Annotated in this window: 156 protein-coding genes, 1 other RNA gene and 2 pseudogenes (1 of these 159 cut by a window edge); 78 read left to right on the top strand and 81 right to left on the bottom strand. The window is 59.8% G+C overall.

Features of this window, described 5'->3' with window-relative positions:
• Positions 1–295 precede the first annotated feature (295 nt).
• Complete coding sequence (locus tag H1B37_RS03670) at positions 296–730, top strand: TIGR03067 domain-containing protein (protein ID WP_182865272.1); 435 nt, start codon at positions 296–298, stop codon at positions 728–730.
• 157 nt (positions 731–887) lie between these two features.
• Positions 888–1334 carry a PIN domain-containing protein gene (locus H1B37_RS03675; RefSeq protein ID WP_182865273.1) on the top strand — a complete coding sequence of 149 codons (447 nt, stop codon included), beginning with the start codon at positions 888–890 and terminating at the stop codon, positions 1332–1334.
• Here H1B37_RS03675 and H1B37_RS03680 read toward each other — a convergent pair.
• Both H1B37_RS03680 and H1B37_RS03685 read right to left on the bottom strand, forming a co-directional pair.
• The gene (locus tag H1B37_RS03680; protein ID WP_182865274.1) at positions 1308–2369 is read right to left on the bottom strand and encodes an LOG family protein; all 1062 of its coding nucleotides are present in this window, start codon (positions 2367–2369) and stop codon (positions 1308–1310) included. The two genes, H1B37_RS03675 and H1B37_RS03680, sit on opposite strands and share 27 nt — an antisense overlap.
• A 59-nt stretch (positions 2370–2428) precedes the next feature.
• Positions 2429–3829: a Na+/H+ antiporter NhaA gene (locus tag H1B37_RS03685; protein ID WP_182865275.1), complete on the bottom strand. Its 1401-nt coding sequence runs from the start codon at positions 3827–3829 to the stop codon at positions 2429–2431.
• Between the two features lie 229 nt (positions 3830–4058).
• On the opposite strand from H1B37_RS03685, the gene H1B37_RS03690 reads away from it, so the two are divergent.
• The 5 genes from H1B37_RS03690 to H1B37_RS03710 all read left to right on the top strand — a co-directional run bounded on the left by H1B37_RS03690 (position 4059) and on the right by H1B37_RS03710 (position 10612).
• Positions 4059–4562, top strand: a complete 504-nt coding sequence (locus H1B37_RS03690) for a PDZ domain-containing protein (protein WP_182865276.1) — start codon at positions 4059–4061, stop codon at positions 4560–4562.
• Positions 4563–4939: 377 nt separating this feature from the next.
• The gene (locus tag H1B37_RS03695; protein ID WP_182865277.1) at positions 4940–7297 is read left to right on the top strand and encodes a secretin GspD/PilQ domain-containing protein; all 2358 of its coding nucleotides are present in this window, start codon (positions 4940–4942) and stop codon (positions 7295–7297) included.
• Between the two features lie 120 nt (positions 7298–7417).
• Entirely contained in the window at positions 7418–8734 is a 1317-nt protein-coding gene (locus H1B37_RS03700; protein WP_147869887.1) for a citrate synthase, read from the top strand.
• Positions 8735–8737: 3 nt separating this feature from the next.
• A complete protein-coding gene (locus tag H1B37_RS03705) occupies positions 8738–9304 on the top strand; it encodes a thioredoxin family protein (RefSeq protein ID WP_182865278.1) in 567 nt (188 codons plus the stop codon).
• 393 nt (positions 9305–9697) lie between these two features.
• Positions 9698–10612, top strand: coding sequence for a hypothetical protein (locus H1B37_RS03710; RefSeq protein WP_182865279.1), 915 nt, complete (start codon positions 9698–9700; stop codon positions 10610–10612).
• Positions 10613–10747: 135 nt separating this feature from the next.
• Here the strand turns inward: H1B37_RS03710 and H1B37_RS03715 are convergent, their stop codons facing one another.
• From H1B37_RS03715 to H1B37_RS03730, 4 genes are all read right to left on the bottom strand, one after another.
• On the bottom strand, positions 10748–13396 hold the full coding sequence (locus H1B37_RS03715) for an ATP-dependent Clp protease ATP-binding subunit (protein WP_182865280.1): 2649 nt from the start codon (positions 13394–13396) through the stop codon (positions 10748–10750).
• A 514-nt stretch (positions 13397–13910) separates the two neighbouring features.
• Positions 13911–14537, bottom strand: coding sequence for a tetratricopeptide repeat protein (locus H1B37_RS03720; protein WP_182865281.1), 627 nt, complete (start codon positions 14535–14537; stop codon positions 13911–13913).
• Between the two features lie 157 nt (positions 14538–14694).
• An RNA gene (gene rnpB / locus H1B37_RS03725) (RNase P RNA component class A) lies at positions 14695–15119 on the bottom strand.
• 481 nt (positions 15120–15600) lie between these two features.
• A complete protein-coding gene (locus H1B37_RS03730) occupies positions 15601–16725 on the bottom strand; it encodes a leucine-rich repeat domain-containing protein (protein WP_220498022.1) in 1125 nt (374 codons plus the stop codon).
• A gap of 97 nt (positions 16726–16822) precedes the next feature.
• On the opposite strand from H1B37_RS03730, the gene H1B37_RS03735 reads away from it, so the two are divergent.
• Entirely contained in the window at positions 16823–17344 is a 522-nt protein-coding gene (locus H1B37_RS03735; RefSeq protein WP_182865283.1) for a hypothetical protein, read from the top strand.
• A gap of 128 nt (positions 17345–17472) precedes the next feature.
• On the opposite strand, the gene H1B37_RS03740 is transcribed toward H1B37_RS03735, so the two are convergent.
• Positions 17473–18540 carry a hypothetical protein gene (locus H1B37_RS03740; RefSeq protein WP_182865284.1) on the bottom strand — a complete coding sequence of 356 codons (1068 nt, stop codon included), beginning with the start codon at positions 18538–18540 and terminating at the stop codon, positions 17473–17475.
• 560 nt (positions 18541–19100) lie between these two features.
• On the opposite strand from H1B37_RS03740, the gene H1B37_RS03745 reads away from it, so the two are divergent.
• From H1B37_RS03745 to H1B37_RS03755, 3 genes are all read left to right on the top strand, one after another.
• On the top strand, positions 19101–19607 hold the full coding sequence (locus tag H1B37_RS03745; RefSeq protein ID WP_182865285.1) for a hypothetical protein: 507 nt from the start codon (positions 19101–19103) through the stop codon (positions 19605–19607).
• Between the two features lie 537 nt (positions 19608–20144).
• On the top strand, positions 20145–24632 hold the full coding sequence (locus H1B37_RS03750; RefSeq protein WP_286177384.1) for a DUF2135 domain-containing protein: 4488 nt from the start codon (positions 20145–20147) through the stop codon (positions 24630–24632).
• Positions 24633–24919: 287 nt separating this feature from the next.
• Entirely contained in the window at positions 24920–26617 is a 1698-nt protein-coding gene (locus H1B37_RS03755) for a hypothetical protein (protein ID WP_182865286.1), read from the top strand.
• Positions 26618–26854: 237 nt separating this feature from the next.
• Here the strand turns inward: H1B37_RS03755 and H1B37_RS03760 are convergent, their stop codons facing one another.
• A complete protein-coding gene (locus H1B37_RS03760; RefSeq protein ID WP_182865287.1) occupies positions 26855–28357 on the bottom strand; it encodes a hypothetical protein in 1503 nt (500 codons plus the stop codon).
• A 530-nt stretch (positions 28358–28887) separates the two neighbouring features.
• On the opposite strand from H1B37_RS03760, the gene H1B37_RS03765 reads away from it, so the two are divergent.
• From H1B37_RS03765 to H1B37_RS03815, 11 genes are all read left to right on the top strand, one after another.
• Positions 28888–29946 carry a hypothetical protein gene (locus H1B37_RS03765; RefSeq protein ID WP_286177385.1) on the top strand — a complete coding sequence of 353 codons (1059 nt, stop codon included), beginning with the start codon at positions 28888–28890 and terminating at the stop codon, positions 29944–29946.
• 753 nt (positions 29947–30699) lie between these two features.
• Positions 30700–31230 (top strand): rhodanese-like domain-containing protein, encoded by a 531-nt coding sequence (locus H1B37_RS03770; RefSeq protein WP_182865289.1) that lies wholly within the window; start codon positions 30700–30702, stop codon positions 31228–31230.
• The gene (locus H1B37_RS03775; protein ID WP_182865290.1) at positions 31227–32450 is read left to right on the top strand and encodes an FAD-dependent oxidoreductase; all 1224 of its coding nucleotides are present in this window, start codon (positions 31227–31229) and stop codon (positions 32448–32450) included. Before H1B37_RS03770 ends, H1B37_RS03775 begins: the two co-directional genes overlap by 4 nt.
• Positions 32435–33577, top strand: a complete 1143-nt coding sequence (locus tag H1B37_RS03780) for an efflux RND transporter periplasmic adaptor subunit (protein WP_182865291.1) — start codon at positions 32435–32437, stop codon at positions 33575–33577. Before H1B37_RS03775 ends, H1B37_RS03780 begins: the two co-directional genes overlap by 16 nt.
• Positions 33564–36926 carry an efflux RND transporter permease subunit gene (locus H1B37_RS03785; RefSeq protein ID WP_182865292.1) on the top strand — a complete coding sequence of 1121 codons (3363 nt, stop codon included), beginning with the start codon at positions 33564–33566 and terminating at the stop codon, positions 36924–36926. The genes H1B37_RS03780 and H1B37_RS03785 overlap by 14 nt, the downstream gene beginning before the upstream one ends.
• 1 nt (position 36927) lies before the next feature.
• The gene (locus H1B37_RS03790; RefSeq protein WP_182865293.1) at positions 36928–37410 is read left to right on the top strand and encodes a YeeE/YedE family protein; all 483 of its coding nucleotides are present in this window, start codon (positions 36928–36930) and stop codon (positions 37408–37410) included.
• Between the two features lie 33 nt (positions 37411–37443).
• Positions 37444–37932, top strand: a complete 489-nt coding sequence (locus H1B37_RS03795; RefSeq protein ID WP_182865294.1) for a DUF6691 family protein — start codon at positions 37444–37446, stop codon at positions 37930–37932.
• A 250-nt stretch (positions 37933–38182) separates the two neighbouring features.
• Entirely contained in the window at positions 38183–40447 is a 2265-nt protein-coding gene (locus H1B37_RS03800; RefSeq protein WP_182865295.1) for a leucine-rich repeat domain-containing protein, read from the top strand.
• A 307-nt stretch (positions 40448–40754) separates the two neighbouring features.
• Complete coding sequence (locus tag H1B37_RS03805) at positions 40755–42947, top strand: hypothetical protein (RefSeq protein ID WP_182865296.1); 2193 nt, start codon at positions 40755–40757, stop codon at positions 42945–42947.
• Positions 42948–43203: 256 nt separating this feature from the next.
• A complete protein-coding gene (locus tag H1B37_RS03810; RefSeq protein WP_182865297.1) occupies positions 43204–44820 on the top strand; it encodes a PQQ-dependent sugar dehydrogenase in 1617 nt (538 codons plus the stop codon).
• Between the two features lie 298 nt (positions 44821–45118).
• Positions 45119–47020 (top strand): adenylate/guanylate cyclase domain-containing protein, encoded by a 1902-nt coding sequence (locus tag H1B37_RS03815; RefSeq protein WP_182865298.1) that lies wholly within the window; start codon positions 45119–45121, stop codon positions 47018–47020.
• 171 nt (positions 47021–47191) lie between these two features.
• Here the strand turns inward: H1B37_RS03815 and H1B37_RS03820 are convergent, their stop codons facing one another.
• Positions 47192–49336: a transglutaminase family protein gene (locus H1B37_RS03820; RefSeq protein WP_182865299.1), complete on the bottom strand. Its 2145-nt coding sequence runs from the start codon at positions 49334–49336 to the stop codon at positions 47192–47194.
• A gap of 246 nt (positions 49337–49582) precedes the next feature.
• Between H1B37_RS03820 and H1B37_RS03825 the strand changes: the two genes are divergently transcribed.
• On the top strand, positions 49583–50866 hold the full coding sequence (locus tag H1B37_RS03825) for a beta propeller repeat protein (RefSeq protein WP_182865300.1): 1284 nt from the start codon (positions 49583–49585) through the stop codon (positions 50864–50866).
• Positions 50867–51228: 362 nt separating this feature from the next.
• Here H1B37_RS03825 and H1B37_RS03830 read toward each other — a convergent pair whose 3' ends face one another.
• Genes H1B37_RS03830 through H1B37_RS03840 form a run of 3 tightly spaced genes read right to left on the bottom strand, consistent with a single transcriptional unit; the run spans position 51229 to position 53541 of the window.
• Positions 51229–51747, bottom strand: a complete 519-nt coding sequence (locus tag H1B37_RS03830; protein WP_182865301.1) for a hypothetical protein — start codon at positions 51745–51747, stop codon at positions 51229–51231.
• A complete protein-coding gene (locus tag H1B37_RS03835; protein ID WP_220498023.1) occupies positions 51744–52301 on the bottom strand; it encodes a response regulator in 558 nt (185 codons plus the stop codon). Before H1B37_RS03835 ends, H1B37_RS03830 begins: the two co-directional genes overlap by 4 nt.
• A 16-nt stretch (positions 52302–52317) precedes the next feature.
• A complete protein-coding gene (locus tag H1B37_RS03840) occupies positions 52318–53541 on the bottom strand; it encodes a sensor histidine kinase (protein WP_182865302.1) in 1224 nt (407 codons plus the stop codon).
• 202 nt (positions 53542–53743) lie between these two features.
• Between H1B37_RS03840 and H1B37_RS03845 the strand changes: the two genes are divergently transcribed.
• On the top strand, positions 53744–54208 hold the full coding sequence (locus H1B37_RS03845) for a hypothetical protein (protein ID WP_353620771.1): 465 nt from the start codon (positions 53744–53746) through the stop codon (positions 54206–54208).
• A gap of 38 nt (positions 54209–54246) precedes the next feature.
• On the opposite strand, the gene H1B37_RS03850 is transcribed toward H1B37_RS03845, so the two are convergent.
• Both H1B37_RS03850 and H1B37_RS03855 read right to left on the bottom strand, forming a co-directional pair.
• Positions 54247–54399: a hypothetical protein gene (locus H1B37_RS03850; RefSeq protein ID WP_182865303.1), complete on the bottom strand. Its 153-nt coding sequence runs from the start codon at positions 54397–54399 to the stop codon at positions 54247–54249.
• Positions 54400–54518: 119 nt separating this feature from the next.
• Positions 54519–55766: a DUF1559 domain-containing protein gene (locus H1B37_RS03855; protein WP_182865304.1), complete on the bottom strand. Its 1248-nt coding sequence runs from the start codon at positions 55764–55766 to the stop codon at positions 54519–54521.
• Positions 55767–56199: 433 nt separating this feature from the next.
• Here H1B37_RS03855 and H1B37_RS03860 point away from each other — a divergent pair, with 433 nt between their 5' ends.
• Together H1B37_RS03860 and H1B37_RS03865 are read left to right on the top strand one after the other, a co-directional pair.
• On the top strand, positions 56200–56928 hold the full coding sequence (locus H1B37_RS03860; RefSeq protein WP_286177386.1) for a LamG-like jellyroll fold domain-containing protein: 729 nt from the start codon (positions 56200–56202) through the stop codon (positions 56926–56928).
• 190 nt (positions 56929–57118) lie between these two features.
• Positions 57119–59965, top strand: a complete 2847-nt coding sequence (locus tag H1B37_RS03865) for a mechanosensitive ion channel domain-containing protein (RefSeq protein ID WP_182865305.1) — start codon at positions 57119–57121, stop codon at positions 59963–59965.
• 199 nt (positions 59966–60164) lie between these two features.
• Here H1B37_RS03865 and H1B37_RS03870 read toward each other — a convergent pair whose 3' ends face one another.
• The 6 genes from H1B37_RS03870 to H1B37_RS03895 form a co-directional block, all read right to left on the bottom strand.
• Positions 60165–61415: a hypothetical protein gene (locus tag H1B37_RS03870; protein ID WP_220498024.1), complete on the bottom strand. Its 1251-nt coding sequence runs from the start codon at positions 61413–61415 to the stop codon at positions 60165–60167.
• Positions 61415–62002, bottom strand: coding sequence for a hypothetical protein (locus H1B37_RS03875; RefSeq protein WP_182865307.1), 588 nt, complete (start codon positions 62000–62002; stop codon positions 61415–61417). The genes H1B37_RS03870 and H1B37_RS03875 overlap by 1 nt, the downstream gene beginning before the upstream one ends.
• 12 nt (positions 62003–62014) lie before the next feature.
• Entirely contained in the window at positions 62015–62815 is an 801-nt protein-coding gene (locus H1B37_RS03880) for an FHA domain-containing protein (protein WP_182865308.1), read from the bottom strand.
• An 8-nt stretch (positions 62816–62823) separates the two neighbouring features.
• The gene (locus H1B37_RS03885; RefSeq protein WP_182865309.1) at positions 62824–63699 is read right to left on the bottom strand and encodes an FHA domain-containing protein; all 876 of its coding nucleotides are present in this window, start codon (positions 63697–63699) and stop codon (positions 62824–62826) included.
• Between the two features lie 23 nt (positions 63700–63722).
• A complete protein-coding gene (locus tag H1B37_RS03890) occupies positions 63723–67754 on the bottom strand; it encodes a 3-keto-alpha-glucoside-1,2-lyase-like domain-containing protein (protein WP_182865310.1) in 4032 nt (1343 codons plus the stop codon).
• Positions 67755–67847: 93 nt separating this feature from the next.
• Complete coding sequence (locus H1B37_RS03895; protein ID WP_182865311.1) at positions 67848–68618, bottom strand: RNA polymerase sigma factor; 771 nt, start codon at positions 68616–68618, stop codon at positions 67848–67850.
• Between the two features lie 262 nt (positions 68619–68880).
• Between H1B37_RS03895 and H1B37_RS03900 the strand changes: the two genes are divergently transcribed.
• The gene (locus H1B37_RS03900; RefSeq protein WP_182865312.1) at positions 68881–71091 is read left to right on the top strand and encodes a hypothetical protein; all 2211 of its coding nucleotides are present in this window, start codon (positions 68881–68883) and stop codon (positions 71089–71091) included.
• Between the two features lie 120 nt (positions 71092–71211).
• Here H1B37_RS03900 and H1B37_RS03905 read toward each other — a convergent pair whose 3' ends face one another.
• The gene (locus tag H1B37_RS03905) at positions 71212–72588 is read right to left on the bottom strand and encodes a sulfatase-like hydrolase/transferase (protein WP_286177401.1); all 1377 of its coding nucleotides are present in this window, start codon (positions 72586–72588) and stop codon (positions 71212–71214) included.
• Positions 72589–72709: 121 nt separating this feature from the next.
• Positions 72710–73789: a sulfatase-like hydrolase/transferase gene (locus tag H1B37_RS03910; protein WP_182865313.1), complete on the bottom strand. Its 1080-nt coding sequence runs from the start codon at positions 73787–73789 to the stop codon at positions 72710–72712.
• A 286-nt stretch (positions 73790–74075) separates the two neighbouring features.
• Between H1B37_RS03910 and H1B37_RS03915 the strand changes: the two genes are divergently transcribed.
• The gene (locus H1B37_RS03915) at positions 74076–74828 is read left to right on the top strand and encodes an HpcH/HpaI aldolase family protein (RefSeq protein ID WP_286177402.1); all 753 of its coding nucleotides are present in this window, start codon (positions 74076–74078) and stop codon (positions 74826–74828) included.
• A gap of 106 nt (positions 74829–74934) precedes the next feature.
• Here H1B37_RS03915 and treZ read toward each other — a convergent pair whose 3' ends face one another.
• Complete coding sequence (treZ, locus tag H1B37_RS03920) at positions 74935–76758, bottom strand: malto-oligosyltrehalose trehalohydrolase (protein ID WP_182865315.1); 1824 nt, start codon at positions 76756–76758, stop codon at positions 74935–74937.
• A 317-nt stretch (positions 76759–77075) separates the two neighbouring features.
• Here treZ and H1B37_RS03925 point away from each other — a divergent pair, with 317 nt between their 5' ends.
• The 3 genes from H1B37_RS03925 (at position 77076) to H1B37_RS03935 (ending at position 80916) form a co-directional block, all read left to right on the top strand.
• Entirely contained in the window at positions 77076–78212 is a 1137-nt protein-coding gene (locus tag H1B37_RS03925; RefSeq protein ID WP_286177388.1) for an endonuclease/exonuclease/phosphatase family protein, read from the top strand.
• 88 nt (positions 78213–78300) lie between these two features.
• Complete coding sequence (locus H1B37_RS03930; RefSeq protein ID WP_182865316.1) at positions 78301–79482, top strand: glycosyltransferase; 1182 nt, start codon at positions 78301–78303, stop codon at positions 79480–79482.
• 729 nt (positions 79483–80211) lie between these two features.
• Complete coding sequence (locus H1B37_RS03935; protein WP_182865317.1) at positions 80212–80916, top strand: putative signal transducing protein; 705 nt, start codon at positions 80212–80214, stop codon at positions 80914–80916.
• Positions 80917–81123: 207 nt separating this feature from the next.
• Here H1B37_RS03935 and H1B37_RS03940 read toward each other — a convergent pair whose 3' ends face one another.
• Together H1B37_RS03940 and H1B37_RS03945 are read right to left on the bottom strand one after the other, a co-directional pair.
• On the bottom strand, positions 81124–82515 hold the full coding sequence (locus H1B37_RS03940; protein WP_182865318.1) for a DUF1501 domain-containing protein: 1392 nt from the start codon (positions 82513–82515) through the stop codon (positions 81124–81126).
• A 104-nt stretch (positions 82516–82619) separates the two neighbouring features.
• Positions 82620–85490, bottom strand: a complete 2871-nt coding sequence (locus H1B37_RS03945) for a PSD1 and planctomycete cytochrome C domain-containing protein (protein ID WP_220498026.1) — start codon at positions 85488–85490, stop codon at positions 82620–82622.
• Between the two features lie 188 nt (positions 85491–85678).
• On the opposite strand from H1B37_RS03945, the gene H1B37_RS03950 reads away from it, so the two are divergent.
• Positions 85679–86800: an aminotransferase class V-fold PLP-dependent enzyme gene (locus H1B37_RS03950; protein WP_182865320.1), complete on the top strand. Its 1122-nt coding sequence runs from the start codon at positions 85679–85681 to the stop codon at positions 86798–86800.
• 101 nt (positions 86801–86901) lie between these two features.
• Here the strand turns inward: H1B37_RS03950 and H1B37_RS03955 are convergent, their stop codons facing one another.
• On the bottom strand, positions 86902–87936 hold the full coding sequence (locus H1B37_RS03955; RefSeq protein WP_220498027.1) for an amidohydrolase family protein: 1035 nt from the start codon (positions 87934–87936) through the stop codon (positions 86902–86904).
• 22 nt (positions 87937–87958) lie between these two features.
• On the opposite strand from H1B37_RS03955, the gene H1B37_RS03960 reads away from it, so the two are divergent.
• Together H1B37_RS03960 and H1B37_RS03965 are read left to right on the top strand one after the other, a co-directional pair.
• A complete protein-coding gene (locus H1B37_RS03960) occupies positions 87959–89179 on the top strand; it encodes a M20 family metallopeptidase (RefSeq protein ID WP_182865321.1) in 1221 nt (406 codons plus the stop codon).
• A 37-nt stretch (positions 89180–89216) separates the two neighbouring features.
• A complete protein-coding gene (locus H1B37_RS03965) occupies positions 89217–92138 on the top strand; it encodes a tetratricopeptide repeat protein (RefSeq protein WP_182865322.1) in 2922 nt (973 codons plus the stop codon).
• 74 nt (positions 92139–92212) lie between these two features.
• Here the strand turns inward: H1B37_RS03965 and H1B37_RS03970 are convergent, their stop codons facing one another.
• Positions 92213–94381: an acetylxylan esterase family protein gene (locus H1B37_RS03970; protein WP_182865323.1), complete on the bottom strand. Its 2169-nt coding sequence runs from the start codon at positions 94379–94381 to the stop codon at positions 92213–92215.
• A 500-nt stretch (positions 94382–94881) separates the two neighbouring features.
• Between H1B37_RS03970 and H1B37_RS03975 the strand changes: the two genes are divergently transcribed.
• Positions 94882–95259: a PH domain-containing protein gene (locus H1B37_RS03975; RefSeq protein WP_182865324.1), complete on the top strand. Its 378-nt coding sequence runs from the start codon at positions 94882–94884 to the stop codon at positions 95257–95259.
• Position 95260: 1 nt separating this feature from the next.
• Here H1B37_RS03975 and H1B37_RS03980 read toward each other — a convergent pair whose 3' ends face one another.
• The 3 genes from H1B37_RS03980 to H1B37_RS03990 all read right to left on the bottom strand — a co-directional run bounded on the left by H1B37_RS03980 (position 95261) and on the right by H1B37_RS03990 (position 99718).
• Positions 95261–96661 carry a sulfatase family protein gene (locus H1B37_RS03980; RefSeq protein ID WP_182865325.1) on the bottom strand — a complete coding sequence of 467 codons (1401 nt, stop codon included), beginning with the start codon at positions 96659–96661 and terminating at the stop codon, positions 95261–95263.
• Positions 96662–96800: 139 nt separating this feature from the next.
• Positions 96801–98312: a tripartite tricarboxylate transporter permease gene (locus H1B37_RS03985; RefSeq protein WP_220498028.1), complete on the bottom strand. Its 1512-nt coding sequence runs from the start codon at positions 98310–98312 to the stop codon at positions 96801–96803.
• A gap of 56 nt (positions 98313–98368) precedes the next feature.
• Complete coding sequence (locus tag H1B37_RS03990) at positions 98369–99718, bottom strand: tripartite tricarboxylate transporter substrate binding protein (RefSeq protein ID WP_182865326.1); 1350 nt, start codon at positions 99716–99718, stop codon at positions 98369–98371.
• Between the two features lie 166 nt (positions 99719–99884).
• Between H1B37_RS03990 and H1B37_RS03995 the strand changes: the two genes are divergently transcribed.
• The 5 genes from H1B37_RS03995 (at position 99885) to H1B37_RS04015 (ending at position 104812) form a co-directional block, all read left to right on the top strand.
• Positions 99885–100178, top strand: coding sequence for a hypothetical protein (locus H1B37_RS03995; protein WP_182865327.1), 294 nt, complete (start codon positions 99885–99887; stop codon positions 100176–100178).
• Between the two features lie 145 nt (positions 100179–100323).
• Positions 100324–101547, top strand: coding sequence for a DUF1559 domain-containing protein (locus H1B37_RS04000; RefSeq protein ID WP_182865328.1), 1224 nt, complete (start codon positions 100324–100326; stop codon positions 101545–101547).
• A gap of 445 nt (positions 101548–101992) precedes the next feature.
• Positions 101993–103474: a sulfatase gene (locus H1B37_RS04005; protein WP_182865329.1), complete on the top strand. Its 1482-nt coding sequence runs from the start codon at positions 101993–101995 to the stop codon at positions 103472–103474.
• Positions 103475–103665: 191 nt separating this feature from the next.
• Positions 103666–104319, top strand: a complete 654-nt coding sequence (locus tag H1B37_RS04010; protein WP_182865330.1) for a hypothetical protein — start codon at positions 103666–103668, stop codon at positions 104317–104319.
• 103 nt (positions 104320–104422) lie between these two features.
• Positions 104423–104812, top strand: coding sequence for a translation initiation factor (locus tag H1B37_RS04015; protein WP_182865331.1), 390 nt, complete (start codon positions 104423–104425; stop codon positions 104810–104812).
• A gap of 65 nt (positions 104813–104877) precedes the next feature.
• On the opposite strand, the gene H1B37_RS04020 is transcribed toward H1B37_RS04015, so the two are convergent.
• Entirely contained in the window at positions 104878–105285 is a 408-nt protein-coding gene (locus H1B37_RS04020) for an FHA domain-containing protein (RefSeq protein WP_182865332.1), read from the bottom strand.
• Positions 105286–105556: 271 nt separating this feature from the next.
• Between H1B37_RS04020 and H1B37_RS04025 the strand changes: the two genes are divergently transcribed.
• Complete coding sequence (locus tag H1B37_RS04025; RefSeq protein ID WP_182865333.1) at positions 105557–106636, top strand: nucleoside hydrolase; 1080 nt, start codon at positions 105557–105559, stop codon at positions 106634–106636.
• Positions 106637–106939: 303 nt separating this feature from the next.
• Here the strand turns inward: H1B37_RS04025 and H1B37_RS04030 are convergent, their stop codons facing one another.
• Positions 106940–107473 carry a Uma2 family endonuclease gene (locus tag H1B37_RS04030; RefSeq protein WP_182865334.1) on the bottom strand — a complete coding sequence of 178 codons (534 nt, stop codon included), beginning with the start codon at positions 107471–107473 and terminating at the stop codon, positions 106940–106942.
• Between the two features lie 235 nt (positions 107474–107708).
• On the opposite strand from H1B37_RS04030, the gene H1B37_RS04035 reads away from it, so the two are divergent.
• Positions 107709–109118, top strand: a complete 1410-nt coding sequence (locus H1B37_RS04035) for an ArsB/NhaD family transporter (protein WP_182865335.1) — start codon at positions 107709–107711, stop codon at positions 109116–109118.
• A 6-nt stretch (positions 109119–109124) separates the two neighbouring features.
• On the opposite strand, the gene H1B37_RS04040 is transcribed toward H1B37_RS04035, so the two are convergent.
• The 3 genes from H1B37_RS04040 to H1B37_RS04050 form a co-directional block, all read right to left on the bottom strand.
• Positions 109125–109475 (bottom strand): hypothetical protein, encoded by a 351-nt coding sequence (locus H1B37_RS04040; RefSeq protein WP_182865336.1) that lies wholly within the window; start codon positions 109473–109475, stop codon positions 109125–109127.
• 151 nt (positions 109476–109626) lie between these two features.
• Positions 109627–110478: a 50S ribosomal protein L11 methyltransferase gene (locus H1B37_RS04045; protein ID WP_182865337.1), complete on the bottom strand. Its 852-nt coding sequence runs from the start codon at positions 110476–110478 to the stop codon at positions 109627–109629.
• Entirely contained in the window at positions 110478–111107 is a 630-nt protein-coding gene (locus H1B37_RS04050) for a TerB family tellurite resistance protein (protein ID WP_182865338.1), read from the bottom strand. Before H1B37_RS04050 ends, H1B37_RS04045 begins: the two co-directional genes overlap by 1 nt.
• A 147-nt stretch (positions 111108–111254) precedes the next feature.
• Here H1B37_RS04050 and fliW point away from each other — a divergent pair.
• Both fliW and csrA read left to right on the top strand, forming a co-directional pair.
• A pseudogene (gene fliW / locus H1B37_RS04055) lies at positions 111255–111677 on the top strand (flagellar assembly protein FliW); the annotation flags it as partial.
• 428 nt (positions 111678–112105) lie between these two features.
• Entirely contained in the window at positions 112106–112330 is a 225-nt protein-coding gene (csrA, locus tag H1B37_RS04060; protein ID WP_095739475.1) for a carbon storage regulator CsrA, read from the top strand.
• Between the two features lie 23 nt (positions 112331–112353).
• Here csrA and H1B37_RS04065 read toward each other — a convergent pair whose 3' ends face one another.
• Both H1B37_RS04065 and H1B37_RS04070 read right to left on the bottom strand, forming a co-directional pair.
• Positions 112354–112863 (bottom strand): ACT domain-containing protein, encoded by a 510-nt coding sequence (locus H1B37_RS04065; RefSeq protein ID WP_286177390.1) that lies wholly within the window; start codon positions 112861–112863, stop codon positions 112354–112356.
• Positions 112864–113159: 296 nt separating this feature from the next.
• The gene (locus tag H1B37_RS04070) at positions 113160–114158 is read right to left on the bottom strand and encodes a 6-bladed beta-propeller (protein ID WP_182865340.1); all 999 of its coding nucleotides are present in this window, start codon (positions 114156–114158) and stop codon (positions 113160–113162) included.
• A 303-nt stretch (positions 114159–114461) separates the two neighbouring features.
• On the opposite strand from H1B37_RS04070, the gene H1B37_RS04075 reads away from it, so the two are divergent.
• The 5 genes from H1B37_RS04075 to H1B37_RS04095 all read left to right on the top strand — a co-directional run bounded on the left by H1B37_RS04075 (position 114462) and on the right by H1B37_RS04095 (position 120970).
• Positions 114462–114878, top strand: a complete 417-nt coding sequence (locus tag H1B37_RS04075) for an acyl-CoA thioesterase (protein WP_182865341.1) — start codon at positions 114462–114464, stop codon at positions 114876–114878.
• A gap of 302 nt (positions 114879–115180) precedes the next feature.
• Complete coding sequence (locus H1B37_RS04080; protein ID WP_182865342.1) at positions 115181–115678, top strand: hypothetical protein; 498 nt, start codon at positions 115181–115183, stop codon at positions 115676–115678.
• A gap of 35 nt (positions 115679–115713) precedes the next feature.
• Positions 115714–118101 carry a hypothetical protein gene (locus H1B37_RS04085; RefSeq protein ID WP_182865343.1) on the top strand — a complete coding sequence of 796 codons (2388 nt, stop codon included), beginning with the start codon at positions 115714–115716 and terminating at the stop codon, positions 118099–118101.
• Positions 118098–119225, top strand: coding sequence for an ABC transporter ATP-binding protein (locus H1B37_RS04090; protein ID WP_286177391.1), 1128 nt, complete (start codon positions 118098–118100; stop codon positions 119223–119225). Before H1B37_RS04085 ends, H1B37_RS04090 begins: the two co-directional genes overlap by 4 nt.
• 155 nt (positions 119226–119380) lie before the next feature.
• Positions 119381–120970, top strand: a complete 1590-nt coding sequence (locus H1B37_RS04095) for an ABC transporter permease (RefSeq protein ID WP_220498029.1) — start codon at positions 119381–119383, stop codon at positions 120968–120970.
• Between the two features lie 117 nt (positions 120971–121087).
• Here the strand turns inward: H1B37_RS04095 and H1B37_RS04100 are convergent, their stop codons facing one another.
• Positions 121088–123925 carry a hybrid sensor histidine kinase/response regulator gene (locus H1B37_RS04100; protein WP_182865344.1) on the bottom strand — a complete coding sequence of 946 codons (2838 nt, stop codon included), beginning with the start codon at positions 123923–123925 and terminating at the stop codon, positions 121088–121090.
• 14 nt (positions 123926–123939) lie between these two features.
• Entirely contained in the window at positions 123940–125394 is a 1455-nt protein-coding gene (locus H1B37_RS04105; protein WP_182865345.1) for a Gfo/Idh/MocA family protein, read from the bottom strand.
• A gap of 431 nt (positions 125395–125825) precedes the next feature.
• Here H1B37_RS04105 and H1B37_RS04110 point away from each other — a divergent pair, with 431 nt between their 5' ends.
• The 5 genes from H1B37_RS04110 (at position 125826) to H1B37_RS04130 (ending at position 134450) form a co-directional block, all read left to right on the top strand.
• Positions 125826–126776, top strand: a complete 951-nt coding sequence (locus H1B37_RS04110; RefSeq protein WP_182865346.1) for an EamA family transporter — start codon at positions 125826–125828, stop codon at positions 126774–126776.
• A gap of 152 nt (positions 126777–126928) precedes the next feature.
• Positions 126929–128563 (top strand): DUF2029 domain-containing protein, encoded by a 1635-nt coding sequence (locus H1B37_RS04115; RefSeq protein ID WP_182865347.1) that lies wholly within the window; start codon positions 126929–126931, stop codon positions 128561–128563.
• An 18-nt stretch (positions 128564–128581) separates the two neighbouring features.
• On the top strand, positions 128582–130546 hold the full coding sequence (locus H1B37_RS04120) for a MutS family DNA mismatch repair protein (RefSeq protein WP_286177392.1): 1965 nt from the start codon (positions 128582–128584) through the stop codon (positions 130544–130546).
• Between the two features lie 559 nt (positions 130547–131105).
• The gene (locus H1B37_RS04125) at positions 131106–133361 is read left to right on the top strand and encodes a glutamine synthetase III family protein (RefSeq protein WP_182865348.1); all 2256 of its coding nucleotides are present in this window, start codon (positions 131106–131108) and stop codon (positions 133359–133361) included.
• A 402-nt stretch (positions 133362–133763) separates the two neighbouring features.
• Positions 133764–134450: a hypothetical protein gene (locus H1B37_RS04130; protein ID WP_182865349.1), complete on the top strand. Its 687-nt coding sequence runs from the start codon at positions 133764–133766 to the stop codon at positions 134448–134450.
• A gap of 187 nt (positions 134451–134637) precedes the next feature.
• On the opposite strand, the gene H1B37_RS04135 is transcribed toward H1B37_RS04130, so the two are convergent.
• From H1B37_RS04135 to H1B37_RS04165, 7 genes are all read right to left on the bottom strand, one after another.
• The gene (locus H1B37_RS04135) at positions 134638–136062 is read right to left on the bottom strand and encodes a TonB-dependent receptor (protein WP_182865350.1); all 1425 of its coding nucleotides are present in this window, start codon (positions 136060–136062) and stop codon (positions 134638–134640) included.
• Between the two features lie 51 nt (positions 136063–136113).
• Positions 136114–136851 carry a 1-acyl-sn-glycerol-3-phosphate acyltransferase gene (locus tag H1B37_RS04140; RefSeq protein WP_182865351.1) on the bottom strand — a complete coding sequence of 246 codons (738 nt, stop codon included), beginning with the start codon at positions 136849–136851 and terminating at the stop codon, positions 136114–136116.
• 73 nt (positions 136852–136924) lie between these two features.
• Positions 136925–138223: a hemolysin family protein gene (locus H1B37_RS04145; protein ID WP_182865352.1), complete on the bottom strand. Its 1299-nt coding sequence runs from the start codon at positions 138221–138223 to the stop codon at positions 136925–136927.
• Positions 138220–139593, bottom strand: a complete 1374-nt coding sequence (locus tag H1B37_RS04150; protein WP_182865353.1) for a hemolysin family protein — start codon at positions 139591–139593, stop codon at positions 138220–138222. The genes H1B37_RS04145 and H1B37_RS04150 overlap by 4 nt, the downstream gene beginning before the upstream one ends.
• A gap of 60 nt (positions 139594–139653) precedes the next feature.
• Positions 139654–139821 (bottom strand): hypothetical protein, encoded by a 168-nt coding sequence (locus H1B37_RS04155; protein ID WP_182865354.1) that lies wholly within the window; start codon positions 139819–139821, stop codon positions 139654–139656.
• Positions 139822–139903: 82 nt separating this feature from the next.
• Positions 139904–140170: a hypothetical protein gene (locus tag H1B37_RS04160; protein ID WP_182865355.1), complete on the bottom strand. Its 267-nt coding sequence runs from the start codon at positions 140168–140170 to the stop codon at positions 139904–139906.
• A 148-nt stretch (positions 140171–140318) separates the two neighbouring features.
• Entirely contained in the window at positions 140319–143036 is a 2718-nt protein-coding gene (locus H1B37_RS04165; protein WP_182865356.1) for a cation-translocating P-type ATPase, read from the bottom strand.
• A gap of 487 nt (positions 143037–143523) precedes the next feature.
• Between H1B37_RS04165 and H1B37_RS04170 the strand changes: the two genes are divergently transcribed.
• The 7 genes from H1B37_RS04170 (at position 143524) to H1B37_RS04200 (ending at position 151620) form a co-directional block, all read left to right on the top strand.
• A complete protein-coding gene (locus tag H1B37_RS04170; protein ID WP_182865357.1) occupies positions 143524–144078 on the top strand; it encodes a rhodanese-like domain-containing protein in 555 nt (184 codons plus the stop codon).
• On the top strand, positions 144066–144890 hold the full coding sequence (locus H1B37_RS04175; protein WP_182865358.1) for a sulfite exporter TauE/SafE family protein: 825 nt from the start codon (positions 144066–144068) through the stop codon (positions 144888–144890). The genes H1B37_RS04170 and H1B37_RS04175 overlap by 13 nt, the downstream gene beginning before the upstream one ends.
• A 33-nt stretch (positions 144891–144923) precedes the next feature.
• A complete protein-coding gene (locus H1B37_RS04180; protein ID WP_182865359.1) occupies positions 144924–146348 on the top strand; it encodes an MBL fold metallo-hydrolase in 1425 nt (474 codons plus the stop codon).
• Positions 146349–146514: 166 nt separating this feature from the next.
• Positions 146515–147459 carry a cytochrome-c peroxidase gene (locus tag H1B37_RS04185; RefSeq protein WP_286177393.1) on the top strand — a complete coding sequence of 315 codons (945 nt, stop codon included), beginning with the start codon at positions 146515–146517 and terminating at the stop codon, positions 147457–147459.
• Between the two features lie 48 nt (positions 147460–147507).
• Complete coding sequence (locus H1B37_RS04190; protein WP_182865361.1) at positions 147508–147972, top strand: bacterioferritin; 465 nt, start codon at positions 147508–147510, stop codon at positions 147970–147972.
• Positions 147973–148211: 239 nt separating this feature from the next.
• Positions 148212–150026 carry a C45 family autoproteolytic acyltransferase/hydrolase gene (locus H1B37_RS04195; RefSeq protein WP_353620772.1) on the top strand — a complete coding sequence of 605 codons (1815 nt, stop codon included), beginning with the start codon at positions 148212–148214 and terminating at the stop codon, positions 150024–150026.
• 61 nt (positions 150027–150087) lie between these two features.
• On the top strand, positions 150088–151620 hold the full coding sequence (locus tag H1B37_RS04200) for a PAS domain-containing sensor histidine kinase (RefSeq protein WP_182865362.1): 1533 nt from the start codon (positions 150088–150090) through the stop codon (positions 151618–151620).
• Between the two features lie 88 nt (positions 151621–151708).
• Here H1B37_RS04200 and H1B37_RS04205 read toward each other — a convergent pair whose 3' ends face one another.
• The gene (locus tag H1B37_RS04205) at positions 151709–153775 is read right to left on the bottom strand and encodes a methyl-accepting chemotaxis protein (RefSeq protein ID WP_182865363.1); all 2067 of its coding nucleotides are present in this window, start codon (positions 153773–153775) and stop codon (positions 151709–151711) included.
• A complete protein-coding gene (locus tag H1B37_RS04210; RefSeq protein WP_182865364.1) occupies positions 153772–155532 on the bottom strand; it encodes an ABC transporter substrate-binding protein in 1761 nt (586 codons plus the stop codon). Before H1B37_RS04210 ends, H1B37_RS04205 begins: the two co-directional genes overlap by 4 nt.
• A 228-nt stretch (positions 155533–155760) precedes the next feature.
• Here H1B37_RS04210 and H1B37_RS04215 point away from each other — a divergent pair, with 228 nt between their 5' ends.
• Both H1B37_RS04215 and H1B37_RS04220 read left to right on the top strand, forming a co-directional pair.
• The gene (locus H1B37_RS04215; protein WP_182865365.1) at positions 155761–156210 is read left to right on the top strand and encodes an FKBP-type peptidyl-prolyl cis-trans isomerase; all 450 of its coding nucleotides are present in this window, start codon (positions 155761–155763) and stop codon (positions 156208–156210) included.
• Positions 156211–156391: 181 nt separating this feature from the next.
• Positions 156392–159706, top strand: coding sequence for a hypothetical protein (locus H1B37_RS04220; RefSeq protein ID WP_182865366.1), 3315 nt, complete (start codon positions 156392–156394; stop codon positions 159704–159706).
• 7 nt (positions 159707–159713) lie between these two features.
• On the opposite strand, the gene H1B37_RS04225 is transcribed toward H1B37_RS04220, so the two are convergent.
• The 14 genes from H1B37_RS04225 to H1B37_RS04290 form a co-directional block, all read right to left on the bottom strand.
• Positions 159714–160916, bottom strand: a complete 1203-nt coding sequence (locus H1B37_RS04225) for a sialate O-acetylesterase (RefSeq protein WP_182865367.1) — start codon at positions 160914–160916, stop codon at positions 159714–159716.
• Between the two features lie 68 nt (positions 160917–160984).
• On the bottom strand, positions 160985–162346 hold the full coding sequence (locus H1B37_RS04230) for a neutral/alkaline non-lysosomal ceramidase N-terminal domain-containing protein (RefSeq protein WP_182865368.1): 1362 nt from the start codon (positions 162344–162346) through the stop codon (positions 160985–160987).
• A 194-nt stretch (positions 162347–162540) separates the two neighbouring features.
• Positions 162541–163674 (bottom strand): ABC transporter permease, encoded by a 1134-nt coding sequence (locus tag H1B37_RS04235; RefSeq protein WP_182865369.1) that lies wholly within the window; start codon positions 163672–163674, stop codon positions 162541–162543.
• A gap of 250 nt (positions 163675–163924) precedes the next feature.
• Entirely contained in the window at positions 163925–164620 is a 696-nt protein-coding gene (locus H1B37_RS04240) for an ABC transporter ATP-binding protein (protein ID WP_182865370.1), read from the bottom strand.
• Complete coding sequence (locus tag H1B37_RS04245; protein ID WP_182865371.1) at positions 164617–166179, bottom strand: efflux RND transporter periplasmic adaptor subunit; 1563 nt, start codon at positions 166177–166179, stop codon at positions 164617–164619. The genes H1B37_RS04240 and H1B37_RS04245 overlap by 4 nt, the downstream gene beginning before the upstream one ends.
• Positions 166180–166181: 2 nt before the next feature.
• Complete coding sequence (locus tag H1B37_RS04250; protein WP_182865372.1) at positions 166182–166715, bottom strand: hypothetical protein; 534 nt, start codon at positions 166713–166715, stop codon at positions 166182–166184.
• 21 nt (positions 166716–166736) lie between these two features.
• Positions 166737–167891, bottom strand: a complete 1155-nt coding sequence (locus H1B37_RS04255; RefSeq protein ID WP_182865373.1) for an ABC transporter permease — start codon at positions 167889–167891, stop codon at positions 166737–166739.
• A gap of 33 nt (positions 167892–167924) precedes the next feature.
• Complete coding sequence (locus H1B37_RS04260) at positions 167925–168338, bottom strand: heavy-metal-associated domain-containing protein (RefSeq protein ID WP_353620773.1); 414 nt, start codon at positions 168336–168338, stop codon at positions 167925–167927.
• Between the two features lie 1229 nt (positions 168339–169567).
• Entirely contained in the window at positions 169568–169816 is a 249-nt protein-coding gene (locus tag H1B37_RS04265; RefSeq protein WP_182865374.1) for a hypothetical protein, read from the bottom strand.
• 765 nt (positions 169817–170581) lie between these two features.
• On the bottom strand, positions 170582–171397 hold the full coding sequence (locus H1B37_RS04270; RefSeq protein ID WP_220498031.1) for a PEP-CTERM sorting domain-containing protein: 816 nt from the start codon (positions 171395–171397) through the stop codon (positions 170582–170584).
• A 267-nt stretch (positions 171398–171664) separates the two neighbouring features.
• A complete protein-coding gene (locus H1B37_RS04275) occupies positions 171665–172126 on the bottom strand; it encodes an SHOCT domain-containing protein (RefSeq protein ID WP_182865376.1) in 462 nt (153 codons plus the stop codon).
• A 235-nt stretch (positions 172127–172361) separates the two neighbouring features.
• Positions 172362–177914, bottom strand: coding sequence for a hypothetical protein (locus H1B37_RS04280; protein ID WP_182865377.1), 5553 nt, complete (start codon positions 177912–177914; stop codon positions 172362–172364).
• A 66-nt stretch (positions 177915–177980) separates the two neighbouring features.
• Positions 177981–178718, bottom strand: a complete 738-nt coding sequence (locus H1B37_RS04285) for a hypothetical protein (RefSeq protein ID WP_182865378.1) — start codon at positions 178716–178718, stop codon at positions 177981–177983.
• A 155-nt stretch (positions 178719–178873) separates the two neighbouring features.
• Complete coding sequence (locus H1B37_RS04290; protein WP_182865379.1) at positions 178874–179536, bottom strand: hypothetical protein; 663 nt, start codon at positions 179534–179536, stop codon at positions 178874–178876.
• Between the two features lie 322 nt (positions 179537–179858).
• Between H1B37_RS04290 and H1B37_RS04295 the strand changes: the two genes are divergently transcribed.
• Positions 179859–181076: a polysaccharide pyruvyl transferase family protein gene (locus tag H1B37_RS04295; RefSeq protein ID WP_353620774.1), complete on the top strand. Its 1218-nt coding sequence runs from the start codon at positions 179859–179861 to the stop codon at positions 181074–181076.
• An 11-nt stretch (positions 181077–181087) separates the two neighbouring features.
• Here the strand turns inward: H1B37_RS04295 and H1B37_RS04300 are convergent, their stop codons facing one another.
• On the bottom strand, positions 181088–182482 hold the full coding sequence (locus H1B37_RS04300) for an arylsulfatase (RefSeq protein WP_182865380.1): 1395 nt from the start codon (positions 182480–182482) through the stop codon (positions 181088–181090).
• Positions 182483–182732: 250 nt separating this feature from the next.
• Here H1B37_RS04300 and H1B37_RS04305 point away from each other — a divergent pair, with 250 nt between their 5' ends.
• Together H1B37_RS04305 and H1B37_RS04310 are read left to right on the top strand one after the other, a co-directional pair.
• Positions 182733–186836: a ThuA domain-containing protein gene (locus H1B37_RS04305; RefSeq protein WP_182865381.1), complete on the top strand. Its 4104-nt coding sequence runs from the start codon at positions 182733–182735 to the stop codon at positions 186834–186836.
• A gap of 70 nt (positions 186837–186906) precedes the next feature.
• Positions 186907–188907 (top strand): sulfatase, encoded by a 2001-nt coding sequence (locus tag H1B37_RS04310; RefSeq protein ID WP_182865382.1) that lies wholly within the window; start codon positions 186907–186909, stop codon positions 188905–188907.
• 146 nt (positions 188908–189053) lie between these two features.
• Here the strand turns inward: H1B37_RS04310 and H1B37_RS04315 are convergent, their stop codons facing one another.
• Entirely contained in the window at positions 189054–190061 is a 1008-nt protein-coding gene (locus H1B37_RS04315; protein ID WP_182865383.1) for a PDZ domain-containing protein, read from the bottom strand.
• Between the two features lie 537 nt (positions 190062–190598).
• Between H1B37_RS04315 and H1B37_RS04320 the strand changes: the two genes are divergently transcribed.
• Both H1B37_RS04320 and cls read left to right on the top strand, forming a co-directional pair.
• Positions 190599–191369 carry a hypothetical protein gene (locus H1B37_RS04320; RefSeq protein ID WP_182865384.1) on the top strand — a complete coding sequence of 257 codons (771 nt, stop codon included), beginning with the start codon at positions 190599–190601 and terminating at the stop codon, positions 191367–191369.
• A 101-nt stretch (positions 191370–191470) separates the two neighbouring features.
• Positions 191471–192913 (top strand): cardiolipin synthase, encoded by a 1443-nt coding sequence (gene cls, locus H1B37_RS04325; protein WP_182865385.1) that lies wholly within the window; start codon positions 191471–191473, stop codon positions 192911–192913.
• Between the two features lie 23 nt (positions 192914–192936).
• On the opposite strand, the gene H1B37_RS04330 is transcribed toward cls, so the two are convergent.
• The 4 genes from H1B37_RS04330 to H1B37_RS04345 form a co-directional block, all read right to left on the bottom strand.
• Positions 192937–193584 carry a lysophospholipid acyltransferase family protein gene (locus H1B37_RS04330; RefSeq protein ID WP_182865386.1) on the bottom strand — a complete coding sequence of 216 codons (648 nt, stop codon included), beginning with the start codon at positions 193582–193584 and terminating at the stop codon, positions 192937–192939.
• A gap of 3 nt (positions 193585–193587) precedes the next feature.
• On the bottom strand, positions 193588–194562 hold the full coding sequence (locus H1B37_RS04335; RefSeq protein ID WP_182865387.1) for a phosphatidate cytidylyltransferase: 975 nt from the start codon (positions 194560–194562) through the stop codon (positions 193588–193590).
• A 2-nt stretch (positions 194563–194564) separates the two neighbouring features.
• Positions 194565–195290 carry a CDP-alcohol phosphatidyltransferase family protein gene (locus H1B37_RS04340; RefSeq protein WP_182865388.1) on the bottom strand — a complete coding sequence of 242 codons (726 nt, stop codon included), beginning with the start codon at positions 195288–195290 and terminating at the stop codon, positions 194565–194567.
• Positions 195291–195355: 65 nt separating this feature from the next.
• Entirely contained in the window at positions 195356–196108 is a 753-nt protein-coding gene (locus H1B37_RS04345; RefSeq protein ID WP_182865389.1) for an SDR family NAD(P)-dependent oxidoreductase, read from the bottom strand.
• Between the two features lie 578 nt (positions 196109–196686).
• Between H1B37_RS04345 and H1B37_RS34280 the strand changes: the two are divergent.
• Positions 196687–197226: pseudogene (locus tag H1B37_RS34280) on the top strand (chondroitinase-B domain-containing protein); the annotation flags it as partial.
• A 200-nt stretch (positions 197227–197426) separates the two neighbouring features.
• Here H1B37_RS34280 and H1B37_RS04355 read toward each other — a convergent pair.
• The 4 genes from H1B37_RS04355 to H1B37_RS04370 form a co-directional block, all read right to left on the bottom strand.
• On the bottom strand, positions 197427–197612 hold the full coding sequence (locus H1B37_RS04355; protein ID WP_182865475.1) for a hypothetical protein: 186 nt from the start codon (positions 197610–197612) through the stop codon (positions 197427–197429).
• Between the two features lie 8 nt (positions 197613–197620).
• Positions 197621–199906, bottom strand: coding sequence for a xanthine dehydrogenase family protein molybdopterin-binding subunit (locus H1B37_RS04360; RefSeq protein WP_182865390.1), 2286 nt, complete (start codon positions 199904–199906; stop codon positions 197621–197623).
• Positions 199903–200364, bottom strand: a complete 462-nt coding sequence (locus H1B37_RS04365) for a (2Fe-2S)-binding protein (protein ID WP_182865391.1) — start codon at positions 200362–200364, stop codon at positions 199903–199905. Before H1B37_RS04365 ends, H1B37_RS04360 begins: the two co-directional genes overlap by 4 nt.
• A gap of 151 nt (positions 200365–200515) precedes the next feature.
• A complete protein-coding gene (locus H1B37_RS04370) occupies positions 200516–201259 on the bottom strand; it encodes a nucleotidyltransferase family protein (protein WP_353620775.1) in 744 nt (247 codons plus the stop codon).
• Between H1B37_RS04370 and H1B37_RS04375 the strand changes: the two genes are divergently transcribed.
• Positions 201199–202014 carry an XdhC family protein gene (locus H1B37_RS04375; protein WP_182865393.1) on the top strand — a complete coding sequence of 272 codons (816 nt, stop codon included), beginning with the start codon at positions 201199–201201 and terminating at the stop codon, positions 202012–202014. The two genes, H1B37_RS04370 and H1B37_RS04375, sit on opposite strands and share 61 nt — an antisense overlap.
• 21 nt (positions 202015–202035) lie before the next feature.
• On the opposite strand, the gene H1B37_RS04380 is transcribed toward H1B37_RS04375, so the two are convergent.
• The 5 genes from H1B37_RS04380 to H1B37_RS04400 all read right to left on the bottom strand — a co-directional run bounded on the left by H1B37_RS04380 (position 202036) and on the right by H1B37_RS04400 (position 210129).
• Positions 202036–202824: an SDR family NAD(P)-dependent oxidoreductase gene (locus H1B37_RS04380; RefSeq protein ID WP_182865394.1), complete on the bottom strand. Its 789-nt coding sequence runs from the start codon at positions 202822–202824 to the stop codon at positions 202036–202038.
• Positions 202825–203243: 419 nt separating this feature from the next.
• On the bottom strand, positions 203244–204137 hold the full coding sequence (locus H1B37_RS04385; protein WP_182865395.1) for an MBL fold metallo-hydrolase: 894 nt from the start codon (positions 204135–204137) through the stop codon (positions 203244–203246).
• A gap of 372 nt (positions 204138–204509) precedes the next feature.
• Positions 204510–206882 (bottom strand): HEAT repeat domain-containing protein, encoded by a 2373-nt coding sequence (locus tag H1B37_RS04390; protein WP_182865396.1) that lies wholly within the window; start codon positions 206880–206882, stop codon positions 204510–204512.
• Positions 206879–208216: a DUF1552 domain-containing protein gene (locus tag H1B37_RS04395; protein ID WP_182865397.1), complete on the bottom strand. Its 1338-nt coding sequence runs from the start codon at positions 208214–208216 to the stop codon at positions 206879–206881. The genes H1B37_RS04390 and H1B37_RS04395 overlap by 4 nt, the downstream gene beginning before the upstream one ends.
• Positions 208213–210129, bottom strand: coding sequence for a DUF1592 domain-containing protein (locus H1B37_RS04400; RefSeq protein ID WP_182865398.1), 1917 nt, complete (start codon positions 210127–210129; stop codon positions 208213–208215). The genes H1B37_RS04395 and H1B37_RS04400 overlap by 4 nt, the downstream gene beginning before the upstream one ends.
• Before the next feature lie 512 nt (positions 210130–210641).
• On the opposite strand from H1B37_RS04400, the gene H1B37_RS04410 reads away from it, so the two are divergent.
• The 5 genes from H1B37_RS04410 to H1B37_RS04430 all read left to right on the top strand — a co-directional run bounded on the left by H1B37_RS04410 (position 210642) and on the right by H1B37_RS04430 (position 219674).
• Positions 210642–211034 (top strand): BlaI/MecI/CopY family transcriptional regulator, encoded by a 393-nt coding sequence (locus H1B37_RS04410; RefSeq protein ID WP_182865400.1) that lies wholly within the window; start codon positions 210642–210644, stop codon positions 211032–211034.
• Between the two features lie 6 nt (positions 211035–211040).
• Positions 211041–214910 carry a M56 family metallopeptidase gene (locus H1B37_RS04415; protein WP_182865401.1) on the top strand — a complete coding sequence of 1290 codons (3870 nt, stop codon included), beginning with the start codon at positions 211041–211043 and terminating at the stop codon, positions 214908–214910.
• A 1-nt stretch (position 214911) separates the two neighbouring features.
• Positions 214912–216390, top strand: coding sequence for a DEAD/DEAH box helicase (locus H1B37_RS04420; RefSeq protein WP_182865402.1), 1479 nt, complete (start codon positions 214912–214914; stop codon positions 216388–216390).
• Entirely contained in the window at positions 216387–217643 is a 1257-nt protein-coding gene (locus tag H1B37_RS04425) for a DUF790 family protein (protein WP_182865403.1), read from the top strand. Before H1B37_RS04420 ends, H1B37_RS04425 begins: the two co-directional genes overlap by 4 nt.
• A gap of 285 nt (positions 217644–217928) precedes the next feature.
• Positions 217929–219674 carry an amidohydrolase gene (locus tag H1B37_RS04430; protein WP_182865404.1) on the top strand — a complete coding sequence of 582 codons (1746 nt, stop codon included), beginning with the start codon at positions 217929–217931 and terminating at the stop codon, positions 219672–219674.
• Between the two features lie 237 nt (positions 219675–219911).
• Here H1B37_RS04430 and H1B37_RS04435 read toward each other — a convergent pair whose 3' ends face one another.
• On the bottom strand, positions 219912–220175 hold the full coding sequence (locus H1B37_RS04435; protein ID WP_182865405.1) for a hypothetical protein: 264 nt from the start codon (positions 220173–220175) through the stop codon (positions 219912–219914).
• Between the two features lie 196 nt (positions 220176–220371).
• On the opposite strand from H1B37_RS04435, the gene H1B37_RS04440 reads away from it, so the two are divergent.
• The 3 genes from H1B37_RS04440 (at position 220372) to H1B37_RS04450 (ending at position 225367) form a co-directional block, all read left to right on the top strand.
• On the top strand, positions 220372–222459 hold the full coding sequence (locus tag H1B37_RS04440; protein ID WP_353620776.1) for a DUF1592 domain-containing protein: 2088 nt from the start codon (positions 220372–220374) through the stop codon (positions 222457–222459).
• A 13-nt stretch (positions 222460–222472) separates the two neighbouring features.
• On the top strand, positions 222473–223831 hold the full coding sequence (locus H1B37_RS04445; RefSeq protein ID WP_220498033.1) for a DUF1552 domain-containing protein: 1359 nt from the start codon (positions 222473–222475) through the stop codon (positions 223829–223831).
• Positions 223832–224035: 204 nt separating this feature from the next.
• Positions 224036–225367, top strand: coding sequence for a sulfatase family protein (locus H1B37_RS04450; protein WP_182865406.1), 1332 nt, complete (start codon positions 224036–224038; stop codon positions 225365–225367).
• Between the two features lie 258 nt (positions 225368–225625).
• Here H1B37_RS04450 and H1B37_RS04455 read toward each other — a convergent pair whose 3' ends face one another.
• The 3 genes in view from H1B37_RS04455 to H1B37_RS04465 are tightly spaced (at most 44 nt apart) and all read right to left on the bottom strand, a layout consistent with a single transcriptional unit that may run on beyond the window.
• The gene (locus H1B37_RS04455) at positions 225626–228817 is read right to left on the bottom strand and encodes a response regulator (protein ID WP_182865407.1); all 3192 of its coding nucleotides are present in this window, start codon (positions 228815–228817) and stop codon (positions 225626–225628) included.
• 27 nt (positions 228818–228844) lie between these two features.
• On the bottom strand, positions 228845–230428 hold the full coding sequence (locus H1B37_RS04460) for a phytoene desaturase family protein (protein WP_182865408.1): 1584 nt from the start codon (positions 230426–230428) through the stop codon (positions 228845–228847).
• A 44-nt stretch (positions 230429–230472) separates the two neighbouring features.
• On the bottom strand, positions 230473–230686 hold the 3' end of the coding sequence (locus H1B37_RS04465; RefSeq protein ID WP_182865409.1) for a Gfo/Idh/MocA family protein. Its footprint extends 1103 nt past the window's final position; the window shows 214 of its 1317 coding nt (coding positions 1104–1317); its start codon lies off the right edge, out of view; the stop codon is at positions 230473–230475.

Raw genomic sequence — 230686 nt, forward strand, 5'->3', positions numbered from 1 at the left:
GGTTAGACTTGGACATCGTATGTTCCTTGTGGAAGGAGTGCGTGAAACGGTTCACCGTGAACCGCTCCTTCCATCAAGGTCCCATACCCACCAAATCTCCCGCCGCGCAGCGGCTTACTTGAACAATGCCGTGCACCGAAGGACGGCTTGCGCGGTTTTTGAAGGGAAGATCAATCGTCCGTCCTCGGTGACGGCCGCCGTTCGTATTTACTGACCCCCGTGGTCCCCTTCATTGAGGATGTGCGAAATGTACTGCGTTAGATTAAGGTTCGCCTTTGTTGCCGCAATCGCTTTGTTGTCCGTCGATGCTTCAGCGGACGACACAGCAGATAGACAACGTCTGAAAGGTGAATGGCGGGTAGTTGCGCTCCAGTCCAACGGAGAAGAGGACCTGGGTGCGAGCTTTAAGGGAATGATCTGGGATTTCGCCGACAAAGAATATACGTTGACACCCGGATCAACGACACCCGCCGGGCTTGCTGGGAAACGAGGTGTTAAAGTCGAGTACTCGCTTGACGGAAAACAAAACCCAAGACATTTCACCCAGAAATTGGGCAACCGTACGCTCCTGGGGATCTACCAGTTCGAGGATGACCAACTAAAGGTCTGTCTAGCAAGATTTGGGCATGACCGACCAACCAAATTTGACACGAAGGGCATGAATGACTGGCTTTGCTATAGACTGGAGCGATTCGAACGAAACGCCGAAACGTCAGGCTCCAAAGACTGACTCATCGCTGAATTCGACGAACCATGACATGCACCGAAGGACGCGAGCCGGGCGGTTTGCAATGGTTGAGTCTTTCGCGCGTCCTCGGTGATGTCTAACGCTCGTCGATTGATCGCCGCAGCTCGTGAGAGGGCGATGAATGTCCTACGATGCGACGATGGAAACCGTTTACCTCGAAACAACTGTCGTTGGCACGATTGCGTCACGCAATCATCCGGACCCCATCATGTTGGCTCGCCAACTGTCCACTCGTCGGTGGTGGTCAGATGCTTCTATGCGATTCGACCTCAAAATCTCCGATTTGGTGATCGCTCAATGTAGTGCTGGCGATCCGACGGCGGCATCCGAGCGATTGGCGGTTGTCGCCGGGATCGATGTGGTTACACCGCGAGAGGATGCCGAATCTCTTGCCGAGGCTCTCATGCTGGGCAAGGCCTTCCCCGGCCGGTCCCGATGGTGCCTCGCAGCAATTGACTCCAGCGGACAGCCCCGAAAGCTGGAATCGAATGAGCCCACCGATGGCAGTGCTTACCCGCGGATGTCAAGCATCAATGGATCCGTTCTAATTACACTCCGTTCAGTCGGCGTTGATTTCGTTGATTAGTTTTCGCAGCTTTCCCAGGCTGCGACGGTCGAAGTGGAACACCAGACGCGGCAATCCGGCCAGATCCGGCTCGCCGGCTTCCTCGGCCAGCGCCTTGCACTGTTTGAAACGTCCGTCGACCAGGATGTCGCTGTACTCGCTTTGGATCGTTTCCATCTTCTCATCCGACAGATTCTCTTTGAGCCGGAACACCAGTCGGTCGCGGACGTAACGCATGCTGTGATAGCGACGATAGAACCCGAGGATCTCTTCGATCGCCACGTCGACGTCGTTGGTGATCCGGTACAGCGAAACGTCGTCGGGGCTGATCATGCCGCCGCCGAGCAATTGTTTGTCAATGAACTTGCCCAGATCACTCCAATAGCTTCCTTGTGGGTTGTCCAGCAACACCAGCGGAAGCATCGTTTGCTTTCCGGTTTGCATCAGCGTTAATGTTTCGAGGGCTTCGTCCAGCGTGCCGAACCCACCGGCGCAACAGACCACGGAACTACATTCTTTGACGAACATCAGCTTTCGTGTGAAGAAGTACTTCATCGTCACGAGTTTCGGGTCGCCTTCGATCACGTGGTTGGCACCCTGCTCGAACGGCAGCATGATGTTCAACCCCATCGAGGCCTCTTTGCCGGCACCGACGTGACCGGCTTCCATGATCCCGCCGCCGGCACCGGTGATCACCATCCAGCCGTGCTCGGCCATCCGCCGTCCCAGCTCGGCGGCCGATTGATAGTCGGGATGATCCGGTTTGGTCCGCGCCGAACCGAAGATCGTGACCTTGCGACGACGTCGATAGGGGCGAAACACTTTGAACGCATAACGCAATTCGAGCAGCGTCCGCGAGAGGATCTTCAAATCGCCGCGGGACGTCCGGTCTTTTTCCAGCCGTGCGATCGTCGCACGCATCTCGTCAAATAGATCCGAGCTTTCGACCGCCGGCACCGTGGTGATCGGCTCGTCGGCCGGTTGTGGGCGTTCGAGTTCACATTCGCCGATCGCCTCGGGCGGCAAGTTTTCGGGATCTCGTTGATTGGCTGGCATGGGCTGTGATCCGCTGATCAGGTAGGGGGCAAAATTCCGGTGGGGTTTCGAGTCGAAGCCTACGCGGCGGTGTCACTTTGCGCCGGCGCGATTTCCGCTTCCTCTTCGTCATCGCCGGGACGCACCGAGAGCAGTTTGGCGATCAGGACGGCAAGCGGCGCGGCACCAAAGCTGAGCAACGCGCCCATCTTGACCGAGTCCTGGGTGGCGCCGGGAATTTTAAACGCGGCGACCGAGACGAACAGCGCGACGGTGAATCCGATTCCCGCGACCATTCCCAAGGTAACGACGTGGCGATAATCCATCCCGGCCGGTTTCTGCAACCGGAATCCTTTCTCGGCCAGCAAGGTCATCGCCGTGATCCCTACCGGTTTGCCGAGCAGCAGGCCGGCCAACACCAGCCAAGTCCCCGTCCCGACGCTGCTGAGCACGACGCCGGCGTTGGCAAGTCCGAACAAACCTAAAATGCACTCGACCGGGGTTTTCCAAAAGTGTTCGAACTCGTTCAACGTGTCGTCGCGATGCAATTCGTCGCGTGCGAAGATCCCCAGGTCCGACACCGCGCTGGGAAGCATCGGGATGATCGGCACCAGTCCCAAGGCCGGGTGGATGTGGGCCATGTAGAACGAAAACCAGGACAGGACGCCCGGGCCGAGCAAGTAGAACCAGTGGGAATGGATCTTTAACTTGCGCAGCAACCACGCAAACGCCATCGCCCCGGCGGTCAGCAGCAACCAAATCGGTTCGATCGGCGCCGAGGGGTAGAAGATCGCCAGGATCAGCAACCCGGCCGCGTCGTCGGCGATCGCCAAGAGCAGCAAGAACGCGATCGCCGGGTGGCCGGGGCCGAAAATCAGCCGGGCGACCAGATAGCTGAACGCGATGTCGGTCGCACACGGGACCGCCCAACCCTGTCCCAGTTCCGCCTGGGTTCCCGTTGCATAGGCACCGAGCAAATAGAACAGGGCCGGACCGACGATTCCGCCGAAGGTTGCCAGCAAGGGCGTCGCGGCCTTGCGCGGGTTCGAAAGCGCCCCGCCGGGCAGCAGCGATTCCCAAACCTCTTTGGCGGCGATGGCAAAGAACAATGCCATCAAAACATCGTTGATGATAAAGCTGAGCGAGTACCAATGGTGGCCTCCGTCGCCGTGGCCGTCCTCGCCATGTTCACCCTCACTGTGTTCGGGGTCACTGTGTTCGGCGTCACTGTGTTCGGCGTCGTTCTCAGCAGCGATGGCGACTGAGCCGTCGTCGACCGGAATCGGGGCACTTTCGTGATGTTCCCCGCCTCCCCACAGGTTTCGGACATCGTAGTGGATGAAATCGTGGTAGCTGGTACTGCCGCTGCGGTCGGCCAGATTAGCCCAAACGAGGGCCGCGACGGCCCCGATCACCAGCAGCAGGGAGTTGTCGATCAGGAATCGGGCGACGCCGCCCTTTGGAGTTTCGTGCCCGGACATGGACCGTGCGAGTCTCTGGTTTTGAGAGTGGGGGTGGTTTGCGACGGTTTTTCAGCCCGACGGCCTCCGACGCCAATCTGCGGAATGGTACCGGTTGAGTTTCTTTTTGGTGACCCCAGATGACCGGTAACATTTCGCCGCTCGCCCCGCTTCGTCTCCGGGAACGCGATTTTCGCGTCCAAAGTTTTGCAACAACGATTCGACCGAAATTCCCGCCGGAGCGACTGCCGTGAACGAAGATCAGCTTGAAAATCCTGTCCTGGGCTACGTTGTGATCGCCGTCGCCTTGGTGGTGGGCATGCTTTCGGCCACCGTTTTCGGCCAGGGGGCTGAGAGTCGGGAGCCTGAAAAACAACTCTCGATTCGCCCCGAGGCTTGCCGGCTGGAGCTGGCCGGCAATTCCCAGCGGGAATCCGCGTCGCAGAAACCCTTCTCTCCCGCGCGACGTTGGATTCTGGGGGTGCGTTGCAAGCCGACGACGGCCGGTTGCGTGGTCACCTCCGTCGTCCCTGGCAGTGCCGCCGAGCGGGCGGGACTGATCGCGGGAGACCGCATTTTGACCGTCGATGGCACCCAAGTCGGCTGGCACGGTGATCGTCTGACCCCGCTTCATCAAGCCGTCGACGCAGCTCCCTCGCGGCGAGTCCGGCTGTTGGTCCAGCGGGCCGAGTCGGGGCTGATCCGGCCGCTGCCTGCGACGTTGCATACGATGCTGGAGGCTCTGGGGCACTGACCCCATTCGGACTCGCACCGCTTCCCCGAACGTCATGCTGCGGCGAGTTTGTCGATTGGGGCAGCTTGTCGGGTACTGCCGTTCGTTTTGGTCCTGCGGGACGCATGCCTGGGCCACCCGCACTTTCGCGTCTTGCGGAGTGTGCCGATTAACCCCAACAGGCGGTTCGACCGATCCGAACGGTATAAGAGGCCGCTTCGGACCAACGTCGGCGGTCGCGCCAAGCCTGACGGTCCCGGTCAACGAGCCAGCCGATGCTGAAACTGAACCTACAACGCGCACGATTCGCCGATTCGTCCTCGTCGCCAGAGAGCGACGACGGCGGGCGGTCCGGACCGCCGGGAACCAGCGCTGGCAGATCCGTCAGTCGACCTGCGATGACAGCTCGATGGATCGCTGGGTTGCTGGTGGTTTGCCTGTGCGGCCATGCGTCGGCCGATCCGCCCCGCCGAACGGTCACAGGCTCGCTGAGCGCACAGCTCACCCGCTCGCAAATCGACACGGCGATCGCGCTGGGGAACCTGGACGCCTTGGGGCGAATCGACAAAGCAGCTCGTCTGGATTCGCTTTACACCGCCATGATCGAAACCGAGCGGGCCCGCATCGCCCTGCGTCGTTCGAATGCCCTGCAACCACCGGCAGCCCTGCAACCGAGGGGGGGGGCGGCCGTGACGATCAATCCGCCTGCGGCCGAAAACACCGCCACCGGTCACGAAATCCAGATCGCGGGTTACCAGGACGAAGGAGAAGATGCCCCGGAGGGTGCCGGACAAGTCGTCACGCTTTTGCGTCCCACGCGACACCGGCTGGCCCCGCCCAGTGAGCTGGCCCCGCCCAGTGAGCTGGCCCCGCCCAGTGAGATGGCCCCGCCCATTGAGATGGCCCCGCCCAGTGAGATGGCCAATGACGTCGCAGCGGCCCCCGCGATCAGCCCGGTGATGGCGACGCCGATCGTGCCGGTGGTGGTCGGCCAGCCGCTGATCCCCGGCCCGGCCGACGTCGGAGCCGACGCGAAGCTCTCGGACATGTTGCGGCAGGCGCCGCCGGCGGCTCCCCGTTCGCAGCCCGGTTCACGGGCCGCTTTGAAAGCGCCTCAGATGACGCCCTCTGTAACGGCGACGGCGGCGACCAGCGCGGTATCAACCGAACCCTCGCTGTCGGGCTCGGCTGCAGCGGAACCGGCAAAAGACCAGCACCAGCGGGCCGTCGACAAACCACAAAACACGGCGGTGTCATCAGCGGCTTCCGCCGTGCCCGACGCAGGGACAGACGCGCCCGAGCGTTCGGCAACGGCGCCCGAAGCATCGGACGCCATGGGGTGGCCGTTTGCGCTCGGTGGCGGCGAAACGTTGCCCACACCGCCGAGTGTCAGCGATGTAACCTTGAGCGTTGATGATGTGGATGTCCGCACGGTGTTGGAAATGCTGGCCAAGGGCTATGGGATGAACATTTTGGTGGCCCCGGATGTCGAGGGCACGGTCACGGCGAATGTCGCCGGACTGACGCCCGAGCAAACGCTGACCAGCGTCGCGCGAATGACCGGATTGGCGATCGAGCGTGAAGACAACGTGATCTTGATTTATCCCAAAGACAATCTTCCTCGCGAGTCTCGGCAGCTGCGAGTCTTTCCGTTGGACTTTGCCCGGTCGGAAGACGTGGAGCCGACGATCACGGGGCTGCTGTCGCCGATCGGCAGCGCGTACAGTTCGAAAGCCGACGAGCTGGACCATCGCAAGGGCCGCGAATCGATCGTCGTCGTCGACACCCCCAGCGTGCTCGCGCAAGTCGAGCAGTACCTCATGCAGGCCGACCAGGCCCCGCTGCAGGTGATGATCGAAGCGCGTGTGCTGGAAATCGAACTCAAGGACGACATGGAACACGGCGTCAATTTCGAAGCGATCTTCGGCGGCGACTTTCGCGTCGGCGGATTTCGGCTGACCGACAACATCGCCACATCGACCAATCCGTTTTACTTTGCCGAGATCAGCGGCACGGACTTGAAGGCCTTGTTGACGCTGTTGGAAACGACGACCGATGCCAAGACGCTTGCCACGCCACGGGTGATGGTGGTCAACGGGCAAAACGCGAAGATCCAAGTCGGCCAACAACTGGGTTTTGCCGTCGCCACGGTCACACAGACCTCGACGATCCAAGACGTGCGTTATTTGGACACCGGTGTCGTGCTGAACGTCACGCCGACGATCAGCCGCGACCATCGCGTTTTGCTTCAGGTCAAACCGAAGGTCAGCAGCGGGGAGATCAACCCGGACACGCTGTTGCCCGAAGAGACGACGCGTGAAGTCGAGACGTCGGTGATGCTGGACAACCACCAAGGGATGATCGTCGGTGGCTTGATTCAAGAGGAAGACCGGGTGGTGATCAAGAAACTGCCCTGGTTGGGCGATTTCAGGCACGTCGGAAAACTGTTCCAGCGTCGTGAAACCTCGCGGGCTCGGACCGAGATCATCGTCGCACTGATCCCCCACATCGTGGACCCCAATGTCGACGGGCAGTGCAGCATCGAGGATCCGATGCGAAATCAGATTGAGTGGCAACGGACGGAAAGTCGGCTGCTCGAAGGGCCGCTCAATCGCGAGTGCCGGCCGTGGGAAGCCCGGCTGCCCGACGTGACCGCCGAGGGCCCGATTCACCGCGATATCGATCGCCAGCGGAATCGCCACCCCTACTGCAAAGGCTGTGAGCCGATCAAAACAAGTCTTCAGCCGATCCATTGACAGTCTAATTGTCGATCCGGTCACGCCGGGGTAAACTCCTGCGGTGGACACACCCGGCCAATCGCATTGGCTAGCCCCCCCTATTGCCCTCGCCCCAATCGAGATTTCCCGGATCACGAGATGAGTTCAAGCGTTAATTTGGAAACCCAAGACGCCGGTAAGGTTCGCCTGATTTATGGTGACCAGGAAATTGAGCTCCCGGTCGTCGAAGGCAGCGAAGGGGAACGGGGAATCGACATCTCCGCACTTCGCGGTTCGACCGGGCTGGTGACGCTCGATGAAGGCTTTGTCAACACCGGCAGCACCCGCAGCGCGGTGACGTTTTTGGACGGTGAAAAGGGCGTCCTACGTTATCGCGGTTATCCGATCGAAGACCTGGCCGCCCACTGCGATTTTGTCGAAGTCGCTTACCTGCTGATCCACGGCGAATTGCCCAGCCCCGAAGAAGCGGCCAATTTCCGCAGCGGGATCCGCCACCACACCATGATCCACGAGGACATGCGGTCGTTCTACAACGGATTCCCGCGTGACGCCCACCCGATGGCGATCCTCAGCAGTGTCGTCGGGGCGCTGTCGACCTTCTATCAAGATTCCATGCAAGTCGACGATCCCGACCAGGTCGAGATCTCGATCTATCGACTGCTGGCGAAACTGCCGACGATCGCCGCCTATGCGTACAAGAAGTCGATCGGCCAGCCGTTCATGTATCCGAACAACGATTTGGATTACTGCGAAAACTTCTTGCACATGATGTTCGCAACGCCGGCTCACGACCACTTGGTCGACCCCGACTTTGCCGAAGCACTGAACCTGCTGTTGATCGTCCACGCCGATCACGAACAAAACTGCAGCACGTCGACGGTGCGAATGGTCGGCAGCAGCAACTCGAACCTGTTCGCGTCCATCTCTGCCGGAATCGGCGCCCTGTGGGGGCCGCTGCACGGCGGGGCAAACGAAGCCTGCGTCAACATGCTGGAGCAGATCGCGGCCGACGGCGGAAACGTCAAGAAGTACGTCGACATGGCCAAGGACAAAAACAGCAGCTTCCGCCTGATGGGATTCGGACACCGGGTCTACAAGAACTTTGACCCACGCGCCCAAATCATTCGCGCCTGCTGTGACAAACTGCTGGCCAAGCTGAATATCGACGACCCCCTGTTCCACGTCGCCCAGGAATTGCAGGACGTCGCTTTGGAAGACGAATACTTCGTCGAACGCAAGCTGTATCCGAACGTCGACTTCTATTCCGGCGTGATCTACCGGGCGATGGGCATTCCCGTCCAGATGTTTACCGTCCTGTTCTCGCTCGGTCGCCTGCCTGGCTGGATCGCCCACTGGAAAGAATTGCACGCCACGCCGGGCAAGCGGATTTATCGCCCCCGACAGATCTACACCGGGCAAAACCAACGGACCGTCGTGCCGATCGAGAACCGCTGATCGATGTCTTTGGATTACGCCGCCCTGTTCGAACAAGGGCTCGACTACAACGCGTTTTTGACCAAGTACGGCAACCCGGCCCAGCAGGACCGCTGGGCTGCGGTGCATCGTGAAGTCCGGCTCGATCCGGCTCAGCGTGAACTGCTGGCGGGATTCACCCGTGAAATGAAGGTCCTGGTCTCCGCCGGGGCCTGGTGCGGTGACTGCATCAACCAATGCCCCGTGTTCGATCATTTCGCCGGCGCCAACGAGAACATTCGCGTGCGGTTCTTTGATCGCGACGACCACAGCGAATTCGCCGCCGCCATCTCGACCTGTGGCGCTCATCGCGTCCCCTCGGTGCTGTTTCTCAGCGAAGACAACTTTGTTTGCGGACGTTACGGCGATCGGACGCTGGCGACGTACCGACACATGGCCGCCACCCAGCTGGGCCCCAGTTGCCCGACCGGCATCGGTGCGGTCAACGTCGACCTGCTGACCGCCGTGACCGCCGAATGGCTGGCAGAGTTTGAACGCATCCAGTTGATGCTGCGATTGTCAGGGCGGCTGCGAGAAAAGCACGGCGATTGAACGGTCAGGCAGCCCTATCTTCGGCAGAAAAGGTGCCCAGGCCAGAGGGTCTTGGGGGCGAAGAGTTTACCGGTCAAAAAATTTACTGGTCAAAAAAAATGGTGCACCGGACGTTCCGGCGACCACACCACGTCCACGCGCTTTCATTTTTTGACCAACCCATTTTTTGACCAACCTCGTTCGCGCCCCGCAATCTCTCTAACGCCCTCTGCGTTCCCGTCGCCACCACCCGGCTGTCAAACCTTTCCGGTTATTCGCCTGGAACCGTCTGTGGGCGTCTACTTGCCGCCGAAACCGGTCTCCGGCGGGTCTGAACGACTGAATATTGCCGGCTTAGAACTCCGATTTTCTTTTTCAGCCCCCTGTTTATCCACGTTTTACTGGAGCCTTCCAGTGCCGAAATTTCCGCGGCCGCCCCGTGTCTCGATTGTGATTCCACTGCAACGTGACGAGAAACTGTTCGAGGAAACGTTGCTCAGTGTCTTGGAAAACCAGACGGATGACTGTCAGATCGTTGCCGTACACAACGGGACCTATACCGATCCGTTTGAACTGAGTGATGAAGTCCACTTCGTCACCGCACGGTCGTCGAATCTGACCGACCTGGTGCGTGATGCGTTTGACGCCACCAGCGCCCCGATCATTCACGTGCTGGGCACGGGGATGAAAGCCCGCGCGGAATGGACCGATCGTGCGCTCGATCACTTCGACGCCCCGCACGTCGGTGCTGTCACGCCCGCGTTGGTCGATGACACCGGCCGGAGCGTCGATGGCGCTCACTGGTCCGATTCCGACGGACGGTTCTGCCAAAGCTTGCCTGCCGATGCGCCGCCAGAAGGCTTCGCGGGCTTTTTCATCAACGCGTTCTTCATTCGTCGCCACCTGCTCGGCAATCTGCTCGACGCGGTCGCGCCGGCGATGAGCGATCCGATCGCGGTCAGCTACGCGATGGGATGCCTGTTGAGACGGGCCGGATGGGAGACGGCATCGGCGGTGGATTGCTGCATCGAAGCAGACGGCGCATTGATGCCGACCGACGAATCCGATCTGGCTCGCGGTCAGGTCTTGGGCGCGATCCGCCATCGCGTCCTGCCCAACGAACCCGCCCCGGGAATGGTCGCGATGCTGCGACAGGCGTTGCTAGGCGGGGGCTCACTGGGCGAAATGATCGGGATGCTGCGGTACCGCAACAGCTTGTCAGCGGTACGTCGTGCGATCGATCTGGATTGCGTCGCATCGGTCGACCAGATCGCCGGCGTGATCAATCTGCCGACGGCCGCGCCACACCTGGGGCGCGAGGCGGCGTAGGGGAGCTCGCCAAGTGTTTCGCTAATCGGGACGTGGCCGAAAGCCTTGGCGGCTTCCGCGACGCGCAACGAAAAACCCCGCCGGTCGATGACCGGCGGGGTTTTGTAAGTTCAATTCAGGCGATTGCCTGTCGGATCAGTTGTCCGAATCGTCCTTGTTTTCTTCGCCCTGGCCGACCGCGGCGCTGACCGGTTGTTCCTTCTCTTCGGCGTGCCCTCGGGTTTCGCCGTGGAATTCCAGTCGGACGACTTTCACCTTCTTGCCGTCGGGGTCGATCATCTTGCCTTCGTCGGTGATCGTCATGTCGCTCGGATCGACCGAGTTGCCCTCGGAGTTTTCCAGGATCCCTTTGACGACGATCGTGTCCTTGCCTTCGAATGCACCGCGCAGCAATTCTTCGCTGAGCGGATCTTCGATACGTTGCTCGATCGCACGACGCAGCGGACGTGCCCCGTAATCCAGGTCGGTCCCGCGGCGGATCAGGAACTCTTTCGCTTCGTCTTGCAATTCCAGGGCCAGGCCACGGTCGAGCAACCGCTCGCGGACCTTGGACAGTTCGAAATCGATGACCAATTTCAAATCGTCGCGGGTCAGGTGACGGAAGATGATCGTGTCATCCAGCCGGTTCAGGAACTCGGGGCGGAAGACGCGTTCGATCTGCTCCATCACACGAGTCTTCATCGATTCGTAGCTGGCGTCGGTGTCGGATTTTTGGAACCCGAACGCGGACTCGTTCTTGATCGCTTCGGCACCGGCGTTGGTGGTCATGATCAGGATCGTGTTGCGGAAGTCCACGTTGCGGCCGAACGAATCGGTCAAGCGCCCTTCTTCCATCACCTGCAGCATCATGTTGAACACGTCGGGGTGAGCCTTTTCGATTTCGTCGAACAGCACCACGGCGTACGGTCGGCGGCGAATCTTCTCCGTCAACTGACCGCCTTCCTCGTAACCGACGAATCCGGGAGGCGCCCCGATCAGTCGGCTGACGTTGTGTTTCTCCATGTACTCGCTCATGTCGATGTGCACGAGCGCGTCGCTGTCGCCGAACATGTATTCGGCAAGCGCCTTGGCCAACAGCGTTTTACCGACACCGGTCGGACCGGCGAAGATGAACGACCCGGTGGGCCGTTTGGGATCCTTCAAACCGCTGCGGCTGCGTCGGACGGCTTTGGCGACGGCCGAAACCGCCAAGTCCTGGCTGACGACGCGTTTGTGCAGTTCTTCTTCCATCCGCATCAACCGCAGGCTGTCTTCGGTTGACAGACGCGTCAGCGGAATCCCGGTCATCTTGCTGACGACCTCCGCGATCACTTCTTCGTCGACGACGCCGTCGGTCTGCTGGCTCTTTTCGCGCCAGTCTTGGGTGATCTGGTCTTTCTTCTTGCGAAGCTTCTCGGCCTGGTCACGCAGGTTGGCGGCTTTTTCGAAGTCTTGGTTGGCGACCGCGTCTTCTTTTTCCTTGTTCAGCTGCTCGACTTCTTCGTCGATTTCTTTCAGATCCGGCGGACGGGTCATCGTTCGCAATCGTACGCGTGCACCGGCTTCGTCGATCACATCGATCGCCTTGTCGGGCAGACAGCGTGCGGTGATGTAGCGTTCGCTCATTTCGACGGCCGAAACCACTGCGTCGTCGGTGATCTGAACGCGGTGGTGTTCTTCGTAGCGTTCACGAAGCCCCTTGAGGATCTCGATCGTTTCTTCTTTGCCGGTCGGTTCGACGATGATCTCTTGGAAACGTCGTGCCAGTGCGTTGTCCTTTTCGATGTACTTGCGGTACTCGTCCAGCGTTGTTGCACCGATGCACTGGATCTCACCACGGGCCAAGGCCGGTTTGAGCACGTTGGCGGCATCGATCGCGCCTTCGGCACCACCGGCGCCGACCAGGGTGTGGAGTTCGTCGATGAACAGGATCGTGTTCTTCACACGGCGGACTTCGGTCATGACCGCTTTGATCCGTTCTTCGAATTGACCGCGGTACTTTGTTCCGGCGACCATCATCGCAAGGTCCAGGACGACGATTCGTTTTTCGGCCAAGATCTCGGGGACTTCGCCTTCGATCACTTTCTGGGCGAACCCTTCGACGATCGCCGTCTTGCCGACACCGGCTTCACCCAGCAGGACCGGGTTGTTCTTGGTGCGGCGGCAGAGGATTTGGATGGCACGTTCGATTTCGCGTTCGCGCCCGATGACCGGATCCAGTTCGCCTTTGCGAGCGAGTTCGGTCAGGTCGCGACCGAAGCTGTCCAGGGCCGGCGTCTTGCTCTTGCCGCTCTTGCCGGACGACCCGCTGGAACTGCCCTCTTCCGATCCACGTCCGCCACGCTCGCCGACTTCGGCGCCTTCGAGCCCATGGCCGAGCAGATTGAGCACTTCTTCGCGGACGTCTTCCAGTTTCAGCCCCAGGTTCATCAACACCTGAGCAGCGACGCCTTCTTGTTCCCGCAGCAGGCCCAGCAGAATGTGTTCGGTGCCGACGTAGCTGTGATTCAGATTTCGAGCTTCCTCCATCGAGTACTCGATCACCTTCTTGGCCCGCGGCGTTTGCGGCAGCTTGCCGACGGTCACCATCTCGGGACCGCTTTGGACCAGTTTCTCGACCTCCAACCGAATCTTGCGAAGATCGACGTCCAGGTTCTTCAAAACGTTCGCAGCCACACCACTGCCTTCTTTCACCAGCCCGAGCAAAATGTGCTCGGTGCCGATGTATTCGTGGTTAAAGCGCTGTGCTTCCTGGTTGGCCAGTTGCATCACTTTGCGAGCGCGGTCGGTAAATCGTTCGTACATAAGTTTGTCTCGTTACCCGGCGGGTTTTGCCAAGCGGGCACCCGCGGGGGGCACACACTCGGGTTGGTCCATTCAAATCAGACGCGGCCTCGGCCAAGGAAGCGAGTTCCCCGGCATCCAACCACGTCCGCCTTGCATTGTTCAAAACTCAGGTTGACAGTCGAACTGTCAACTTGGCGATTCGTTCGTCTCGATTCCTCGTCAGTCCCTTATCAGCAAACCGTACGCCATTGGAAGCGAAATCGAGTCACAACGACCGCTTGAGGACACAGCGGCGGTAGGGATCACCGGCAATCAACCGGCTGAATTCGATTCTATCGGTTTTGTAAATTTTGGGGGATAGGAGTCCCGGCGAAACAAGCCGACAGAAGCCTGATTTGAAGCAAAAATGCGGCTCAAATTTTTGCGATTCTCTTGTCCTAAAACGTCGTCACGTAGTCAGTTTCACGACGTGGCGAACAAAACGTTCGATTCCGCTGGGCAATCGGCTCGATGGTTCGCCCACACGCCCCGCTTAGGCCGCTGTCAAATCGGCAGCATTTCCATCTCCCCGCAACTCCGAGGCCGAATCGGTTTCTTGGCGATCCTCGCCCGCTTCGGTGTCGTCTTCGTCGCCGGATTCGCTTTGACGAGCGATCCGAGCCGCTTCGGCGTCGATTTCGATCTGCCAGCGGTCGGCGATCTCCAACCGCCGCATTTCGTCGAGCAACACCCGGGCGCTGCTGACCCGCCCTGTATGACGATAGACACTCGACAACATCAGCAATGCCGGGGGGTCTCGCGGTTCGATCGCCAGGATCCCCAACAATAACGGTTCGGTCGCCTCCCAGTCGCCGCGCAGGTAAGCCGCCTGGGCGTCGACAAATCGATCGGGTGTTTCGGTGACCGCTCGTGGATCGAGTAATGCTGGCAATTCACGAACACTTTTGACCGTCCAGCAGACCCAGACACAGACGCCGACCCACCAGGTACTTCGCACCAGCAACGGGTCCAGCCAGGTCGGATACAGGTATTTGAGAACCAACAGGGAATTCATGCCGATACCGAACCCGATCGCCAACGGCAACGCTGACAACCGACCACGCCACCAAAGCTCGCTGAGCCCCGGCCAGAGACAGGTCAGATAGTTGCGGAATTCCATTTCATTCTCAGAGAGTTCTCTGAACCGATCTAAGCGATCTGCCGCGGTCGACGCAAGTCGAGATTTTTCCGTTCAAACGTAGCTACCTTCGCCAGAAGGTGGACCTCTGTGATGTTCCACGCTCGCATCGAGCGTAGCTACGTCAAAGAAAACGCGAATGACCAGAGGGCTTGTAAGCCGGGTTCTGTACCGATCGGATCCGGCGGGCGGAACGGATTCCGGCCGCGGCGCCGATGGCAGCGATCATTTATCTGTGCACGACGATTGCTCGTCGCCTCCATTGCGACCTACCCGAGTGTCGATGGCGAAGCGGACCGCTTCTGCACCCTGTTTGGTCTAGCTCCGGATGGGGTTTACCGAGCCGATCGAGTCACCCCGATCGCTGGTGCGCTCTTACCGCACCGTTTCACCCTTACCACGCGTCCGTCGGGGCCGAGCCCCGGTGAACCGTTCGGCGGTCTGCTCTCTGTTGCACTTTCCCTGGCCTCGCGGCCGGTCGACGTTATCGACCATCCTGTCCTGCGGAGCCCGGACTTTCCTCCCGTCGGCAAACCACCGACGAGCGATCGCCCCGCCCTCTGGTCATTCGAATTGCCCAACATGATCGATCACGACTGACTTGCCAACCGATCCGCTGAATCGCGTGGCACGCCAAGCAGGGCTCAGCAAGCGTTGGTGTTCAGGCTTTAGCCGCCCTCGGTCGCTGCGAAGCAGCGATAGGGAATCGCCGAAAGGCTAACTGGACAGCGCCACTTTACGGCGACTTGCTCAAAAGATGCCGGAATCACCGTGGTAGATGGGATGAGTTTCACGCCAGTCGTACTCGTGCTCGTACTCAACAAAGTGGTACTCGTACTCCTACTCGATAGCTCGTGGGAAACTTGCGGATCGAGTAGGAGGCGGATCGAGTAGGAGTACGAGTACCGGCGAAACGTCTGAGTACGAGTACGATCAACTCTAACCCGCAAATCCTGGTGTTTCTGATTCAAACTGGCGCTGTCCAGCTAAACACCAGCGCTTCTGCCCGTGCCCGTTCGTTCCCGCCCCCTTTTCCGCTCGACGGTCACTTCCCAGGGACATACGCCAGCTGGATCTCGCACTCGGGCAGTTTGGGCTGCAATTGATCGACACCGGCTTGGGTCACCTCGGTTCGCGTCACGATCAATTTTTCCAGTTTTGCCAGTTCCGCCAGCGCCGGCAGTCCCGCGTCGGTGACCTTGGTGCTGCCCAGATGCAGGAACGTCAGCCCGGTCAATTGGCCCAGTTCCTGCAACGACGCATCGCCGACGTTGGTCTTGTCGACATTCAGCCACTTCAGCTGCTCCGCCCCGGAGAGCTGCCCCCAGGCTCCATCGCCGACCGAGGTGCTGTACAGGTTCAGCTTGGCAAGCTGCTTGAAACCGCCGAGGGTTGCCAACGCGTCGTTGTCGATTCCCTGGCACTCGCTGAGATCCAATTCGGTCACGTCGGAAAGCTCGGAAAGCTTGGCCAGCCCGTCGTTGCCGAATGCCGTCGACGCGATTCGCAGTTTTCGAAGCGCCGAGAATCCGGCGAGCGTGCTGGCTGCTTGATCGGTGACCCGGGTCCCGGCCAAGTAGAGTTCGACCAGTTCCGACAATCCGCCCAGCGCCGCGATCCCATCGTCGCTGATCGGCAGAAAGTCCGACGCGATCACTTTCAGCGTCTTGATCCCGCCGAGCGTCGTCATGGCCGCGTCGGTCACCGTGGTCGCGCCGTCTTTGCCGGAAAACTTGATCGCCTTGAGCCTTTTCAATCCGCCCAGATGCGCGATCCCGTCATCTCCGATCCCGCAGCCACGCAGGTCCAGGTTTTCCAGCGTCTGGATCTTGCCGACCTCGGCTAGATCCTGGTCGCTGATATCGGACCCGGCCAGCAACAGACTCCGCAACTTGGGCAGGACCGGTAGCTTGCCGATCACATCGCCGACCTCCGCATCGCGCAAGTCGACTTCGATCACCGCACCGTTTCCGTCGCGACGCGTTTTCGCCACCGCTTCGATGGCCTCCGCGACTTGATCTGCTTGAACTTGACCCGCTCGGTCGGCTTCGACCGTCGGTGCGGGATCGACCGACCGGTCCGGCGACGATTCGGCCGCCGGCTTGGAGGGGCAACCGAGATTCAAGCACAGCAATCCCGCGACGATTGTGGACACGTAGAGAGGTTTCACCGAAAGGATTCCCCAGGGGCGTATGGATTTTGGACCAGACGCAGTAGTCTAGCAGCAATCCGATCCGCCAGGCCCCCGTCAATCGCGTCCGCTCCGCATGCAACTTTGTTTCGTCTACACCAGCAACCCGTTAAACGACCGCAACCAGATCGATGCGGTCTTGGCGGCGTTTCCGATCGAGTGTCGGCGGCAACAGATCGCCGATGTCGGCCCGCAAATCGACGTGAATCACGCGGGGGAATTGACGGTCGAGATCGAAGTGGATTTGAATGCGACGAACGCGACTTCCGAATCGACTCGAATCGCAACCGCCGCGGTGGGTGTGGTTGCCGAATTGGCGACACAATTCAAACTGACATGGAACGTCGGTCACCAACATGAACCCTACCTGGGGACGGTCGAAGCCGCAGTGCCGCCCGACGACTTGCTCGACGAAGTGAAGACGGCGGTCAGCGTCGCGCGGTCGTTGGCCGAATTCAGCCTCGAAGACGAAGCCGATGAATTCGCCGAACCCGAGACGCTCGTGACGGATGCAGCGGACACCGATCAGGCAACCTGGGACGACCTGTTTCAACCACCCGACACCTTCATCCGGTTTCCCGAGTTCGAGGAGGAGTAACGGCGCTGGTGCCCCGGCTTTCGCCGCTCATCCTCGCTGCCTCAGGTACGATGGTCCTTCCGGGCCGTCGCGACTCGCTGTTTCGCAGCGAGCGGAAAATCGCCTCATGGCTGAACACCATCGTGCGCTCATTGCTTCTCAAACGCGAGCGTGGCCACCACATCCCCGTTGCTATTCTGCAACTGCCATCGAAACGCATCTGCCGAACTGCGTTGCAGCGTTCCGGCGAGTGTCCCTCCGGCCGATTCATTCAGCTCCAATCGCTCCGCGGTTGCGTTGTACTTCCCGCGTGACACCGAATTCTTTCCGTTCTTGGTATGAACCATCACAAAGCTGTCGTCGCCGGCGAATCGAACCGCCCACGCATCGCTGGCCGATGTTTTCGCCGACCAAGTACCGACCAACGTCGACAACGGTTGTGACGGTGGGGCGGTTTCCGTCGATGACTGGGCGACAGACCGTTTCACCATCACCGCAGAAACCATCGACGCCGTGTTCGCTGCGACCGACGTCAATCGCTTGGCGGCAACACGCAGTCGTTCGGGGGTGACGTCGTGATTGCCGAGCGACGACTGGAACGCCAACGTTTTTCCCGACGCGACCAATTGGACATGTGAATGGTTCTGCAATGCGGCCAACAACGCCATCAACGTTTCGCCATCAACGGTTGCACCGTCATCGCGTGCGCCGACAGTCAAACCCTCGATCGGCAACACCACGTCGATGCGTCCGGCCTCCGCGTCGATGCGGAATCTCAGATCGTTGCGTTTCACCGCATCCGATTCCGTCGGCAATAAACTCTCCAAGTCGACTCGAACCGCCTGTGACTCGACCTCGTTCGCAACGCCTGCTTCATCGAGCATCGCCGACAACGCTGCCGGCCCCAAAACGACAGCCGACACCTTGGCCGGCGAAGTGAGTTGCTGCGATGCGTCAATCACCGTATCGGACATCGAGATTTCGCTGAACAAATCACCATCCAGCGGAGCCTCCGCACGGACCGCCGGCGACTCAAACACGATGACCGCGAAGCACAGCAGCGCAGACGCCACGATTCGGCAACGAAACGAACGCGCGTAAAGATTCAATCGCCGCGCTGATGAGTCGGCGGTGTCGGAGGCATCGGTATTAGGCTCACTGATACTACGGCCGGCGGCACACCGGCGGTGGGCGGACTTCCTGCGAAGCTGGTTCATGGATCGGTCACTCGAACAGACAGGGGCTGGATCAGGGTCTATGCCACCAAGCGGAACGAAGGGCGAAATGTGAATGAAAAAACTGTCCCGCGCCGTTGAAACGGGACAATCGCCGTTTCGCGGAGAAAAAAACAGAACTTCGATGCCCGCCCCACGGGTGATCGATCGTGCCAGAAAATTCGGGCCGAACCGTGAAAAATGGAGTCACGTCGTCGGTGGGCACGCGCCGATCACCATGGTGTCGAGGACACAGTGCGCTTGCTGTTAGAAGCCGGCGCTCTACACTTACGCGGCGTGGTCTGAAAAAGACCCCGCCCGCTTCGATCCTCTTAATTCGGCAGAGGGATCATTTTTAGGGTTCGCCTAAGTCACACAATGGCTTGTGCAGTAGCACGCTTAGACTTACGCGTTTCTCCCAGCGGCTCCATTTTGCCGCCGACGGGTCGAAGCAACTGCCGGCTGACAGATCGCCAGATTTGTCAGCCGGCTTTTTTCATTCCTCGGCTCCACCACTGGCCCCTCCGAGCACTGGGCCCTCCGAATCGACGCGGCCCGTTCCTATGACCTCTTCTGCACCGTCCCCTGCAGATCCCAACCCCGCGGGCGACCATCCCCGCGTCGCTCCCACACGCCACCTTTCGTCGCGTGGCCTGTTCGTCGCGTTTTGCGTCATGATCGCGGTCGGGCTGGGGGTCTACGCCCTCTTCCCCGAAAGCATCGGCGGTCCGCCGCTGCCGGTCCGCGTTTCGCTCGATCGCGCCCCGCTGCCGACGACGGGGGGCAAGGTCGCCGTGCTGACCGACGTGGTCACCGTCACCAGCGAACTCGACCAGCCGATCGGGCATTTGACGATCATCCTCAACGGGCACTACGAAATCACTCAGGCCAGCCCCCTGCAGCCGGGGCAGAGTCTGACGCTGCCGCAAGCGATTTTTACCGACAAACGCAGCAATCGGCGATTCGAACCCGAAACGCAGCGGGTGACGGAAGTCCTGGTGCGAGGCCAACTGCCCAGTAAGTCGCGGGGGGTGTCCAAGTTCACCTTCGGCGGCGGCGAAGCGCAGTAGTGTGATGCGAGCGTGCTGGTGTCCAGGCTTTAGCCGCCCACAGTCTGAGCTTGGGGTGCGCTATCGCGACCCCAAGTTTTGTTGTGACACGCCGCTGGTGTGCAACCGCGACGCGGTTGTGTTGTCATTGCTTCACGCAGCGCAACGTGAAATTCACCCGCAATAGATTTCACGTCCCAAGCAGCGACGGGGGAATCGCCTGAAGGCTAAACACCAACGTGCGCAACCTTTTTTTCTCAATTGGCACAACAATCGCGTCTACCCTCACTCTTACCGGGGTTTGACTTGTCTTTCGTCCACTCCGGCTGATCGATTTTGCTACAGGTGTTGCAAAATGCAACACTTACAACCGGAAGGAGGATCAGATGGAGTGGGCGAAAGGCGGTTTTTTTCGTAGCGAGTTGAATTGAGCGGGAATAAACTCTGCCCATAGAGATTTCTCTCGATCAACTCATCCCTTTTCCCTAGACCACCCAGAATTCGTCATTTGCGTGTTTTTGAGTGGTTTGGCACCTAGCACACAGAACGGTCGTTCCGATGAAGACAGGCAGATCGCCGTTTTCAAGCACCGCGGAGAACATTCAGATGCGAGACGTCGCACGTCAATTTCAAACTTTGATCACGCCGGGGCGTTGGTTGCGTCCCCTTGCCGCCCTTGTGGCATTCACGATCCCGATGGCAGCGGTGTTGGCTGACGCGGCCGACAGTGTCGCGGCCAAGGACAGTGGTGCGCAGGTCCGCGTCGTCAGTTTCCCCGGCGACCAGGCGAGTGCTGACAGCGCGGCCTATTTCGCCGCTTCGATCCTGCCGTCGGCTGATGACGCGTTGCTGCAGGCCGTCGAGGCACCGGCAGCCGATGTGGTGGTCGTCGTCGACACCTCGGCCAGCCAATCGGGTGAGTTCCGTCGTGAATCACTCGCCGCGGCCGCCAAGACCGTCGCATCGCTTCGCCCCCAGGATCGCGTGCGAGTGTTCGCCGCCGATGTGGATGCGGTCGCACTGTCGGATGCCCTGACTCCCGCGGCCGATTCGAGTGTCACCGCGGCGCTCGAAGGACTGAAACGACGTTTGCCGCTGGGCAACACGAACATGGTGTCGGTCATCGATGCGGTCCGTGGCACGTTGTTGGCCGCCCCCCGCAGCCACACGCGTTCGATCGTTTACATCGGTGACGGAGCATCGATCGACGCGACGGGCAACCAAACGCGGTTTGCGGCCTTGATCGACGCACTGCGAGCCGACCATATCTCAGTTCACAGTGTCGCGATCGGCCCTTCCAAGAACGTTGAACTGATGGCGATTCTGGCCAATCACACCGGCGGCGTGTTGGGGATCGTCAGCGAAGCCGACGGCAACACTGCAACGGCGATGGCCGCCCGCGTGACCGAGTCGGCCGTGCGTTCACCGATCTGGATCGACGCTGCGGACTTGCCCCAAGCGGTGACGATCGCTCATGGCAAACGTCTTCCGCCGCTGCGTGTCGATCGCGATTCCATCCTGCTCGGTCAAATCGCCGGCGACATCGATTCGATGCAATTGGATCTGAAAGGAACGACGCCGACGGCCAACATTCGCGTCACCACCGCTGCGACGATCGAACACGGCAACCCCGATTTCGCCTTCCTGCCGGGGCTGGTCGACGGTGCCAAGAAAAACGCCGGTCTGACCCTGCCCACGGCCAGCAGCGTCATGCTTCGCGAAACCGCTCGCATCCTGGCGGCCAAGTCCGACGAACTGGTGCGGGCTGGCAAGTTGGCTTTGAAGCAAGGCAACAAGAAAGGCGCCAAAGCCGTCGCGGAAATGGCTCTGGAAGCTGACCCGAACAACGAAGACGCCAAGGCATTGGTGAAAGTCAGCGGCACCACGCTGATCATCCAAAACGAATCGCCGTTTGACGACCTGTTCGGCGACGAAGCCCAACCGGCCGACCCGGCACCTGCCGCGGACGATCTGTTCGGGACGGAAGAACCGGCAGCGCCGGCGGCCCCCGCCGCAGACGACTTGTTCGGCGACCCCGCACCGGCAGCAGCGGCCCAGCCAGCCCCCGCAGCACCTGCACCCGCCGCTCCCGCTCCGGCCGAAGCCGCCCCGGCGGCTGCCACACCGGCCCCGGCGGCTGCCACACCGGCCCCGGCGGCCCCCAGCGGCGGACGTCTGCCGATGGTCCCGCCCAGCCGCAGCATCGTCGGCGATGACGAGATTCTGGAACGCGGCGGCGACTTGCTCGATCGCATCGAAGCCGAACGCAGCGCCGCCAACGGACGTCTGCGTGCCGAAGTCAAAGCGGCCTTGCGTGCCGCCGAACGCGCCTTGAGGAAGGATCCGACCGGTGTCGCCGGCCAGCTGAAATCCGTGCTCGCCCGCGTGCAAACGCTGCCGGACATCGAACCCAAACTGCGTCAGGATCTGGAAAGCCAGTTGCAATCGGCGATCCAAGCGGCCAGCAGCGCCGAAGCACGTTTCGCGGCCCAACAAGCCAACATCGTCGCACAAGACGAAGCCTCGCGTGCGACCGCACGATTGTTGGAAGAAACCTTCCGCCGCGAAGCGACCCTGAAAACGCTTTCCCAACAAATGAACGCGTTGATCGACGAAGGCCGCTACACCGAAGCCGACGGCGCAGTGTCGTTGAAATTCGCCGAGATCTCCGGCGACTCGATCACCGAAGACTCGATCGCCGGTCGCCACTTCACCGATCAACCGTTGGCGCTGCAGACCTATGACCGCGACCGACGCTACAAGGAGATGCGTGAACGGAACTTCGTCGATGCGTTCTCGTTGGTGCTCAAGAGCAACATCCCGTTCGTCGATGAACCGCCGATTCTGTATCCCGATGCGGACGTCTGGCAAGCGCTCAGCCGTCGTCGTCTGGAACGTTACGGTTCGATCGAACTGGTCGGCGACAACGAAACCGAACGTAAGATCGAAGCATCGCTGTCGGACGAGACGACGCAAACGTTCATCGAAACCCCGCTCAGCGAGGCCATTCAAACGATCAGCGACACGCACGAAATTCCGATCGTGATCGACAACCGGGCACTCGAGGAAATCGGCCTGGATGCTGACGCTGGCGTCAACATCGACCTGAAGAACGTCACCTTGCGATCGTTCCTGCGACTGATGTTGCGTGACCTGGAACTGACCTATCTGATCAAAGACGAAGTGATGCAGATCACGACCGTCGAAGCAGCTGAAGACAACCTGGTGACCAAAGTCTACCCCGTCGGTGACCTCGTCGTGCCGATCGTTTCGCTCGGCGGCGGCGGCATGGGCGGCGGCATGGGCGGCGGCATGATGGGCGGCGGCATGATGGGCGGCGGCATGGGTGGCGGCATGGGCGGCGGCATGGGCGGCGGCATGGGCGGCGGCATGATGGGCGGCGGCATGGGCGGCGGCATGTTCGTCGTGCCCGATAACGTCAGCTTGGAATCCAAATCGGATTCCGCCCCGGCAGCCGACGACGCTAGCGCCACGCCGAGCGACACCGCCGCGGCAGTACTTTCCGAGGCTGACCAGCAGCTGATCCACCCGCTGAAAGTCACCCCCAAAGAAGGCCAAACACGCAGCGAAGCGTGGGAGCAGTTCTTTGCCGGACTGACCTTGGGCGACGTCCGCGAAATCACCATCCTGGACCAACAGATCCGTGCGACCGCGCGAAAGTACTCTGTCAGAGCCGCTGCGGCGGACGAACAGGGCGATCGCCAAGCGGCCGTCGAATGGTTCAGCCAATCGCGCGACATGATCAGCGAAGCGATTCGGGCCGGTCACGTTCAACCGTGGATGTACCAAGCCTATGCGATCGCCTTGACCGCCACCGCCGCGCCGAAATCCGAAGTCGAACGGGCACTGTTGTCCGCGGTCGATTTCGCCGAGACCCCGGCCGACATCTTGAATGTCGCCGCTCGGCTGGAGGATTTGGGCAGCGACGCCGCCTCGCTGCGACTGTGCAAGCGGGTCGCGGAATTGGATCCGAACCGGCGCGAAACCTACGTGATGGGGCTGCGACTGGCCGAACAACTCAACGACCCGGCCGCGATCGCTTGGGCCGCCAACGGTGTCCTGTCACAAGCGTGGCCGGCCGAATTCTCGCCCGTCGTCGACAAAGCGACCCTGTTGGCACGCAGCGCCTACGCCGAGCTGAAAGAGAAAGGACTGGACGAGGAAGCGGCCCAGTTTGCCAAAGCCCTCGACCAGGCCGCCGCACATGATGTGATCGTGCGGGTCTCGTGGACCGGCGATGCCGATATCGACTTGGCCGTGGAAGAACCCGGCGGGACCGTCTGTTCGCTGGAAAACCGCTCCAGCGCCAGCGGCGGCACGCTGCTCGGTGACTCCTATCCCGGTCAAGGCGAAGACAACACCGGAACCGTCTCGGAAACCTACATCTGCCCGCGAGGTTTCAGCGGCCAATACCGTCTGCTGGTCCGCAAGGTCTGGGGCGAGGTTTCCACCGGACAGGTCACCGTCGAAATCGTCACCGATGCCAAACGACCGTCCCAGCGATTCATTCGCAAAGAGGTTCCGCTGACGGAAAAAGACGCCTTGTTCGTTTTTGAAGTCAAAGAAGGCAAGCGTCAGGAGAAACTCGGCGAAGCCCAATTGGCACACCTGCGAGACGTCCAACGTGATCTCAATGGCCAATTGCTCGGCCAATTCGCAAACCCCGGAAGCGATTCGGCGCAGGTGCTGCGAGACCTGTACCGCGACGCCCAAATCTTGACCGGTGGCGTCGGCGCGAATCCCTTCTTCGGCCGCAATGGTGCCGTCGGGTTCCAGCCCCAGATCACACAGTTGCCCGAAGGGGCATCGCTGTCGACCCTGGCGATCATTTCGGCCGACCGACGTTATGTGCGGATTTCGCCCGCACCGTTCTTCTCCCAAGTCGGTGACGTCAGCACGTTCAACTTCGTCGATGGTCAAACCGGAGGTGCCGGCGGCGGCGGTGCTGGCGGCGGCTTGGGCGGTGGAGCCGGCGGCGGCCTCGGTGGCGGAGGCCTCGGCGGAGGCGGCGGTTTCGGTAACTGATCCGAATTCCTGACGCAAACGGCTTTTGCTTGCAATTCAAAGGCGGTCACCCGTTTTCCGGGTGGCCGCCTTTCTTTTTTTCCCGCCCGGTGAAACCTCACCCGCGCTCGGCGGGTAGATCTTTGTGCGGGGAACCCTTCACACGGGGGGCGGACCGGCATTGGATTTGGAAGAGTTCGATCCGTTGCGGCGTCCCAAAGTTGTCAGGTTCCCGCCGAATTGGTAGACACTACGCTCGAATCTAACACCCCCATCTGTCACAAGGACAACAAACGATTATGGGTTTCATGACACATTGTCTCCGCCCCCGGCATGCCGTCCGATCCGTCGCGGCCGCCGCGGTTCTGGCAACCACGCTCTTGGCCGCCCCGGCGATGGCTCAAGATCGCCTCGCGCCGGCGGCCGACTCGTCGCGTGCGACACTCACCGATGGCACGCAACCGGTCGTCGTCGTCACGCTCGGTTCAGTCAAGAAGTTGATGGATGACGTCAGCTACCTGGCCGAAATCACCAGCCAGCCGCAATTGGCGATGTTCCCGATGTTGGCCGCCACGTTCACCCAAGGCATGGACATGGACCAGCCGATCGGGATGCTCGTTCCGCTGGTCGGGGGAACGCCGCAACCGATCGTCGTGTTGCCGACCAAGGACATCCGACCCATCTTGAAACGTCTGGAAGCCCAGACCGGTCCGGTCGATGAATTGGATGACGGAACGTTGGTGCTGACCGTCAACCAAAACATGCTGTACATCAAACAGAACGCGAACAACGCTGTCGCGGCACAAAACCAAGCCGCGCTCGCGTTAGCCCCGGAAGACGCCGGCGATCTGTTTCAAGGCATGGGCAACAACTACAACGTGGCGATCCGCTTGCAAGTCCAACAGGTCCCCGTCGAAATCCGCAACATCTTGATCGACCAGTTGCGTCAGGGATTCGAGCAGACGATGGCGCAACAACCCGACGCCGCATCGGGCCGAGAGGTTGCCGAGAACTCGATCGCACAACTGGAACGTTTGGTTCAAGAAGCGGACGAGCTGAACGTCGGATTGAACATCGACAAAGCCAACAAGCAAGTCGCGTTGGATTTCTCGTTCACCGCCGTCGGTGGAACGCAATTGGCCGCGGTTTACGGCGGTCAACAATCGATCCCCTCGCGTTTCGCGTCGGTCATCCGCGACGACGCGGCTGCCTATATTCATAGCGCCACGTCGATCAGCCCCGAAGCGATCACGCAAGCCAAAGAAGGCATCGCGTCCTCGTTGTCGATGATCAAGGGGGCCTTGGAAAACGAGGGCAACCTGACCGAAGATCAGGTCAACGAGATCGATCAGTACATCGACCGTCTCAGCGACATCGTCACCGAATCGCTGTCCGAAGGCAAAGCGGACATGGGCGCCTTGGTGATGGCCGGCCGCGACGAGTTCAAAGCCGTGATCGGAACCTTCGTCGCCGATGGCAACAAGGTCGCGGAGTTGGCAAAAGACCTGGCGACGAAGGTCCCCGACAGCCCCGATGCCCCCAAGTTTAAATTCGACAACGGAAACTTCGGCGGCGTGACGCTGCACCTGATCGAAGCCGATGTGCCGGCCAGCGAAGACGAAGTCCGCAAGCTGTTCGGTGACAAGATCCAGGTCCATATCGGGACCGCCCCCAAAGCGGTCTACGTCGCGGCAGGACGTGGCAGCGAAGAACTGCTGAAGGAATTCATCACGTCCGGTAGCAGCGACAACGGGGGCGATCGTCCGTTGGGTCAATTCAAGATGAAACTGTTGCCGTTCATGGAATTGGCACAGTCGGTCGAAGCCAACGACAACGTGGCGGCAATGATCAACGCCCTGACCAATTCGGAAGACAAGGGCGAAGTCAACGTCACCACCAAGTCGATCCCCAACGGCTCGGCGATGAAGCTGACCATCGGCGAAGGCCTGATCCGATCGATCGGTGCCGCCGCCATGGCCGGCCGCCAAGCCCAACAGCCGTTCTGATCCTCGAGGCCTAGCAGAACCGTCAATTCCTAGCCCCCGTCCCCGAATCTGTGGACGTCTGCACAACTACACCATGGCTCCCTTCTTCCCCGGCTTTGCGGGGGAGAAGGGCTGGGGATGAGGGGGCGAGGATCTCTGACGTTGCGATGCTCGCCAGAGCGTGCGACGCGGCCGGGATCCACTTTCTGGCGAAGGTAGCGACGTTCGACCATGTAAACGCCGACCGCTTGCAGGCCGTCAAGCCGCTCGTTTCGTGACCGTCGCCACGGCGGCCTGCCCAAAGGGCGATGCGACGTTCGGCGCGTTGCTCCCCTTTTCCTCTTCGGGCACTGGCTCTGCCGGTGCCACCAACCCCGTCGCCAGCAAGATGCGGTCGCTCCAGCGAATGAACATCATCTCCGTGCGTGAATCTTTGCCGCCATAGATCGGCAAACGACGACCCAGCCGCGAGGCAAAGTCACGGATCAGGAAGTGCGCCAACACGGGACGCCGGACCAGAATTTGGATCGGAAACGCCAGCGATCCCACCGTCGGCAGGACGCCCCACAGCAACGCTTCGGTATGCCGGACGCGGCGACCGGACGAGAACCAGCTCAGTAGCGTCACCAGCGTGCGGGCCAAAGGTAAAATCAACCACGGCAATAAAAACCAAACCTTGCCGGTCGCAATCGCAGCGAATAGGCCACCGTATTTCGCCGGCACCACCCACGGCGAACATGCCTTGACCGCCAAGTGCAGCGCCATCCCCCGCGCGTACGTAGCCACTTCCTGCGCATCGACCTGACGATTCAGTTCGGCCGCTTCGTCCGATCCGATCCGCTGTTCCCTTTCCCACCGCCGGATCGCATGCCGAATGTAGCGCAACCCCACGTAAGTTTGAAATCGCGGCCGCGAGAGCAGATGCCACGCCGCACGCGCCGAGCGAGCGACACGACGTCGAAGCTTGCCGGCGATTCGTTCCCAAGTGGCCAGTCGCAGCGGCGCCGGTTCGGCCGCTTTCCAACGCGACGTGTGATGGATCAATGCCTCCACGTCTGCCGTGGCCTCAAGCGTCTGTGACCGTAACCGGTCGGCATCGACGTCATCAAAGGGAGGAAAGGTTCGCTCGCTGGCGGCCAGCATCCAATACTTGGGGACCAAAACGGCGGGGATGCCGGATTCCAAATCGATGATCGTGTAACAATCGCCGCGGCGCAACAGGTTGGCCGACGAGACCATCGCTCGGGGATCGATCTGCCAACCGCTGCCGGTCAGCCCGCCGGCGATCAAAGCTCCACTGGCTTGCCGCATCACATCGACCAGCTGATCGATTTCGCCACGAGGCTCGCCCGGGGCGGCCGGCCGAACGCCGCGACCGTCGATGTGCTCGGCCGCCAACACCCAACCGGGCGCCGCGGCGTCGAAGCGGACATACAGTGGCTTCGCGACTCGTGGCATGGTGACGTCAGCGTCCAACTGATGCCGACGCAAAACCTCTGCCGCCACGCGGCGGCGAAAGAAGCACGCCAGGATCGCATCGCGATTGAATTGATAGGCAAACGGGGCGAAGAAGCACAGTCGGTAGATCGTCCGCGTTAACCGCCCCGGACAGAACACCTTTTCGACCACCCGCTGCGTCAAACCGTCGGCAAAGGTCGCGTCGACCAGCCGGGCCGTCGCCGCGCGCCCCTTTCCAAGTTTGCGGACTATCCGAACTTCAACAGGCGCGGATTCAATCGGATCGGGAAGCTTTGATTTCACAAGATCAATATTGCGGCAGGGAATCTCGATCCGCCTGTATCAGATTCGGCAACACCGCGGCAAGGCGGCTCCGCCCCCGAGCTGGCGATTACAAAAACCACCGCGCAGCGGTTCCCCACCGTCGCTACAATGCTTGCATTGCCGCACCGCCCACTCTCGGGGTCTGTCCCCATCGGCGCCCCCACTCTCGGGGTCTGTCCCCATCGGCGCCGTAATGCTTGCATTCGCCCATTCTCGGGGTCTGTCCCCATCGGCGCCTAATGCTTGCATTTGCAAAGGGCTTTGCTAGCGCGGGGAATTGTCGGCTCGATGAGATTTCGATGTTTTTTGGCTTGACTACGACGCTCCATCTGGGTGGAATGAAGGCAGTCAAGTGGAGTCGCACGGCGACTCGTTTTTTCGCTGCGAATGGTGGAGGAAGATCCTCATGCCCGCAGCAGAGTCCAGAAACGAGTTGGGGAGACTCTGCGATGGCGAGATCTAATCGCTCTGAAATCTTAGACCCGTACGAAGTTCAAGCGTTTCACGTCATGAGCCGAACCGTGCGAGGTTGCTGGCTCCTCGGCGACGACGCGGTTTCAGGCAAGAATTTCGATTACCGAAAGGACTGGATTGAGAACCAGCTTAGGCATTTTGCGGCGTTCTTCGGAATCGACTTGCCGTCCTTTGCCATTCTTTCAAACCACTTCCACCTTGTGCTACGGTCGCGCCCCGATGTCGTCGACACATGGGACGACACCGAAGTGGCACGTCGTTGGCTGATGATTTGCCCGGAACGAACCGACGCCAAGGGGGATCCGATGGCGCCGTCGCAAGCGGAGTTGGATGGCATTCGGAACGTCCCCCACAGGGTTGCCGAGATTCGGCTGCGACTGAGCAACATCTCGTGGTGGATGCGCCTGTTAAATCAACGCATCGCTCAGCGCGCCAACAACGAAGATGAAGTCGAGGGGCACTTCTTCCAGGGGCGTTTCAAAGCCGTCCCGTTGGTCGACGAAGAAGCCATTTTGGCTTGCTCTGTTTACGTTGATCTGAATCTGATCCGCGCATGCGTCGCCGAAACATTAGAAATGAGTGACCATACGTCGGCGCAGCGACGAATCGAGTCGGTCCGTGCGTCGAAGCAAACGTCGGAGGAACAGTCTTGCAATTCACTTGATCAGGAATCGATCGATACCCCGACGCCAACGACTTCGCCACAAACCCGCCGTCCGGATGCCTTTCTCTCGCCGGTGAACCTAAACGAAGCCATCGCCACGGCAGGGCCGCATCCGAGCGAGTCAGGAGAGCGATGTAGCGACAAGGGATTCGTGGCGATCAGCGAAGAAGCCTACCTGCAACTGTTGGACTGGACCGCTCGGCAATTAGCCTCCGAGAAACCTGGGAAGACGCCTTCCGACCTGCCGCCGATCCTGAAACGCCTCGGATTGTCCCCCACACTTTGGTTCACACTCGTCGCGAATTTCAGCGAAGTCTTTTCAACCATCGCCGGTCGTCCCGAGCACATCGATCACGAGCGGACGAAGCAGACTGGACGACGATTCTATATTCCCCGGCACACGCGCATGCTGTTCGGGCAGGCAGCGTAACCGTCGGCGTGCAAAACGGCCCGCAACTTCGGCTCGACTCTCTAATCCATCCCGGCAAAGCAAGCTCCCGCGACTTCGTTCACCGCGACGAGCAACGAACAATGCGTTTCGACCCTAGGAATCTTCTGACGGTCTAGATAAGCCGCCCCGTTTCGCGACTCAACGGCCACCACGCCCTGCTCGGGTCTGTCCCCGATCCACACGGGTCTGTCCCCGATCCACACGGGTCTGTCCCCGATCCACACGGGTCTGTCCCCGATCCACACGGGTCTGTCCCCGATCCACACGGGTCTGTCCCCGATCCACACACGGGTCTGTCCCCGATCTACTTTTCCAAGGGGTGGAACGGACTGGGTTTTCATGACTTTCCCCGGCCGCCTGAATCATAGGGAGGTCTGTCCCCGCCGATGCCAGTCCCCGCCGATGCCATCGGTGGGCTTTTTCAATTTCCCGAGCACTCCCCCCCCCCGAAAGCAAAATTAAAAAAACAGTCCTGGCAGAGAGAGTGAAACGCGTCACTGCCGGCTATCTCAGAGGTCTCGAACCGCGCGACCGGTGTTAACATGTCAGCTGGACGCGTCCCGCGGGCGCAGCAAGGCGTCGTGCGGTATGTCGAGTTTTTCTGGCGGACGGCCACGAGAAAACTTAATTGACACCTCGTGAGCTATCGATATATTGATCATTGGTTCGTGAGTAACCCCGCCCGTCCGCCTCCCTCTGGCCCAGCAACCCACGAAACCGAGGACAAAAAAAATGAAACGCAACGGTTGGCTTGGACTTTTTTCACTGGCGGTCTTTGCATTGATTCCGCAACCCGCGACGGCCCAGTTTGGCGGGTTATTCGGCGGCCCGAAGATCGAAACGATCAGCACCGACCAGTTGCAGTCGTTGCTTGAAAAACAACAGCAAGTCGTCGCCGACGCGAAGGCAGCGGGCAAAGAAACACCGGCGCCGGATTTCGTGGTCGTCGATGTCCGCTCGGACGCGGAGGTCAACGTCTCGATCATTCCCGGCGCGATCACAAAAAAACAGTTCGAAACCGACCGCGGGCAGTACCAGGGTCGCACCGTGATCCCCTACTGCACCGTCGGCGGACGCAGCGGCGCCTACGCCAAACAACTCGCCGCCAAGGGCGTCAAAGTGAAGAACTACAAGGGCAGCATTTTGAAATGGGTCGATGCCGAGTTGCCGCTGGTGACCCTGGACGGCAAGCCGACCAATCGCGTCCACACCTATAGCGATCGCTACAAGATTCCCTCGAAGTACGAACAGGTCACCAAGTGAACCCGCCGCCGGCCAATGTCGAGCAGAAAACCATCGTTCTGCTGGGCATCGGCCACACCAATGCCCATCTGGTCAAACGGTGGGCCGAGGACCCGATCCCCGGTTGCCGGTTGATTTGCATCAGCACGTTCCCGGCGGCGACGTACTCGGGGATGCTGCCCGGCACGCTGGGGCATCAGTTCCACGATGATGAAATGCGAATCGATCTGGCGGCGCTTGCCGACCAGGCCGGCGCCGAGCTGATCCTGGCCGACACCGACGGCATCGACCTGACCGAGGGGGAATTGCACTTTTGTGACCGCGCCCCGGTCCACTTTGACGTGCTCTCGATCGGCGTCGGATCGATGCCGGTCGGGTGGCAACAACATTCGGATTCGAAGTTGCTGGTCCCGATCAAACCGATGCAGACCTTTCTACAGCGACTCGAGACGCGATTGCAGGACGCGGCGGCGGTGACGACCGGGCCGCTGCGGGTGGCGGTCGTCGGTGGCGGTGTCGCGAGCGTTGAGATTGCGTTGTGTTTGCAACAGCAGTGGCAAACCGGCGATCGCGGGCGGCCGATCGAAATTGAAATCTTCACCAGCAGCGGTCATGTGGCCGATGGGATGCCCGGGCGCAGCGTGCGGATGATCGAGCGTCTGTTGCGGCGCCGCGAGATCGCGATTCATCGCGGCCATCGTGTCGTCGAGGTAACCGACACCGCCCTGCAAACCGATGACGAACGATGGTTTGACTGTGATGCCGTGATCTGGGCGACCGGTGCGTCGGCCCCACCGGTGCTCGATCGCCTCGGTCTGCAAACAGACGACCGAGGATTCATCGCCACATCGAAAACGTTGCAGTCGCTTTCGGACGAGCGGATTTTTGCCGTCGGCGACTCGGGCACGGTGGTCGATGCGCCCTCACCCAAGGCGGGCGTGTATGCCGTCCGGCAGTGTCCGATCCTGTGGCACAACGTCAACGCGTTTCTGAGCGGGGAAACGCTACAGCGATTCGAGCCACAACGCGATTTTCTAAAGCTACTGAACACCGGAGACGGGAAAGCGATCCTGCAATACGGCCCGTTCGCCGTTCACGCCCGTTGGTGTTGGTGGTTGAAGACCTGGATCGACAAACGGTTTGTCCGCCAGTATCAGTTCGCCCCCCAGCACCCAGGCCACACGCTTGTTGCGACCGAGGATGACCAATCAAGGGAGCCATTGTCATGCAGAGAGATGTGATTCGAAGGTGGCTAGCAAGTTTTGGCCGGATCGGAATGGTCGCCGGCGGGTTGTTGTTGTTGGTCGTGACCATCGCCTGGTTGTCCGGCATGTTCGAAGACAAGGTCCAACCAGGTTGGACCGGTCGCGGGATTCCCAAGCACACCGACCAGCCGACCGACATCGTTCATGAAATCGAAAAGTCGACCATCGAAGAGGCGATCGGGACGCTGAAGGCATCCAGCCGGACCGTCGTCGCGGCAAAACTGCTGGCGACGATTGCCGAGATCCGTGTCACCGCCGGCGACCAGGTCCAGCGGGGCCAAGAGCTGATCCGACTGGACAGCAAGGAATACGAAGCCCGGCTGGACCAAGCCAAACGGGCACTCGAAGCCGCCACCGCCAACCGCGAGCAAGCCGAAAAAGCGTTCGCAAGAGCAGAAACATTGCAGCGGCAGAATGCACTGTCGCGATCCGAATTCGATTTGGCCAAACGTGACTTGCAGGTCGCCAGTGCAAACGAATTACAAGCCACCCAGGCGGTCCAAGAAGCCGAAGCGTTGCTATCTTACACGGTGATCAAAGCCGCCAAGGATGGCCGGATCGTCGATCGCTCGGCCGAACCTGGTGACATCGCCCGACCCGGCGAGCCGATTTTGACCCTGTATGACGCGACCTCCTTGCGGCTGGAAGCCCCCGTGATGGAACACCTGGCCGTCAAGCTAAACGTCGATGATCACTTGGGGGTCTACGTCGACGCGCTCGATCGAGAATTCGACGCCACGATTGATGAAATCGTCCCCCAAGCCGACGCGCCCAGCCGGTCGTTTTTGGTCAAAGCCAGCTTGCCCAAATCCGACGAGCTTTACGAGGGGATGTTCGGACGACTGCGGATCCCCGCCGGCCAGCGGCGGCACCTGTGTTTGAACACCGACGCGTTGATCGAGGTCGGGCAATTGGAGTTTGTCGACGTCGTACTTGCCGACGGAAACATCGAGCGGCGGTTGGTCAAGATCGGGCAACTCGGCATGCCGGGCCGCCAGGAAGTGCTCAGTGGTGTCGAAGCGGGCGAGCGAGTGGTGTTGCACGTCGATGGCCCAGTGAAGGAGAGCCCAGTGAAGGAGAGCCCAGCCGATGACACCCTCTGATGATGACAACCAGGCGGTTGACGACACCGCCGACACGCCGTTGATGACGCGGATCGTCGAACTCTTTTTGCGTGGCGATGTCGCGATCTTGCTGGTGTTGGTTTCCCTGTTGCTGGGCACCGCCGCACTGTTTTTAACCCCGCGCGAAGAAGAACCCCAAATCGTCGTGCCGATGGCCGACGTGTTCGCCTCGGCACCGGGCCTGTCGGCCGAAGAGGTGGAGCGTCAGGTCACCGATCGCTTGGAAAAACTGCTGTACCAGATCGATGGCGTCGAATTCGTCTATTCGGTCTCGCGGCCCGGCGAGTGTGTGGTCACCGTGCGGTTCTACGTCGGCGAAGACCGCGAGGACTCGCTGGTCAAGATTTACAACAAGATCAACTCGTCGACCGACAAGATTCCGCCGGGCGTACAGTCCTGGGTCGTCAAACCGATCGAAGTGGATGATGTGCCGATCGTGATCGCGACGCTCTGGTCGGACCAGACCGACCGTTACGGGGATCATGAGCTGCGCCGGATCGCCGAAGAGGTTCAACACCAATTGCAGGCGATCCCCGATGCGAACCGCGTCGAAGTCGTGGGCGGGCGTCCGCGTCGAGTCTATGTCAATCTGGACGCCCAGCGATTGGCCGCCCACCGCACGTCCCCGTTGCAAGTCGCACGGGCGCTGCAGGTCAGCAACGTGACGGCGCGGAATGGAAGTTTCGAACAACAGAACACTCAGTTCAACGTCGAAACCGGCACCTTCATCCGCGACGTCGATCAATTGCAGAATATCGTCGTCAACGTCGCCGGCGGGCGTCCGGTGTATTTAAAAAATGTCGCATCGGTCATCGACGGACCGGCCGAAGCGGACAGTTACAGCTGGATCGGATTCGGCGCGGCCGACGACAAATATGCAGACCGAACGGACCTGTACCCCGCTGTCCACCTCTCCGTGGCCAAACGCAAAGGGGCCAACGCGGTTCGGGTGGCCGATGCCGTCCAGGCAAGACTTGAGGAGCTTCAAACGACGCATCTGCCCAGCGGAGTGCACTTTCGCGTCACCCGTGATTACGGTGAAACGGCCAACGAGAAGGTCAACGAACTGATCGAAGGCTTGGTCGTCGCGGTGCTGACCGTCGTCGGATTGATCGGATTGACGATGGGATGGCGGCCGGCACTGGTGATCGCGTTGGCGATCCCGGTCTGTTACAGCTTGACCTTGTTCATCAATCTGATGGTCGGCTATTCGATCAATCGTGTCACCATGTTCGCGTTGATCTTGGCGCTGGGATTGTTGGTCGACGACCCGATCACCGACGTGGAAAACATCGCGCGGTATTTCACGATGAAGATTTTTCCGCCCCGCAAATCGGTGCTGCGCGCGGTGCAGGAAGTCCGTCCGGCATTGATCCTGTCGACACTGGCCATCATCGTCAGCTTTTTACCGTTGGCGTTCATCACCGGCATGATGGGACCGTACATGGCGCCGATGGCGCTGAACGTTCCGCTGACCGTTACTGTTTCTACCGTCGTCGCGTTCTTGATCACGCCCTGGCTGGCGATGGTATCGCTCAAGCAGATCGACGATTCGAAAAACCCGGACCAGGCCTATGACCTGACGACCCGCCCGCTGTATCGGTTGTCTCGGCTGGTGCTGGCGCCGATTCTTTCCCGTCCCCTGTACGCCTGGGGTGTCTTGTTGGGGATTGCGGCGCTGTTTGCCATGGCGATGATTCCGCCCGTGTTCCGCTGGGTGCCCGTCAAGATGTTGCCCTATGACAACAAGAACGAATTTCAAATCGTCATCGACATGCCCGAAGGCACCACACTGGAACGGACCGACGTGGTTTCGCGGCGGATCGGACGGTTTATCGGGGGAATGGCCGAGGTCAGCGATTACGAACTGTTCGTCGGGACGGCATCGCCAATGGATTTTAACGGTCTGGTGCGGCACTACTTTCTGCGCCAAGGGCCAAACGTCGCCGACATCCGCGTCAATCTGCTGGCCAAAGAACAACGAGTCCAGCAATCACACGAGATCCTGCTCCGCATCCGTGATCAAGTCACCGAGTTGGCCCGGTCGATGGGCGCGAACATCAAATTGGTCGAGGTCCCGCCCGGCCCACCGGTGTTGTCCACGATCACGGCCGAAGTGTACGGGCCGCCCGAGGGAACCTACACGCGACAAATCGACGTTGCAAGGAACGTGATGGCGCGACTGAAGCAGGAACCCGGCGTGGTCGACTTGGATGTCAGCGCCGAAGACGACCAAATCCGATTCATATTCGAAACCGACAAACCCAAGGCTTCCCTGTCGGGGATCTCCACGCAAACGATCGCCGAGACGGTCGCGACGGTGCTGAGCGGCAACCGGGCGACGGTCTTGCATCTGCCCGATGAAGTGGATCCGTTGTGGATCGAGTTGAAGCTTCCCCGCGAGAGTCGTTCGGCGCTGGATGATTTGGAAGAGATCTACGTCCAGGGAGAGCAAGGGCAGATTGTCCAGCTCGGTTCCCTGGGCCGGTTCCGTGAAACGCTGGAAGATAAATCGATCCATCACAAGAACCTGAGACGGGTCGTGTACGTCTATGCCGAGGTTGCCGGGCGTCCGCCGGCCGACGCGATCATGGACGTCCAGTGGGATCGCCAGCCCGCGGGGAGCGAAACGCCCGCCGCTGACAATGCCGCTGCGACGCCGCGGCCGCTGCGCCGCCGGTCCTGGCTGTCACTCGGCGGTGGCGTGCCCTGGACGGTGCCCGATGGATACCAGGTCCAGTGGGCCGGTGAAGGCGAATGGGACATCACGCTGGATGTGTTTCGTGATCTGGGGTTGGCGTTCGGCGCGGCGTTGGTCGGGATCTTTGTCGTGTTGATGTTCCAAACCGGTTCACGGACGTTGCCGTTGTTGATCATGTCGGCGATTCCGTTGTCGATGATCGGCATCATGCCAGGATTTTGGGGGTTGAATCTGATCATGAACCAACCCGTCGGCGGGCACCCCAATCCGGTCTTCGTCACGGCGACGGCGATGATCGGGATGATCGCCTTGGCCGGGATTGTGGTCCGAAACTCGGTCGTTCTGATCGACTTCATTCATCTGGCCCAGGCCGAAGGGTTTGACTTGCAAGAGTCGATCATCCGCAGCGTGGCCGTCCGCACCCGGCCGATCCTGTTGACCGCGGGCACGACCTTGCTGGCCAACTGGGTGATCACCCTGGACCCGGTGTTTTCCGGTTTGGCATGGGCCATCATCTTTGGCATCCTGACATCCACCGTGTTCACCTTGATCGTCATCCCGGCCGCGTACTGGTTGATTTACCGCGCCGCGGCCGAGTCCACCTCTCCACCTTCCGCAGAAACTTGACATGCAATGGTTAATGCAACCTTGGCCCTGGTGGCTTTCGGGAATCCTGATCGGATTGACGGTCCCGCTGCTGTACCTGCTGGCGGGCAAAGCGTTTGGTATTTCGACCAGTCTGCAAGAGATCGGTGCGTTGTGTTCCCCCAACAGCAAACTGGATTATCTCGGCAAATTTGATCGCAAAGCCAATTTGTGGCTGGTGGTGTTCGTCGTCGGGATCGCGATCGGATCCTTCATCGCCACGCGGTTTCTGTCCCGGGATCCCAAACCCTTTTTGCCGGCTTCGATGGAAAGCGTCGGCGGCGCGATCAAATTGCTGTGCGGCGGGTTTTTGATCGGATTCGGGACCCGGTACGCCGGTGGTTGCACGTCGGGTCACAGCATCACGGGAATTTCGAATCTGAACTGGCCCAGCTTGTTGGCAACGGTGTGCTTCTTTGCCGGTGGCCTGGCCGTGACTTGGGGATTGGGAGGCTTGCTGTTCTAAACCGTTCGGTGAGACACGGCATTGAGAAACACCATGAACACAACACTTGATCCGGCGTCCCAACCGCAGGGCGACCAGCCAGAGCAACAGCCCCAGAAAACGACCTCTCCGCTCGCCTATACGATGGTGCTGCTGATGGGGGTGTACCTGGGGATTTTGTTTGTCAAAAGCGAAGTCGCCCGCTGGGAACGCATTCACGACATGTTTCTATTTCGTGAGCCGCACATGTATCTGATCATCACAACCGCCATCGTGGTCGCGATGGCGGCGATGTGGATGATCAAACGTCTAAAGATCAAATCGATCGAAGGAAAGCCGATCGAGTACACGCCCAAGCGGTACCACACCGGCGTGGTGATCGGCGGGACGTTGTTCGGCGCCGGTTGGGCGATCACCGGTGCCTGCCCCGGCCCGATCTATGCGCAAATCGGAGGCGGCCAGTGGATGGCGTTGTTTACGTTGGCCGGCGCCTTGCTGGGCATGTTCGCGTACGCGGCGCTGAAACCGAAGCTGCCGCACTGATCTGGCGACACCCGCAAGCGGGCTGTCGATTTAATCACAACCGAATCAATCGTGAGCCGATCTGGCGCACCGAATGTGCGAGGGTGCACGATCGAGCATTTCGATTCGGAAGGTTGGTCTGTAATGGGGGCTGCTTCGACGCCCTTGCCCTCTTTCTGGTCCGCTCCGGCACGATTGTCTATATTGAACCAGTTCGTTTGATCGCCCGCGCGGCTTCGCAATGGCAGACATCTTTTCTGGGGTTGGTTCGATGACTCAATGGCTTCGCTCGATCGCCGTGCTGGTCGTGTGGTTGACCGGTGGATGGGTGGGCTCGGTTTCCTGGGCGCAGTCCCGAGCCCAGACACCAGCCGCCGAATCTGATGGGCCGACCGCTTCAACCGCGACGCCGATCAGCGACGCGAAGACGCTTGGCGCGGCGATCGCAGAGCTTTCCCACGCAAGGTTCGCAAAGCGGCAAGCGGCCTATCGTTTTCTGATCGAATGTGGCAACGACGCGATCGCACACCTGGAGCGCACTGCCGGTGGTGGCGACCGGAACGTTGCCGAACGATGCGTGCGAGCGCTCGTCGAAATCACCCGTGACAGCGAGTGCACCGAGGCGGCGCTGGCGGCTCTGGATCGGCTGGCCAAGGATGCTGCGAATCCGGTCGCGGACTTGGCCGCGTCCGAATCACGCCGTTTGAAGATGTCCAAGGAGGAACATGCCATCGAGGCGTTGATCGCTGCCGGCGTGCAAGTCCATCGGTCCACCCGCGGAACGGTTTACACCATCCAAATCGCCAGAGACCAAGACCTGTTCTGGCTCAAGTTTTTGCCGCAACTTCGCCGGGTCCGCTTGTCCGGCAACGGCATTACCGACGCCGGATTAAAGCACCTGTTCGATTGCAACCGACTTTCCGATTTGTCGTTCAGTCGCACCGCCGTCACCGACGCGGGGCTGGGACAGCTTCGACACCTCCCCTCGCTGTCGGGGCTGCATCTCGGCGACGACTCCTTCACCGCCGACGGCATCCGAAAACTCAAATCAATCCCCGGCCTGACCTCGCTCTCCTGGTTTGCCTCGATCGATCCGGAACGATTGCAAGCCATCGGTGAACTTCAAAACCTGAGGAATTTCAGTTTTTCGACGCAACAAGTCACCGAACAAATGGTCCAGACCGTCAATCGATTGTCTCAATTGACCCATCTGCAGTTGACGGCAACCGGTGTGACGGATCTGCAATGCAAGTACCTGGAACGGATTCACCCCGCCATCAACCTGTCTTTGATGCGATCGCCCGATCTGACCCTGGTCGGCTGGGAACGACTGTGTCAGTTGGATTTACAAACGTTGTCGACCTATCAAACCCCGATCACCGACGAAGTGCTCAAGCGACTCGGCAACGTCACGTCGCTGAGGTACTTGACGGTGACCGAGGCGCCGATCAGCGACGACGGTTTGTTGCACCTGAAGCAACTCACCGAGCTGCGATACGTCAATCTGCGCCGCACGAATGTGACACAGGAGGGCGCCGATAAACTGAAAAAGCTGCTCCCCAAACTGCGAACCCTGCGGATCGATTCCCAGGGCTTCGCCGCCGCCGAGCCCTACAGCATCACCACCGCGGTCGGCAAAAAGAATGTCCATTTGCGGGTCGCATTGACCGACGCCACGCTCAAAACACTGGCCAAAGAAAAAGATGTTCACACCGTCTACATGACCCGCATCGGCAGCAACGATCAACAGGTCCGGATGATCGCCACGTTACCGATCAAGGGCCTGGTCATTGATTCCGATGCCATCACCGACCAGGGGCTTGCCGCGTTGAAGGAACATCCCCACCTTGAGTTGCTGACCGTCACTTCCAGCGGACTCACCGACGGCTGCAAAAACGCACTGCTTGCGATCCCCAAGCTGTCCAAACTCTGGATCCAGAAAGCCAAGCTGACCGACGCCGGAGTGGGAGCGTTGGTCCGAGGGTTTTCCGACAAGCAACAACTGACGTCGCTGACCTTGGGGAATTGCCCTCAGATTTCCAATAACGCCTTCGACGGTATCAAGACCCTGACCTCACTCAACTACCTCGCCTTGCGCGACAACCCGCGGCTCGATTCTGCCGTCTTTCAGCACGTTCGCGGGATGGAGGAACTGGTCGAAATCCGTCTGGAAGGAAACACCGTCCAGGCCGAAGACGTGAAGCACCTCGGTACAGTGCCTCTGGAACGATTGCATTTGAGCAACGCGATGATCGCCGACGATGCGATGGAAGCACTGGCCGAATCGAGCCCACAGATCCGGCAGTTGGGGTTGGCCAAATCGAATGTGGACGATGCCGCCATGGCCTCGATCGGCAAACTCAAACAACTCGAATGGTTGTGGTTGTACGGAACCTCCGTCAGCGACGATGGCTTGTCCGAACTGGACGACCTGAAGAAGTTAAAACACGTCTATGTTGACGCCGATCACGTCACTGCCAAGGGGCAACAGCGGTTTGAGCAACAACACCCCGATGCGGTGCTGCGACGCTACTAATCGTCCGTCTCGCCTTAGCATTCGGGTAGACGGTAGTGGACGAGGCGAGGAGTCCTCGCAGCTGGCAATCCGAATGGACTCGCCGTCTCGTCCACGACCCGAAAATCAAGCTGCGGCGGAAGACTTGCCGAGACAGTCGCTTGAGCCGAAAGGGTGATTTTTTCAAAAATGACAGTCGGCCCGCCGGTAAAGTTTGCCTACAGCGCGGAGGTTTTCTTCGTCCCGGGGCGCGTCGTTTCTAGGTGAATATTGAGCGGATAGCTTCCGATAGCAGACACTAACCCTCTGCTATCGATGGAGCCTGCTTGTGCCGACCCGCCTGACGAGACCTCAGCTGAACCCCACCCCCACCCACGTCAAACGGCGGCAGCTGCGCGCCACCGTCGCCGGGCTGACTGCCGGTCTGGTCCTCGGTTTGACCAGCGTTGCGGGGGCCGATGAGGCGATTCAGTTGACCGCGCCGTTGAATGCCGGGCCCACCGCCGCGGCCCAGGTCCGTCCGGCAGACACCGCGTGGACCCAGCGACCGTCGACCGACACCACGTCTGGAAAATCGACGTCCGGCAAATCGACCGCGGCAACCACCGTTTCAAGCCCCTTGGACCGGTTTCGCGGCGCGGTGCCGAAACTGCCGACAAAGAAACCGGCGACGGCGTCGGTCCCGACGCCCGGCGAAGTGGAACTGGACGGCGGACTCGACCGCGACCACGTGCCCGCGTTGCCGGCGGGCAGCGTTTGGCAGGATCGGGCCGCGGCGCATCGTTCCGGCGACTCCACCGCAAGTTCCCCCAACCCCGTGGCCGACCCGACACCGGTTGCCGTAAGCCCCGCTGCCTCAAGTCCAGCCGTATCAAACGCTGCCGTGGCCGAAGGAGGCTGGGTGGCACGCGACGCGATCAATCAAATCTCACCGCTGCGTGACCCGATCGGCGGTCAGCACGAGGCGCGTTCGAGCAAAACCGAGGCGGTGAACACCCAGGAAATCGATGCATCGACCGATGCTGCTGCGGCCAACAATGCACCGGCAAGCGAGTCGGTCGCCAGCGAAGTGATCGCGGGCGATGCGTTGTCTCAACCGCAGCGGCCTGCTGCAGATCCGGTGACCAGGGCGCCCAAGCGTCAATCGATGTCCTTGGACGAGGCCCGATCGGCGGCGACGAACACGGGTGATGCCGACCTCGATGAAACGCCGTTGCTGCCGCCACCCTCGACTCGCCAAACCGATCCCGCGGACATGGAACCGCTGGACCAGAATCAGCCGCAGCGCAGCCGCGCGACGGTCGATTCGCTGCCCAAACGCAAGCCGAAGTCCGAGATCGTCGAAAGTGCTTCGTCGAGCAAAATGACGGACTCGAAGAATCAACGGGGCGTCGACAAAGCATCTCCCGATGCCTCTCGTCCGGACAACGCCGCCGCGTCCGTCTCGATCGGCGACCTGCCGGCGACGGAGCAGGCACCGGCGCTCGACTACACCGGTCGTCCTGCCGCGGAAATCACCCCGACGCGGACGGTTACCAACCTGCGTCGTGGGATCGAACGCATCCTGACGTATTTCTATCAGCGGCCCGAGATCGCCAGCGGACGCAGCAATTGGGGCATGATGCACTCGATGATGGTGTTCGGTGCCGACACGCGGCTGGCCGTCGGACGTCAACACTACAGCACGATCGCCTGGATCGCCGGCAACAATAATTGTCGCGGGCAACGCCTGTTGACTCATGATGCCAACGGGATTCAGGCCAAAAGCGGCGTCGGGTTGCAAGGCCACCAAGGCCAATTCCTCGCCGTGTTGGGCATGTGCAACGTCCCCACGGAGTACCCGCTGTATGCCGGCAAAGTCAAATACGACGTCGCGGCGTTGATCGAGTCGGAGAAACAGAACTGCAAGGCGGGCGAAGAATTGACGTTCACCCTGATCGGGCTGTCACACTATCTGGACACCGACAGCCGTTGGGTCGCCGCCGACGGTACCCGCTGGGATTTCGAGCGATTGATCGAAGAAGAACTGAAACAACCGATCGTCGGCAGCGCTTGCGGCGGGACCCACCGATTGATGGGGTACTCCCACGCCCTGCGCAAACGACGCGCCGAAGGCAAGCCGATCACGGGACAGTGGAAACGCGCGGAGATCTTTACCGAGGATTTCATCGATTACGCCTACTCGCTGCAGAACCGCGACGGATCGATGAGCACGAATTGGTTGGAAGGCCGCGCGGACAACGGAAACGTCGATCGAAAGATTCAAACGACCGGACACATCGTCGAATGGTTGTTGACCGTCACACCGGATGACCAGTTGCAGGACCGACGTCTGGTCGCGGCGGTCGCGTTCTTGGTCCGTTCGATGGGTTCGGACCTGGATCATGATTGGAGCATCGGCCCCAAAGGCCACGCGCTGCGTTCTTTGGCGATGTACCACCAACGCGTCTACCGTGCCGGCACGCCCTGGGTCCCCGCCTCGGTGGCCGCATCGACGACCCGAGCCCAGGGCCGCCGCTAGGACGACGACGCGGTCGGCAGTGGGATTGCGGGCAGTGAGATCGTCGGTCACCGTAGCGACCTTCGCCAGAAGGTGGTACTCGCAGCCGGCAATCCGAATGGAGCTCGTCGCCTCGTCCACTACATGAAAACCGAGCTGGCAGAGCACGAGAAGCCTCTCTCACCCGAGGACAGGCGTCGCGTCAATTGATTTCGTATATTCTGTGCAACAGTGTCGCGACACTGCCGCGCCGAATCGACCGTCCACGGAATCAACGATGCAACGTCTCACGCTCGCCGTCTTCTGCCTTGTCACCGCGATCGCGTCGACGGATTCCCCTGCCGACCCGCCAGCAAAGGCCGAGCTTGCCCGCTACGCGATGACGCACGCCGGTGATGTCGCCCGCGGCAAAGAACTGTTCGACGACCAACGGATCACCCGCTGCCGGGCCTGTCATCGCGTCGGCAGCTCGGGAGGCCGGGTCGGCCCGGATCTGTCGAAGATCGGCGGCAAATTTGATCGGATTCACTTGATCGAATCCTTGCTGGAACCTTCGCGTCAGATCGTCCAAGGCTATGAAACCAGCGTCGTGTTGACCGCTGCCGGCGACGTCCGTTCCGGAGTGATCACCGGTGAAGACGCGCAACACGTGACGCTGGATGATTCCACCGGCAAACAATGGACGATCGCCCGCCGCGACATCGAATCAATCCGGCCGAGTTCGACGTCGACGATGCCGGACGATCTGGCCAAACAGTTGTCCAAGCAGCAGTTCACCGACTTGATCGCCTACCTGGAAAAACTTCGCACCGGCGTTGGCAACAAATTCGGTTCGGCGACCCGCGGCCCGATCCAACTCCGCGACGGTTTCCAGATCCAGACACTCGTCACCGGCCTCTCCGGCGCGACCGCGATGGAAGTGCTCGACGACGGGCGCGTGCTCGTCTGTGAACAAGACGGTCGCCTGCGGGTAGTCATGGACGGCAAGCTGCTGAGACAGCCGATGCTCGCCTTGGACGTCGAACACCACTGGGAACGTGGCCTGATCGGCGTGACCGTCCACCCGGACTTTCCGGCATCGAATTGGTTGTACGTTTGCTATGTCGTCAAACAACCCTACTCGCACCACCGCGTCAGCCGCTTTCGCGTTCACGGCGATGTCGCCGACCCCGCCAGCGAACAGATCCTGATCGCCGGCGACGACCAGAGCAAGTTCGGGGGAAACGTTCCGGCCGGTCATCAAGGCGGCGCGCTACACTTCGGCCCCGACGGCAAACTGTACATCGCGATCGGCGAACAGACGGCCAAGCGGCCTGCCCAGGACATGCACGCGCTGCAAGGCAAAATCCTGCGTTTGATGGACGACGGATCGATCCCGCCGGACAACCCCTTCGTCAACACCACTCGGGGCAAGTACCGATCGATCTGGGCACTCGGTTGTCGCAACCCGTTCACCTTTGCCATCGATCGCCAGACCGGACGCATGTTGATCAACGACGTCGGCGGGAAATTTGAAGAGGTCAATCCGGGGGTCGCCGGCACCAATTACGGATGGCCCGACTTTGATCACGGCCCGATCGATAAACAAGGTTACACCGGACCGATCCATCGCTACCCCGAAGCATCGATTTCCGGAGGCGACTTTGCCCCCGATGCGATGGGCGAAACGTTCGCCGGACGCTATTTCTTTGCCGACTTTGTGCACGGCTGGATCCACACCATCGACGCCGATGCAGGTGGTCAGGCCCAAACGTTTGCCAGCGGATTGCGGCGCCCGGTCGACCTGCGGTTTTCTGCCGACGGATCGCTGTACGTCTTGCTGCGCAACGCCTGGGTCGTCGATGACAAATTCCAACGCGACAGCGGTTCGCTGGTGCAAATCCGCCGCAAGTAGGGTCAGCGAGCGGAAAAGGGTCAAAAAATGGGGTGGTCAAAAAATGGGGTGGTCAAAAAATGGGGTGGTCAAAAAATGGGGTGGTCAAAAAATGGGGTGGTCAAAAAATGGGGTGGTCAAAAAATGGCGGGCAATCAATGCAAAACAGATCTGACGGTAGCACGTCCGCTTGCTCGATCGTGTCCGACCAGTCTCCCACATCCCTGCTTCCCATTTTTTGACCAACTCCTTGTCTGACCAACTCCTTGTCTGACCAACTCCTTGTCTGACCGGTCATTTACCTGAATCACTTCCACCCATGTCCCAGCTTCGCCTCGCCACCTACCATGCCGGATTGCAGATCAACGAGGTGTTCGTTGACGAGCCGGTCGTGATCGGTCGGAGGGATCCGCGGAAGGGCGACCCGCCGCCGGTTGCGCTACACCGCACGGCAAAGGAAACGCGACTCGTCGTGGCGGATTCGCGGCAAAAGGAAATGTCGCGGCGGTGGATCGAGGTGTCGCCGATCGAATGGTTTTCGTTCCAGCTGACAAACCTGCACGCTCACTGCCCGGTCGTGATCGCCGACGCGGAAGACATCTTGCCGGGACAAACACGTCGTTTCGACGATGAAGCGGTGATCGAACTCGGCGGGCGATTGACGCTGCGGATCGAGGCGGTCGATGCGTCGGGGTTGGGATCGGCCAGCTATCGCAGTCTGGAAAGCGTGCCGTTGGTTCCCGGGGCGCAAAGCTACGTGGAACACACCGTCGCAATCGGGCAGTTCGCCCAAACCGAGGGGCAGGAAGTCAACAAACTGTTGCAGTTGGCGTTGCAGGTCGTCCAGGAATCGGTCGGCAGCAACGCGTTCTTTCAAAAGTGCGCCAGCGCCGCGGCCGAGATGGTGGACTTGGATCGCACCGTGGTCCTGTTACGCGGCGAGACGGCGGACCAGGACCAGCTGCCGGTCGAGTCGGAATTGGAAGGCGGTTGGCTCCAGGTCGCACAGCACACGCGGGGCGACAACTTGCTGGGAGGGCATCGCGGACCGATCAGCACGACGTTGTTGAAACGCGTCAGCGAGACCTGTTTGACGGTCATCCATCAACCCAAGGCGGGATTGGCCGAGCGGGCGAACCCTGCCGGCGACGACGATCGTTTGGCGCCTTCGCTGCAAAGCGTGCAGTGCGCCGTCGCATCGCCCATCCTGAATGCCGACCATCAAGTGATCGGCGTCATCTACGGCGATCGCACCATTTGTGCGGCCGGCTCGTTCTCCAGTGGCATCAGTGACATGGAAGCGACGCTGATCGAGATCCTGGCCGGGGCGCTGGCGGGCGGCTTGGCACGCAGAAACCAAGAGCGGATCCGCAATTCGCTGGCCGAATTCTTCTCGCCCAAAGTCGCCGACCAACTCGTTTCCGACCCGCAATTGATGGAAGCGAAGGAAATTGATGTGACCGCGTTGTTCTGTGACATTCGAAAATTCAGCAGCGTGACGGAGAAACTGGGGCCACGCAAAGCGATCGAGTGGATCAATGACGTGATGACCGAGCTCAGCCAGTGCGTGATCGATTCGGACGGCGTGTTGGTCAACTACATGGGCGATGAAGTGTTTGCGATGTGGGGCGCGCCCGGCGACCAGCAAGACCACGCCCGACGCGCGATCGAGTGCGCCAAGCGGATGTTAGGCGCGATCGAACAGCTGCGGGGGCGATGGGGCAGCGTGTTGCCACAAAAGTTTGGCGCCGGTATCGGGATCAACACGGGACCGGCGTTGGTCGGCAATGTCGGATCGCGACAAAAGTTTCAATACGGCCCGCTGGGAAACACCGTCAATCTGAGTTCGCGGTTGCAGTCGGCGACCAAGCAACTCGGCGTGGCCTGTCTGGCGGGCGAATCCACCGTGCGGGCGGCCGGATGCACCGAGCAGTGCCGCCGACTGGCCAAGTTGTCGGTCGTCGGCATCGAACACTGCATCGACGTTTACGAAATCACGCTCCAAGCCGACGATCAATGGCAACAACTCAAGAGAGAGTACGAGCAAGCACTCGATGATTTCGAACACCGCCGACTGGCCGACTCGGCCGCGCGAATCGAATCCTTGGTCGCGGACTACCCGCAAGACGCCCCCAGTCGCGACTTGCAGCGGCGGGTTCGGGATGAGGTGGACCAACCGTCACGAGACTTCAGCGGGGTGTTGGAGTTGACGCAAAAGTAGGCCGTCGGATCCACTTGCGTTTCGCGAAAAGCTTAGGACTCTGGCGGGATGGAGGCTGGCTGAGGGGATTCCGCCGCAGCTTGGTTTTCGGGTCGTGGGCGAGCCAACGAGTCCGTTCGGCTTGCCAACTGCCAGGACTCCTCGCGTCGGCCACTATCGTCTACCGGAATGTTAAGGCGAGACGGAAGACGAGCCGTTTGGCTGTTGCCAACGAAGATCGACGATCGGATCGTTGATCGCATCGCGCGGCGGTTTCGTCGTCGCACCAAGCGGTGCCGCTTCGATCGGTTGGATGACGCAGCGTTGTTCACGCCGCCGGCGGGCTTCATCGACCGTCGCGGGAAGGCCGGCATAGGGCTCGCTTTCGGGATGCCACTCGTGCAGCGAGACGCGCCAGTGGCCATGGCGAGGATGCGAAATCGTTAGCTGCAGCGGCGTCTGGGCCCCGAGCGTCGGGTGCAGGCCGCGGTGCGGGACGAAGGTTCGGTAGCGCAGGCCGAGCAATGCGACCGAGCCATCTTCATCGGCGGTCTGGTGCCATGGGATCGACCAATCGCCCGCGACGAGTTTCCAGCCATCAAGCGTTTCATTCGGATCATTTGACCGCAATCGAATCTCCACCCGCGACGTGCTGGAATCGATCAGCCGCGAACCGCCGCGTTCTTGCGTGGCCACATCCCCGACCAGCGGCCAGAACTCCAACGCCTGACGGATCTCCAGTTGTGCCGATCCGAGCGTCCGCTGGGCCAGGATCAGGTCGCGATCCCGCAACAGTCGCTGGACCAACGGGGGACCGAGCGTCAGATCGTTGGCACGCAGATTCGCCAGCACTTCCTTCATGTCCCGATGCAAAAAGTACGGCAGTGAAAACCGTGCGTGCAAATCCGGCCCCCACGATACCAGCGGCTCTTCGAACCGGTGTTTGGCCAGCATCGTGACGACTGCACGCAACAGAGCCGCCAGCGCCGCGGTTGTCTCCGCGGAGGGCGCCATCCGAAAGGCGCGAAATTCCACCAGCCCGTTGCAACCGCGTCCGCCCAGGAACGGATTCCAGAGTTTCTCGATGTTGATCTCCGCGCGATGACTGTTTCCGGACGGGTCCGCCAAAAATGGCGCCAGGCTGGACCAAAGGGTCTCGGGCGTCGGGCTGTCGACTCGATGGAGCAGTTCCAACGCCAAAGCGAACTCCGACAGGTCATGATTGAGACTTTCGTCCACGCGAGGTGCCTGGCTGGACGGTCCGACCGAATCGGTGGCGTGCAGGTAGGATAGCGAAGGATGCCGGTTGAAATAACGCACGATTCCCGGCAACAAATGACCGGTGGTCAGAAAAGGGCTGACCGATGGCCGAGCGCCGCCGAGCGTGATATGACCGCCGCCACCGGAATCGCTTTCCACGCCGTTGTACTGCAACCGCAACGGAGCCAGCCCTTCCTCCTTTGCGGCGTTTTCCAATTGACGCAAGTGCTGCAACAGGTCGACCGTGCCGCCAACGGGTGCCATGTTGGCCTCGATCACCGCGGGGTCCGGCGTGATCGTCGTCCAGCTGACGGTGGAATCGACCGGGGGCGGGTACCCGCAAAGGATGATCGCGGGCAATTCCAGTTCGATCGCGGCGTTGGAAAGGGCGTCCAGTAGTCGTTCGAACAGCTTCACATCGGGGATTTTGGGGAGCTCCAGGGTCGCGATGCCGTCTTGTTCGCGACAGACGATCAGGTAGTTGCCCGCGTCGGCCAGCTCATCTTCCGGCTCCGCTCCGACGACGCGTTCGCTGTGAAATGACGTTCGGGCCAACGCCGGTTCTTCGCTGTCACAAACCGGTGGAGACGTCCCGTCGGTTCGGAACACCACTCGGTCCTGCAGCGGCGCGTGCACGGTTGCCGCACTCAAGCCGATCGACCGCAGGACGCGGGACAACGTGGCACAAAGGGTTGCCGGGAGCTGTGCTGCGTTTGCATCGTCGGCGGTCGTCGTCGCAACGGCTGCGACGGCGGGATCGGGCGGTCCGGACCAGACGCGTGAACCGTCGCGTCGGGCATAGATCCCGACGCACCAACGCGGGTGAGATTCACCGCCATACTGTCGGCCGACGCTGCGCAGGATCGCGGCACCCTTGTGATGGCGTCCCAGCCGCGCGAGCATCTTGAGCGCGCGGTCATATTTGTCGTCACCCAACGCATCGAAAAGCCACTCAGGAGTCTCGGAGAATCGATCGGTGTAGGTCGGTTCCGCACCGACCCAGACCGAGAGCCCGGCGTGGGTGACGCGCCGGTCGTGGTCCGCCAAGGCCTGCAGCACGTCGTCGTCAGGATCCATCTCGATTGATTCTCATTGGGCCATGCTTGATCAACGACGATCGTCTCCGTCTGATTGTCTTTCTTCGTAGGATGAATCCGGTCCGCAGACGCTTGTCCAGCGGCCGGTCGATTCGAATCTTCGCCTGATTTTAGGATTCCACCTCCCAGTGCTCAATCGTAGCGGTTGCCGGCGGTGGGTGTTAAGGTGGCTCGCACACGATTGCATTCCTTCCCCACGAGAGTTCGACGCGCCATGACCGAGAACATGAGACGAGCAAGTCAGGCCAATCGACCGCGACGACGTCAGGTTCTGACCGCCGCCGCTGCATCGGCCGGATGCCTTCTGCTGCCCGCTACGAAACGACTCAACGCGGCGTCCCGCTCGGTCGCCTCGACGGATCACTTCTGGTATCGCCTGGCTCCCGATGGGCCGTACATTGATTCGCAGCGTGGTCACCGAGCATTCGGCTTCGACGACACGGCAATCTATCTGTCACTGGACAACGGTGAAACATGGTCGCACCGATTCGAGTTCCCCGATGCCAACCGGATCACCTTTAGTTGCATCTTGAACAACGGCAACATCCTGTTTGCAACGCGGACGAAACTTTACCTGAGCACCGACAACCTTCGCTCGTGCGAGCAGATCATTGTCAAGGATCGTCAGGGCAACGACTATCTGCCGCACACGCCGTTGGACCTTGCCAACCCGGGGTGGTATTTTCATCCGCTGGACGGGGTTCATACCTGGGACGTCGACGGCAACGAGATGTTGGTGTGGGGCAACTACTGCAACGTCCTGGGCGGTGCCGCGCCGGTCAACATTTACTATTCCACCGATTCGGGGCGGACCGTCAAAATCGCGTTTTCGTTCGGGCAAAGTTCGACGTTCCAGCAGAAAGGTGCCGGGGCGAACCATTTGCTGGGTGACGCCGACGTGCCCATCGTGTGTCGCCACATTCATTCGGTCGCATACAACCCCGCCGAGAATGCGTTCTATGCGTGCACGGGGGATCACGACCGGTCCGCCGGGGCTCGGGGCGACGAGCACGAATGCCATTGGCTGCGCGGTACCTATGACGCCACCAACGACGCCTGGCAATGGAAAGTGTTGGTCTCGGTCAATTCGAACTCACGCTTCAAATCGGGCGGCATCAATTTCGTCGACGGCCGGTTGTATTGGGCCTCGGATGCCAACGGACGAAACGGCGTGATGCCGCACGACCGCGGCATCTTTTGCTGTGACCCCGGGGACCTTGCCGATGTCAGCAAGCACACGCTACTGTTCAATCCCGAATATGAATCTGCCAACATGATCATCCAAGACGGTGTGATCCTGTCGGCGCATTATGCCCCCGCGTCGCCCTACGACACCGGCATCATTATTTCACCGGACATGGGAAAAACCTGGGCGCAATACGACCTCAAAGAATTCGGCAAGCGATCCGCCGTTCGTTTCCAACAAAAGAATGCCGACGGTTGGTTCCGCGTCGATTTGCGAAAGGGATGGATCGAACGCGGTGAAGTGTTGTTGATCAAGCCGAAATGACGCGGGGGGGGGCATCGCTGAGTCGGGTTGACCCTCCCTTCCGAGGTCGTGCGGTTTTTGGATATCACCCTCCTGGCAGGAGGGTCGAGCGCAGCGAGGGGAGGTCGAACGGTGAATCAACGGACAAACGTTCGTCGTCGGGGCCCATCGAAGCGCGGGTCAACCCTCCCCGCTCCGAGCGTAAACTCCTCCGCGAACCTCCCAGAGGGAGGGTGAAGTGGAGCGCGGTGCTAGGCTTTGTCCCTCAACCCGTAGCGGAAGCCGCCAAGGCTTTCGACTCGCAGCAGTCCACACGGAAAAAGCCGAAATTCTTGGCGAATTCCGCTACCACATACGACCCTTGCCGGGTTTAGGGACAATGCCTAGGTGGTCGGATTGCTGACGGCGAATTCCCACGCCTGGCGATTCTCGAGCGTCTTGATCAATTGCGGCAACGTTTGGATCAAGCGGTTTTGATCGGCCGGATCGAGGTCGCCGGCGATCCGATCGAGCGTCAGTTCGGCACCGTCGTCCCAGCCGCCGGTGCAGACGAAGAACGCCACCGGCGGACTGGTCATCCACTCCGCAAAGTGATCGGCGACGCGCTGGGTTAGATTCGGGTGGGACCGCTGCATGCCGTCGTCGGCGACGAAGACGATCTGGCGCGGCTTCATCTGCCGCCCCCAAAGCCGATCGCAGCCGCGTTGCAACACGCCGGACAGGCGATGGCGGAGGTAACTGGTCTGTTCATCAAGCGTTTCGCCGACGACGGGTTCGAAATCCCCCGGCTCGGTGCACATCAGCGGTACACCCTGGTCGTCCGGAGTGATTCCGGAGACAGACCAGCGACGAGTTGCGGTTTCGACCAGCACGGTCAGTAGAACGGGGACTTTGTCGGTCATCGTTGCGATTGCAGTCGGCTCAAAAGTTGTGTCGCGTTTTCGGTGAATCGATTCAGCCCTTCGGCGTCAACGTCGGGGCTGGGGGCGAGCATGCGTTCGGCATAGCGTTGGCCTTGTTCGACATGTTCGTGCAGATCGGTCAACAGCTGTCGTCGCTCGACCAGACGGTCATACTCCGCGGCGGCTTCGCGGATCACGTCGACCAGTTCGTCGGGGTCCCAGGGTTTGGTGATGTAGCGAAACAGCCCACCTTTGTTGATCGCGTCGATGACGGCTTTGATGTCGGCATATCCGGTGAAGACCATTCGGATCGCATCGGGGTATTCGTTCTTCACTTTCCCCATCAACTCCACCCCGGTCATCTTGGGCATCCTTTGGTCGGTCATCACGACATGGATGGGATGTTGGTTGAGGATTTCTAACGCTTCGGCTCCGCTCTCGGCGGTATAAAGCTTGAACTCGCGACGCAACAAGCCCTTGATCGAAAACAGGATTTCGGGTTCGTCGTCAACGAGCAGAATCGAATGTTTCGGCTGCGTCTTTGCGGTCATCATCTCTCCCACGCCAAAGTTATTCGGGTTGGGGCCGCGGTGGCAGCGTCACCCGGAAGGTGCTGCCGCGACCCTTTTCGCTTTTCACGTCGATCGTCCCACCATGGTCACGGACGATTCCGTAGCTGATCGCCAGGCCCATCCCGGTTCCCCCGCCCACCGGTTGGGTCGTGAAAAATGGATCGAAAATGCGTGGCAGGTGCTCGGCGTCGATGCCGCTGCCATGATCTTGCACTTCGACGGTGATCGTTCCATCGTCGCCGGCCGACGTCCGCGCCTCAACGCGTCCGCCGGATTCGCTGGCTTGGATGCCGTTGAGTAATAGATTGTACAGTACCTGATGGATCTTGGCCGGGTGACACACCAGAAGCGGCAAATCGTCTTGCAGTGACAATTTCACCGTGACCTGGCCGGCTTGCATTTTATGGGCCAGTACCTCTCGGGTGGAGCGAAGTGAGGCGTTGATGTCCACCTGGTCAAGCTCGGCTTCATCCAGACGGGCGAAATCGCGAAGGTTTTTCACAATGTCACGCACCCGTTTCAGGCCGTCGGTGGAGCTTTCAAACAAATGCGGCAGGTTTTCTTGAACCCATTCCCAATCGCCGTCTTCGTCCAACTGTTCCAGCTCGCCGACCAAATCCGGACGTGAGGCCGCCAACGCGTCGCCCAGCGAGCGGTATTTCTCCAGCAACTCCATCAGCCCGGCGACCTCGCGGCGAAGCACGGCCAAATTGTTGGAAACGATGGAGATCGGGTTGTTGATTTCGTGCGCCATGCCGGCGGCCAATTGGCCCAGACCGGCCAGTTTTTCGCTTTGCACCAGCGCCGCCTGCGTCTCGCGGAGCTGTCGGTTTTGCTCGGCCAGCGATTGTTCCAGACGGATGATCCGTTCGCCCTCGCGGACGCGAACACGCAATTCCTCCGAATCACACGGTTTGATCAAAAAATCATCCGCCCCGGCTTCCATCGCGTGGACCAGGTCTTCTTTTTCGGATTTCGCCGTCAGCAAAATGATGTACGTGTACTCGGCCGACTGGCTGGCCCGGATCCGCGTGACCAGTTCCAACCCGTCCATCTCGGGCATCATCCAGTCGCTCAACACGAGCGGAAAATGTTCCTGCTGAAACCGCTGCCAGGCTTCGGCGCCATTCTCCGTTGCGACGATTTCATAGTCCCACTGCTTCAGCGATTCGACCAGCACATGCCGCATCATCGCCGAGTCGTCGGCAACCAGGATTTTCATGACCGGCGTTTCCTTGGCGAGGCTTCGAACTCCAATGCGTCCCACTTTACGGTATAGTTGGCAGGCTTTCATCACGCCAGCCGATTCTCACCAACCGTTTCTCCGGGTTCAGCCATGGCAATGCGCCAACGCATTCAAACCGCGAACGTGTTTTTCTCGTTGACCTGGATCGTTTTCGCAAGCGCCCTACCGGGGCAGGACGTTGTCACGCTGCAGTCCGTTCCCGCACAGCGCGAACCGATCACAGAGGACGAACCGCTGGCGGATCGATGGCATTGCCAGTGATGAAGAACGGGCCAACACCCTGAAACAATTGCTGGACCTGCAGCGCGACGACGGCGGGTGGTCGACGGCTAGTTTTTTGAGCGATTGGAAAGGACTGCAGCGCGATGATGGCGAGCCGTTGGATGTTCAAACCAGCGACGCCTACGGTACCGGTTTGGCGATCGTGATCAGCCGAGAACTCGGCGTGCCGGCGGACGATCCCCGTTTGCAACACGGCGTCCGATGGTTACAGGCCAATCAACGCAAGAGCGGGAAATGGTTCACACGCTCTCCGGTCAACGACGCCGGTAACCTGATCTCCAACACGGGAACCGCCTATGCCGTGCTCGCGCTCCAGGCCTGCGGAAAACTGCCCGGCTGGCCACTTTCGTCAGGTCGCTGAAACGCGGCACGCTCGATCGGTATCAATCTTTCAGGTCCTTAATCTTTGAAGTCCTTGTCCCCCGCTTGCATCCGATCGCCTTCGGCAATCGCCGCTTCATACGCTTCCATAGCCGCCTGGTCGGAGGTGTCGACGACGTTCCCTGAACCTGACGGTTTGCAACCGGCGAGAACGACGCACAGTAAGATCATCCAGTATTTCATTGAGGGTCCGGTAATACTCGAAAAGGTAGGAAACACCACAAACGCTCGACGCCGGTCTGCATCGAGCGTTTGTCGCGTGTGAAAGAGGTCGTGATCGGTCGAGCGGTTTATTGGTTGAGTTGCTCTTGAATCACTTCGCCACCGTCACGCGAGCCGAGCGCCCCCCACAGTCCGTACGGGCTGGAGCTTCCCGGCGGCGGCGAACCGGCCCGGTGCGAGACTTGGGGGGCATTGGGATTGCCGGCTTCGATTGAATCTGTGACGAAGATGACAGCGCCATCGCCCATCAGCACATGCACGCCACCCTGGTGACGGCTGGAAGGTGGAGACACAACATCGCGGTGGTCCCGGCCATCGGAACAGAGCAGTTTGTTCGGCGAAAGCACCGTCGTCATCTGCGAGTACGGTGGCATCATGTCATGCCAACGATAGCCTCGACCCCAAGTAATATTGCTGGTCAATCCGGTCGGCAACCAGTACTGTGGGCGATCCGGATCGAGGTACGGCACCGCGTAGGACGGATCCAAGCGGCACTGGTTCTTTTCCTGGGGGGCCGCGTGCGCACCGGTGTTGGTCGGAAGCGTGGTGCGGCTGTCATTGTCACCCAAATCCGTCGCGATCTCACCGCACATGATCGTGTTGGAAAGTCCATCCAGGACATCACGGAACTTCATTCCGCGATTGTTGACGAACATCCCCCGCTGTGAACCGTTGGACTGGTTGGCATGTCCGATGTCGGCCGTGTAAGGAAAGGTGACGGTCGGGTCTTCTGACTTTTCGTCGATGTTCAGGAACGGGTCGCGTGAGTGAACTGCCGAGTCGCCCGCGCAGGCGGCATAGTTGGTTCGCCCGAGTGCCGGAAGTCCGACGCCGGGGTCGCTGGGGCATCGGAACGTCGGGGTTTCGAATGCCCACGGCGGATACAGAACTCGGTCAGGGTGCGGTCCCATCGCTTGCCACGGCGGACTCTTGACCGTGCCGTCCAAGTTATAACCGTGAGGGTTCGCGATCATGTCCCACAATCCCTGCTGTTCCACAAAGGGCAAAGTCCCCACCATGTAGGACAGGCGATGATTTGATGAGATCTCCCGTCCGGGGTTCGTGTCCCAGATGTCTCGTCCGCCGGGGATGTAGGTTCCGGTTCCATGAATCGGAAGCTGTTTGTACGCCGAGTGGTAGTTGTGGATCGCAAGGCCGATCTGCTTGAAATTGTTGCTGCAACTCATGCGTCGCGCCGCTTCGCGTGCCGCTTGAACTGCCGGAAGCAGCAGACCGACGAGAATGCCAATGATGGCGATGACGACAAGCAGTTCCACCAGTGTGAATGCTCGTCGCCGGAGGGGGGAGTGGTTCATAGACGTCTTCATTGAATAAGGAAATCCCGACTCCGAACGCAAACAATCACGCTCGGATCACGCGGCTTGGCCAAACTCGTCAAGGCGTCGCGAACGCCGATGCGCGAGCAGTCCTTTTGCCTACGCTCAATAAACTCGCCCCGCAGAATCCGGTTCCGTGAATTGACCAAAAACGGTTGAAGATTTCCCGCGGCGAATAATGGGGTGAGCGGGGGCTGTGTCGCGCCCCGCATTGGGGCCTTGAGCTTAATGGTTCGGTCTGTCCCCTTAGGTTCAACTCCTACGAAGGAAGGGGCAAAGAAGAGGACGCTCGCGCTGGCGCGAAGCGGTTGATTTCAAATCATTCTCAGCCGTTTGACGCAAGCCGACGGGCCGTCGCATTACCATAGCGAATGTTCATAATCTCCCTCCCCACGAAAACGACAAATACACCATGATCAAGTCACCGAAACACGTTGCTTTTCTGCTCTGCTTTTCCGTTTGCTCGGTCGCAGCCAGCCTCCCTGCCGCCGACCGGGGCACCCTCCTGTTTTCCGATGACTTTCAACGCAACGAGTCCCAGGAGTTGAAAGATGAAGTCGGCAACGGCTGGGGGACCAACAGCGAGCGACGCGCCGGCGGCAATAAACAAGTCGACTTGCGGAACGGTGCGATGTACATCTACCTGCACAAGGAGGCCGACCACGGTGTCTCCGTCACCCATCCGGCCGAATTCCGAAACGGATCGGTCGAATTGAAGTTCATGCTGGAACACCCCAAAGACACGCTGGGGCTGAACTTTGCCGACCTCCAGTGCAAAGACGTCTGGGCGGGGCACTTGTTCAAAGTGGTCATCGGCGTCAAGCAAACCGAGCTGGCCGATCTGAAAACCGGGGTGATGGACCTGAAGACGCGCGAGGCTCGGAAGGCCGACACGCTCACGGCGGCCCAGAAAGCTGAGCTAAAGACGAAGTCAAAGAAGTTCAGCCACAAGCTGGAAACGGGAACTTGGTACACCGCCGTTGCCGACGTCGACGGCGACACCCTGAGCGTGTCGATCGACGGCAAGCACGTCGGTTCGTTCGCCTCGCCGGGCATCGCCCACCCCACCAAACGGATGCTCCGATTGGCCGTCCACCGCAACGTGGTCGTCGACGACCTGAAAATCTACTCACGCGATTGACGTGAAACATGAATCTTGACTCGCGACCGACAGGGCCCGTATCTACAGACTTGGCAAACTTCGCAATCCCCTTGGATTCACAATGTCTGGTCTGCGCCCCGCTCCTCGCTCTTTTTTTCGCGCCGCGTGTCTGATCGCGTGGACGTTCTGGACGACGTGCGCAGTCGGGCAAACACTGGGGCAACGTGCAGTGCCCCCGTTCACTGCGCCGCAAATCGCAGCGGCCCCACACGACGTCCGGTGGCCGCCGACGCTGGAGGTACCAACGCTGGGGCCGCCCGCCGGCGGCACGTCAGCTCAGCGACCGCTGTTGCAGATCCCCGAGAATGCTGGCAAAACGATTTCGACCGCCGATTCGCAGCGGAACCACTTCGTCGAAGGCCGCGGCGACGAGACGATTTCCCCCGAAATCGCCTCTCAAATCGCCCGCTGGAACCGTGAACTGGCCGCACGTTCCACTCCGCTGCTGGCCGGCATCGCCAACACCAACGCCGGACTCGCCGAGCAGCTCGCACAGCTTGGTCGGTCGGCCGTCGGGTTGAAGCAGCGGCTTGCGGCGGCCGAGCAGAAGTTGATTGAAATTCAATCGGATTATCAATCCGTCAGCGGGAAATTGTCGGAGTATGGATTGACGCCGACGATCGGGTTGCTGCTGCGACACCGCAAGGAACAGCTGGATTCCTGGCAGACCCAGGACAACGAAAACCATTTTGCCCGGGCCGAGCTTCAGCGCACCCAACAAGAAGCCTTGGAGTTGGATTTGATGCCGGTCGGCGAAGGCCAACTGCAGCAGCAGGCCGACCAGATGCTCGCTCAATCGACCGCGGCCGGTGGCCCCAAAGAGACGCCGTTGTTGCGTCAGCAAGTCATCGACCTGTTGTCACAGCAGACGCAATTGGTGACGGAGCTGAAATCGGGATATCGGATCTACCACCACGATTTGGACCGCCTCGATTCGACCGCGTCGGCGACGAGTGCGACGACGGCGGAATTCCGTAAGCTGATCAATCGTCATGCGACCTGGATCCGCAGCGGCGATCCGATCCGGATTCGAGATTTCGCCGACGCCAAGAGCGGGATGGCGGCGTTGTTGGAGTTTCGGCACACACGCCAATTGGGACGCGACCTTCAAGAAAAACTGTCCGACGACCAGATCTCGGGCATCCTGTTGTTGGTATTCATCGGCGTCCTGTTCGCGGTGCGGTGGCGGCTGAAGAGCTGGTTGGTGGCGATCGGCAGCCGGGCAAAGATGCGAACGGCCGGAAAGACGCGTGTCGTGGCGGCCGGCGTGTTGACGTTGGGTGTCGCCGCGGTGGTGCCACTTCAATTTTATGCGGTCGCGTGGTGGCTGAATCAAGGCATCGTGTCCGAGCTGATCTTGCAGGTCGCTGGTGGCTTCTTCGCGGCCAGCCTGATCGCGCTGTTGGTCGAATTGCCACGCCAGTTGTTGCGGCCGTTCGGATTGGTCGACAAACATTTGACGCAGAAGTTTACGACCCGCGCCGAGGCGTTTAAGGATTGGTCGATCGCCGGATTGATGTTGGTGCCCGGTGCCTTTGCCATCACGATGCTCGGTCAGATCGACCACGGCATCTGGCGAGATTCGTTGGGGCGGTTCGGTTTTCTGATGATGATGTTGGTGGTGGCCGGTTTGGCGCACTTCGCCCTGCGTCCGGGAAAAGGTTTTCTGTGTCCGGCGATTGAAGCGTTCGGCGGGCGATTGGCGACCGGGTTCGGGCACCTGTGGTACGCGATCGCATTGGGATTTCCGATCTTGATGGGCATCCTGTCCGCACTCGGTTATGGTTACACCGCCGGCGAACTGATCAAGCGAGCGACATGGTCGGCGATCATGGTGATGACCGCGGGCGTGGTGTGGAAGATCGGACAGTTGGGGTTTCAGCAGGTTTGGCGCAACCTGACCCAGCCCAAAGTCGAACCTCGCTATGACGAATACGGTTTGATCGAGGAACCCGAATCCGACGAAGAAGTCAACGAAACCCACGTCGTGCTGAAACACCAGATCGGGTTCTTGGGGCAGTGTGTCGCCGGCGTCGCGTTGATCTCCTGCCTCGTCGCGTTGTGGGTCGATGTGGTTCCCAACGTGAATCTGGCCAATCCGGTTTTGTGGACGGTCCAGGATACGGTGACCAGTTATGCCGAGAACACGCAGGGGCAATCGGTCGCCCAGTCGGTCGTTCAAGCGTCGCCGATCACACTGTTGAACGTGGTCTGGGCGGCCGCCATTTTGTTTGCCGCGATTCATGTTTCGCGTCTGTTGCCGAATCTGTTTGATGCCTTGGTGCTTCAGCGCGTCGATTATGATGAAGGCATGGAGCATCTGATCTTGGTGCTCGGTCGCGGCGTGTTGTTCGCGACCGGTTGCTTCGTGGCCTGTCGACTGATCGGTGTGCGCTGGGCGACGATCCAATGGTTGATGGTCGGGATCACGATCGGCATCGGATTCGGGCTTCAGGACATCGTGCGCAACGTGTTGGGCGGCTTGGTGGTCTTGTTCGCGCGACCGGTCAACGTCGGTGATCGGGTGACGGTCGGACGACTGACCGGGCGGATCGCCAGCCAGACGCTGCGGACGACGATTCTGGCCGATGATGAAGGCCGAGAGTTGCAGATCCCGAACCGAAAATTCCTCAGCGATGAAGTCACCAATTGGCGTGGCGCCGGAAAACTGACCACCGTCGCGATCGAGATTTCGGTCCGACGCGAAGAACGGCCGATCGACATCGGGCGGATGCTCGGCGAGTGGGCAGCGGCGGAGCGATATGTGTTGCAATCCCCGGGGCCTCAAGTCACCTTGGTCTGCATCGCCAAAAAGACACAGCGGTACGAATTGCACGTCTGGACCGAAGACCGTCACGACGCCCGACAGTTACAACTGGCGCTTTTGGAAACCATCCGCAGCAACCTTCGTGAGCGAAACCTGTTGGCGAAAACCCAGCCGACCCAACCAGCGATCCGCTACGCGGACGTCGAGCCCATCGCCGATACATCCCGCCCCAAACGACGCTCGGCGTGACCTTCAAGTCGTCGACCGCCGCTTCCCGTTTCGATCGCGCAAGACCGTCGCCGTGTTCTCCGAACTCGGCAAGAAACAGTCGCCGTGTTCTCCGAACGCGGCACAAAACAAAGCTTCGCTTTCGGTCCGCCGAGTTCGGAGAACACGGCGACGGTCCGAACACATCGCGAAGTACTTTCATGGGGTTGCGGTTGACGCCCTACGGCGTTGCCAGCTCGCCCAGGTTTTCCGGCCGCAACGCTTCGTCCTCCTCGGCCACCGTCAGATACAGTCCTCGCATCAGAACGAAAAGGTTGTGGTAGGCGAATTCACCGCCGGGGCTGGCCGGTGCGAACTCCACCCCGTTGCGATTCATGAAACAAAGCAAGCTGACCAGATCGCTGCCATCGGTGTCGGGAGAATAGCCGCTTTGGCCACGCAACGGGCGAATGTCGCCGGTCTTTTCCAGTTGAACGATTTCTCGATCGAGTTCCTGGAGGAACCGGTCGGCCGCATGAAACTGGGTGTATCGGCGGTGTTGCTTGACCCAATCGGCCACGTTCTTGGAACTGTGGAAGACGTTGGTCAGGGCGACCAAGCTTTGGTGCAACCCTTGGATTCCGGCGACCGATGCCTGGCCACGCTCGGTCGATTCGTTTACGACGCGGCCTCTCAGGCGTTCGAACGCTTGGCGGGCGTCGTCGAATTCATCCCAACGCAAGATGTAAGGCCACAGATGGATCGTCTCGTCGACGTTGTGGCCGGCGGAGAATTTGAACGGGCCTTGTTTCAGCGTGACGTTTGCCAGCAGACTCTTGTCCAGGCTTAACTGATCGATCGCACCATCGGAGAATCGACTGTTGGCGGGATCATAACGGTAGGGCAACGAGGTTGCGGCCAATCTGGCGAGCATGAAGTTCAACGCCGATCCGTTCTTGATTCGGCTGCTGCTCAATTCTGGATGATTCTTTAGGCGATCCCAAAACCGATTGTTCTGCCATTTCTGGTCGTTCAAGTATCTCATCCGTTTGATTTGACGCACGTGTTCCAATTCCAACTTCTTCTGCTCCGCCAGGGTCTTTCGGTCCCAATAAACTCGCAGTTCTTTGATCCAGTTGTCGAGTTCTTTGCTGTAGGCGTCGGCATGCAGATTACGGGCGTACCCGAAGCTGACCGCCGCGTCGCCCTGAGCCCGAATCAGGTCCGCTTGCGCGTAGATTCGTGACGTCACTGCAAAGTACGGGTCATATGCAGCCCAACGGATCCGGTAAGGGATTCGTGCGGGATAACCAGGTTGGACGATGACGTCTTGTGCGTTTGCTCGTGAATTCAACACGCCTGCACCGGTGATGCCCGCACTGAACACCAACATCGAAATCAGAAAACGCTGCATGGATCGGCTCCCAGCCGGACGTTGGTAGGACAGTTGCTTTGTCTTGGCCGGTGACCACGGATTACCGAATTGCGTCATCAAAATTCGCCTTCGTCAATGCGTTGAATCAATGCGGCGTCGAACAGCGACGTTGCCGATTCCCGGTCGCCGTTGTCCGACGGGGTGGGCCGAGAATACACGGCGATCACATCTCCTTGAGCGTTCATGACGGGGCTTCCCAGAAACGCATTCTCCAACGGCGTGCCCGTTGCCCTGCCCAGCAGTCGGTCGGCCGATCCGCCGGAGCCCGTCAACCGACGTTCAACTCGGCACGACAATTCAGAGACGACCAGCGGAAATACCGGATCGAAAAACGGGTCTTGGCCGTCAAAGGCATACCCGCTGACGGTCAGTTTTTGTTTGGGGCGTAAGGATGCGGAGGGTGCCGCCATGGAAAGCCATTGGTCGGTCGCCCGTTCGATCGTGATCACGCCGACGTCAAAGGCCGTCTTGCGGTCGATCGCCTTGATCGCTTTCATCCGGGCCTCGAGCAGACGTTCCTTTGCGGAATCAAACGCCTCCGGTTTCGGCGGGGTCGATTCAAATTGATCAAACAACTCGTCATGGGATTGCCGGGCAGTTCGCGCCTGTTCGTTCCATCGGGCGTACTGCGGGTGCAGCTTCATTGACACGATTCCTCACGTTTCTCCGGTGGCGGGTGAATACAATGACGAATTCGGGAATCCGGTGGCACTCAACTCCGCAATCGCGTCAATCACCGACGCACTGGTGGCGATGCGATTGGGACCGATTGCAAATCCGTTCCCGACCCGAAACGGGGTTTCGTTTTTCGGGTCCGAGCAAACGATCAGGAACAACGATCGGTCGACCGAATCACCTGGCGGTGTTGTTTCGACGCTGTCTGTATCAGCGGCGACATCGCGTGCTTCCGGAGTGCGCGTTTCCGTGCCTGGATCGGGCTGAATGGCGTTCCGATGGTCGTCTTCAGTTAGAGTGACCGGCTGGTCGGCCGCCGTCGGGCTCGTGTCCTTCGTTTCGTCGGTGGCGACACTCCTCCAGGCCAAAAAGAGCAGCGCCAGACATGACGCCAAAGCGACCGAGACCGCGGCGAATGTCAGACGACGGAACGCATCGCCAGCCTTGCCGCCAGGGTCGGACGATTTCGAGGCTGTCGACACCTGCGACGGCGGAGATGCAACGACAGGCTGGTTTGCCAATTTGATCAATCGATCGACTTGATACGGCGTCGAACCAAAAAAGACCGTGTCACTTGCTTCGACCTTGGCTCGACTGATCTTGTTTTCAACCTTTCCGACCGAGGTCCCGTTGGTGGAACCCAGGTCTTCGAGCACGATCTCGCCACCGTTGATGATCAGTCGAGCATGGTGACCGGAGATGTTCGCCTGATCCAACACAACCGTGTTGTCGGCGACTCGACCGATCGTGATTCGTTGCTCACTGGAAGATGATTGCGTCATGTTGCTTATCAATTCTCGGTTCGATCTTGATTCACGCCGGGTTGGAAGCGGAATCGTTGCTGTCCGAGTTGGAACTCCGTGGTTTTGTCCATCGCAAACTTCTTGACGCGGATCCAAACACCGTTGAGAGACTTTTGGTCTTCGATCATCCAGCGACCGGTTTCGTCCTTGTAGATCCGGGCGTGCTTCGGACTGATGAAAGGGTCATCATCGATGGCCGCCTGGCAACGCTCATCGGACCCGATCCAGGTTTCTTTCGCGGCGACTGAAAACACACGTTCTTGTTCACTCGACACCCCCACTTCGATCAGACGCGGGACAAATTGCTGCAACATTGTGCGAGAGGGCGCCTGGTAGGCTTGCGTCTGGAGGGCTTCGGTTTCGGTCGCTTCGGCCCCGGGTTCGGGTACCTGAAACAAGTAGCGTCGGCCGCCGAGGATCAGCTCGGACTCCCGAGACAGTGACGCACGAAACGCCCGCACAAAGGTTCCATTGGTACTTTTGCGATCGAGTAAAAACCAACGAAACCGGCCCTTTTGGCGTTGGCAGCGAAGTTCGGCGTGGCGCGTGGAAATGTCGCCGTCAAAGGGAATGGCGGTGTCACCCTTGTCGCGGCCGATGGTCCAGCGAGAATCGCGAATCCGGATCGCTTCACCTTGTTCGCGACAGCCATCGTCCAGAATGTGGAGCATTGCGAGCGGTTGCCGATGGGTCGGCCGAAATGCACGCACCTTTGCCGCCGCGGAACTTATTCCCTGTTCGGCGGGCTTTTTTGCGGCCGGTCCCCGGGACAACGCGGCTTTTTGCAAGTACTGCTGCATTGGTTCAGCGACGGTCTGGATGATCGGTTCATCACTGGTCTCGCCGGCGGATGCCTTATTCATGTCGTTTGATGGTAGCCGTAAGCTTATTGATGAAGTTCGCGGACGCGAATGTTGCGGAATCGGACCCGATCGCCGTACCACTGTAGTCCGATCGGGCCGCCACGGGTGTATTGGAATTTGCCGTTGATCTGCTGTTTCCAGGCATCCAGATCCGCATCGACGACCTTGACGCCGTTGACGTGCACGGTGATCTCGGATCCGACGGCACGGATTGAGATTTGATTCCACTGATTGATCGGCGTGCTGGCTCGGGGACGCGGTTCGACCACCCCGTAGATCGCACCGGTGAGTTGGGTGCCGTGGAGTTTTCCACGCAATTTTGGACTGTGATCGTCCAGCAACTGGATTTCCAATTGATCCGAACCCGTGGGTTTGTTTGCCGGCCCGGTCCGCAAAAACACACCGCTGTTTCCATCACGTTCAAGGTAGTATTCGAGTTCCAGTACGAAATCTTTGAACTGCCGTTCTGATTCCAGCCAGCCGCCCACCTTTTCACCGCGTCGCGACGCACGAGCGAAGATGTAACCTGAGTTCACCGACCAGGCACCAGTTCTTAGCCGTTGTTTCCATCCTGTCAGGTCGCTTCCGTTGAACAGAGAGATCCAGTCGGAAGTCTCATCAACGTCGGATGCTGAATCAAGTGACGATGACGTCTTGGCAAACTCCTTGATTCTGGCGTTTCGAAACCGCACGGTCATGTCACGGTTGTGGTGGAGTTGAAAGCCGATCAGGCCGCTCTTGGGCAGACCGAGAAAGTCCTCGTTGATCACTTCCACACCATTGATGGAGATGGCGACGTGGTCCCCGCGAACCGTTAGCCGATAAGCATTCCAATCGTCGCGACGAACGATGCGGGCGATCAGGTCTGCGTCGGCTGTCCCCATTTGGCCGGATGTTTTCTCGCCGTAGACGCCACCCCAATACCCGTCTCCGATGTCCGCTTGTGGCCCCGCGACGACATAATCATTGGCGTCGATCAATTGGCTGCGGAATTGGATGCCGCTGTTGGCCGGCCGATCGCCATGGCCCTCAACCCTAACGTCCACTCGCAAATCAAAATTCTGGTATTCACGATCACTGCACAGAGCCGTGTTGTAACGCAACGCAGAGTTGCCGCTGGTTTCTGACGCGATGAGTTCGCCGTCGCGGATCGTCCAGCGGCCGGGAATCCCACTCCATCCGCTTAGATCGTCGCCGGGGAACAGACTGACGAAGCCATCGTCGATTGGTTCGTTGGCAGAGAGATGTTTGATCGTGATCCGGCCGTCCAGGGACGTGCCCCCGAGAACAACGTGACCGTGGCGGCTGACAGCGACGCCGGGCGGAAAGTGGTTGCCCGATTTTTCAAACTGATCGAGCTTGCGGACGAGTTCGCCGCTGCGGGCATCCCAAATTGCAGCTCGACCGCTGTGGTCGGCCATCACGATTCGCCTTCCGTTGGGGGTGAAGGCCAGGCTGCATCCGTACTGATGGCCTTCGTTGTGCTGCCGTGCCGCGGCCGGATCAAGTCTTGTGACGACACGTCCGGTGAAGACGTCCAGGATCACGGCCATGCAATTGCCGTTCTTCAAGCTGCACGCGGCCAGTTTTCCGTCTGGTGAAAAAACCAGTCGCCCGCGGATTCGGCTGGTGTTTTCAAATTGCGTCGGTGTGGTCAATGAAATCTGTTTGCCATCGATAGCAAGTGTTCGACGGACATGATTGTGTTCCGATCCGAATGTTACGAATCGTTCATCCGGCGAGATTGCCGGGAAATTGTGATTTTGGTCCGGCGCCAATTCGTCATAAAATATCTCGCCGGACTTCCAGTCCCAGATCCTCAACCGCTGCGGGACTCCGGAGCGTTCTTTGCGGTGAACCGAATCGATCCGGTACAACGCCAGCGCCCAGGTTCGCTTGGGAAACACGACCAGTTTGGCCGGCGCGGGGAATTCATAGTTTGCTTCCGCCGCTCCATCGGTCGCAGAGATCACGTGGACTTGGTTTCCGGTGCAGTACAGCAGTGACTTCCCATCGGGTGAATACGAAAGCTGACTGGTATCGAGCCCCGGTCGTTCGGGGTCATCAAACTGCGTGATCTGGCGACCGGTTTGTGTTTCATGAATCGTGAAACGTCCTGGTGAGTCAACTCCGGTGACCGCGAACCTCTGGCCGTCGGGCGATATCGCGAGCTGACGGGCATCCCCACCGGTGCGGATGGTGATTCCGTCGGCTGCGACTGTTACCGAGCCACCGATTGGCGGTGATTGAATCGCCGCAGAGGCGTTTGCAGGGCTGTGGGGCCTTTGCCGTTTGCCGGCATCGGTCGGCGTTGCCGCATTCGGCGCAGTCGTGACGCGTTTGAGAGTCCCGTCGGGATTCGTTTCGATGACCGCGGCGGTACCGTCTTCGATCTTGAGCTTGCTGCCGTCGGCGAAGTAGATGATGACGCCGGCAAGAAACAGGACGCCGCCGAGTCCGGTCGCAATCCACTTTCCGCGTCTGCCACCGCGACCACGTCGTGAAGCCGCACGCGGTTGAGGGCGGACGACCAATTCGGGCGTTTGCGTCGGCAAGGATTCGACGACGGTGTTCGTCGGGTCTTGGGTCGCTTGAGCGGCAAAGAACGCGTTCAGTGCCCCCGTTTCCGTGATTCCGCTGGCCACCTCCGCCCCAGACGCTGTTGCCGACTCTTTGGGGTTTGTGTTTCGCGGTGGTTTGGGTTTGCTGTTGCCTTTCAGGTAATTCTTCACGTCCGACGCGACGGCGTCCATCGATCGATAGCGGTCACTCGTGTGTTTCGCCATCATCTTGGTGCAAATCGATTCGAGTTGCGGATCGATTTCCGGCCGTATCGAAGACGGGGTCGCTGGGGTTTCATGGACAACGCCGTAGACGACCTTGGCGATCGGTCCGCGAAACGGAAGTTGCCCGGTGAGTAGTTCATACAAAATCACACCGAGGGCGTAGATGTCGGCGGCCGCGCCCACTTCGTCCAGTTCTCCTCGGATCTGTTCGGGTGACATGTAGGCCGGCGTGCCGACCGCCATCCCGCTTTGCGTCACGCGACTTTCCACATCGGTCTGTCGCGCGAGTCCGAAATCCATCACGACCGGTTCCTTCTTGTGGTCGATCATGATGTTGGCGGGTTTCAAATCGCGGTGGATCACGTTGTGCCGGTGTGCCTCGGCCAGGGCGATTGCCAGGCGGTGAATCAGAATGGCGGATGTCCGTTGCGGCGGCAGCTTGTCGGGCCGGATCAGCTGTCTCATCGAGCGGCCTTTGACGAACGCCATCGAGATGAAATGACGTCCGTCGATCTCGCCGACGTCATAGACCGGGCAGAGGTTGCGGTGATGCAGTTTCGCCGCCGCCCGGGCCTCGCGGTAGAAACGCGTGACCAGCGATTCGTCGTCGTCGCAAGCGAAGCCGGGTGTCTTCAAGGCGACTTGGCGATCGAGTTGGTTGTCGTGAGCCAGGTAGACCTTGCCCATCGCGCCGGCCCCCAATTCGCGGATGATCCGATAGCGGCCGAATTCTGACGGCAGGTCGCCGACGTTTTGACGATTTGCCGTTCCCACCGCGGTGTCCCGGACTTGCTCGATGCGGCTGGTGTCGATCGAGGCCTGGGCGGGTTGTGCTGACGGACCATGGTCGGCGTGCGGCGTCAGCCGGGAATCGACAAGCTCGCTCACCAGACGCCGAACTCGGGCGAATTGATTCGGAAAACGTGACTCATAACTTGCCAAATCCACGTTCGATCCCGCCGACCGTCGTGCCTCGTATTCCGCCACGATCAGCTCGGCCGAAACCGTCTCGGTCGTTCCCAGGGTCGAGATTTGACGCACGTAATCCTCTAGCAGTGGTGTTCGCCCGACAGACCAACTGCGGTGCAGGTCGATTTTGACCAGTTCAGAAATCGCGATCTCTCGGTACGGGCTCGTCGATTCGGATCTCAACCGATCGCAGTAGGCGACGAGTGCGTCGGCTGACCACTCCAGATCGAAGGCCATCAACAGCGATTCGAGCGTGTTCCGCTGGTCGACTGCCAGCAGCGCGAGTCGTTGATCGGGCATTCTGATCGTTCGGGTTGGAAGGAGGTTCGTGGGGTGAGCGGATTTCGAAGATCGCTCGCCCAACAGGCAACATCGCGATTGGCCCGGGGACTGTCACATCGAATCGGAATTTTTTTCAGATCCTGCCGCGGTTTCGCCCGAAAACAAAGAGAATCGCCGCTCCAGACGCTCTTGAACCAGATGCAGGATGCGGTGGATGGTCTGTCGCGAAACCCCCAATTGTCCCGCGATCTCGCTTTTGCTTCGTCCTTCGAGACGCATCGCGATGATTTCGCCAGTTTTGGGCGGCAGCCCTTCGATCACCAAATCGATCTCCTCCCAAAGTGCCAGGGCGTCTTCGGCCGACGGCTGGTGGGAGAGCATATTCATGTCGTCGCTGATCGCTCGTTCCGCCTGGGCATCGCGCTGATCGGCGGTGTGCTTGCGGGCGTGCGAACGTGTTTTGCGAAGTGTCAGCGTGGCCAGCAGTTGCCACAATTGTTGCGAGTGCTGGATCTGGAAACCACCAGCTTCGTGACGGCGAAAAAACGTGCGAAAGACCGACTGGACAATATCTTCGCCGTCGAATCGCTTGAGCAACGCGGGGTGGATGTTTTTGCCCGCCAGGTAGATCAGCCGACGCGAATAGTCGTCAAACAGCTTCCGCACCGCATCGGCCTCGCCGCGCTGCAATCGACTCTGGAATGCGGCGAATTCAAGGGAACCCTGTGTCGGGATCGGGGATAATCCCTCCCGATGTTCTGACGCTCCCTTTTCGGACATGTTGATCTCTTTCAAGCGTGATGGAACTGCCCCGTCGATCGTAACGCGAGCTTTCACGACCACCCGCATGCGGCGATGCCCCAGTTTAATCACTTCCACCATCCCAGAGTGTTCACGGGGCTTTTGCCCCGAGCTAACGATGGCAGCCCCTTCGGGGCGGTTGCGCAAGATTGACGAAAAGCGGCACACACCCAACGCGATCTGTGCTATCCACTAAATCAGTGCCCGAGATGAGCGGATTGCACGTAGCGACACCCCCGCCCCTTAGAATGAATGGAGTCTGATTGATCTTCTCAACCACCCCAAAAGGTTCACGATGCGTTGGCAGCATCTTCGTCCTAGCACCTGGCTCATTGCACCTACCGTGTCTCTGCTGATTGCCGTTGCCGGCGGCTGCCGACGTGAGTTGCCGGCGCCCGGGACGCAGGCCGACGCGATCGAGCGTCCAACCCATCCGACGGCTTCTGCGAAACCGGCTGCGCAAGGATTCCTGACCAAGCACGCGGACGGATTTTTCGAAGCCACGTTCCTTTCCTCCCAAAACCTGGACGCGTTTGTTGCGGAAGTCAATGATCGCGATCTCCGCAAGCTGACACTGAAGCCCCATCCGCAGTTGCGTCGTCCCGGTCGATTGTCGGTCGCGGACCAGCTGACTTTGTTACCGAAAATCATCCGCGCCTGCCCAAACATCGAATCACTCCGGCTTCATCAATGGACTCTCAAAATCAGTGACCTCGCCGTCGCGGTCCAATCAGAGAACCTGCAAGAACTGGCGGTACTCTCCTGCATCGTCGTCAACGAACCCGTCGACGTCGAGATTTCGACCTCGTCCAACTTGCGAAAGCTGACGCTGACCAGCTGTCTCGGCGGCCGCCGGACCGAAACCAGCAACGGCGAGCTCGACGTGGCGTGGACGAAGACGATCGACCAATCATGGGCACAACTCCTTGCCTGGACACCGAAGCTGGAAGAGCTGCGTGTGAGGGCACACTTTCGCGATCAAGGCAGCATCATCGGAACCGACTGGCCGTTTGCCGACCTGCCAAATCTGCGGACCGTGCATTTGGGAGACTACACCCAGGACGCATTGGTCGAGAGCCTGTTAAATGAATTGCCGAGTTTGCAATCGCTGAGCCTATCGGGTGACCAATTGACCGGCGACGGATGGATGCCGAACAAGCTCTCGGCGGTTCGTGAGTTGGAACTGTATGGCTGTGAAGGCATCTCGCCGGAAAAACTTGAGGCCATCTTCCCCTCCACTCCACTGCTCGAATCATTCAGCTTGAGAATCTGGCGCGACTCGTTGACGGCCCATTTCGATTTTTCGGAATCCTATAGGCTTCAGGAACTCTCGATCGTGGTGCCCAACAGGAATTCACAACTGAGCTTCCAAGGACTCTCATCGGCGGCGAACCTGCATTCATTGACACTTCGAGGCGTTTCACCTGAAGCATTATCGTCCGTGAACTTATCGCAATTCAAGAAGTTGCGGGCGCTCGACGTTGCCAGTTACGGCGCGACCCAGACCGTGCTTGCTGGTCTACCCGGATCACTCGAATCGATCCGCTTGGCAAGTTTTTCGAAAACCAAGCCAGACACCGCAAACACGGACGTGAGCTTTGCACACCTCACTCAACTAACGTCGTTCACATTCGATGGCGGTTCGTTGGAAGCGGAACTGATCGAATCGTTGCCGAACCAACTCACATCTCTGGCATTGCATCATTGCGATATGCCTAACAGCACCGTCGCGGCGTTATTATCGCGACTCGACCGTCTGGAGACGCTCTGCCTGACTTGGCTGCACGGAGGACGAGGGTATGGCGACGATTCAGAAGCGATGACGGGAGAGGGTTGGGACTTTGCCTGTCGCGACCGATTGCGGACGCTCGACTTGAGCAAGTGTTTTTACCTGAACGATGAATTGATTCACCAGATCTCGGAGCAGCTGAAAGGTTTAGAATCATTAAAACTGGCTGAGCAACGTGATTTGACGGGTCGCCATTGGCAGCTGGACCGTCTACCGAAGCTCAACGACTTGGACCTGCGAGAGTTGCCCAAGCTGGGCAACAACCTGCTCCAACACCTGCCGGCGTCGCTCGAATCGTTACGGCTGGAGGACTGCGAACAGTTAACCGGCGAATCATGGCAGCTCGACACGCTTGGCAAGCTGGCCGAAGTGCGAATCGCGAAATGTGAGTCGCTGCGATCATTGGGCGGTCGACTGCCGGATTCACTGAAAAGGTTGGACGTCCGCTTTTGTCCGCAATTGCTGTGCTCTGACCTCGATTATTCCTCGTTCGCACAGTTGCAACATCTTTCACTGACAGACTGCTACCAATTCGATGTCAAACGCTTGTTCCAGGAGTTGCCACTACATGCGGATTCTCTTCGCACCCTAACATTAACGGGCTGTGAATCACTGCAGGACGCGGACTGGGACATGTCTGCATTGAACGACACGCTGCAGATCGTGATCTACAACGAAGCCGAGCCGGCCTACCGAGGTGGGCTCAAGCAAGAGCTCGGCGAGCAGTTGCAAAAACAACTACCGGACTGCGTGATCGTGTTGTAACACGCATCGGCGGTCCGTGACGCAAGGCTGAAACGCTCCCCGCAACCTTGCTGAGGAACACGCCACTTCTTGACGCCACCATTGATTCTTCCGGTCGTCGCGCGCCCCTGCCGTCTCACGTCACTTTTTCTTGCGTTTCGGTTTCGTCCGGTACGTGGCTCCCTTGTCGGCCGGGAGGGATTGATGCCAATGGATCAATGCGCGTGTTAACTCGGCCACCGTTTCGGGGTGTTGGGACGCGACGTTGTTTTTCTCTGCACGATCGGTTTCAAGGTTGTACAGCTGTGGATCCGATCCGTCGTACTCACAGAGCAGTTTCCACTTGCCCGACCGAACGGCCAGGTCTGGAAGATCGTCTTCGCCGTAGAACGCATCGCGATCCGGCGGCCGACGAAAGAAAATCGGCGCTTCGCGTGAGCCACCTTCACCGAGCAGCGTGTCGACGAGTGCCTCGCCGTCAAACGTGACGCCTTCCGGCTGTGGCGTGCCGGTCAAGGCCAACACGGTCGGGACAAGATCGATCGCCGCAAACACCGAGGTCGTGTCCACATGGTTTTGCTTGTGGAGAATCTTTGGCCCCCAGGCAACCAACGGCGATCGCACTCCGCCTTCGTACAAATGGGTCTTGTAACCTCGAAACGGCCCCGCTTCCCCCGCGCCCGGCTGAGGTCCGTTGTCCGAACAAATTAAAATCAATGTGTTGTCACGCAACGCCGGGTCATTTCGAATTCGGTCGAACAACGCTGCGAATTGTTTGTCCATGGCTTCGAGCACCGATAGGTAGAGCCGACGCATGGATCCGTCACCCCAAGTCTCGACCGGCGGCCAGAACGGCGCGTGCACGTCATCGGGCCAAACGTTGATGTAGAACGGTTTGTCGGCTGCGGTGGCCTGGTCGATAAAGGAAACCGCCGCATCGACGAAGCCCGACGTGATCTCCGAACGGAGCATCCATCGATACCCTTCGCCGAGGTTTTCGGCACGATCCCAAATCCGCCCCGGTTCTTTGTCGCCGGGCTTTAGCGTCAACGGCAGCAGCTTCGGCCCCATGCCTTCAAAATTGGTCAGCGACGCGTCAAATCCATAGTCGGTGATCGGGGGCGCATCGTTGACATCACGCTGGCCGCCCATGTGCCATTTTCCGAAATGCCCGGTCGCATAGCCGGCCTGATGCAACGACCGTGCCAACATCGGTGCTTGGGGATCTAACCACTGGGCCATGCCGCGTTCTTCGTTGCTGTTGCGGTTGTTCAAGTACGACGTGATCCGCCAGCGCTGGGGATATTGCCCGGTTGAAATCGCCACCCGCGAGGGAGAGCAAATCGGCGAGTTGACGTAGAACTGCTCGAATCGAATCCCTTCGGCAGCCAGTCGGTCGATGTTCGGCGTCACCGCATCCTGATTGCCAAAGCACGAGAAATCGCCCCAGCCCATGTCGTCGATGAAGACCAAGACGATGTTCGGCGGTGTCTCCGCGGCCTGGCATGACTTTTCCATGCCGACGGCACACGCAGCGACCGCCAGTAGCAAAATGCACTGTGCGAGCCAACGACAAACGGGAAATACAGTTCGCATCATGATTGATCCTATTTGTGGGAATTCTGATGTTGTTGTTGTCTCACGCGCACCGGCCCCGAACGATGGATGGACGTGGCCTGATTGACCGCGCCAGGCAGCTCGCCGCGTTCGGTTGCGACGTCGCGGCCTTCGTGGAGCGGTTGGCGATCGGGTGTCGGATCACGGGGAACACTGTCGCCGGTTTCCGCTTTCCATCGCTCAAGTAAAGCACGCATCCGAAATAGATGAAGTAGGTGTTTTCGGCGATCCCCTGACGCTTCAGTTCCTCGAACAATTCACCGACATAGTGATCCGTCCGAGAGACTTCGTGGTAATAATTTGCCAACTCCTGACGCGTCAACGGACCATCGGCCATCATCGGCGGCACGCGGATCGCTGCCGGATCGTACGTGGGGGCTTTGTCGTTGGGGGTGAACGGGTGATGGGCATCGTGCGAGGCGAACCAGGCGAAAAAAGGGCGATCCTGCGGCCGGTCGCGGAGATGGTCCACCCACTGTTCAGCCCCGGCCGGTTTGCTGTCGGAGCGGACCTCGAACCCGAGCCGATGCGTATTCGGCCCCATGTGATTCTTGCCCGACAGAATCGTGTGATAGCCCGCCTTGCGCAGCGAGTTCACAAACGTCGGTTGATCCGGCGGAAGCGGATTGTGCAATTCGGGCGCGCCGGTGTTGTGGGGATACCGGCCGGTGATAATCGAACACCGACTCGGCGAACACGAACTGGTCGTCAGGAACGCGTTGTCAAACACCAACGCGCGTTTTGCCAACGCGTCCAAGTTGGGTGTGTGGACGAAGTCGTTGCCGTAGATTCCCAGATCCCGTGGGCTGATGTCGTCGGTGATGAAGAAAACAAAGTTAGGCTTCCCTTTCAACCTCCCCTTTTCACTGGCACTCAGACGCTTCGGCTCGGGCGTGTTGAGTTTCGTGGCAAGAATGCCAACACACTTGTCCTTCATCGGCTCGATCGCCCCGAGCGGCAGTTCCGCATAGGGTTTTTTCACCAGTGGAGCACGGTTGAAGATCGGCGCGACCGCATCGGATTCCGCCTGCGCGAGTTCGCACGGAAAAAATGCCAGGGCGATCGGGATCAGCAGCAGTCCGGCGAGGTGCGAATGCTTCATGAAATTCGGGTACGGCCGTTGCGTCGGTGGCGGGGGGGCGAGAAACTGGCGAGGCAAGAGGTGGATCAATGTTTTCAGCTGCGGACAATTCCGCTGCCAAAGGCGGAATCCCGGTTTCGCAGGAGCATATTCTAGCCCGGTTCGCAGCAGGGCTGAATGAGATCATCCGTCGTGGCAATGAGGAATGTTGCCAAACGCAAGGATCGCGATTGCAGTATGATGCAACCGAGCAGCAGCGCAATTTATTTCGCCGAGCAACCATTTCGCCAAGGAAAATCGCGTGACGATGCAGTGGATCGACAAGCAACGATTGCGACACGAAGTCGTCGCGGGCACCTTTTTGAATTTGGGGTCGGCGACGGCTGTCGAAATCGCCGCCGGCGTGGGCTTTGATTGGCTGTTGATTGACCTGGAGCACGGCTCGGGTTCCTTGGCCGATCTGCGGTCGATGCTGTTGGCCTGTCGCGGCGGCAATGCCGCTGCCATCGTGCGTCTCCGTTCGGTCGACCCGGACACGGTCAAGTTTGTGATGGACAGTGGCGCCGCAGGGGTGATGTTTCCTTACGTCAGTTCGGTCGATGAGGCTCGCAACGCGGTTCGTTGCATGAAGTACCCACCGCAGGGCAGTCGTGGCGTGGCCGGTGTGATCCGAGCAACCGACTATGGGCGGAACTGGAAGCCGTACTTCGAAGAGGCGAACGAGAACAGTCTGGTCATCGTTCAAATCGAAACACCGGAGGCCGTCGCGGCGGCCGAGGAGATCGCTGCGGTCGACGGCGTGGACGTGTTGTTCGTCGGCCCGCTGGACCTGTCGGTCAACCTGGGACATCCCGGTGAATTCAGCCATCCGGAAGTCGAACAAGCGTTCCAACACGTCGTCGAGTGCTGCGAACGTCAGGGCAAATCGGCGGGAATCCTGACCAAAGACGGCCTGGTCAATCGGCACAAAGAACAAGGATTCCGTCTGCTCGCCTACGGATCCGACTCGGGCGCCATCATCAGCGGAATGCATGGCTATCTGGCCGCGCTACGCGAGTAATGACACACCGCCGTAGAACTGCCCACCGTAGCACGGCCGTTCCGGGCGGTCCCCCAAGGCCTCCGGCCGTGGCGTCCCATCGCGGCCGACTTCTGCCCTTCGCGGCTTACCGAAGCGATCGCCGATAGACGCGGGCATGATTGGATCGCAACCCGTCGGCACTCTGCTCACTGGCACGTTGACCTTCGACGCCGTGCGAGTCCATGGCCAAATCACCTTCGACGTCGATTTCAACCACATCGTCCGGTTCGGTTTGTGGCGAAAGGCGAACAGCAACCGTCAGCTGTTCGTTTTCGTCGGCGTATCGCAACACGTACAAATTGTTCTCTAGGTCCGACCGGACGGCCAAGTTGGCGTCGACCAGCAAGCCGCTTGCACGCGTCTGTTTACGCAGCCGGATCAGTTCACGGTACCACCGCAATGTCACTGCGTCGCCGTCAGCTTGGGTCCCGATCTTTGCCGATGTGAACGCCGCCGGGTCGGTCGGCAGAATGCCACCATCCCAATCGTGTTGCGGGTACTCTCGACGACGGCCTTGGACGACCGCGTCGCGCAGATGCTGGTCGGAAAAATCGACGAAGAACCGGAACGGATGTTCGCACGCGAACTCTTCGCCCATAAACAGCATCGGGATCGCCGGGACCAATATCATCAGCGCCGCGGCAGCCCGATGGGCGTCGGGCGATGTCAATTGATGCAAGCGGACGCCCAGCGGATGGTTGCCGATAAAGTCGTGGTTCTGGATCGAATACACCAAACCGCTGGAATCGACACGCCGATCCGGTGTGCTTCGGCGGCGTTCCTGTCGCAGCGTCCCTTCATAGACGTATCCGTGACGCAAGGTGTGGTCCAAGTCTGTCTTGGGATGGTACGTGCGATGGGAGAGTTGTTCGCCGGGCCGCAGGACGGAAAACGTGCTGTGCAAAAAATCATCGCACCACATCGCATCAAACCCGATCCCTCCACTTGTCCGCGGCAATGTCATTTCGGGGTCGTAAACATTGGATTCGGCGATCAGCATCACTTGGCGTTGGTTCTCACGCGCCCAGGCCGCGACTTCATCGCTGATCTCGGCGACCACGTGGGGCTCGCGGTCATCGGCCATGCAGTGAATCGCGTCGACACGCAGGCCATCGAGATGAAACTCATCCAACCAGTAAATCGCGTTGGCGGCAAAGAAACGCCGAACCGCATCACCGTGAAGGGGACAATCGAAATTCGGTGCATCTCCCCAAACGGTCCGGTGCTTGGACGACAGGTAGGGGCCGAATTCGGGCAGGTAGTTCCCCTCGGGGCCCAAGTGGTTGTAGACGACGTCCAAGAACACGGCCAAACCGGCGGCGTGGGCGGCATCGACAAATCGGCGGAAGTCGTCGGGGGGGCCGTAGGCGTCGGCCGGTGCGAACAGGGCGACGCCGTCATAGCCCCAGTTCCATCGGCCGGCCGATGCGGCAACCGGCATCAACTCGATCGCGGTGATTCCCAGTTCAACGAGTTCGCCGATCCGATCGATCGCTGCGGCAAACGTGCCCTCGGCGGTAAACGCTCCCAGATGCAACTCGTAAACGATCAACTCGTCTCGGCCGGGCGGGCGATAACGCTGGTCGGTCCATTCGAATTGCCGATCCACCACTTCGCTTGGTCCGTGCACCCCTTGCGGCTGATACCTCGATGCCGGATCGGGGCGTGGCGGCCCGCCATCGACACGATAATAGTACCGAGCCCCTGCCCCAACACCCGCGATCGTCGCACGATGATACCCGGCATCGTCCTTTTCCATTTTGATCGCTTGCGGTCCGTCGACCACGTCAACGAGGACTTGGTCGGCGAGTGGTGCCCAAACACAAAAGGTCGTCGAGCCATCGGGCGTCGGTCGGGCGCCCAGGTATTGATGCACCTCAATCGTGGGGCAATTATGAATCTCAATCATCGGTTCTGGTTAAACGTGACGGAAAACAAGTCAGCTGACTTAGCGTAAGGGAAAGTCCAGGGTAGGCTACCGGGCCAGCATCGACGAACAGCAGATTCCCCGAATCCGCGCTGCCCCTGCATGCCAAACCAAGAGTTGGCGGTTGCTTGGTTTTCGGGTAGCGGAACTCGCCAAGGATTTCGCACTGGCGCGGCGACGCCGCGCCGGGAGACCGAAAGCCTTGGCGGCTTTCGCTACCTCACGAACCCGAACTCTGGGCTGCGGCGGACTGCGATTGACGTTGCTTGGCGGCAGACAAACTTCGACACGGAAACCCAATGTATAAAAAGACGTCGTTGATTCGAATGACCCTCGCGCTGCTGATCGTATTCCTCCTGGTCACCAATGCGACTGCCCAGAAAACCATGCGGAACACCCTTCGGATCGCGACGTTCAATGTCTCGCTGTACGGAAAACAGCAAGGTCAAATCCGCGATCGCCTCTCCGGCCGCGAGGATCTGCAGGCCAAACGGATCGCGAGCATCGTGCAAACGGTTCGCCCGGACATCCTGCTGGTCAACGAACTCGATTACCAGCCCGATTCGGCACCGGCCAAGTTGCTGGCCGAAAACTACTTCGCCGTCCCGCAGGACTCGGTGACAGGCGATGAAAAACTTTGGCCGATCGAATATCCACATTGGTTTAGTGCGCCCAGCAATACCGGAATCGACTCAGCCTTGGATTTGAACAACGACGGAAAACTGGGGTCCGGTAGCGACGCCTGGGGCTATGGAATCTATCCCGGCCAGTACGCCATGACCGTCTACAGCCGCTATCCGATCGACACGAAATCGATACGCACGTTTCAAAACCTGCTCTGGATGAATCTGCCGGGCGCGATCAGGCCGCGGATCCCAGCGACCGGCCAGCCCTATTACGAAGATGCGACTTGGGCCAAGCTGCGTCTGAGCAGCAAGAATCATATCGACGTGCCGATTCAGGTCGGCGATCGAGTCATCCACGTCCTCGCCAGCCACCCGACTCCACCGGTGTTCGACGGCCCCGAAGACCGCAATGGCGCCCGAAACCACGACGAAATCCAGTTTTGGAATCACTATCTGGACGCCGACGACACGGCCCGCACATGGCTCGTCGACGATGACGGCCGCGCCGGTCCCCTTGATGCCGACGCCAGTTTCGTCGTGATCGGCGATTTGAACGCCGACCCGATCGACGGCAGCGGTCGCCGTGAAGCGATCATCCGATTGTTGAACCATCCCCGCACCCGAGACGTCCATCAAAGCAAGACCGCCGATTTCGGACGCAACGGACGGATGCGGGTCGACTACGTTCTTCCAAGTCGCGACCTCGACGTCGTTGACAGCGGCGTGTTCTGGCCCGACGACAGTGATCCACAGAGCACGTGGATCAAGGCCTCCGACCATCGCCTGGTCTGGATCGAAGTGAAACGATAAACGTGAAACAAGCATCTTGCTTGTCATTGCCGGGGGCATTCGTTCAACTGTCTGCCACGCCCGATCTTCTCTTTTGGATTGTCACCGCATGCCAGATCCGCGCAAACGAGTCTTGTTGATGGTCAGCTCGATGCGCGGCGGCGGCAGCGAACGGCAGGTGTTGTTGCTTTCGCAAACTTTGGACCGATCACGATTCGAACCACATCTTTATTTGACCGAAAGGGCCGGCGAATTCCTGGATCAGGTCCCTTCGGACGTTCCGATCCATTCGTTCGACACCTGCCAGGATTCCGGCGGCGTCTACATTCCCGGCCGACAACTTCGCCGGCAGACCGAGTTTCTGCGCAGTGTGATTCGCGACAACCGAATTGACGTTGTTTACGACCGCACCTTTCACATGACGTTGATAGCCGGTAAAGCGGCGGCGGGAATCCGCAGGATTTCCACGATCGTCAGCCCGCCGCACTTGGCGCTGCCGCTGGTCGAAAAACGTTTCGTCACGCTCAAACGTCGCCGGCTGGCGGCGGCGTACCGCAACTCCGACGTCGTCGTCGCCGTCAGCCGACAAGCCGCCGAGTCGGCCGAATCGTACTACGGTCTGCCCAAGGGCAGTGTTGTCGTCATCAAAAACCCGGTCGACGCGATGAGCCTGCGCAAGGCTGCCGGCACACCACCGCTTCGATCATCCGATCAAGCCGTGTTGGTTTGTGTCGGCCGGATGACCGAAGAGAAAGGGCATGCGGATTTGATCGATGCGCTGGCGATGCTGCAACCAAAGTGGCCCGAGACGCGTTCGGATTGGACGCTGCGGATGATCGGCGACGGGCCGTTGCGCGGCGGCCTACAGACGCGCGCCGAGTCACTCGGCTTGGCCGGCCGGATTCAATTTGTCGGCAGCCTGGCCAGTGCGGCCGCGGAGATCAACGCGGCCGACGCGTTGGTGTTGCCGTCCCGTTTCGAAGGCATGCCGAACGTGGTCTTGGAAGCGATGGCGCTCCTCACGCCGGTGATCGCCACGCGTGCCGGCGGAACGATCGAACTTGAGGGCGACGCGCCCACCGCCTTCTGGGCCGAACCCGGCAATCCCTCGTCGCTCGCCCAAGCGATCTTGCGGTTCGCAGCCAACCCCGATCAAGCCGCTGCGCAATGCCTTGCAGCACAGCAACGGATCGATTCGGACCACCATCCCGCCGCGGTCACCCGGCAGATCGAAGACCTGCTCTCCCCGGCCGCAAAAAGGGGACGGCCGCGAAAAAGGGGACGGGGGTAGTTTAGCTGTACTACGGCCCTTCCGGGCGGTCGCCACTCGCTGCCACGCAGCGACCGGGAATCGCCTCAAGGCTAAACACCGGCGGTTGCTAAGTTCGCAACGCCCTTTGACTTCCCATTGCCACTGGCAGAATTTTGCGACGAAATCTGCTAGGCTCAGGAGAGCTGAACCAGTGCCCCGCAACGTTGCGACGACGCGGGTCGGGCAAGCCAGATTCCGATGAAAAACAGACAACCCGTTGGTGTTTAAACGGTTCTATTTTGGCGAGAAAAAAGACGTCTACGAGCGTGCCGGCGTCGGCGTCGGCGAGTACTTGATCTATGAGAAGATCGAGGGGCATGTCCAATGGTAGCATCACGACGGTTCCACATTCATCGCAATCCGACACGAGACTGGTATTTTCAGAAGCCGGCTGATTCCCGGGCTTTGGCCTGACGTCGATGCGCTGCAAAAGGCAGATGCGAACCAGTTGTTCAAAACTTTGAAGTAAGGATGGAAAGAACCTTGAACGCCGCAACATCCAGCCTGGAAAGCAAGACGGACGCCGAACTGTTGGAAGATCTGAAAGGGACCCCCGTCCCGAATGGCACGGGTTTCAGCCAATACGCTGAGCCGTAGACGCTAGCCTCGGGCCTTACAAGTCTCGAAGGGCAATCCAAGGCCCGCGGCTAGCGCCGTCGGCTCACTAAGCCCATGCCATTCACCCCCGTCCCCTTAAGGAGATCGTCCTTGCGAACGTTGCAGATCTTCAGCAATGCCGTTGAAGCGGAGATTCTCCGCACGCGGTTGGACGCCGCCGGGATTCTGGCGGTCGTCAATGGAGGCGAAGTCGCAACGATGCTCAGCCACATCGGTTCTGCGGTCGTGCGGGTACGCCTGGAGGTGGCGCCGGAGGACTTCCAGCGGGCGAAAGAGATTTTGGAAGAGGACCAGATCGAACGCTACGAGCGAACGGCATGGCAGTGCAGCCGCTGTGACGAACGCAATGAACCGTTGTTCGATCTTTGCTGGAGCTGCGGAAAGCCGCGGGACGAGTCGGATCCTTCACGCCCCTTACTGGAGTTGGAATCGCCGGTCATCCGAGAGTCCGGCCCGATCGTCATTGCCGATCAGCCGCCGCGAAAACCGCCCAGTTCCAATCCCTACGCGCCGGTCGTGCCTGTCAACGACCATGGCGGCCGGCGAGCGGAACTGGAGGGAGCGGAGCAAGATTCGCGCGACGTCGAGCTGGTGGCACGCATTTTTCGTGGTGCGGTCAGCGGAATCTTAGTTCTGCCGCCGTTGCTGACCTTTTACGTGCTGTTCTTGTTAATCTTCGAAGTCCCCAAGGGGGCCTATCAAGACTCCCGATTTTTTTGGCGTTTACTGGCGTCGTGGTTCTGCTGCCTGATCGCAATCGTCTTCGCGGCGGTGGTCTGGTCGGGGTTGTTCTGAGCGGCGTTGGATACCAAGTGGAATCAGCAACCGTTGGTGTCTAGCCTTCAGGCGATTCCCCCTCGCTGCAAAGCAGGGACCCCGGGCGGCTAAAGCCCGCTACCCGCTAGGTTAGGCGTCGTATCCTCTGGGCGTTTCTCTACCGCACGCTCCACCGGATTTCGTGTGCTTCGTGTTTTTCGTGGTCAAAAATCCGCGTTTCTCCGGTTAAGCGAAAATCTCTTTCGCCACGACGCCTTCGACGTCGGTCAATCGAAAGTCACGCCCTGCGTAGCGGTAGGTCAAACGCTCGTGGTCCAGCCCCATCAGGTGCAGGATGGTCGCGTGCAGGTCGTGAACGTGCATCTTGTTTTCCACGGCGTAGTAACCGTAGTCGTCGGTCGCACCATAGGCGAAACCTCCCTTCACTCCGCCGCCGGCCATCCACATCGTGAACCCGTGCGGGTTGTGATCGCGACCGTTGCTGCCCTGGGCCGTCGGCGTGCGTCCGAATTCACCGCCCCATAAAACCAGCGTGTCGTCGAGCAGCCCCCGTGCCTTTAAATCCTGCAGGAAACCCGCGATCGGACGATCGACTTCGGCCGCGTTCTTGGTGTGGCCCTGGTACAGCCCCGAGTGCTGGTCCCACTGGACGACGCTGTCGCTGTGCGTGACCTGGACGAACCGGACGCCTTGTTCCAGAAACCGCCGCGCCATCAAACACTGTCGACCGAAATCTTCCGTGACCGGATCATCGATCCCATACAGACGCTGCGTCGCGGCAGACTCCGACGCAAGGTCCTGGATCTCGGGCATCGCGGTCTGCATGCGATACGCCAGTTCGAACGAATTCAATCGCCCCTCAAGCGCCTGGTCGCGACCGGCCAGCTCCAGGTGCGTGCGGTTCATCGACGCGATCAGATCCAGTTGCCGACGTTGTGACTCGGGATCGATCCGATCGTTGCGAATGTGTTTGACCTTGGCCGCGGTCGCCGGCAGACTGGCGTTGCCGATCGGCGTTCCCTGGCAGTGTGCCGGCAAAAACGCGGCTCCCCAGTTGTTGACTCCGCCGTGGGCCAGCGTCGGGCAGATCGTCACAAACGCCGGCAGGTTCTCATTTTCGGTTCCCAGTCCGTAAACCAACCAAGACCCCATGCTGGGCCGGACAAATTGATCGCTTCCGGTGTGAATCTTTAACAGTGCGCCGCCGTGCGCGGGATTGGTTCCATGCACCGATCGCAGCACGCACAGGTCATCGACATGGCGGGCGACGTTGGGGAACAACTCGCTGACCGGCAATCCGCTCTGGCCGTACTGCTTGAACTTCCACGGCGACTTCAGCAAGTTGCCTTGCTTGGCAAACGTCACGTCGGGCAAATCGAACGGCGGCGCCTTGCCGTGGTCTCGATCCAATTGCGGCTTGGGGTCGAACGTGTCGACGTGTGACGGGCCGCCTTTCATGAACAGGAACACGATCCGTTTGGCCCGTGCCGGAAAATGGGGGCCTTTGGGCGCCAGCGGATTGTCCGTCGCCATGGCTTCCTGGCCCAGCATGGCGGAAAACGCCAAGTGGCCGAATCCGATCGCCGAGGTTCGCAGAAGTTGTCGTCGGGACTGCATGGAGGATGCCTTTGAAATCGGGCGGAGAACCCGTGTGGGATTCTGAAGTGGGATAGGCTTCCAGCCTGTCAACGCGGCAACGACAGGCTGGAAGCCTATCCCACTTATCGAACATAAATAAATTCGTTGCTGGCCATCAGACTTTGGCAGAACAGCGACCAAGCCTGCTGCTGCCGATCGTCTACCGCGTCGCCACCGTCGGTCAACTGTGAAACAAACCGAATCGCACGTTCAATTTCATGCGGCGACGGTTCGCGTCCCACCGCGCGTCGATAGGCCTCGGCGACGCGATCGATATCATCTTTGGATTGCGCCAGCACCGACCCGGCCAACGCATCGGCCGATTCCATCACCAGGCTATCGTTCATCAACAGCAAGTTTTGGGGTGCGATCACGGTCGCGTTGCGCGAACCGGTGGGCATCGTCGGGTCGGGGTAATCGAATTGCGTGAAGAACGCGTACAAGTTGTTTCGAATCACCGGCAGGTACAACGCGCGTCGCACGCTGTCGTATTTCGTGTGGTCTTCGGAGGTGTGATTGAAGACGAATTGTCGGTTCCGCAGCGGCAGGGTCTTGCCGCCGATCTCGCGGTTCAAACGCCCCGAGACCGCCAGGATGGAATCGCGGATCTGTTCGGCTTCCAAACGCCGCAAGTTCGCTTTCCAAAGCAAGCGGTTTTCCGGGTCGATCGTCGCATAGCGTTGTTCGTCGGGATGCAATGACGCGAGACGGTAGGTGTTTGACCGCAGGATCATTCGGTGCAGGTCCTTGATCGACCATCCGCCGGCCATGAATCGTCTGGCCAGCCAGTCCAGCAGGTCCGGATGCGACGGCCGATCACCCAGCCGTCCAAAGTTTTCGGTCGTCCGCACCAACGCCTCACCGAAGTGCCATCCCCAAATCCGATTGACGATCACACGGGCGGTCAGCGGGTGCCGGGTGTCGGCCATCCAACGCGCCAATTGCAACCGACCGCTCTGCCCGCTGGGAAAGACGGGGCGCACGGTGGAGTGTCGCATCACTTTGGGGAACTCACGCGCGACCGGTTCCCCCAGGTTCTTGTAGCTGCCTCGAATATGAATCGGCAATCGCTCGACCACGTCGCCTTCGCTGACCCCCATCGCGGCGGTTTCGTCGGCCGCGACGCTTTCAAAGGCCCGTGCCTCGTCCATCAACCGGTAGTACTCCGCCAGCGTTTCGGGATCGAAGGCAAAGGATTCCTTGGCGGGAACGGCCAAAAAGCCGGCGTTGTCCAGCAAGGCCGCCCGGGCCGCTTGGAGCGTCGGATCATCCAGCGTGGTCGCTTTCGGGTTTTGCTTCTTTGCCGCGGCGAACGCCTGCTCGGCGCGCGCAAACAAATCGCCGTAGTGTCGCCGGATCGCATCGACGTCTCCTGCGTCGGCGAGTTGGTGCCAGGTGACCCACAGCGGATCATCGCGGTGAAAATCCAAGTGCATCCGGCAGTGGTGCAGGATTCGGGGGTGCAGCGAAAGTGGCTTGGCGATTTCGGCGACGGTCGTCAGCGGCATGGCGACGTCGAAGCGGGCTGCGGCGGCCAGGTAGTCGGCTGCGTTTTCGCGTGCCGCTTGGCGGATCTTTGCGATCGCCGCGTTTTTGAAACTCGCCGCCGCTTTCTTTTTGGCTGCGATCTGCGCATCGATCTCCTTCAGCCGCGCCGCTTCCTCCTCCGAGGAAAACGAATGTTCGTACCAGTGTTTGATCGCACCGGTATTGGAATCGCCCAGCGTCTTGGTGCTTTTGAAGATCGCGGCCAAGGCGTAGTAATCGGATTGCATGATCGGATCGAACTTGTGATCGTGGCACCGCACGCATCCGAAAGTCATTCCCAGAAAGGCTTTGCCGAGCGTGTCGAGCTGTTCATCGATGATGTCCATTTCCAGCTTTTGTCGATCGGGTTCGGCCAACACCTTGGCCCCCAGTGCCAGGAACCCGGTGGCGGTTTTGGTTTCACGGTTTGCTTCGGGCAGCAAGTCGCCGGCAATTTGTTCGATCAGAAATCGGTCGTACGGTTTGTCGTTGTTGAAGGCATCGACGACATAATCACGGTAGCGCCAGGCTTGGCCGTAACCCAAGTTTTCGTCCAGCCCGTTGGAATCGGCGTAGCGTGCCACGTCCAACCAATGCCTTCCCCAGCGGACTCCATAGTGCGGTGAATTCAGCAGGCGTTCGATCAATTTGTCATAAGCCGACGGCGACTGGTCGGCGACGAAGGCTTCGATCTGGTCGGGTGTCGGCGGTAATCCGATCAGGTCCTGTGTGATCCGGCGAATCAGCGTGACCTTGTCCGCCGGTGGTGCCGGTGACAGGCCGTTTTCCTGGAGCCGCGCCAGGACAAACGCGTCGATCGGGTTTTCCGTCCACTGCGAATCGTCGACCTGCGGAATCGCGGGATCTCTCACCGGACGGAATGCCCAAAACTGTCGCCCCTGGTCGATGCTCATGCCCGATGGACTGTGGTCGGCGGGAAGCTCTGGCGAATCGGGATCCGAGCTGGCGGGCACTCGCGGATCGGCCGCGCCCTCGGTGACCCATTTCTCCAACACCTTGATGGCGCGCTCGGGCAGCGGATTCCGGGGCGGCATCTGCAGGTCACGGTTCTGATACCGAATCGCCTGGATCATCAAACTCGCGTCGGCATCCCCGGCCACGATCGCCGGTCCGGAGTCGCCGCCTTCGGCCAGTCCCGCGCGAGTGTCCAGCCGCAGGCCTCCCCGGACGCTGCCTTCGGCCGAATGACAGTCGTAACAATGTTCGACCAACACCGGACGGACTTCCTTTTCAAAAAACGCGATCGCTTGTGGCGACGCTTCCTGGGCGAGTCCGGCCGACGCTGCGATCGTAAACGCAAACGCCGTCAGGCAACCAAGTAGACGCTGGGGGGTGTCCAGAAACAGACTGGGAACATGCATGGGGCGAATCAGCATGACAGGGGGGAAGGCGGGCGGGACGTTCATTGTAGCCGTTCGTTACACTGTCGTCAGCAAAATCAATCCCGGCGAATAGGACAGCCATGATTCCGCCCGTACGATGGCCCCTCCGGGCCGTCGATCGAGGGGATTCGACGACCTGAACGGCCGTTGTCCAACCGAAACGCCGTCGAACAACCGGCGACAAAAGCCTCTCTAACCAGCGATACTTCCCCATGCTGAACGAATCCTCGCGACAGCGCGATTTCCCAGCTCTCTCGGGCAAGGACTACTTCAACACGGCCGCCGAAGGGATTACCCCGACCGCCGTGCTCGATGCACTTCATCGATATGGTCAAGACAAACTGTTGGGCATGGACGGACGCGAGTTGCACGCCAAAGTTTGGGACAGTGCCAAACAACACATCGCCCGGTCGTACGGATTGACTGCCGACGAAGTCAGTTTGTGTTCGTGTTCGTCCGAGGCGTACAACTTGGCCGCGTTGGCACTGGGGCTGCGTGAAGGCGACGAGGTCGTGATCAACGACCTGGACTTTCCGGCCGGTGCGACGCCGTGGTTGCATGAGCAATGTCCGGCGACGGTCAAGGTCTGGCGGGCCCGCGAGTGGTCGCTCCGCATCGAAGACTTGATTCCATTGTTGGGCCCTCGGACGCGCCTGGTCACGACTTCATTGGTCAGTTTTTTTAACGGGCACAAAGTCAATCTGCCAGAAATGGTCGGCACGGTCCGGCGGCACTGCCCCGCGTTAATCTCGGTCGACGTCACCCAAGCACTCGGCCGCATCCCGCTCGATTTGCGCGACGTTGATCTGATCGTCAGTTCGACCCACAAATGGATCCTGGCTTCACACGGCGGCGGGTTGGTGGGCGTGCCGTCATCGAGTGCCGCGCGATTGACGGCACCGGCGGGCGGTTGGTTCCATTTGGAAAACGCATTCGATGCTGATCGATTCGAGCATGCCGTTGCCAAACAGGGCGCCGCCAGTTTTTCAGTCGGCATGCCCAACTATCCGGCCGTCTATGCCGTCGAGGCCGGTTTGCGGTACATCCAGTCGGTCGGCGTCGAAACCATCGACGCCCATTGCCGCCCCTTGGTTCGGATGTGCCTGGATGAACTGAAACGATTGCCCGTGGAATTGATCACGCCCGATCACCCGGATCATTTGGCGGGAATCGTGGCGTTCATGCACCCCGACGCACAGCGGATTTATGACGCGTTGCATCAACAGAACATTCACGTGATGTGCCACGCCGGACGTTTGCGAATTGCGATCCATGGATACAACGATCAAGCGTCCGTGGAGCGATTGATCGACGTGCTACGAAAGACGCTGTAGTGGACGAGGCTGCTCGGTGTTCGGGGTAGCGGAACTCGCCAAGAGTTTCGCACTGGTGTGGCAACACCGCACCAGGGGACCGAAAGCCTTGGCGGCTTCCGCTACCGGCCGATCGCCCCGAAGAACACCTTCTCGGCGGTCTTTCGCAGCATCCAACTGCGATCACGGTCGGTCAAAAAGTCCAACTTGTACCGAATCAAATCGATCGAGTCGTGATAGGTGTGCCCGCCTTGAACCTGGTAGGGGCAATCGGTCGCCCACATCAACCGATCGCTTCCGAACGCATGAGCCAATCGGTGAATCATCGGGCCCAGGTCGGTGTACGGCGCCGCTTTTTTTCCGAGTGCATAAAACGCGGACGTTTTGACATACGTTTGTTTGTGTTCGGCTAGACGGCACAGCGCGTCCAGATCTCGCTGGGAAATCGTGCCATCGATCCCGATCCTGGCGAAGTGATCGATCACGACAGGCGTCTGGGGAAACTGCCGGCACATCTTGTTGACCGACGGAAGGTATTCCGGGTTGATCAGCGGGCAGATTGCCAGGGATTCGTCGGCCGCACAGGCCCACATTTTTTTCATCCCGTCCCCGGACAACCAACGGTCCGGATCGCGTTTGCCCGACACGATGCGGAATCCCCGTACGCCTTTGGCTTTCAATGCTTTCATGGTCTCCGCCGGGCGGTCGTTCGGATCGATCACGGCCACACCGGAAAACCGCCCCGGGGCTTTTTCGATCACGTCCAGCATGTACGAATTGTCAAATCCGTAAAAACTCATTTGAATCAACACGATTCGGCTGACACCCGATGGCTCGGCCAGTCGCCACAATTGTTCGGGGGTAAAACTGGGCGGCTGCATTGCCGAGACGTCGTAGCGATCATCCAGCGGGTACGATTTCGTATCCGGCGTCCACACATGCACGTGCGCATCGATGTACCCTTTACCGGCAACGGACTGTGCGGCGTTGGACTGTGCGGCGTTGGACTGTGCGGCGTTGGACTGTGCGGCGTTGGACTGTGCGGTGACAGGTTTGTGTGTCATGCACGTCGCAGCGGCGGCCGCGGTGGCTGTCATCCATGCACGGCGCGTCAAACGGTTGCCTTGCCGAGCGTGAACTTGATCGATTTGACTCATTTGCCTGCGAGGCTCCCTTTTGATGGACGACGATTCACCGCTGGCGATCTTGAAGCAATTGATTCGGATTCCCAGCCAAAACCCGATGGGACATGACCATCGGGGGCCGGAGTGGTGCGAACAGGGCATGAGCGATTGGCTGTGCCGATTTTTCGCAAGGCACAACATACATCATCGGTACGACCAGATCGAACCGGGCCGTGGAAATGTGATCGCGAGACTGGATGGCGATCCCGACCGCCCCACGCTGTTGTTGGACGCCCATCAAGACACGGTCCCGGTGGCCGGCATGCCGATCGATCCGTACCAGCCCCTGGAGCGAGGCGGGCGGGTGCACGGGCGGGGAGCCTGTGACGTGAAAGGCCCGATGGCAGCGATGTTGTCCGCCGTCGCACGTCTTCGTCGCGAGGACCCACATTCACGCAACAATCTGATCGTCTCGTTGACCTGTGACGAAGAACTGGGGCAGATCGGCGCCAGCGATTTGGCTCGGCGGATCAACACCGGTGACGCGTTGCTTTCGCCGAAACCCGATCTGGCGATCGTCGCCGAACCGACGGATTTGAACGTCGTGGTCGCGCACAAGGGTGTCTTGCGATGGCGGATCCGCACCTCCGGCATCGCCGTGCACAGCAGCCGTCCGACGCTCGGTCGCAACGCGATCTATGGCATGGCGCGAGTGATCGGCGGTTTGGAACAACTGGCCGCCCAGTTGCAATCCGATTCACCCGAGCATCCACCCTCTGCCACGCATCCGCTATGCGGTCGCCCGTCGCTCAGCGTCGGGACGATTCGCGGGGGTGAAAGCGTGAACATTGTGCCGGAGTGGTGTGTCATTGAAATCGACCGCCGAGTGGTGCCGGGCGAATCCTTCGACACAATCCTGCGGCAAACGCAGCAGGCGTTAGCGGATGGTTGTGGCGTTGAATTCGAGATGCTGCCGCCGGACACCAGCTGTGAACCGCTGGTCGATGGTGACAACGGTGCCCTGGCCGATTCTTTGGTCGCGCTGACCAAACGCATCGCCGGCGCGTCGCAAGCGATCGGGGTCGGTTTCGCCACCCAGGCACCGAAGTTCGCCGCCGTCGGCATCCCCACCGTGGTTTTCGGCCCCGGATCGATCGACCAGGCCCATACCAAAGACGAATGGATCGAGGTCGACGCGTTGAACCAGGGGGCGGAAATTCTGTATCAGTTTGCCAAACAGCGGCGGTGGTCCAATGCACGGTGCGGTTTAGAATGAAGGCGATCGTCTTGTCGAATTTGCGGAGCCCTGCACCATGTTTACCGTCTCGTGCCAGTGTGGTCAGCAGGTCCAGGTTCGGCCATCCAAGGCAGGGACGACGATGCAGTGTCAATGTTGTGGCGGACGGTTCAACGTTCCCTCGCTGGGCGAGATGAAGCGCCGCCAACAACGCAACGAAACCATTGTCGGCCAACAGGTCGGTCCGGCGAAATCGGCCAGGGATGCCCAACTGTCCGAGATCCCGAGTTCTTTTTATGTGCATTTGTGTGGCGAAGTGGGATCGACGGCGCGCATCTCCACAACTGCCATCGAAAACTATTCCGGCGTCGTCGCCCACGCGGTCGACACGCTGATTGCCCAAGCCGACACGGACGACGGGTTTGAGCTGATGGTGTCGTTGGCGTTGTTGCCCGGCGCGACGCGGTTGATGCAGATCGAAACCGCCCCAAATGTCCCCGGCGACGGCCCCACCTGCGGGCGAGAGGGTTTGGTGGACCAGATCACTCGACGCATCGAATCGCTCGCGCTGCCCGATGTCGAGCACGGTCCGGTCGCGTTCTTGATGTATCGCCGGGTCAACCTCGATCCGGTCACCAAGCTCGGAATCAAACCGTTCAGCCGGTATCGCAGCGAGATCGAAACGTGCGGCATCGACGACGCATTGATGCGAGCCGCCGGCCTGATCGAACCAGCATCGGATCGAACCAACCCGCTGATGAAATGGTGGAACCAAGGCGTCAGTCGGTTGCGAGCGTTTGTTTCGAAACCGGCGGCTAAGGAAGATCCGACACCGACGCCGCAGCAGGTGTTCCAAGAAACCAGTGCGTGGATCGAATCGACCGAAGAACGGTACGCGGGCACGTCCGATGCGGAACTGCAACGTCTGCTGCGCCAAAGCCCCTCTGAACTAACGCTGCACGTCGCCTCGGCGGCGCGATTTGCCAACCGCGAAGAGTTTGAAAACGCGATTCAGGCGTATTCCGATGCGATCCAACTGGCCCCCCAGTGTGCGCCGCTGCTGGGCCGCCGCGGCTGGTACCATTACGTCGCCGGCAATCATCAGGCGGCGCTGATCGATCTGAATCGAGCGATCCAATTGGTCCCCTCGGCCGCCTGGTTCTACCTCCATCGCTCACAGATTTACTCGGGGCTGGAGGCTTGGGAGCAGGCGGAATCGGATTTGGGCACGGCGATCGGATTGGCCCCCCGCGAACCGGCGTTCCGGTTCCGCCGCGCGGAACTGCACCTCGGCCGAGATCAGCTGGCACCCGCGCTCGACGACCTGCTGCCGATCCTGCGGCTTGATCCCCACAACGGCGCCACCCATGCCATGTTGGGTTGGTTGTACCAGCAAGACGAACTGCACGATGAATCTTTGGCGATGGAGCATTTGACCCGTGCGATCGAATTGGTGCCCGATGCGATCGCGCCACGGCTGCATCGCAGCATGTTGTACCTGTCGCAGAACAAGTTCGAACTGGCGCGAGTCGATTGCGACAACGCGCTCGGCTTGCAACAGGACGAAGGCCAGGCTCACGCGCTTCGCGGTCGAATCCTGCAGATGCAAGGCGAGTTCGACGAGGCGATCCGATCGTGCGATCGCGCGATCGAATTGGGCGTCGAAACACCCGCCGTTTTCTTGACCCGCGGATTTTGTTACGCCGCGACCGAGCAACGCGATCTGGCCTTGGCGGATTGCCACGCCGTGTTGGATCTGGATCCGAAAAACCCGATCGCATTGCATTTGCTCGGGTCACTCAGTTTGCAACAAGGCGAATTGGACGCCGCGATGGAAGCCCTGACCGAAGCGAGTCGGTTGGCGCCCCAGTGGACCGAACCTCGCGAGCAAATCGCGTTGTTGCACCGCATGAACGAAAATCCCCAAGCGGCCATCGACGAACAGTCCGCGTTGATCGAACAACAACCCGCACAGCCCGCGCACTACGTCAATCGAGCGTTCGCGCACACGCAGGCCGGCAACCACGACGACGCCTTGAACGATTACCAGCGGGCGTGCGAGTTGGACCCGGAAAACGAACACATCTTTTTCCTCCGGGGATGCTTCTTGATGGACCGCCAGGAAGACGAACTGGCACTGGAAGACTTTAATCGGGCGCTGGAATTGTCGGGCGTGTACGACGGCGCGCGGTTACGACGGGCCGCCGTGCTGATGCGACTCAAACGCCACGATCAAGCTCTGGAGGACTACGAGAAACTGATTGAAAAGTATCCCGACGATCCGTACGCGTACTCCGGTCGCGCCTATGCCCATCAAATGCAAGGTGATGAATCGGCAGCCGAAGCCGACATCGATCGACTCGCCGAAATCGCGCCCGAGGACGCCCAGGAAGCGGCGCTCCAATCGTTGCAAGCCAAAGTCATTCGGCTCGAAGGCCTGGAACGCTATGACGACGCGATCGCGGTCGCCGAAGAAATCATCGAGATGGACCCCGACGCGGCGGTCGGGTATCGCTTGCGAGGATGGATCCGCTGGTACTCTGAACAGCATGTCGAAGCCGTTGACGATTACACGCGTCTGTTGGAACTGTCATCCGAGGATCCCGATCCAGAACTGTTAAGCTCGCGCGGCCAGATCTACGCGGAAATGGGTGAATGGGACAACGCGTTGGCGGACCTGGATGCCGCCGTCCGGCTCAGTCGAACCGCGGGATTGCACCAGTTGCTCGCGTTCGCACTCAACGGACGCGCCTTCGCCTTGGCGGGGCTGGAGCGAACGAGTGAATCCGAGCGTGATTTCGAAGAATCCATCCGACTGTGCCCCGGCAATGCCTGGGCACGCTACAACCGTGGCATCGTGTTCTACAAGCATGGCCAACACGATCAAGCCAAAACGATGCTCCTACAGGCGCTGCAATTGGACGGTCCCCCGCTGACCAAACGCAAACGCCAACGCGCCGAAGCGGTGCTCGAGCGTTTAGCAACCAGCCAGTCGTGAAGTCCAACGCCGGCCCCTCCGGGGCGAATGCGATGGTTTTCGCCACCGGTCTCGGGGCGGAAGCCCCGAGAACCCTAGCGTACAAGAGCTGCACGGATCGCGGAGAGCAGGTCGTCGGTGCTGCGATGCCATTGGACCGTTTCCGTTTTTCCATTGGCCCGCTCGATACGACGCACAACGGGCAATGCCTCGGCGACGATGTCGATCTGGCCAGGAACACACAGCGACAACAAACCGTCGACGCCCAGGTACTTGATCGCACCGGGCACAAACATCGGATCGTCCTGCCGATCGAGTGTGGAAAAGCGAAACCCGTCGGGATCAATAAAGGTCCGCGCAATCGCGTTGCCGGATTGGCTGCGTGCCGCTGCGGCGATCACGCCGGCCTGACGTCCGATCCCGACCAAATGAATCTCCCCGTCGGAATTTGATACGGCGTGTTTGATCACGGACAACACGTCATGGACTCGCTTCACGAACATCGAGTGGTTGTAGCCATAGGTGTATCCGGCAAAACGATGCCAGGCCAAATCGCCGTCGCGTTGGTACCACATCCGCTGTGCATCCAAGGGTTGGTCACCGGCAAGAAACTCGCCTTGGCCGAACAGGTCGGCGGAAATGACGGTGTATCCCGCGCGTGCGATTTCAGCAACGATCGGGTGGATCGAATCACCGTCCAACAGCCCCTGTTTGCCCTGATCGGTGATCCACACCACGGTTCCTTTTTTGCCGGAGCGATTGATCGTCATGACCGGTAATTGTTCGTCCGCGTGATCGACCAGCCCGAGCGTCACCGAATGGCCGTTCAGCTGCACTTCGTCGGTTTTGACGAACGACGTCGATTGAACCTGGTCCAACTGTCGCGCGAGAATCGTTTCCCAGGCGCCGCCGACGACGCGTCGATATTCGGCGAGTTGATCGTCCGTTGTCGGCATCAACGCTTCCATTTGCCGCTGGGAATCCTGAGTCGCGAGCTTCAGGATGCGGACTTCATGCGTATCACCGACGGCGTCCCCAGCAGGTGCCGGATGGTCGCCGGTCCACACGGTGGCTTCCGCACGAGACAGCGGGGCGTAATTGCGTTCCAAAATCGGTTCGCGGAATCCGAGTTGGAAGTGTCGATTGAAGAACCCGTACATGACCGCGCGATTGACGTGGTTGTAATTGTGTTTGAAGTGCACATTGAACACGGCCGTCAATCGATCGTGGTGCCCAAGATCGGCATACAACTTGCGCAAGTCCGGATAACCTTTGGTTTCCAATTCGACCGTCCAGTCATCGGCGGCGGTCAACCCCAGCGGTCGCGGCGCGATGGCTGCGGCAATGTCAATGTTTCCCTGGTCGATCCGCAGATAAGGCGCGTTCTCGCAGGTGCATCCGCCCTGCATTGAAGTGGACACCATCACGCACGGCATCGCCGCGGTGATCCGGTCATCGATCGCGCCTAGGATCATCGATTGCGTCCCTCCGCCGCTGGCCCCGGTCACACCGAGACGGCTCGGATCGGTGTCGTCCAAATCCAACAAGAAATCGACCGCGCGGATCGAGTTCCACGTTTGCAGCCCCATCATGTTCTGCAGTCGCAATTCTGCTTGGGCGCTAAAGAACCCCCAATCCGTCTTGCGATCCAGATGTGCGGCCTGATCCGGGCGATGGCCGATCTGGATCGAATCGGCGTTGCCGGTCATGTCATAGACGAACACCAAACACCCCATCCGCGCCAGTTGCACCGCACGGGCTTGGATCGGGTACCGTCCGCCGACTTCAAAACGTTCGGCGCCGCTGGCCAGGTCGGCGTGAATCTGGGCGTCACCGGCGTCGTAGAACCGGCCGTCTTTCCAATGGCCGTGCGGGGACAAGATGGCCGGAAACGGCCCCGATTTGCCTTTCGGACGATACAGGCTGCCGGTCACATAGTGTCCCGGTATCGATTCAAAGTACACGCGGTCCACCACGTAATCGTCTCGTTCGACGCGGCCGTGAACGACGGCGTTCAGCTCGCTCTTGGTCGGCATCGGCCACAACCCCTGGGACAGCAGGATCCGACGCCGGATTTCGGCCCGACGCATCGACCAGTCTTGCCCCTCTACGGTTTTCTTGAAGGGGAAATCGCTGTTCAAGGTACGCAGCTCTGCCCGTCGTCCGTCGGCCGGTTGCTGTCCCACGGGCAACGCCCGAAAATCAGCAGCGGATGCAGAGATAGCGCAGGCCAACCACAACAAACACAACAGGGCAGATCGCATGGTTCAGATTCACAAGCGGCGGGGAAAAGGGGCGGGGGAAACTGCACCCGCATCGTAGCGGATCGTCCGACGAAGATGGAAACACTTCAATCGTGATGGAAAGATTGAGTACAAAGTCCGCCCGTTGTTGGTCGAGCACTGCTGCGAGTCCCGTTCGGCCCAGCCCAAGACGCTGCACCTGGAGCATATTGCCGACGACTGCGGGAACAATTGTGGGAGTCCAAGAACCTGTATGACCAGCACCCGGACATCGTCCACCGGCTGACCCAAGAATTGAACCAAGCCCTGATGCGGTCGACCCGACTCGGCTCGCAGGCGGTGACGAGCCGATAGCGGAGAACCGAATTGCTGATGCCCTCGGCACGCCGACAGCTGGAGGTTTTCAACCGAACGCGAGAACGTGTAAACTGAACTGCAACAACCGATTCTGCTCGCCGCGTTCATTTGGGGCACCCTCTGCGGCGAGTCCGACGACACGATTTTGCAAAGGCTCAATTTCAATGGGACTCTTATCAGGCATGCTAGGGTCGGCTTCCGAGGCGAACCTGGATAAGGTGGAAAAGCAGATCGCGTCGATCGTCATTGATGACGAATCCGTGGAGAAAGCCTACCAATTGGTTCGCGACATGATCGTGTTGACCAACAAACGCATCATCGTGATCGACAAGCAAGGTATGACCGGACGAAAGACCGAATACCTTTCGATCCCCTATCGCAGCATCGTCCGCTACTCCATCGAAAGTGCCGGGCACTTCGATTTGGATTCGGACTTAAAACTTTGGCTTTCCAGCACGGCGGAGCCGTTGACGTTTGATTTCCGAAAGGCCGAAAACGTCGCCGACATCATTCAAGTGATCACGCGGCATACCTGTCGGTAGCTCACATCGGGGCGATTCGTCGCGATCCCATGTCGGTCGTCAGCACGACGTGGGCGTCGAACGCGTCATGGATCAGACTGTGTTTGATCGACTGGTGAACGGGATCATCCCACAGGTCATTGAACTCCCACGGATCGGTCTGCAGGTCATACAGTTCGCCGAGTCCTTTGTCGTGGTACAGGCACAGCTTGTACCGCGGGGTCCGGTACATCGTGCCGAACGTCCCGACGCCGCCGGTGAAGTGTGGATCGAGGGCGTCGAAATACTCGCTGCGGACGAAGTCGTGGTGTTGCGATGGATCAGATTGCCCACGCAGGATCGGCAGCAAACTCTTGCCCTGCATGTAGTCGGGGCACTCCAACCCACATAGTTCCATCAGGGTCGATGTCAGGTCGAGCAGTTCCACCAATCCGTCACAGACCAACCCGGATTGGAACTGCCCGGGCCAGGAAAAGATCAACGGGACCCGCACCAGGCCTTCGTAGAACCGGCATCCTTTGAACATCAGCCCGTGGTCACCGAGCGCTTCGCCGTGGTCACTGGTGAAAATGATCACCGTGTTGTCCCGCGCACCGGTGCGGTCGAGCGTCTGGAGGATCCGCGCGAACTGGTCGTCGATCTGGGCAATCATGGCGTAGTAGTCGGCTTGGACGCGTTTGGCGTTGTGTTGCTCGGGGGGGCGGATTTCGTCCTGAAAGTCCAGCGAGGCGAGTTTCTTTTGTTGCTCCAGATCCGAGTCTTGGAAGTGCGGCCCCGGCATGTCGGCCGCGTCGAACCGATCCGCGTAGGATTTGGGCGGGATGAATGGCGGGTGCGGGTCGTAGATGTTCAGATTCAACAGCCACGGTTGGGCCGACTGAGCGTGTTGGTTGATGAATTCGATCGCGCACTCGCTGGCCCAAGTCGTCTGGTGGAATTCCGTCGGGACATGCTCATCCGATTGCCTCATCGCGTCCAGATCGCCGCCTCGATCAGAGACCCACTGTGCGTAATCGTGGCCTTCGGACCAATCGTCTCGCGGCGCGTGGCTGAACTTCCAATAGGAGAAACCGTCGTCGATCCGCGGCTCGGTGCGATGACCCGCACTTTGCAAATGGAATTTGCCGACCAGCCCGCAATCGTAGCCCGAATCGGCGATTAATTTGGTGATCACCGGGGGAGACGCCGGAAACGATTCGTTGCCGTTGCGGGTGTTGTGCACGCGGGACGGATACATGCCCGTCATGAAACTGGACCGGCTGGGCGTACAGATCGGGCTTTGGCAATACGCATGGGTCATCGCGACGCCGTCGGCGACCAGTTGGTCAATTGTCGGTGTGACCACATGCGGGTTTCCCAACGCTCCGATGGTGTCGAAACGCTGTTGGTCGGTGCAATACCACAGGATGTTGGGACGCGCCATGGTCGTCGGTCAATGGTGTGAGGGAGCGAGTGACTCAAGTGTATGCATTTGGGGTAGCGGAATTCGCCAAGAATTTCGTTTTCTTCGGCGAATCGCCGATCGTCCTGCCATCATCTGCAACAGCTTCTATCCGGATGAATTACTCGGACGAATCGTCAGGCAAACGGATCGCTTTGCCGTCAGCGACCCGCCGCCATAGTGTCCACACCACCATCGCCAATGCAAGCAGACACAAGCCCAACGAGATCGGTTGGGTGAACATCGGCATCAAACTGCCGCCGCTTTTCATCAGCCCCGCCGTCAGGTGTTCTTCACCGATCGGCGCCAACACCAATCCGATCACCAGTGGCGCGATCGGGATGCTTTGCCGTTCCATCAGGTAGCCGACGACACCGAACGCTAGCATCACCCAGACGTCGAACATCCGATTGGCAAGCGCGTAGGAACCGATCACGCAAAAGATCATCACGATGGGGACCAGGACATAGCTGGGGACGCGTGCCGCCCGCACCATCACGCGCACCGAGGCCAACAAGAACAACAGCGTCAGCACGTTGGCGATCAACAGGGTTCCGACGATCGTTTGGACCGCCAGGGGATCGCTTTGAACCAGCATCGGTCCGGGTTGTAACCCGTGAATCACCAAGGCCCCCAATAAGATGGCGTCGATCACGCTGCCGGGGATGCCCATCGCGACCAGTGGGATCAGCGCGCCGCCGACGGTCGCGTTGTTGGCGGTTTCGGACGCGACGATGCCTTCTTCGCTGCCGCTGCCGAACTGTTCGGGGGTGCCCGACGCTCGGCGGGCGGCGGAGTAGGCGATGACCGACCCGACGTTGGCACCGATGCCGGGCAAGATTCCGATCCAGGTTCCGATCAGAGCCGAGCGGACGAGATTAACGCCGTGGGTCGCGAGGTCACGGGCGCGGAAATCCAGTTTGTCGCCATCGGACGCTTCGACGGTTTCGCCCGCGTCGCCGCCGTCCAGGACTTGGCGGATCACCTGGTTGACGGCGAACAGGCCGATCAGGACGGGCAACAGTTTGAACCCGTCGTCCAGTTCGTGGATGCCAAAGGTCCATCGCGTCGCTCCGGTCGCCGGCGACGAACCCGGCATGGCGATCATCACACCGAGCGCGCCCGAGAACAGGCCCAGGCTGAGCGATTTGCCGCCGACCGATGCGATCAAGACCATCGCCACGGCGACCAAGGCGAAGAATTCAAAGGGGCCGAACGTCAACGACCAGACCGCCATCGGTTGGGCCAAGCAGACCAGGAATCCCCAGGAGATCATCCCGCCCAGAAAGGACCCGCCGATCCCCAACGCCAAGGCGCGTCCGGATTGACCACGCCGGGCCATCGGGTAACCGTCCAGCGTGGTCATCATCGAGGCGGGTGTCCCAGGGATCCGCAACAAGGTCGCCGTCACCAGCCCACCGCTGACCGATCCGACATACATCGCCACAAGCAAGACGAGGGCGAGTTCACTGGGCATCGAGAAGGTCAGCGGCAACGTCAACGCGATCAACATCGCGCCGGTCAATCCCGGAATCGCTCCGACAAAGATGCCCAACAGCGACCCGATCGCCGCCATCAACAAGGCGGTCGGGGACAGCAAAAATTCGATCGCAACGCCGGGCTGGGTAAACAAAGCGAGAACTCTCCTGGAATGAACGCACGCCGTGGCGGAAGCCGCCAAGGCTTTTGCTACGGTAAATCCACGACCAACACTTCGGTAAACAGGTGATGCATCACGACGCTCATCATCACACTGACGATCAACAGCGTCAGCGTCGCCTTGATCGGGTTGGCCTGTCGTGACACAAGCAAGGGCCACAACAAGAGGCCTCCGCTAAGCAAGGCGTAGGCGGCTGTGGCCGACACGAAACCGGCCACGCCCAACTGCAGGCTGGTCACATAACCGATCGTCAGGCATCCGATCCCCGCCAATTGGATGCGGTTGGCCGGACGCACCTTTGGCGTGCCGTCGACCGCCTCATGTTGCGGGGGATCGCGGCGCATGGCGGTACGGCGGCGAAACGTTTGAAGCGATGCAGCGGCGGCGGTCAGGATCAAGCCGGCCAGCGCGTAATTGGCAAACGGCGGCAGTTGCACGTCGGACGTCGGGGCGGCGGCGGCGATCAAGCGGTCACGCTGGTCGAGTTCTGCCGCGAGCGACTCGTCTCGCATCATCGTCGGCGTGATCTTCATTTCGGCCAGTGTTTGGCGAACCTGGTCGGTTTGCATCGCCGCCTGCAACGCATCGGCAATCGTCTCGATTCGCTCAGCCGGCGTGCCGAGCGGCGCCCACCAGAACTGCATGTTCTCGTTGATGACGTCAATGCCCTGTTCGGTGGCGGTCGCCAGTTCCGGCAGATCGGGATGTCGCTGGGGACCGAGCAGCGCCAAGGCCCGGATCCCGCTGGGTTCAAATTGAATGTATTCCGCGATCGAGAATGAAGACACATCGACGTGGCCACCTTGCATCGCAGCGAAACGCTTCGCGCCGCCACCGGTTTGCGTGAAACGAAACTTGGCCCCGGGGTGTTTCGATTGCAACATCAACCCGGCGAAGTGGCTGGGCGCGCCCATGTTGGCTGCAAAGACAATCGAATCGGGGTGCTGTGTTGCGTCGCGCATCAACGCTGGCAAATCCGCATACGGTGAAGTGTCGTTGACGGCGATCACCTGGGACGCGTTTCCCGTGCCCGCGATCGGGGTGAACGCATCGGCGCCGTAGCTTGCACTGCCCGAATGGCGCGCGGTCAAAATGCCGTCGTGCAGCAGCAACAGCGTGTATCCGTCGGGACGCGCGTTCTTGACCCGTCGGCTGCCGATCGTCCCACCGGCTCCCGGCACGTTGATGATCACCATCCGCTGCGGCAGCAAACGATGGGTTTCGATGGCGTTTTGCAGCACACGCGCAAACGTGTCGCTGCCGCCGCCGGCCCCGAACGGGACGACCAACTTGATCGGCCGCCGCGGGTATGCGCCCGATTCCTGCGAGGAATGGTCGCAACCGCTCAACAACACGGGCAGAAAACAGCAGCCGATCAAACACCTCAGGCGATGCAGCGGTCGAATCTGGAGCCGATGCCGGGGGCGGTTTTGGCGGGAAAGGACCGGTAGATACAAAACGATACGGAGCGTCGGGGGGCGGGGAGTGCGCGGTAAGCTGCGGGAGAACGCCTTCAATATATGGAAAATTTGTTCGCCAGATTGCGTGCAATTGCTTGAAAAAAACTTTAGGGTGGATGCACAAGGCATTGCCTTTGGTGATTCTCATTTCCTTGCCGCTCGTTCAATTCTGGTGATCACGATGAAGCAAGCATGGACCAAATCTGCCGTTGCCCCCTTGATGATCGCGGCAATGGTGTTGACCGGCTGCGGTCCATCCAAGGAACCGACCGGTCCCGAGGAAGGGTCGATTCAGGCCTACCTGGATGCAAATCCTGAGGCGGCGGCCCGAATCGATGAAGATGACGAATCGGAAGAGGCTGACGGAACGGGCGAGTGAACAAATTGGTGATTCTTAAGTGGCAGATGACGCAGAAGCGTCTTTTTTTATACGGGGTGCGGCGGTAGACGCATCGACCGGTTTGTCGACGCGTGGACTTTTTCGCACCTTGGTTCTCATTCGTTTTCATTACGGGAGAGGTCAGATGCGAAAAGATTCGAGGCGGGCATTCACGCTCGTCGAACTGTTGGTGGTCATCGCGATCATCGGCATCTTGGTCGGGTTGCTGTTGCCGGCCGTTCAGGCGGCTCGGGAAGCGGCTCGCCGGATGAGTTGCAGTAACAATTTCAAACAGATCGGATTGGCGTTTCACAACTACCATTCGACGTACAAGAACCTGCCGAGAAACCGTGGGGGCACCTATCGTTTCGGCAACAACCTTCAAGCCAGGACGCCGGTTCCACCGGGATCCGCCTACGGTGGCAACAACTTTTTTAACCTGAGCGCCCTCGTCGGCATCTTGCCGTTCGTCGAGCAACAGGCGTTGTGGAATCAAATCAGCAATCCGTTTGCCGTCAAGGAACCCGCCTCCGCCCAGGGGCTTTTCTTCAGCGCGATGGGGCCGCAGGTGGCGATGAATTTGGCCCAGCATGGTCAATTCCAATACGACCCTTGGCTGACGAATATCCCGTCCTATCGCTGCCCCAGTGATCCCGGGATCGGCCTGCCCGCCCAAGGGCGGACGAATTATGGTGTCGCATTGGGGGATTCGATTCAGTTTCAAAACAACGGCGGCCGCAACCAAACCGGCGTGGTCGCGCGGACGCGAATGACTCGGATGCGGTCGACCACGCGAGGGATGTTTGTGCCTCGCGAAGAGACTCGATTTCGAGACGTCCTGGACGGGCTGTCCAACACGATCATGGGGGGAGAACTCAATACGGATCTGGGTGACAACAACATCACCACCCGCGTCGCCGAACGCTCCGGGATCTTGAACAACCCCAGTCTGTGTGCCGATCAAATCGATCCGGATCGTCCGAAGTTTTGGGCCCCCGGCACGGACTTTGCCAGCAACAATGTCGAGGTGCAGCGGGGCTTCAAATGGATGAACGGGATGGCGGTCAACGTCGGCATCACGTCGATCCTGCCACCGAACCGAGAGATCTGCAGCAACGGGAACAACACCTTCACGATCGGCATCTACGGACCGAGCAGCCGCCACCAGGGCGGTGCCCACATCCTGATGGGCGATGGAGCCGTGATCTTTATCACCGATTCGATTGAATCGGGAGACACGACGGCGGGGAACGTGAAGTGGAACGGCACCGGAGTTCAGGCACCGGGCATGTCCAGCCCCTACGGGTTGTGGGGGGCACTGGGAACCCGGGCCGGCGGCGAAACGATCGAAGAGCAGCTGAATCAATAGCTGCGAAACCTGCCACTTGTTCCCAGCCTCTGTCTGGGAACGAGGGGGGGCACGTTGCCGATCGCCTCCATCGGTACCAAGTTAAAACTTAAAGGCATCGAAGCAATGGAAGTCACCCTCCCGACCGAAGTTTTGCGGTTTTAACCTCTGAAATACCATGCGTTTATGCGTTTCACTCCCCCAGGCAGGACGACTAGAGAAAGTGACGAAAACCTGTGATGGTCAACGACTTAAAAACCGCACGGCCTCTGCCGCGGAGGGTGAATTCTTCATTTGGTGCGGATAACCCCTCGCTGCGCTGATCTGGCGTTTCTAGCAGACGTTGTTCCATCAAGGCAACGAAATCGGTGCGGTCGCCGGGCGAATAACAAGGCGCCCGTTGTTGGTTACACTAACACGGCAATCCAATCCGACATCACCAACACGCCACGGATTCCATTCGCCGATGCCCTCGACCCCTAAACTGCTTACCGCCCTGATCGGTTGCCTTGTCGCCACAGTGTTCCTGCCGAGCGGAACGGCGGATGCCAAATCCCCCAACGTCGTTTTCTTTTTGGTCGATGATTTGGGGTTCATGGATGTCGGCGTCAACAACCCCGACACGTTCTACGAAACCCCCAACATCGACCGGCTGGCCGAGCGGAGCACGAATTTCACCAACGGCTACGCGGCCAACCCGGTGTGTTCCCCGACGCGCTACAGCATCCTGACCGGGCGCTACCCCACACGTGTCGCCGCCACCAACTTCTTTTCCGGAAAACGCCCCGGCCGTTTTTTGCCCGCCGAGCTCATTGATCACATGCCGCTGAGCGAGGTGACGATGGCCGAAGCGTTTAAGCAGCACGGCTACCGCACCATGTTTGCGGGGAAATGGCATCTGGGGCCGAGCGAAGAGTTTTGGCCGACCAAGCAAGGGTTTGATTTGAATTTCGGCGGATTCAGCCGGGGCGGACCGTATGGCGGCAAACGCTATTTTTCTCCCTACGGTAATCCGCGACTGACCGACGGCCCCGATGGCGAGCACTTGCCGATCCGCTTGGCAAATGAAACCGCCGACTTCATCGCCGACAACTCGGCCGATCCGTTTTTCGCCTACCTCGCTTTCTATAGCGTCCACACCCCTTTGCTGGCCCCCAAACCGCTGATCGAAAAGTACGAACAGAAGGCAAGGGAGTTGGGGCTGGATACCCGAGACGCCTTTGCCGATGAAGAGCAGGTTTGGCCCAACGCGAAACAACCGCGTCGGGTTCGGACGCTGCAGGCACACGCGACGTACGCCGCGATGGTCGAATCGATGGACCGGGCCGTCGGGATCGTCATCGATCGGCTGGAAGCCCTGGACCTGATGGACGAAACCATCATTTGCTTCACCAGCGATAACGGTGGATTGTCCACTTCCGAAGGTTCGCCGACGAGCAACTTGCCGCTTAGAGGCGGCAAGGGGTGGGTGTACGAAGGCGGCATTCGCGAAGCGTTCATGATCCATGCGCCGATGATCCAGGACGTCCCTGATTCGTGTGACGTTCCCGTCGTCAGCACCGATTTCTATCCGACCTTGCTGGAACTTGCCGGTCTGCCTTTGCTGCCCGAGCAACACCTTGACGGTGTTTCTTTGGTGCCGTTGCTGAAGGGGAAAACCGAATCGGAGCGCGATGCGATTTACTGGCACTACCCGCACTACAGCAATCAAGGCGGGTTTCCGGGTGGGGCGATCCGAGTCGGTGACTGGAAATTGGTGGAGCGGTACGAGGACGGCGCCGTTCATTTGTACAATCTGGCCGATGACATCGGGGAGCGAGATGATCTGGCCGACCAGCATGCCGAACGAGTTGCGAAGATGCGTTCGATGCTCCATTCCTGGTATCAAGACGTGGACGCAAAATTCCTGCGTCCCAAGGAGAATGGCCCGATGCCCTGGCAGCCTTAACGTGCAGTCAATGTCGGCTGCATCGGGTAGCGGAACTCGCCAAGAGTTTCGGCGCCCTCGCCGCGCAAGCCGAAAGCCTCCGCGGGTTCCGCTACCGCCCCCGTTCAATCCTTCCCGTAGAGGAACTCGCCAAGAGTTTCGGTCCGTCCCCGTGTATCCTGCCGCCTTCCCCATTCCAACGGTAAACCGTCATGCCAACACGAACCCCGCTTGCCGCTTTCTTGATCGCGACTCTCGTTTCGATTCAATCCGGACATGCCGTCGAATCTCAGTTCGACATCCCGCCGCAAAACAGTCAACTGGTTGTCGACGAGACGTTTGACAAACCGTTGGACACGAAGTGGCATGTCAACACCGGAACTTGGAAGGTTGCCGATGGGGTGCTGCAGGCAAGCGAGGTGGCGGCGGACAATCACGCCGCGGCGGCACGTCGCACGGTGCAGACCGACAACGCGGTGTACCAGTTGCGTTTCAAAATCTCCGACGCCACCAAGGCCTTTCACTTCGGGTTCGATCCGGCCAAAGGCGAGCTGGACAAAAAGGGACACCTGTTTTCGGTCATCGTCACGCCGAAGGGTTGGCGGATCATGAAACATGTCGACAAGAACCGCCGCCAGGAGGACCCCAACGAAGTCCTGGCGTCCTCGGATACGGTTGTCGAGACAGGCCGTTGGCACGAGCTGCGGGTGACCACGTGGCAGAACTACGTCACCGCGACGATCGATCAAACCGAGCTCAAAGCCTCGCATCCGACCTTTGGCGTGAAGAAACCGACGCTCGTCTTTCGCTGCGCTGGTGAAGGCGTCGAAATCGATGACGTCAAGGTTTGGAGCCAACGTCGCTAACGCCGCGCGGGGATCCGAAAGCCTTGGCGGCTTCCGCTACGGGTGGAACGCGCTGCTATAGTGCGGCTTTGGCCCTTCTCTTTATCACGATGCTTGGATCCCGATGACTCGACTTTTTGCCGGTACCCCGTTTGATATTCCGCCGCAGTGCGAGGACTGCGGAAAGCTGGAATCCGAATGCATTTGCACCACGGAAGAAAAAGCACAAGCCGAAGCGAAACGTCAACGCGAAGCCGATCGATTGCCGCCGGAGAAACAGACCGCGCGGATCAGCGTTCAAAAACGCAAGGGTGGCCGCAAGGCGACGGTCGTGGAGGGGCTGACGGCCAAGGCGAATGATCTGCCGGAACTGCTCACCAAACTGCAAGCCGCTTGCGGCAGCGGCGGAACGGTCAAACCGAAACAGGATCTGGTCGAGATCCAGGGCGACCACGCCGACACCGTCCGCGGCACGCTCGCGGGGCTGGGATTCAAAGTGAAACCGGTGCGGTAGCGAAGAAGGTCTGCTCGACGGCCCGGAAGGGCCATCCGACTGGAGCATCGTACAGGTGAGATCGCTCAACCGGCTCCTTCGGCCGGCGGAATGATTTTCACCGGTTGGGTTTCGCCGACGTCGTAGACTTCCAAGTCAAAAGCGGAATCGGGTTCGTCGATCTGGTCGACCGCTTCGTCGGTCATTTCGACGCGTAGCGTGACCACGCCGATTTTGACTTCGCTGCCCGGCAGCATCACCGCCTTGTCGACCCGCCGTTCGTCGACATACACGCCGTTTTTGGATCCCAGATCGCGGACCACAAGTGAGCCGTAGGGATCCAGTAGGAACTGACAGTGCTTGCGGCTGATCGAACCGTCGCTAAGGGTAATTTCCGCCGTCGGGCAGCGGCCGACGGTCACCGGAGGAATGAGGACCCATTGTTGTCGGTCAATCCCGCTGGAGGTGTCGACCCAAACAAACTTGTAATTCATCGTCAGCGTCCCAAGAAAGAGAAGATAAGAAGGACCCGCCTGAATGTTGTAGTAGCAAATTTACACCATGGCAGGCCCGGCGTCGAATCAAGCGGCCCGAAAACACTCTGCCGGAAGAATACCCTGTTCTCTGGCAAGCGAATCCGCCGCTCGTTCCGAACCGGGTTGCCCCTGGATCGCCACCGGTTTCGAAGTAGATTGGTCGTTCTTCCCCGCTCGCCGTCGATGGTCGTCATCACGCACCACCCTCCCTTCCGCGATTCCCTCTGCGATGAACTTTAAAACGCTCTACCAACGATCTGCGACACGTACCTCTTTCTCGATCCCTGTTTGGTGTGCGTTTTCGTTGGTGCTGCTGGCGAGCACCCCGCTGCCGGCAGATCGGCCGGTCACCGTGATCTTTGATACGGACATCAGCGGAGACGTGGACGATGTGCTGGCGCTTGCGATGTTGCACACGCTGGCTGATCGAGGCGAATGCGCGATCGCCGCTGTGACGGTTTCGAAGATCAACCCGCTGACTGCGCCCTTCGTCGATGCGGTCAACACGTTTTATGGGCGCGGCGACTTGCCCGTCGGTGTGACGCGTGACGCCCAGCGCCGCGACAGCAAGTATTTGAAACTGGTCGAAGAAAAAGACGGCGGGCAGTACCGCTATCCCCATGATTTGATCACCGCTGACGATGCCCCTGATGCAGTCACGGTGCTGCGCCAAACGCTGTCACAATCGGCCGACCACTCCGTCGTGTTGGTGCAGGTGGGATTGGCTGCGAATCTTGCCGATTTGATCGAGTCGCCGGCCGATGCGATTAGCCCCCTGTCGGGCGTCGAACTGGTGCGTCGCAAGGTGCGATTGGTGTCGGTGATGGCCGGCGCCTTTCGACCGGTCAGGGGCAACACGCATTTCCTGGAAGCGAACGTCCGCAACGGAATCGGTTCAATGCAGCGGTTTGCCGACCAGTGGCCTGTGGACGTGCCGGTCATCTGGAGTGACTTTTTGATCGGTATCGCTGCACCGTACCCGCGCGAAAGTATCGCACGCGACTTTCGCTATCGAGATCACCACATCGTTCCCGAGGCATATCTGTTGCACAGTGGTCCCGATCATGATCGGCCGACCTGGGACCTGACCAGCGTTTTGTATGCGGTGCGTCCCGAAGACGGCTACTTCGGCTTGTCGAAGCGCGGCATCGTCGCGGTCGATGACGACGGGTTCACCCGATTCACGCCCGATCCTGAAGGCCGTGATCGCTACTTGACCATGAACGCCATCCAAACGGCGCGCGTGGTCGAAGTTCAGCGGGCGCTGGTGAGTCAACCGCCACGAGGCGATTCGAGCGGCGACAAGTAGGAAGCCGGAAGGTCAACGATCTCGCGGTTCCTTCTGCGACGTCCGGTCCAGGTCGTCGCGGCGAGTCGATGACGCCGACGCCCCGAAAGGGACGCTGTTCCCGGAGTGGTGGTGGCCCGAGGTGGAAGCTTCTCTTTTAATCGGCCCACGGATGGCAGCGCGAACCCACGGATGGAATGCAGTCAGGGATGTCATGCAGTCAGGGATCCGTGGGTTCGCGCTGCTATCCGTGGGCCTTCGACGTTCCTGGGTACGGAATTCCGCTGAATCGGATTGATGGATGGACTGGCAGGCAGGACGATGTCAATCGAACAGACGTTGGGGATCAATCGTGAGTTGGCAGTCGGCCGTTGCCAGCGACAGGTCTAAGGCGCGGTCGAGGCGTGGGCGATCACTGCCGGCGTCGGTGACATGCTCGATGGTCTTGTCCGTCGGGTCGATGATCAGATAGTGCGGGACGTTGTTTTCACGGCACAGGGTGCGTTTTGCTGTCAAGTCGCGACCGCGAGTCGAATCCGAGAGCACTTCGACGACCAGATCGGGGGACCGCTGCAGATGTTTCTCCGGCTGGTCGCCACAAACCACCATCAGATCGGGGCGAATGACCGTGTCATCGGCGATGATCCAGTCGAGATTGGTGTACACCTCACACGGGCACCGGTGCTGTTGGATCTGAGTTTGGATTTGAAATGACAGCCGGGAGATGACGCGCTCGTGGGGGCCAAAGGGCGATGGCCCCATCGCGATCGCGACGCCGTCGATCAATTCCCAGTCGCCTTCCCATTGGGCGTAGTCTTCCAACGTGTAGTGGGGGATGTAGCGTGGCGCGGTACTCATCGAGGCTCGCTGTGCGGGCGGTTGTCGAGCGACGGGGGACTCGACTTCAGTGTAGCAGACGCTCGCGGGCCGAGAAATCGAAACCGAGATGACAGGTTGGAAGCCTCTCCCACGGGCGTCAGGCGGGAAGCCTGTCCCACAGGTGACGAGCCCCGCGGGTTCCCAGGTAGCGTGTTTTGGCGGTTCGGTGGTACGGTATGCAGATGGAATCCGTTTCTGCGATGCAGGTCTTCGAATGAATCTGACTGACACTTTGCGTTTCGCCCCCGGGCTGCTTGCCAGTTCTGTCGACGAGGCACCGATCGAGCCGGCGTCGGCCGGGGTGATGTTGCTGTTTGCGGCGGTCATGTGCGCGACTTACGTGGGGGTTGCGATCGAGCGGTTTCACAAAACGGTCGCGGCCCTGTGCGGTGCGGCGGTGCTGGTGACGCTGGGGTTGGCGCTGCACTTGTTCGAGTACCCCAAGCTGTACGAGTTTCTGAAGGAAGACCTGAATATATTCGGTGTGATCATCGGCACCGGCATCCTGGTCGACGTCGTCGGAAAGAGCGGTCTGTTTCATTTCCTGTCGATGTGGATCGTCCGCTTCACCGGTGGGTCGGCGTCCAAGTTATTTATGACGCTGTGCATCGTCACATTTTTGTTCGTCGCGGTGCTGACGATCGTTCCGGCGATGTTGATCCTGTCGTCGCTGGTATTGGTGATTTGCCGGTCGCTGAATTACAAACCGATGCCGTTGTTGTTGAGTGTCGCGATCTGTGCCAACAGCGGTGCGATCGCCACGTTTGCCAGTGGGTTGCCGAACATCATGATCGGGACGGCGGCGCAGATCCCGTACGTCCAGTTCCTGCAGGTCAGTCTGCCCTACGCGATCGTTTCGCTGGTGATCGCGATCGCGGCGCTGCGATTCTTTTTTCGCAACGACTTGCCATGGAAGCAGACGGCCGAGCAACGCGAGGCGTTGCGGGCACAGATCGAAACGTTTGATCCCTGGGCGATGGTCGAGGACAAGCGTGTGCTGCTTCGCAGCGGAACGATCCTGTTGCTGACCGTGATCGGGTTTGTGTTTGCCCAACAGTTGGGCGTGGGGATGGACTTCATCGCGATGGTGGGGGCCACGGCGGCTCTGTTGTTTGCCGGCAAGGGCGTTGAGGATGCGATCGGAAAAGTGAACTGGACGGTGATCCTGTTTTTCATGGGCTTGTTTGTGATCATCGGGTGTGTCAAACAAACCGGCGCGCTGGCCTGGGTGGCCGAGCAAGTGATCGAATTGTCGGGCAACGAATTGACGCTGTTGGTTCCGCTGTTGGGTGTGTTTTCTGCGGTGGCCAGCAGCATCGTCGACAACATTCCGGTCGCCGCGACGTTGATCCCGATCGTGAAAGACATCGCGGCCGATGGGACGGTTCCGATCGAACCGCTTTGGTGGACGCTGATCATCTGTTGCAACCTGGGCGGCAACGGGACGCCGATCGGATCGATCTCGTGCGTGATCGCGATCTATGCGCTCAAGAAAGAAGCCGGCGTCCACGTCGGCTGGGGGACATTCTTGAAGATCGGCGGTTTGATCATGCTACTGCAAGTCGCCGGTGCGATTGTTTACGTCTTGATTCACCACGGCAGTGGATGGACGCCGTCGTTGTGATGGTTTTCAGTTGTTACTGAATCCGTAGCCGACGGTGGTTTCTCGACCGAGCGGGTTGCTCGTGAAAGCTTCGAAGCAGTGTTCGCAAAGGTCGTATTGATCGGGACCATCGTCGATGTCTCGTCCACACACGACGTCATCGATTTCGTCCAGGTCGTCCTGCAACGACACACCCAGTTCCGCATTGAGCTCGCGCTGCAATTGGTCATGCAGTTCGGCGAGTTGGTCCAGATCTTCGGAGTGGTCACTTCTCGCCTCGGCGGCGCCGGCCATACGAACATCGATCTCGACGACAAACCTTGGTTCCGTTTCCGGATCGATCGTGCGTTTGCAGCGATCACAGGTGTAGTGGATCATGGGCGATTCTGACTCACGTAATGTTCGAAGGAAGCGGTCACTCTTTTACAAGCGTATTCCACGAATCAAAAGTGCCACGACTTTTGTTCTGCCGCTGCCCTCTATGGTAATGGCAGCGAATGGTCGGTCGCAAGCTTTTTGCGGCAACCCGCTAGCGGAGATCCGTTGCTGGTGGATCACCACTGCTAGCGTTTACTTTGGGGATTTGATTTCGCCCCAAACGAACTTCGATCAACATGCCGGGCAGGAAATCCCGCGGCAATTTTTCGACATCACGGTCGTCCAGGACCTTGGTTTGGTATCCACGGGCTTTCGCTTCGGATAACAGACGCGTGATCGCGGGGGCATGTCCGTATGCCAAAAGACAGCGACCACCGGGGGTGAGATGTTTCGGCAGGCCATCGAGCAGCGAATCCATCAGCGCGAAATCCGGATCGTAAAAGGCGTGATCGGCGGGTGCAGCGACCTTACCGTCCTCCCACGGCGGATTGGACAGGATTAAATCAAACCGTTCCTCGGGTTTGATCACCGCAAATGCCCCGGGTTCCGATGGGGCGACCTGTCGCACCTGAAACTGTGCGTCGCTTTGATGCATCGCGACGTTGTACCGCGCGTTGGCGACCGCGGCCGGATTGATGTCGGTGGCAACCACCGTTTGCGCTCCGTTGGACAGACACAACAGCGAAAGCAGCCCCGTTCCGGTACCGATTTCCAACACGTTGCGGCCGGCGGCGATTTGGTCTTCGACAATCAGTTTCCGCAGCGAAGTCGTGTCGTCGGGTTCCCAGAAAACGCTTTCGAATTGGACCAACGGTTGGCCGTCGATCTCATCGAGCTCCGGAAGCACAACGAATTGTTCGACATCATAGGAGTAATCCAGGTCGTCGCGATCGGGCGACGGGCATCCGGCACCGCCGACCAGCACCCACAGCATCACGGCGCACGCGGCAACCGATCGGCCGGCGGCGCCCCGACGTGCCGGCGAAAAGACGACATTGTTCATCAAACCAGTTCCCTCTCCAGTGCGGCTTCGATCGCCGTTTGGTATTCCTGTTCGGTCAATTCCAAAATATCACGCATCTCGGCCATGACCTTCAGTTGTGCCTGGTCCATTTTACCTTCCGCGGTCGCGGCCAAGAACATCGCCTGCAACGCTTCGGCCTTCTGTGCCTCGCTCCAGCGTCGGGAAACGGTCAAGACATAGTTGGCCGCGCGGATCTTGTTTTGCTGTGCGATCGAGCACAGTTCGCCCAGTTCCTCTCGATCGATCATCCGTCCGAGCAGTTGAGAGGCGATCTGTTGCAGCACATTGATTTCGGTGCCGCTGATCTGGTTGTCGGCCAGGACGACCAGGACGGCGCTGCGGAGTGCTTCGGATTGGAATTGTTCGGTTTGAATCTGCTCGTGTTCCTGTTGGTCCATCTGCAACACGGTGGGGTCCCATTTTTCGCGGCACCCGCGGCAATCGACGAACCATTCGGCTGCCCCGATCGGGACGACCGGGATGAAGTACAACGTCAGAAAGGGGCGTCGCGATCGCAGCCGGTACTCTTGAGCGCAGCGACACGTGGGGCAATAGAACTGCCCTGTTTCACGGGTCCGGGTCAGATTCATCGTGCCGATGAGGATCATGAAACGCTCTTGGGGAAAACCTTGGTTGGGAAACCGGTTTGGCGCCGATTTCGAGTTCTTGTCCGATTTTGTCGATTTCGCAAGGGGCTCCGCCGATAACGATAGTGTAGGAACATCCAATCTCTCCAGCGCCACCGAGCCATTCCGATGCGGATCGAAACTCAGCGTTTTGGCAACATTACGGTCGATCAAGACCAGCTCATTCTTTTTCCCGCAGGACTGATCGGGATGGAGACACTGCGTGATTGGGCGCTGTTGCCCGATTCGGAGAATCCTGCCGTCGCGTGGTTGCAATCGGCGTCGCGGGGTGACCGTGCACTACCGCTGATCAGCCCGCGGGCGTTCTTTCCGGATTATCGCGTGCAAGTTTCGCGTCGGGAACTGGCCGGCTTGCACATGCGTCCCGGGACTCAGCTATATGTTTTGACGACGGTGTCGGGACACAGTGGGAAACTGACCACGAATCTGCGCTCACCGATTCTGTTGAACCTGAGTCGTCGCTTGGGATGTCAGGTGATCACCGACAACGATCACCCGCTGCAACAAAGCGTCACGTCGTTGAAATCGGATCAGGTGATGATGCCGCTGGCCGGCCCGTCGGACTCGGCCGCCGATCCGGTCGCCGCGGCGACGTCGTCCAGCTTGGTTGGACAGATCAACCGCGCCGCGTGATTCTCGTCGGGACGGGCTCGCGCCCATCGGATTGGGAATTTCGTTCCAAACCGGCAGGCGCGATGAATCGGCATGACCGGTATCTGCCGACTTCCTGAGAAGGAGATCAAATGCCGGCGCTGCTGCGCCGATGAACAGGTTGTCAGGAGGCATGCCCACCGCGAGGCGAGGCTGGCCTACTGATCTTGAATCACCCTTCTCAGTCCATGGAACATCTGTCACTCGCCGCGATTCCAACGCAGCGAAGGGCGGTGCCGACTCGGGTGATTCAGCCGTGATCTAACCTCCTTCTGTTTCCTTTAGAATTCAATGATGTCGAGGCCAATATGCTGGTCCTATCCCGACACCGCGACGAAAGCATCATGATTGGCGACGATGTCGTTGTCACGATTGTCGATATCCGCGGCGATAAAGTCCGCTTGGGTATCGAAGCCCCACAGTCGATCCCGGTTCACCGACAAGAAGTCTACGACGCGATCCAACGTGAGAATCGACGCTCGTCACAGACAAGTGCCGCCGCGACCAAAGACGTCAAGCCGCCTCGCGATTAACGCCGCCGCGTTGATCCGGTAGGCTACTGATCGATGGTCGGATTGTCGTCCAAGTCACCTTCGGTGATGATCGTGAACCCTTTCTCGACCAACGTTTCCATCGCCATTTCGATGTTTTCCACCATGATCGCCACGGCCGGCTTGCCGAGCGGGCGAACGATCAACGGATACGTTTGAATGATGTTCAGCTCGGCCTGCAGCAACGCGGTGCAGACGCGGAGCAGCGGTTGAGGTCCTTCGGGCAGCTGCACGCCGATCAAATCGGTTTCGATCAATGCCAATCCGCTCCGTTCCAGGATCTCGCGTCCGCGATCGGCATCGTTGACCAAGAAACGGACGAACGCGCATTCGGCGGCGTCGTTGATCGACAGGGCGCAAATCCGAATCCCCGTCCCTTCGAATCGGCGGACGACTTCGAGCAGTTGACCGACACGATTCTCTAAGAAGATCGTGAATTGGCGGAGCGCTGGGTAATTGCGGCCCCGCATCGTGTCGAACTTGGTTGCCGCACCACTTCCGTCGTCAGATTCCATCACAGCCTCGTCGTGAATGCCGCCCTATCGTTCGCGTTGCAATCGACGTAGTGTACGCTTTTCGCCTCTGAAAGGTCAATTCGGCGATCCGCCCGGTATGGGGGGCTCCGGTGGGAAAGGCAATGCACCGTTCCCGCCGCCGAATCGAAACGCGTGATCCGCTTGTTGACGCGTTGGGAGTGTCGCCGTGTTCTCCGAACTCGGCCCCGGCGAAAAAGCGAAGCTTTGCGCCGCGCCGACCTCGGAGAGGACGGCGACTGTCCCGCCCAATCGAAAAAGAAGGCCACGTTAGAGCACTACCGCCGGACACGGACCAGCTTCATCAGCCGTCCCGAGATGTTCCAGTCCTGGACGTACAGGTTCCCATCTCGGTCCCAGTACGATCCGTGGGTGCCGCTGAAGACGCCTTCGACCCATTCGGATTGGGGGACCTTGAAACTGCGGCCCTTGGCCGGGTCGGGATTGTTGCCCAACACGGCGATGATGGTGTTGGTTTTGTTCAGGATCACCAACCGCCCGTGCAAGTCCGGCACCGAAACATAGTCGCCGTGGATCGCGACCGATGTCGGCATCCCCAGCCCCGTGATCACTTCTTCGATAAAGTTGCCCTCCAGGTCATAGTGCAGCAAGCGGCCCTTGGGTTGGTGATTGCGATCGCAGATCAGCAGGCGGTGGGGCTGGTAGCGGGTGTCCAACGTCATCCCGTGGGCGGTGTTGAATTCCTTCATTCCGTTGCCCTTGGTGCCGAAGTGACGCAAGTACTTTCCGGTCTTGTCGAACACGAAGATGTTGTTGCTGGCGTATCCGTCGGACAAATAAATGTCGCCGCCGGGGGCCACGGTGATCGCGGTCGGGCTGAACTTCTTCAGATCCAGTCCAGACTCTTCCGGGAACGGCAGTTTCAAAACGATGTCACCGCCGCGAACCCGAAATTTGATTCCTTCGGCATCCTTGTTTCGGGCCCCGTAAATGTACTCCTCGCCGTCTTCCTCGCGGATCTCCATGTCGTGGATGTTGGCGTACTCCGGGCCCAGGTAGGTGTGGATCACGGCACCTTCGGGCGAGAACACGAACACGCCCGCTTGGGCGCTGGTGTAGATGTTGCCCTGTTTGTCGATAACCACGCCACCATGTGTCGGCCCGAGCGGAGAATTCCCGTCGGCTCGAAGCCCCCAGCCGGGGACGGTGTCAAAGGTCATGTCGCCGCAGCCCATCCGAACGGGGTCGACGGACCAGGCGGAGGTTGCGGCGACAAACGCGACCGAAAATGTCGCCAGGAAGAAAATGCGGTTCATCAGTGTTCGGTGTCCCTGCCGTTGGGGCGGCGAAGAGGAGGGGGGGGAACTGAAAGAGGGGGGATGAGCTTCCGATTGTAACTCGGCGGCGGCACACAGTGGCCGGCTGGTACAGAGGGGGCTGATACAGAGGGGGCTGATACAGAGGGGGCTGATACAGAGGGGGCTGGTACAGAGGGGGCTGGTACAGAGGGGGCTGATACAGAGGGGGCTGATACAGAGGCTGCCTGATCGGGTATATGATGCACGGCTCGCCGACCCGCGATCCGATGACGATGGACCTTTCGCCCCCAGGCCGCCAGGATGCCCCACGACTCTCTGCTACGATACTCTCATGAATTCCGTGTCGCCTACCATCAAACCGATGGCCAGCGACGCGTGCACCACTCCAATTACCTGAACTTTTTCGAAGAAGCGCGGGTCGAAATGCTCCGCGCCGGTGGGGTGCGTTACAAGGACCTGGAAGATTCCGGGCGGTTGCTGGTGGTCACCGAGATGAATGTCCAATACCACGCGGCGGCCGAGTTCGACGATTACCTGCGTTTGGACGTCGCGGTGACCGAGATCCGCAAGGTGCGTTTGCGGCATCGCTATCAGGTTTTTCGCGACCAAACGCTGATTACCTCGGCCGATTCGACGATCGCCTGCGTTGATGCCGAGGGCCGCCCCAAAAAACTGCCTGCCAAGTTTTTGGAGCTGGCCACGCAGTTGGGGCAGTGAACGAGTGTGGCGGGTTTCCACGCTTCCGCAACCAGCCCGACGCACACGCGGTCTGTCGATTTAATCGCGACCGAAACAATCGTGAGCCGGTGACGCTAGCCACGGGCCTTGGATTGCCCTTCGAGACTTAGAAGGCCCTTAACAATTCTTAACGTGGTGCCGTTGGGGGCCAGCGTTGGTCGGGGCCAGGGTCTGTTGCGTCCTTTCGCCACCACCCACCATCAACAGCGGCTGGCAAGTTGCTAGAATGCGGCTTTAAGGGCCGCCTGAGTCGCCCTTGTCCTCTTCTCTAGTCGTTTGCGATGGACCAGCAATTACCCCGTGGACGCGAGTCGGCGACCGAGCCGGTGCTTCGCAGCCGCCTACTGCCGCGGATTTCGTTCCAATCACTGCTGGTGCTGACCGCGGTTTCGGCGGTCGTGATCGCGGTGGTGTACGCCGCCGACCAGGGCGGGGCGTATGCGACCGCGGCGGCAGTGGGGCTGTTCTTCACGCTCTGCATGTTCGTCTGCTCCGCACTGCTGTTCCTGCTGTCCTGGGCGGTCGCGTTTTTGCCCCGACCGGCCGGGGCGGTGGCCGTGGCCCTCGGCATCGTCTTTGGCGCAAGCCGCTTGCTGCAGGTCCCGCTGGGGGGATTGGCGTTCCTGCAGGAAACGATTTGGCTGATCAATTTTCAAGTGATCGGATGGTTCTTGCTGCTTTTCCCGATCGGTGTCGCCCCCGACAGCGACGCCGCCAGCCCCTTTGCCGACGACCAATTGCCGCCGCAGATTTTTGCACCGCGGGAGCCGTCGAATTGATCGCCGCATTCTTCCGATCCCGACGAAAGGCCGCGATGATGCCGGCCCGCAATTGCGTGCGGATCGACAGCCCGGTCCCCACGGTCGTCCTGGCCCTGATGATCGCCATCTCGATGGCGGCGGAGACCTCGGCTCAGTCCACCGTCCCCGACGTCCTCGCGACACACCGGGTCGAACTGCCGAGTGCCGCCCCGACAGGTTCGACCGGGGGGGGAAGCGGATTCAAGGCCGCGATCGAAGTGACCAATTTGATGGGCGTCGGCTACCTCGGAATCGACGCCACGCTGACGTCGACGCGAGGCCCGATGACGGCCGAACGTAACCTGTCGATCCGGCTGACCCCGATCGATCGCCACCTGCCGGCCGAGCGGGCGATCGCGACGACATTCCCGTTGACGTTTCCGCAGGGCCAAAGCCAGGTCGTGTTGTCGCGTTCCGGTCCCAAGTGGACGATCGGCAATTCCTATCGGATCGAGATCTTCGAGGACGGCGCGCCGCTATCACAGTACAGCGCCGAAGTCGGCAGCCGGTTCCCCGGCTACGCGATCCAATCGCCCGCGACCGTGCTGGCCAACGAATTGGCCTGTAACTTCATGTTCGTCGAAACGAAGCCGGTGCCGGTTGAGACGCTCGGCGAACTGATCCGGATCAATCTGCCCGCCCGCGTCACCAATCCGGCCAACCGACCGGTCGTGCAAACAACATCGCTCAGTCGCCTGCCGACCGATTGGCGCCGCTTACGCGACCTGGATTGCATCATTATCGAAAGCGACATTCTCGATGCGTTCGCGTCGGATCCCACCCCGACCACCCCGGATCGGCAACACCGAGCGATCCAAACGATCCGCGATTGGGTGTTGATGGGCGGAACCCTGGTCGTGCTCGAAGCCCCTGACGCGGCCCGGCTAGGGCAAACGCTGCGGTTGAAGCTTCTGCCGCAACCACAAGAGGACCAAACGTTTCGCGCATGGGTGGCCAACGTCGCTTCGGCCAAGACCGATGAATTGGAACGCTTTCGGTCTCTCTTTTCCAGTTGGGTGGAGCAGTCGGCCGATTCGCCAGCTCCCCCCAACCAGTTGCCTCCCAGCCAACCAGCCCCGCAGGCCGGCGGTGAAATCCTTGCCAGTTCCGGGAATGGAACTTCGACGGTCCAGCGGCCTACGCTGGCCCAACGCACCGCCCGGTTGCGCTGGATCGAGGACCGTGAAGCGCGAATCAAATCGTTTGCTTCCCAGTGGCCCCAAGGCTATCGACGGGACGCCGGTGGTGGTCAAGTGGTGGGGCTGCCCCTGGAAACCTTCGATCCACTGTTGGGCTTTGACCTGCTTGAACAACTGATCGGCTTTCGACGTTCGGCGATGCTGACCCGCGGTGTGGATCCGATGATGGGCGACTTTCGCAGTCGGCGATGGCTGATTCCGGGAGTCGCCGAGCCGCCGGTCTACACCTTCATGGGAATCTTGACGCTGTTCGTTCTGCTGGTCGGCCCGGTCGCGTATCGCTGGACGACGCGCGGGCACCGCTCGCACCTGATGTTCCTGATCGCACCGGCCCTGGCGCTGGTGACGACCGCCGCGATGTTTACCTACAGCATCGTGTCCGACGGTTTCGGGACGACGGTTCGCGTGCGACAACTGACGTGGATCGATGGGGCCAGCGGTGATGCGGTCGAACGAACTCGGTCGACGCTGTTTGCCGGCATCAGCCCACGCACGGGATTGCGATTCCCTGCCGATGCCGAAGTGATGGGCTATCCCAGCGGCGGCCAGCAGATGTGGCAGGACCTCCGTAGCGACCTGAACGAGGTGCGATTGCGTGTTGAGGTCGACCAGAGTGACCAACGGCTGGACCCTGCGTTTTTGCCTTCGCGCAGCCAAACCCAATTTGTCACCCATCGGGTCCGCCGCGACGTGGGAACGATTTCTTTCAGCGGGGTCACGCCATTCGATTCGGGCGGCTCGGTTCCCAATGCCACCGCGATCGAACTTTCCAGCTCGCTGCCGTTTCAGCTTCGTGACTTGGTCGTTTGCACCCCCGACGGCCGCTATTGGTCGACCGACACGATCGACGCCGGCTCGACCGCATCGGCCAAGTGGATCCCGCAGACCCAAGACGCTTCCAAGTTGCTGGGTAACCTTTACATCCGTTTCCGTCCGGTCGGGGCGGTGTCCCAATCGGGGCGGTCGACTCGCAGCCGGCGGATCCGCGACTTGCCACTGTTTATCAATCGAGAACTCAGCCGGGGCGGTGTCGTGGTGACCGACGGTGCCTTCGAACGCTGGCTCAATGACACGCTGTTCGTGCGAGGGGAATTGCCGCCGGGCACGTTCGTCGGCCTCAGTTCCCCCAGCAGCGATTCGGTCCCGATGGATGACGCCGAGCAAGTCGCCAGTGTCCGCTATGTGATGGGGACGCTGCAATGAACGACATCCAGCAAGATTCCGGCGGGCAAGATTCTGGAACCGAGGGCACCGCCGCGATGCAACCCGACGCACCGATCGCCTCCACAGCGACCGCCGGCGACACCGCGTCAGATCAAACCGCGCCACCCGGCGATGCATCGGAAAGCCGTCGCGAACCGACGGTCGGTGTTCACAGCGACCCGTCGGACTGTATCGAACTACGACGGCTGCACCGATTCTTTGGCGACACGCGGGCGGTCAACGACGTCACGTTCAGCGTCGGACGCGGCCAAGTGTTCGGGTACATCGGCCCCAACGGCGCCGGAAAAACCACGTCGATGCGGATCCTGGCGACGTTGGACCTGCCCAGCTACGGCGATGCCTTTGTCGACGGGTTTTCCGTGGTCAATGATCCCGAACTGGTCCGTAAACGCCTGGGGTTCATGCCCGACTCCTTCGGCACCTACCGCGACGTCAACTGCCGCGAATACCTGGACTTCTTCGCCCGCGCGTACGGTCTCGTGGGGCGCCAGCGGACGCGTCGTCTGCAGTGGGTGCTGGATTTCACCGGCACCAGCGGAATGGCCACCAAGCCGATTCGGGGTTTAAGCAAAGGGATGAAACAACGACTGTGCTTGGGACGGGCACTGGTCCATGACCCCGCCGTGATGATCCTGGACGAACCCGCCGCCGGGCTGGACCCACGGGCGCGGATCGAACTGCGCCGCATGATCCGCGAACTGGCCGATCGCGGCAAAACGATTCTGATCAGCAGCCACATCCTGACCGAACTGGCCGAAATGTGCGACGCAGTGGGGATCATCGAGCAAGGCCAGTTGCTGGCGACCGGCAGCGTGGACCAGATCCAATCGGACACACAAAACCGATCCGAGCTGACCCTGCGGATCCTCAATCGCCACGACGAAATCCTCACCTGCCTGTCCGGACTGGACGAAAACCTAACCATCGACAACCCGATCCTGGACGGCCAATTCGTCCGCTTCGGTTTCAGCGGCAACATGACCGACCAAGCCGCCATCGTCACCCACTTCGTCACCCAAGGGTTCCATGTCGCCGAAGTCAACGCCCACAAAAAGAGCCTGGAAGACCTCTTCCTACAAGTGACCGAAGGCCTCGTTCAGTAGTTTCAGGTTTCAGGTTTCAGGTTCTCAAGAGACTAACCAATTTTTCTCCCAACTCCCAACTCCCAACTCCCAACTCCCAACTCCCAACTCCCAACTCCCAACTCCCAACTCCCAACTCCCAACTCCCAACTCCCAACTCCCAACTCCCAACTCCCATGACAACCGTCGCCCCCACGATCGAGACCGAACCGGCGAGCGCCGACTCGAACTGGCTTGCCTGGCTGGACCGTTGGTGCGAGCGGGTGGGCGATGCGATCAATCCGATTTTGGTCAAGGAGACGCGGCAATCGCTCAAGAGCCGTCAGTTCGTCGTGACGTTTTCGATGATCTTGTTTGCCGCGTTGGCGTGGACGATCGCCGGCAGTCTGTCGTTGATGCCCCAAATCTACACGACGCCCTCGGCGCCGCGGATGATGATCGGCTACTACGCGGTGCTGGCGTTGCCGATGATGATGGTCGTCCCGCTGGCGGCCTATCGATCGCTGGAAAGTGAAATCGATGACGGGACGTTGGAGTTGTTGTCGATCACGACGCTGTCACCGTGGCAGATCGTGATGGGCAAACTGGCCAGCGCTTCGCTGCAAATGCTGCTCTACTTTGTCACCCTGTTTCCGTGTTTGGCCTATGCGTATTCGCTGCGCGGCGTGGACTTGCCGACGACACTGTTGGTTGTCGCGTCGCTGGCGGTGACCGGTTTGTTATTGACGGTGATCGGCCTGTTCTTTGCGCCGCTGGCGCGGGGGCGTTCCGGGCGCGTGGCGACGATGCTGGTGCTGATCTTTTTACTCGTGCTGGCCGAATACGGCATCAGCTCGATGGTCGTCGGAATGATCCTTTACGGCAACCCACTCTCCCCGCCGGAGTTGCTGTTCACCGTCCTGGCGACGCTCGCCCTGGCCGCCGCCCTGGGGCATCTGTTGCTGACCGCCACCGCGGCTCAATTGACTCCGGAAACCGAAAACCGCTCCACGTCGCTGCGTCTGTCGCTGTTGGTGCTGACGACGATCTGCGTCGCGACGATGGTGGCCGGGCTACTGGTGCTCGGCAATCGGGCGATCCCGGTCTACATCGGCGGCCTGGTGGTGATCGCCGGCTTGTGGACGTTTTGCGGCGCGTTGATGGTCGGCGAGCGTTCGACGATCACACCGCGGATTCGCCGCGAGCTGCCCAGCAGTTTCCTGGCTCGACTGTTTTTAACCTGGTTGACGCCCGGCCCGACGACCGGACTGGTGTTCGCCATCACGGGGATCACGATCCTGGCATCGATGCAATACGCGTCGATGGATTGGGTGATGCGCGCGGCCGATGTCAGTGGGGCCATGCGGCGACAGTTTCAACGCGTGGTGGGGCTGCCGGCCGTCCTGTTCTCGGCGTACCTGATTTGCTTTTTGGTCGCGGTGCGGGCGGTGATGTTCGTCGTTCGATTGCGAAACAACCCACGCGTCGAAGTCGGGGTGGCGGCGTTGGTCGTGGTCGCGGTGATGGCGGCGTTGGTCCCGTATTCGATGCAACTGCACTACAACGACTATCAACCGCTGACCTACGACCCGATCTGGCAGGTGACCAATTGGGTGTTCACGATGGGGACGGCGGTCGATCGCGGGCTGCCCGCGGGCGTGACCGAACGGATCGTCGGGGCCGCCGTCTGTCTGTCGCTGCTGTCCTGTTTCGCCGCCTGGCAGACGACGCGGCCCCGCCGCATCGCCACGCCCCGGCGGGTGCAGGAAGAACTTCGCCGTCGCTAGGCTTTGTCCCTAACCCGGCAAGGGGCGTATGTGGTAGCGGAATTCGCCAAGAATTTCGGCTCTCCCCGTGTGAACTGCTGCAAGACGAAAGCCTTGGCGGCTTCCGCTACGGGCTGGCTACGCCGTGTGCTGCCGCTGGGAGTTGACGCGCTGTGTTGGACAGATCTCGCGCAGCCGGTCCTGGAGGTCAGCCAATTGAAACGGCTTGGACAAGCACGCATCGGGCTTTCTGCCGGAAACCTGCTTCAGGTTTTCGATCTCGATCAGCAGCCCGCTACAAACAATGATCGGCAGATCCGGCTGGTGCGACTTTAGCCGGTCAAACGTTTCCGCTCCGGAAATACCCGGCATCATCAGGTCCAAAATGACCGCGTCGAACGATTCACCTTGTTCGACCCGTGCGATCGCCTCGTGGCCACCGGCGACGTCCGTCACCTGGTGCCCGATCGCTTCCAGGCTCAGCTTGGCAACCCGCCGCACCTCGTCGTCATCGTCGACCAGCAAGATCTTTAGCGGGGCATCCTCGGCGGGCGGCTTCACCGGAGCCTTGATCGAAGCCTTGATCGAGGACTGGCCGCGGTCGACGCGCAGACGATTGCCCGTGACCACCTCCTCGTGATCGTTGTCGGTGCCGGCGGTAACGGCGGCGCCGGCTTCGGTTCGTCGCGTCGTTTGGATGTCGATTTCGGTTTGGCCGGCGATCGATTCATCCGGTCCGATCGACACGCCGGGCAACAGGATGGTGAAGACACTTCCGACGCCGAGTTCGCTGTGACAGTCGATCGTTCCTCCGTGCTGGTTGATCACGCCATAGGAGAGTGCCAATCCCAACCCGGTTCCCTCGCCAACCTTCTTGGTGGTAAAGAACGGTTCAAAGACTCGGGCGCTGGTTTCATGATTCATTCCGTGTCCATCGTCACGGACCCGGATACGTGCCATCGAATTCCCATCGTCATCGACGATCGAATCGGTCTCCACCATGATCGTTCCCGCCTGCCGCCCCAACGCATCACGGGCGTTGAACATCAGGTTCAGAAAGACCTGTTCCAGTTGCGTTTGGTCGACGCGACACGGCGGCAGGTCGGGACTCAGCCGTAACTTGACGACGACGTCGGGCGGCAGGGAGGTTTTGGCCAACAACACTGCATCGTTGACCACGTCATTCAGATCGCCGACTTGCAAGTCGAGTTTGGTCTGGCGCGAGAAACCGAGCAAGGAACGCACCAGTTTGGTCGCCTGTGCGGTGCAGCGGCGCGCCGCGGCCAGGCATTGGTGGTGCTGCTGCTCGCCGGCCTGGGAATCGCCCCGATCGATCAGTTCCAAATTGGACGCGATCGCAGCGAGCAAATTGTTGAAGTCATGGGCGACACCACCGGCGAGCCGACCGAGCGCGTCCATTTTTCGGCTCTCAAGCAAATCCGACTCCAGCCGTCGGTTGGTCCGCACGGTCCGCTGTAGCCGCAACCACAGCGTGGCAAAGCAAAGCATGCCGGTCAAACAAACGACGGTGATCACCGCCAACACCGACAGCGCCAGCGAGGGTGAGAGTTGCCACCATCGCGAAACGACGCGCAGGTCATCGATGCTCGCCAATTCGACCATGAAGACGGGGGTAAATCCCTGTTCCGGTTCCGCCATCTCCGGTGCCGCCGCCAGCAGCATTCCTGTCACCGCGACACGTCGAGCGTTGTCCAGCGACGCCTCCTTCCAGTCATCATCGTCTGCCTCCAGGATCGCCGCGAACGACGTGTCGCCGTCGCGCAGCATGACGACTCGTCGTTCGCCCTGGCTGAGCGTCGCAATCAACTCCGCTTCCATTGTCGCGCGATAGGGAAACAACGAGACCTGCACCGATTCGGCCCTGTCCATCGGCGGCGGCGGGACGCTGCGAAAGGCTTTGGACCAAAGTGTGACGGCGCGAAACCGATCACTCGGGTCACGACGCACGGTCACTTCGACCACATGCCCCAGCGACGTCTCCTCCGCCAGTTCGGTGTGGACAAAGATCCCCGGGCCATCGGATTCGATCAAGTAACCTTCGTGTTGGCTGACCGATGTGATCTGCCCGCTTGTCCGATACAGTGTCCCCGGCACCGTGTTCGCCGTACGAAGCTGCTCGATCGTCCGGGACGGGGCATTCTGGGGCAGCGCTTCGTCGGCGTCGTCTTCTGCGTCGCCCGATCGCGGCGCTGCCCTCAGCGGGGGATCGAATTCATTCCTCTGCACGGCGTACCGAAACGGCTGGCCGTTGAAGTCAACGTTACAGATCAACGTCCCCTCGATCTCCACCGAACGCCCGATCCATTGTTGCCAATCAACCGAATCGTCCTCGTCGAATTGGTGGATCACAAACCTGGTGTCGCCCGAGGAGCACGACGCGACCCAAAGGTCACTGAACCGGGCGACTTCACGCAGCGTCCCCGACGTCCTCACTCGCTGGGCCCAACGATCCCCCAATGACAAGTCTTCGATCTGGGTCGTCTTGGGCGCGACGGGTTCGTCGACACCAGCGATTTCGATCGTTTCTGCCTGGACGAAGTAGCGTTCCAAGATCAGGTTGCCGATCACACGCACGTCGGTCCCCGGCCGAAGCCGTGGGTGGCGTTCGAAGTACTCAAACGGGATCGACAGATAGATCGCGCCGTGTTCGTCTTGGACAAACACCGCTTGGTCACGCGAATCCCAGTAGTTGACTCGAGCATGAAAATCGACCGGCAATGTCTCCACATCGGTCCGCCCGTAGTGCCGCGCGAGATCCGCAAGGCTGCCGATCGGTTCGTTGGCCGATGCGGCTTGGCGGTTGCCGTCGCCCGACTCAACCTCCAGTTCTGCAACCCGCTCGGCCACCGGTTCAACCGCCGTCAGCCGATCGTGACCGAACCCCAGCGGCAACAGCGCACCGGCCAGTGCCAGTGCGTAAGTAAAGGTGCGTCGATCCGTCAGGGCAAAGGACATGACCGGAGACTACTTCAGACAATCTCGGGCACTTCGTAACCCTTGCGGTACTGGCGACGCAGCAACCCATTGGCGACGTCCGAGCCGCTGCCGACAAACTGCTCGGTTTCGGAATCCAGGGACAGCATCGGACTGAGCTTGATGCCGGGGCCGTCGAGTTTCAAATCGTGTGCGGCCAGATGCTGGTCCATGTCGGCCAGCAACCCGTCCCACTCATCCAGCTTGACTTCGCTGGCGGCATCACGGCTGAAGTCGCTGCCGGCTTGAAAAGCGACGTTGGCCAGATTGCACCAGCCGGTGCTGTCGTTGCCCACGGCGACGTCGGCGTTGAGCAGGCCGGAGTCTTGGGCGCGAACCGCATCAATGAAGTTCTGTTGGTGGACGACATCGCCCCGATTGCCCTTGAACTCCTTGATCTTTTTGCCCTCGTTGTCGTACGCGGCGGCACGGCCCCGCTGGCCCTCGAATCGCCCTCCTTCGCAGTACGCCATGTAACCACTGGCCGGGCCCGGATGCGCGGGGCTCTTCTTTCCGCCCGGTTGGTCCGGCAGATTGCTCAATCCGATCACGACCGGGATCGATCCGGTATCAAAGTACGCGAAGTGCACGTTGGGGGTGTCGCCGGCGTCGTTCAGTACGACGCGGCCGCCCCCGCCCAGGACGCGTTGGGGCAACGCGACGCTGTCTTGGAAGATGTTGTTGCGGCAATCATCCAACACGTGCACACCCCAGTTGCCCATTTCGCCGCTGCCGGTGTTCCAATCCCAGTGCCAGTCGTAGTGCAGTTTTTCGCGGTAGATCGGTTCATCGGCGGCCGGACCGAGCCACAGGTCATAGGCGACATTCTTTTCGATTTCCAGCGGCGTGTCGCGTTTGCCGATCGACGGGCGGACGCCATAACGATTGACGCGGGCGGATTTGATTTCCCCGAGCGCCTTTTCCTCGTGCAGGAATTTCTTGATCTCGGCCTGCATCGGATCGCTCCGCTGCTGCGTACCGATCTGGCAAACCTTGTTGTACTTCCGCGCCGCGGCCACCGTCTGACGCCCTTCCCATTGGCTATGCGAGAGCGGTTTTTCGACGTACACGTCCTTGCCCGCTTCCATCGCCCAGATCGCGGCCAGGCAGTGCCAGTGGTTGCAGGTCGCGATCACGACGGCGTCGATCCCCGGCGCCTCGATCAATTCGCGCAGATCCGTCCAGGTTTGGGCTTTGGGGAATCGCTGCTTGGCCGCGCCGAGTCGGTTTTCGTCCACGTCGCACAACCCGGCGATGTTGATGCCGGCGACCTTTTCAAACTGGCCCATCAATTGGCCGGCCCGGCCACCACAGCTGATGAACCCCAAATTGATTTCGCTGTTGGCATCGGCGGCTCGCAAGGTGCGGCCGGGAAGCGAAGACGTCACCGCAAATGCGGCGGTAGCGGACGCGGTCGAACCGACAAACTGGCGGCGGGAAAGTCTGGTCATCGGAATATCACTCTGCAAATTCAAGAGGAGGAATCACGGTCGCGGGCACGGTGGCCGCGACCGTGATCAGGGGCGGATCGTCGTCACGACATGATAACCGCCGCGGCCGGGTCGCTGGCAGCTCCAGCCGACAAAACCCCGGTACGCCGCTCAAAATCGCCACCGCCACCGTGCGTCCTCGGTGGATTCCGCCGTTACCCGGGTAAGTCCTCGGTTCAAGAAGCCCGGTCACCCTCGCTCGCCGCCTCGATCGCTCTTGGGGGGCTTCGGACGAGATCCGCTCTTGTTCAGGAGATGGGGGGCGTGGCCGGGGAGGGTGTGTGATGCACAGCATCACCTACGGGGGCGGGCAAGGTGTCTGGGGAGGACCTTGCGATCCTGGCGGATGCTGGACGGTTTGCAAGGCAGCGAGGGGGCTTCATGCTGGTGGCATGAGCTGGATCCTATTGAGCATCGTCTCGGCAACCTTGCTGGGGGCGTACGACGCGGCGAAGAAGTGGTCGGTCCAGGGCAATGCCGTGCCGGTCGTGCTGCTCACCACGGTCTCGATCGGCGCGCTGCTGTATTCACCGTTGGTGATCTGGTCGACATTCTGGGCCGAAACGATCCCGTCGGATCGGCTGGTGGTCCGCTCGCTGAGCTGGCGGGAACACGGATTGATTGCTGCGAAAAGCGTGCTGGTCGGGGCGTCGTGGACGTTCGCGTTTTCGGCGCTGAAGCACTTGCCGCTTTCGATCGGGGCGCCGATTCGAGCAACCAGCCCATTTTGGACGATCCTGATCGCCATTGCGTTCTTCGGTGAACGCCCGACTCTGATGCAATGGCTGGGGATCGCCGTCGTGCTGATCGGATTCTGGCGATTCACTTTGGTGGGCCGGCGCGAGGGGATTCGGTTCACCCGAAACCGCTGGGTCGCCCTGATGGTAGCGGCGACATTGCTGGGGGCGTGCAGTTCGATCTACGACAAGTGGCTGTTGCAGCGTGCGGGATTCGATCCGGTCACGATGCAGGCTTGGTTCACAATTGATTTGGTGCCCGTGATGGTCCCGCTGGCGCTGTGGTGGTACCGCTTCGACGCGCCGCGGGGCTCGCTGTCTGCGGGTTCCGTGGGCGAAGCCGGTGGGCGTCCGGCACAGCCATTTCGGTGGCGTTGGAGCATCGCGATGGTCAGTCCGCTGCTGATTTTGGCCGACTGGTTCTATTTCGTGGCGCTCTCGGATCCGACAGCCCTGGTCTCAGTCGTCTCGGTCGTCCGCCGCAGCAGCGTGGTGATCGCGCTCGGATTCGGAGCCAAGGCGCTCAGCGAGGCCAATTTTCGGGCCAAATCTCTGTGTGTGGGCGTCATTTTGTTTGGCGTGGTCTTGCTGACCTGGCACAGCTGACCTGGTACAGGGAACGCGGTGACAGCGGCGCGGTGGTTTTCAGGCGTCGCCGGTGCACGTATGCTAGTGCAATTGTATTGGAACGACTTTTGCTGCGATTCTTCCAACGGGTTTGACCGAGGCGGGCGGTAGGACACCGTCGCAAACGTCCCATGAGCGAGTTTCTGCTTTATTACAAGCGGCCGGACCCGACGACCTGGGTCTACCTGTCATCGTTCCTGACGATCGGGCTGTACTTTGTCTTTCACCGGTTTTGGAGCATCCGCAACCTGGACATTGTGCTGCTGATCTTGCTGGCGCCGGGATTGTTGATGGTTCACGAGGGGCGTCGGCGTCACTTGCGGGAGATGGAATCGGGGGAGATCGCGACGCGGGGTCAAACCGATCCAGGTCTTGAGTCGGCCCGTCCCCGCCACATCGTCCCCTCGCCGCTGCGGGAACAGGAACCCTCCGATGCGGCAGACCGGTCGATCGGCGCGGATTCGGCATCGGTCTTGGTCACCGTCAACGTCATGCAGGAGGCCGACTCGGAATCCACAGGCCCGAGCAACAGTGGACCGCCGACGATTCAGGAAGAAACGAACCTGCCGTTGGTGACGGAACGTCATGCGCTCGACGAGCGGTTGGAGGCCACGTCGCTGGACCCCGATCAAACCGAATCCGATGCCGAGCAATCGGCCAAGTTACTTCAGCGACGCGGCTTCATCATGTTGTTTGCGGTCGAGATGCTGATCCTGATTCGATTGATGATCGATCCGTTGATGGTGCGGCGTCCACTGTTGGACCCCAACCTGACCGTCGGCGGTTTGTATTTCATCAGCATTTGTCTGTTCATTTTTATGATGGTGAACGTGGCCACCAGCACGCCGCGGATGAGCGTCTGGCAGGGACCGGAGCTGGGACCGGGTTACGCATTGATGCACCGTTTGCCGACGATCACGACCCGCCCGGTCAGCCAGGCACTCGGCGGGGAGGAGGAGCCGACGGCGGACGAGTTGGACCAGAGCAAGCGGAGCTGGACGATTCTGGCGAAGGTGCTGGCCATTTCGGCGCACTTGGCGATCATTGTCGGCGTGGTGTTGATCGGGAATCGACATTTCGGCAACCTGCGGAGCGGTGTCGGTTGTGCGCTGTTGTATTTGATTCTGCCGTACACGGCCCAGATGACCGGCCGCGTGGACCATGCGTTGCCGGCGGCGTTGTTGTTGTGGGCGGTGCTCAGTTACCGTCGTCCGGTGATCGCCGGCGTGTTCTTGGGGCTGGCGGCCGGATTGGTTTATTACCCGTTGTTTCTGCTGCCGCTGTGGTGCAGCTTTTACTGGCAGCGCGGGGTACGACGATTCGCCATCGGCGTGATCGTGACGCTGGCGATTCTGGGCGTGTTGCTGACGTTCGGGGGAACCGATTCGCTGGTGGATCACCTGCGTCGCATGTTCGGCCTGTTTTTGCCGACGAAGGAGCCGCGGGGCATTTGGGGGCTGGGCTGGGACCCGCGTTGGCGTCTGCCGGTGATCGTGGCCTTCGGAATCCTGTGCACGCTGTTTGCGGCCTGGCCCTCACCGAAAAACCTGGGCACCTTGATCGGGTGTTCGGCTGCGGTGATGGTCGCGGTACAGTTCTGGCACGGATACGGCGGGGGGCTGTACATCGCGTGGTTCCTGCCACTACTGTTGCTGACCATCTTCCGTCCCAATTTGCAGGATCGGGTGGCGTTGAAGGTCGTCCAGCGGGGGCGATCTGAATTGGCGCGACAAACGAACACGGGCGGCGGAATCCAGACGGTTTAGGAACAGCAAGCAGCGAACATGGTTGATTCTCCCTCAAGCCCGGCGGCGGCAGAGCCCGCCGCGGATCGCTACCAACAACTGCTCGACGCGGCGACGCAACGGATGGAGCAGCTGCATAGCCGGGACGCGGCCTTTGCGACGATCCGATTGGTGTTGTTCGGGGCCGCGGTGGCGGTGCTGGCGTTCACGTTTTTTGCCAAGCTGGGGACGGCGGGCGGGATCGTCGGTTTTTCATTGCTGGGCGGGTTCCTGGTCGCGGCGATCCTGAACGAACCGATTCGCGACGCGATGGCCGAGCAACAGCGGGCGCGGAAGGTCACCGAACGCCTGATGGCGCGGATTCGTCGAGACTGGGATGCGTTGGACTGGAAGACCTCGCGAGGGAAACTGAAAACCGTCCAGTTGGAAGAACACCAAAAGGATGTCGCCGACGACCTGGATCTGCTGGGCAAGAGTTCGCTGTTTCAGTTCGTTTCGATGGCGGGCACAACGATCGGCGTGCGCACGCTGGCCAACTGGTTGACCGGGGTGGCCGACGCCGATGTCGCACGCGGACGCAGCGATGCGGTGCGTCGGTTGGCACCGCGCCGCCAGGAACGCTTTCGATTTTATTCCCTGGCCGCGCACGTCGGCGACGGCAGCGGCGATCCCGACCAGTTCATTCGCTGGTCCCAGGGAGATTCCTGGCTGGAAAAAAACGGCTGGCTGTCGCTGTGGGCGAACGCGTCGGCCGTCCTCGCGACCCTATCGCTGGTCGTGCTGATTGCTTCACGGGTCGGCGTCGTGCCGACCAACGTTGCCCAGATCGCCTTGGGGCTGGCGGCTGCATTGGTGGTGATCAACGTCCTGATCACGACGGTGATGCTGGGGCCGGTGCATCAGATCTTTTCGGTCGCGATGGCCAGTCGCCAATCGGTCGACGAGTATCGCGAATTGTTTGCCGCCGCGGCGTGGCTGGAAAACGACGAACCGCGTCAAAGCGAGGACGCAGCGGCGGGCAACCGCCTGGACCATCTTCATCGCGTGCTGTTGGACGACCCGCAACAATCGGCACAGATCGGCATGAACGCCTTGGCGCGGGTCGCGTCGCTGGGGGCCCTGCGGTCTTCGGCCGCCACGTTTCTGTTGTACCTGCCGCTACAAGCGTTTGCGTTGTGGGACATTCGTGTCCTGAAAAAGTTGGAAGCCTGGCAGGATAATTATGCCGAATCTGTGCCGGGCTGGTTCGATGCCTTCGGCGAATTGGAAGCATTGATGTCGTTGGCGGCGGTCTGCGACGAGAACCCGTCTTGGGTCTTTCCGGATTGGATCGACACCGATGCCGATCCGAGTCATCCGGCAAGGTTCACGTCGGTCGCGTTGGGGCATCCGCTGCTGGGCGACGGTGACCGCGTCTGCAACGATGTGACGATCGGACCGGCCGGAACGGTGTTGCTGGTCACGGGCAGCAACATGTCGGGCAAGAGTACGATGCTGCGAAGTGTCGGGTTGAACGTGGCGTTGGCGGGGGCCGGGGCACCGGTTTGCGCGACCCGGCTGAGTTTGCCCTCGACGGAGTTGGCCACCAGCATTCGTGTCCGCGACAACTTGGCCGAAGGCGTCTCGTTCTACATGGCCGAGTTGCATCGGTTGAAAGGGGTGGTCGATCGGGCCCGCGCGATGGCGTCCAATCCGCGTTGTGTTTCGCTGTTTTTGCTGGATGAGATCTTGCAGGGCACCAATTCGCGTGAGCGGTTGATCGCGGTCACGCAAGTCTTGCGGCACTTGATCGAGTGTGGCGCGATCGGTGCGATCAGCACACACGACTTGGAGCTGGCCGATGAACCGGAGCTGCAGGCGGTGTCACAGATCGTCCACTTCCGCGAGACGATCACGCCCGACGCTTCGGGCAACGAGCAGATGACGTTCGACTACCAGATGCATGCCGGCGTCAGCCCGACGACCAACGCGCTGCGGTTGTTGGAGATTGTCGGGCTGGGTTGATCGCGCGGTTGGGTTGATCGCGCGGTTGGGGTGATCGCGCGGTTGGCGGCGCGGCACTGAATGGAAGCGTCGCGACCAATAGGACGAATGTGACAAATAGGACCTGTGTGCCCTGTTGATCCTCTCTGTCCTATCGGTCCCCTGAGGCGATTGCGGCTGACGAATCTGGCGTGGCTATCGGCGGGGCAAGCTTGGCCGATGCGAGGGCGCGGAAATCGGGCACCGACCGCCTATTCTCTCCGCAACTGTTTCGGACCGGGGTGAGCACGCCGCGCCCCGTCTCTTTCTAAGGGCATGCCAGGTTCCCGTGTCGGGCGTTCACGGCGTCGTCGGCTCCCCCGCTGGGCCGTGAGCTGAAAGGACAGGAATCCCGGTACGCGACGTGCGTGGTTGTTTCGGCGATGCGAAATGAGTCGTGTCCCGGTATTGATCGAATCGCGTTGAATCGCTCGTCGGCCACCCAGGCGAACCGTCTGTACAGCGTGCGTTGTTCGAAACTCATGGATGGCTGTTGGTTGATTTCCCCCATTTTTGCCGCGCCTGATGATCAAGGTTTTTCATGAGCACCGCATTCGCAACTCCCACCGACACCACACCCTCCAAAGGCGCGTCCGCGGGCAGCCCTGGTAACGGCGGCAGCACGACTCCACGGCGGACCGCCGTGGCATCGGTCATCAATCGGATTTCCAGTCCGCAAACGATCGATTTCGTCGATGTTCCGGCCCAGGATTACTACAGCACGAACGTGTTCACCAAGTCGGTGATGAAGGACCGATTGCCGAAGACGGTGTTCAAATCGCTGATCCGAACGATCGACGCGGGAGAGAAATTGGATCCGGAAATCGCCGACATCGTGGCATCGGCGATCAAGGATTGGGCGATGGAAAAAGGCGCGACGCACTACGCCCATGTCTTTTATCCGCTGACCGGTGCGACGGCCGAAAAGCACGACAGTTTTCTGTCGCCGACCTCCGACGGCGGCACGCTTTCTGAATTCAGCGGCAAGCAACTTTGCCAGGGTGAACCCGACGGATCGAGTTTCCCCAGCGGCGGGATTCGGGTCACGTCTCAGGCCCGCGGGTACACGATCTGGGACGTCACCAGCCCGGCGTACATTCTGGAGAACCCCAACGGGACGACGTTGTGTATTCCGACGGCGTTCGTGTCGTGGACCGGCGAAGCACTGGACAAGAAAACGCCGGTGTTGCGTTCGATGCAGGCGCTCAATAAACAGGCACAGCGAATCTTGAACATCTTCGGTCATGAGGACGGCGCGTTTGTGGCGTCGACCGCCGGACCGGAGCAGGAGTACTTCCTGGTCGACCGGAATTTCTACTACGCCCGTCCCGATTTGCTGACCGCCGGGCGAACGCTGTTCGGTGCCAAGCCGCCCAAGGGGCAAGAGTTTGACGACCACTACTTCGGTGCGATTCCCGAACGCGTGTTGGCGTTCATGTGCGAAGCCGAGCGAGAGTTGTTCAAGTTGGGGATTCCCGTCAAGACGCGTCACAACGAAGTCGCGCCGGGGCAGTTCGAAGTCGCGCCGGTGTTTGAATCGGCCAACGTCGCGGCCGACCACCAACAATTGATGATGTTGACGCTGCGGAAGACGGCCGAGAAATACGGCATGGCGTGCTTGATGCATGAAAAGCCGTTCGCGGGTGTGAACGGTTCAGGCAAACACGTCAATTGGTCGTTGGGCAGTTCCTCGCAAGGGAACCTGTTGGATCCCGGTGACACGCCGCACGAAAACGCCCAGTTCCTGGTGTTCTGTGCCGCCGTCATCCGCGCCGTCTACAAGCACCAGGGGCTGCTGCGAGCGGTTGTCGCCAGTGCCGGGAACGACCATCGCCTGGGTGCCAACGAAGCTCCACCGGCGATCATCTCGATCTTCCTGGGCGATCAGTTGACCGACGTGTTTGAACAGATCAAAGCCGGTGGTGCCAGCAGTTCACTGCCGTCGGGAACGTTGGAGGTGGGCGTGGACGTGTTGCCGCCGTTGCCAAAGGACGCCGGGGACCGCAACCGCACCAGCCCGTTCGCCTTTACCGGCAACCGGTTCGAGTTCCGGGCCGTCGGATCGAACCAATCGATTTCCGGCCCCCTGGTCGCGATGAACACGATCATCGCCGAATCGATCGACTACTGTGCGACAAAGATCGAAGAATCGATCGCGTCCAATCCGGACGGGCTGAACGCCGCCATCCAGTCGTTGCTTTCGGAGATCATCACCGAGTGTTCCGCGGTCATCTTTAACGGCGACGGATATTCCGAGGAGTGGCACAAGGAAGCCGAAAAGCGAGGGTTGTTGAATCTGAAGACGACCGCCGACGCACTGCCGCAACTGGCGACGCCGGAAACCATCGAGATGTTTTCCAACTATGGCGTGCTGTCCGAACGGGAGCTGGAAAGCCGATTGGAAACCTATCAAGAACAGTATTGCATGACGGTCGGCGTCGAAGCCAGCGTGGCCCTCTCGCTCGCCCGGACCATGATCTTCCCCGCGGCGATTCGGTATCAAAACGAATTGGCGTCGACCTGTGCCAACCTGAAAGCCGTCGGCTATGAGTTTGACACCGACACGTTGGATTCGATGACCGCCCTGGTCAAATCGCTGCAGGACGGAATCGCGACGCTGGAGCATGCGATCAACGACGTGTCGGCCACCACGCCGGACGAGGAGTGCCGGCATTGCTGTGACGCGATCCTGCCGTCGATGTTGGCCCTCCGCGAGACCGTCGACAAGCTGGAGGAGGTGGTCGCCGATGACATCTGGCCGCTGCCGACGTACCAGGAAATGCTGTTCATCAAGTGATGCACTTGGCAAGGTCGCCGGATAGCGGATCATCCGTAGTGTGGTACGGGGACATTCGCTATCCGGTCGGCCTGTCTTGACATTGGGGATAGGCTTCCACCCTGTCGGATTCGGGAACGACCGGGGCGGGAGCCTATCCTATTTTTATTCTCTCGGCGCTTCTTTGGCGCACCGTCTTTACATCTGGGAATCGTGACTAGGATAGGAGGTTGCCCGGGACCGGACGCCCAATGGCACCTACTTTATCAGCCGACGGCGCTAGCCGCGGGCCTTGGATTGCCCTTCGAGACTTGTAAGGCCCGAGACTAGCGCCTACGGCTCTGTTTGTGATCGAAAGTAGGTGGCATTGACCGGAGGTTGCCGAGCCCCACCCACATCACCCCCCGATGAAGCGAAAGACCGATGAGAACTACCGTTACCGCAACCCTCGCTCTAGCGACCCTGCTACTGATCCCAGACCCGTCGACCCGTTGTTTCGCAGGCAACTGCGGCGGCCCGCTCGCCCGCCTGTTGCACCGCCCGACCAAATCCGCTTGCGGCCCCGTTTCGCGATGCGGTACGGCGACGGATCAGCCCAGCCAGCTGAACATCATGCTAACCACCGAGCTGGTCGCACTGCGGGAGCAACTGGAAGAGATGGAAGCGGCAGCGGCTGAGAAAGACCAGGCACTCGAGGCGGCGGAGCAACAGGTCAAAGAGTTGCAAGCCACGTTGGCCGAACAAGAGACCAAGCTGGCCGAACAAGCAGAGCAGCTGACCAAGCAAACCAAGCGTGCCGACAAGGTCACCAAGGATCTGGCGAAGGTCCGCGACGAGGCGGCGAAAGCCAAGAAAGCCGCCGGCCAGGCCGCCGCGGAAGCGAAGCAGCAGATCGCACAGGCAGAAAAACAAAATGCGAATCTGAAAAAACGCGTGCAAACGGCCAACCGCCAGCTGAAGGCGGCCCAGGACGCGCTGGCACAAGAAAAGAAGGAGCGTGAAGAAGAGCGACGTCAGAACCAAGACAACGCGCCGGAGCCACAACCGGCAGCGGTCAAAGAGGAAACCACCGACGCGGCAACCCCCGAAGGCGATTCGACCGAGGAGTGAGTCGGCCGGTGAAGCCGTGCTAGGACGGGCATGAGTGTTTGGTGTCCAGGCTTTAGCCGCCCTCGGTCGCCGCAAGGCGGCGAGTGGATTTCCCAAGCACGACGGCCCTTCCGGGCGGTCGCCCCTCGCTGCGGTCGCAGCGAGGAAAATCGCCTAAAGGCTAAACACCAACGGTTGCTGAGGTCAGCTACGTCGGCAGCCCGAAGTAGGCCTTGGACTTGATCACAGCGGCGACCGACGTGGGCACCTTGTCTTCCCACGACGGGTCGCCTTTCTTGATCTGTGCCAGCACGTCGCGTGAAAAAATCTTTAAACACGCCGGATCGAAGTTGTCCAGATTGATGATGTCGCCGCGATTGCGGATGTACTCGTACAACTGCTGCAGTTCGGGTTTGGTTTTAAAATTCTCCGACGTCACCAGTTCGCCGGATTCGCGATCCTCGATCGGGTAACAGAAGATCTTCAGGTCGTTCTTGAACAGTCTGCCGAACGATTCAAGCACCCCGCCTTGCAGCTGGGTGTAATACTGGTCGTCGAACAGGTCCTTCATGCTGGACGCCCCCATCGTGATCGCGATCGGTTCTTTGGTGAATCCGCACAAGTAGGCCGCCAGGCGGTAGTATTGGAAGTAGTCGGAGATCAGCACGGGCATGCCACAGGCGGCGATGACATCGGCCCGGGCGAGGAAATCGCGGAGGTCGATTTCGCCGGAGGACTTCAGGTTGTTCATGGTGATTTCCATCACTTGGGCAATCTCCTTGCCCTCCACACTCGGCAGCGCCGAGAACTTTTCGTGGGCACAGCGCAGCATGTCCAGGTTGACGTTGCACACCGGCCGGAAGCTTCCCCGTTCGACCAGGATCGCTTTGCGATAGAAAAATTCGGACGGCTGCAGCACTTCGCCGTCGGCGGCAAACATCGCGGCACCGCTGAGCCCCAGTTCGACCAGTTTCAGACTCATCAAGCGATTGTCGACGTGTCGAAAGGCGATCCCGGAAAACTCGATCATGTCGATCTCGATCCGCGAGGTCGACAGTCCGTCCAGCAAGGAATCGACCAACAGTTCCGGTTCGTGGTTGAGCGCGGCGGCACCGTAGACCAGGTTGACGCCGACGATCCCGAGCGCTTCCTGCTGCAAGGCGGCTTCGTTGTCCAACATTCGAACGTGGATGATGATTTGGCTGTCTTCGTCACGCGGATGGGCCTGGAACTTGATCCCCATCCAGCCGTGGCATTGATTGGTGCCGTGGAAATTGCGGGCCGAAACCGTGTCGGCGAACGCGAAAAAGGCCGTCGTGTCGCCTCGTGTTTCACGCAATCGATCCAAGTTGAGCGCGTGTTCATAGTCCAACATCGCTTGCAATCGTTCGCGACAAACGTAGCGTGACGCCCGTCCATAGATCGCGTCGCTGACCTTCATGTCATAGGCCGACATGCTTTTGGCGATCGTCCCCGCGGCCGCCCCGACGCGAAAGAACCAACGGACGACTTCCTGGCCGGCACCGATCTCGGCAAACGTTCCGTAACGACGCGAATCCAGGTTCACGTCGAGCGCCTTCTGACGTGTGCTCAGGGTTTCCACCGAGGTCCGAGCGGGGTACGAGCGTGGCATGAATTCTTCTGGGCATCTGGAGGAGCGAACTTCGTGCATGTCGCCCGCAGTCTACTCAATTCGTCTTGCACGATTGGTCCGATCGCTGACGTTGGCCAATCGTGGACCGTTAGACGTGATTAAGGGAGGTGTTCGATCGAGTTGCGGGGTCTCGTGAGTGAAATCTCGGTCACGCGAAACCGGCAACGTGCAGCCATCGATGTTGCCCAGCAACAGATAGTCGAACAGACGCAGGTAGCTGTCGGTCTGGGCGATCGCCTGTTTCGTGGATTCATCATCCGGGCGGATCCGCGTGCCGGAGGGGAACAGGGCGCAGACCCAACCTTCGTGGCGCAATTGTGAAAGGGCGCGTTCGGCGGCGATGTTGATCTGCCGGGCCTGGTGAAGTTGGGCCTCGGTGCGATCACGTTGGAACCAACGGTAGGGTGTCACGATCAAGCGATTGAAACACTGCACCAACATTCGCGTGACCCCGGTGTCTTCTTCTAGTGTTCGACCGGCGACCCAGATCATCGAATCAAACAACTCGCCCTGGCCGTGATCGCTCAGCAGTGCGTCGAAGGTGGGGACATCCAGGTTGGATCGATGCTTGAGACAGAGCAGGCAGGCGTGTCCGTCTTTGGCGAGTTGGACCAATTGGCGGAAGTTTGAAAGCCCCGTGATCTTGCTGCCGGGCAACAGCAACCGTCGGCACAGGCCGGCGACCAAGGACCGATTATTGATTCCCCACCGCACCACGTTGTCAGGGGTCAGCGCCAGGTGGTCTTGTGCATTTACTTGATGTTGCAAGGCGGCCAGTTAGGCGGCAAAGACTTCGGCCGCGTCCCCTTCGGGTAGCGGTTCTTGATTGGATTCATACATGTCATTTCCTCCGATCAACTTCCCCAAACGATTCCCGTGTGACTTTGACGGTTCGAACCGAAGTTTCCGATGCTTCTTCGACTGTGAATCGGTAGCCGCCTTCGACGACGGAATCACCCGGTTTGGCCAGATGACGCAACCGAGCGACCACCATGCCACCGACGGTGTGGAATTCGGTGGCGGGCAGATCAAGCCCTAAGACATCGTTCACTTCGTGAATGGTGAGCCGGCCATCCATCAGGTAGGAGTCTTCGGACAGTTGCTGACATCTGCGGGCTTTTCGTGATGATGGTTCCGCGTAGTCGTTTCCGACTTCGATCTCTCCGACGACGGTCTCCACGACGTCTTCCAGGGTGATCATGCCGATCGTCGAACCGTACTCGTCGACCACGATCGCCATTTTGTCATCGCGATCGCGGAGCGTGGTCAGCATTTCCTCAAGCGGGTCGTGCGGGGAGACGTACTGGGCAGGTTTGATGTGGTCTGAAAGCGGTTTTGCCAGTGTGTCCGGATCGAGCAGGTCCCAGGCGGAAAGAGTCACGATTCCGACGACGTTGTTGGTGTCGCCCTGATAGGCCGGCAGCCGATGGAAGCCGCGGCGGCGGACCAGTTGGATGGCATCGGCAGTCGATTTTTCGTTGTCGATCGCCACCATGTCGGCCACGGGGATCATTTGCTGACCGACAGTTGTTTCGGAAAAGCGAATCGCGCGCTCGATTCGAAAACGGTCAAAGACGGTGGTGTCCGAGGCCCGGTCGGCCATTTCGATGACGCTGCGCAGTTGATCGCGTGTGATAAACAGATGGTGCGAGGTCGCGCCGCCGCCGGCAAGCCAAGCGGCAGCGCGTGCGATTTTCGAAAACACATAGACGATCGGCGCAAAGATCCAGGCAAACGCGTTGAGGGGAAAGACGACGACCGGCGCGATCCGGTCGGATTCCTGTTGATAAATACTCTTGGGGACGATCTCACCGAGGATCAGCAGCAGCGGCGTGAAGAACACGAACGCATACAGGTCCCCCCACCGATTGCCGAAAAAGTGGATGAACATCAACGTCCCCAGCGTGGTCAGCACGACCGTTGAGATGTTGGTCCCGATCAGCGTCGTCGTCAGTAGTTTTTCAGGCCGTTTGAACAATTGCACCACGCGGTGCGCGCCGCGGTTGCCCTGCTTGGCCCGGTGGGACAATTTGATCTTGTCGGCGTTGACCAGGGCGATTTCCGATCCAGAGAAAAACCCTTTCAGCAACAGCATCACGATCATCACCGGGATGATCCAGGCCAGGTCCAACGTGCTCATTCGGTTGCTCCTGTCGCCGGTACCTCGGGGGCCGCTTCGGAGCGGCAGACACGGACGCGGGCGATTCGGTGCGAGTCCATCTCCAGCACGTTGATGGCGACGCCATCAACGACCACCTGGTCGCCGACGCAGGGCAGTCGATCGATGTGTCGAAACGCGACACCGCCGATCGTGGTCATGCGGGGATCGTGCAGATCAAAGTTGGTCACGCGGTCAAGTTCACCTAGTTTTGTGTCACCGGGGCAATCGAAAGTCCCCGGGCCGATTGGGATGATTCGCTGCGGGGCGTGTGTCCGGTGCGTCAGTGAACCGAAAATGGAACGCAGCACGTCGTTGACAGTGATGAATCCGGCCACGCCACCGAACTCGTTCAACACCGCGGCGGCACTGGCTTTGCTTTTGACGAAGAAGTCGAACATTTCATCGACCGTCTTCGTCAAGGGCACGACGATCGGCGGTCGGACGATGTCCTCCAGCTTCAACGTCGAAAAATCGGCCCCGTCCAGATGCAGCCGAACCACATCCTCGTCGTGCAGGAACCCGATCAGATTGTCGCGGTGTTGGCGATACACCGGGACGCGGGAATGACGTTCCTGGCGAAATTGTTTGATCACCTCCGCCACCCCCAGATCGGCATTCAAGAAAAACGTGCTGGTGCGAGGCGTCATGATTTTGACGATCTCGGTGGCGCCGGCGGACAACAGGTTATTGACCAGTGTCCGCGCGGTGACGTTCAGCTTGCCCGTCTCGGCCACGTCTTCGATCACGCTGCGGAATTCATCGATCTGCAGGATGTTGGATGCTTCGCGTTGCGGTCCGACGATCCACGTCGTGATACGGTCGGAGATGATGCGCACCACCCAGCGGACCGGCCCGATCACCCGTACCCAGCGCCACAGCGGGCCGGCGATCAGCCCGGCACTGATCCGCCGCGGATTGGTCACGGCAATGGTTTTGGGCGTCACTTCGCCGACCAACAGCAACAACGGGAACATCACCAGCACGGAAATCCAGCCGGCTTTGGCTTGGCCGTAAAGGGCGACCAGAATCCCGGTCATGTTGGCCACGGCGGCGATGTTGACCAGTTCATTGCCGCACAGGATCGAAACGATCAAGCGTCGCGGTTCGTCCAGCAATGCTTGCAGTTTTTCGGCGTGCCGATGGCGTGTTTGACGCAGTTGCTGGAAATCCACGTGCGAGAGCGAAAACAACGCGGTCTCGGAACCGGAAAAGAAGGCGGAACCGCACAGCAATAGCAACTGAATCAGGTAGCGGAGCAGCATGTCCGTCTGGAAGACTTGCGCGGTGTCCACGGCGAAGTAGTCGACGATCGCGTGCCAAGCCGTGATGGCGGAGTTCAGTGCGAGCATGGTTTGGCGCCCTCGTCGGTCGCCGGAGTGCTACGAGGCGAGTTGTTCGCTGGACAGGAATTAAGACACCGCCGTGACTTTGCCCAGGGCGATCAACACGTCATCGGGCCGGAACACGGTCATGTACGACGAATCCAACAACGACCAACCCTGCACCAACCGGAACCATCCGACACCGACCAGCGTCAGAATCACGAGCACGGTGATGATCCGAGCCAGTCGATGCATCGATTCGGGATGGTGACGAGCACTTACTTCCAGACGGTGTGTCGGCGTTTCCTTCAGCATACGCTTTGACGCCGACGTTCGCTCAGAGGGCCTTGCGTATCCGTTTGAATCCTTCACGGATTTCGCCGCCGACCATCTTGAACGAATCCCAGACCTCTTCGGCGGTTTCTTCGACCGCATCCTTCAGCGGATCATAGCGATGGCTCAATTCATCGAGTTGATCAGCCAGTAGCTGCCATTCCTGTTGCAATTCCATCTTACCCAGATGGACCTTCAGCTTGAGTTCGTCCCGATCTTGTTTGAGCCCCTGGATCAACTGGGCAATGGCTTGGCTTTTCGGCGTGGACATTGTTTCTCTCGGGTTGAAAAGAAAGGGGGGAAGCGGCCATCGGACCGGCGCCCCTTCCAGCGTGCACGATTCATGCCAATGGTGATTCGTCGGCGGGCGCGAGCGCTGACTCGATCAATGCGTCGACTCCATCAACAAGTCGACTCCATCAACAGGCCGCTTGGTCGCCGGGAAAGCGTTTCCTCCAACTCCATTTGTGCAGTTCCATCACGGGAAGGATCGTCAGCGACAACAGGATCAGGATTCCCCACTGGTTTGCGTCGATCGGCTGGGCGCCCAAGACGTACCGGCCCAGCGGCGTGTGCATCGCAGCGAGGTGGATGCAGAAAGCCGTGATCGCGCCGGCCAACAAGATGGGGCTTCGCAGCGGTGACATCACCAGGGCCGATTTCGTTTCCGAACGGCAGTTGCCGATATGGACGTTTTCGAACAACACCATCAACAACAGCAACGTGTTTCGGGCCGCTGCGACGTCCGCCTCGGTCGCCGCGTCGGGCAGGAACCAGCGAAACGTACCGAATCCGATCACGCCCATCGTGACCGCCGCGATCGCCGTCCGTTCGATCATCAGCCGGTTAAAGATTCGCTCCTTGGGTGAACGGGGGTGTCGCGACAGCACGCCCCCTTCATTGGGCTCGAATGCCAAGGCGACGTCCTGAATGCCGTTGGTGACCAGATTCAACCACAGGATTTGGACCGGCATCAGCGGCAAGTACGGCGTGCCGGTGCCCACGGCCAAGGCCATCAGGACCAATTCGGCCGCACCGGTAGAGATCAGCAGATAGATCACCTTGCGGATGTTGTCGTAGGCGACGCGGCCCTCTTCGATGCCGGCAATGATGGTGGCGAAGTTGTCGTCGCTGATGACCAGTTCGCCGGCTTCACGGGCGACATCGGTGCCGCTTTTGCCCATCGCGACGCCGACGTTTGCCGCCTGGAGCGCGGGGGCGTCGTTGACACCGTCGCCGGTGACGGCGACGAAATGTCCCGCCCGGCGGGCGGCGTTGACGATCTCCAACTTTTGTCGCGGCGCGACTCGGGCAAAGACACGGATGTGACGAATGATCTCGGGCAGTTCGGCCGCCGTTTTTTCCTGCAATGCCCCTCCCGTGATCACTTGGTTTTCGTCGTCAGCCAACCCCAGGTCGCGGGCGATCGCCAACGCCGTCACGCGATGGTCGCCGGTGATCATCGCAACCGAAACACCGGCTCGGGCGCACGACCGCACCGCGTCTTTCACTCCCGACCGGAGCGGGTCGATCATGCCGACAAAGCCCAGGAAACGCAATTCAGATGGCGGCGAGGGGACCTGGTCGGAACCGATGGGCTGGTCCAATCGCTGATCCGCCAGGGCCAGCACGCGATAGCCCCTCGCCGCCATGCCGATCGCCGTTTGATCCCACCGATCGGGTGCGAATTCGCCGCAACTCGCTTCGCTGCACATCGCCAAGACACGTTCCGGAGCGCCCTTGATGAACACCCCGACGCCGCCATCGACACGGTTGAAGGACGCGGCAAATTGATACTCGGGTTCGAACGGAATCTGGTTGACTTGGGGATGGGAATCGAGCGTTGATTCGTGGTTCCAGCCGAGTTTGTGAGCAAAGGACAAGAACGCGACGTCGACCGCATCGCCATGCCACGTCCAAGATCCGTTGCGTTGATGCAGGTCTGCTTCGTTGCACAGGATTCCCGCTCGCGCCAACCATCCCAGCTGCTCGTGGCATCCCGGCTGAAGCGGTTTGCCGTCTTTCAGGATTTCGCCAACAGGCCGAAACCCTTCGCCGGTGACTTCAAAGGTTTCGCCATCGGGCAAGCAGACCTGGCGAACGGTCAACTCATTGCAGGTCAGCGTTCCGGTTTTGTCGGTGGCGATCAGCGTGCAGCTTCCCAGGCCCTCGACAGCGGTCAGCCGTCTGACGATCAACCCGCGACCGGCCATCCGCGTCGTCGCAATCGCGAGCGCGACGGTCATCGCCACCGGCAGCCCCTCGGGGATCGCCGAAACCGCCAGGGCGACGGCGAACATGAACATCGTCGTCGCCGAATAGCCGCCCAGGACGACCCCCAAGGCACCGATCACTGTCGCCGCGACCAGCACGGCGACGGCGATCACCCGCGTGAAGCGTTCCATCCGTTCCAACAACGGCGGACGCCCACCGCTTTCGCCCATCACGTCCATCGCCAGTTGGCCGACGCCGGTCGCCATCCCCGTCGCAACCACCAACCCCTTGGCACGCCCACGGGTGATCACCGAACCGGCGAAAACCATGTTCATCCGATCGGCCACCGGCGTCGCTTCGCCGCCGATCCAATCAGGGTCTTTCGCTACCGGCAACGACTCCCCGGTCAACAGCGACTCGTCCGATTCCAACCCGTGGGCCGAAACGAGTCGAATGTCCGCCGGAACTCGGTTGCCCGATTCCATCCAGACAATGTCACCCGGAACCACCTCCTCAGCGGGCACTTCGCGGACGTCGCCGTCGCGATGCACCGAGGCGCGAATCTGCAGCAACTTCTTCAGCGCCTGGCTACTCTGTTCGGCCTTCCATTCTTGAAACGAACCGATCACGGCATTGAGCACCAGCACGCCGGCAATGAACGCCGCGTCCTTGACGTCGCCCAGAGCCACCGAGACCAACGCTGCCAAGGCCAGGATGTAGATCAACGGGCTGCGGAACTGCCGTAAAATGATCGCCCACAACGGTGTCGGCGGACGCCGCGGAAGATCGTTCCGGCCGTACTCGACCAACCGCGCCGCCGCCTCGGTTTCACTCAGCCCGTGCACGCCGACGTCCAACTTCCGGGCGACCGAGTCCAAGTCCAGTGCGTGCCAATCCGCAGATGCCTGTGGGCGATGATCCATGGTTGCCGGCCAGCCGAACTCCTGAAGCGAGCGTCCCGTTTAGCGATCGAACGTCATTGTCGATCCGGCACCAGTCTACGCGAAACGCGGCATGCGGTTTGCCACAAATTGAAACCGGAGACGCCGGTGACACTGCGCCCAATCGCACATCTGAGCGGCGGCCGGCGGTGTGGCAGTCCGCCGCTGGGCGGATACGCACGCGGCACGTTCCATCACGGGAAACCTTCTAACACCGGCAGCGCTCTACGATCGCTCCACCGAGCGACAACGGCGGTACAGAAAACGAAGCTTCCGGCAAAACAGACTCATTGACACCTCGCGAGGTGACGATATATTGAAGTATCAGCTCGGCAGCGGAATGTTAGGCCGACGCCGCGTCGGGCGGCACAGGAACGCCCATGGCCGCAATGCCTGGTAAGCAATTGACTCGCCATCTCGCGAGCCGACGAAGTATTTATAACGAACGTCAAACCGACGGGAGAATCGAATGCAGAGCATCAACGTCAAGCGATTGGCCGAGTTGCGGCGTGGGGCGGAAATCGAGCTGATCGACGTCCGCATGCCGACCGAGTATCGTGAGGTCCACGCGGAGTGCGCCCGCAATGTTCCTCTGGAATCACTCGATCCGCAGCGTGTGATGGCGGAGCGCAACGGACAGGGCACCCAGCCGCTGTACGTCATCTGCCGCGGGGGGACACGTTCGTCACAGGCATGCCAGCGGTTCATTGACGCGGGGCATGAGAACGTGGTCAACGTCGAGGGCGGCACGCTGGCCTGGGACAAAGCGGGGTTGCCCGTCGTCCGCGGCAAGAAGTCGCTGTCGCTGCAACAACAGATGCAAATCACTGCGGGGACGTTGACGGTGCTGGGAGTCGTCTTGGCGCAGCTGGTTCACCCTTCCTTCATCGCGCTCTCGGGGTTCATCGGTGCGGGACTGATCTTTGCCGGTATCAGCGGATACTGCCCGATGTCATCGATGATCGCCCGGATGCCATGGAATCAGTGCGGCGACGGAGGTTGTGAAGGGTCATGTTCGGCCTAGCGGTCCTGTTTGGCTGTGTCGTCGGCTTTGCGTTGGGAATGACCGGTGGCGGCGGCGGCGTGTTCGCGGTGCCGCTGTTGGTCTACGGATTGGCGGTCCCGCCGCGTGAGGCGGTCGGGATTTCGCTGGCCGCGGTCGGCGGCACGGCGTTGTTTGGCGCGCTGCCGCGATTGATTCGCGGCGAGGTTGAATTGCGGACGGGGTTGTTATTTGCCATCGCCGGCATGCTGGGAGCCCCCGCGGGCGCCGCTCTGTCAAAGCGTGTCCCCGAGCAGGTGTTGTTGGTGATGTTTGCACTGCTGATGTTTGTCGTCGCGTTTCGGATGTGGACCAAAGCCAGGAACCCAAACGTTGCCAGCGGTGTTTGTGTGACGGAAAGCGAACCGGGGGCAGATCGAAGTGCGTGTCAGCGCGACGTCGACGGAAAACTGCGTTTGACGTCCCGGTGTGCGCGGTTGTTGGTGTTTGTGGGCATGGTCACGGGAGTGCTGTCGGGCATGTTCGGCGTCGGCGGCGGCTTTGTGATTGTCCCGGCGCTGGTGTTGTTTAGCTCAATGGCGATTCATCAAGCGGTGGGGACATCATTGTTCGTGATCGTCTTGGTCAGCATCAGCGGAGTGGCATCGCACTTGGCCGGCGGAAACGCTCTGTCGCCAAGCACGACGCTCCAGTTTTTTGCCGGAGGTGCCGTCGGCATGTGGTTGGGCGGCGTGGTCGCCGGACATCTGAAAGGCCCGACGCTTCAAAAACTATTTTCGATCGCGGTCGTGTTGGTCGCGGTCTTTGTGATCATTCAATCGGTGGTGTTGTAGTCCAATCCCGTCACGTTAGGGGAGAAAACGAACATGTTGCTCAAGTATTTTTACGACCAGAAACTTGCCCACGCGTCCTACTTGGTCGGCTGCCAGCGCGGCGGCGTCGCGGTGGTGATCGATCCGGGCCGCGACATCGACCAGTACCTGGCGGCGGCAGAACGAGACGGCGTCAAAGTGGCCGCGGTTGCCGAGACTCATATTCATGCCGACTACGTTTCCGGTGCCCGTGAGCTTGCCGATCGAGTGGGCGCCAAGCTCTACGTTTCCGATGAAGGTCCCGACGATTGGAAGTATCAGTACGTCGATGGATACGACAATCAGCGTTTGCATGACGGAGACCATTTCATGATCGGCAATGTCCGCTTCGACGTCATTCACACGCCCGGCCACACGCCCGAGAGCATCTCGTTCGTCTTGACCGACCAAGGGGGTGGCGCCGATCAACCGATGGGAATTTTCACCGGTGACTTTGTGTTCGTCGGTTCGATCGGTCGGCCCGACCTGCTCGAAGAAGCGGCAGGGATGATGGGGACGGCCCAAGCCGGTGCCCGCGATTTGTTCCATTCGGTCCAGCGGTTCAAGACACTGCCCGACTACTTACAAGTCTGGCCCGCTCACGGTGCCGGCAGTGCGTGCGGCAAGGGACTCGGCGCAATCCCATCGTCGACGGTGGGCTACGAAAAACGATTTAATCCCGCGCTTCAACACAACGACCCGGAACTGTTCGTCAAGTACATCTTGGCCGATCAGCCAGAGGCGCCCAAATACTTTGCCGTCATGAAACGGGTGAACAAAGAGGGGCCACGGATCCTGGGGGCGGGACATCGACACGCGATGCTCGACGTGGCGGGCCTGTCCGATGCGATCGGCTCGGGGACGGTCGTCGATCTGACGCCATCGCCGGAGTATGCCCAGGGACATGTGCCGGGGACGATCAACATCCCTCTTGAGATGCTGGCGACGTGGGCTGGCTGGCTGGTCGATTATGACCGCCCGACCTACCTGATTTGCCAGCCGGATCAATTAGAAGAAGCGGCACGCGTGTTGCAAAAGATCGGCGTCGACGACATCGCCGGCGGGTTTGACGCCGAATCGGTCAAAGCATCCGGCTCGGCGATCGAAACCTACGCCAACGGGTCGTCGGCCGATCTGGTCCACAGCATCGAAACGGGTGACGTGCAAGTGATCGACGTTCGATCCCAGGAGGAATGGAACGGCGGACACATCGAACACGCCAGACATCATTTCCTGGGACGTCTTCCAGAGACGGCAGAGCAACTGCCGCGCGACCAGACGCTGGTCATCCAGTGTCTCGCTGGTGCCCGATCGGCGATCGCGGCAAGTGTCCTGCAAGCGGCGGGTTGGAAAAATGTCATCAACCTTTCCGGCGGGTACAAGGCGTGGAAAGCGGACGGCTATCCAAGCGTGAAAGACGAACCGGCGACGGTCGGATAACAAAACATCCCCTTAAACGATGGAAAAACCACTGATGAATGTCACATCAAGGATTCAACGAATCGCGATTGCATGCGGGATCATGTTGGTAGGATCAGTGCGAGCGAATTCGCAAGACCTTCAACCGCTTCCGCCATCCGCCTCCGAGCATAGCGATTCGCCTGAAATGATCGAACTCGGGAAAAAGCTCTATTTTGATCCCCGGCTGTCGGCAACCGGGACGGTTTCGTGCAACACCTGTCACAATCTGATGGAAGGCGGCGACGACGGACGCCCGACGTCGATGGGAGTGGACGGTCTGACCGGGCCGCGTAATGCACCGACCGTTTGGAACTCGGTCTTCCAAGCGTCGCAGTTTTGGGACGGCCGTGCGGCAACGTTGGCAGACCAAGCCAAGGGGCCGATGGTCGCCGATGTCGAGATGGGGATGTCCGGTCATGATCAAGTGATCGATCGAATCAACACGATCCCCGGATACGTCCGCGAATTCGAGATCGTGTTCGGCTCAAACGAGGCGGTCACGATTGAACACGCGGTCAAGGCCATTGCGGCGTTTGAACGCACGCTGATCACACCGAATTCCGCGCTCGACCTGTACCTTTTGGGAAACAAAAATGCGATGAGCGATGTTCAAGTCCGCGGCATGGAACTGTTTGAGTCGATCGGATGCACCGAGTGTCATTCCGGCCCGGCGCTCAACGGGTGGCAGCCCGGCGGCGATGCGGATTTCGCCGAGTTTCCTCGCGTGACCGATTCGCCCTATGTGAAAAAACATGACTTGAGTTCTGATATCGGGCGATCCAACGCGACGGGGGATCGCAGACATGACCATTATTTCAAAACGCCGACTTTGCGGAACATCACACTGACGGCCCCCTATTTGCACAACGGACGTGTCGACTCCCTGTCGGAGGCGATTCGTGTGATGGCCGGTACCCAATTGGACATGGAATTGAGTGACGACGAAGTGAGCGAACTGGTAGCATTCATGACCGCATTGGAGGGCCAGTTTCCAGAGATCACTCTCCCACGCTTGCCCTCTCAATCTGGCGAATCGGTGCTGCGAAACCCGGAAGCCGGCACGGCCGAGGGCAGCGCGGCGGGGCACTGAACGCAAACGCCATTTTTTTATCAACTACCTTGAATTGGAGACAAAAGGATGACAACGACACAGACGATCGAAAACTTGCAAAAAGCTCTGTCGATGGAACTCACCGCAGTGCACCAATACCAGCTTCATGCCTGCGTCCTGGACGACTGGGGGATGGGGCTGTTGGCGACGAAGATGCGAGAAGAGATGCAGGAGGAGCTCGGGCATTCACAGGAGTATCTGGAGCGGATCCTGTTTCTCAGCGGCGAGCCACGGCTGGAGCTTGAAAAACTGCCCGTTCGAGCAGGCTCATTGAAGGAGATGTTTGAAATGGATCTCGCCGACGAAAAGGAAGCGATCGAGTTCTACACGTCGGCATCGTTTCGCGCGATGGACGACCGCGACATCGGGACTCGCCAGCTGTTCGAAAAGATCGCTCTGGATGAAGAGGGGCACATGAGCTGGTTGGAGCTGCAATTGGACTTGCTCGATCGGATGGGCGAACCGGCGTTTATCGCCAAGTACATGGGCTGACAGGCGCTTGATTCGAGAATGATCGTGGATCGCTGTGCGAATGTAGCAACCTTCGCCAGAAGGTGGTTCCCCGGCATTTTCGACGCCGGCATCGAACGTTGCGACGTCAAAGTCCCCGACGAGGCGTCAGAGTGTACAATCGCGTTTTCCGATAGAGATGGATCCGATCATTCAGGAGCGCGATCGTGTTGCAGAGACTCGGTGATGTTTGTCGAACCGCGCGAGCTTGGTTGTGCCGCGTGCCTTCGGCGATTTTGTTTGCGTTTGTGTTGGTGCTGGTATCGAGCCCCACGTTCGGCGCTGATGTCGCGACGACGACCGACCCACTGACGGAGCGGTTACGGCCCTACTTGCAGGTGCTTTCAGGGCAGCAGCAGGAGTTCGAGATCCGCTGTCGGGCAGAGGTTCCGATCGATGGCAACGCCGAAACGATTCAAATTCGTTTGGCGCGTCATGACCGGGATTTATTTGACCTGGATCTGACGCACCGCGACTACGAAGCGCGGATTCGTCACCGCACGGAGGGGACGGCGTTGGCTCTTCCCAAGCACAATGTGGTCTTCGTCGGCCGCGGGCAGGCTGCGGCGGCGGATTCGCTTTCCCCGGCCGGTTTGACACAGCGATTGGTGTCAACGCGAACAACCGTCTCGACGTACCTGCCCCTGCTGGCCTACCCCGATGCATCTGCCGTCACGGCGGCACTGAAATCACTCGCCGGCATCACGTATGACGCGCAAGCGAGTCGGGGGCGTCTGGACGATTCGGCGACGTTCGCCTTTGAAGCCGATGGTTCGTTGGTCGTCCGAACCGACGAGGCGGTCGTCACGCTCGCGATTTCCACCGCAAACGCGACGCCGGCTGGGCTGGACGACTGGCCCGGCATGAAGCATTCGCACGTCCCGCGAGAAGAGTTGGAACGCACGTTGGTTCGTGGGGTCCGGCGGGCCCTGGAAATCTTGTCGCCGTCTAAGGTGTTAACCAGTCCCAGTCAACGTGAGCGGCAAACCGATCATGGGCGATTGCAATGGATCGACGGACATCGTGTCGTGTTGCTCTCCGGTTCGCCTGAGGAAATCGGACGCGCCCACGGCGAATTGCTGGCCGACGAGGCTCAGGCCTGTATCGATTCGGTGCTGCACACCTTCGGCACGGTCCAAACGATTCGCACCGGCCGATGGTTTCGTCATGATTTAGACGCGGCGTTTGCACGTTTGTCGCCACACATCCCGCAGCGCCATCGGATCGAGACGCGTGCGATGGCTCGTGCACTGGGGCTGGATGAAGACCTGATCGATTCGTTAAACGTCTTTCCCGAACTGTTCCACTGCAGCGGCTTTGCGGTCTTTGGCGATGCGACCCGCGATGGAAAGCTGTACCACGGCCGGGTGTTGGATTACATGACCACGATCGGACTGCAAGACGCGGCGACCACCTTCATCGTTGCCGCCGACGGCCAGATCTCCTTTGCCAACGTCGGTTACGCCGGGTTCATCGGCAGCGTCAGCGGCATGAATGCCGAAGCGATCTCGCTGGGTGAGATGGGCGGTGGCGGTGAAGGCCGATGGGACGGGGTGCCGATGGCGACGTTGATGCGACGGGCACTCGAAGAGTGCCGCACGCTGGATGAAGTGATGACGTTGTGGCGCGAGAGCTCACGAACATGTGAGTATTACTATGTGTTTGCCGACGGCAAAACGAATCGTGCGGTGGGCGTGGCCGCCGATCCCGATTCGATCGAGTTCATTCAGCCCGGTCAGGCTGATCCGCGATTGGGCGACGGCATCGGTGATGCTGTCGTGCTGTCGGCCGGGGAGCGTTTGAAAACCTTGCGCGAGCGAGTTCATCAGCAACACGGCCAGATCGATGCCGAGGTGGGCAAATGGCTGATGAGCCGGCCGGTCGCGATGCAGTCCAATCTGCACAACGTGTTGTTTGTTCCCGCCGATCAAGTGATGTACGTCGCCAACGCCGACCACCACCATCCCGCCGCGGATCGACCCTACGTGCGATTGGACCTGCGGGCATTGCTGCATTCGATCGGAGGCCACAATTGAATCCCAACAACCGACAGCGAGTGTGCTTTCAAGCGTGGCGACCCAGAGTCGAATCATGCCGATGAATGAACGAGTCGAGGGAATTGAACTGCCGCGGCCGCGGTCGGCGGAGACGCAAGCCGCCAAGTGGCAACGGGCGCGATCGCGTACCGACGCACACTATCAATCGCAATTGCTGGACAGCGTTCAGGAATCATTGATCGGCACCAACTTGGAGGGCGAGGTGACGTACTGGGGCCGGGGGGCCGAACAGTTGTACGGATATTCGGCCGAGGAGGTGATTGGCAAATCTGTCACCTTCATCGTTCAACCGGACGAGGAGCACGTCGAACGCGAACGCATGCGGCAGGTGTTCGAAACGGGGTCGTGGAAAGGCGTCTACCAGCAACGACGAAAAGACGGCACGATATTCTGGGCATCGACCATCATTTCGTTGGTCACCGATGAATCCGGCAAACCGACGGGGTTTATCGGAATCGATATCGACATCACCGATCAGAAACGGGCCCGCGAGGAACTGGATCAACTGAATCTGGCGATCGAAAATGCGATGCAAGGCATCTCGCGACTCGATCGCGAAGGGCGATTCGTCATGGTCAAACCGCAGTACGCCCAGATGCTGGGGTATCGGCCCGAAGAGCTGCTCGGCCAGTCGTGGACCGTGACGGTCCCGGCGGACAGCGAACCGCTCGCGCGCGAGGGTTACGAAGCAATGTTGCGTGACGGCCGTACGACACTCGAATGCGGTGCACTGCGGAAGGACGGATCGGTTTTCTTCAAACAGTTGCTGTTGGTCAAATCGTACGATGAACTCGGGCGGCACGACGGCCATTACTGTTTCATGAGCGATGTCACCAAACGCAAACAGGCGGAGATTCAGCTGAGAGAAAAAGAATCGCAACTCGCTCACATCTCTCGGCTCTCGACGATGGGTGAATTGGTCGCCGGGATCGCGCACGAGATCAATCAACCGCTATATTCGATCGCCAACTTTGCGGCGGTGGCCGAGAAGAAACTCGAGGCGTTTGACGACCAGTTGGGAGAAAGTTTACGCGAGCTGAATCAATTGATTGCCCAACAGGCGGTTCATGCCGGTGAGATTATCAAGCGACTCCGAGCGTTCGTCGGCAAGACGGACGGCGTGCGGTCACCGCTGGACATGAACGCGGTTGTCCGTGATGCCGTGGCGATTCTGGCTCCACTGGTGCACAGCACGAACGCCTCGATCGGGCTTGAATTGTCTTCGTCGCCCGTGGTGGTTCATGCCGATCGGGTGCAGCTGGAACAGGTGGTCGTCAATCTGGTGCGCAACGCTTTGGAAGCGGTCGCTGATCGTGAGCTTCGCTCGATCACGGTCCGAACCTCGCTGGCGGGATCGACGGTCCAGGTGGCGGTGGAAGACACGGGGACCGGGGTGTCGAAGGATGAGAAAGAAAAGCTGTTCGATGCGTTTTTCACGTCCAAATCAACCGGGCTGGGGATGGGACTGTCGGTCAGCCGAACGATCATCGAAGCTCACGGGGGCCGCATCTGGGCGACCGACCGTCCCGGCGGAGGTTTGATCTTGCAGTTCACGATGATGTCGAGCCTTTAGGCGATTTCCCTTTCGCTGCGAAGCAGCGACCCAAGCGGCTCAAGCCTGGACACCAGCGCCGAGACGCGCACGATGGTTTCCGGTGCAACTAGACCGGCGTCAGCCGCGCCGCCGGGGCGTCTCCGGCCAGCAGTTCAGCCAAGCGTTGCCCGAGCTGGTTCAGGTCACCGGCGGAATGGGCGGTTTGGTGCGTGGCGGCCATGGCTTGCCGGGTCGTTCGGTCGATCTGGTCCATCGAATCGGCGATCTGGTCCATGCTGGTGGCTTGTTGGCTGGAAGCGGTGACGATCCGCGCGGCGACGCGTGATGCTTGGCCGACCATGGTCACTAATTCTTCGATCGTTTGTTCCGCTTTGACGACGACATCGCTGGCATCGCCGACCGATTGGGTCCCCTGTTCGGTGGCCAACACGGCGTGATTGGTGGCATGCTGAATCTCGCTTAGGATTTCGCGGATCTGTCCGGTCGACTGTCGCGCTTGCTGGGCCAGCGATTTGACTTCCGCGGCGACGACCGAGAACCCTTTTCCGGCGTCGCCGGCGCGGGAGGCTTCGATGGCGGCGTTGAGGGCCAGCAGGTTGGTCTGATCGGCGATCTCGTTGACCGTCGTGATGATTTCGCCGATCGCTTGGGCACGTTCGGCCAGCATCAGGATACTGTCGGCGGTGGATTCGACGCGTTCGCGGACGTTGTTCATCGAAACTCGCGTGTCCTCGATCGCCTTCCGTCCCGAGCGTCCGACCTCGTCGGCACGTCGCGACGCCTCGGCGACTTCGTTGGCCAAATGCATGGATTCCTGGGCCGTGCGGGCAGCCTCCTCGACCGCCGCGGAGGTCTGTGTGACGGCGCTGGCCTGTTCTTCGATCCCGGTGGATTGTTGTTTCATTGTCGCGGAGATTTCAGAACTGGCGATCGAGAGGTGATTGACGGTTTCGCGGATCGCTGCGAACAAGCGCGCGCGTTCCTGTTCGTCCTGCTTGCGCCGCGCGATGTCTTGCAAGGTCGCGATGAAGATCGTTTCGCCGGAAAATTCCATCTGCGTCACCCGCAGCGCGATCGGGACGTGGCGGCCCTGTTTGTCCATCCCGTAGGCTTCGCTTTCAGTTCCCGAATGATCCGATCGTGTCTCCCCGGCAGCGCCGGATTCCGGGCCGCGGCCGCGCAGTTGAAAGTTCGGAATGATCGATTTGACGGGTTGTCCACGCAATTCCGATGCCCGGTATTTCAGCAACGATTCACACGCGGCGTTTAGGGATTGGATCCTGCCATCGGCATCGATCGTCAAGATCCCATCGGCGGTCGAGTTGAGGATCGCTTGGGTGCGTTTTTCGGCGACGTCCAGTTTGTCCATCGCCGCGTGCATGTTCCCGATCATGGTGTTAAACGCGAGGGCCAATGCGCCCAATTCGTCTTTGGAATGGACTTCGATGCGTTCATCAAGTGCCTGGCCGATGCTCGCGCTGGAGGCGTGGGCGGCGATTTTGGAGGCCGTGTTTTTAAGTGATTCGATCGGGCCGACGATCATGCGGGTGGTGATGAATCCGAATCCGCCGATCAGCACCGTCGCAATCACGATGGTCAGCGTGAACACCAGGAACGCGTTGTCGGCCAACTGCCCGGCGGCCTGATTGACGGCGTCGGCATCGGCGATGATTGCTTGTTGCCACTGTTGCACCTGGTCGTTGACCACTTGGAACTGATCGCTTTCGGCTCGGATCGCGTTGATAAACGCTTCCTCCCGATACCCGCCCATGACCTTGCCCACCGTGGCGTCTTTGAGGGTGCGGTAGTCTTCCCAGCCGGCACGCAAGTTTTGAAACGCCTCCCGTTCGCGCCTGCTGTTGGTCGAAAGATTCCATCGGGCAAACGTTTGGTCCAACTGTTCGGTCAGCAACCGCTGCTCTTGGTTGAGTTGCTCTTGCAGTTCACGATTGGGCGCCATCACCATCGTCAGCGTCAATTGCCTCAGTTCGCTGAGGGGGTCGGTGATGTTGAGTGCCCCCGTTTGAAATTGCTCGGCCGTCAATCGGACGCGATCGACCGCACCATGGATTTGCTTGTTGGTCAGGATTCCGAAGATGCCCACGGCACAGAAGGCGATCACGGAGATCCCCACCAGCAGCAGGAGTTTGCCCAGTACGCCTCGATTTTTCATGGACTCTCTCCGGCATCGAATTGAATGCGGGTCACCTTCATGGGTGCTTTTCTGGATTGCGGATAGGGGCCGCGTCGTACCGACCAATGTTGGTCCGTCACCTGGATTTTCCAAAGCGGATAACAGGCCATCCGGTACGGTTTGAATCCGACCTCCTTGTTGACGGCAAAGACGTTGTTGGGCGTCGGCACAAACAACATGTAGGCCTGGTCATAGACGTGTTTGACGATTCGGAATGTGATTTCGTCAAACTGGGGATCTTCGACACTGGCCTGAAACATCTGTTCGATGTAACCGTCCAGCACGGGATCGGGGAAAATGGTGCTCCAAACATTGTGCGTCCGATAGACCAGGAACGCGGTGAACGGATGATTGAAGAACCAGTCGTCATTGCCCCAGATCAACAGATCCCACTGGACTTCATTTTGATCCTGGTTGGTGGTCAACAACGGATCAAAGATCTCCTTTTCGCTTTTGACCTCCTCGATGTCTAATTGGACGCCGACGTAACCGAGTTGTGTTTCGATGCCGCGCCACAGGTCCATGTAACGGTTTTGCGTCAGGACTTTCAGACGGAGCCCGTCCAGGAGGCTCTTTAACTGGGCCCGCTTGGCCGGCTGGTAGGGATCCTGCAATTCGGAGTAGGGTTTGATCAGCTGCGTGACCTTGTTCATGCCGGGGAAGTAGGGGGAGGCCTGGGTCGGTGACAGCGTGGCTTCGCGATCGAAGACAAAGTGCCAGAGGTTGCGTTGGTGCAAGGCTTCATTGAGCGCCCGACGCACCTGGACGTCCAACAGTTTCGGGTTCCCGTTGATCAGATTCATGTGAATCGCGATGTTGTTGGTCGTCGGGGAGGTGACGAGTTTGGCGTAGGGCGACAAGATCGTGTCGACTTTGTATTCCGGCGGGATGAAGGCGATGTCCAGATCGCCCTCGGTCTCCAGCACCCGGTCCTTGGCTTGTCGGCTGTCCAGTTCCGTAAAGACGGTGATCGTTTCGACCTTGGGATAACGCGTGTCCCAATAGTACGGGTTGGCTTTCAGCACGGCCTTGGGAGTTTGCCGATCGCCTTCGACGTAGCCTTCGGTCAAGACGTAGGGCCCCAGACCGTACGGTCCGGGCGCGGACAGGTTGGGGCAGGTCGCTTTTCCGTTCCAGCCTTTGATCTTCAAATAGTCATCGCTGTAGAACTGCATCCAAATCAGATCGTTCATGAAACAGCCATACTTTTCGGTCAGGAAAAAGCGGACCGTAAACGGATCGACTTTTTCGCAGCGGTCGAACACCTTGTCGATCTTGCTGTACAGCGTGGGGGCCTTTTTGAACGCATCCATGTTCCTCACCACGGCGTCGGCATCAAACGGCGTTCCGTCCTGGAATTTCACGCCTCGGCGGAGTTTGAATTCGTAGGTGGTGTCGTCGATCTGCGTGTGCGACGTCGCCATGTCGTACTCCCATCCCCGGGCGTTGTCGCTGGGTTTGATCATCGCGCCGTTGATGGCGTGCGAGATGTAGATGTAGGGCAGACTGGGGATAAAGACCTTGACGTGCGAGCCGGGGACCAGCCGGTCGACGAATCGCCGCTCGGCGTCGTCCTCTCGGAGCTGGACCGGGCGAAGGCGTGCAGGGTCGCCGGAATGACGAACGTCTTGGCGGTTCGCCTGGCCGTTGGCGGGAACAATCGGCCCGGCGGTCGCGATCGCCGCGATCAGAATGCACAGTCCTCCCAGACGATTCTCCAACGTTGGGGACCTCATTGGAACACCTTCGGCTCGTGGGACACGCGGCGGCACTCTCTTCATGATAGCTACTGCCCGGGTGGGAGGAGCAAAATCCATCCGGCGGGGGCGTGGATTCAGTGGGGCCCGCGCCGCGGTGGGCTTGTGAAAGGGATTCTTGGGGATCTATGCTTTGACCGCAGCCAAATTTGTGCTCCCTCGATCTCTTTTTCCTCGTTGACGCCCCCCACGTCAGGACCGCACGCCATGCATCTCGTTCGGACAACCTTGCTCGGCTTTCTCTCCTTGACGCTCTGCTTGGCGACCGGATGCTCCGGATTGATGCCCGGCCCTGGGGCTGCTGACGCAGATGCACCGACGGAGTTCACCGAGACGAAATCGGGGCTGAAATACCGCGTGCTGCGAAAGTCCGACGGCAAGAAAGCCAACGCCCACGGTCACGTTCGGCTGCACTATATCGGAAAATTGGATGACGGAACTGTGTTTGACAGCTCTTACGCCCGAGGCGAGCCGGCCATTTTCTCGCTCGATCAAGTCGTTCCCGGATTCACCGAAGGATTGCAGTTGGTCGGTGAGGGGGGCATGATTGAACTGCAAATCCCGCCTGAATTGGGGTATGGCGACGACGGACGTGCCCCCATGATTCCACCCAACGCCACGCTGAATTTCGTCGTGGAAGTGATTCGGGTTTTCTGAGTTCACCTTTGGGGGCGGCCAAGATTTTGCGCATCGAACCGTTCGCCACGGGCTCTCCGCTACCGTAGGCTGAACTGTCGCGAAGTTTTGTTTTCTTGGTGTCATCGGTCGGGAACGGGGATCTGGGCGTTGATCGCCCGCTCGCGATCCGATCGGCATCGCATCCCAAGGATCGCCCGTCATGTGCCTTTCAAAACTCAAGTCCCGGCCGATCGGAAGTCGATGGCTGGCCTGTCTGATCTCGCTGGCGTGTCTGATTTCGCTGCCCTGTCTGGTCGTTTCTGTCCGGGCGGACACCGTTGTCAGCCAGACGTCACACTGCCGCATCGCCGACGGGCCACTGCACGCGTCTGTCGGAACGGTTGCGTTGCCTGCCGATGGGTTGTGGCGAATCCGTGCACCCCAGTCGCCGGATTCCGTCGGCGAACTGTATCTGATGCCGACCGAGCCGTCGCGTTTGCGGCAGTTGGGCAAACGGATGTACGCGGCACTGGAGGAACGCCAAATCCAAAACGGTCGTTGGCAGGTGCAAATGGGATTTGAGGCGTGTCGTCAATTTGCACAAGACGGACAGGGCGTCGGTCCGAAAGCGATCTCGGACTTGGACCAAGACAAACGCTGGGAGTATGTCGCCCAGCATTGGGACAGCGCGAGTTGGCGGCTTAACCGTTGGCGCGACTTCGTCGACACCAAACCGATCGAGGGCCCGTTCCTTCATCTGATTCCCGAAGCGCGATTTCGGTTCGCCCCGCCCAATCAGACCACGCGTCGCGAAGCTGGAACGGCGGTCCAGGCCGGTACAGCAACGAACGCGAAAACTCGCTGGACGGTTCCCAAGAAAAACCGTGAGGTTCTGGCATTTGAACTCCGCCCCTTCATCGACGACGGACAGCACTGGGTGCTGTACACCGACGGCGATTGCCAACGCGTTGACATCGATCGTCAATTGATTCAATCGCAAGCGGTGAAGATCCGTCCGATCGTCACGCAAAAGAACGCCCAGGGCGACGACGAAGAGCCCAACCTGGAGTATCGGTTGGTCATGGTGCGCGAACAATCTTTCACCGGTTCGCTCGAATTGCGGGCCGAAAACCATGTGCTCGATCAGGAGCGGACGATTCGGTGGAACGCGGCCAGCGGATCGGACGTGCCGTATCAAGAGCTTCGCGACACAATCACCGAAGCGAGACGATTCGCCTGGGGGCCCTACTCGCTGGCGGCCGACGGCGGCGTGTTGAAGGTCTGGGATCTGGCCGGGGAAACACCCCGGCCCGACGTCAACCCACGGCGCAGCCTGACGATGTTCTCGGTTCTGGGAGGCCGCGCGGCGGTCGAAGAAACGCTGCAATTGCAAGATCTACGAGCCATCGATTCCGATCTGCACGCGGCGACGATCGACGTCGATTCATTGTCCGGGGTGGAGGTCAAATCGCACCCGTTTGAGGAAATGCTGGGCGACCAGGACGGCGGCCGCCTGGACATCGCCCACTGTGTTCCGCCAGATCGTTTCTTTGTCTATATCGGCAAACCGGAATCGATCCCGGCCTTGCTGGATACCGGCGCCCCGTTCATCGCCGGCATGGGGACGGCGCTGACGGGCAATTGTCTTCATTACAACCTCCAATCACGCTACCTGGCCCGGTTGGGCATGACACGCGATTGGGTGGATGCGGTGTTGACCAGTGGGCTGACCAGCGAGCTGGCCTTTTTCACCCCCGACCTGTTCTTCATCGACGGGACGGATGTGACGGTCGTGGCGAGGTTGAGACAGCCGCAACTGCTGCGTCAATTGCTCGGGATGCTCGGTGCGTCAGACCTGGGAACCGAGTCCGTCTTGGAGTTGCCGACTTCGTCCGGTGGCCCCGCGTACATGGCGCTGCGTGGTGATCTGTTGTTCGCCAGCACGCATCGCGGGGAACTGCAGCAAGCCGTGGATCTGCACGGCCGGCAAGGAAGCGACAGCCTGGGCGAAAGTGCAGAGTTTCGTTATATGCTGACACAGTTACCGGTCAACGAAGACACGCGATTGTACGCGTATCTGTCGGATCCGTTTGTGCGAAAGTTGGTCGGGCCGCGGACGAAGATCGGACAGCGACGCCGGATACTGGCCAAAGCCAAGATGGAAGCGATCACGGCCCAGGCGATGCTCGCTCGGTTGGACGGGGCTGTCAGTTTCGATTCGACGGCGGATTTAATTCGCAGCGGGCATCTTCCCCAAGGCTGGCAAAGCGAAGGGATCTCGATCGATGCCAGCGGCTTGGTCCGAAGTCACCACTACGACACGTTGCCCCGCATGCGGACCTTGCCCGAAGTCCCCTTGGATAAAGTGACGCCGGCCGAAGCGGAAGCCTACCGCCGCTACGTCGAAAACTACTCCAGGTATTGGCGTCGTTTTTTTGACCCGATCGCGATTCGATTGGATGACGTCGGCGGCGACCAATTGGAGTTGTCCACGTTCATTCTGCCATTGGTGGACAATTCGATCTACAACACGTTGAAGATGTTTCTGGCGCATCAAGATGACCAGACGACGCTCTCGGTCCCGATCGTCGAACCGACTCCCGTCGTGCAGTTTTCGGCGAATTTGAAAGACATGGCGTGGCAGGCGGTGGCGGGGAATTTTTCAGAGTTCTTCACACGCTACTCCGGGGCCAGTCCGGCGATGCTGGACGATCTCGGCCCCAGCGTTCACGTCGCCGTCTTTGATGCCGACCCGATCATCGCCATCGGAAGCGGTGACGTCTTCGGCGCCTTCGGCGGCAACGTGTTGCGTGGGGGCGGCAACGAGATGCTGATGATTCCGGTCGCACTTTCGATGCTGACGCGTCCTTGCAGTATCATGGTCGAGACGAAATCGCCCGAACGGACGTCACAATACCTGCGTCAAGCCGCCTTGGCGGGGATGTCGCATCAACGCCGGGACCGCGATTTCAACGTCTCGTTCTACCAGGTGGGAGATCGTGACGAATGGGTCTGGACGATGGATGTGTTTGGCGTCGTCAAATTGCGTTACGGTGTCGAGGTGGTCGACAAGTACTTGGTGATTCGCAACATCCCTTGGTCGAGCGATGATCGCGTGGTCAGCGTCGCACCGGCAGATCTGAATGCCGCCCTGTTGCAAGCGTCTCCCTCGGCGTGCAAAGAACAGCTTCCTGGGCTGTTCGCCGCCGCATCGGACGCCAATCGGCGAGCGGTCATGTCGGGACTGGGACGGCTCTACCCCTTCATGCTCAGCGGGGCAAAGAGTGTGGACCAGGCGGCGGCCGAACACCAGCGGTTGTACGGGTTTTATCCCCGGCAACTGGACGGCGATCGGTGGCGTTGGACGGATTTTCGAATGATCAGCGATCGCTACGGCGAACCGACTCGCCAGCGCCAACCGGCATTTGATCCCGACCAACCGTTTGGGATGATGAACCGAATCGATTCGATCCAGTTGAACATGCAATTCGAATCCGACGGGTTGCGTAGTAGCGTGCGTTGGCGATTGCGATAGCGCGGCGTCAGTTGGAGGGGCGGCTCAAATCGGCCATCGCCTCGGCGAACCCTTTGCCGATCTGCGCCATGATCTTTGCCGACCCGTTGTAGTGGTACGCCGCATTGGAGCTGCCTTTGAGGACCTCCAGCTCGTGTGGCGTGTACAGTTCGGCGCGGAACTTGGCCAGAGCCTCCTCACGCTGCTGGCGACTGAGGCTGGCGTCCTTATTGAGTTCCTGGGACTTGGTTTTGATCTCGGCACCACGTTCCTTTAACTCGTCCAATTCGGCATCCCAATAGTTTTCGGTCAGCACGGCCGCGACGGTCCCTTGGAATTCGGGCATCGACGCCGGCGCGGCCATCGCCTTTCGAAAACCGTCGTGGGTGCTCTTGTAACGTTGTTGTGACGGACCGTATTGATCGACCGGGCCTCCGACGCCCATGACGCCGATCACAAACGGCAAGTTCGGTGTGGACAGATCGTCGCGAACGTCGCGGATGAATTGGGCTAGCAGCCGGGAATAAAGGTCGTACCCGCCGGGCTTGTCACGGTTGGGGTACACGTCTCGGGCGACCATGTCGTTCCAACCTTGGAACCAGACAAAGCCGGCGATCTCGTAACCCGCTTCGGGGTCGTAATCCGGATAGACGCGCTTCAGGTCGCCGACGACTTTGTTGACATGATCGATCATCAGCCGGTAGTAATGCCCGGTCGCCTGCACGCGGTCTGCCTTGATCTGTTCGACGTCTTTGCCCTGTTTTTCGAGATTGGCCAGTTGTTGTTCGCTGAATTCGTAGGGGCCGGCGCCGGGAGGACGAAAATCCGTGTGCAATGATTTGCCGCCCCAGGCCGTTTTGATGATCAGAATCGGTTCCTCGAGTTGCTTGTGCATGTAGATCCCGAACGTGAACTCGGGGCCGATCTTTGTCCCACGACCATGTGCCCCGTAGCCGGCGGTCAATCGACCGTGATGCTCTTGCTCGCTGCCGTCGTTGCCGATCGAGGAGATCCAGACCTGGTCACAGACGCGGGGCGATCCGTCCGCGCCGCGCATCTCGGCCAAAATCGGCGCCGTCGCCGGATCCATGCCGACGTGATCAAACGTGGTGATTTGGGCGTGCCCCTGCATGTTCGACTGGCCGGCGAGCACGAAGATTTTTAAAGGGCCTTTGGCGGCGAGCTGCCCCGCCAGCAACAGGCAAAGCGTGACGAAGACGATCGATCGCATTCTCATCGGTAAAACCTTTTTCCTTCGGAAGACATTTCGCGCGTGCGTGGTGACGATTGTACTTTGAATCAGTCCACTTGTCGGTGCACTTCGTCGACGATGTGGCGTTCGATTTCGGGGGACCAGTGAGCAGGCAGGCCGTAGTAGACCATCGATGTGCCGCCTTCGTAGCCGCCCTCACGCAACACCCGCCGGGAGGGGATGTAGGCCATCACGTCATTGGCATAGCCGGCGATCCAAGACTGTGTGCCCCGCAATTCGCTCTTCAACCGCAGCGCATAGTCGACGACGACTTCGCCACCGAGAAAGACCATGTCGACCTGGTCGCCCATTTTCCAGCTTCCGACGGCGTACGGATAGGTCTGCGGAAGCGCTTGGCCGCGATCGAGTTGGTCCAGCAACATCGTGGCCCGGGCGACCTCCCATTGGTTGGTCGACCGTGAATTCGCTTCGATCTCGTCGCGCAACGGAAGCGTTGCCAGCGGCAAGTCGATCTCGCGAAACCGTGTCGTCAACGTGGGAGTGACAGCTTGCATCTGGACCGTCATCAGTACGGCATCGACGGCGGATGCCAAGCGTTGTCCATAATGTTTGGCAAGTTCAACGGTTCGCCGCGGAAGCGGGTTTTGATCGGCACCACAGCCCGCCCAGAACATGGCGATCGCGTCGGGGTGTGATGCTTCCAACGCCGCACAGGCGAAACCGGGGTAATCGCCCGACCAGGAATAAATCCCCAGCACGGTCGCGTGACACGCGTACCCAAAGACGACACCGACCAGCTGGTCCTTCGAGTCACGCACCGCCAGAACGGGGACGTCGTGATCGACCGGGCCTTTCAGCTTGTCTTCGCGGCGCCACTGGGGGACATTGCCTTCGGGCCGATTCTCGCGACGGTTTGTGGCGAAGGTCGCCTTGCCGCTGCCCCAGGAAAGTTTGGCCGGCTGCTGATCAGCAAACGCGCTGTCGACCGCATCAATCACACTGGCCTGTAGTTGCTGCTGGTACGTTTCGATCTTCCGCTGTTGTTCCGGGGCGACGATCAGATAGTGCAGCGGAGCGAGATTGTTTTTTAGGGCCGGTCCGGTATGCGTGTGCGAACAACAAATGGCAATCTGCGATCGATCCAGCTGGTGTTTGGCTTGGATCTGATCGCTGATCGCGGTGGCAAGCTCACGATCGATTCCGACCAGGTCCAACGTGATCAGGACGGCGTGCTTGCCCGCGGCATCACGCAACACCAGTGCTTTGGCCCACAGGTCGGTCAACTTTCCCTGCGAGGGATGGTCGCGACTGCCGTAACCGGCCATCCACATCGATTCGCTGGGCGTGATGTTCCGCTTCGCAATCCCCGCTTGCCATCCCTCGTCGGCTCGGGTGGGAACAGCAATCAGCAGCAGGAGTGTTGTTGAAAGAAGGTAACATCGAAGCATCGTTGAACGGTTCCACGGTGGCGTTGGATTGTTGATTCAAAAGCGGAGAACCCGACGGAGTCGATCGGGGTGACGCCAATTTACCCAAAAAGATCGTGAATCACTCGTTAAACGTAGCTACCTTCGCCAGAAGGTGGATCCCTGGGGCTTCCACGCTCTGGCGAGCGTAGCCACGTCGAAGTGCCACTGTCCCGCTAGGCTTGCCGCAGCGCGGTCACGATCGAAACGCTGGCCGCCTGAACCGCCGGTGCGATTCCCGCGGCGACCCCCACGACCAGCGAAACCAGGACGCCGGTGACGGCCAATCCGAGCGACGGTTGGAAGGAGATCGTCGCACCTTCGGCACCGATGGCAAATCCGCCAGTCCCCAGAACCGCCAGCGCCAGCAGCGTCCCGCCAGAACCGCCCAGGACACACAGCAACGTGCTCTCGGCCAACACCAACCGCAACGCCCGCATCGGCCGCACGCCGATCGTCTGTAACACCGCGTACTCCTTGATCCGGTCCTGGACACTCATCACCGTGGTGGTGGCGACCAAGGACAAGACGAGAGCGACACAGGCGTAGCCGAGCCAATGGGCGAGCCCGATCAAGTCGACCAGGTCCGAGAGCGTGTTGGCCTGGAACGCACCCTTGCGCCGCGTCCGCGTCGCGACCGAACCGGATCGCAGTTCGGCATCGATTTCCGCGGCGACACGATCCGGATCGGCGTCTTCGGTCAACAGCACCTCGTGTTGCGTGACCAATCCTGCCGCGTCCAAGCCACGTGTGTATTGCAAGAAGGCCAGACTGGTGTAGATCAGGTTTTCTTCCGCCGGAACCGTCGATTCAAAGATGCCGGTGACTTTCACGGAAATCTCTCCGATCGAAAACTGGTCCCCCTGTTTCAGCCCCCGCCGGCGGGCGACGTTGCGACCGACGATCGCCGCATCGCGTCGGGATGAAAACGTCTGCCAATCGCCGCTGGTCAGCTTGATGGGGCGGGTGCGTCGGATTTGATCCGGGTCGGCCCCGTTGAAGACGATGATGTCCAAACTGGCGCGACAGTTGTTCGTCCAGACCTGGATCGGCATCACCTCCCGCACACCGGGAACGGCTTTGATTTTGCGTGCATAGTCCTCCGGCAGCCGGCTGCTGGTCGGACAGAACCGACTTTCTTGAAACACGATCAAGCTGCGATCGGCGTCCGCCCCGGTGGTCAATCGGTGCAGACCTTCCTGGACCGACCCGACAAAGCAAAACACAAACATCGCCACTGCCGCACCGGTCACGGTCAACAGTGTCCGCGTGCGGTGGCGCCATAGGGTTTTTAAAACGTAGGTAGTCATGGATACGCGTATTTCAGTTGGGAACGTTAACAGTTTTAGTTCCTTCGCTTCTCAAGCCCATCCGATCGGCGACTGACCACGGACACCCTATCATTCTGCCCCGGATCATTCTGCCATCTATCCCTTGATTCTTGCTGACTTGACAGGCCACCGTGACTCGGTGAAGGGGTAGGAAGATTTTGGAGGTAGGAAAATTTGGCCGGATCGAATTGATGGTGTGTCTCGTCATTTTCTTACCTCCAAAATCTTCTTACCCAGCTGCTACAACAGCATCGCGCTGCAAGAACTTTCCGTGATCGAGCACCAATTGCCGAGTCGCGATCGCAGCGACATCGCTGTCGTGGGTGACCATCAGCAGCGTGATTTCGAGCTCTTTGTTCAGCCGTTGCAGCAGGGTCTGCACTTGCTCGCTGGTTTCCGCGTCCAGGCTGCCGGTCGGTTCATCGGCGACGACGACTTGGGGGTGGGCCACAATTGCCCGGGCAATGCCGACGCGTTGTTCTTGCCCGCCGGAAAGCTGCCGCGGATAGTGGTCGGCACGATCGCTTAACCCGACCGCCTCGAGCGCCAATTCGACGCGTTGCCTGCGCTGGGCCGAGGTCAGTTTCAATAGTAGCGTCGGAAGTTCAACGTTCTCATACGCCGTCAAAACGGGGATCAGGTTGTGGGTCTGGAAGATGTAGCCCAGATTCGCCGCGCGCCAATCGGCCAACTTGCTTCGCGACAGTGCGGTCACTTCCGTTCCGCCGACGATGATCGTGCCGTCATCGGGTCGATCGATCCCGCTGACCAGATTCAGCAGCGTGCTCTTTCCGGTCCCACTGGGTCCCATCAGGGAGACGAACTCACCTCGCGCGATACTTAAATCGACGTGGTCCAGTGGTGTGATCGTTTCGTCGCCTTTGCGAAAGCTTTTACTGACGCCACGTAGTTCGACCAATGTCATTTTTCGATTCCTAGGGTTTGATCGTCGCCGCTGACTTGAACGGGGCTGCCGTGTTCCAGCCCAGCGGTGTCACTGGCGATCAGTTTGTCAGTCAGCTTCACTCCGGACGTGATCTCGACCAGTCCATCTCCGCTTGATCCGCCGAGGTCCACCGAGCGTCGCTGCGCGATTTCGTCAGCGTCGACGACCCACACAGACGCCCCCGATTGATCGGACTGAACAAGTTCGCGGGGGACAAACAGGCGTTGGGTTTCCGTCGATTCGCTGCTCGGATTCGCAACCGCCGGCGCCAAGAAGGTCGCCGTGACCAGCATTTCGGGACTGACCGTTGGCGGCGGCTGAATCAATTCGACCTTCACCTCCAGCGTGTTCTTTTGGATGTTCGCCGAACTGGTCGTCTGCAGCACGCGGCCCTCGATGACGTCCGCCGACGACGCCGTTTCGATCTGAACCGGTTGGCCCCGCGTGACCATCGGGACATCTTCCAAACGGACGTCGGCCCGCACTTGCAAGCGTTCGGGATCGTACATTTCGATCACTGTGCTGGAGCGATGGCCGGCATTTGAATCCAGTCCCATCACACGACTCCCCGGCGCCGCGACCAGACGCAGCACACGCCCATCCATCGGAGCGCGAATGACGGTTCGGCGGAGTGTCAGTTCCGCCTGCCGCACTTGCAACTCGGCTTCACCACGCAACGCTTCTGCCGATTGAACCTTCGCTTCAGCCTCTTCCAGTTGGCGTGTTTCCTCGACCAGCAGTTCCAATTGTCGCTTTAGCGCGGTGGCCTTTTCACCGAGCGCATCGGATTCACGTTGCAGGTTGGGCCTGCGTTCGCGGAGTTCTTTGAGGTTCGCCACTGACACTGCATAATCGCTTTCGGCGCGGTCGATGATGCGGCCGGAGATGGCGCCCTTGGCCGATCGTTTCCCTTCCATGCTGCTGCGTGCGTAGTCCACGTTCGCCTGGGCAGCCTGGATCAGAAACGGCAGCTTGGCCAGTTCCGTCTGCGCCTTGGCCAGCATGCTTTGTGCATCGGCCAACTGGACTTGCAGGTGCACCGGGTTTTCCAGACGGATTCTGGCGGCGTCGCGTTCGGCGATCGCCCGCTTGAGTTCTCCCTCTCGAATCGCCAGCTGATTTTTTGCCCGTTGGACATCTAGTTCGGCGTCGATCGAGATCAGTTTGGCGATCGCCTCTTCTTTCTGGACGTACTGTCCCGCGACGACCAGCAATTCTTCGATCACCCCCGGCGCGAGCGCGGCCACACTGATTGCCGTGGGCCGCGGTTCGATCCAACCGGGGGCCTGGAACAGTGTCGTTCCGGCTTGCTGCACCTCCGCCCGCTTGACGACCACCGGCACCACCGTCACCGAGGGGCGCGGCAGCAACTGTCGTCCCGTCGCGGCAACCAACAGGGCGATGAAGCCACACAGGATGCCGATCGGCAGCACGTACCGCGTCAACCAGCGCTTGCGGCGCGGTTGGGTCGGCGTCGCGTCTTCACGAGGCGATCGGTCGAGTGCCAGTTGGCTCAGATCGAGCGGAGTGTTCGCCATGATTACTTGCCCGGACGTACAAAGACTTGGTTGGCCGCGACCGTCAGATTGCCTTGGTCGTCACGTTTGGCTTTGCCGCTGACGACGACGGTGGACAGTTCTTTGACGCCGAGAATCTCCCGGGCATCTTGGCCGACGGGGTTGCCGGATTCGTCAACAACTTTCACCGTCGCGATGTTGTCCTTGACCGCATCGGTTTCGCAGCAGTAATCCCACGGCGTCGGACAGCCTTCATCGGCTGCGCAGTGGGGTACTTTGGGGTCAACGATGGTGAACGCTGCCAGGCCATCGACGAACGGTTCGCTCGATCCGCCGATCAAGCCGACCAGGGTGACTTCTTGGCCGTCTTCGGTTGATTCACGTGCTTCGCCCACCGGTAACGCCCCTGCGGGCTCACTTTCGGCCAGATAGGCTGACGTTTCTGCACTCGAGTCGGCCGCGTTTGGGCCGGTCTGTGATGCGACGTCCGATTGACTGCCGCAACCGGTCGCGATCAAGAACAATGCCGCCAAACCGAAACTAAAAAACATCTTCATTCTAAAACTCCTTGTTAAATCTCAAACTGCTTTCAAACTGGTTGCGACTTGCGATCGCAACGCTTTCAGCGCCGGGGGCAACGCGCCCAAGACGCCCAATGACAAACCGACGCCGCATCCGATCAGGATGGCGACGCCGTCGATGCGCAACGTGAACGCGCCCATCGTGAAACGCACCGCCATCCCGTTCAGCACCGTCAATGCGATCACGCCGGACAGCAACGATCCGGCCGCGGCCAACAGGACCGCCTCCTGAATCAAACTGACCAGGATCGCACGGCGACGAAATCCGATCGCCTGCAACGTCGCGATCTCGCGGACTCGTCCGGCCACGGCGCCGTACATCATGTTCAATCCCGCAAACACTCCGGCACCGGACACCAAAACGACAACGAACCACGCCAACAACCGCACGGGTTTGTAGTGTTGTTGCAAGGCCGCGTAGTAATCGGTTTCGCGATTGGCGCGGAGCTCCAGGTCGGTGCGTTCCTTGCAAAACAGTGCGACCTCGGCGGGCGAGTTGCCTGGGGAGAGCAGCATCGCCGCCAGCGACAAATCCTGTCGTTTGGTGGCCGTCTGCAAATCACCGAGGTTGCACCAAATTTCTGATTCATAGGCCGCGCCGCCGGCGGCAAAGCGGCCGCTAATCGTCCACGACCGGCCTTCCATTTCAATCGTCTTTCCGGTCACCATCGCCGCGTCCGAGCTGCCCAGTTTTGCCGCCGCCAACCGACCGACCATCACTTCGCCCGCGCCGGGCCAATCGCCGTCGGTCAACTTGACCGACCGGCGAACCAGCGGCGCGGCCGGCGTGACGCCGCGAACCAAACCTAATCCCTCACCGGACGCGCCGGTCTTTACACGCGTGCCGAGATACAGCTCCGGCGAGACGTGTGTCACGCCGAACCGTTTCACCGTGCCGTCCAGGCTGGCGGCGAGCAACGCGGGTGCGTTGGCGGCGATTGACGAGTTCTCGATGTTCTCCTCGGAATTCACCGAATAGATCAAGACGACGTTCGGATCACCGCTGACGGACAACGATTGTTCCAATCCGCGGATGAACCCGACGACGACGAACACCAGCATCACGACCGTCGCCAGCGCGACGAGCGTCAATGCCGTGCGCACCGGCCGCCGGGCCAGATTGCGAACACCGTATTCCCAGGGAAGCAACATCAGTCTTGATCTCTTTCGCGATCCAACGGGGCGTTAACGCTTCGGCTTGTCCGTGAACGTGCCTTCCGGAGTGACCATCTTTTTCGGAGTCTTACCGATCTCGGCCATGATCTCCCACATCGTTTTCGGACTCAGCCGCACATCCGGCTTGGGGATCAGCGTCACCGACTTTTTCTCGATGCTGCACTCGACCTTGGCAACCTCGCCAACGCTGTCAAAACGTTTCGTGATCTTCTTCACACATCCGCCACACATTTCGCCGACCGTGACGACGACATTCGATTTTTTCGCCTCGGCAGCCGGGGCGCTCGTGGGGCTCAGCAGTGCGGCGAGCACAACCACGCTCGCAACCACAGCGGTTTTCGGGAACCAATTCAACATGCCAAAACTCCTTTGGGTCAGGCACACGCAACAGGAAAGTCCGCGCGCGACCATCGCGCGCAGCACCAAACAACGACACCCCATCAACGACAGACCGATCGCGAGAGGAGGATCACAGCAAAAAACGAAACGACAGGCAGGCAATCGTCAGAACGCGACGGGGACGTTTCGTTGAAGCGGCTGGATCAAATCAGCCAAGACTGGTGCGCGACGCGCACATCGCGACCACAGAGAAGTTGCCGATCCAGGCAATACGGATGCCCGTGAACAATGGCATTTTTCCCGACAACGCGAGCGGCCGTCGGTTCAATGGGGATTTCCCAGCTGACGATCCATTCCGCCCCGGGCAGTTCAACTTCCGCCTGAATGATGGCCCCTTCACAGAGACAGCTTTGGCAACTGCAATCATCACCACAGGGGGCAGGCAGTTCCGAGAGGGGCAGCTCCGAGAGGGGGGCCGCATCGCCGTGCGAACAGCAGGAACAAGTCTCCACCGCGCGGTCCTCGCCCACCGTCGCCGTCGACTCACACGACAGGCAACGCACTGGACACGCCAACAAGTTGACGATCAACAGCAGGGCAAACAGGGGCGATTTCATACGTCTGATTCTAGCTCTCGATCCACTTCCCGGCAAGCTCGAGGCAATAGCCCACAGATCGGCAAACACGCGAAAACAGCCTCACTCGGCAAATCGAAGTGTCTGTTTCGAATCACCTGTTTGCTGCGCCATGGGCGACAGGTCGACATTCTCGTCCGCAGTGAACCGCGACATCCGTCACATTCCAAAGAACAGCGACAAACGCTACGGGGTGTTCTGGGTGGGGGGCTAAACCGCCCTCAGGAGTTTTGCATTGTTGCGTAACCATCCTACGGTTGGTGCGTTCCACTTCGTTGCGGTAGCCACACTTGCTACGAGTGGCAATCGATGTCTGAGAGAGGCCGGTCAATGCGATACCGTCGTCTGGCCAGGGCTACAACAACCGATTCGGACTGCAATCTCCATTACCCGCTCATGGCTGAATACCTTAGAGAGACCCCGATGAACACGATGCGAAGCTCGGCATACTTCATGGTTCTAGCAGGCCTGTTCTCAATAGCAACATCGCCGGTAAACGCGGTGGGATTTGGCCATTTTCACCCGTACTATGATCAGCATTTCAACCCGGACTCGACTCGGAGGACCACTCTTGTTTATCCATCCCATGCATGGGTTTCTGAAACGGCAAGTGGTCACTGTTCCCCGGTCGGTTCTCACAGCGGCGGCTGCCCTCCCGTCGACAACGCGCTGCTAAGATTACATGTTCGCGACGACGTTCAGGTAGAGATCAATGGGTATCAGACTAAACCGCAGACGCTCGCCGGAATCCATCGCAATAGCCGATTCTATAGTTTGACGGGGCTTCGTCCCGACCGCATCCTGCCGTGTGACATCGTGGTGATCAAAACCGATATGCACGGCAATCAACGCCATTACCACCACGCCTTCGGCGCCCGAGCTGGACAGGTGTACGATATCCGATTTCCCCAGGACTTCAGATTTCACCAAACGGTTTTCGCGCCTGTCTACAGTGAAGCCCCCACCGCCCCGATCGTTCCAGTTGACGAGGTGTTGCCGGAATCGGTGATTCAGTCTCCACAGAGCGCACTTGCCCCGCCTCAGCGGCCCGCTGAATGATATCCCAGGTGACGTGCTGCTGAGTTCCATGGGATAAACCGCGAATCGAATTGCTTGACTGCCCGCCGGGGTCGCCGTAGCCTAGGCCTTCGATCAAGTTTCAGACCAATTCGGAACGAGGGGGAGACGAGACGTGGCGACATCGTTTTGGACAGGCAAGAATCTTTCATTAAGCTTGGGGATCACGCTTTGTTTCGGAACTTGGCTCTGGAGTAAGAGTGCTGCCGCGACAGGCCTGCCGTGTCACCCCCCCGCTCCGCCTAGCTGCGTGAACGAACAAACGGCGGTTCCGTTGACCCGCGACACCGTAATTGTGCGTGTGACGTCGCAACTCGGCGGTCGCGCTGTGTTCAACCGGCACCAGACTAGCCCCATCATCCCGCCAGGAGCGACCAGAGACTACGCACTACCCGGGCTCACGCCGGGGAAGACAACCAAGCTCTACGTCGCACTGGCTAGTGACGACCAATCGACACTGGTTGAAATTACACTCGAAGTTAAAGGGGGGCAGATCTATCCGGTCGCATTCACAGCGGTGGAAGCAGTGGCACACGAAGGAGAAACGGAACTGCCCAGTCCATAGCGTTGGACATAGACGCGGATCCGCGCGCTCGGTAAGCCACCCAACGACTGTTAGCGCCTACGACGCCGGGACACCACTCCCAGCGTACAAATTGCCCAGAGGGCCATCGACGATGGTTCAGGGACCGTCGCCGTCTGGACCTGGACTCCGATTTCAAATTCTCTCACTGCGATAAAGCCTTGTTCATCGCGACCACCGGGGATATCGGACCTTCCTCCCCCGTATCCGACCAAGCGGATTCCATCGATTCCATTCTGAGTGGAGAAGTTGAACGTGACCGGCGGCGGCTGGCTACTGTTTTCCGCAAGAACAACGGGTTGAATCACACTCACATAGTTGTCGCTGGCACTGATCGACGTCCAGGTTGAACCGCCATCAATCGTGATCTGCACCGTCGGGGCAGCGACGTCTGCGGCGTCCGCCTGATTTGCCGACAGCGAATTGGGTGGAAAGCTGTTGAGGGAATTCAGGTCTCCCACGGCTGTCCCAAACCATCCCCCATCGAAGAACAGCGCGTGGTGCAGCCGGATCGAAGTGATGCTGTTCTGAGGCGTGTTCCAGAGGACTCCCACGAAATCGAGTGGAGCGGTGTTGTTTCCCGTGGCCGGGGCGATTTCGGTTCCGCTGTAGGTGTTGCCGTAGGTAGCAAGATCTCCGTCAATGATGTTGCTGACGTTAAAACGATCGAGAGGGATGTCGGGGTGCACGTACTGCGTTCCTGCCAGCGACGGATCGTCCACCGCGATATACCCCATCAGTGGCGAAGCCCCCGTGGGCGATTGGTAAATCACACCGGCAGGAAGCGTGCTCGTTCCAAGGGTCAACAACATGGCCCAGAGCATGATAAACAGTTGAATCGCTCTCATCGCATCACTCATCACTAGCCTTTGGTGAACAAACCACTCCAAAGGAGCTATTGAAATTAGCCGAAAAATGCGACGCAACCCAAAACCTGAAAAACATGACAAGAACCATCGATCCAGCGACACCTCGCGCGATGGGGTTTCAGGCCATCCTCCGACGATCTTCGTCCGTGACAATGGCCGTCTGAAAAACCGTCAAACCACGGACGGCGCTGCCCAAGATGAAGTGCATGGTGATGCGAACGCCGCTGGCGACCGACGCCAAGAATGTCATGCGTTCAGCGAGGGGCAGATCTTTCCGAGAAGCCGCTTCTTCACGACATCGAACTCGTCGTCGGTCAGGACACCCATCTCGCGAAGTTTTTGAAACTTCATGATTTCGTCGGCGATCCCGATCATCGAGTCCGCAACCACGACGTTGGTGGCGTTCGGCGTCGGTGTTACCGTTTCAGGGCCGTCCACCCTGACAATAGCGGCCGGTGTGGGCTCCGTTGAATGCCGACATTCGATGCCGTCCGCGGAAGGATCCGCGTCGATCTCGGGTATTTTCAGCCAGATTCCACGACGCCCTGGGGGAGGCATGCGACGAATCGCAGCGCGTTTTGGTGGATTGTCGAGCAGTTTTTTATAACCCACAAGAAGGTCGCTGACGGCGCGTTCGACACAATCCTCGTTGTCAGTCTCGCTGCTCAGCGCATCAAACACGAATCCCGTCAATTGGCTCTTGGTCAATCCGACATTATTGGATGCCGGTTCGGAATCGAAGGCACAGCCTTTCTTCTCCAATTCGTCCTTCATCACTTGGATGACGCGTTCACCGGTGACAGCCATCTCTCTTGCCTCGTTAGTCGTGACGTTGCTGCTGATCAAACCTGATCGCCGATCCCTCCAAAGAAGTGTAAGCACCCAGTCCCCGTGTTCAAGCAATGGTTCGGAGAAACATCAAATCGATATCGGGCTTGGGTCTTCAGTTATCGCCTAGCGTCGAGTTCATCTGATGCATCGCCGGTCGACCAAACGAGTTCCATTTTGACGTTGATGCGTTCGAGCGATCCGCGGAAGCTTGAAAACCTGCTTGGATGACCGAATTGCGCTGGACAGGTGTGCTGATCTGGTCCGTCGTCGAAGGCAGATGGCGAACGACCGCGACCGGTCGGGCAAGCTGGATCGATCCGCTGGTGCGACCGAGTTGCCCGAGATCGGGTTGAACACCACGCTCCCTCCTCAGCAGTGACTCAAATTCGCTGTCGACCGGCCCGCCGCTGGGTTCGATCGGTGGGGTGAGTGGCGCCGGAAGCAAAGAGTCGTCACGCCGTGGCGGGATCGGTTCAGGGATCACGCCCGGGCCAATTTGTTCCGGGTGCACCGGCCGATGTCGATAGCGATCGTACGGCGGATCTTGCATTTCCGGCGGGCGGCGGTCGTGGCGTTCGTAGTTATTGCCCGTCGGATCAGTCGCCGGATTGGCAAGCGTGTATCCGCGCGGATGATAGGGCGATGTCATCGTCTGTTCATGATAAAGATCCGGTCGGAAGTTGCGTGCCGATTTATTGCGGACATCTAAAAAGTCGTCAACTCGCTCGGAGGCCTGCCCGAAGACGAAGTCACGCATCGCTTTCTGACGACCGCGAATGACGTGCTCGGACTCGATCAAGCTGAGATGATCCAGATCGACGACCTGCTGTGCCCAGCGCAGCCCCATCAGATCGAACAGTGTCGGGTACAGGTTGGTTTGTCCAAAAATGACATTCTGCTGCAACGAAGAATCGTCACTGGGGGCCGGACGGAACACGACGCCGACGACCGGAATGTCTTCCAACAACGGAACGCCCTTGCTAGTACGCGAAACCTTAAGCGCAACTTGATAACGACTGATCTCACGGAGTTCAAAATTGCCGGTTTGGACGGCGGTGTGGACAAAGTGTCGCCTGACGCGACCGATATGTTTTTCATCGGCCCGCACCGGTTCGCGAATGTTGGTCGTGTACATGTAATCAAAGTCGTACACGGCCGAGTCGCCATCGGGTTGCATGACCGGGCGGATTTGAAATCCGGTTCCGGTTTCCAGTTTGAAGATCGAGGGTTCCGGGACCAGACTTTGCAGTGCCGAGCCCGGCGTATTTTGCGGAGGTTGTGGCGGGACCAACCCCATGATGTGCTGATCCGTACTCATCGATTGGCCGGGAACAAGATTCTTGACGGTTGCCGGTTGGGTACTGCCCCCCATCATTTGAAACGCGGACAAAAACGTCGGGTCATTGATCAGTGCGCCGGTGTCTTCGACGAGTGCTTTCGCGGCGTCAAAGGCTTCTTTGATGGCGATCTGCCGTTTGGGAAGATCAAACTCCATCGTCGCCTGCGGGTCGACTTTGGCGAAGTCGCGGTTGTTGGTCAGGATGGTCGTGCGTTCGACCTGGCTGAGCGTAACCGGCAAGCCACGTGCGGCTTCGCGGATTCGCACGAAGGCCGGATCGTAGAACTGGATTTTGAAATCGTCTTCGAGTGCGATCGACAACCGCTTGAGGTATTGATCGATGACCGCGATGTGCGATCGTGTGCCCTCGACCAGTTCGATAAACTTATCTTCTTGCTCATCAATCATGTAGTTGAGCAACTTGCGATGGTCGAGGTCGACGCGTGTTTCTTTTTGTAGCTGTTCGACAAATTTTAGCCGTGCTGGGTACGATCGGGTATTCATCAGCGATCGATACGACGACGTTACCAGCCCGATGATCTTCTGTGAGTGCTGCGAACCCTCCAGTTCCTTCAGCAACAGGGTCAGTTGATGATATACACTGCTCACAACGTCCGCCGCCGTGGACGGATCTTCAGCGGCGGCTTGGTACTTGAGGAACAATTGTTCGACTTCAAGCCACCGTGTGTAATCATCGTTGAGTGTTGCCACGGCGAGATCGTTGATCCGGTCGGTTTCCGAACTTGGATAGAGCCGGCGGTTTATTTCGTCCAGCGGCCCCGTCAGCGACCTTTTGACCTGCTCGACCTGTTGTCTGCCGGACTGCTTGGTCCAGGCTTCACTGCCCGCCGGGAGACTTTCGATAGCTGTTATCGCTTTCGAAAGTTCCATTCCCAATTCGTCGATCACTTGCCGCGCTGACTTGGTCAAAGACGTTCTGTTTTTTAAGTCGTTCAACTGCGGAAGGTATGATTGAAACGTTGGCAGTAACTCCTGACGCATCGTGTCAACGAACGCTTTTGCAACATCCTTATTGGTCTCGATTTCCGTGCTTGTGTAGTTGTCATCGAGTCCCGCAAATTCGTTCGAAGCAGCGCCCCAAATCTCACGCGCCTGCTCGACCATTTTTTGAAATAGTCTTGACATTTCAATTGCTTCCGCCACTGCCTCATGAATCTGCTCGGCAGTTGCAACGTTCTTTCGAAACGCGTCAACACGTTGTTCCTGGATCTCGGCTTGGAGTTGGAGGGATGCCTGGAATATCGGTTGAAAGAGTTCGAACTTGTATTCGTCCGTGTTCGATCGGTCCTCGATCATTCCGCGTTCCATGACACGTTGTTTGAGTTCGATTTCGGCAACGAGCCTGGCTTTGAAGATCTGTGCCAAGCGGATGAACTCGCGTTGCATCGGGTTCATCGTGTCGGGGCTGGTGAATCCGGTGTCGAAGAAGGCGTTGACGTTGCGGAAGTGATAACGCTGCAGCGCGTTGCGATGGACGGCTTCGTAGATCTCCGCTTCTTTCTTGTAGTGATTGGTAACGGGTAGCCGCGAACGGTTCCAGAACGGGAAGTGCTTTTGCGACTTGTGCGGCCGCAACTCACTCGACCGACGGAAGTCGTATTCGGCGTCAGGCAAGTCGGACTTGGCCGATTCCAGGAACCGAGCGACAATCCGCTCGCGGACGTCGTTCTTAGCTAACGCCAAAATGAAAAGCGCCCGATTGAGGCTGATGGTATCCATCGCGTGCAAGGACAGCACCTTGTTCTCGGTAAACAAAAACTCCGAATTCATCTCGTAGAGTTCGTCGATGAAGTCGCGTCCGAAGAACGAGTAGAGGTAACGTCGGTCGCGATCGACTTGGTAATGCCCCTCGTGCTGACATTGCTCGGCAAGCATTGCGGCCTCGCTTTGAATCGCTTTTCTGAGCAGATTCAACGATTGATTCACCAAAAATCGCGACAGGTCGACGTAGCTTTCGACATCTCCGACCACCTTCTCCATTTTGGCGCCGTCTTCCCCATTGACTTGCACGGTGAACACGCCGATCTTGATTTGACCGACCGGCGAGTCGATTTGGTTGATCATGGTGCGGATCTTGTTGATCCCCTTGATCGGCCCGCGGATCTGGATCAACCCCTCGCCAATAACGCTGATCGAGCATTGGGTAACCGGATCGACCGAGTGCATGTCACCCGCGACATAGGTGTCCGGATCCGTCTCCGCCGCTGTCACTTCGTTGCGGAACTGCTTTTGCTTGGCGCGTTCTTCCTCTGCTTGAGCCTGATTCCATTCGCTGCGAAGACTCAGTTCGCGTTCTCTGAGATTTGCGACGGACTGCTGCATGGCGGGAATGCGACCGGCGATTTCCGAGACGTCGCCGATCTGATTCAGCGATGCTTGGTTTTGCACCACTCGATTATCCAGGATAGCGATCTGATTGATCAACACTGTCCGCTGTGCCACGACCGCGGGGTCGCTTGAGTCCGCGGGCAACGCATCGAGTTGTGTTTGCAGACTTGCCCGCTGAGCCTTGTCGGCGGTGATGGAATTGGTGAGTTGCTGATTATCGGCAACGATCTGCTGTGCCTGGGCGAGTTGCTGTTCGGCCGCACGAGCTTGATCAGCGGCTTCGGACGCTTCACGTTCCTTCTGTCGTCGTCGGTCGGTTGCTGCGTCCGCATCCTCTCGTGCACTTTCGGCGCGTCGTTCGGCCTGGGTCACCGCGGCTTGGTTGAATGAACGAATGTTTCGATTGATGATTTGTGCGACACGATGAGCGTCACGATAGTAAAACAGTCGGGCGACACGGGTTTCGACGTAGTCGCCCGGATTGAAGCCTTCGTCGGGAATCGCTTGCTTCTTCGGCGGGGCGTAGGGCGGAAACTCCACGTGCTGGCCGAAATTGCGTTCGGCCGCAATGGTGAAGTGGACGACTTGGTTTTGACCGTTTCCGGCAGGGTTTCCGGCGCTGTCGGTAATGGTCTGTCCGCTTCCAAGCACCACCAGCTGGTATTCCCCGGGGAGCAATTGATCGATCTCTAGTCGGAGCTTGTCGTTTCCGTCTCTCACCGGAGCGTCCACGGTGATGGACGTTCCAAACGAATTGGCGGAGTCTCTCGATCGGATTTGCATCGGTCGTGCGGTCACAACCCCCGGCAACGTCAAATCATTGCTGTCGAACGTCGCCACCAGGACCTTCTTCGTGCCTGTGCGATCAGGAACATCAATCACTTCGGCGTGCAACAGGCGCGGACCGATCGAGTCTTTTAGAATGTTGATCTGATGGGATTGCCCGACGCTATTGCCGCTACCGTCGAAGAAGACAACTTGCACGGTGTTGTTACCCTCTCGCGTCAACCCAACGTCCAAGAACGATGCAATGTCTTTACGTGACTGTGTTTGCCCATTAACTCGGGCCGCCATCTTTCCACCGGGAATCAACGGAGTTTTCGGAAGCGACACGCGGACGTCATCTGATCGCGTGACCCACAAACCGGTTCGGTCGGCGCGCGACCTTGTTTCGGCACTTTCGACAACGGTGATCACCGGCGTATCGGCGAGCGGGTAGGACACGATAAACGTCGCCTTGGTCTCTGGGGCGGCGATGGGGTTCTTAACGGAATCGCTGATGTGGGATGAGCCATCTTCTGCGAATGAAACCTGATATTCGCCTTGAGCAAGGGGAGGATCGAACTCTAAAATCAACTTGCGATCGCGATGCTCCTTCTTGGTGAAGCCGATCGGGTTGCTATAAGGATTCTGACCGGCGAGTTTTTGTTGCACGAGTAATCGGCTGGACGTGACCGTACTGAGATCCAGATCCGAATCCGCAAAGGTGAACTCCAACTTCTGACCAAACTCGATCGATTGAACGGTTCGAAGCACGGGACCGATGGTGTCAATCACGACGTTGATCGCGATAGGAAGCGATGGATTTCCGCCGGTCGGATGATAAGTGAATACAATCGGATAGTGACCTTCGACCAGTTCGACACCGTCCAAGTCGGCGAGAGAGACGATGGCCCTCTTTTCGTCGTCAAGATCAGCTTGCTTTTTGACAGCGGGCTGGTTCCCGATTTTGATCTCAAGCTTTCCCGTTTGATCGTCGGTTCCGCCGAACTCAATTTGGACCGCGGGTGCTGTCGGTTTTGCAACCGTGACTTGACCACTGGTGAAGCCCAGTGGCGTTTTCCCATCCGGCAGGAACGCGATGACGCGAAGTTCCCCCGGGGCCGTCGTCTCCTCGGCGATCGAATAACCGACCAGGAACAGGACGGGAATCAGGAGCAGACCTGCCAAAGACAGTTGGGGCAGTTTGGCTTTCATCGTTGTTCGGTCCAAAGATATTGGATGCGAAATTCGTTGTGGGGATTTGGAATCAATCGAAGGCGGCTATCGGTTTGTTCTCACAAACGGGATTTCCTGACGCTCCGCTTTGGTTGCCGCACGCTCGATCACGCTTTCGTATTCCTGTTGGGGACGCTGTTCACTCAGGCTTTTCAGGTAGGTGACCCCGGGGATCAAGCTGGAGAGCGTCTTGATGCTGTCGGCCCCCGTCACCGCAATTTCGCCGACTGCGGTCTTTGCCCCTTGAACCAAATCCGCCCCCCCGGACGCAGTTTCCTTGACCGAATTGACCAACGGAGAGTTCCGCATCGTCTCCGAGACATGCTCTCGAAGATTCACATGAGCGTCGCGGACGCTTCGAACCATCCCTTTTCCCGAATGGTGTTTCACGATGGCGACGCAGGGGTCGTGGGGAAATCCTCGAAACTGGATTTCAACCCTGCGGTCGGTGTACACGTAGGTGATCGATGCTTTCGTGTACGCGATTCGGGGAGCACCCGGTGGCAGGACGGCGTTGATATACATCCGCTCGCCAGTCTTTGGATGACTGGCAACGACCATGGTCGGTCCACCCTGAAGTATCGGCCCTTGGAAGACCTTGTCACCGCTGTAGTAATAACGATGAACATGCACCTTCGGTGGAATGTCGATCTGTTGACCGCCCTCGATCGCTTCGAGCACCACCGCGGGCAGGCCTCGTTCGTGCTTGCCGGGATCAAGAATCACCAAGTCATTCAGGCCGGCTTCGGTCGTTTCTTGGGCACCGATGACCGGTGATAGCATCAAACATAGCCACCCCACGGCCAACCTTGAGGGCCATGTTGGTCCCAATCGCGCCATTGCATTGCTTCCCTGCTAAGAGGAGCAATCGACCGGTAAGGCGGCTAAGGTGTCGTCAGGTCGATTGCGGATCGTTGACAGAATCGTCACTACCCGCGTTATCGGTCTCTGCGGTGCCCTAGCTCTACCTCAAGATGGGTAATCAAATCGAAATAATTGGCAAGCTTTAACACGGCATCGCCGCTCATGGGAGCCGCCTGAAGTTCGACCGTTTGTTCACCGTTCCGCGAGAGCCAAAAGGTGTGCTCGCCCTGCCAGACCATGACGGCGTCGGCCGGAAGACGTGTGACCTGATTCGGGCTTGCCGTGACGGTCGATCCCACGGCCGTCACTGGCGAAGTCACCGACCGATCCCGATCATTCAGCATCGCGTTGTGCGACACATAGGCCCGCATCTTAACCACTACATTACTGCCGATCAGACCACCATCGCCTCCGCTATGGCGAATGCTGCCGGTCGCCAGCAATGGCTCGCCGTCCCTCTGCAGCGCCAAACCCACGCGATCGAGTGTCAAGGGGCCGACGGTTAGCGAGACCTCGCGAAAATGAAACGGGCGAAAACCACTTCGGGGGCGCGTCGGATCCGTCGCTGCCACCGCAATCGCTGATTTGCGAGCGATGTCGGGAGCCGTAAACGGAAACGAGTTATGCTGGTAGTTGTGACCGGGAATGCAACACTGCGTATTGACACGCTGTCGATTTAAAAAAAAGTCGCCTGCGGATGTTGAACCGATCGCGCCCAAACTGGTCGCCGCGACCAATGCCAGCTGCCCAGCTCCTGTCTGTCGTCTCGATCGTGACATGGTAAATTGCTTTGATTGGCTGAAATATGTCCTTGTTCAATAATTCGGCAGTCATATTCGTGGCGAAATAGCGCAATTTTCAAGGATTGTTGGATTGTTTGGCGTGCAGATCACCGACGTTATCTGCGCTGTTGTTTCCCAATGTTTCACGAGCCGCAATCAAGGTCGTCCGCCAAGGAGATACGTAACAACGGAATCAATGATGTTATCGCAGAACACCAGAGGATTTGACCGAAGACGCCTGCTCGCAATGCTCTTCGCAGGGACAGCTTGCAAGATCGTGTCCGGCACCGAAACAGACGCGCCCAAGCACATCCTGCTACGGTCGTCGTGGCAGACGGTCAACATCGGCGATATCGCGCACACGCCTGGTGTCTTGCGGATCCTGGAACGCCATCTTCCCGACGTGAAAGTCACGTTGTGGCCGAGCAAGGTCGACAATGGCGTTGAAGAGTTGCTTCGGACACGATTCCCGAAACTACGAATCGCCAAGGGGGCTGATGAATTAAGGGTCGCTTTCGACGAGTGTGATTTTCTGCTGCACGGATCGGGTGCGTCGCTGGTCGCCCAGCGCGATGTCGTGCGTTGGGCGGAAGCGACCGGTAAGCCGTACGGCATCTACGGGATCACGCTGCCGCCGAAGAAATCCAGTTCAACAACCGCGACCTCGGCGGAGGCGATGGCCGAGACGATCCGCGTGCTCGGCGGCGCGTCGTTCGTGTTTTTTCGCGATTCTCACTCGCTGGCACTGGCCAAAGAGAAGGGTTGCACGGCGCCGATCATGCAGTTCGGCCCCGACGGTGCGTTCGGGTGCGACTTGCGCGACGACGAGAGAGCGAATGCGTTTCTGGAAAAACACGGCTTGGAAACCGGCAAATTCCTGTGCTGCATCCCCCGGCTACGTTACACGCCCTATTGGTTGATCAAAGATCGGCCGTTTGATCCGGTCAAGCACGCCCGTAACGAGGAGATGAAGGAACACGATCACGCGCAATTGCGTGCGGCGATCATCGAGATCGCCAGGACGACTGATTTGAAGGTGTTACTGTGTCCGGAAGACCAGACACAGATGCAGGTTGGCAAAGAAGTGATCCTGAATCACTTGCCGGCCGATGTCCGCGACCGCGTGGTTTGGCGGCCGAACTATTGGCTGACCGGTGAAGCGATCAGTGTTTACATCCGCAGCGCGGGGTTGTTCGGCAACGAAATGCACTCGCCGATCATGTGCATCGGCCACGGCGTCCCCGCAATCGTCTGTCGCTGGGCCGAACAGACGTCCAAGGGGTATATGTGGGAGGACATCGGTTTAGGCGACTGGCTATTCAACCTGGACAACCCTGCCGACGTACCGAAAATCGCCCCGGCAATACTGGAAATGGCCCGCAACCCGGCGGCAGCGAAACAAACCGCATTAGCCGCGAAAAAACGAGTCGAACGCGATCAAGCCGAAACCATGGCGGTGCTGAGAGACGCACTCACATACGGTCCAGCGTTTTGAGTTGCGTTAGCCTACTCGTCTGCTGTCGCTTCGCCACGCTTTCGATCCCGCTCGACCGCCTGGGTCCAGGATTCCAGCGACTGGTTCATCCGCTGGACTCGCTCGGGATGTTCGCCCGCCAGGTCACGTGATTCGCTGGGGTCGGATGACAGATCGTACAGCGCCGGCGGAAGCGTCGAGTCGTTCTTGGGAACGTTGCGGGTCACGAAGGGCCGCACGAGTTTCCAATCGCCCTCGCGGATCGCGGCGTTGTGCGAATAGCGTGGCCGGGTACGGTTCCATTGCCAAAAACGTTGCTCGGGTAGCTCTGTGTCGCCGGCCTTTCCCGTTAGCAGCCCCATCAATGAAACGCCGTCCAGTTCAAGCGTCTCGGGCAGGTCGAAACCGCACAATTCCATCAGCGTCGGCAGCACGTCGGTGAAGTGAACGGTTTCGCTCCGCTGCTTGGGAGTCAACTTGCCGGGCCAATTCACCAAAAACGGCACCCGCACCCCGCCGTCATAAACCGTGTACTTGGTGCCACGAAGATCGTGATTGAATCGTCGCCCAACGATCGGATCCGGCCCGTTATCGCTGGCAAACACCACGATCGTCCGCTCGCGAATCCCTAGCCGATCCAGTTCTGCCAACAACTCGCCGATCCCCTGGTCCATGATCTCGATCATCGCGTACACCGTCGCGGTCTGCTCATCGAGTCCTCGCTGAACGTAAGGTTCAATCCACTCGGCCGGGGCCTCGATCGGGCGGTGCGGTGCATAGTGTGCCAGGTGCAAAAAGAATGGTTCGTCCCGATGCCGCCGCACATATTCGAGCGCACGGGCGGAAAGATCGGTCGTCAGGTATTGATCCTTCGCCGCGACCGTTTGACCCGCCACTTGCAAGCGATAATCGTTGTAATGGCGGACGTCGGTGTGATTGAGAAAGCCTTCGAATTCGTCAAAACCATGGTCGGTCGGTTCATGCCCTTGACCATTGCCGCAATGCCATTTGCCGATCAGCCCGGTCGTGTAACCGTGGTCCCGCAACAGTTCTGCGATCGTCGTCTCATCGCGTCTGAGCCGGGTTAGCGATGGATAGGTCAGTTGGTTCAACGTCACCACGCCGGTGCGATGCGGGTAGCGACCGGTCAGGATCGACGCCCGCGCAGGCGCGCACACCGGGGCGGCCGAGTAAGCCTGTGAAAACCAGACGCTTTCGTTTTTCAGCCGATCCAGATTGGGCGTCCGGCTGCGGCCGCCGTTCAGGCTGGAGAGGTCTCCCAGGGCCATGTCGTCGGCCAGAATCAAGATCACGTTGGGCGACGAATCGGTGTTCGAACGTGGCGTCGGCGGCTCGCCGGCGGCGTGGGAAAGCAGCAAGCCCGACGCAAAAAACAGCACCAGCACGAGTATCCATTTGTCATTCATCAGCAAAGCCAACCCTCAAGCAATTAATTCGGTGTTCATGTGATTTGGCTTCTGAAATATAACGCGATGAGCCCTCGTGAGTTCCGGTCAGGTATCGCTAGCTTCGCCAGAAGATGGATCCCCGCCATTTTCCACGCCCTGGTGAGGGTCGCGAGGTAAAACGACGCTGTCCAGGCGGTGACGGGCTACAATACCGGCGGAATTTCAACGGAGCCGAATGGCTCGTCATCCTTTGGCTCGACCGTGATTAATGATGTACGTCGTTCGAACGTTTTTGCTGCTCGAATTGCTCTTCTTCGCCGGGACTTCCGCCGCGGACCAGAATTCGCTTCCCAAATTCGATGGACTCGTTTTGCATTTGGATGCGAGTCAACTGGCGGCGACACAGCAGACCGGGCCGGTACCGACATGGAGCAACCTTGCCGGTGACTTAGGCAATTTTTTACAATCATCGTCGGATCAACAACCCTCGTTGGTTGAAATCGGCGACACCCACGTCGTGCGATTTTCCGGATCGCACTTGCGGAGTGTCGGCAACGACATCTCAACCGAATCGATCAGCGTCTTCGTCGTCGTCGCGCCCCACGCGAACCCCGGCGACTTTCGCGGTTGGATCTCATCCAATGCGCCAGGAAGACGCGACTATGAAACCGGTTTCAATCTCGACCTGGGGCCCGGGCCAACGCGAAAGCTGGACGTGATCAATGCGGAAGGGCGCGGATTCGGGGGGTTTCGGGACCTTTTCGACGGCGAATTCAACTTCGGGACCTTGCATCATGTCACCCTTCACGCCGATGCCGCCTCACGAACCATTTCGTTACGAGTGGATGGACAAGATGCGGGGAAACGCCCCTATGTGGCGTCAACGATTTCGCTCGCGGAGATGACGTTGGGGGCTCGCTATTATCGCAACGGACAAGGTGAAATGCGCGTGGCCGGTCCGCTGACCTGTGACATTGCCGAAGTATTGATCTATGACCGGACGCTCTCGGATCACGAAACGGATGCCGTCGAGCGTTACTTGACGGCGAAGCACGCGACGCTCGCCGAAGCATTGCCGGGTGCGCTGCGATTGGAAAGCGACTCGGCCGAACTGCTGAAAGTTAAAAATCCCCCGGCGATCCAAATGCTGGTGCCGGGATTCGAAGTTCATGAAATCCCGGTCGAACTTACCAACGTGAACAACGTGCGATTTCGCGATGACGGGACACTGGTCACGCTCGGCTACAACGGCGACGTCCACCTGCTGCGTGACAGCGACGGCGACTCGTTGGAGGACACCGCCGAACTGTTTTGGAAGAATGAAGGATCGTTGCGGGGGCCGATCGGAATGTTGGTCACCCCGAAAGATTATCCGCACGGGCAAGGCATTTTTACGCCCAGCAAGGGCAAGGTGTCATTGATCGTCGACAAAGACGGCGACGACAAAGCCGACGAAGAAATCGTCGTGGCGACCGGTTGGCAGGAGATCCCACAGAATGTCGACGCGACCGGCATCGCCATGGCAGCCGACGGGTCACTGTATTTCGGGCTGGGGACGGCGAACTATGCCAACGCCTATCTGATCGACCAGCAAGGTGTCGCACACTATGACCTGCAAAGTGATCGCGGAACCGTGCAACGTGTCTCGCCGGACTTTAAGACACGTGAAACCGTTTGCACCGGCATCCGATTCCCGATCGCGTTCGCCTTCAACCGGCACGGTGATTTGTTTTGTGCCGAACAGGAAGGCGCGACTTGGTTGCCTAACGGAAACCCGTTCGATGAATTGCTTCATGTCGTACCGGATCGACATTATGGTTTTCCGCCCCGGCATCCGCGACACAATCCCGATGTGATCGATGAACCGTCTGTGTTCGACTACGCACCGCAACACCAATCAACCTGTGGGATGGTCTTCAACGGCGACGGTCAATCCACACCGATCTTCGGGCCCGGTGGATGGGCCGGAAACGCGATCGTTTGCGGTGAATCGCGCGGAAAGATCTGGCGAACGCAACTGGTCAAAACGGACTCCGGCTATGTCGCATCGACGCAATTGTTGGCGTGTTTGCAGATGCTGACCGTCGACGCCTGTGTCGCCCCCAACGGCGACTTGGTGGTCGCGTGCCACAGCGGCCCGCCGGACTGGGGCACGGGGCCGACCGGCATGGGCAAGTTGTTTCGCATCCGGATGTCACGCCCCCACGCCGCTCGACCAGTCAACGCGTGGGCAAACTCGCCGCGTGAAATCCAGGTCGCGTTTGATCGACCGCTGGATCCCGCCGTGCTGAGAAACGTCGCCGATCGGATCGTCGTTCAGCATGGCGACTTCGTTCGTGCGGGGGACCAATTCGAAACCCTCGTGCCACCCTATGCCGTGGTCCAACGTCAATTGGCGACCCCACGTCGGAATCTCGCCGTTCGCGGCATGGCATTGTCGAAGGATCGTCGCAGTGTGCTTTTGCAAACCGACCCGATGCGGGCACGCGATCACTACGCCGTTTCCATTCCCTATCAATCATCCGTCGAATCATCAACGACAGATGGAATCGGACAAATCGCATCGATCGATGTTGATCTGACGCTGGGCGGCGTGCAAGCGATGTTCACCCGCCACAACGATGACGTGACGACGAAGCCGGAATGGACGGGTTGGTTGCCGCACGTCGACTGGCAGGTCAATGATCAATTCACTCGGCAGAGTGCGGTTCACGACAGTCTGCGTCGGCTGATTTCCAGCGGCGGAATGCTCACCATGCAGACTCGGTTGGACGTCAGCGATCTGCTGCGACCCAAAGTCCAGCCGGGATCGACGATCGATTATCAGTGGCCCGACGAATTCGTCACATTGATCGCTCGATCGTCCCAGTCGTTCCAACTGGACGTCGCGGGCCGACAGATCGATGCGAACCGAAGCGATGACGGAACGTTCAACGCGACGATCGAGATTGATCCCGAAACGGCGGCCAATGTTCCACTGACCGTGCGTGCCTCCATCGCCGCAAACAGCACTCCCGATTGGTCGCTCTCGGCGTCAACCAACGAGGATTCGCGATTGCGAGCGCTACCGCTGCGTCGGTTCCGCTTGCCCTGGACCAGTGGTGCCGATCAAGACACGTCGCCGATGGATGCGATCGAAATCGCAGAGATTCAGGGCGGGAATTGGGGACGGGGGCGACGAGTGTTTCACAGTGACGCCGCTGGCTGTTTCAAGTGTCACGCGATCCACGGCCCAGGCGCCAGTCTAGCTGGCTCCAACATCGGTCCCGACCTGAGCAATCTGGTGCATCGTGATTACGCCTCGGTGGAGCGTGATATCAAACACCCCAGCTTTGCGATCAACCCGGATTATCTGGGGAACACCGTGTTGTTGCACGACGGTCGTGTGTTGACTGGAACGCTGCAAACCGTGGACGGTCAGCTGATCTTGGGAGACGCCGACGGCAAGACCACGCGATTGGAAAGAGCACAGATTGACACGATCAAGCCGGCGGAAGTGTCGGTGATGCCCAAGGGCATCGACGAAAAACTGACTGCGGACCAATTCCGCGACTTGATGACGTTCCTGCTGACTCCGCCGCCGCACATGCCACTGGATTCGCCGCTGGAAGCTCCGCCGGTTCGCACCCAGGCCGAGGTGGCGGCGGTATTGGCCGGGGCAGAGTCGATGCCGAGCGAGCTGGCCCCGGTCAACGTGGTGTTGGTGGCGGGCAAGAAAGATCACGGTCCGGGCGAACACGACTACCCCGCGTGGCAGATTCAGTGGGGGCAATTGCTGGCCGCCGCCGAAGCGGTTCACGTCGACGCCGCCTGGGACTTTCCGGATGTTCAACAACTCGCCGACGCCGATGTCTTGGTGTTCTTTCAAAAGGGCGACTGGGACGATCAGCGTCAATCCAAGATGGACCGGTATTTTGATTCCGGCGGCGGCGCGGTCTACATCCACTGGGCCGTCAACGGAAACGACCGCGCCGATGATTTCTCACGCCGGATCGGTCTGGCATCCAAGGGGGGAAGCATCGGTTACCGGCATGGACCACTCGCCTTGAACGTGCACAACACCGACCATCCGATCATGCGGAACATCGAACCGCTGCAACTGTACGACGAAAGCTATTGGCGGCTGACCGGCCAGCCGGAAAACGTCACCTTGTTTGCAACGAGTATCGAAGACGGTGCCGCGCGGCCACAAATGTGGGCTTACCAGCGATCGGCGGGACGCGTCTTTGTCAGTATTCCCGGCCACTACAGTTGGACGTTTGACGATCCGATCTTCCGGACGATCCTGTTGCGTGCGATGGCCTGGACGGCAAACCAACCGATCGACCGCTTCAACGAACTCGTCCCCCTTGGCGCGCGGATGGCGAAGTAGTGGTAAGTTGTGGGATAGGCTTCCAGCCTGTCAGTTGGTTCCTGTCGTTTCTCTCCCTGTTGTCAGTTTCATGAAGCCACATTCACTCTCCGCGTCCTGGCTGTCGCTCCTTGTCACCGCCGCGATCATTTGGACGACCAAGCCCCTGACGGCCGCCGATCCGGTTGCCGCGGCCAAACCCAACATTGTCCTGTTCCTGGTCGACGACATGGGCTGGATGGACAGTACGCCGTATGGTTCGCAATACTATGAAACACCGAACATGCAGCGGTTGCGGCGGCAATCGATGCGGTTCACCGATGCCTACGCCGTGCCGTTGTGTTCGCCGACGCGGGCATCGATCTTGAGCGGCCAGTACTCGTCGCGTCATCGCGTGACATCCGCGTCGGGGCACCAGCCGGCGGCTCACGCGGATGCTTCGCCCTACCCGGCAAGAGCACCGGCCCAGCGGCCGCTGATCTATGCAAACAGCAAGAACTATCTGGAACCCGATCTGGACAGCTTGGCCGAAGTGCTGCGTGATGGTGGTTATCGGACGGGGCATTTCGGCAAATGGCACTTGGGATTGAGCCAACAGCATTGGCCGGAGCGGCACGGTTTCGAAGTCGCCTTTCACGCCCAGCCGAGTCCCGGACCGGCCAACTATTTCTCGCCCTACGGCGTCCATCGCACCGGCCAGCCGTCGGGAAAACATCACGTCGGAACGATCACCGACGGACCGGCCGGCGAGTACATCACCGATCGATTGACCGATGAAGCGATTCGATTCGTCGAAGCCCACCGCAACGAACCCTTCTTTCTGAACTTCTGGCACTACGCCGTCCACGGCCCTTGGGGACACAAGGAAGCATACACCAAACAATTTGCCGACAAGACCGACCCTCGAGAGCGGCAGAACAATCCGATCATGGCGTCGATGCTGAAAAGCGTCGATGAGAGTCTTGGCCGCATGCTCGACAAGTTGGATGAGCTCGGATTGACTGACAACACGCTGTTCATCTTCTACAGCGACAACGGAGGAAACACGCACAGCAACGTGCCCGGCAGCCGACAGATGAAAAACATCAAGCCGGGCCATCCGAAATGGGGCTTTGTGCAAGACTGGAAAAAGTGGGCGGGAGATCAACCGCCGACCAACAATGCCCCGCTGCGTGAAGGCAAAGGCCGAATTTACGAAGGCGGACAACGGGTGCCGCTGATGGTCCGATGGCCCGGACGGATCAAACCCGGGTCGACCTGTGACGCCATCGTCGGACCGATCGATCTGTACCCGACCATCCTGCAGGTCGCTCACCTGGAGCAACCCGACGGACACATCGTCGATGGGGAGTCGTTGGTTCCCGTTTTGAAACAGACCGGCGGGCTGAAACGCCAAGCCTACTTCACCTGGTTTCCACACTTGATCCCCGCGGTTTCCGTCCGTCAAGGAGACTGGAAATTGATTCGACGGTTTGAGCCGCATCCTCAATATCCCGAAACACGCGAACTGTACAACTTGAAGGACGACATCGGTGAAACCCGAAACCTGGCGTCCATGCTGCCTAATCGGGTGGCGGAATTGGACGAGAGGATCGACCAGTTCATTCGGGACACCGGGGCGCTTTATCCAAAGCCAAACCCGGACTACAAGGCCGACGCCACGGCGACGACCGCGTCCAACAATGGCACCGACGGACTGGTGCCGCGGATGTGCCAACTGGTCAAATCCGACGGTGCGATTCGAGTCGTCATCGAAGGACGCACGCCGTTTCTGGGCACGGCCCAAGTCAAGGCAACCGGTCCGCTGACCCTGACGCTCCGCGCTCGTGCGCCGTCGGGCGGTCAAGGGAAAGTGCAATGGAAAACCGCGGGACAGACGACGTTCCCCGAATCGGGGCAAGTCGTCGAATATCAACTCACGCCCACATCGCAATGGCAAAACGTCAACGTTGAATTGCCCGTCCAAGGCAGAAGCAGCGTGATTCGGTTGTATTTGCCTGCCGAGACGCCGGAGTTGGAAATCCAATCGATTCGCTATCGAGGCGCCGACAGACGCGCAACGCGGTGGGACTTTTCCGGCGTCTCGCCTTAGCCGAAGACGGCGCAATAAAAATCCCCGTCGATCCTCGTGCCGCCTCTCGCCAGGCGGTACGCTCATCAACGGGGGATCATCGGACGTGCACCATCAGGATGCACGTCGGGAGCTTGTCTTCGACCGCTGTCCGGTCAGCCGATGGATCAGTTATTCAGAGGGTTGTCCACCGAAGCGTCCGTCGACGCAGATCCGTCGGCGTTGGCGTCCAGACCGGAATCAAGCGAAGCGTCCGTGTCGATCGATCCGGAGGCTGCCGCGGAGGTGCCGTCGGTCGAAGCGTCCAAGTCGGCCGAACCGTCCACGTTCAGATCGGCGCCGTTCAGATCGGCGCCGTTTTGTGTCGCACGGTTTTGCGTGCCCGCCGATGCGGCCTGATCGCGATCGTCGTTGTTACGCAGTTCGTCAATCGTCGCTCTCAACTGCTGCACTTCGTCTTCCAACGCCTTGATGCGTGCTTCGTAGTGCGTCGACGCGTTTGCCGAACCGTCCAGTGCGGGCTTTTGTGCCGTGTAGCGGTCATTTTGATTTTGCCGCGCGGCCAGGGTTGCGGTCACCGATTGTTGTTGGCCGTTTCGCAACACGTTCAGATTCAATTGCGCGTTCGAATCGGCGTTGCGGACGATTCGTGCCAATTGATCGGTCGACGTGATCGCTTGACCGTTCGCATTGACCACCACGTCACCGGCTTGCAGTCCGGCTTGTGCGGCGGCACTCCCTTGGTTGACGTTGGTAATTCGGATGCCTTGATCGGTGTTCTGCAAACCGATCCCCAGCCGTGCCCGTTGTCGCGTGCGGGCGTTCACATTGGGCAACACCTGTCCGGTGGCTTGGTCGACGCCTTGACGGATCGCTTGCCGCGTTCCCTCTCCGATCGATCCGCGAATCGAATCGCCTCGGCGGACCTGATCGGTGGCGGCATCAATTCCCGATCGGACCGCATTGCCGACGCTCTCTCCGACGCGATTCTGCAGCGTCGCATTGGCGCCCGCATTGAGACCGGCGCCGGCATCGATTTGGCCCGAACCCAATTGACCCGCACCTAATTGGTTCGTGATCGCTTGGCCGATTCCTTGTGCGGTTGAATGGTTCGCGGGAACAGCCAGTGACGTTCCGGCCATGGCCGCGACACAGAGAATACTTTTAATACGCATCAACATCTCCTTCGATTGGTTGTGGGGAATTCGCCGGGTAAGGGATAGTTGTTGATCCCTGCCCCGAACCGGTCGTTGACCGACCGCTGGGGCGTCCGTCCCGGACGCGGAAGCATCACCTCGATGCCTTCACGTCGGCGTTGCGGGAGAAGCAGACCGCGTACCAATTGCTTCAGAACATGCTCACCCATTAACAATGACGATGGTTTGATCGAAGGCCGTTCAATGGACGTTCGCAAAGCGGCCAAGTTGATCGGCGACAAACATCGCGTCCGCCCGGATCAGCACCCCGTAGGACGGCCCTTCCGGGCGGTCGCTGCATAGCGGCCTTCACGCCGGCCTTACGCCGATGTGCGACGGTACAACCGTTCAGTTGCTCGCGTTGATCGAAACCAGGGAATCGTGAATTCAGAGGGTTCTCCTGTTGAAATCGCAATGCCGCGACCTTAGAGTGGAAGGAGACGCTGCTGGGGGGGTTGTGGATCCGACAACGTAAGGAAGCATCAACCCCGAATTGATTGAGACTGGGGCATGGCGATGAATCATCTCTTGCTGCACGTTGACAACGTGCCACATCGTGTTCGTTCTGCTTTTCGTCCGCTTCTGACCGCCATTGATTATGCGTGTCAATCCAATTGCGACCGTTGGGAATTCGCGGTGGAGATGGAGCAATTGACGGCGTTGGGATTGGCGCCCAATGATTTCCGCTGGCTGGTGCGTCACGGACTGGTCCACCATCAGCGTGAAGTGACGCTGGAAAGTGACGATGGGCGCGCCTTCTTGCCGACGGGTGATTTGATCTTTCCCGATCGGACCTGTTTCGTCCTGACCGACCGAGGCATCCAGCTTGCCCAAGCCTTGCTAGCAAATCACCAAACGGTTGTCCCCGACGTTCTGCGTGCGGCCGAGGTTCCGCGGGGCATCGAGGCCGCGGAGGCATTCGAGTCGCTCGAGACGGCCTCGGGCGCCAACGGGCGTCATCACCAGGACGCCCGGCGACCGCGCTGGGATTCGGAGCGGCGCGTATTGGGCGTCAACGGGATGATCGTCAAGTGTTTCAAGTGGGTGGCCGTCAATCAGCAAGCGATCCTGTGTGCGTTTGAAGAAGAAGGTTGGCCGCCACGAATTGACGATCCGTTGCCGCCGCAGCCGGATCAGGACGCCAAACGCCGGCTGAGCGACACGATCAAGTGTCTGAATCGAAAGCAGACCAACCCGCTGGTGCATTTCCGTGGCGACGGCACCGGCGAAGGCGTGGTTTGGGAGTTCGTATCCAGCTCGGAACCCGTCCCGTGGGATGATCACTAAGGTTGCACCTGGTTCCCCTGAGGCGGCCTTGGCCGTCGCGACGAATTAGGGATCGTTTACAATGTCGATCCTTCCCCCGTCGCGTGGCAGCTGTCCCTTTCATGATCGATCTTTCCACTTCCAATCTGACCGCGTTCGGTGCCACCGTCTTTGTTTTTGTGGTGCTCGGCATCCTGTCAGCGGTGCAGGCGGTGTTGTCGACACGGACGTCCCAAGGGGCCGTCGCCTGGGCGATCACGTTGGTCACGTGGCCGTTTATCGCCGTCCCCGCCTACTGGATTTTCGGTCGCAACAAATTCCAAGGGTATGTCAATCTGCGGCGAGACCGCACCAGCGATGCGATCGACAACTTGGACCGGGTTCGCGACAGGATGACGCCGTACATCGTCGACTTGGGATCGCGTTTCGGTGAAGCACGGGCGCTCGAGCAACTCGCCTGGATGCGATTCACCAGGAACAACGACACGCGTCTGTTGGTCAACGGCCAAGCCACCTTCGACGCGATCTTTCGGGAAATTGACGCGGCCACGACCTACATCTTGGTCCAGTTTTTCATCATCCATGACGACTCGCTGGGCAGACAGCTCAAGGACCGGTTGATCGCCAAGGCGAAGCAGGGCCTGTCCGTCTATCTGCTTTATGACGACATCGGTTCCAGCGGCATCCCCAAAGCCTTCGTCAACGAACTGACCGCCGCCGGGGTGCGCGTCACGGGGATGCGAACGACGCGGGGATGGCGGAACCGATTTCAAATTAACTTTCGCAACCATCGCAAGATCGTCGTGGTCGACGGCCGCATCGCGTTTGTCGGTGGGCACAACGTCGGTGACGAATACATCGGCCGGCACCCCCGATTGTCCCCCTGGCGCGACACCCACATCTCGATCAGCGGCCCGGCCGTGTTGGCGACACAGATGGCGTTCGTCGAAGACTGGTACTGGGCAACCGAATCAATGCCCACCGTCTCCTGGGAACCGCAACCGTCGGACGAGGACGACAAAATCGTTTTCGTGCTGCCCAGCGGCCCGGCCGATGACTATGAAACCTGTGGGCTGTTCTTCACCCACGCGATCAATTCGGCGGACGAACGCATTTGGATCGCCACTCCCTACTTCGTCCCCGACGAAGGCGTGATCACGGCGCTGCAATTGGCGGCCCTGCGAGGCGTCGACGTGCGTGTTCTGATCCCCGGAATCCCCGACAAACCATGGATCAAGTTGGCCGCCATGTCCTACGTCCGCCAAGTCATCGAAGCCGGCGTCAAGGTGTACGAATACGGCGACGGTTTCCTGCACCAGAAAGTCCTGTTGGTCGACGGCTACGCCTCGGCGATCGGGACCGCCAATTTTGACAACCGTTCGTTCCGATTGAATTTTGAAATCACCGTGCTGACGATCGACGACGACTTCACCCGCGAAGTCGAACAGATGCTGCTGACCGACTTCGAAAACTCGACCGAAATCACCGCCGAGCAACTCGCCGCTCGGCGCTGGTGGTCGGTCGCAGGCTCCCAAATCGCCCGCCTGTTCGCCCCGATCCTCTGAACCTTTCTACCCCCAACCTCGCTTCACGACGCCTCCCAACGCGGGATCTCCTTTTCCGCTTCCAGTTCATTCATCGCGTCACAAATCGCTTGCATGAACGCGTCTTTCTTCCCCGGCCAACGGATCGCCTGGCCGATGAACACGTCACAGAAAAACGGCACCAAGATCCCTTCGCCCTTGGGCAATGACCGCCCCAATCCGTGCATGAAGACGGGTGTGAACGGCACTTCGGGATAACGCTTTGCGATGTGGGCGATTCCTGTTTTGAATTCCTCACGCACCTCCGGCGTCCCGCGACTCCCTTCGGGGAACAGGATCAGAATCTTGCCCTCCTCGAGCGCCTGACAAATCCCGGCCAGCGGGTCGCGACGGACGCCTTTGACCTCGCGTTCCAGTGGAATGATGCCGATGATTTTGGTCGAAAACCAAGCCATCAGCCGGTTCCGCAAGAAGTGATCGGCCGCCGCGACCGGATGGACGTCTTTCAATCGCCGCATCCCGAACAGAGTCATCAACACCATCGTGTCCAAGTGACTGTTGTGGTTGGCGACGACCACGGCGGGACCCTGGTCCGGTAACAGGTTCGCCCTCCGCACGTTCAAACCGATCACAACCAGGATCACCGGACGCACGATCAACAGAAAGTACAGGTACCGCAAGACGTCCGTCATCGATCAACCGTAGCAGTAGTAGATGAAGTGAAAGAACAACGGTGCGGTGTAGGTCAGACTGTCGACGCGATCCAAGACACCTCCGTGGCCGGGCAGCGTACTGCCGGAATCTTTGACGCCTAAATCACGTTTGAGGGCGGAGATGGAAACATCGCCGGCGAACCCGGATAAGCCGATGATCAGACCAGCCATCAGCGATCGAGGCAGGTCAAGAAACGTCAACCAGGGACCGACAAACCCTGCCAGTGCGACCGTGGACGCGACACCGCCGATCAGTCCGCCGACCGTTTTGCCCGGACTGACCTTTGGGATCACCTTGCGTTTTCCGACCGTTTTTCCCCAGCAAAACTGCGCCACGTCATTGAACTGCGTCAACAGGACCAGAAACACCAGCAACGCCGCGCCGGGGGATGTTTTCGCTGATTCGTCCGCCCAAACCGCCGCGACCCGTGCCGACGTCTCGGGCTGAATGAACAGCAGCATCGCGGCGTGCGAGAGGCTGAAGACGGTGGTCATCAATCCCCATTGCACCGTCCCGATCGCCCGCAAAAATCCTTTCGTCTCGCCGATCAACACCATCCTGGTGGGCAGCCAGATGAACATGTACACGGGAATAAAAATGATGAACATCCCGAACCAGGCCGTTCCCACCCAGATGTATTGCAACGGGATTGCCAAATACGCCCAGAACAGGACGCGGTGATCGGCCCGCCGCGTCGGAATCAGCGACAAGAATTCCTTGAAAGCGAGAAAGCTGACAAAGCCGAAGAAGACAACTGCCGTGGTCCGCGAAACAGCCAGCACGGCCGCAAAACTGGCAACGATGACCCACCACGTCCGAACGCGAAGTGCCAATTCGGTGTCGTCTCGATCGGGAACCGAGCGTTGACGCAAGAACAGAATCGCGTTGGCCAACAGCAACAATACGGCGATCGCCGCGAACGTCAGATGGATCTCCGTCGAGAGGTGACTGAACAATCTTATTCTTCCTCGGGATCTTTAACGGCGGACGTCTGGGAGCCGGACGCCGAATCGCTTCGCAGCGCGATGTGCAAGGTCTCCGAGATGATTCGCAGGCGGCGGAAGGCCGTGATGGCGCCGCCCACGATGATCAATCCCAGCACCGTTCCCATGATGTGCGATTGCCAGCGCCCCGAGAGGCCGGCACTGGACAGCGAAACGAGGCAACACAAGACACTTCCCAGCGTCATCAATGCCATTCGCTGTGGCTTGGCCATCGGACCGGCAAAGACTCCGCCCGCACCGACGCTCGAACCGATCGCGCGGACGTATGCGACAAACACGGCGACAACGGCCGCCATCAGCCCCAACTCTGGGCGAGAAGCCAACGAATACCCTGCACCGATCAGAATCACCGCATCGGAAACGCGATCGGGGACCTCGTTGTACAACGCTCCGACCGGAGAACGTTTTCCGCCCTCGACGGCCACCATGCCGTCGAGCAGGTTGGCGATCAACCTCAACTGCATGCAGACGGCAGCCAGGAAGTACAGCCCGGCCAAGATGCCGGACGACTGAGCGACCGACGTACCGGCCAGTGCCAGCCCGGCGACGACCGCGAACCCGATGCTGGACGCGCTGATCATGTTCGGTGTCACCGCCGTCTGGGCCAGCCACGCCGCGAAACGCTGAAAGATTCGCCAATCACGCGTCTTCAGCGGACGTCTTCCCTCGATTTCGTTCATCGCAAACAACCCGTGATGGATCGAGCAGCTCGGCCAATCAATGCACTGCCGATTGTAGCGGAAGACTACAACAGCGTTTGCCCGCCATCGATGCTCAAAATCTGTCCCGTCGCCATCGAGGTCCCGGTGGCAAAGAACAGCACCGCGTCGGCGATGTCGTCCGGCTGAGAGGCCTTGGGGATCGGATAGCCGGCGACCATCGCGTCCAAGTCCCACTTGGGATTGCCCTCCTTGATCCAACGGCTGTCGATCGGGCCGGGACAAACCGCGTTGACACGAACGTCGGGTGCCAAAACACGGGCGAGCGATTTGGTCATCGTGTTCAAGCCCGCTTTGCTCGCGCAGTACGCGATCGACGAACCGCTGCCGGTGATCCCCGCGACCGAACTGACGTTGACAACGCTGCCCGATCCGCCGTGTCGCAACAGATCGGCCGCCGCCCGGGTGACGAAGAAGACGCCTTTCAAGTTGACCGCCAGCATCCGATCCCACATCGCTTCGGTCAGACCTTCCAAGTCGCCGTGCTCGATGAACGACGTCGTCGCGGCGTTGTTGACCAAAACGTCCAACCGCCCGAAGGTTTCTCCGACCTTGAGCACCATTTTGCGGACACGCGCATCGTCGGACACGTCACAGCCTTCCACCAGAACCTTGGCCCCCAACGCCTTGGCATCCGACGCGGTCTGCAACGCCTCGCTTTCGCTGCGCGAGTAATTGACAACGACGTCGTAGCCGCGGCGGGCGAACTGCAGGACACAGGCGCGGCCGACGCCGGTCGCCGAACCGGTCACGAGGGCAACGGGGCGTGATTCAGACATGGAAAGGAATCTAAAAAAGGAAAGAGAATTGGATGATCAAAACCGCCACACGCAAAGGACTTCTCGCAGGCGAGAGTCTCGCGCCGAAAGCGGGGCGACGCACTAAGTTACGAGAAACCCTCCCAAGAAGGGAGGGGCGAGCGCAGCGAGGGGGTTTCCTTCTTGAGTGGTTGTGTTGGAGAGGGAGGTCGGGAGGAGTCGAAAGAGCCCACGGATGGCAGCGCGAACCCACGGATCCCCAACCGCATCACATCCGTGGGTTCGGGCTGCCATCGGTGGGTAATGACAGTCCTTGCGGTCCTGGGAGAGCGGGGGGAGAGCGACGAAACCCCTTCGCTAACAACGACTCAAAAACCTCATGACCTCTGGAAGGGCGAGTGTCTCCCACTGTTTGACGGCACCCAGCCTTGACTCAATGCGTCTGGGGACGATCCCTCAAGGCGAGACACCAACGCTGGACATTCCAGGTCTGCACCCGCGACCGGGCTGAACCTGATACCATAGCGACGAACAGGGGGAAAGAGGCTTAGGAATGGAGAACTTGGACACCACTCGTCGACTGGGATCTCCCGCCGTCATTGCCATTTCGCTGCTCTTCGGCTGGCGTCAGCGATGTCGTCCAACTGCGAACGCACAGCCAACGTCTTGCACACCAATGTCGCATCACCAATTGTTGGTTCGAACAGACGGCGGATTCGGACGTCGGGATCGAGTCTCACTGGCTCTCGATTTATGGAACCGACAACCGCGTCGACCATTGCTATTTCGTTGGAAAGAGGAATCAAGGGACGACGCTGGTCGTTTGGGTCACCGACACGCCGGAGAAGCACCGCATCGACCACAATCACTTCGGACCGCGGCCCAGACTCGGTCGTAACGGCGGCGAAACGATTCGTATCGGGACCAGTGATGTATCCGAACTCTCCGGTGCGACCGTCGTGGAAGACAACTACTTCGAATCCTTGCGTGGCGACGCCGAGCGGGCGGCCCTTTGTTTGATGAACGGCGTCAACGATGGACCGCTTAACGGCTACTCACCGGTTGATGGGGCTGTCGTGGCCAACAACACTTTGATTGACTGCAAGGTGTCGATCGAAATCGGAGTCGGTGCTGGGGAGACACAAGCCGCAGCGCCAACCGATTGTCGGTTCGTGGGAAACGTGTCTGTTCCCATGAAATGGCAACTCTTTCGTGTTCACGCCGTACCAATCAACTTCGTATGTCAAGGAAACTTACAGCAGCGTGCCGACGAGGATCATAACACGCCGATTCAATTCCGACGTGCCGATCTGTCCCAGATACGAGCGGCGACGGACTGCTACGGCCGGATGACGCAAGGACGTTCCGGAACCATTTCCCAGTCGCGGTGGAAAATGACATCGACGGATTCCCACGCATCGAGCGGTCGCTGGCCGGGTGCGATGATCCCGGCACCGCCCGTCGCGTGTGGCCCGGTGCGGACAACACCGGACCGGCGTGGCGGCATCAGCATCACGATTGACACGCCCCCGATTAACTCCACGACAGGTCGTGATCGCGGAGCGGGAGATCGCGGATTCGTTTTCCTGTCGCGGCAAAGATCGCGTTGCAGAGCGCCGGGGCGAACGACGGAACGGTCGTTTCGCCGACACCCGCCGGCGCGGCTTGGCTGTCGACCAAATCGACAATGATTTCACGCGGCGCGTCGCTCATCGTGACCATCGGGTAATCATCGTAATTGCTTTGCTGTGCCCGTCCGTTCTTGAACGTGATCTTCCCGTAACGTGCTTGGGTCGTGGCCATGACCGCCGCGCCTTCGACTTGCGCCCGCACACGATCGGGGCTAACGATCAGCCCCGCGTCCAGCGAAACCCAAACCTTGGGGATCCGCAGTTTTCCATCTTTGGAAATGTCGACTTCGATGACATGGGCGGTGTAACCCAAAAAAGCGCGGCAACATGCAATCCCCAGGCCTCGCCCCTTGGGCAAATCCTTTCCTCGTTGCCAATCGGCACGTTCCGCGACGCGACGCGTGACCGCTTTCAGCCGTCCGATGTCGTAGGGATAGTCCGTCGCCGACGCACCACGGTTGGACAACCCGGCGGCCTCCAGATCCAAATGACGATCTTCGCCCAATAACTCCAGCAAGTACTCATACGGATCGCGGTCGGCGCGATGAGCCAATTCGTCGGCGAAAGACCCGACCGCAAAGTTTTGCTGGATGTGTGCGACCGAACGCAGCCAACCGATCCGCGTGTGCGCGACTGCTTGTCCAACTTCCACGCGCAAGTTGGGGATCTGGTACGGGCAATCGGTCAGCCCCATCTCGACTTCGAACCCGGCTGGTTCCTTGGCCGACGGGTTGAACGTCGAACCGATGGTCGGATAGGCCGCACGGGCCAACCACGCGGTCGGCTTGCCTTTCTCGTCCACGGCGGCTTCCAGATGCAGATGCGACATCGTGTGGAAATAATCGTTGTGAATGTCGTCTTCACGCGTCCAGGTGACGTGCACGGGGCGGCCGAGTTTGCGAGACAACATTGCCGCTTCGACGCAGTAGTCCGGTTTGCTTTTGCGGCCGAACCCGGAACCGAGCAGTGTGACGTTGACGATCACGTCTTCCGGTTTCATGCCCATGGCCGGCCCGACGGCTTGCTGAACCGCTTGGGGGTTCTGGGTGGCCGCGGTGACGACGCACGAAACGACTTTGTCGCCCTCGGTCTTCACATCCGCGACCGCACAAGGCGTCTCCATCGGGGCGTGTGACAAGTGCGGCACGGTGTAGTCGGCGCGGTGCACGTTGTCGCTTTCAGCAATCACCTTGCCCACGTCGCCGTGGTTGCGGACCGCTTTGCCGGGTCGATTGGCCGATTCGGCAAGCGTCTTGGCAAACTGGTCGGTGTCGTAGTTCGCATTTGGCCCCTCCTCCCACTCGATATCAATCGCATCGCGTCCCTGCCAAGCCGCCCAAGTGCTCTGGGCGCAAACGGCGATGCCGCCGAGCGGCTGAAACAGCGGAGCACCGTCGAACTTGGGGATCTCCACCACGTCCACGACGCCGGGAATCTCCATCGCGTCGGCCGCGTCGTATGACTTCACCGCAGCACCGACCACCGGCGGTCGAGCGATGACGGCATAGAGTTGGTTTTCCATCCGGGCATCGATCCCATAGATCGCTTTGCCCGTCAGAATCGCGTCCATGTCCGTGATCGGCGCGTCCTTGCCGATGTAGCGAAATTTCGAGGCCGGTTTCAGTTTCAGTTCATCGGCCGCGGGAACGTCCAGTGTCTTGGCGATCGAAACCAACTCTCCGTATCCGATCGCGCGGTCGCTGCCGGAGTGAACGACGCGGTGGTTGTCACCATGGCATTGGTCGGCGGCGACGTCCCATTGCTGTGCCGCGGCGCGTTCCAACATCGTCCGCGCAGTCGCGCCGGCGATTCGCATCCGGTCAAAAAAGAAACGAATGCTGTTAGAACCATCGGTGTTTTGGTCGCCGAGTCGTTTGTCGCCGATCGCCTGAACGATTTCGACCCGCGCCCAGTCGGCTTCCAATTCGTCGGCGACAATCCGGGGCAAACTGGTCCGGATCCCGGTCCCCATTTCACTGCGGTGAGCCAGGATCGAGACGACTCCGTCGGGCGCGATGGAGACGAACAAGTCGGGATCGAACGATTCGAGGTTCGCTTTGGTGGCCCCGACCACAACCACGTCTTGGCCGTCAGTGACCTTGGCCATCAAGACCAAGGACCCGGCCGAGGCGGCGGCGAGGAAACCGCGACGCGAAATGCCATTGCGAGTTTTGCTGGGAGCATTCATCGGGTCTGCATCTCCTTGGCCGCGGTCTTGATCGCTGCGCGAATACGCGGGTACGTGCCGCAACGACAGATGTTCCACATCTCGCTGTCGATGTCATCGTCGCTGGGATCGTGATTGGATTCCAACATCGCGGCGGCCATCATCATCTGGCCGACCTGGCAATAGCCGCATTGCGGAACGCCGTGTTCCTTCCACGCCTTTTGGACCGGATGCGAACCGTCCTCGGAAAGCCCTTCGATGGTCGTGACTTTCGAATCACCGACCTCGCTGAGCTGAGTGATACAGGACTGGACCGCGACGCCGTCCAGGTGCACGGTGCAGATGCCACACTCGGCGATTCCACAACCGTACTTGGTACCGGTCAATCCGAGCTGGTCACGCAGGACCCACAACAAGGGCGTGTCGTCGGGCACGTCTCCCAGATCGTGGACTTTGCCATTCACGTTGATCGATGTCATGGGGTCCCTTTTGCACTCGCCGAGACAGAACAGGAGAATCAGAGGTCGCCGCGGTTCAGTCTACCAGACCCGACGGGCGCAAGACGACAACGTACAGCACCTGACGACAAGGCACGGCGCCGATTCCCGTCACTGCCTGATTCGATGCGAACTATCCCGTTTCGCGGCTGTTTCTGCGCAGCCGCTCGTACTGTTCGGGTGTGTCGACATCCGTCACCCGCTGGCCGGCTGGAAACGACACGCTCCATTTGGGGTGCCGCTTCACCACTTGATCCACCCCCTCGCCTGCCCGAAGCTGAAACACCGCCGCCATCAGCGGCCACGGCAACAGCACCGGATGCCCCTGTCGATCCCCAAATCGCGGGACCACAATGGTCGACGCATCCGATTCGGTCTCGATCAGCCGGTCGATGATTTCACACGACAGGTTCGGCAGATCCGCCGGCGCGATGAAACAGCGATCTCGGTCGCTCGGGTCGAACAGCGTCTCGATTTCGCGAAGGCCCCATTGCACCGAAGCCTTCATGTCCTGCGGATCGACCTTCGGGTGGACCAGACGCACCGGATGACGATGACACGCATCGCTCAATTCCCGATCCTCCTTCCGCACGACGACAACGATCTCGTCCACCTCGCTGTCGGCCCAGACGCCGAGCACCTGGTCGATCAGCAAACCGTCGCCCCAAGGCAACAGCAATTTCGCGCTGCCCATCCGCATGCTTCTTCCTGCGGCAGGAACGATCGCATAACATTTTGGTGGCGGGTGGTTCACTGTGGGGCCAAGATACTGTGGGGCGGAGACACTGTGGGGCGGAGAATTGGAGCGGTTGCGATATGACCTATGATGTCGTGCAACATCATCAGAAACTGACGTCGCTTCTGCAATCGGAAACACCGTTTGCGACCGTCACGCTGATCGACATCCGCGGCAGCGCCCCTCAGATCACCGGCGCCAAGGCGATCGTGACAACCGCCGGAATCGAATCCGGCACGATCGGCGGCGGCAAGATCGAAGCCGCCGCGATCACACACGCCCAGCGATTGTTGACGGCCACGGAAGGAACCGGTTGCGACTTCGTGGTCTGGAATTTGCAAACCGACATCGGCATGACCTGTGGCGGCGAGGTGAAACTGTTCTTCGAAGTCCACGGCAAAGTCGATTGGCCGATCGCCGTATTCGGAGCCGGACACGTGGCACAGGTGCTCGTTCCGATGCTGTGTCAGTTGCACTGCCGCGTCACCTGCATCGATCCGCGACCGAATTGGTTGGCAAAAATCCCCGAGCATCCCAAGCTGACCAAACGCTGCGTCGAACATCCAAACGAATTGGTCGCCGAGCAGTCGGCAGGGACGTTTTTTGTCTTGATCAGCAAGGGCCACGCAACCGACTTGCCGGTTCTTGCGGAACTTCTGTCGACCCGAGACGCGCCGTACATCGGCGTGATCGGCAGTCCCCAAAAGGCGAGTGTGCTGAAACGCGAATTGAAACAGCGAAACGTCCCGGTGGAAAAACTGAACTCCTACTTCTGCCCCATCGGCATTCCGCTGGGCAACAACACTCCGGCTGAAATCTCGATCAGCATCGTCGCGCAATTGATCCAGCAACGCGACGAACTCGGCGTGCTCGATCACAAGGTCAAGCGGTTTTAGCGTTCTACCGCCATTTCTGATCTACCTTGCCGTCCAGCCGCCGTCGACGACCAGCATGCTGCCGGTCGTGTAACTCGACGCGGGGCTGGCCAGATAGATTGCAGCGCCCTGGATCTCTTCCATCCGCCCCCAGCGATTCAGCGCGACCGCACCGACAATAAACTTCTTGGCTTCTTCGCTATCGGCGATCGGTTCGTTCATCGGCGTCAGAAACGGTCCGGGACAGATGGCATTGACGGTGATGCCGTCGTCGGCGAGTTCGAGTGCCAACGCCCGCGTCATCTGGACGATCGCCCCCTTGCTGGTCGCATAAGGCGTGCGATTGGCCAGTCCCACCAGCCCCAACGTACTGGCCAGGTTGATGATCCGCCCGCGACCACGTCGCTTCATGATCGGAATCACCGCCTTGCAGACCGACCAGACCCCGTCCACGTTGATCTGTTGGACCTTGCGAAAATCGTCGAAAGAAAGATCATCGATCGCACCGCGGATGTTGATGCCCGCATTATTGACCAGGATGTCGACACCGCCGAAATCGTGTTCCACCTTGGAAACCAATGCTTCAATCTGCTGCGGATCGGTCACGTCGGCTTGGATGCCAACCGTTCGCACACCGAAGTGGTCACCAATCTGCCTGGCCGCTTGCTCCGCTTCGTCCGCGTTACGGCTGCAAAGTGCAATGCTGGCGCCGGCCGACGCCAGCCCCGACGCCATCGCATACCCCAATCCCTTGGATCCTCCGGTCACGATGGCAACCTGATTGGTCAGGTCAAACAGTTTGATTCCTGGCAGAACGGCGGTCTCTGACATGTGCTCAACTCCGTGTTGTGTTCGTAAACCGAATGGACTCGTCACCTCGTCCACGACCCAAAAACCGAGCAGCGGCGGAATGCTAGGTTTTGTCCCTAAACCCGGCAAGGGGCGTATGTCGTAGCGGAATTCGCCAAGAATTTCGGCTCTTCTCGTGTGAATTTCTGCGAGGCGAAAGCCTTGGCGGCTTCCGCTACGGGTTTTGTCCCTAAACCCGGCAAGGGGCGTATGTCGTAGCGGAATTCGCCAAGAATTTCGGCTCTTCCCGTGTGAATTTCTGCGCGGCGAAAGCCTTGGCGGCTTCCGCTACGGGTTTTGTCCCTAAACCCGGCAAGGGGCGTATGTTGTAGCGGAATTCGCCAAGAATTTCGGCTCTTCCCGTGTGAATTTCTGCGAGGCGAAAGCCTTGGCGGCTTCCGCTACGGGTTTAGGGACAAAGCCTCGTTGGCCAGAACGTCACGCCCGACTTGCCCCGGCAAGATGACCTTGATGGGGAACTCGATTTTATACCGTTCCCGCAACCGATCGATCGCCTCCAGGATTTGGTGGTCATGGTAACGTGTCGAAAAGTGTCCCAGGATCAGTGTCCCGATCCGGCTGTTGGATGCCATTTCCATCACCTGATCGAGCGCGCTGTGCCGGATCAGACAAGGGTCATCGGCAGCGATCTCGTCGCTGGACAGAAACGTCGATTCGTGAATCAAGACTTCGGCGTCATCATACCGGCCGTCTGTTTCGATCGGCGTGTCACCCGAAAATGCCAACTTGATCCGCCGGTGCTCGTCCGTGATCGCCCGTTCGCCCTTTTGACTGCGAAGCGCGGCGATCTCTTTGCCCGGTTTGCCACGATACTCCGGTTTCAGTTTTCTGCTGACTTCTTCGACGAAGTAGCTGAGACTTTTCGAGTGGCTCGGGACGGTTTCGATGTGACGATTGGCGACGGCGCGGACGACCAAATCGGCTCGCAGTTGGACCTCATCGCCCGGATCCAACGGCAACCACTTGGTCCCCGACACCTGGGGATCGAATTTTCCCGAGAATGCAGCCAATGCCGGAAATGATCCGCAGTGCCGCGGGTAGTGGATCGACAATTCCGGACGCGCGTTGAGCTGGTTGAACTGCAGCAGCCCGGCCAAGTGGTCCCGGTCGGCGTGCGAGAGGAAGACGTGCCGAATCTTTCTCGCTTTTTGCAGCAACCCGGCGGACATCCCATCGCCGCAATCGAACAGGCAGGCGAGTTCGTCGACGAAGTACCAAGTCGAAAACAGCGCCGTGGAATATCCCGTGATCGTCAGTGGTTTGGTCGGACTCATGGGGCGGCTCCTGGTTTCGTTCCGATAACGTCGTGCACCTCTTGCGCGGTTCGCCAGCGGCAATCAACATCATAGCCTAGCATGACTCCCTTGCTTCCCCCGTCCTGCGCATCGAGAAGGGCTGGGGACGTGGGAGCTGCCTGCGGAAATCGGGTAAGAAAATTTCGGGGGTAAGAAAATGACGAAATGCACCCTCCCTTCGATTCAGGCCATTTTCTTACCCTCCAAATCTTCCTGCCTTTCCACCTAACCACAACGTCCTGCGGAGCCGGCGAAAAGGAGGAGAGGGATGGCAGAATGATTCGGGGCAGAATGATGGTGCAATGCCTCCGGACTGCCGTCGGAGGGTTGATCTCAAGAGCGGACCGTGCGCTAATCCCGGCCGCGGATTTCGTCGATCGCTTTCTCGTAAGCCCGTTTCATCCCCCGACTGTCCGTTTCCTTCAACAGACGCTCCAAAATTGGGATCGCCTCGGTCGCCCGTGGACGCACTTTGCCCAGCATGTACAACGAATAGTATTGCTGACGCCGATCGTTGGATTCGATGCCGGCCAGCAACACCGGAACGGCTTCGGGGCCCGCGGTGTTGATCGCCCGCAGCGCGGTCTTCGCAAAGTTCGTGTCTTCCGGAACCGGCAAAAGTCGGAACAACGCCGGCACGGCGGATTTGGCATCGGCCCCCAGTTCACCGAGCGACTCGCCGGCATCGCGTCGGACCGCCCAGTCCGGGTCAGCGAGCCCTTGGATCAACAGCGGCACCGATTTCTGACGGTCGGTTTCGATCTTCGCCAAGCACGCATAGGCGGCCGCACGCAGATCGGCTCGGTCATGGTCGGTCAGCGTGATCACCTGATCGGACAACGAAACGGCTCGGCCCGCCAACGTCGTGACCGATCGCAATGACGCAAGTACGACCGCGTCCTCGGCATCGGCAAGGCCATCGCCAAGGACCACAATCAGGTCCTCGCTGGGGGCGGCGGTCGTCGCCAGAGCGGACGCCGCGGCGGAACGCACCGAGCTGTCTTCGTCACCGACCAATTGCATCAGTCGCGGCGCGCTTCGCCTGGCAGCTTCGCCCACCGCTTCGATCGCCAGTGCCGCCTCACGACGCACCCTCGCGTCGGAATCGTCCAGCCCGAGGATCAACGCGTCGATCACATCGCCGGACGCCGTTTCCATTCTCGCCAAACCGCCGATCGCGTTGCGACGCACCTCGGCGGCGTCATCGTCGAGCGCTTCGAGCATTTGTTTCGTGACCCGCGAGGGGGCGTCGTCGACGTTGGCGACCGCCGACACCGCCGCGGCACGCACTTCGGGTTGCTGGTCCTGGCAGAGCGTTCGGAGCTGCGAGACCACATGGTCGTCCAGTTGCGGGTACCGCCCCAACGCCGCCGCTGCCGAAGCACGCAGACGCGGATCCGCATCATCCAAACAGGCTGCCAAGGGGCCGACCGCAGACGCCGGCACCGTACGCATTTTTCCAATCGCCTGGGCTGCGATCGTTTTGGATCCTCCGGTTTCCGTTCGCAACGCCTTGATCAGCGGTTCCGTCGCGACCGGACCGATTTGTGCAAGCGCCTTGGCCAGACGGGATCGTGAGTGGTCCGCGTCCGAAGCGGCGTCCAAAAGTGCCGGCACCGATGCCGCTCCGATCCGGCGCAGCGCATCGTCGATCGGAGACGGTTGGTCTGCGCCCGTGTCACTGTCATCTTTTGATTCGTTGTCCTGTTTTAGTGACGCGATCAGAGGACCGATCGCCTTGGCACCGCGAGGGCCCAACGTGCCGAGTGCGAACGCGGCGGCATCGCGATGCTGGCTATCGTCGCTTTGCAGAAATTCGATCAGTCGGTCGACCGCGCGATCCGCTGCGTCACCCAGGTTGCGAAGCGCGATCACGCCCCCGCTGCGAACTTGAACGTCCCGATCGACCACGGCATCGATGATCCACTCGATCAACTGATCGTCGGGCTGTGACGCGACCGAAACTGCGACGACCGCGGCCGCTCGCACCGCCGAATCGGGGTCGTGTAACAATTCGATCAAGCGTTCTCGGTAGGGGGCCGCGTGTTGTTTCGTCTTTGCCAACCCCTCGGCCGCGATGCCGCGCACCGCCGCGTCTTCGCTACCCAGTGCAGCGCCCAGCGAGTCCGCCGCCGCCGGTCCCAGCCGAGACAGCGAGGCGGCCGCTTGCCGCCGCACGTCGGGATCGTCGTCACGCACCGCATCGTTCAAGTGTTCCAGCAAACGATCGGCATCGCCGTCCATCCATCCCATCGCATCGAGGGCTGCAATTCGGCGTCGTGTCGAATCGTCCTTCGCCGCGTCGACCAACGCCGGGACCGCCGCTGATCCGATTTTTGAAAGCACCCATCCGGATCGATAACGCCGTTGTTGATCATCATCACCCAAGCTTTGGACCAGCGCCTCGATGGCCGGTTCTGCCTCGGGGCCGATTCTTGCCACCGCCATCGCCGACTGCATCCAAACCTGATCGTCGCGATCGCCCAACCCCTTGATCAACGCATCGATCGCCGGCAACGCATCTTGGCCGATCCGCGCCAGCGAATACGCTGCGTCCCGCCGCTCGTCCATTTCGACACTCGTCAGCGCCGCGGCCCACTCGTCGACCTTCGATGCTTCGTCGTCGCCACGCGGACTGTCACCGGGCGGATCGGCGGCAGGCGAGCTGACGCCACACGCCAGCACCAATGCGACCGTCAACCATCGTTGCCGCGTGACGTTCAAAGTTGCAGCTCCGAAAGGCGTCCGGTGCTGTCACCGACGAAATCGACGGGCGTTCCGAATCGGTCCAGCATCGACAGGAACAAATTGCACATCGGCGTTTCGGGAGCGACACGGACGTGGCGTCCCAAGTCGATCTGGCGGCCGCCGGCCAACAGAATGGGCAGGTTTTCGTTGTTATGCCGATCGCCGTCGCTGATCGCACTGCCGTAGCAGACCGAGGTGTGGTCGAGCAACGAGCCTTGTTGGCCGTCGGGCGTCGATTTCAGTTTCTGCAACAAGTAAGACAACTGAGCGACGTGAAATTGATTGATCCTTCGCAGCTTGTCGTGCTTTTCGGAATCACCGCCGTGGTGCGACAGGTTGTGGTGCCCCTCGCCGACGCCGATGTGTCGATAGCTTCGATTGCTGCCGGCATCGGCAAACATGAACGTGGCGATTCGCGTCCGGTCGGTTTGGAACGCCAACACCATCATGTCGCACATCAATCGAATGTGTTCGCCGTAATCCTTGGGCGTCCCCGCGGGGATCGGATAGTCGACGTCTTCGGAAACATCGAAGTCATCGTCGGTGCGTTCCATCCGCTTTTCAACATTGCGAACGCCATCCAAGTATTCGTCCAGCTTCCGCCGGTCGTTGCGTCCGAGTTTGGATTGCAATCGCTTGGCGTCATTGGCGACGAAGTCCAGGATGCTTTTGCGAAGGGCTTCGCGGCGCATCGCGTTCTGATCGTGCTCGACCGGCGTCCCATCACCGAACAATCGCTGGAACACCAATCGCGGGTTGATCTCCTTGCTGACCGGCGTTGATTCGGATGACCAGGCGATGTTGGATGAATAGGCACAGCTGTATCCGCTGTCGCAATTCCCCGCGCTGCGTCCCGGTTCGATCCCCAGTTCGATCGAGGGGAATCGTGTGGCGTGACCGGCGGCTTGTGCGGCGACTTGATCGACCGAAACCCCCGAACGCAATCCGCCTTCCTTTCGCGGCTGGGCGCCGGTCAAAAACACCGACGCGCTGCGGGCATGGTCACCGGGCCCATCGCCGTTGGCACGACCTTTGTCGTGTGTCAGTCCGCTGATCACCAACACGTCGTCTTGAACCGGTGCCAGGGGCGACAGGGTGAACGGCAGGTCATAGCCGTAGCCTTCTAGTTGCGGCGTCCAGTCCGGCAGATGCACGCCGTTGGGCACAAAGATGAACGCCATCCGGTCGGGCGAGGTGGACGATGCGGCGACGGCTTTCGGGGCCGTTGATTCCATCCACGGCAGCGCGAGCGAAACCCCCAACCCTCGCAGGATCGTTCGTCGTGACAGTCGGCTCGTTTGAATACTCATTGATCTCGCTTCCTCTCCCGCATCATAAAGGGATCACTGGTGACGATTGCCGTCACAAGCGAACTGAATCGATAGCCGTCGTTTTCAAGTGCTGCCACCACGGACTTGACCGTGCATCGGTCGTAGGAGGTTAAACCCCGCCCCAACGCATAAGTTAGCAATTTACCGGCCAAGCACTTGCAGAATTGCTCGCTTTTTTCCTGAACCAGGATCTGCATCAGCTCCTCGGCCCCGTCAAAGGCGACTCCACCGGGCAACTCGCCGGAGGCGTCAATCTCGAATGCACCGTCGCGCTGGCGATATGCCCCCACGGCGTCAAAGTTTTCCATCCCGAACCCCAACGCATCCATCTTGCGATGACAGACCGCACAGGACTCGTTGGCGCGGTGTTCTTCCATCTGCTCACGCAGCGACCCCAGCACCACGCCGCCTTCCTCCAGCTCCGGCACATCCGCGGGTGGCGGTGGTGGCGGTTCAGCCAGGATGTTCTCCAAAATCCATTTCCCGCGTTTGACCGGTGACGTCCGCGTCGGGTTGGACGTCAGCATCAAAATACTCGAATGGGTCAACACGCCGCGTCGACCGGCCGGCAACGAAACTTTCTGAAACGAATCGCCGTGGATCGAATCGATGCCGTAATGTCGCGCCAGACGTTCGTTGACGTAGGTGTAATCCGCGTTCAAGAATTCCAAGATGCTGTGGTCCTCGCGAACCACTTGCTCAAAGAACGTCTCCGTCTCACGCCGCATCGATCGGCGGAGCGATTCGTCAACGTCGGGAAAACGAACCGGGTCGGGCATCAACGACGACACATCGCGAAGCTGCAGCCACTGACCGGCGAAGTTGTCGACCAACGCTTGCGACTTGGGGTCGGCCAACATCCGTTTCGCCTCGGCCGCCAACACGTCCCTGTTGGTCAGTTCGCCCGACCCAGCCAACTCGAACAGCCGCTCGTCCGGCATGCTGCTCCACAGGAAGTACGACAACCGTGTGGCGAGTTCGTAGCCGTCCAGCGAGCGAATCCCGTCTTCATCGTCGGGTTCCGGATCACGTTCGACGCGGAACAAAAAGTTCGGGTGGATCAGGATCGCCGTAACGACGGTCTGAAAGATTTCGTCTTTCTCCGCACCACGCTCAAACGCGCCGCGCATGATCGCAAACAGACGGTCGGATTCGTCATCGGTGATCGGTCTGCGGAAGGCTCGGGACGCAAACTGCCGAATGTTCTCACGCGCGACCGCGACCTGTTCCTCTTCATTGGCCGCTTCGCGAGGCAGTACGCGTTTCTTCGCTTGCTCGTCCGCCAACGCCTTTTCGGCGATCGTCGCGGCGGCTTGCAAGTACTTTTCGAATAAGATCGGTGGGATCGTCAACACTTCGCCCACGTTGTCAAACCCGTGGGCGACGTCGTCGGACGGGAAGTCATCGGCCAGGTTTAGGTCCAGCCCGAAAAGGTCACGGATCGTGTTGTTGTATTCGGCTTTATTCAGGCGACGAATGGTGACGCGGCCCGGGTGTTTGGCCGAACTGCAATCGAACGACGAAAACTCAGCCTCGATCGCCGCGGCCAGCGACGCGATCTCGTCGGTCGTCGGTTGCGAATGATCGGCCGGCGGCATTTGGTGTTCCTCGACTAGCCGCAGCACTTTTTCCCAGAACTCGTAGTTCTCTTGGATGTTGGCCGAATCTTCGAAGCGGTCAAAGCTGACTTCGCCCTCGAAATCATCGCCGCTGTGACAGACGACGCAGTGCGTCTGGAGAAACGGAGCGATGTTGGTCGAATAGTTCGTCGCCTGGACGTCATCGACAGGCAATTCGTCCGCCGAGACGATCCCGGTGCTCTGGCAGATCACGCTGATCCAGACCATCCAGGCGAAGCGGGTCAAACAGAACTTGCGTTGAATTGCAGGCATTGGCGGGGCGATGGATGGTCGGCGGGGCACCGTCGGCTCTGGCTCGGCAACGTGTTGCAAACCAAACGCCTCCGGAGAGTTCGCCGGCGGCGCGGCGAGGGGGGCACGCCGGCAGGCCACCGGCATCGCGCATTATCACCTGTCGACCAGCGAAACGCAAATTTCACCGGCATTCCAATTCGTGGGATAGGCTTCCAGCCTGTCATCCCACGTCCCTTGCTTGACGGATGCCCTCGGCGAGCACCTTCAGAAGCGCTTTGCCGTCGCCAGAATGGATCGCCGATTGATCGAGCCAAAGCCCCGGAAACAGACCGCTCTTGAAAATACCATCGGCCGGTGGCAAATCGACATGCACTCCATTGTCCAAACCCCACCAAAACATTCAGGGAAATCCGCTGCCATCCTAGCACGCCAACACCACCCGGACCAAAAAAAGCTTGACATCCGGCCGCGACAATAATCTAATTTCTTCGACAATCGAATTCCTTCGACATTCAAGGCTGGAGCGATAGATGTCGCGTCGCGTTTCGAAACATCCGACCGAATTAGAACTTGAGATCCTGCGGGTGCTATGGCAAACCGGCCCGCTCACCGGACAGGCGATCCGGGCGGCGCTTGAGCCCGATCGTTCGCTGACCTATCAGTCGGTGATGACCGTCCTGGGGATCATGGAGGAGAAACGCTATGTGACTCGCAAGAAATCCGACGGCCGCTATGAGTATCGCGCCCGGGTTTCGAAGGCGGCGACCGCCAAGCGGATGATGCGTGATCTGGTCGATCGATTATTCGATGGTTCCGCAGCGTCGGCGATGATCAACTTGCTCGAATCGTCGGATCTAAGTGATGAAGAGCTGAAGGAACTCCGTGCGGAAATGAACCGTCCCCCAAAGAAAGGCAATCGGTGAACCAAAATGTTATTTTTTGACCACGATCTTCAGCTCCGCCTGGGGCTTGCATTGGTCCACTTCCTCTGGATCGCCTGCATCCCCGCGGCGTTGTTCGCACTCACGGTTCGCTTGATCGACGTGAACTCGGTGGACGCCCGTTACCGCTGCAGCATCCTGACGCTCGGCTGCCTGTTGCCGCTGTTCGGCGTCGCGTTCTGGCTGGCCGGCACACGTCAAACCGCACCAAACACCTCGGCGGCTGAATCCGGCGTCCATTCCCCGCAATTCGTTGTCGGTTCAATGGTCAATGTGCCCACGGACACCGCCACCGAGCCAGCGGTTGAGGTTTCAGCGTCAAACGTACCAGCGAGCGTGGCGGCAAGCATGCCGGATCGAATGCCCGGTCCAACCATTGCCCACGCCCAGGATTCAGAGATCCACGTCGCGGATTCTTGGGCGACGTACGTGACGATGGCCTATTTGTTCGGTGTGCTAGCGTTCACGTTGCGGCTGACCCGAGGCTACTGGCTGTGCCGGCGAATGCGGCGGCGTGCGTCTGCTGTGACCGATCCGGCCATGCTGCAACTGGTCGACCGCATTGCCGGACAAATGGTGTTGCGGACACCACCGATGGTGATGTGGTGCCGACAAACCATGGTGCCAACCGTCGTGGGGATCGTGCGCCCGGTGGTATTGCTGCCCGTTGCCCTCACCAATGGAGTCTCGATCGAGCAGATCGAACATGTCTTACGGCACGAGTTCATTCACCTGCGCCGCGGCGATGCGCTGGTCAACTTTTTGCAAGGCGTCGTTGAAACCCTGCTTTTCTTTCATCCCTTGGTCTGGTGGATCTCGCGTCAGGTGCGTTTGTATCGCGAGTTGTCTTGTGACGTTGCGGTCGTCAGCGACGGTATCGATCCGACGCAATACGCCGGAACGTTGATTGATGTCGCAACGATTAGCCGTGCGGCACTGGGGCACCGTCGACCGCCTGCGCTCGCTGCGGTTTCATCAATTTCATCACGATCGCATCTGCGAACTCGGCTTGAGCGGTTACTCGGTCGCTCCACCGCTCCCCCAACCCGATCGACACGTTTGGCCGATGGAGCGAGCTTGATGGCCGTGTTGCTGCTCGTCGCTGCGCCGCTTGCCAGTGCGTTGCTTGTCAGTGGGCTGTTCGGTCCAACGCGGGACGCCGTCCTCGCCTCCCCTCAAGTTCCAAACACGTCGACGCCGACACTTCCAGACGACGTGCCCCGTGCAATGCCTCGGGATATCCAACCGACGGAGTTGGCCGGGATCGTTGTCGACGCCGAAGGCAACCCGTTGCCGGGGGTGACCGTCGATGCCTGGAGCTGGCACCCCGGCGACGAGACCACGACGAATGAGAACGGAGTGTTTCGATTTCGACCGGAAAGTGAGAACGGACGCTCGAAGGTCGAAGTGCGTTGGATGAAACCTGGGTATTCACCCCACTACGTCGCCCAGCAACCTGTCGGTGTCAGTGACCTGGTGATCACGCTGGATAAGACGACCTTCATCGAAGGCAGCGTCACCGCTGCTGATGGATCTCCGGCAGCCGGTGTGACCGTTCGTGCTGTGCAAAAGGATATCAAGGGCGACGGCGTGCTGATCGGCGAAGTCCCCACGGAAACCACCACGGACGAATCCGGCAAGTATCGCTTGTACGTGCATCCCGATCATTACGAGATTTCCGTCGCCAGCCCGCTCGGGGTTGCTAGAACAGAAGCCTTCAACGTCCTTCGCGGCCAGGCACTGAAAAAATCCATTCAACTTGCCCCCGGAGTTCGCTTCGAAGCGATCGTTAAAGATGCCGTCAGCGGTGAGCCGTTTAGCGGGCTGGTTCTTTGGAATTTTCCGCAAAGACAATTTCAAGGCACATCTGATGACGACGGACGACTCGTGATCGAAGGGCTGTTGCCCGGTGAATTCGAATTCTCTGTCGGCGCCGGGGACCCGATCGAGTATCGCGGAATGAAGTTTCACGGCAACGGTCCGCTTGGGCGTTGGTGGTCGCCGCAAGCCAAACATCCATGGCAGCAACACGACCTGACGCCGGAGCAGTTTCAACGGAACTTTGACGACCTGACCTTTGACCTCTCACCTGACATGGCTCCGGTGGAGATTTTTGTCGAGGCGGGGGTCAAATTTCGTGGTCACGTCTATGCCCCGGACGGAACCCCGCGTGCCGGCGCGACCGTGGCGCCGGCCAAGACCGGCAGCGGTAATTCCTTGACCGGCGACACGCGTTTCAGTGCAACGACCGAAGCGGATGGTTCCTACAAAGTCGTGATGCCGGCAGGCAACGCGTTCAAATACAACCTGATGGCGTTTGACGGCGAATACAGCAAGTGGCGAAAGTGGGGCGCGGTCGCCCGCAAGCCGCTGACCACCCGGCCGGGACAAACGATCGCGGACTATGATTTCACGCTCACTCGCGGTGCCACCGTTCGGGGCAAAGTCACATCGATCGACGACGAGGCGCCGCCACGCAAAGTCCGCGCCCACGCCGCCGATCTGCGCGGCAATCGCTACTACGATCCGACGGTCGAAGTCCGCCCCGATGGAACGTTCGAACTTGGCGGCCTGCGCCCCGGCAAGCACTACATCCAGGTCTCACCCTTCTGGCTGGCCGCAGCGGATGCGGAAAACGGTTCCTCTGTCGTCGTCGACGTCGCCGAGGGCGAGGTCCGTGAGGGGGTTGAGTTGCAGGCCGTCACGCCAAAGGAAACCACGTTCGATCCGCGGAACAAGCCGAATCAACCGGTTGACACTCCGGCGGCGACCAGCGTGATTGCCCCCACCGCGGGTGGTGCCATCTTCATGGCCAAAGACAAAATATTCTCGACTCCCTGCTTTGATGAAGCATCCATGTACTTCGGCGCGTGCGACGGTAATTTTTACTGTCTCGACAAAGTGACCGGAGAATTGAAGTGGAAAGTCGAAGGCCTGCAACGTGTCGATTCCAATCCCGTTCTCTATGAGGACAAGGTGTTTTTTACGAGTTATGCCAAGGCAGGGCACCGATGCTATGCCGTGCAAGCGAAAACCGGGAAGCCGGTTTGGGAAAAGCCGGTCAAAGGATGTGGATTCAATCATCCGTTGATCCATCAGGGAAACCTTTTGATCGCCGGGACGAATCGGTTGTTCAGCCTTGATCCGGATACCGGACGCGAAATCATCGCGTATCCGATCAACTTCAACGGCGACGCGATCAACACAGTGATCGCTACCAAAGCCAATCAGATTCTTGCGCTCGTTACGACGGACTACCAGGCAAACGACTCTACGGGCATCGCTTCCCTGATGTGTTTCCGTTCCGGAGTTCAAACTCCGGAATGGACGCTGCCATTGGGCGGTTGCAACTTCGGCGGGCTTCGCTGCGACGAACAACGATGCTACTTTGGGACGCGCGACGGCCGGTTCAACGCGGTCGATTTAATGACGGGGAAGCCGGCTTGGCGATATGATTGTTCTGCTGACTTCGTCGACCGCGAGCATGTTTGGCCCCATGATGTGATCGACAACAATGACAGTCTTGTCGTTGTGTGTTCGCATCAAAATCTGGACGATCCCGATGCGATGATTTGCGTCGACAAGGCAACCGGCACGAAACGCTGGTCGCTCGTCCACTCCACCGGACTCGCGAAGGCAAACGCCGTGACCGGCGACGCGATCATCACTGTCGGGCTCGATTACAAGTTGATGCGAATCGACCGTGCCACCGGTAACGTGCAATTCGCCGGTGCTCTGCCGACTCGTGATCGTTATCCAAACGGCGAGTTCTACGCCGTTGCCGTGGACGACGGCTTCGCATTCATTGTCGATGCGGCAAAGCAGGTCTGGCGATATGATGTGAGCAAGTTGAAATGACTTGACCGCCGAAAATGCCGTTTCGCAGCCCCCCGTGATGGAAGAAGACAGCCCCCGACCACACGTCGATTTTCATCAGGGGACGGTGCGGCTGTTCGGTTTGTCGCGGCGGTTCGTCGAGAAAGCACTGGCCGACATCCCGCTCGCATGGGACGAACGCGATGACTGCTTTCGAACCGACGCGATGCATGCCGATGCGATCCGGCAGGGGCTGGAACACTCGTTGGCCGGCCGGCTGGACTGGCAGGTCGGACGCGATGCGGGGGCGGCGGAGTTTCGCCCGCTGGCGATCAACGATCTGCGTCAGGTAACGCTCCGCGGCGATCAAGAGCAAGCGGTCAAGGCATTCGAGACCGGCGGTCGCCGCGGGTTGGTCGTGATGCCCACCGGCACCGGCAAGACGGTCGTGGCGATCGAACTGATGATCCGCTACCGATGCAGCACGCTGGTCGTCGTTCCCGTCCGCGACCTGATGTACCAGTGGCACGCCAAGATCCTGGAAGCGACGGGCATCGACGCCGGGCTGATCGGTGACGGTGTGCACCGCGTCAGCCCGATCAGCGTGACGACCTATGACAGCGCCGCGATCCACATGCCGCGGATCGGCGACCGTTTCCAAATGATCATCTTTGACGAAGTCCACCATCTGGCCGGGCCCTGGCGCAGTGACGCGGCTCGGATGTCGATCGCAGCGATCCGCCTGGGACTGACCGCGACACTTCCAGGCGACGACCAGCGCACCGAGCGATTGCACCATCTGGTCGGCCCGACGCTGTACCGACAATCGATCGCCGAAGCGTCTGGAAAATCGTTGGCCGATTACAGCGTGCACCGCATCGCCGTCCGTTTGACCGATGACGAACAACAACGCTACCGAGACTATTCGCTGCAGATCCAAACATTCGTTTACCAGCAGCGGCAGATCGACCCAAAGTTCAAATGGGACGACACCTACGCCCTTTCCGCCGCGACGAAGCAAGAACCCGACCGCGCCCGCGACGCCGTCATCGCGATGCGGGCCTTTCGGCTGAAACGTCAAATCGAAGAGCACGCCGACGCGAAACTGCGGATGCTGGAAGATCTGTTTCGACTACACTGCGACGAATCGATCATCGTCTTCACTGGATCCAACGTGATGGCCCGCAAAATCTCGACGCGGTTCCTGGTGCCATGCTTGCTTTCCCACTGCGGAAAGAAAGAACGCCGGGAGTGGTTGGCGGGTTTTGCCGAGGGGCGTTACCGTGTGCTGGTGGCCAATCGCGTGTTGGACGAAGGCGTTGATTTACCGGAAGTCAAAACGGCGATCGTATTGGGCGGGCTGTCCAGCCAACGCCAGGCGATCCAGCGACTCGGTCGCGTGTTGCGCAAGGGTGCCGGCGGCCGGCGCGCCAGACTGTACGAAGTCGTCGTCGAAGACACGCGTGAAGTCACCCGCAGCCGTGATCGCCGTCGCAACGAAGCCTATCGGCCAACGCGATGATCCGCAGCGAACACAGTATCGTCCAGTACGACTTCCAACGGATGGTCGTCCGCCCCGATCGGCTGCATCGCAGCACCGACGCCGACTATTTGCCGGCCGCAAAACAAATGCTTCGCATTTATCGCGACGGGATCGGCAGCGCGCGACAGGCGCTGCACGGACGGATCGAGAGCTGTTTGAATCGGTTGTCCGGATGTCCACCACGACGCATCGCCGCGTTTTGCAAGTTGCTGGACGATCAATCCGAGTACCACTCCGACCGTAAAGCCGTCTTACAACTCAGGCGCCAGGTATTCGACTTCGCCGCCGACCGGCATCCGATCGTCGAGCACCGCGAAGGGATCTTTGACAACGAAATCCAACAGGTCCGCAGCGAACTCGCCGCAGCTCTCGGGCGACCCTGGCCGGAAATCGAAGCCGATCTGTTCAGAGACGTGTTGGAATTGCAGCGTCTTGAGAAGTTCGATTCTTCGCTGACACCGGCTCAATTGTTGGCCGCCTACAACGTCGCCCAAACTCAAGCGGCGCTGTATCGCGCGACACGCGTCCGCATCGACGCAAGCGAAGATTTTAAGACGATCATCCGTCATGCGAAATTGGCCGGATTGATGCATCGGATCGATCTGGTTTCCTCGGCCAAGCATCCCCGCTACCGATTCATCTTTGACGGACCGCAAACGGTACTCCGTCAATCGACTCGCTACGGCATTCGGTTCGCGGCTCTGGCTGCCAAGCTACTCGCCTTGAAAGGCTGGCACCTGACAGCGGAAGTCCTGGGGCCGAGGAAACAACGGTTCCGAATGGACCTGTCGCCGGCCGATGGTTTGACCAGCACGCTCAACGCCCCGGACGCATTCGATTCATCCTTGGAAGCAGAGGTCGACGCCGCCTGGCAAAAAGCACCGATCGAAGGTTGGATTTGGCAACGCGAATCGCAGTTGCTCGTCCGAGGCCAATCCGTGATGACGCCCGACTTTTCGCTGTACAATCAGCAACGCAATCTGCTGGTCTACGTCGAAGTCATCGGCTTTTGGACACCGGAGTACTTGGAGGAGAAGAGTCGCCGGCTGAAGGAGTTCGCCACCCTGCTACCCACAGGTTCACGCCCTGTCGAGACGCCCCGATGGTTGCTGATCGTCGCAAAACAGCAGGAAGCTGATCTGCAGCAACGCTTCGCCGACTTGCAGCTTCCGATCATCGGCTTCGACAAAAAAACAAAACCAAAATCCTGGATCGACGCGATCGACGGATGACACAGCCTTCCTCCATCGTCTTGCCCCATCATTCTGCCTCCCCTCCCACAAATCCCATCGGCCCGACCGAGCACGTCGAACCGATGAAGGGGTAGGAAGATTTTGAAGGTAGGAAAATTGGTGCATTCGACTGGATAGAACATAACGTCATTTTCTTACCTTCCAAATCTTCTTACCTATCATTAGCTGCATCGGACGTCCCATCCATGCCCCCATTTTTTGACCACTCCATTTTTTGACCACCAACTCTCCCGTCCCTCCCCCGCCACCCCACGAGTCCCATTGATGCATCTTCGTCTTGCCATCGCCGTCCTCACCTGGTGCATCCCCGCCGGCCTGGTCCCCACCGCGGGCCTGGTCCCCGCCGCCGACTTGGTCCTGCGCGGCGGCAAGATCGTGACCGTCGATCCGCAGTTCCGCATCGTCCAGGCGATGGCGGTCCACGAGGGGCGGGTCGTCGCCCTGGGAACCGACGAACAGATCGCGTCGCAGATCGACGAACAAACGCAAATCGTCGACCTGGGCGGCCGCATGGTCTTGCCCGGCCTGATCGACTCACACGTCCATCCGACCGGTGCCAGCCAATACGAAGCGGACCACGAGATCCCGCCGATGGAAACGATCGACGACGTCTTGAACTATGTCCGTGGCCGAGCCGCCGTGGTTCCCAAAGGCGAGTGGATTGTGCTGCAGCAAGTCTTCATCACCCGTTTGCGAGAACAGCGTTTCCCCACCCGCGCGGAACTTGATTCGGTCGCCCCCGATCATCCCGTCTGGTTTCGCACCGGGCCCGACGGCAGCGCCAACTCGCTGGCGCTATCGGAGAACGGGATCGACAAAGCCTTTGCCGCCAAGTATCCCGATCAAGTCGCCGTCGACCCCTCCACCGGCGCGCCGACCGGCGTGATCCGGCGATCCTCCTCGATCTTGAAAACACGTCCGGACAAAAGTCGAAAGTCGTTGTCGCAAGACGAGCGTGATGATCGACTGGTCGAACTACTCAAGGACTACAACCGCTGGGGGATCACCGGAATCATCGATCGCAACTGCAGCGATTCGGCCCGCGCCCAGTACGCCAGACTGTTGCAATCGGATCGCTTAACGACTCGAGTGCGACTGTCACGTTCGCTTTCCCCAAATGCGGAGCTTTCGCAAATCGATCAACGCCTGGACGAGATCGCATCCGACCCGCTGTTCAAACAACCCGACCCGCGACTCGCCGTGATCGGCGTGAAGGTCTTCGAAGATGGTGGCATGCTGACCGGCAGCGCCTATTTCACGCGACCCTGGGGAACCAGCACGATCTACGGGATCGTCGATCCGCGGTACCGAGGCATGCAGTTCATCGATGATGACCGGCTGGAACAACTCGTGCGGATGTGCGCCAGCCATGGGTTGGCGTTCACGGCCCATTGCCAGGGCGATGCCGCCGTCGAAGCACTGGTGGAGGCCTACGGACGGGTTGATCACGACATCCCGATCGCACCGACACGTTCGTCGATCACGCACAGCAGTTTCATGAGTCCTAGAGCGATCGCTGGTGCGGCGAAGCTGGGGGTGGGAGTGGACCTGCAACCGGCATGGTTGTACCTGGATGCCCGAACCTTGGTCGCCCAGTTCGGCAGCGAGCGTTTGACACACTTCGTTCCGCTACGCAGTCTATTGGAGGCCGGTGTGGTGGCCGGGGGCGGCAGCGATCACATGCAAAAGATCGGCTCGCTGCGTAGCGTGAACCCCTACAATCCCTTTCTGGGCATGTGGGTCGCCGTCACGCGGACGGCTCGTTGGCACGACGAACCGATCCACCGCGAGCAAGCCCTGACGCGTGAGCAGATGATTCGCTTTTACACGATCAACAACGCGTGGTTGATGCGAGCCGAAGATGAGATCGGGTCGTTGGAAGTCGGCAAGCGAGCGGACATTGTGGTGATCGACCGCGACCTGCTGACGTGCAGTGACGACGAAATCCGGGACACGCTGGTCGAGTCCACGTGGCTGGACGGCCGGCCGGTCTATCAATCACAACCCTAATCCCCCCGACCTTCAACCGCAGTCGAAGAGGTCACCAATGGTCATTTCGATGTGGCTGGCAAAGACGATTGCTTGGGGGGGCCAAACGATTCAGTGGTCAAATAAATCACAACCAACCGGCATCATCATTTGCCCCCGATTTTTCGACCCCCGTCCCCACCAATCCCGTCCCCACCAATCCCCATTCCCCCGACACCGACGCTCCAAATTTGACCGCACCACCGTCATGCCTTGCCATCAGGTAACGCCAACTGCCCAGCGGGTCGACACAAGTTCCAGTGGCGCGACCGCGGCATTGATGTCGCTGAGGACCAGTTTCGGTTCCACCGAATCATCGGCTTCGTTTGCCGCATCGTCGCCGGGCAAGCCGATAACGGCGACGATCCCTTTGGCAATCTGCATCCGCCGCAAATCCTCGTCGGCCTGGCCGCCGAAGATCGTCTGAACGCTGCAAAGTGTCATCGCGGCGAAGGTGACCGGAAATGCGGATCGAAGCACCATCGGTGCGTCCCGTTGTGAGGGGGGGGACTGCACTGGCGTATTGGCACTGGCGCATCGGACCGACAAGTTGGCATCTCGGGCTGCAAGCGGTTAGAATCGCACGTGTGGAGGGCCGGCCGATGATTGATGTTTGGGCGGCATCCACTCCCGCCCCCGGCCGCTCTCGGCCCTCTCCTTGCACTTGCGGAATCAGCCGGTGAGCTCGAACCACGCATTTCAGAAATGGTCGGCAATCGTGATTGCCACCTCGGTCCTGCTGCTGGGCAGCGTTCCACAATCGTGCCCGGCGAATGAAACCGATGCGTTTGCCGAGATCATCGCGCCGGCACTGAAGGCCCATTGCATCAAGTGCCATGGTGAGGACGGCCAACGGGAGGGCGACGTCGATCTGTCGGCAGTGTGGGACGAAGGATTGACGGACAACACGGAATTGGTCCGCGGACTGGTCGATGTGTTGGACTTGGAAGCGATGCCGCCGGAGGACGAACCGCCATTGGATCCACAGCTGCGTCGCAAGCTGGTCAAGGAACTGAAAGGGATCTTGCAAACGGCCATCGCCCAGAAAAAGGCCTTCGCGCACGCTCCGATTCGCCGCATGAATCGTTTTCAATACAACAATGCGGTCGTTGACCTGTTCGATTTGAACTGCATCGTCTTCACGTTGCCCGAACGGATGATGCGTGAGCACCGGGGGTACTTCAAGCCGGAAACCGGTCGGATGGACGATGTGGTTTGGGTGGGAAGTCGTCCGCTGGGCAAGTCACAATTGATCGAGCGGCGGTTGGCGGGCGTTGCAGCGTTTCCACAGGACTTGCGTGCCGAACACGGATTCGACAATCGGGGCGATCACCTGTCTTTGTCGCCGCTGTTGATGGAATCGTTTCTGTCGCTGGGCCAGTCGATCACCGACAGCCCCGACTTTGTTCCGCAGAACGTCGGGATCTGGCAGGCGTTCTTTGCGGCGCCGGATGAAGCGGCGGACTTGGATGCAGAAGTACGACGTCGTCTCGAACGCTTTTTGACGCGGGCGTTTCGACGCCCCGTCAACGCTGCCGATCTGGAGCGATACGTCCACTACACCTTGCGGCAACTCGCCGCCGGCGTCGAATTTGTCGACGCCATGAAATCGATCGCCGCCGCGGCGATTTCGTCGCCCAAGTTTCTGTATCGCTATGACAAGTCCAGCGAGTCCGCAACGGCGGCACCCGTGGATGACCTGGAACTCGCGTCGCGATTGTCGTTTTTTCTGTGGGGCAGCATCCCCGATCGCGAGCTGCTGGATCTGGCCATCGCGGGGCAATTGAAACGGCCGGTCACCTTGGACGCTCAGATCACTCGGATGCTGAGCGACAAAAAGCTGAAACGATTTTGCGATTCGTTTCCGGCACAGTGGCTTCAACTGGAACGGATCATTTCCTCGGTCCCCGACCCAAAGAAGTATCCCGGTTTCTACTTTGCCAAATACCGCGACAGCATGCACATGATGATCGAGCCGCTGCTGTTGTTCGAAACGGTGTTGATCGAAAACCATCCCATTACGCAGCTGATCGATTCTGATTTCACCTATCGTTCGGTGCTGTTGGAAGACGCCTACGGGGAGCTTCGCAGCGAGCCGTCGGACGTCAAAAAGGCCGGAGGGGGCGCGGTGACGGCGTTGCCGTTTTATCGCGTGTCGGTGTCGGATCGACGAAGCGGCGGGGTGATCACCAATGCGGCGGTGATGACGATGACCTCCGGTCCCGAGCGGACGCAGCCGATCACGCGCGGCGCCTGGATCGCCACGGTGATTTTCAACAACCCGCCCGAGCCACCGCCGGCCGATGTGCCGCCGCTGGGGGAAAAGCCGGCTGCCGGCGAAGAACAGTTGACGCTTCGCGAACGGCTTTCACTGCACCGCGAGCGAAGTGATTGCAAGGGCTGCCACGAGCAGATCGACCCGCTGGGGTTTGCCCTGGAAAACTATGACCCGGTTGGACGGTGGCGTGCGGAGTATGAAAACGGACGCTCGGTCGATGTCTCGGGAACGCTGTTTCGCAAGCACGCGTTTGACGACGTGGTCGAGTTTAAAGACGCGATCCTGGCCGAAAAAGACCGTTTTGCCCGCGGGCTGGCCGGACACCTGCTGTCCTTCGCTCTGGCCCGTGAACTGACCGCCGCCGACCAGATCGCACTCGACCAAATCACTTCGGCCACCGCCGCCGACGGCTACAAGATCCAGACCCTGATCCGCAACGTGATCCTGAGTGATCCCTTTCAAAGCAAGACAAACCCAAAAGCCCAATGATCCCCAAAGCCCAATGACGATTCAGCCCACTTCACGACGGACGTTTCTGCGCGGACTCGGCGGCGCAGCACTCTCGCTGCCTTGGATGGAGAGTTTGGTTTCGGCCGGCGATGCGATCGGCGTGCCCAAGCGGATGGCCCATTTCTACGTGCCGATCGGTGTCGTCCGACGCGGGTTCTTTCCCGGCGAGGCCAACGATGTGATTCCCAAAGGGAACCTCGGCAACGTGATGGCATCGCTGGGCAAACAGGATCCGTACTTCAGCGTCAAACCGCTTGGCGAGTTGACGCCCACGATGCAGCCGCTGGAACCGTACAAGAACAAGATTAATTTGATCACCGGAATGGACCGGACGTTCCAGCAAGGTACCGACGTGCACGCCCAGTGCGCCTCGTGCTACTTGAGCAGCGCGCAACCCTACACGATCAAAGGCACCGCGTGGCCGTTGGACCGGACCTTGGATCATCTGGTCGCCGATCAGGTCGGCCAAACGACACCCTTCCCGACGCTTGAGTTCAGCTGCAACAGCCACCGCGACAACAAAGAATCGATCTACTTTGACAACATCTCCTGGTACGGCACGGGGCACTTGGCTCCGTCGATCCGCGATCCACGCAAGATGTACCACCGGTTGTTTTCGACCCAGGAAATCGATCGCTACCGAGACGTGACCGACTTGGTTTTGGAAGACGCCCGATCACTGCAACGCGACCTGGGGTACACCGATCGCGTCAAGTTTGACGAGTACTTTGATTCGATTCGCACGATCGAAACCCAGATGGATCGATTGGAGGGGATGAAGGCGGAACTGGCGAACGTTGATTTTGAAGAACCGCCCGAAGCCTATCTGCCTCGCGGAGAGTACATCCGATTGATGGGTGATCTGATGGTGGTCGCCCTTCAAACCGGGCTGACGAATGTCACGACGTTCATGGTCGGGCCGGAGCGTTGGGACACGCCGTTCCTGTTTGAAAGCCTGTTCGATTCACCGCGAAGTCATCACCAGATGTCGCACAACCAAACCAAGATGATTGACGATCTGTTGAAAGTCGATCGTTTTCACATGGAACAATACGCCTACTTGATCGACAAGATGGATCGTGTGGAAGAGTCTGATGGGACATCGTTGTTGGACAACACCCTGTTCACCTATGGGTCGGGACTCGGCGACGGTTCGACGCACCAGTACAACGACTTGCCGATCATTGTCGCCGGGGGCGGAAACAGCGTTCAATCCGGCCAGCACATCAACCTGCCCGAAGGCACGCCGCTGGCAAATTTGTGGCTGACCCAGGCTCGTCTGATGGGGTTGGACATGAAACGTTTCGCCGACAGCACCGGCACCGTCGACCCGCTGTTGGCCGAGCGGTAGGGGATGACAGGCCACTGCCTTACCGGCCCGTTGATTTAGTCGAAATGAACAAGCAAACGATCAGCCGATGGGCGCTAGCCCCGGTTTTGTGGCGGCGAGAACCGCGGCTAGTGCCGTGCGGCTGATCAAATCAACAGGCCGGTCAGCGATCGGCGCATGACACACCCCGACGGACCATCCTCTTCGACCTCTCTTGAGAAAGCCATGAAATCACTTAACCCTGACCTGCGATCCGCGGCGTTACTCGTCTTCCTGCTGCTCGCCTCGATAGCCGACGCGGCCGACAAACCCAACATTCTGGTCCTGTTTACAGACGATCAAGGCTATGGCGACCTGGGGTGTTACGGAAGCGAAACCAACAAGACGCCGCGTTTGGACCAACTGGCCGCCGAGGGGACTCGGTTCACTTCGTTCTACTCCCAGACCGTTTGTGGGCCGTCGCGATCGGCGCTGCTGACCGGGCGTCACCCGCTGCGCAGCAAGGGCTGGGGCATGCCGGCTTCGGAAATCACCTTTGCCGAATTAATTCGTCCGGCGGGATACCAGACCGCGTGCATCGGCAAGTGGGATGTGTCCAATCGAAAGGCGATCCTGGATCGGATGCCGCTTGCACAGGGATTTGACTACTACTTCGGGACGCTGGGGGCCAACGACGGCGGCAAGGTTCGATTTCATGAGAACAACGAACCGGCCGGGGCGACCGACGACATGGGCAGTCTGACCACGCTGTACACCGACAAAGCGATCGACTTTCTGCGAGAGAAACGCGATCCGGAAAAGCCATTCGTGTTGTATGTCGCCCACACGATGATGCATACGATCATCGACGCGTCAGATCGCTTTCGTGGCAAATCGGATGGCGGGCTCTATGGTGACGTGGTCGAAGAATTTGATCATGAAACGGGGCGTTTGCTTGACGTCCTTAATGAATTGGAACTGAGCGAAAACACGCTGGTGATCTACACCAGTGACAATGGGCCTTGGAATCAACCGAAATACACCAGCCGGAAAAAAGGACATCCCAAGGGTTCGATTTTCTGGGGCGATTCAGGACCGCTACGCAACGGCAAGGGGTCGCCGTATGAGGGCGGTTATCGGTTGCCCTGCATCGTGCGCTGGCCTGGAAAAGTGCCGGCCGGACGGGTTTCGGACGCGATGTTTGCCACCATCGACTTCATGCCGACCTTTGCGAATTTGGCCGGATTTGAAGTCCCGACCGACCGGCGGATCGACGGCATCGATCAAACGGACTTGCTGCTGGGAAAACGCGACACCGGACGCGAGCATTTCTACTTCAACAACGCCGGCGTGCGTCTGGGCAACTGGAAATACCTCAAGCCCGACGCCTACTTTCACGGCTACGCGATCGAAGACGACCGGCCCAAGGTCGACGAACTCTACAATCTGGAATCCGATCTCGGCGAGCAAACCAACCTGGCCACCACGTATCCCGAGAAGGTGACGGAGTTAAGGGCATTGATGAAGTCGATCGAAGGCGACGACCCGCCGGAAACGTCACCGATTCAGATCCAGTAGTACTTCGCGGGACAAAGGTGTCCTGGTGTGGGACGTGCTCACGTGGTGCCTATGCCCCTCGCTGCGCTCGACCGTCCTGCCAGACATTGGTGTCTACACAAGTCGGCTCGCAATCTAGGACAGGGCTCCCCTCTCCCCCGCAAAGCCGGGGGAGAAGGGAGCCATGGTAAATTGTGGAGACACCAATGCCTGCCAAGGAGGGTTAATTTGAAAAACCGCACCACCTTCTGGCGAAGGTAGCTACGTGTTGCCGGAGATTCACGATGGATTGCGATTCACAAAGGCCGCGAGTTCGGTGTCCAGTCGGGCGACTTGTTGCTTGAGTGATTCGAGCAGGTCGGGGACGGGGGCCAGGTTGTCGTCTTTGCCGAGGGTTTCGATTTGTTCGGCGAGTCGGACGACGGGCTTGGCGCCGAAATTTCCCGCGGCACCTTTCAGGGTGTGGGCGCCGCGGGCGACGACCTTGGCGTCTGCGGCGGCAAGCGCCGTTTCGATTTCCGAGACACGCTGGGCCGCTTCTTCGCGCAGGACTTTGGCGATCTCTGTCAAAAAGGCGTCGTTGCAGCCTCTCATCCGGTCGCGGGCGTGTTGGACATTGATGACTTCGTAGCGTTCTTCTCCGCCTCGGGGCGGCTCGGGTTCATCGACCGGTCGATCCGTCGCGGGCGGGCGCTCGGCCGACGGGGGCTCGGCCGACGGGGGCTCGGCCGAGGGGGGCTCGGGAACGTTTCGTTTCAGGACCATTGCCAATTCCTCGGGATCAACGGGTTTGCTGATGTAATCATCCATTCCGGCTTGGAGGCATCGTTCCCGGTCACCTTTCATCGCCGCGGCGGTCATGGCGACGATCGGGATGTGATTTCCGGTGCTCGCTTCTTCGGCACGAATCAACTCGGTGGCTTCTTTTCCGTCCATGACGGGCATCTGCCAGTCCATCAGGATGACGTCAAAGTCTCCGTTTCGCCAAGCCTCGACTCCCTGGCTTCCGTCGCCGGCGACGTGAACCTCGTGGCCCATCCGCTCGAGCAGGCCGGTGGCGACACGTTGGTTGACATAGCCGTCTTCGACCATCAACACGCGTAGCGGAACATCGGCTTTTTCGATCTGCTCCTCGCGATCATCAGCGTCGATTGCATCGGGCGACACCATGACGCCCAGGATCGTTTCCAGAAATTCCGATTGCACGACGGGCTTGGTGACGTAGCGAGCGACGCCCAAGTCGCGACACCTCTGTTTATCCTCGCTGACGGCCGAGGAGATGATGATGATTTTGGTGTCGCGCAGCTGGTCGTCCTCCATCATCGTGGTTGCCACGTCGTAGCCGTTCATGTTCGGCATCACGCAGTCCAACAAAATCAGATGGTACGGTGCCTTGTCCGCAGCCGCTCGCCGCAGTTCCTCCAGCGCGCCCGGTCCGTCGGGCACACATTTGGGTGCCAGCCCCCAAGATTGGAGCATTTCGTCAAAGATCCGGCGGTTGGTCTGATTGTCGTCGACGACCAGCACCGGCAATCCGGCCAGATCCGCCAGTGCGGCCGGCGGCGACGTTTCAAGCGGCTGGCCGAGTTCCAGGGGGATGCTGAAATGGAACGTCGTTCCGTCGCCCAACTCGCTTTCCACCCAGATCCGGCCGCCCATCATCGCGACCAATTGACCGGAGATCGTCAGCCCCAGTCCGGTGCCGCCGTACTGCCGCGTGGTCGACGCGTCGACTTGTGAGAACGACTCGAAAATCGTGTCCTGTTTTTCCTCCGGGATGCCGATTCCGGTGTCGCGAACCGAGAAATGAAGCTGGGCGGTCTGTCCGTCAGGGTGTTCCGATTCGACGGCGACAACGATCTCGCCCGTTTCGGTAAACTTCATCGCGTTGCCGACCAGGTTCACGATGATCTGACGCAACCGCCCGGGGTCGCCGACAACCACTTGCGGGGCTTCCGGATCGACGCGGCAGGCCAATTCCAGACCTTTCTCTGCGGCGCGATGGCCGAGTGATCGGACCGTCCGTTCGACCACGTCACGGAGGTCAAAGGCGATCGATTCCAGTTCCAATTTTCCGGCTTCGATCTTGGAAAAGTCCAGGATGTCGTTCAGCAAACGCAACAGCGAATCGGCCGAACCACGGACCATGCCCAGGTACTCGCGTTGTTCGGGCTTCAGCGGCGTCCCTTCGAGCAATTCGGACATCCCGATGATCCCGTTCATCGGCGTGCGAATCTCATGGCTCATATTGGCCAGGAATTCGCTTTTCGCCCGATTCGCCTGCTCTGCTTCTACGCGGGCCTGTTGCAGATGAAGATTGGACTGGGCGAGATCTCGGGTGCGCTGGTCGACTCGATCTTCCAGCGTGACTTGGGCACGCACCAGTTCGTCGGTCATGTGATTGAATGACGTGGCCAATTGTCCGAGTTCATCATCGGATGCGATGGCGACGCGAGCATAACGGTCTCCGCCGGCGATCCTGTCGGCGGTCTGGGCGAGTTGTGAGATCGGGGCGGTAAATCGCTTTGCCAAGGCAAACGCGGCCAGCACGCTTAGCAACACCAGTGCCGCTTCGAGCAGCCATTGAGTGTTGCGCAGTTTGACGATCGGCGCGAACGCTTCCTCGCGGTCCATTTTGACGACCATGCCCCAACGATCGAATTCGGGGTCTTGAAACTTGATCGGTCGCCAGGCGCACAGAACATCGACCCCGGCGTAGCGGCTGATGTCCTGGTCGTGATCGCCGTTGATCGCCTGGCTCATCACTTCGGCATCAGTGCTGGCCAGAGAATCTTCGTTGCGTTTTGCTGAGGGGATCAAATAGTGCAACTGTTCGCCTCGTCTGGCGGCGATCAGCACTTCACCGGACGCTCCCAACCCGGTCGTGTCGTGCAGGATGTTGGCCAAGCGATCGACGTCCAGCCGTACCACCACCACCCCCAGAAAATCTCCGTCGTTGGTTTTCGCCGGAGCCGTCAACCAGGCCACAAATTTCCCCGCATCGTCGCGAAACGGAGTCCCCAGATGGGTACCGGAGCGACCTTGTCGGTAATCAGGGTGATCGGAGAGGTCTTGGCCAAGCTCGCCGGAGTCGGTGGAGGTGATCACGCGGCCCTGGAGGTCGGTGATCGAGATGGCGAGAAACTCCTCGGTGCTGGACTTGGCGTCGCGGAGGATTCGTTCGGCCCCCTGCCGGAACTTTTCCTCGTCGATTTCGTCGTGAATCCGCTCGTCCAGATAGCCGCGCAGACGCGTCCGACTGGCGACTAACGCCACGCGTTCCTTCTGTTGATTGACGTACGCCAAGACACGCTGCTGGCGATCGTGTGCGACGGTCTTCAGTCGCGCGTGAATCTGCGTGGTCACACCGCGTTTGGCGAATTGGTAATTCGTCAGATTCGCCAACGTCGCGGTGAAGAACACGACCAGCGCAACGAAAATCGTCAGTTTGGTTTGAAGGTTTAGCTGCATCCCGATGATTGTACGTAGGCAGTGCGATTAGAGATCGCGCAGAATGATCCCCGCCGCGTTTCGTCCACAGGCGCCCATCACGCCACCCCCGGGATGTGACGCCGCGCCGCACAGATACAGTCCGTTGACCGGGGTGCGGTGATCTGACCAACCGATCAGCGGGCGAGACGGCCCGAGTTGGTGGAGGTGCATCGCCCCCTGCATAATATTGCCACCGGTCAACCCATAGGTCCGTTCCAGGTCCAGCGGCGTCATCGCATGCGTGAATAGGATCTTGTCTCGGATATCGGGCGCAAACGCCTGCAAGGTGTCGATGCAGTTTTCGACCCACGCATCTTTTTCCCGATCCCAGTGCCGGTCGCCGGACAGTTGGTAGGGAGCGTATTGGACGAACATCGACAAGACATGTTTCCCCGGCGGGGCCAGCGTGTCGTCGACGTTGGACGGGATCGTCATCTCCAAGACCGGTCGGCTGCTGAAATCTCCCGCCAGAGCTTCCTGGTATCCGCGTTCGATGTATTGCATGTTTGGCGTGGTGTGAATCGTCCCACGCAGCAATTGTGGATCGACGCCGAAATCGGGCAGGGCGTCCAGGGCAAGGTTGATTTTGCCGCTGGCCGAGGAGTAATCGATATTCCGGACTTGCGCGATGAATCCCTCGGGCAGGTGCCGCGAGTCCAGCAGTCGAAGTAGGGTGCGGTTGGCATCGACTCCCGAGGCGACGGATTTGCCAAGGAACTCGCCCTCGGACGTCGACACGCCGCGCACGGCACCGTTTTCCACCAGGATCTCAGTGACTTCGATGTCGGTTTTGATATCGACCCGCAAATCGCGACAGGCCTGTTGGAGGGCAGCGGCCAGCCCGCCCATGCCGCCCTTGATGTAGCCCCAAACGCCGCGTGCCCCTCCGGCGTCGCCCATCACATGGTGCAGCAACACGTAGGCGCTGCCGGGTGAGGATGGCCCGTGAAAGGCACCGATGATCGCATCGGTCGCCAACGTGCCCTTGAGCAGGTCGGATTCAAACCAGCGGTTCAAAATGCGATCGGCCGCACCGGTCAACACCTCCATCGCGCCGGGATTCTCATACAGCAACCGCTTCATCAGCAAACCGTGCTTCATCCCGCCGACCAGATTCTTGGTCTTGTCCACCCAGCCCATCGTTCGATGACGGGTGGGCAATTGGGGCGGCACGGTTTTCAACAGCGGTTCCAACCGCTCGGCGATCTCGGTCAGCATCGTTTCGTACGCCGGGAACGCTTCGGCGTCCTTTTTGCTAAATTCCGAGATCGATTCGTAATTGCGTTGGGCGTCGTGTCCCAGGACCAGGTGCCGGCCCTGACCGTCGAAGGTGATCGACGACGGGTCGCGTCGCAGCACCTGGTACCCGTACTCTTTCAACCGCAGTTCGGCGATGACTTCCGGCAGCAGCAAACTGACGACATAGGCGGCGGGGGAAAACCGAAAGCCCGGATACAGTTCTTCGGTCGTCGCACACCCGCCCAGGGTCCCACGTCGCTCCAGCACACAGACATTCTTGCCGGCCTTGGCCAGGTAGGCGGCTGTGATTAATCCGTTGTGGCCACCGCCGATGATGATTGTGTCGTACATATGGGATGATAGCGAGCGTCGCTACGACGAAGTCGGCTGTTCAGTTAAACCGGGTCGACTTCCCAGCCTTTGCGGAAATGCGACATCAAGTATTGTTCGACGTTGTCATTGCCGCTGGCTTTGAAGGCTTTGGCGTCCCAGTCAAACCCGCCGCCGGCGCGATAGGCGGTGTTGGCCAGCAAGACCGCTTCGGCCAACGGACCGGTGTAATCGACGAAGTCACAGGTCGACCTCGGCCCGCCCTTACAGGCATCGATC

The organism is Stieleria mannarensis, from assembly GCF_014154935.1.
Lineage (GTDB): Bacteria > Planctomycetota > Planctomycetia > Pirellulales > Pirellulaceae > Stieleria > Stieleria mannarensis.

What these genes read in the sequence shown, in the direction of transcription:
- H1B37_RS03860 (WP_286177386.1), top strand. Translation starts at nt 56,200, where the DNA reads ATGATCAAGTCACCGAAACACGTTGCTTTTCTGCTCTGCTTTTCCGTT.
- H1B37_RS04025 (WP_182865333.1), top strand. Translation starts at nt 105,557, where the DNA reads ATGAACTTTAAAACGCTCTACCAACGATCTGCGACACGTACCTCTTTC.
- H1B37_RS03905 (WP_286177401.1), bottom strand. Translation starts at nt 72,588, where the DNA reads ATGGAAAAGTCATGCCAGGCCGCGGAGACACCGCCGAACATCGTCTTG.
- H1B37_RS04130 (WP_182865349.1), top strand. Translation starts at nt 133,764, where the DNA reads ATGAGAACTACCGTTACCGCAACCCTCGCTCTAGCGACCCTGCTACTG.
- H1B37_RS03695 (WP_182865277.1), top strand. Translation starts at nt 4,940, where the DNA reads ATGACAGCTCGATGGATCGCTGGGTTGCTGGTGGTTTGCCTGTGCGGC.
- H1B37_RS04375 (WP_182865393.1), top strand. Translation starts at nt 201,199, where the DNA reads ATGACCTATGATGTCGTGCAACATCATCAGAAACTGACGTCGCTTCTG.
- H1B37_RS04305 (WP_182865381.1), top strand. Translation starts at nt 182,733, where the DNA reads ATGATGTACGTCGTTCGAACGTTTTTGCTGCTCGAATTGCTCTTCTTC.
- H1B37_RS04380 (WP_182865394.1), bottom strand. Translation starts at nt 202,824, where the DNA reads ATGTCAGAGACCGCCGTTCTGCCAGGAATCAAACTGTTTGACCTGACC.
- H1B37_RS04455 (WP_182865407.1), bottom strand. Translation starts at nt 228,817, where the DNA reads ATGCAGCTAAACCTTCAAACCAAACTGACGATTTTCGTTGCGCTGGTC.
- H1B37_RS04150 (WP_182865353.1), bottom strand. Translation starts at nt 139,593, where the DNA reads ATGCTCGCACTGAACTCCGCCATCACGGCTTGGCACGCGATCGTCGAC.
- H1B37_RS04090 (WP_286177391.1), top strand. Translation starts at nt 118,098, where the DNA reads ATGAACGACATCCAGCAAGATTCCGGCGGGCAAGATTCTGGAACCGAG.
- H1B37_RS04330 (WP_182865386.1), bottom strand. Translation starts at nt 193,584, where the DNA reads ATGACGGACGTCTTGCGGTACCTGTACTTTCTGTTGATCGTGCGTCCG.
- H1B37_RS03825 (WP_182865300.1), top strand. Translation starts at nt 49,583, where the DNA reads ATGAGACGAGCAAGTCAGGCCAATCGACCGCGACGACGTCAGGTTCTG.
- H1B37_RS04270 (WP_220498031.1), bottom strand. Translation starts at nt 171,397, where the DNA reads ATGAGAGCGATTCAACTGTTTATCATGCTCTGGGCCATGTTGTTGACC.
- H1B37_RS04000 (WP_182865328.1), top strand. Translation starts at nt 100,324, where the DNA reads ATGCGAAAAGATTCGAGGCGGGCATTCACGCTCGTCGAACTGTTGGTG.
- H1B37_RS03780 (WP_182865291.1), top strand. Translation starts at nt 32,435, where the DNA reads ATGCAGAGAGATGTGATTCGAAGGTGGCTAGCAAGTTTTGGCCGGATC.
- H1B37_RS03675 (WP_182865273.1), top strand. Translation starts at nt 888, where the DNA reads ATGGAAACCGTTTACCTCGAAACAACTGTCGTTGGCACGATTGCGTCA.
- H1B37_RS04080 (WP_182865342.1), top strand. Translation starts at nt 115,181, where the DNA reads ATGGACCAGCAATTACCCCGTGGACGCGAGTCGGCGACCGAGCCGGTG.
- H1B37_RS03755 (WP_182865286.1), top strand. Translation starts at nt 24,920, where the DNA reads ATGACACATTGTCTCCGCCCCCGGCATGCCGTCCGATCCGTCGCGGCC.
- H1B37_RS04175 (WP_182865358.1), top strand. Translation starts at nt 144,066, where the DNA reads ATGTTCGGCCTAGCGGTCCTGTTTGGCTGTGTCGTCGGCTTTGCGTTG.
- H1B37_RS03720 (WP_182865281.1), bottom strand. Translation starts at nt 14,537, where the DNA reads ATGGAATTCCGCAACTATCTGACCTGTCTCTGGCCGGGGCTCAGCGAG.
- H1B37_RS04460 (WP_182865408.1), bottom strand. Translation starts at nt 230,428, where the DNA reads ATGTACGACACAATCATCATCGGCGGTGGCCACAACGGATTAATCACA.
- H1B37_RS03735 (WP_182865283.1), top strand. Translation starts at nt 16,823, where the DNA reads ATGCAACTTTGTTTCGTCTACACCAGCAACCCGTTAAACGACCGCAAC.
- H1B37_RS04415 (WP_182865401.1), top strand. Translation starts at nt 211,041, where the DNA reads ATGTTATTTTTTGACCACGATCTTCAGCTCCGCCTGGGGCTTGCATTG.
- H1B37_RS04435 (WP_182865405.1), bottom strand. Translation starts at nt 220,175, where the DNA reads ATGGTGCTTCGATCCGCATTTCCGGTCACCTTCGCCGCGATGACACTT.
- H1B37_RS03940 (WP_182865318.1), bottom strand. Translation starts at nt 82,515, where the DNA reads ATGCAGTCCCGACGACAACTTCTGCGAACCTCGGCGATCGGATTCGGC.
- H1B37_RS04410 (WP_182865400.1), top strand. Translation starts at nt 210,642, where the DNA reads ATGTCGCGTCGCGTTTCGAAACATCCGACCGAATTAGAACTTGAGATC.
- H1B37_RS03715 (WP_182865280.1), bottom strand. Translation starts at nt 13,396, where the DNA reads ATGTACGAACGATTTACCGACCGCGCTCGCAAAGTGATGCAACTGGCC.
- H1B37_RS04385 (WP_182865395.1), bottom strand. Translation starts at nt 204,137, where the DNA reads ATGAGTCCGACCAAACCACTGACGATCACGGGATATTCCACGGCGCTG.
- H1B37_RS03750 (WP_286177384.1), top strand. Translation starts at nt 20,145, where the DNA reads ATGAAGACAGGCAGATCGCCGTTTTCAAGCACCGCGGAGAACATTCAG.
- H1B37_RS03910 (WP_182865313.1), bottom strand. Translation starts at nt 73,789, where the DNA reads ATGAAGCATTCGCACCTCGCCGGACTGCTGCTGATCCCGATCGCCCTG.
- H1B37_RS04135 (WP_182865350.1), bottom strand. Translation starts at nt 136,062, where the DNA reads ATGCCACGCTCGTACCCCGCTCGGACCTCGGTGGAAACCCTGAGCACA.
- H1B37_RS04285 (WP_182865378.1), bottom strand. Translation starts at nt 178,718, where the DNA reads ATGCTATCACCGGTCATCGGTGCCCAAGAAACGACCGAAGCCGGCCTG.
- H1B37_RS03960 (WP_182865321.1), top strand. Translation starts at nt 87,959, where the DNA reads ATGGACGACGATTCACCGCTGGCGATCTTGAAGCAATTGATTCGGATT.
- H1B37_RS03930 (WP_182865316.1), top strand. Translation starts at nt 78,301, where the DNA reads ATGCCAGATCCGCGCAAACGAGTCTTGTTGATGGTCAGCTCGATGCGC.
- H1B37_RS04425 (WP_182865403.1), top strand. Translation starts at nt 216,387, where the DNA reads ATGATCCGCAGCGAACACAGTATCGTCCAGTACGACTTCCAACGGATG.
- H1B37_RS03885 (WP_182865309.1), bottom strand. Translation starts at nt 63,699, where the DNA reads ATGAATAAGGCATCCGCCGGCGAGACCAGTGATGAACCGATCATCCAG.
- H1B37_RS04300 (WP_182865380.1), bottom strand. Translation starts at nt 182,482, where the DNA reads ATGAATGACAAATGGATACTCGTGCTGGTGCTGTTTTTTGCGTCGGGC.
- H1B37_RS04320 (WP_182865384.1), top strand. Translation starts at nt 190,599, where the DNA reads ATGAATCATCTCTTGCTGCACGTTGACAACGTGCCACATCGTGTTCGT.
- H1B37_RS04070 (WP_182865340.1), bottom strand. Translation starts at nt 114,158, where the DNA reads ATGAACCGCATTTTCTTCCTGGCGACATTTTCGGTCGCGTTTGTCGCC.
- H1B37_RS04155 (WP_182865354.1), bottom strand. Translation starts at nt 139,821, where the DNA reads ATGCATCGACTGGCTCGGATCATCACCGTGCTCGTGATTCTGACGCTG.
- H1B37_RS04145 (WP_182865352.1), bottom strand. Translation starts at nt 138,223, where the DNA reads ATGAGCACGTTGGACCTGGCCTGGATCATCCCGGTGATGATCGTGATG.
- H1B37_RS03820 (WP_182865299.1), bottom strand. Translation starts at nt 49,336, where the DNA reads ATGGATCCTGACGACGACGTGCTGCAGGCCTTGGCGGACCACGACCGG.
- H1B37_RS04215 (WP_182865365.1), top strand. Translation starts at nt 155,761, where the DNA reads ATGCATCTCGTTCGGACAACCTTGCTCGGCTTTCTCTCCTTGACGCTC.
- H1B37_RS04100 (WP_182865344.1), bottom strand. Translation starts at nt 123,925, where the DNA reads ATGTCCTTTGCCCTGACGGATCGACGCACCTTTACTTACGCACTGGCA.
- H1B37_RS04065 (WP_286177390.1), bottom strand. Translation starts at nt 112,863, where the DNA reads ATGGAATCTGACGACGGAAGTGGTGCGGCAACCAAGTTCGACACGATG.
- H1B37_RS04035 (WP_182865335.1), top strand. Translation starts at nt 107,709, where the DNA reads ATGAATCTGACTGACACTTTGCGTTTCGCCCCCGGGCTGCTTGCCAGT.
- H1B37_RS04110 (WP_182865346.1), top strand. Translation starts at nt 125,826, where the DNA reads ATGAGCTGGATCCTATTGAGCATCGTCTCGGCAACCTTGCTGGGGGCG.
- H1B37_RS03855 (WP_182865304.1), bottom strand. Translation starts at nt 55,766, where the DNA reads ATGAACCACTCCCCCCTCCGGCGACGAGCATTCACACTGGTGGAACTG.
- H1B37_RS04160 (WP_182865355.1), bottom strand. Translation starts at nt 140,170, where the DNA reads ATGTCCACGCCGAAAAGCCAAGCCATTGCCCAGTTGATCCAGGGGCTC.
- H1B37_RS04395 (WP_182865397.1), bottom strand. Translation starts at nt 208,216, where the DNA reads ATGAGTATTCAAACGAGCCGACTGTCACGACGAACGATCCTGCGAGGG.
- H1B37_RS03680 (WP_182865274.1), bottom strand. Translation starts at nt 2,369, where the DNA reads ATGCCAGCCAATCAACGAGATCCCGAAAACTTGCCGCCCGAGGCGATC.
- H1B37_RS03880 (WP_182865308.1), bottom strand. Translation starts at nt 62,815, where the DNA reads ATGACGCAATCATCTTCCAGTGAGCAACGAATCACGATCGGTCGAGTC.
- H1B37_RS04240 (WP_182865370.1), bottom strand. Translation starts at nt 164,620, where the DNA reads ATGACATTGGTCGAACTACGTGGCGTCAGTAAAAGCTTTCGCAAAGGC.
- H1B37_RS03700 (WP_147869887.1), top strand. Translation starts at nt 7,418, where the DNA reads ATGAGTTCAAGCGTTAATTTGGAAACCCAAGACGCCGGTAAGGTTCGC.
- H1B37_RS03770 (WP_182865289.1), top strand. Translation starts at nt 30,700, where the DNA reads ATGAAACGCAACGGTTGGCTTGGACTTTTTTCACTGGCGGTCTTTGCA.
- H1B37_RS04445 (WP_220498033.1), top strand. Translation starts at nt 222,473, where the DNA reads ATGACGATTCAGCCCACTTCACGACGGACGTTTCTGCGCGGACTCGGC.
- H1B37_RS04190 (WP_182865361.1), top strand. Translation starts at nt 147,508, where the DNA reads ATGACAACGACACAGACGATCGAAAACTTGCAAAAAGCTCTGTCGATG.
- H1B37_RS04045 (WP_182865337.1), bottom strand. Translation starts at nt 110,478, where the DNA reads ATGAACAATGTCGTCTTTTCGCCGGCACGTCGGGGCGCCGCCGGCCGA.
- H1B37_RS04040 (WP_182865336.1), bottom strand. Translation starts at nt 109,475, where the DNA reads ATGATCCACTACACCTGTGATCGCTGCAAACGCACGATCGATCCGGAA.
- H1B37_RS03980 (WP_182865325.1), bottom strand. Translation starts at nt 96,661, where the DNA reads ATGGCGCGTCCCAACATCCTGTGGTATTGCACCGACCAACAGCGTTTC.
- H1B37_RS03925 (WP_286177388.1), top strand. Translation starts at nt 77,076, where the DNA reads ATGTATAAAAAGACGTCGTTGATTCGAATGACCCTCGCGCTGCTGATC.
- H1B37_RS04220 (WP_182865366.1), top strand. Translation starts at nt 156,392, where the DNA reads ATGTGCCTTTCAAAACTCAAGTCCCGGCCGATCGGAAGTCGATGGCTG.
- H1B37_RS04200 (WP_182865362.1), top strand. Translation starts at nt 150,088, where the DNA reads ATGAATGAACGAGTCGAGGGAATTGAACTGCCGCGGCCGCGGTCGGCG.
- H1B37_RS04245 (WP_182865371.1), bottom strand. Translation starts at nt 166,179, where the DNA reads ATGGCGAACACTCCGCTCGATCTGAGCCAACTGGCACTCGACCGATCG.
- H1B37_RS04185 (WP_286177393.1), top strand. Translation starts at nt 146,515, where the DNA reads ATGATCGAACTCGGGAAAAAGCTCTATTTTGATCCCCGGCTGTCGGCA.
- H1B37_RS03740 (WP_182865284.1), bottom strand. Translation starts at nt 18,540, where the DNA reads ATGAACCAGCTTCGCAGGAAGTCCGCCCACCGCCGGTGTGCCGCCGGC.
- H1B37_RS03875 (WP_182865307.1), bottom strand. Translation starts at nt 62,002, where the DNA reads ATGAAGCTGCACCCGCAGTACGCCCGATGGAACGAACAGGCGCGAACT.
- H1B37_RS04205 (WP_182865363.1), bottom strand. Translation starts at nt 153,775, where the DNA reads ATGAAAAATCGAGGCGTACTGGGCAAACTCCTGCTGCTGGTGGGGATC.
- H1B37_RS04180 (WP_182865359.1), top strand. Translation starts at nt 144,924, where the DNA reads ATGTTGCTCAAGTATTTTTACGACCAGAAACTTGCCCACGCGTCCTAC.
- H1B37_RS04105 (WP_182865345.1), bottom strand. Translation starts at nt 125,394, where the DNA reads ATGACCAGACTTTCCCGCCGCCAGTTTGTCGGTTCGACCGCGTCCGCT.
- H1B37_RS04115 (WP_182865347.1), top strand. Translation starts at nt 126,929, where the DNA reads ATGAGCGAGTTTCTGCTTTATTACAAGCGGCCGGACCCGACGACCTGG.
- H1B37_RS03685 (WP_182865275.1), bottom strand. Translation starts at nt 3,829, where the DNA reads ATGTCCGGGCACGAAACTCCAAAGGGCGGCGTCGCCCGATTCCTGATC.
- H1B37_RS04050 (WP_182865338.1), bottom strand. Translation starts at nt 111,107, where the DNA reads ATGATCCTCATCGGCACGATGAATCTGACCCGGACCCGTGAAACAGGG.
- H1B37_RS04255 (WP_182865373.1), bottom strand. Translation starts at nt 167,891, where the DNA reads ATGTTGCTTCCCTGGGAATACGGTGTTCGCAATCTGGCCCGGCGGCCG.
- H1B37_RS04400 (WP_182865398.1), bottom strand. Translation starts at nt 210,129, where the DNA reads ATGCCTGCAATTCAACGCAAGTTCTGTTTGACCCGCTTCGCCTGGATG.
- H1B37_RS04170 (WP_182865357.1), top strand. Translation starts at nt 143,524, where the DNA reads ATGCAGAGCATCAACGTCAAGCGATTGGCCGAGTTGCGGCGTGGGGCG.
- H1B37_RS04360 (WP_182865390.1), bottom strand. Translation starts at nt 199,906, where the DNA reads ATGAATGCTCCCAGCAAAACTCGCAATGGCATTTCGCGTCGCGGTTTC.
- H1B37_RS03895 (WP_182865311.1), bottom strand. Translation starts at nt 68,618, where the DNA reads ATGGTGGAAGTGATTAAACTGGGGCATCGCCGCATGCGGGTGGTCGTG.
- H1B37_RS04030 (WP_182865334.1), bottom strand. Translation starts at nt 107,473, where the DNA reads ATGAGTACCGCGCCACGCTACATCCCCCACTACACGTTGGAAGACTAC.
- H1B37_RS03795 (WP_182865294.1), top strand. Translation starts at nt 37,444, where the DNA reads ATGAACACAACACTTGATCCGGCGTCCCAACCGCAGGGCGACCAGCCA.
- cls (WP_182865385.1), top strand. Translation starts at nt 191,471, where the DNA reads ATGATCGATCTTTCCACTTCCAATCTGACCGCGTTCGGTGCCACCGTC.
- H1B37_RS03975 (WP_182865324.1), top strand. Translation starts at nt 94,882, where the DNA reads ATGGGACTCTTATCAGGCATGCTAGGGTCGGCTTCCGAGGCGAACCTG.
- H1B37_RS03850 (WP_182865303.1), bottom strand. Translation starts at nt 54,399, where the DNA reads ATGATCTTACTGTGCGTCGTTCTCGCCGGTTGCAAACCGTCAGGTTCA.
- H1B37_RS03965 (WP_182865322.1), top strand. Translation starts at nt 89,217, where the DNA reads ATGTTTACCGTCTCGTGCCAGTGTGGTCAGCAGGTCCAGGTTCGGCCA.
- H1B37_RS04250 (WP_182865372.1), bottom strand. Translation starts at nt 166,715, where the DNA reads ATGAAGATGTTTTTTAGTTTCGGTTTGGCGGCATTGTTCTTGATCGCG.
- H1B37_RS04280 (WP_182865377.1), bottom strand. Translation starts at nt 177,914, where the DNA reads ATGAAAGCCAAACTGCCCCAACTGTCTTTGGCAGGTCTGCTCCTGATT.
- H1B37_RS03950 (WP_182865320.1), top strand. Translation starts at nt 85,679, where the DNA reads ATGCTGAACGAATCCTCGCGACAGCGCGATTTCCCAGCTCTCTCGGGC.
- H1B37_RS03705 (WP_182865278.1), top strand. Translation starts at nt 8,738, where the DNA reads ATGTCTTTGGATTACGCCGCCCTGTTCGAACAAGGGCTCGACTACAAC.
- H1B37_RS03840 (WP_182865302.1), bottom strand. Translation starts at nt 53,541, where the DNA reads ATGAAAATCCTGGTTGCCGACGACTCGGCGATGATGCGGCATGTGCTG.
- H1B37_RS04340 (WP_182865388.1), bottom strand. Translation starts at nt 195,290, where the DNA reads ATGAACGAAATCGAGGGAAGACGTCCGCTGAAGACGCGTGATTGGCGA.
- H1B37_RS03945 (WP_220498026.1), bottom strand. Translation starts at nt 85,490, where the DNA reads ATGAACGTCCCGCCCGCCTTCCCCCCTGTCATGCTGATTCGCCCCATG.
- H1B37_RS04085 (WP_182865343.1), top strand. Translation starts at nt 115,714, where the DNA reads ATGATGCCGGCCCGCAATTGCGTGCGGATCGACAGCCCGGTCCCCACG.
- H1B37_RS04365 (WP_182865391.1), bottom strand. Translation starts at nt 200,364, where the DNA reads ATGACATCGATCAACGTGAATGGCAAAGTCCACGATCTGGGAGACGTG.
- H1B37_RS04310 (WP_182865382.1), top strand. Translation starts at nt 186,907, where the DNA reads ATGAAGCCACATTCACTCTCCGCGTCCTGGCTGTCGCTCCTTGTCACC.
- H1B37_RS03970 (WP_182865323.1), bottom strand. Translation starts at nt 94,381, where the DNA reads ATGCGATCTGCCCTGTTGTGTTTGTTGTGGTTGGCCTGCGCTATCTCT.
- H1B37_RS04095 (WP_220498029.1), top strand. Translation starts at nt 119,381, where the DNA reads ATGACAACCGTCGCCCCCACGATCGAGACCGAACCGGCGAGCGCCGAC.
- H1B37_RS04010 (WP_182865330.1), top strand. Translation starts at nt 103,666, where the DNA reads ATGCCAACACGAACCCCGCTTGCCGCTTTCTTGATCGCGACTCTCGTT.
- H1B37_RS04120 (WP_286177392.1), top strand. Translation starts at nt 128,582, where the DNA reads ATGGTTGATTCTCCCTCAAGCCCGGCGGCGGCAGAGCCCGCCGCGGAT.
- H1B37_RS03890 (WP_182865310.1), bottom strand. Translation starts at nt 67,754, where the DNA reads ATGCCCGATCAACGACTCGCGCTGCTGGCAGTCGACCAGCGGAACACG.
- H1B37_RS04125 (WP_182865348.1), top strand. Translation starts at nt 131,106, where the DNA reads ATGAGCACCGCATTCGCAACTCCCACCGACACCACACCCTCCAAAGGC.
- treZ (WP_182865315.1), bottom strand. Translation starts at nt 76,758, where the DNA reads ATGATTGAGATTCATAATTGCCCCACGATTGAGGTGCATCAATACCTG.
- H1B37_RS03815 (WP_182865298.1), top strand. Translation starts at nt 45,119, where the DNA reads ATGTCCCAGCTTCGCCTCGCCACCTACCATGCCGGATTGCAGATCAAC.
- H1B37_RS04430 (WP_182865404.1), top strand. Translation starts at nt 217,929, where the DNA reads ATGCATCTTCGTCTTGCCATCGCCGTCCTCACCTGGTGCATCCCCGCC.
- H1B37_RS04315 (WP_182865383.1), bottom strand. Translation starts at nt 190,061, where the DNA reads ATGCGTATTAAAAGTATTCTCTGTGTCGCGGCCATGGCCGGAACGTCA.
- H1B37_RS03800 (WP_182865295.1), top strand. Translation starts at nt 38,183, where the DNA reads ATGACTCAATGGCTTCGCTCGATCGCCGTGCTGGTCGTGTGGTTGACC.
- H1B37_RS04005 (WP_182865329.1), top strand. Translation starts at nt 101,993, where the DNA reads ATGCCCTCGACCCCTAAACTGCTTACCGCCCTGATCGGTTGCCTTGTC.
- H1B37_RS04225 (WP_182865367.1), bottom strand. Translation starts at nt 160,916, where the DNA reads ATGCGATCGATCGTCTTCGTCACGCTTTGCCTGTTGCTGGCGGGGCAG.
- H1B37_RS04230 (WP_182865368.1), bottom strand. Translation starts at nt 162,346, where the DNA reads ATGCTTCGATGTTACCTTCTTTCAACAACACTCCTGCTGCTGATTGCT.
- H1B37_RS03915 (WP_286177402.1), top strand. Translation starts at nt 74,076, where the DNA reads ATGCAGTGGATCGACAAGCAACGATTGCGACACGAAGTCGTCGCGGGC.
- H1B37_RS03810 (WP_182865297.1), top strand. Translation starts at nt 43,204, where the DNA reads ATGCAACGTCTCACGCTCGCCGTCTTCTGCCTTGTCACCGCGATCGCG.
- H1B37_RS04210 (WP_182865364.1), bottom strand. Translation starts at nt 155,532, where the DNA reads ATGAGGTCCCCAACGTTGGAGAATCGTCTGGGAGGACTGTGCATTCTG.
- H1B37_RS03955 (WP_220498027.1), bottom strand. Translation starts at nt 87,936, where the DNA reads ATGAGTCAAATCGATCAAGTTCACGCTCGGCAAGGCAACCGTTTGACG.
- H1B37_RS03835 (WP_220498023.1), bottom strand. Translation starts at nt 52,301, where the DNA reads ATGATGACCGCAAAGACGCAGCCGAAACATTCGATTCTGCTCGTTGAC.
- H1B37_RS04020 (WP_182865332.1), bottom strand. Translation starts at nt 105,285, where the DNA reads ATGAATTACAAGTTTGTTTGGGTCGACACCTCCAGCGGGATTGACCGA.
- H1B37_RS04075 (WP_182865341.1), top strand. Translation starts at nt 114,462, where the DNA reads ATGCCCCACGACTCTCTGCTACGATACTCTCATGAATTCCGTGTCGCC.
- H1B37_RS04165 (WP_182865356.1), bottom strand. Translation starts at nt 143,036, where the DNA reads ATGGATCATCGCCCACAGGCATCTGCGGATTGGCACGCACTGGACTTG.
- H1B37_RS04450 (WP_182865406.1), top strand. Translation starts at nt 224,036, where the DNA reads ATGAAATCACTTAACCCTGACCTGCGATCCGCGGCGTTACTCGTCTTC.
- H1B37_RS03745 (WP_182865285.1), top strand. Translation starts at nt 19,101, where the DNA reads ATGACCTCTTCTGCACCGTCCCCTGCAGATCCCAACCCCGCGGGCGAC.
- H1B37_RS03765 (WP_286177385.1), top strand. Translation starts at nt 28,888, where the DNA reads ATGAGCCGAACCGTGCGAGGTTGCTGGCTCCTCGGCGACGACGCGGTT.
- H1B37_RS03790 (WP_182865293.1), top strand. Translation starts at nt 36,928, where the DNA reads ATGCAATGGTTAATGCAACCTTGGCCCTGGTGGCTTTCGGGAATCCTG.
- H1B37_RS04235 (WP_182865369.1), bottom strand. Translation starts at nt 163,674, where the DNA reads ATGACTACCTACGTTTTAAAAACCCTATGGCGCCACCGCACGCGGACA.
- H1B37_RS03830 (WP_182865301.1), bottom strand. Translation starts at nt 51,747, where the DNA reads ATGACCGACAAAGTCCCCGTTCTACTGACCGTGCTGGTCGAAACCGCA.
- H1B37_RS04345 (WP_182865389.1), bottom strand. Translation starts at nt 196,108, where the DNA reads ATGTCTGAATCACGCCCCGTTGCCCTCGTGACCGGTTCGGCGACCGGC.
- csrA (WP_095739475.1), top strand. Translation starts at nt 112,106, where the DNA reads ATGCTGGTCCTATCCCGACACCGCGACGAAAGCATCATGATTGGCGAC.
- H1B37_RS03870 (WP_220498024.1), bottom strand. Translation starts at nt 61,415, where the DNA reads ATGACGCAATTCGGTAATCCGTGGTCACCGGCCAAGACAAAGCAACTG.
- H1B37_RS03785 (WP_182865292.1), top strand. Translation starts at nt 33,564, where the DNA reads ATGACACCCTCTGATGATGACAACCAGGCGGTTGACGACACCGCCGAC.
- H1B37_RS04015 (WP_182865331.1), top strand. Translation starts at nt 104,423, where the DNA reads ATGACTCGACTTTTTGCCGGTACCCCGTTTGATATTCCGCCGCAGTGC.